Annotated in this window: 183 protein-coding genes, 1 tRNA gene, 1 rRNA gene and 2 pseudogenes (1 of these 187 only partly in view); 78 read left to right on the top strand and 109 right to left on the bottom strand. The window is 40.8% G+C overall.

Annotated features, from left to right (window positions below; genetic code table 11):
- Window positions 1–897, bottom strand: the 5' portion of a protein-coding gene (locus NYF15_RS05575) for an exo 1,3/1,4-beta-D-glucan glucohydrolase (RefSeq protein ID WP_371353045.1). The gene continues 1620 nt to the left of window position 1, outside the view; the window shows 897 of its 2517 coding nt (coding positions 1–897); it begins with the start codon at window positions 895–897; the stop codon falls past the left edge of the window.
- An 8-nt stretch (window positions 898–905) separates the two neighbouring features.
- On the bottom strand, window positions 906–2165 hold the full coding sequence (locus NYF15_RS05580) for a sugar MFS transporter (RefSeq protein WP_341803891.1): 1260 nt from the start codon (window positions 2163–2165) through the stop codon (window positions 906–908).
- Window positions 2166–2399: 234 nt separating this feature from the next.
- On the opposite strand from NYF15_RS05580, the gene NYF15_RS05585 reads away from it, so the two are divergent.
- The 3 genes from NYF15_RS05585 to NYF15_RS05595 are packed head-to-tail and all read left to right on the top strand — an operon-like array spanning window position 2400 to window position 6111.
- On the top strand, window positions 2400–3728 hold the full coding sequence (locus NYF15_RS05585; RefSeq protein ID WP_371353046.1) for a GH1 family beta-glucosidase: 1329 nt from the start codon (window positions 2400–2402) through the stop codon (window positions 3726–3728).
- A 24-nt stretch (window positions 3729–3752) separates the two neighbouring features.
- On the top strand, window positions 3753–5084 hold the full coding sequence (locus NYF15_RS05590) for a glycoside-pentoside-hexuronide (GPH):cation symporter (RefSeq protein ID WP_371353047.1): 1332 nt from the start codon (window positions 3753–3755) through the stop codon (window positions 5082–5084).
- A 22-nt stretch (window positions 5085–5106) separates the two neighbouring features.
- Entirely contained in the window at window positions 5107–6111 is a 1005-nt protein-coding gene (locus NYF15_RS05595; RefSeq protein WP_371353048.1) for a LacI family DNA-binding transcriptional regulator, read from the top strand.
- Here NYF15_RS05595 and NYF15_RS05600 read toward each other — a convergent pair.
- Genes NYF15_RS05600 through NYF15_RS05620 form a run of 5 tightly spaced genes read right to left on the bottom strand, consistent with a single transcriptional unit; the run spans window position 6092 to window position 11607 of the window.
- Window positions 6092–8065, bottom strand: a complete 1974-nt coding sequence (locus NYF15_RS05600) for a response regulator (RefSeq protein WP_371353049.1) — start codon at window positions 8063–8065, stop codon at window positions 6092–6094. The two genes, NYF15_RS05595 and NYF15_RS05600, sit on opposite strands and share 20 nt — an antisense overlap.
- A 12-nt stretch (window positions 8066–8077) precedes the next feature.
- Window positions 8078–8539 (bottom strand): response regulator, encoded by a 462-nt coding sequence (locus NYF15_RS05605; RefSeq protein ID WP_130150803.1) that lies wholly within the window; start codon window positions 8537–8539, stop codon window positions 8078–8080.
- A complete protein-coding gene (locus NYF15_RS05610) occupies window positions 8540–10018 on the bottom strand; it encodes an ATP-binding protein (RefSeq protein ID WP_371353050.1) in 1479 nt (492 codons plus the stop codon).
- A gap of 23 nt (window positions 10019–10041) precedes the next feature.
- The gene (locus NYF15_RS05615; RefSeq protein ID WP_130150801.1) at window positions 10042–10251 is read right to left on the bottom strand and encodes a histidine kinase; all 210 of its coding nucleotides are present in this window, start codon (window positions 10249–10251) and stop codon (window positions 10042–10044) included.
- 12 nt (window positions 10252–10263) lie between these two features.
- Window positions 10264–11607, bottom strand: coding sequence for a sigma-54 dependent transcriptional regulator (locus tag NYF15_RS05620; protein ID WP_130150800.1), 1344 nt, complete (start codon window positions 11605–11607; stop codon window positions 10264–10266).
- A gap of 184 nt (window positions 11608–11791) precedes the next feature.
- Between NYF15_RS05620 and NYF15_RS05625 the strand changes: the two genes are divergently transcribed.
- Window positions 11792–12304 carry an NUDIX hydrolase gene (locus NYF15_RS05625; RefSeq protein WP_371353051.1) on the top strand — a complete coding sequence of 171 codons (513 nt, stop codon included), beginning with the start codon at window positions 11792–11794 and terminating at the stop codon, window positions 12302–12304.
- A gap of 16 nt (window positions 12305–12320) precedes the next feature.
- Here the strand turns inward: NYF15_RS05625 and NYF15_RS05630 are convergent, their stop codons facing one another.
- Genes NYF15_RS05630 through NYF15_RS05640 form a run of 3 tightly spaced genes read right to left on the bottom strand, consistent with a single transcriptional unit; the run spans window position 12321 to window position 14471 of the window.
- Window positions 12321–12821 (bottom strand): YgjV family protein, encoded by a 501-nt coding sequence (locus tag NYF15_RS05630; protein WP_371353052.1) that lies wholly within the window; start codon window positions 12819–12821, stop codon window positions 12321–12323.
- A gap of 49 nt (window positions 12822–12870) precedes the next feature.
- Entirely contained in the window at window positions 12871–13446 is a 576-nt protein-coding gene (locus NYF15_RS05635; RefSeq protein ID WP_371353053.1) for a Crp/Fnr family transcriptional regulator, read from the bottom strand.
- On the bottom strand, window positions 13434–14471 hold the full coding sequence (locus NYF15_RS05640) for an NAD(P)H-dependent flavin oxidoreductase (RefSeq protein WP_371353054.1): 1038 nt from the start codon (window positions 14469–14471) through the stop codon (window positions 13434–13436). Before NYF15_RS05640 ends, NYF15_RS05635 begins: the two co-directional genes overlap by 13 nt.
- 165 nt (window positions 14472–14636) lie before the next feature.
- Here NYF15_RS05640 and NYF15_RS05645 point away from each other — a divergent pair, with 165 nt between their 5' ends.
- Entirely contained in the window at window positions 14637–16013 is a 1377-nt protein-coding gene (locus NYF15_RS05645; protein ID WP_237120122.1) for an NAD-dependent succinate-semialdehyde dehydrogenase, read from the top strand.
- A 50-nt stretch (window positions 16014–16063) separates the two neighbouring features.
- Here the strand turns inward: NYF15_RS05645 and NYF15_RS05650 are convergent, their stop codons facing one another.
- The 3 genes from NYF15_RS05650 to NYF15_RS05660 all read right to left on the bottom strand — a co-directional run bounded on the left by NYF15_RS05650 (window position 16064) and on the right by NYF15_RS05660 (window position 18016).
- Window positions 16064–17137, bottom strand: a complete 1074-nt coding sequence (locus NYF15_RS05650) for an endonuclease/exonuclease/phosphatase family protein (RefSeq protein ID WP_130150794.1) — start codon at window positions 17135–17137, stop codon at window positions 16064–16066.
- A gap of 17 nt (window positions 17138–17154) precedes the next feature.
- Entirely contained in the window at window positions 17155–17475 is a 321-nt protein-coding gene (locus tag NYF15_RS05655; RefSeq protein WP_130150793.1) for a hypothetical protein, read from the bottom strand.
- A 103-nt stretch (window positions 17476–17578) separates the two neighbouring features.
- Entirely contained in the window at window positions 17579–18016 is a 438-nt protein-coding gene (locus NYF15_RS05660; protein ID WP_130150792.1) for a hypothetical protein, read from the bottom strand.
- Between the two features lie 303 nt (window positions 18017–18319).
- Between NYF15_RS05660 and NYF15_RS05665 the strand changes: the two genes are divergently transcribed.
- Both NYF15_RS05665 and NYF15_RS05670 read left to right on the top strand, forming a co-directional pair.
- Window positions 18320–20380, top strand: a complete 2061-nt coding sequence (locus NYF15_RS05665; RefSeq protein WP_371353055.1) for a TonB-dependent receptor — start codon at window positions 18320–18322, stop codon at window positions 20378–20380.
- 132 nt (window positions 20381–20512) lie between these two features.
- A complete protein-coding gene (locus NYF15_RS05670; RefSeq protein ID WP_371353109.1) occupies window positions 20513–21661 on the top strand; it encodes an MFS transporter in 1149 nt (382 codons plus the stop codon).
- Between the two features lie 14 nt (window positions 21662–21675).
- Here NYF15_RS05670 and NYF15_RS05675 read toward each other — a convergent pair whose 3' ends face one another.
- The 5 genes from NYF15_RS05675 to NYF15_RS05695 form a co-directional block, all read right to left on the bottom strand.
- Window positions 21676–22086 carry a GFA family protein gene (locus NYF15_RS05675; RefSeq protein WP_237114845.1) on the bottom strand — a complete coding sequence of 137 codons (411 nt, stop codon included), beginning with the start codon at window positions 22084–22086 and terminating at the stop codon, window positions 21676–21678.
- Between the two features lies 1 nt (window position 22087).
- Window positions 22088–23089, bottom strand: a complete 1002-nt coding sequence (locus tag NYF15_RS05680; protein ID WP_371353056.1) for a fatty acid desaturase — start codon at window positions 23087–23089, stop codon at window positions 22088–22090.
- A 46-nt stretch (window positions 23090–23135) separates the two neighbouring features.
- Entirely contained in the window at window positions 23136–25307 is a 2172-nt protein-coding gene (locus NYF15_RS05685) for a putative bifunctional diguanylate cyclase/phosphodiesterase (RefSeq protein ID WP_371353057.1), read from the bottom strand.
- A gap of 673 nt (window positions 25308–25980) precedes the next feature.
- Window positions 25981–26065: transfer RNA gene (locus tag NYF15_RS05690), tRNA-Leu, on the bottom strand.
- A 169-nt stretch (window positions 26066–26234) separates the two neighbouring features.
- On the bottom strand, window positions 26235–27893 hold the full coding sequence (locus NYF15_RS05695) for an acyl-CoA dehydrogenase family protein (RefSeq protein WP_371353058.1): 1659 nt from the start codon (window positions 27891–27893) through the stop codon (window positions 26235–26237).
- A 138-nt stretch (window positions 27894–28031) separates the two neighbouring features.
- On the opposite strand from NYF15_RS05695, the gene NYF15_RS05700 reads away from it, so the two are divergent.
- Window positions 28032–28532, top strand: a complete 501-nt coding sequence (locus NYF15_RS05700; RefSeq protein ID WP_371353059.1) for an RDD family protein — start codon at window positions 28032–28034, stop codon at window positions 28530–28532.
- Window positions 28533–28590: 58 nt separating this feature from the next.
- On the opposite strand, the gene lptG is transcribed toward NYF15_RS05700, so the two are convergent.
- Both lptG and lptF read right to left on the bottom strand, forming a co-directional pair.
- On the bottom strand, window positions 28591–29658 hold the full coding sequence (gene lptG / locus NYF15_RS05705) for an LPS export ABC transporter permease LptG (protein ID WP_062570145.1): 1068 nt from the start codon (window positions 29656–29658) through the stop codon (window positions 28591–28593).
- Window positions 29655–30767, bottom strand: a complete 1113-nt coding sequence (gene lptF, locus NYF15_RS05710) for an LPS export ABC transporter permease LptF (protein WP_130150780.1) — start codon at window positions 30765–30767, stop codon at window positions 29655–29657. Before lptF ends, lptG begins: the two co-directional genes overlap by 4 nt.
- Window positions 30768–31089: 322 nt before the next feature.
- Between lptF and pepA the strand changes: the two genes are divergently transcribed.
- The 3 genes from pepA (at window position 31090) to NYF15_RS05725 (ending at window position 36056) form a co-directional block, all read left to right on the top strand.
- Window positions 31090–32604 (top strand): leucyl aminopeptidase, encoded by a 1515-nt coding sequence (pepA, locus tag NYF15_RS05715; RefSeq protein WP_130150779.1) that lies wholly within the window; start codon window positions 31090–31092, stop codon window positions 32602–32604.
- Between the two features lie 126 nt (window positions 32605–32730).
- Window positions 32731–33177: a DNA polymerase III subunit chi gene (locus NYF15_RS05720; protein WP_062570142.1), complete on the top strand. Its 447-nt coding sequence runs from the start codon at window positions 32731–32733 to the stop codon at window positions 33175–33177.
- 23 nt (window positions 33178–33200) lie between these two features.
- On the top strand, window positions 33201–36056 hold the full coding sequence (locus tag NYF15_RS05725; RefSeq protein ID WP_371353060.1) for a valine--tRNA ligase: 2856 nt from the start codon (window positions 33201–33203) through the stop codon (window positions 36054–36056).
- Between the two features lie 110 nt (window positions 36057–36166).
- Here the strand turns inward: NYF15_RS05725 and NYF15_RS05730 are convergent, their stop codons facing one another.
- Window positions 36167–37444 carry an outer membrane protein transport protein gene (locus NYF15_RS05730; RefSeq protein ID WP_371353061.1) on the bottom strand — a complete coding sequence of 426 codons (1278 nt, stop codon included), beginning with the start codon at window positions 37442–37444 and terminating at the stop codon, window positions 36167–36169.
- A gap of 337 nt (window positions 37445–37781) precedes the next feature.
- On the opposite strand from NYF15_RS05730, the gene NYF15_RS05735 reads away from it, so the two are divergent.
- A complete protein-coding gene (locus NYF15_RS05735) occupies window positions 37782–38105 on the top strand; it encodes a hypothetical protein (RefSeq protein ID WP_371353110.1) in 324 nt (107 codons plus the stop codon).
- Here NYF15_RS05735 and NYF15_RS05740 read toward each other — a convergent pair.
- The 10 genes from NYF15_RS05740 to NYF15_RS05785 all read right to left on the bottom strand — a co-directional run bounded on the left by NYF15_RS05740 (window position 38065) and on the right by NYF15_RS05785 (window position 48445).
- Entirely contained in the window at window positions 38065–39273 is a 1209-nt protein-coding gene (locus tag NYF15_RS05740) for an HD-GYP domain-containing protein (RefSeq protein ID WP_130150776.1), read from the bottom strand. The genes NYF15_RS05735 and NYF15_RS05740 overlap by 41 nt on opposite strands.
- 163 nt (window positions 39274–39436) lie before the next feature.
- Window positions 39437–39772: a ribonuclease E inhibitor RraB gene (rraB, locus tag NYF15_RS05745; RefSeq protein ID WP_062570138.1), complete on the bottom strand. Its 336-nt coding sequence runs from the start codon at window positions 39770–39772 to the stop codon at window positions 39437–39439.
- Complete coding sequence (locus NYF15_RS05750; protein ID WP_193988357.1) at window positions 39772–40485, bottom strand: 1-acylglycerol-3-phosphate O-acyltransferase; 714 nt, start codon at window positions 40483–40485, stop codon at window positions 39772–39774. Before NYF15_RS05750 ends, rraB begins: the two co-directional genes overlap by 1 nt.
- A 139-nt stretch (window positions 40486–40624) precedes the next feature.
- On the bottom strand, window positions 40625–42925 hold the full coding sequence (gene parC, locus NYF15_RS05755) for a DNA topoisomerase IV subunit A (protein WP_237120134.1): 2301 nt from the start codon (window positions 42923–42925) through the stop codon (window positions 40625–40627).
- A 10-nt stretch (window positions 42926–42935) separates the two neighbouring features.
- A complete protein-coding gene (locus NYF15_RS05760) occupies window positions 42936–44036 on the bottom strand; it encodes a PQQ-dependent sugar dehydrogenase (RefSeq protein WP_237120135.1) in 1101 nt (366 codons plus the stop codon).
- 53 nt (window positions 44037–44089) lie between these two features.
- Window positions 44090–45979, bottom strand: a complete 1890-nt coding sequence (gene parE / locus NYF15_RS05765; protein ID WP_062570134.1) for a DNA topoisomerase IV subunit B — start codon at window positions 45977–45979, stop codon at window positions 44090–44092.
- Between the two features lie 33 nt (window positions 45980–46012).
- Window positions 46013–46573 carry a YqiA/YcfP family alpha/beta fold hydrolase gene (locus tag NYF15_RS05770; protein WP_371353062.1) on the bottom strand — a complete coding sequence of 187 codons (561 nt, stop codon included), beginning with the start codon at window positions 46571–46573 and terminating at the stop codon, window positions 46013–46015.
- The gene (locus tag NYF15_RS05775; protein WP_371353063.1) at window positions 46558–47340 is read right to left on the bottom strand and encodes a metallophosphoesterase; all 783 of its coding nucleotides are present in this window, start codon (window positions 47338–47340) and stop codon (window positions 46558–46560) included. The genes NYF15_RS05770 and NYF15_RS05775 overlap by 16 nt, the downstream gene beginning before the upstream one ends.
- Entirely contained in the window at window positions 47327–47785 is a 459-nt protein-coding gene (locus NYF15_RS05780) for a DUF1249 domain-containing protein (protein WP_130150771.1), read from the bottom strand. The genes NYF15_RS05775 and NYF15_RS05780 overlap by 14 nt, the downstream gene beginning before the upstream one ends.
- Before the next feature lie 27 nt (window positions 47786–47812).
- Entirely contained in the window at window positions 47813–48445 is a 633-nt protein-coding gene (locus tag NYF15_RS05785) for an NUDIX domain-containing protein (protein ID WP_130150770.1), read from the bottom strand.
- Window positions 48446–48597: 152 nt separating this feature from the next.
- Here NYF15_RS05785 and tolC point away from each other — a divergent pair, with 152 nt between their 5' ends.
- From tolC to NYF15_RS05800, 3 genes are all read left to right on the top strand, one after another.
- Window positions 48598–49938, top strand: coding sequence for an outer membrane channel protein TolC (gene tolC / locus NYF15_RS05790; RefSeq protein WP_130150769.1), 1341 nt, complete (start codon window positions 48598–48600; stop codon window positions 49936–49938).
- A 106-nt stretch (window positions 49939–50044) separates the two neighbouring features.
- Window positions 50045–50971, top strand: coding sequence for an LpxL/LpxP family Kdo(2)-lipid IV(A) lauroyl/palmitoleoyl acyltransferase (gene lpxL, locus NYF15_RS05795; RefSeq protein ID WP_371353064.1), 927 nt, complete (start codon window positions 50045–50047; stop codon window positions 50969–50971).
- Window positions 50972–51029: 58 nt separating this feature from the next.
- On the top strand, window positions 51030–51605 hold the full coding sequence (locus NYF15_RS05800) for a TcpQ domain-containing protein (protein WP_130150767.1): 576 nt from the start codon (window positions 51030–51032) through the stop codon (window positions 51603–51605).
- Here the strand turns inward: NYF15_RS05800 and glnE are convergent.
- Window positions 51594–54386 carry a bifunctional [glutamate--ammonia ligase]-adenylyl-L-tyrosine phosphorylase/[glutamate--ammonia-ligase] adenylyltransferase gene (glnE, locus tag NYF15_RS05805; RefSeq protein ID WP_371353065.1) on the bottom strand — a complete coding sequence of 931 codons (2793 nt, stop codon included), beginning with the start codon at window positions 54384–54386 and terminating at the stop codon, window positions 51594–51596. The two genes, NYF15_RS05800 and glnE, sit on opposite strands and share 12 nt — an antisense overlap.
- A gap of 72 nt (window positions 54387–54458) precedes the next feature.
- On the opposite strand from glnE, the gene NYF15_RS05810 reads away from it, so the two are divergent.
- The 6 genes from NYF15_RS05810 (at window position 54459) to ruvX (ending at window position 58723) form a co-directional block, all read left to right on the top strand.
- Entirely contained in the window at window positions 54459–55352 is an 894-nt protein-coding gene (locus NYF15_RS05810) for a hypothetical protein (RefSeq protein ID WP_130150765.1), read from the top strand.
- Window positions 55353–55380: 28 nt separating this feature from the next.
- Window positions 55381–55845 (top strand): hypothetical protein, encoded by a 465-nt coding sequence (locus tag NYF15_RS05815; protein ID WP_130150764.1) that lies wholly within the window; start codon window positions 55381–55383, stop codon window positions 55843–55845.
- A gap of 59 nt (window positions 55846–55904) precedes the next feature.
- Window positions 55905–56639 (top strand): 16S rRNA (uracil(1498)-N(3))-methyltransferase, encoded by a 735-nt coding sequence (gene rsmE, locus NYF15_RS05820; RefSeq protein WP_062570123.1) that lies wholly within the window; start codon window positions 55905–55907, stop codon window positions 56637–56639.
- Window positions 56640–56707: 68 nt separating this feature from the next.
- Window positions 56708–57661 carry a glutathione synthase gene (gene gshB, locus NYF15_RS05825; protein WP_371353066.1) on the top strand — a complete coding sequence of 318 codons (954 nt, stop codon included), beginning with the start codon at window positions 56708–56710 and terminating at the stop codon, window positions 57659–57661.
- 24 nt (window positions 57662–57685) lie between these two features.
- Window positions 57686–58243, top strand: coding sequence for a YqgE/AlgH family protein (locus NYF15_RS05830; protein ID WP_062570121.1), 558 nt, complete (start codon window positions 57686–57688; stop codon window positions 58241–58243).
- Window positions 58244–58273: 30 nt separating this feature from the next.
- Entirely contained in the window at window positions 58274–58723 is a 450-nt protein-coding gene (ruvX, locus tag NYF15_RS05835; protein WP_237120139.1) for a Holliday junction resolvase RuvX, read from the top strand.
- On the opposite strand, the gene NYF15_RS05840 is transcribed toward ruvX, so the two are convergent.
- From NYF15_RS05840 to NYF15_RS05850, 3 genes are read right to left on the bottom strand one after another with little or no spacing between them, the layout of a single operon-like run.
- Window positions 58720–59589 carry a hypothetical protein gene (locus NYF15_RS05840; protein WP_371353067.1) on the bottom strand — a complete coding sequence of 290 codons (870 nt, stop codon included), beginning with the start codon at window positions 59587–59589 and terminating at the stop codon, window positions 58720–58722. The genes ruvX and NYF15_RS05840 overlap by 4 nt on opposite strands.
- Entirely contained in the window at window positions 59589–60722 is a 1134-nt protein-coding gene (locus NYF15_RS05845; protein WP_062570118.1) for a PilT/PilU family type 4a pilus ATPase, read from the bottom strand. Before NYF15_RS05845 ends, NYF15_RS05840 begins: the two co-directional genes overlap by 1 nt.
- A 14-nt stretch (window positions 60723–60736) precedes the next feature.
- The gene (locus NYF15_RS05850; RefSeq protein WP_062570117.1) at window positions 60737–61777 is read right to left on the bottom strand and encodes a type IV pilus twitching motility protein PilT; all 1041 of its coding nucleotides are present in this window, start codon (window positions 61775–61777) and stop codon (window positions 60737–60739) included.
- Between the two features lie 2 nt (window positions 61778–61779).
- Between NYF15_RS05850 and NYF15_RS05855 the strand changes: the two genes are divergently transcribed.
- From NYF15_RS05855 to NYF15_RS05890, 8 genes are all read left to right on the top strand, one after another.
- Window positions 61780–62493: a YggS family pyridoxal phosphate-dependent enzyme gene (locus tag NYF15_RS05855; RefSeq protein WP_371353068.1), complete on the top strand. Its 714-nt coding sequence runs from the start codon at window positions 61780–61782 to the stop codon at window positions 62491–62493.
- A 17-nt stretch (window positions 62494–62510) separates the two neighbouring features.
- Entirely contained in the window at window positions 62511–63332 is an 822-nt protein-coding gene (proC, locus tag NYF15_RS05860; protein ID WP_371353069.1) for a pyrroline-5-carboxylate reductase, read from the top strand.
- A gap of 24 nt (window positions 63333–63356) precedes the next feature.
- Window positions 63357–63890, top strand: a complete 534-nt coding sequence (locus tag NYF15_RS05865) for a YggT family protein (protein ID WP_062570114.1) — start codon at window positions 63357–63359, stop codon at window positions 63888–63890.
- A 54-nt stretch (window positions 63891–63944) separates the two neighbouring features.
- Window positions 63945–64385, top strand: coding sequence for a DUF4426 domain-containing protein (locus NYF15_RS05870; protein WP_371353070.1), 441 nt, complete (start codon window positions 63945–63947; stop codon window positions 64383–64385).
- Window positions 64386–64392: 7 nt separating this feature from the next.
- Window positions 64393–64992 (top strand): XTP/dITP diphosphatase, encoded by a 600-nt coding sequence (locus NYF15_RS05875; protein ID WP_130150758.1) that lies wholly within the window; start codon window positions 64393–64395, stop codon window positions 64990–64992.
- Complete coding sequence (gene hemW, locus NYF15_RS05880) at window positions 64989–66125, top strand: radical SAM family heme chaperone HemW (protein WP_371353071.1); 1137 nt, start codon at window positions 64989–64991, stop codon at window positions 66123–66125. Before NYF15_RS05875 ends, hemW begins: the two co-directional genes overlap by 4 nt.
- A 40-nt stretch (window positions 66126–66165) precedes the next feature.
- Complete coding sequence (locus tag NYF15_RS05885) at window positions 66166–68001, top strand: DUF885 domain-containing protein (protein WP_341803873.1); 1836 nt, start codon at window positions 66166–66168, stop codon at window positions 67999–68001.
- 102 nt (window positions 68002–68103) lie between these two features.
- Window positions 68104–68784 carry a hypothetical protein gene (locus tag NYF15_RS05890; protein WP_371353072.1) on the top strand — a complete coding sequence of 227 codons (681 nt, stop codon included), beginning with the start codon at window positions 68104–68106 and terminating at the stop codon, window positions 68782–68784.
- 5 nt (window positions 68785–68789) lie between these two features.
- Here the strand turns inward: NYF15_RS05890 and NYF15_RS05895 are convergent, their stop codons facing one another.
- The gene (locus tag NYF15_RS05895; RefSeq protein WP_237120147.1) at window positions 68790–69506 is read right to left on the bottom strand and encodes an SIMPL domain-containing protein; all 717 of its coding nucleotides are present in this window, start codon (window positions 69504–69506) and stop codon (window positions 68790–68792) included.
- 142 nt (window positions 69507–69648) lie between these two features.
- On the opposite strand from NYF15_RS05895, the gene NYF15_RS05900 reads away from it, so the two are divergent.
- Together NYF15_RS05900 and NYF15_RS05905 are read left to right on the top strand one after the other, a co-directional pair.
- Window positions 69649–72318 carry a GNAT family N-acetyltransferase gene (locus tag NYF15_RS05900; RefSeq protein WP_371353073.1) on the top strand — a complete coding sequence of 890 codons (2670 nt, stop codon included), beginning with the start codon at window positions 69649–69651 and terminating at the stop codon, window positions 72316–72318.
- Window positions 72319–72334: 16 nt separating this feature from the next.
- The gene (locus tag NYF15_RS05905; protein WP_371353074.1) at window positions 72335–73282 is read left to right on the top strand and encodes an ion transporter; all 948 of its coding nucleotides are present in this window, start codon (window positions 72335–72337) and stop codon (window positions 73280–73282) included.
- A gap of 24 nt (window positions 73283–73306) precedes the next feature.
- On the opposite strand, the gene NYF15_RS05910 is transcribed toward NYF15_RS05905, so the two are convergent.
- The 3 genes from NYF15_RS05910 to NYF15_RS05920 are packed head-to-tail and all read right to left on the bottom strand — an operon-like array spanning window position 73307 to window position 78456.
- Window positions 73307–77812: an EAL domain-containing protein gene (locus tag NYF15_RS05910; protein ID WP_371353075.1), complete on the bottom strand. Its 4506-nt coding sequence runs from the start codon at window positions 77810–77812 to the stop codon at window positions 73307–73309.
- Between the two features lie 12 nt (window positions 77813–77824).
- The gene (locus NYF15_RS05915) at window positions 77825–78253 is read right to left on the bottom strand and encodes a GNAT family N-acetyltransferase (protein ID WP_371353076.1); all 429 of its coding nucleotides are present in this window, start codon (window positions 78251–78253) and stop codon (window positions 77825–77827) included.
- 2 nt (window positions 78254–78255) lie between these two features.
- The gene (locus tag NYF15_RS05920; RefSeq protein WP_130150748.1) at window positions 78256–78456 is read right to left on the bottom strand and encodes a DUF3283 family protein; all 201 of its coding nucleotides are present in this window, start codon (window positions 78454–78456) and stop codon (window positions 78256–78258) included.
- A gap of 140 nt (window positions 78457–78596) precedes the next feature.
- Here NYF15_RS05920 and NYF15_RS05925 point away from each other — a divergent pair, with 140 nt between their 5' ends.
- A complete protein-coding gene (locus NYF15_RS05925; RefSeq protein WP_130150747.1) occupies window positions 78597–79292 on the top strand; it encodes a transporter substrate-binding domain-containing protein in 696 nt (231 codons plus the stop codon).
- Here NYF15_RS05925 and NYF15_RS05930 read toward each other — a convergent pair.
- The 4 genes from NYF15_RS05930 to zntR all read right to left on the bottom strand — a co-directional run bounded on the left by NYF15_RS05930 (window position 79289) and on the right by zntR (window position 82469).
- Window positions 79289–79537, bottom strand: a complete 249-nt coding sequence (locus tag NYF15_RS05930; RefSeq protein WP_130150844.1) for a DUF1289 domain-containing protein — start codon at window positions 79535–79537, stop codon at window positions 79289–79291. The two genes, NYF15_RS05925 and NYF15_RS05930, sit on opposite strands and share 4 nt — an antisense overlap.
- A 99-nt stretch (window positions 79538–79636) precedes the next feature.
- Window positions 79637–80764 carry a 1-acyl-sn-glycerol-3-phosphate acyltransferase gene (locus tag NYF15_RS05935; RefSeq protein ID WP_130150746.1) on the bottom strand — a complete coding sequence of 376 codons (1128 nt, stop codon included), beginning with the start codon at window positions 80762–80764 and terminating at the stop codon, window positions 79637–79639.
- Window positions 80765–80917: 153 nt separating this feature from the next.
- A complete protein-coding gene (locus NYF15_RS05940) occupies window positions 80918–82072 on the bottom strand; it encodes an SO_0444 family Cu/Zn efflux transporter (protein WP_371353077.1) in 1155 nt (384 codons plus the stop codon).
- Entirely contained in the window at window positions 82056–82469 is a 414-nt protein-coding gene (gene zntR / locus NYF15_RS05945) for a Zn(2+)-responsive transcriptional regulator (protein WP_193988341.1), read from the bottom strand. Before zntR ends, NYF15_RS05940 begins: the two co-directional genes overlap by 17 nt.
- A gap of 85 nt (window positions 82470–82554) precedes the next feature.
- On the opposite strand from zntR, the gene NYF15_RS05950 reads away from it, so the two are divergent.
- Window positions 82555–83499: a D-2-hydroxyacid dehydrogenase gene (locus NYF15_RS05950; protein WP_371353078.1), complete on the top strand. Its 945-nt coding sequence runs from the start codon at window positions 82555–82557 to the stop codon at window positions 83497–83499.
- Between the two features lie 157 nt (window positions 83500–83656).
- Window positions 83657–84040: a DUF3192 domain-containing protein gene (locus NYF15_RS05955; protein WP_371353079.1), complete on the top strand. Its 384-nt coding sequence runs from the start codon at window positions 83657–83659 to the stop codon at window positions 84038–84040.
- 28 nt (window positions 84041–84068) lie between these two features.
- On the opposite strand, the gene NYF15_RS05960 is transcribed toward NYF15_RS05955, so the two are convergent.
- The 3 genes and pseudogenes from NYF15_RS05960 to NYF15_RS05970 form a co-directional block, all read right to left on the bottom strand.
- The gene (locus tag NYF15_RS05960) at window positions 84069–84992 is read right to left on the bottom strand and encodes a diguanylate cyclase (RefSeq protein ID WP_371353080.1); all 924 of its coding nucleotides are present in this window, start codon (window positions 84990–84992) and stop codon (window positions 84069–84071) included.
- Window positions 84961–88413 carry a response regulator gene (locus NYF15_RS05965; protein WP_371353081.1) on the bottom strand — a complete coding sequence of 1151 codons (3453 nt, stop codon included), beginning with the start codon at window positions 88411–88413 and terminating at the stop codon, window positions 84961–84963. The genes NYF15_RS05960 and NYF15_RS05965 overlap by 32 nt, the downstream gene beginning before the upstream one ends.
- A gap of 62 nt (window positions 88414–88475) precedes the next feature.
- Window positions 88476–88733 (bottom strand): annotated as a pseudogene (locus NYF15_RS05970) (PhoH family protein); the annotation flags it as partial.
- Window positions 88734–88818: 85 nt separating this feature from the next.
- Here NYF15_RS05970 and NYF15_RS05975 point away from each other — a divergent pair.
- The 7 genes from NYF15_RS05975 to NYF15_RS06005 all read left to right on the top strand — a co-directional run bounded on the left by NYF15_RS05975 (window position 88819) and on the right by NYF15_RS06005 (window position 96862).
- Window positions 88819–90309: a site-specific integrase gene (locus NYF15_RS05975; protein WP_045979589.1), complete on the top strand. Its 1491-nt coding sequence runs from the start codon at window positions 88819–88821 to the stop codon at window positions 90307–90309.
- On the top strand, window positions 90293–93064 hold the full coding sequence (locus tag NYF15_RS05980; protein ID WP_062566146.1) for a hypothetical protein: 2772 nt from the start codon (window positions 90293–90295) through the stop codon (window positions 93062–93064). Before NYF15_RS05975 ends, NYF15_RS05980 begins: the two co-directional genes overlap by 17 nt.
- Window positions 93061–95145 carry a hypothetical protein gene (locus NYF15_RS05985; RefSeq protein ID WP_045979590.1) on the top strand — a complete coding sequence of 695 codons (2085 nt, stop codon included), beginning with the start codon at window positions 93061–93063 and terminating at the stop codon, window positions 95143–95145. Before NYF15_RS05980 ends, NYF15_RS05985 begins: the two co-directional genes overlap by 4 nt.
- Complete coding sequence (locus tag NYF15_RS05990; RefSeq protein WP_016708220.1) at window positions 95142–95606, top strand: hypothetical protein; 465 nt, start codon at window positions 95142–95144, stop codon at window positions 95604–95606. The genes NYF15_RS05985 and NYF15_RS05990 overlap by 4 nt, the downstream gene beginning before the upstream one ends.
- Window positions 95607–95828: 222 nt before the next feature.
- Entirely contained in the window at window positions 95829–96206 is a 378-nt protein-coding gene (locus tag NYF15_RS05995) for a MerR family transcriptional regulator (RefSeq protein WP_016708221.1), read from the top strand.
- 60 nt (window positions 96207–96266) lie between these two features.
- Window positions 96267–96656 carry an organomercurial transporter MerC gene (merC, locus tag NYF15_RS06000; RefSeq protein WP_016708222.1) on the top strand — a complete coding sequence of 130 codons (390 nt, stop codon included), beginning with the start codon at window positions 96267–96269 and terminating at the stop codon, window positions 96654–96656.
- Complete coding sequence (locus tag NYF15_RS06005; RefSeq protein ID WP_062566147.1) at window positions 96644–96862, top strand: GDCCVxC domain-containing (seleno)protein; 219 nt, start codon at window positions 96644–96646, stop codon at window positions 96860–96862. The genes merC and NYF15_RS06005 overlap by 13 nt, the downstream gene beginning before the upstream one ends.
- A gap of 1 nt (window position 96863) precedes the next feature.
- Here NYF15_RS06005 and NYF15_RS06010 read toward each other — a convergent pair.
- From NYF15_RS06010 to cadR, 7 genes and pseudogenes are all read right to left on the bottom strand, one after another.
- Window positions 96864–97425, bottom strand: a pseudogene (locus NYF15_RS06010) (manganese efflux pump MntP family protein).
- A 51-nt stretch (window positions 97426–97476) separates the two neighbouring features.
- Entirely contained in the window at window positions 97477–98208 is a 732-nt protein-coding gene (qatD, locus tag NYF15_RS06015; protein ID WP_016708224.1) for a Qat anti-phage system TatD family nuclease QatD, read from the bottom strand.
- Window positions 98205–99539: a Qat anti-phage system QueC-like protein QatC gene (qatC, locus tag NYF15_RS06020; protein ID WP_130244327.1), complete on the bottom strand. Its 1335-nt coding sequence runs from the start codon at window positions 99537–99539 to the stop codon at window positions 98205–98207. Before qatC ends, qatD begins: the two co-directional genes overlap by 4 nt.
- Window positions 99532–100419: a hypothetical protein gene (locus tag NYF15_RS06025; RefSeq protein ID WP_130244328.1), complete on the bottom strand. Its 888-nt coding sequence runs from the start codon at window positions 100417–100419 to the stop codon at window positions 99532–99534. Before NYF15_RS06025 ends, qatC begins: the two co-directional genes overlap by 8 nt.
- 1 nt (window position 100420) lies before the next feature.
- Window positions 100421–102181: a P-loop NTPase fold protein gene (locus tag NYF15_RS06030; RefSeq protein ID WP_371353082.1), complete on the bottom strand. Its 1761-nt coding sequence runs from the start codon at window positions 102179–102181 to the stop codon at window positions 100421–100423.
- A gap of 11 nt (window positions 102182–102192) precedes the next feature.
- A complete protein-coding gene (locus tag NYF15_RS06035) occupies window positions 102193–102768 on the bottom strand; it encodes a recombinase family protein (RefSeq protein ID WP_062566150.1) in 576 nt (191 codons plus the stop codon).
- A gap of 131 nt (window positions 102769–102899) precedes the next feature.
- Window positions 102900–103289 carry a Cd(II)/Pb(II)-responsive transcriptional regulator gene (gene cadR / locus NYF15_RS06040; protein ID WP_016708229.1) on the bottom strand — a complete coding sequence of 130 codons (390 nt, stop codon included), beginning with the start codon at window positions 103287–103289 and terminating at the stop codon, window positions 102900–102902.
- Window positions 103290–103371: 82 nt separating this feature from the next.
- On the opposite strand from cadR, the gene NYF15_RS06045 reads away from it, so the two are divergent.
- The 7 genes from NYF15_RS06045 (at window position 103372) to NYF15_RS06075 (ending at window position 111546) form a co-directional block, all read left to right on the top strand.
- Window positions 103372–104025, top strand: coding sequence for a cation transporter (locus NYF15_RS06045; protein ID WP_016708230.1), 654 nt, complete (start codon window positions 103372–103374; stop codon window positions 104023–104025).
- A gap of 12 nt (window positions 104026–104037) precedes the next feature.
- Window positions 104038–104766: a transglutaminase family protein gene (locus NYF15_RS06050; protein WP_371353083.1), complete on the top strand. Its 729-nt coding sequence runs from the start codon at window positions 104038–104040 to the stop codon at window positions 104764–104766.
- Window positions 104759–105658 (top strand): cation diffusion facilitator family transporter, encoded by a 900-nt coding sequence (locus tag NYF15_RS06055; protein ID WP_016708232.1) that lies wholly within the window; start codon window positions 104759–104761, stop codon window positions 105656–105658. The genes NYF15_RS06050 and NYF15_RS06055 overlap by 8 nt, the downstream gene beginning before the upstream one ends.
- 45 nt (window positions 105659–105703) lie before the next feature.
- Complete coding sequence (locus tag NYF15_RS06060) at window positions 105704–106066, top strand: hypothetical protein (protein WP_016708233.1); 363 nt, start codon at window positions 105704–105706, stop codon at window positions 106064–106066.
- 69 nt (window positions 106067–106135) lie between these two features.
- Window positions 106136–107464, top strand: coding sequence for a TolC family protein (locus NYF15_RS06065; RefSeq protein ID WP_029216105.1), 1329 nt, complete (start codon window positions 106136–106138; stop codon window positions 107462–107464).
- Window positions 107465–107466: 2 nt separating this feature from the next.
- Window positions 107467–108381: an efflux RND transporter periplasmic adaptor subunit gene (locus tag NYF15_RS06070; protein WP_016708235.1), complete on the top strand. Its 915-nt coding sequence runs from the start codon at window positions 107467–107469 to the stop codon at window positions 108379–108381.
- Between the two features lie 54 nt (window positions 108382–108435).
- Window positions 108436–111546, top strand: coding sequence for an efflux RND transporter permease subunit (locus NYF15_RS06075; RefSeq protein ID WP_016708236.1), 3111 nt, complete (start codon window positions 108436–108438; stop codon window positions 111544–111546).
- Window positions 111547–111637: 91 nt separating this feature from the next.
- On the opposite strand, the gene NYF15_RS06080 is transcribed toward NYF15_RS06075, so the two are convergent.
- Both NYF15_RS06080 and NYF15_RS06085 read right to left on the bottom strand, forming a co-directional pair.
- On the bottom strand, window positions 111638–111829 hold the full coding sequence (locus tag NYF15_RS06080) for a cupredoxin domain-containing protein (protein WP_227006812.1): 192 nt from the start codon (window positions 111827–111829) through the stop codon (window positions 111638–111640).
- 5 nt (window positions 111830–111834) lie between these two features.
- Window positions 111835–111996, bottom strand: a complete 162-nt coding sequence (locus NYF15_RS06085) for a hypothetical protein (RefSeq protein WP_353956868.1) — start codon at window positions 111994–111996, stop codon at window positions 111835–111837.
- A 656-nt stretch (window positions 111997–112652) separates the two neighbouring features.
- Here NYF15_RS06085 and NYF15_RS06090 point away from each other — a divergent pair.
- Together NYF15_RS06090 and NYF15_RS06095 are read left to right on the top strand one after the other, a co-directional pair.
- Window positions 112653–113174, top strand: coding sequence for a DUF305 domain-containing protein (locus NYF15_RS06090; RefSeq protein WP_008109672.1), 522 nt, complete (start codon window positions 112653–112655; stop codon window positions 113172–113174).
- Window position 113175: 1 nt separating this feature from the next.
- Window positions 113176–113907 carry a MauE/DoxX family redox-associated membrane protein gene (locus NYF15_RS06095; protein WP_016708238.1) on the top strand — a complete coding sequence of 244 codons (732 nt, stop codon included), beginning with the start codon at window positions 113176–113178 and terminating at the stop codon, window positions 113905–113907.
- A gap of 216 nt (window positions 113908–114123) precedes the next feature.
- Here the strand turns inward: NYF15_RS06095 and NYF15_RS06100 are convergent, their stop codons facing one another.
- The 27 genes from NYF15_RS06100 to NYF15_RS06230 all read right to left on the bottom strand — a co-directional run bounded on the left by NYF15_RS06100 (window position 114124) and on the right by NYF15_RS06230 (window position 140497).
- Entirely contained in the window at window positions 114124–114474 is a 351-nt protein-coding gene (locus NYF15_RS06100; protein WP_062566151.1) for a hypothetical protein, read from the bottom strand.
- 50 nt (window positions 114475–114524) lie between these two features.
- Window positions 114525–114896: a cation transporter gene (locus tag NYF15_RS06105; protein WP_371353084.1), complete on the bottom strand. Its 372-nt coding sequence runs from the start codon at window positions 114894–114896 to the stop codon at window positions 114525–114527.
- A 10-nt stretch (window positions 114897–114906) separates the two neighbouring features.
- A complete protein-coding gene (locus tag NYF15_RS06110) occupies window positions 114907–115329 on the bottom strand; it encodes a hypothetical protein (protein ID WP_062566152.1) in 423 nt (140 codons plus the stop codon).
- Window positions 115313–115978 (bottom strand): isoprenylcysteine carboxylmethyltransferase family protein, encoded by a 666-nt coding sequence (locus NYF15_RS06115; protein ID WP_016708241.1) that lies wholly within the window; start codon window positions 115976–115978, stop codon window positions 115313–115315. The genes NYF15_RS06110 and NYF15_RS06115 overlap by 17 nt, the downstream gene beginning before the upstream one ends.
- Complete coding sequence (locus NYF15_RS06120) at window positions 115971–116306, bottom strand: DUF2933 domain-containing protein (RefSeq protein ID WP_016708242.1); 336 nt, start codon at window positions 116304–116306, stop codon at window positions 115971–115973. Before NYF15_RS06120 ends, NYF15_RS06115 begins: the two co-directional genes overlap by 8 nt.
- Window positions 116307–116315: 9 nt before the next feature.
- Window positions 116316–116669: a cupredoxin domain-containing protein gene (locus NYF15_RS06125; RefSeq protein ID WP_045979597.1), complete on the bottom strand. Its 354-nt coding sequence runs from the start codon at window positions 116667–116669 to the stop codon at window positions 116316–116318.
- Between the two features lie 11 nt (window positions 116670–116680).
- On the bottom strand, window positions 116681–118924 hold the full coding sequence (locus tag NYF15_RS06130; RefSeq protein WP_045979598.1) for a heavy metal translocating P-type ATPase: 2244 nt from the start codon (window positions 118922–118924) through the stop codon (window positions 116681–116683).
- A 101-nt stretch (window positions 118925–119025) separates the two neighbouring features.
- On the bottom strand, window positions 119026–119439 hold the full coding sequence (locus NYF15_RS06135; protein ID WP_045979599.1) for a MerR family transcriptional regulator: 414 nt from the start codon (window positions 119437–119439) through the stop codon (window positions 119026–119028).
- Between the two features lie 297 nt (window positions 119440–119736).
- Window positions 119737–120159, bottom strand: a complete 423-nt coding sequence (locus NYF15_RS06140) for a hypothetical protein (protein WP_045979600.1) — start codon at window positions 120157–120159, stop codon at window positions 119737–119739.
- 609 nt (window positions 120160–120768) lie between these two features.
- Window positions 120769–121629, bottom strand: a complete 861-nt coding sequence (locus NYF15_RS06145) for a copper resistance protein B (protein ID WP_045979601.1) — start codon at window positions 121627–121629, stop codon at window positions 120769–120771.
- Entirely contained in the window at window positions 121626–123449 is a 1824-nt protein-coding gene (locus NYF15_RS06150; RefSeq protein WP_045979602.1) for a copper resistance system multicopper oxidase, read from the bottom strand. Before NYF15_RS06150 ends, NYF15_RS06145 begins: the two co-directional genes overlap by 4 nt.
- A gap of 27 nt (window positions 123450–123476) precedes the next feature.
- A complete protein-coding gene (locus tag NYF15_RS06155) occupies window positions 123477–123947 on the bottom strand; it encodes a DUF4440 domain-containing protein (protein WP_008467847.1) in 471 nt (156 codons plus the stop codon).
- Window positions 123948–123962: 15 nt separating this feature from the next.
- On the bottom strand, window positions 123963–124850 hold the full coding sequence (locus NYF15_RS06160; protein WP_045979603.1) for a copper resistance D family protein: 888 nt from the start codon (window positions 124848–124850) through the stop codon (window positions 123963–123965).
- 18 nt (window positions 124851–124868) lie between these two features.
- Window positions 124869–125216 carry a copper resistance CopC family protein gene (locus NYF15_RS06165; protein ID WP_016708251.1) on the bottom strand — a complete coding sequence of 116 codons (348 nt, stop codon included), beginning with the start codon at window positions 125214–125216 and terminating at the stop codon, window positions 124869–124871.
- A gap of 24 nt (window positions 125217–125240) precedes the next feature.
- Window positions 125241–127073, bottom strand: a complete 1833-nt coding sequence (locus NYF15_RS06170) for a 2Fe-2S iron-sulfur cluster-binding protein (RefSeq protein ID WP_045979604.1) — start codon at window positions 127071–127073, stop codon at window positions 125241–125243.
- On the bottom strand, window positions 127073–127780 hold the full coding sequence (locus tag NYF15_RS06175; RefSeq protein WP_045979605.1) for a hypothetical protein: 708 nt from the start codon (window positions 127778–127780) through the stop codon (window positions 127073–127075). Before NYF15_RS06175 ends, NYF15_RS06170 begins: the two co-directional genes overlap by 1 nt.
- A complete protein-coding gene (locus NYF15_RS06180) occupies window positions 127773–130937 on the bottom strand; it encodes an efflux RND transporter permease subunit (RefSeq protein WP_055022009.1) in 3165 nt (1054 codons plus the stop codon). Before NYF15_RS06180 ends, NYF15_RS06175 begins: the two co-directional genes overlap by 8 nt.
- A 14-nt stretch (window positions 130938–130951) precedes the next feature.
- A complete protein-coding gene (locus tag NYF15_RS06185) occupies window positions 130952–132709 on the bottom strand; it encodes an efflux RND transporter periplasmic adaptor subunit (protein ID WP_055022008.1) in 1758 nt (585 codons plus the stop codon).
- A complete protein-coding gene (locus NYF15_RS06190) occupies window positions 132709–134136 on the bottom strand; it encodes a TolC family protein (protein WP_235366510.1) in 1428 nt (475 codons plus the stop codon). Before NYF15_RS06190 ends, NYF15_RS06185 begins: the two co-directional genes overlap by 1 nt.
- Window positions 134136–134633 carry a DUF411 domain-containing protein gene (locus NYF15_RS06195; protein WP_004589252.1) on the bottom strand — a complete coding sequence of 166 codons (498 nt, stop codon included), beginning with the start codon at window positions 134631–134633 and terminating at the stop codon, window positions 134136–134138. Before NYF15_RS06195 ends, NYF15_RS06190 begins: the two co-directional genes overlap by 1 nt.
- Window positions 134634–134740: 107 nt before the next feature.
- Window positions 134741–135094 (bottom strand): hypothetical protein, encoded by a 354-nt coding sequence (locus NYF15_RS06200; protein WP_235366509.1) that lies wholly within the window; start codon window positions 135092–135094, stop codon window positions 134741–134743.
- Window positions 135095–135272: 178 nt separating this feature from the next.
- The gene (locus NYF15_RS06205; protein ID WP_235366508.1) at window positions 135273–135620 is read right to left on the bottom strand and encodes a hypothetical protein; all 348 of its coding nucleotides are present in this window, start codon (window positions 135618–135620) and stop codon (window positions 135273–135275) included.
- A 13-nt stretch (window positions 135621–135633) separates the two neighbouring features.
- Complete coding sequence (locus NYF15_RS06210; RefSeq protein ID WP_045979610.1) at window positions 135634–135951, bottom strand: hypothetical protein; 318 nt, start codon at window positions 135949–135951, stop codon at window positions 135634–135636.
- The gene (locus tag NYF15_RS06215; protein ID WP_045979611.1) at window positions 135948–136985 is read right to left on the bottom strand and encodes a hypothetical protein; all 1038 of its coding nucleotides are present in this window, start codon (window positions 136983–136985) and stop codon (window positions 135948–135950) included. Before NYF15_RS06215 ends, NYF15_RS06210 begins: the two co-directional genes overlap by 4 nt.
- 208 nt (window positions 136986–137193) lie before the next feature.
- Window positions 137194–137556 (bottom strand): hypothetical protein, encoded by a 363-nt coding sequence (locus tag NYF15_RS06220; protein ID WP_062566156.1) that lies wholly within the window; start codon window positions 137554–137556, stop codon window positions 137194–137196.
- Between the two features lie 194 nt (window positions 137557–137750).
- Entirely contained in the window at window positions 137751–139133 is a 1383-nt protein-coding gene (locus NYF15_RS06225; RefSeq protein ID WP_062566157.1) for a PhoH family protein, read from the bottom strand.
- Entirely contained in the window at window positions 139133–140497 is a 1365-nt protein-coding gene (locus tag NYF15_RS06230) for a PIN domain-containing protein (protein WP_341803862.1), read from the bottom strand. Before NYF15_RS06230 ends, NYF15_RS06225 begins: the two co-directional genes overlap by 1 nt.
- 299 nt (window positions 140498–140796) lie before the next feature.
- Here NYF15_RS06230 and rapA point away from each other — a divergent pair, with 299 nt between their 5' ends.
- The 3 genes from rapA to NYF15_RS06245 all read left to right on the top strand — a co-directional run bounded on the left by rapA (window position 140797) and on the right by NYF15_RS06245 (window position 145456).
- Complete coding sequence (gene rapA / locus NYF15_RS06235) at window positions 140797–143691, top strand: RNA polymerase-associated protein RapA (RefSeq protein WP_237120153.1); 2895 nt, start codon at window positions 140797–140799, stop codon at window positions 143689–143691.
- A gap of 149 nt (window positions 143692–143840) precedes the next feature.
- A complete protein-coding gene (gene rluA / locus NYF15_RS06240; RefSeq protein ID WP_371353085.1) occupies window positions 143841–144494 on the top strand; it encodes a bifunctional tRNA pseudouridine(32) synthase/23S rRNA pseudouridine(746) synthase RluA in 654 nt (217 codons plus the stop codon).
- 68 nt (window positions 144495–144562) lie between these two features.
- Window positions 144563–145456 carry a DUF3530 family protein gene (locus tag NYF15_RS06245; protein ID WP_371353086.1) on the top strand — a complete coding sequence of 298 codons (894 nt, stop codon included), beginning with the start codon at window positions 144563–144565 and terminating at the stop codon, window positions 145454–145456.
- On the opposite strand, the gene djlA is transcribed toward NYF15_RS06245, so the two are convergent.
- Genes djlA through NYF15_RS06260 form a run of 3 tightly spaced genes read right to left on the bottom strand, consistent with a single transcriptional unit; the run spans window position 145439 to window position 147979 of the window.
- On the bottom strand, window positions 145439–146299 hold the full coding sequence (djlA, locus tag NYF15_RS06250; RefSeq protein WP_371353111.1) for a co-chaperone DjlA: 861 nt from the start codon (window positions 146297–146299) through the stop codon (window positions 145439–145441). The genes NYF15_RS06245 and djlA overlap by 18 nt on opposite strands.
- Before the next feature lie 16 nt (window positions 146300–146315).
- Window positions 146316–146981 (bottom strand): N-acetylmuramate alpha-1-phosphate uridylyltransferase MurU, encoded by a 666-nt coding sequence (gene murU / locus NYF15_RS06255; RefSeq protein ID WP_371353087.1) that lies wholly within the window; start codon window positions 146979–146981, stop codon window positions 146316–146318.
- Window positions 146978–147979: an aminoglycoside phosphotransferase family protein gene (locus NYF15_RS06260; protein WP_371353088.1), complete on the bottom strand. Its 1002-nt coding sequence runs from the start codon at window positions 147977–147979 to the stop codon at window positions 146978–146980. Before NYF15_RS06260 ends, murU begins: the two co-directional genes overlap by 4 nt.
- 103 nt (window positions 147980–148082) lie before the next feature.
- Here NYF15_RS06260 and lptD point away from each other — a divergent pair, with 103 nt between their 5' ends.
- The 7 genes from lptD to NYF15_RS06295 all read left to right on the top strand — a co-directional run bounded on the left by lptD (window position 148083) and on the right by NYF15_RS06295 (window position 156812).
- Window positions 148083–150329, top strand: coding sequence for an LPS assembly protein LptD (gene lptD, locus NYF15_RS06265; protein ID WP_237120158.1), 2247 nt, complete (start codon window positions 148083–148085; stop codon window positions 150327–150329).
- Window positions 150330–150365: 36 nt separating this feature from the next.
- Window positions 150366–151658: a peptidylprolyl isomerase SurA gene (surA, locus tag NYF15_RS06270; protein ID WP_062570089.1), complete on the top strand. Its 1293-nt coding sequence runs from the start codon at window positions 150366–150368 to the stop codon at window positions 151656–151658.
- Between the two features lie 5 nt (window positions 151659–151663).
- The gene (gene pdxA / locus NYF15_RS06275) at window positions 151664–152656 is read left to right on the top strand and encodes a 4-hydroxythreonine-4-phosphate dehydrogenase PdxA (protein ID WP_130150732.1); all 993 of its coding nucleotides are present in this window, start codon (window positions 151664–151666) and stop codon (window positions 152654–152656) included.
- The gene (gene rsmA, locus NYF15_RS06280; RefSeq protein ID WP_130150731.1) at window positions 152653–153459 is read left to right on the top strand and encodes a 16S rRNA (adenine(1518)-N(6)/adenine(1519)-N(6))-dimethyltransferase RsmA; all 807 of its coding nucleotides are present in this window, start codon (window positions 152653–152655) and stop codon (window positions 153457–153459) included. Before pdxA ends, rsmA begins: the two co-directional genes overlap by 4 nt.
- A complete protein-coding gene (gene apaG / locus NYF15_RS06285) occupies window positions 153443–153832 on the top strand; it encodes a Co2+/Mg2+ efflux protein ApaG (protein WP_036965974.1) in 390 nt (129 codons plus the stop codon). The genes rsmA and apaG overlap by 17 nt, the downstream gene beginning before the upstream one ends.
- A gap of 6 nt (window positions 153833–153838) precedes the next feature.
- On the top strand, window positions 153839–154654 hold the full coding sequence (locus NYF15_RS06290; RefSeq protein WP_371353089.1) for a symmetrical bis(5'-nucleosyl)-tetraphosphatase: 816 nt from the start codon (window positions 153839–153841) through the stop codon (window positions 154652–154654).
- 142 nt (window positions 154655–154796) lie between these two features.
- A complete protein-coding gene (locus tag NYF15_RS06295) occupies window positions 154797–156812 on the top strand; it encodes a methyl-accepting chemotaxis protein (protein ID WP_130150729.1) in 2016 nt (671 codons plus the stop codon).
- Window positions 156813–157183: 371 nt separating this feature from the next.
- Here the strand turns inward: NYF15_RS06295 and NYF15_RS06300 are convergent, their stop codons facing one another.
- The 5 genes from NYF15_RS06300 to rplU all read right to left on the bottom strand — a co-directional run bounded on the left by NYF15_RS06300 (window position 157184) and on the right by rplU (window position 160091).
- The gene (locus NYF15_RS06300) at window positions 157184–157558 is read right to left on the bottom strand and encodes a DUF3718 domain-containing protein (RefSeq protein WP_341803855.1); all 375 of its coding nucleotides are present in this window, start codon (window positions 157556–157558) and stop codon (window positions 157184–157186) included.
- 79 nt (window positions 157559–157637) lie between these two features.
- Entirely contained in the window at window positions 157638–158117 is a 480-nt protein-coding gene (gene folA / locus NYF15_RS06305; RefSeq protein WP_371353112.1) for a type 3 dihydrofolate reductase, read from the bottom strand.
- A gap of 78 nt (window positions 158118–158195) precedes the next feature.
- The gene (gene cgtA, locus NYF15_RS06310) at window positions 158196–159347 is read right to left on the bottom strand and encodes an Obg family GTPase CgtA (protein ID WP_371353090.1); all 1152 of its coding nucleotides are present in this window, start codon (window positions 159345–159347) and stop codon (window positions 158196–158198) included.
- A 157-nt stretch (window positions 159348–159504) separates the two neighbouring features.
- Entirely contained in the window at window positions 159505–159762 is a 258-nt protein-coding gene (gene rpmA, locus NYF15_RS06315) for a 50S ribosomal protein L27 (RefSeq protein WP_054551015.1), read from the bottom strand.
- A 17-nt stretch (window positions 159763–159779) separates the two neighbouring features.
- Entirely contained in the window at window positions 159780–160091 is a 312-nt protein-coding gene (rplU, locus tag NYF15_RS06320; protein ID WP_036965957.1) for a 50S ribosomal protein L21, read from the bottom strand.
- Between the two features lie 410 nt (window positions 160092–160501).
- Between rplU and ispB the strand changes: the two genes are divergently transcribed.
- Window positions 160502–161473: an octaprenyl diphosphate synthase gene (gene ispB / locus NYF15_RS06325; RefSeq protein ID WP_371353091.1), complete on the top strand. Its 972-nt coding sequence runs from the start codon at window positions 160502–160504 to the stop codon at window positions 161471–161473.
- A 95-nt stretch (window positions 161474–161568) separates the two neighbouring features.
- Here the strand turns inward: ispB and mdh are convergent, their stop codons facing one another.
- On the bottom strand, window positions 161569–162504 hold the full coding sequence (mdh, locus tag NYF15_RS06330) for a malate dehydrogenase (RefSeq protein WP_130150726.1): 936 nt from the start codon (window positions 162502–162504) through the stop codon (window positions 161569–161571).
- Window positions 162505–162729: 225 nt separating this feature from the next.
- Between mdh and argR the strand changes: the two genes are divergently transcribed.
- Complete coding sequence (gene argR, locus NYF15_RS06335) at window positions 162730–163197, top strand: transcriptional regulator ArgR (RefSeq protein WP_062570079.1); 468 nt, start codon at window positions 162730–162732, stop codon at window positions 163195–163197.
- On the opposite strand, the gene NYF15_RS06340 is transcribed toward argR, so the two are convergent.
- From NYF15_RS06340 to ampD, 11 genes are all read right to left on the bottom strand, one after another.
- Window positions 163194–164093, bottom strand: coding sequence for a Dyp-type peroxidase (locus NYF15_RS06340; RefSeq protein ID WP_371353092.1), 900 nt, complete (start codon window positions 164091–164093; stop codon window positions 163194–163196). The two genes, argR and NYF15_RS06340, sit on opposite strands and share 4 nt — an antisense overlap.
- 62 nt (window positions 164094–164155) lie before the next feature.
- Window positions 164156–165199 (bottom strand): ABC transporter ATP-binding protein, encoded by a 1044-nt coding sequence (locus NYF15_RS06345; RefSeq protein ID WP_130150724.1) that lies wholly within the window; start codon window positions 165197–165199, stop codon window positions 164156–164158.
- Window positions 165196–166830 carry an ABC transporter permease gene (locus NYF15_RS06350; protein ID WP_371353093.1) on the bottom strand — a complete coding sequence of 545 codons (1635 nt, stop codon included), beginning with the start codon at window positions 166828–166830 and terminating at the stop codon, window positions 165196–165198. Before NYF15_RS06350 ends, NYF15_RS06345 begins: the two co-directional genes overlap by 4 nt.
- 69 nt (window positions 166831–166899) lie before the next feature.
- Window positions 166900–167904 carry a Fe(3+) ABC transporter substrate-binding protein gene (locus NYF15_RS06355; RefSeq protein ID WP_130150722.1) on the bottom strand — a complete coding sequence of 335 codons (1005 nt, stop codon included), beginning with the start codon at window positions 167902–167904 and terminating at the stop codon, window positions 166900–166902.
- Between the two features lie 787 nt (window positions 167905–168691).
- Window positions 168692–169333, bottom strand: a complete 642-nt coding sequence (locus tag NYF15_RS06360; protein WP_371353113.1) for a tRNA-uridine aminocarboxypropyltransferase — start codon at window positions 169331–169333, stop codon at window positions 168692–168694.
- A 169-nt stretch (window positions 169334–169502) separates the two neighbouring features.
- Window positions 169503–170927 (bottom strand): dihydrolipoyl dehydrogenase, encoded by a 1425-nt coding sequence (gene lpdA / locus NYF15_RS06365; RefSeq protein WP_062570074.1) that lies wholly within the window; start codon window positions 170925–170927, stop codon window positions 169503–169505.
- A 187-nt stretch (window positions 170928–171114) separates the two neighbouring features.
- The gene (gene aceF / locus NYF15_RS06370; RefSeq protein ID WP_371353094.1) at window positions 171115–173001 is read right to left on the bottom strand and encodes a pyruvate dehydrogenase complex dihydrolipoyllysine-residue acetyltransferase; all 1887 of its coding nucleotides are present in this window, start codon (window positions 172999–173001) and stop codon (window positions 171115–171117) included.
- A 9-nt stretch (window positions 173002–173010) separates the two neighbouring features.
- The gene (aceE, locus tag NYF15_RS06375) at window positions 173011–175677 is read right to left on the bottom strand and encodes a pyruvate dehydrogenase (acetyl-transferring), homodimeric type (protein WP_130150720.1); all 2667 of its coding nucleotides are present in this window, start codon (window positions 175675–175677) and stop codon (window positions 173011–173013) included.
- Window positions 175678–175761: 84 nt separating this feature from the next.
- Complete coding sequence (gene pdhR, locus NYF15_RS06380; protein WP_062570071.1) at window positions 175762–176511, bottom strand: pyruvate dehydrogenase complex transcriptional repressor PdhR; 750 nt, start codon at window positions 176509–176511, stop codon at window positions 175762–175764.
- A 351-nt stretch (window positions 176512–176862) separates the two neighbouring features.
- Window positions 176863–177714, bottom strand: a complete 852-nt coding sequence (ampE, locus tag NYF15_RS06385; protein ID WP_371353095.1) for a beta-lactamase regulator AmpE — start codon at window positions 177712–177714, stop codon at window positions 176863–176865.
- A gap of 17 nt (window positions 177715–177731) precedes the next feature.
- A complete protein-coding gene (gene ampD / locus NYF15_RS06390) occupies window positions 177732–178274 on the bottom strand; it encodes a 1,6-anhydro-N-acetylmuramyl-L-alanine amidase AmpD (RefSeq protein WP_371353096.1) in 543 nt (180 codons plus the stop codon).
- A 151-nt stretch (window positions 178275–178425) separates the two neighbouring features.
- On the opposite strand from ampD, the gene nadC reads away from it, so the two are divergent.
- The 7 genes from nadC to yacG all read left to right on the top strand — a co-directional run bounded on the left by nadC (window position 178426) and on the right by yacG (window position 185492).
- Window positions 178426–179274 carry a carboxylating nicotinate-nucleotide diphosphorylase gene (nadC, locus tag NYF15_RS06395; RefSeq protein WP_237114811.1) on the top strand — a complete coding sequence of 283 codons (849 nt, stop codon included), beginning with the start codon at window positions 178426–178428 and terminating at the stop codon, window positions 179272–179274.
- Window positions 179275–179767: 493 nt separating this feature from the next.
- Window positions 179768–180226 (top strand): pilin, encoded by a 459-nt coding sequence (locus tag NYF15_RS06400; RefSeq protein ID WP_371353097.1) that lies wholly within the window; start codon window positions 179768–179770, stop codon window positions 180224–180226.
- A gap of 81 nt (window positions 180227–180307) precedes the next feature.
- Window positions 180308–181537, top strand: a complete 1230-nt coding sequence (locus NYF15_RS06405) for a type II secretion system F family protein (RefSeq protein ID WP_371353098.1) — start codon at window positions 180308–180310, stop codon at window positions 181535–181537.
- Between the two features lie 292 nt (window positions 181538–181829).
- Entirely contained in the window at window positions 181830–182726 is an 897-nt protein-coding gene (locus NYF15_RS06410; RefSeq protein ID WP_276574300.1) for an A24 family peptidase, read from the top strand.
- Between the two features lie 2 nt (window positions 182727–182728).
- The gene (coaE, locus tag NYF15_RS06415) at window positions 182729–183334 is read left to right on the top strand and encodes a dephospho-CoA kinase (RefSeq protein ID WP_371353099.1); all 606 of its coding nucleotides are present in this window, start codon (window positions 182729–182731) and stop codon (window positions 183332–183334) included.
- A 174-nt stretch (window positions 183335–183508) separates the two neighbouring features.
- Window positions 183509–185185 (top strand): type IV-A pilus assembly ATPase PilB, encoded by a 1677-nt coding sequence (gene pilB / locus NYF15_RS06420; RefSeq protein WP_062570063.1) that lies wholly within the window; start codon window positions 183509–183511, stop codon window positions 185183–185185.
- Window positions 185186–185258: 73 nt separating this feature from the next.
- On the top strand, window positions 185259–185492 hold the full coding sequence (gene yacG / locus NYF15_RS06425; protein WP_130150711.1) for a DNA gyrase inhibitor YacG: 234 nt from the start codon (window positions 185259–185261) through the stop codon (window positions 185490–185492).
- 50 nt (window positions 185493–185542) lie between these two features.
- Here the strand turns inward: yacG and NYF15_RS06430 are convergent, their stop codons facing one another.
- Window positions 185543–186073, bottom strand: coding sequence for a Spy/CpxP family protein refolding chaperone (locus NYF15_RS06430; RefSeq protein WP_237120530.1), 531 nt, complete (start codon window positions 186071–186073; stop codon window positions 185543–185545).
- A gap of 171 nt (window positions 186074–186244) precedes the next feature.
- On the opposite strand from NYF15_RS06430, the gene NYF15_RS06435 reads away from it, so the two are divergent.
- From NYF15_RS06435 to NYF15_RS06445, 3 genes are read left to right on the top strand one after another with little or no spacing between them, the layout of a single operon-like run.
- Window positions 186245–186934: a response regulator gene (locus tag NYF15_RS06435; RefSeq protein WP_371353100.1), complete on the top strand. Its 690-nt coding sequence runs from the start codon at window positions 186245–186247 to the stop codon at window positions 186932–186934.
- A gap of 1 nt (window position 186935) precedes the next feature.
- The gene (locus NYF15_RS06440) at window positions 186936–188318 is read left to right on the top strand and encodes an ATP-binding protein (RefSeq protein ID WP_371353101.1); all 1383 of its coding nucleotides are present in this window, start codon (window positions 186936–186938) and stop codon (window positions 188316–188318) included.
- Between the two features lie 2 nt (window positions 188319–188320).
- Window positions 188321–189262: an alpha/beta fold hydrolase gene (locus NYF15_RS06445; protein WP_371353102.1), complete on the top strand. Its 942-nt coding sequence runs from the start codon at window positions 188321–188323 to the stop codon at window positions 189260–189262.
- On the opposite strand, the gene NYF15_RS06450 is transcribed toward NYF15_RS06445, so the two are convergent.
- Window positions 189241–190149 (bottom strand): cation diffusion facilitator family transporter, encoded by a 909-nt coding sequence (locus NYF15_RS06450; RefSeq protein WP_130150707.1) that lies wholly within the window; start codon window positions 190147–190149, stop codon window positions 189241–189243. The genes NYF15_RS06445 and NYF15_RS06450 overlap by 22 nt on opposite strands.
- 102 nt (window positions 190150–190251) lie before the next feature.
- Between NYF15_RS06450 and trmL the strand changes: the two genes are divergently transcribed.
- Both trmL and NYF15_RS06460 read left to right on the top strand, forming a co-directional pair.
- Window positions 190252–190716: a tRNA (uridine(34)/cytosine(34)/5-carboxymethylaminomethyluridine(34)-2'-O)-methyltransferase TrmL gene (gene trmL / locus NYF15_RS06455; protein WP_130150706.1), complete on the top strand. Its 465-nt coding sequence runs from the start codon at window positions 190252–190254 to the stop codon at window positions 190714–190716.
- A gap of 278 nt (window positions 190717–190994) precedes the next feature.
- Window positions 190995–192689 (top strand): putative bifunctional diguanylate cyclase/phosphodiesterase, encoded by a 1695-nt coding sequence (locus NYF15_RS06460; protein ID WP_371353103.1) that lies wholly within the window; start codon window positions 190995–190997, stop codon window positions 192687–192689.
- 57 nt (window positions 192690–192746) lie between these two features.
- On the opposite strand, the gene gpsA is transcribed toward NYF15_RS06460, so the two are convergent.
- From gpsA to NYF15_RS06480, 4 genes are read right to left on the bottom strand one after another with little or no spacing between them, the layout of a single operon-like run.
- Window positions 192747–193754 (bottom strand): NAD(P)H-dependent glycerol-3-phosphate dehydrogenase, encoded by a 1008-nt coding sequence (gene gpsA, locus NYF15_RS06465; protein WP_371353104.1) that lies wholly within the window; start codon window positions 193752–193754, stop codon window positions 192747–192749.
- 3 nt (window positions 193755–193757) lie between these two features.
- Window positions 193758–194246 carry a protein-export chaperone SecB gene (gene secB, locus NYF15_RS06470; protein WP_062570056.1) on the bottom strand — a complete coding sequence of 163 codons (489 nt, stop codon included), beginning with the start codon at window positions 194244–194246 and terminating at the stop codon, window positions 193758–193760.
- A gap of 37 nt (window positions 194247–194283) precedes the next feature.
- Window positions 194284–194541 (bottom strand): glutaredoxin 3, encoded by a 258-nt coding sequence (gene grxC / locus NYF15_RS06475; RefSeq protein WP_062570055.1) that lies wholly within the window; start codon window positions 194539–194541, stop codon window positions 194284–194286.
- Between the two features lie 34 nt (window positions 194542–194575).
- Window positions 194576–195007, bottom strand: coding sequence for a rhodanese-like domain-containing protein (locus NYF15_RS06480; protein ID WP_371353105.1), 432 nt, complete (start codon window positions 195005–195007; stop codon window positions 194576–194578).
- A 191-nt stretch (window positions 195008–195198) separates the two neighbouring features.
- Here NYF15_RS06480 and gpmM point away from each other — a divergent pair, with 191 nt between their 5' ends.
- The 4 genes from gpmM (at window position 195199) to NYF15_RS06500 (ending at window position 199980) form a co-directional block, all read left to right on the top strand.
- Window positions 195199–196743, top strand: coding sequence for a 2,3-bisphosphoglycerate-independent phosphoglycerate mutase (gene gpmM / locus NYF15_RS06485; protein ID WP_371353106.1), 1545 nt, complete (start codon window positions 195199–195201; stop codon window positions 196741–196743).
- Window positions 196744–196746: 3 nt separating this feature from the next.
- Entirely contained in the window at window positions 196747–197886 is a 1140-nt protein-coding gene (locus NYF15_RS06490; protein ID WP_371353107.1) for a murein hydrolase activator EnvC, read from the top strand.
- Window positions 197887–197921: 35 nt separating this feature from the next.
- Complete coding sequence (locus tag NYF15_RS06495; protein WP_371353108.1) at window positions 197922–199190, top strand: S41 family peptidase; 1269 nt, start codon at window positions 197922–197924, stop codon at window positions 199188–199190.
- 76 nt (window positions 199191–199266) lie between these two features.
- Window positions 199267–199980, top strand: a complete 714-nt coding sequence (locus NYF15_RS06500) for a divergent polysaccharide deacetylase family protein (RefSeq protein WP_371353114.1) — start codon at window positions 199267–199269, stop codon at window positions 199978–199980.
- A gap of 211 nt (window positions 199981–200191) precedes the next feature.
- Here NYF15_RS06500 and rrf read toward each other — a convergent pair.
- Window positions 200192–200306 (bottom strand): 5S ribosomal RNA (rrf, locus tag NYF15_RS06505).
- Between the last annotated feature and the right edge of the window lie 111 nt (window positions 200307–200417).

Here is a 200417-nt window from a genome sequence, read left to right on the forward strand (position 1 = left end):
AATTTTTTCACCGTTCCAGCTGTTGAATGACGCCATTACGGTCTGAGCACCCGCACCTAACCCACCAACATAACCTTGCGCATGAATATCAAATAATTCTTGCTCAGATGCCGTGTTATTACCTTGGTCATCACCGCCTTCAGTACCGCCATCACCTAAAAAGTGTTTCACGGTACTTATCACGCGCTTATCAGATAAGAAGTCTTCATCAACTGCACCTTGCAACCCTTTAACAATGGCTGCCGAGTATGCTTTCACTATTTCAGGGTCTTCAGAATAGCCTTCATAAGTACGACCCCAACGGTCGTCACGAACAACGGCGACTGTTGGTGCGAACACCCAGTCGATGCCGGTTACCATCACTTCTTGCGCGGTAGCAGCTGCAATTTTTTCGATTAACTCTGGGTTGTTTGTTGCACCTAAACCAATGTTATGTGGAAATAATGTCGCACCAATGACGTTATTGTGACCATGCACGGCATCGGTACCCCACATAGTCGGGATTGAGCTACCATCAAGCGAGTCATCGATTGAGGCTTGATACATTTTTTCAGCAAGATCAATCCAGTCTGCGGCACTGGCATGTTTATCATTATTTGGGAATGCACCACCGCCATTGAGGTAAGAGCCAAAGCCGTATTTACGCATGTCTTCAACGGTAATATCGCGAATTTCTGGCTGAATCATTTGCGCAATTTTTTGCTCAAGGGTCATATTTGCCAGCATGTTTGCTATTTTTGCTTCCATTTCTGGGTTTGCTGCAATACCAGTTTCGATGTTTGGCCAAATTTCTTGCTCAGCGTTCACGTTTGTCACCTTATCTTGCCCAGTACAACCTAGCATGCTGACGCTTGCCATCATTAACGAACAAAGAGTGACTGTTTTTTTCAATTTCATTTTTCCACCTATGAAGTCTGAGTCGATACTTTTGAGCCAACCAGCGCAAAGTAAGTAATATATAAGTAACAGGCGATAGGTAAGAACAACGCCATTTGCACACCAACAGAATCGGCTAATACGCCTTGCAGTAGTGGAATAATTGCGCCTCCTACAATTGCTAAGCATAAAATACCTGAGCCTTTTGAGGTGTATTTGCCAAGGCCATGTAGTGCAAGGCTGAAAATCGTCGGGAACATAATCGAGTTACATAAGCCAACCAATAAAATAGCCCACATAGCAAGACTCCCTTCACCTGTCATAGCAATTGCAACAAGTACTACTGCAAGCAAGCCATGACATGCCAACACCTTACCTGCATTAAACTTCTGCATCACAGCAGCACCAATAAAGCGACCCACCATGGCACCTGCGAAATAATAACTAATGTAATGAGCGGCTTCTTTTTCTGCGAGGCCAGCAATATTATCTAACGTCAAAAAGCCCACCAAAAAGCTACCAATCGCCACTTCTGCGCCCACATAAACAAAGATACCGATGGCACCTAAAATGAGGTGGCGATAACGCCAAACACTACCTAAATCAACAAAGTCTTCTAAATCTTGATGTGCCGCTTCACTGTCACTTTCTTTACCTAGTTTTGGCAGTTTTAAAAACGCAAAGATAACCGCAAGCACGAGTAAACTTAACGACAACATTAAATAAGGGAGTTTCACTTCTTCAGCCGTGGCTTGGCTTACTTCAGATAAAATCAACCACCCACCAAAAATCGGTGCGACGGTCGTACCTAGTGAGTTGAATGCTTGTGTCATAGTCAAACGCGAAGACGCTGTTTTTTGCGGGCCAAGTACACTTACATAAGGATTTGCAGATACTTGTAAAATAGTAATGCCCGAAGCAAGTACAAACAAAGCCAGTAAAAATAATTCGTATACATGGGCAACCGCAGCAGGGTAAAACAGCGCACAGCCGATAGCTGCAACCACTAAGCCGACCACAATACCAAATTGATAGCCAATGCGACTGACCAACTTGCCAGCAGGGATCGACATCACAAAGTACGCACCAAAAAAGCAAAACTGTATAAGCATGGCTTGCGTATAATTCAGCGAAAACATCCCTTTTAAGTAAGGGATCAAAATATCATTTAAACAAGTAATGAACCCCCACATAAAAAATAATGTGGTCAAGGACGCCAATGCAAAATGTTGCTTTGGCATTGCCGCTTGACTCGCGTTACCCGAAACAGGCGTTGAAACATGGGCCATAATTTTATTCTCTAGTTATTTATATTTTTCAGTTTGTTACATCAGCTCTAGTGCTAAATCATGATGAATAAAAAAGCAAAAAACTATTGCAACATAAAATGTAAGCGCTTACATTTATAACATATAAATCATATATAGCAATTTATTTGCAATAAAATTGTAAGCGCTTACACCATTTACAACTCTGTACTTTGGTTTGTCTTACAAACACTATGCGAAGGACGACTAATAACTGTGTATAAATCAATTTCTCTTTTGCCAGACTCATTTTTACTCAAACCTGAATTTACTTTTGGTGTTGCAACTGCGTCGTTTCAAATTGAAGGCGCACGCAGCCAGCGTCTAGATTGTATCTGGGATACGTTTTGTGAAAAGCCGGATGCAATTGCCGATCAAAGTCATGGCGATGTAGCATGTGACCATGTTGCACGTTGGCAGCAAGATGTCGATATGATTGCTGACTTAGCCGTAGATGCTTACCGTTTATCAATTTCTTGGCCACGGGTCATGAATCAAGATGGCACGATAAACAAACAAGGTATGGCATTTTATGTTCAGTTATTAACGGCGTTAAAAGCACGTAATATTAAAACTTACGTCACTCTATACCACTGGGATTTACCTCAATACCTAGAAGATAATGGTGGCTGGTTAAATCGTGATACAGCCTATAAATTTCAAGAATATGCCGAACTTGTTACTCAACACCTTGGCCACTTAGTCGATTCTTTTGCGACCTTGAATGAGCCCTTCTGTAGTGCCTACTTAGGTTATGAAGTGGGTGTACATGCACCAGGTATAAAATCACAACAAGCAGGCCGACAAGCAGCGCATCACTTACTGCTCGCCCATGGCCTTGCCATGCAAGTGTTACGTAAAAACTGCCCAGACACAGAAGCGGGTATCGTATTAAACTTCAGCCCAACTTACCCTTTGACTGCGGATGATAAAAAAGCCGCAGAACTTGCCGATCAATATCATAATCAATGGTATATCAAAGCTGTTTTAGAGGGTGCTTACCCTTCTTTGCTGAATGATTTAGCAGATGAAGTTAAACCAACTATTATTGCTGGCGATATGGCGATTATTAGTCAAGCCGTCGACTTTATTGGCGTTAACTATTATACCCGCATACACTACAAAAATACTGCTGATGGCTGGTTTGAAGAAGCAAGCCTTACGAATGTTCGTGTTACCGATATGGGCTGGGAAGTTTACCCACAAGGTTTAACTGAGCTTTTGGTATCACTGCATCAGCAATATGATTTACCAAAAATGTATATCACTGAAAATGGCGCAGCCATGGCCGACACCTTAGAAAACGGTGAAGTGAACGACATTGAACGCGTTGATTATTATCACACTCACTTAAATGCAGTGTGTGATGCAATTCGTCAAGGTGTTGATATTCAAGGCTACTTTGCGTGGAGTTTAATGGATAACTTTGAATGGGCGTATGGCTACGAAAAGCGCTTTGGATTAGTTTATATTGATTACCAAAGCCAGCAACGCATTTTAAAAGAAAGCGCAAAACAATACCGTGCGCTGCTCAAACAGCGATAAAAATAACAACAAACGAGAACACACATGCTGACAACAAAAGAGAAAATAGCCTACGGATTAGGTGATACAGCAAGTAACATTATCTTTCAAACAGTAATGTTATTTTTAACTTTTTTCTACACGGATATCTTTGGTATTTCACCTGCTATTGTTGGCACCTTGTTTTTGGTGGTGAGAATTGTTGATGCGATTACCGACCCACTAATGGGCGCATTAACCGATGCCACGCGAACTAAATGGGGAAGTTATCGCCCTTATTTACTTTGGCTCGCTTTACCGTTTGGGGTGATCAGTATGATCACCTTCACTACGCCAGACTTACCAGAGTCAGGCAAAGTCATTTACGCCTTTGTCACTTATACTTTGCTAATGCTGGTTTACACAGCCATTAATATTCCTTATTCAGCGTTAGGCGGAGTATTAAGTGGCGACCCTAAAGAGCGTGTGTCGATTCAATCTTACCGATTTGTGTTTGGCATGCTAGGCGGCCTAATAGTTAGCGCCTGCACCCTGCCGTTGGTAAATTGGCTAGGAAAAGGTGATAACGCCACGGGCTACCAACTGACTATGGCCTTGATGAGCGGCTTAGGTGTCATCTTATTCTTGATTTGTTTTCGCTTTACCAAAGAGCGTGTTGTAGCTCATAACAGCTCATCGTTGAGTTGGAAGAACCGCATGAGTACACTTTGGCAAAACGGTCCATTTAAAGTGTTGTGCTTTGCTGCACTTATGCTGTTAACCAGTATGGTATTACGTACAACTCTGGCAATCTATTACGTAAAATATGTGCTTGGTGAAGCCGAACTGGTCACTTATTTTGTCACTATCGGTATGATAGGTAATATCCTAGGTTGTGCGTGTGCAAACCCGCTAAGTAAACGTGTTGATAAGAAAACAGCCTATATTCGTTTGCAATATATCTCTGCAGCAATCAGCTGTGTGGCGTTTTGGTTACCAAGCGAACAACTGATACTTGCTTTTGCAGTATACTTTTTATGGTGTTTTTTCACGCAAATGGCAACACCACTACTGTGGGCAAAAATGGCCGACACCATTGATTACGGCCAGTGGAAAACCGGCGAGAGACTAACAGGGCTTGTCTACGCGAGCGTGGTCTTTTTTATTAAACTCGGCCTTGCCCTCGGCGGTGCCATAGCCGGTTGGTTACTAGCGTTTTATGGCTATGAGGCCAATACAGAGCTCAGTGAACATACGCTGTCAGGCATTTTAATTTCATTTACGCTTTATCCAGCAATTGGCAGCGTGCTTGTCGCTTTAATTATGAAAAGGTATATTCTTGATAATCAAACCGTTGAGCAAATCAGTGCCGACTTATCATTAAAACGTCATCCATAACTGGGTTTTAAAAAGGAATAATATGGCCACCATTTACGAGGTGTCGAAACTAGCTGGAGTGTCTTTGGCAACTGTTTCGCGAGTAATGAATAACAATGCGAATGTCAGTGATGCTACTCGTAAAAAAGTCACTGCAGCAATGAGTGAGCTTGGCTATAGACCAAACTCTATTGCGCAATCGTTAGCGTCGAATTGTTCAAACAGTGTTGGTCTACTTGTTTCTGAATTACAAGGTCCCTTTTACGGTCCTATGATGAGTGGTATTGAAAATATTTTTAGAAACCAAGGTAAACATGTAATCATTGCTGCAGGTCACAGTGATGAAGAGCGAGAAAAGCAAGGCATTGAGTTCCTAATAAGCCGTAACTGTGATGGCCTTATTTTGCATGTTGAAGCTGTAAGCGACGATTACTTAATCAAGCTGAGTAAGGGCCGTGTACCATTTGTGCTCATTAACCGTTTTATTCCAGAATTAAGCGACCGTTGTATTATTTTAAATAACATCAAAGGTGGCTACCTTGCAGCCAAACATGTTTTAGAACAGGGTCACAAAAATATAGCCTATATCAGTGGCCCACTTTGGAAAAAAGATGCTCAAGATCGTCTAGCTGGTCACAAACAAGCGCTTGCTGAATTTAATTTATCATTTGATGAACAACTGCTTTATCAAGGTGATTTTATGGAAACCAGTGGCTTTGAGGGATTAAAAACAATCTATCAACAGGGGGTGTCATTTAGTGCCGTTATTTGTGCCAATGATGAAATGGCGACGGGTGCCATCGCCAGCGCCAGAGAGCTTGGCTTAGCGCTTCCAGAGCAGCTATCAGTGATGGGCTATGATAATGTATTTTTCACGCGCCACATTTATCCGCCTCTAAGTACAATTAACTATCCAATCAATGAAATGGGGCAAATGGCTGCAAACTGGATTCTAAACCACGTATATCAAAAGCAAACAGAGCCTCTGCAAACTATGTTTGAACCAAGCCTTGTTGCTCGACAATCAATTAAGCACTGCCCTCAATAAGCTCTGTCAGTAAACCTAGGTTAATTGGCTTTAACAGAACTTGTTCAATGTCCAACTTCTCTATTTTCTCTGGCTCAGGCTCTGCCCCACTGACAATAACTAAGGTTAAGTTGGGGTAGCGTTGCTTGAGCTGTTTTGCTAAATCTAAACCACCACCATCAGGCAAGTGCATATCAAGCAGTACTTTATCAAACTCAGCGTCTTCATTTAGGGTATTTAAACACGCTTCACAGCTAGCGGCGATTACCGTTTCCACCCCAAGGCTTTCTAATAAAAGCTGGGTGATTTGCGCTGCATCGGTGTCATCTTCAACTAATAAATAACGGGTACTTTTTTGAGTCATCGCCGGACTGTCATCATGCTCAATGACAGGCTCTGTTTTACCTTGGCAAATATAATGATTCAACACCTGATAAAGCAGTCCCGAATCAACGGGCTTGGCGATCATGTCATTAAAACCAAGCGCTGATAGCTCACTTTTAACCCCTTTCATAGTCGCAGCTGTCAGTGCGATAATCGGCTCTTTATAACCCATTTTACGAAGCTCAATTGTCGCCTCTTTGCCGCCCATAACAGGCATGTGTAGGTCGATAAATACAATATCGAAAGCTTTGCCTGCTTGTTCTGCTGCAGCAACCTTTTCAATCGCATGTTTGCCATTTTCAGCGTATTCAACATCAGCCCCAGTACTTGCGATCATGTGCCCTACCAAAATACGCAAATCTTTAAGGTCATCTACGACAAGTACACGCCCACTCGTTGACAGTGTTGTTAACTTTTGATGGCAGTCGGGGTTAGAGTCAAACGTCAGCAATTGGCGCTCAACATCACGAATGTTGCCAGGGTAAATAGATAGAGTAAATTCAGAGCCGACCCCTTGAGTGGACTCAAGCTCTATTGAACCTTGCATACGTGTAAGTAATTCAGAACAAATAGCAAGGCCTAGTCCTGCACCACCAACATCACGCGATTCAACATCGGCAATTTGTTCGAATGGCTTAAAAATCAATGCCTGCTTTTCGGGTGCAATGCCAAGCCCTGTATCTTTAATACTGAAGAACAGCATTTCGCGCTCATTCACCCATGCAGTCCATGCACGCACAACAATCTCACCTTGGTTAGTGAATTTAATCGCATTATTAATGATATTGATGAGGATTTGGCGAAGACGAGTGGCATCAGTATTAATAATTAAAGGCAGTGCCTGTTGTGACTCAAACCTAAGCGATAAGCCCTTATCTACAGCTGACACTCGCATTAAAGTGTATACGTCAGCCATTAAGCTATCGAGATTAACATCACAGCAGTTAAGCTCTAACTTATCTGCTGCAATTTTCGATAAATCGAGTACATCATTAAGTAAGCTCAATAGATGCTTACCATTTCGGTAAATGACCCCAAGTTCATTATGCGCGTGTTGGTTTTTTTCGCTTTGCATCAACAGTTCGGTATAACCTAATATTGACGATAAAGGGGTGCGTAACTCATGACTTAAATGCGCTAAGAAGCGATCTTTCGAGCGATTTTCAGCTTCAGCTTTCAAACGTTCAACACGCTCATCTTCTACATCCCGTCTGGCTAATGCATAACGAATTGCACGGGCAAAGCGGCTTGAACTCATTTCGTTCTTAACTAAGTAGTCAACAGCGCCTGCATCAAGTGCAGCAGAGTCTAAGGTGTCATCCGATTGGCCTGTAAGCATAATGATAGGGCCACGAAACCCATTAGCAACCGCGCTTTTTAGTACTTCAAGTCCATCAGAAGCACCGAGTCTATAATCCAATAAACAAATATCATGTTTATTTTCACTCAACACATTAACAGCTTCTTCAGGGCAGCTAAGCCATTCAACATCAAATGTATGGGAACCCAATTGCTCTAAGTAATCACAAGTAAGAATATAATCATCTTCATCATCTTCAACTAAGAGTAGTCGGGTTACCTTATCTAACATTTGTTGTCCTTTTTAGTCGTTTTGAGGGGTTGGTAATTCAACAAATTCAACCCAGTACTTACCGAGTGTTTTCATCAAATCAACCAAACCATCGAAGGTCACAGGCTTTGTGATGTAAGAAGCAGCGCCTAAGTCGTAGCCTTTAACCATATCTTCTTCTTGCTTTGATGTAGTTAAAATAACAACCGGAATACCTTTTAAATTTGGGTTTGATTTAATCGCTTCTAATGCCTCTCGACCATCCATACGCGGCATATTTAAATCAAGCAGAATAAGCCCTGGTCGAGGAGAATTCTGCTTATCGCTAAACTTCCCCTTACGCTCTAAATATTCAAGTAACTCAACGCCATCTTCGACAAAAAATAACTCATTAAGAACGCGGCTTTCTGCAAGCGCATCTTGAGTTAATAAACGATCGTCCTCATCGTCATCAGCCATTAAAATGGTAATAGGTTTAACTTTGTTAAGTGGCATCTAAGCCTCTCCTTGTAATGTGAAAAGCGATGTTTCCACGGGTAGTTTAAGAATGAAGGTTGCCCCTTCACCAACGCGACTGCTCGCCGTAATTTCTCCACCATGACGCTCAACGATGCGGCGACACACAGATAAGCCGATACCTGTGCCTTTGTATTGTGAGCGACCATGTAACCGCTGAAATGGAACAAATATTTTTTCGAGATACTCTTCCGAAAAGCCAATGCCGTTATCTGATATAGTGATAACTTCCCATTCAACATTACTATTATGGTTCGCACTAAACTCTTCAATACGCTCATAATCAATGCTAATGAGCGGTGCGACATCTTCACGTCTAAATTTCACTGCATTTGACAGAATATTTAAGAAAAGCTGTAGCATTTGACTTGGGTCAGCCTGAATATGCGGCAACGTCATAACACTGACCTCTGCACCAGCTTCTTTAATAGCGATTTCTAAATCATCCAGTACTTCATCGACGATGCTATTTAAATCTGTGTCTATAAAGTCTTTACCCCGCGTAGTTACACGTGAAAACTCAAGTAAATCATTTATAAGATTAGACATGCGCTGAGCGGCATTTTTCATTCGGCTGATATAATCAATGCCTTTTTCACCGAGCTCATTCTTAAACATACTCTCAAGGCGATCACTAAATGCTTGAATTTTTCGTAGTGGTTCCTGCAAATCATGGCTGGCTACAAATGCAAACTCTTCAAGCTCTCTATTAGAGCGGCTAAGCTCATCAGCATAAATAGTCAGTTCTTGAGTACGTTCATCAACTTTGGCGGCTAAGCTTTCATTTTGTCTTTCTAATTCTAAGCGATATTTAGCGGCATTTTGCAGGTTAGTTCGCGCTAAAATAAACATACCGATTAACAGTAAAGAACTGGTCACAGCCGTGATAGCAAAGGTGATTTTAGCTTCATTTTTAATTTCAGAGAGGGCGGCAAACGTTTCAATTTTAAAGTTAAGCTCACGCATTTGAATTTCATTAACCGCAGTACGAATATCTTTATACAATTCACGCCCTTTATCTGTTAGCAATAACCGACGCGCTTTCACGTCTTTATTCTCTAAGGCAAGATCGGTTGTTTTAGCCATAACAGCCACTTTGTCGTTTACTAAGTGGATAAAACGCGCAATACGATCGGCTTGTCCAGGTATTTCTGAGTGCAAGCTTTTCACAAGCATGATTTGTGCTTGCATCGTAGCCATTGCATCCGTGTATGGTATTAAATAGTCCTCACGGTCTGTCAGCAAATAACCTCGCTGCCCAGACTCAGCCTGTACAACAGACAGGTGTAACTGCTCAATAGCTGTGTTTAATGAATTTGTGTTATCAAGACTGCTTTGTGTGTCGCTCAAAGAGCGTATGCTATTAATTGCTAAAAATGCATTCGCCACAACGATACACAAAACAACACTAATAAACCCTGCCCAGCTAACTGTTATTTTACCCTTTTGCTTATGCATTTTTTTCCCAGTTTCTATGCTGCTTACTCATCGGAGTGAGTGTCACTTATTTTTTGTAGTTGCTCGCTACATTGCTGGCAATTAATAATTATTTTATCAAGGGCCGCGAGTGCTTTATCTTTCGGCATATCATTTTCTAATACGAGCTTAACTAACTCTGCATTCATCGAAATACGGTTTAAGGGTGCACGTGCATCGTGCACCAACTGACGTAAAGACTCGTTATTATTCATAGTATTCCTTTGTTATTTATATTCGCCGATGCCTCCATAAGCATTCAAACGGTTATATAATGTTTTTGTGCTGATCCCCAACATCTGGGCAGCAATTGTCTTGTTACCTTGTACTTTATCTAAAGTTGCATGGATCAACTCTTTTTCAACTTCTTCAATCGTTTGCCCTGCCAGCACTTGATTGTTCGATTGAGTCTCTTTGTTTACCCGCGAAAATGGTGACTCTAGCGAATCAGGCAAGGTAATAGTGCTTCCTTTTGGATCACTCATAATAAATGCACGGTGGATAGCATGGCGCAATTCTCGTACATTACCAGGCCAGTCATGCCCTTCAAGTACCTTTATCTGACTTGCTTGCCATTTAAAGCTGGTTCCATTTTCGTCATTTAGTTGATCTAAAAATGCCTCTGCGAGCAATGGAATATCTTCTTTTCGCTCGCGCAGAGGGGGAATATCAATTGGAAAAACCGCCAAACGAAAATAAATATCTTCGCGGATCACGTTATTTTGTGCAAGGTCAGTTAACGTCCTATTAGTTGCTGAAATAACACGACAGTTTACCGCTTGCTCTTTCGTGCCACCAACACGCGTAACCCTTTTACTTTCAAGTACACGTAATAAGTTTGGCTGCATATCAATAGGCATTTCTGTTACTTCATCTAAAAATAACGTGCCCCCTGCGGCTTGCTCAAACACCCCTTCTTTACGAGCGACAGCTCCCGTAAACGCACCTTTTTCGTGACCGAATAATTCACTACCAATCAGTTCTTTCGAGAATGCACCACAGTTAGTCGCAACCAAAGGACCATCGCACTGCGTGGCGTTGTGAATTGCTTGTGCAACCACTTCCTTACCAGCACCACTTTCACCCATTAGCATAACGTTAGCCGATGTTGCCGCAACCCGCTCAATCATAGTGTAAAGCTTTTGCATAACCTCTGACTCGCCAATTAGTGTGCCAAAATGACGCTTAATACTCGGTGTTGCTTTTTTCTTAGTATTGGCTTTTTTAGGATTTAAAACCCGTTCAATATCTTCGCGTTGGAGTGGTTTTACAAGGTGTCCCACATTAGGCTCACACATTTCTGCGAGCTTACCTTTCACTGACGGATGGCCCGAAATTAAAGTAACGCGAGGAGATTGACCAATTAGTTTAAGATGCTCAAGTAAATGTAAGCCGCTGCCATCTGGTAGCATAAAGTCTAAAAAGACATGATCAAATGTATTGTTCTTAAACCACTGTTCTGCTTCTGCAAGATTTGCGGCTGTGTTTATATTATGACCTAGGAACTCGACTATATGACATACAACTTCACTAAACTCACTATCATCATCAACTAAAAGTACGTTTAACATATTAATTCCCTAAGCTTTTTCAACCATTCTACGCATTTATTTGGAAATGAAAACTATCTGCGCCGAACTACAAACCAATACTTTTAAACTATATTACCCTACAAGTACCACTTTAGGGTAAGTTTAATTAAACTTTCATAACCCTGTATGATGCAGATCTATAGATTAAGCCAAGCTGTATACTATGAAACTATTAAGAAAAGTTACCCACCCTAGCATTAATGACGAAAACAAAAGTCAGTTTACCCGTGAAACCGCCCGTGCGATTATTTTAAAAGGTGAAAAAATCCTCCTACTTTATACTGCTCGTTATGATGACTATAGCTTGCCTGGCGGCGGAATTGACACAGGTGAAAGTGTTAAAGAAGGATTAATACGCGAGCTGCAAGAAGAAACGGGGGCACAAAATATTAAAATTAAAAAACCACTTGGTTTGTATGAAGAATTAAGGCCTTGGTATAAAGATGACTTTGAGTGTATACACATTAAATCCTACTGCTACTATTGCGACATCGATGAGCAATTGGCTCTGCCAAAAATGGAGCACTACGAAATACAAAATGGCATGCAACCCAAATGGGTAAATATCCATAGTGCAATTGCTCACAACGAAACCACAATGGCAATGAGCGAGAAGCAAGGTTTGTCGATTCAGCGAGAAACTTTTCTACTCAAACTCATCGCTAAAACTATCTAAAAATGAATACATTATATTATGGCGTTACTGTTCTTGGATGAACATAAAAACGCCATAAGCCCAGAAGATTACTCAATAGGAAAACGGTTTCCATGACCACCGCAACAGGCGAAAAAATAAGTAAGTTGTGCGTTATCCAACAAACAGTACCCACAACCATCAAGCAACGAAGTAGTAGATCTTTGCTCTGAAATGAGGCATATGTTTGAACCAAGGTCGCAGTCAGTGCAATAAAACTGAACCAACTTTGCCATGTAATAAGCACTGCAAAAACACTTAAACCCATAAAGCCATACATTACCCACTGCTTTCGAGCAAAAATGCAGTAGCCGTAGCGTAGAGCAGCTATCAGCATCAGTGCTGCTGCGCTTAAATTATCAAGCAACAAAAAATGTATCGACGTTAGCAAAACCGAGCTAAACAAACACATTAAAATAATCTGACGAGATTTAAACTGGAACGAGGCTAAATCGAGTAAAGTAGCAACAGCAACCAAACATTGCGACAAAATAAACATGACAACTCCTGAAAAAACAGCAGTGTAATGCGCCGCGCTCTATCACGCCTTAACTTAAGTTAAGACGCTTACGAATTCGTGATAATGAAATAGCGGAAATACCAATATACATTGCAACTTCTGTTAAGCTCAACTGAGCCAACCAATGGGGCTTTTTAGCAAGTAAATATTCATAACGTTGCTGTGGGGAGTTAAGTAATAAGAAGGCTTCCTTTGCTTCTTTGAATAGCAACTGCTGGGTAACAAGTTGCTGCTTCATCATTTGATTCAAAGGCTGCTCAAGTAATGCTAGCGGCACTTTTATTACTTGAGCATCACGAATGACCTTAAGCTGATAAAGAGCAGGCGTGTGTGTTAACCAATTACCATAAAGCAATGCAAATTCATCTTGAAAGTAAAACTCTTTGCACTTTTGCCCACCATTTTCACTCGCATGGAGTGCACCGAGTACACCCGATAAAATAAGATAACCATGAGTTTGCAGCGCTCCTTGCCTTAAAAGCACATCATCACGCACATAACGTTTGATTGGATAGCTCCCCGCTAACTGGTGCTTTAATTGCTCTGCAAGTTGCTGGTAGCTATCTCCCAGTTCAAGTAACTGCGTATCCGTCAATCTTGCCATCCTTGCATTAGCAACTGAGTGATCTTTGCTGCGCTCACCCCATCACGGTTAATAAATTTTTCTCCGCACCAAAGGGGCGAAAAACCACTATCATTGTTTGCTTCTGCATGAGCTCGTAATGCCGTAATTGCGATCGATGCATAAGGAAAAGGAGGCACATGTTGAGGGATTGCGCCTAACTCTTTCATCCCTCTATTCGTTATGCCACGTGCTGCACGGCCTGAGAATAAGGTCGTCAGTTCAGTGCTGCCTACTTGCTGAGACATTAATGCTTGGCGGTGTAACGAGCTTGTTGTTGCCTCTTCTGTCAGTAAATAAGCACTCCCCACTTGAACTGCAATCACACCTAACTTTTGATAGAAACTCACATCCTCTGGCGTTGCAATGCCCCCCGCTGCAATTGTTGGGATATCAAGTTCGACACAAGCACGAACCAACTCTTTGGTGGTCAGTTGCAATGATAAATCCATCGATAAAAAATGACCTCGATGACCACCAGCCTCAAGCCCTTGTGCTATTACAGCATCTGCCCCACTCTCAACTAACCATTTAGCTTCTGCTAGCGTAGTTGCAGATGAAATCACCTTGCCACCCCACTTTTTAATTTGCGAAATAATGGCTGCTTCAGGTAAGCCAAAATGAAAGCTGATCACTGGCGGCTTAAAAGGTGCTATCACATCAATAATGTCTTGATTAATTGGCTGGCGTGAGGCAACGGTTGAAAGTGCCGATGTATCAACATCAAACTCCTCTAGGTAAGGAGAAAGTAAGGTATGCCAAGCAGCTTGCTGCTGTTTTGTATAAGTTGGAGTATGGTGACAAAAGAAGTTTAAATTGTAAGGCTTGTCAGTGGCATTACTTAAATACTCAAGCTCACTTACCAATTGCTCTTTAGATAGCATTGCACAAGGTAAAGACCCCAGCCCACCCGCTTGGCAAACAGCCTCTGCTAACTTTGCATTTTGTACTCCAGCCATGGGGGCTTGAATAATCGCCAATTCTGTATCGAAGTATGATTTTTTCATTACCTATCCTTGTAAGTTTTGCATCTGTTTGCAGTTTTTACATAACCTGCTTATGAGCACTTGAATAAATATAAAAATAAACCATAAAAAACAAACAGATAAATAAATATAAAAGTGGTGTTCGCCTTGCAGGTTACCCTTTACATTTTTTGTAAGGAGATAATGATGACTGACACTGTAACCACAATCAATCCGACTACAGAGCAACCTCTCGAAACATATACTCTCTTGTCTTTAGAAAAGGCGCAAGCAGAAGTAGATAAATGCCATGAAGCCTTTGAAGCATGGCGTGAAACATCATTAACTAAACGCGCAGAGCATCTCAATAAGCTAGCCAGTATTATTGAGTCGAATAAGCAAGATATTGCACAGCTTATGACAGATGAAATGGGCAAGCTTTATCAGCAAGGTTTACAAGAAGTTGAGCTATGTGCTGCTATCTGTCGCTATACCGCTGAACAGGGCCCAAAAGTACTAGCGGATGAAAAGCGTGATATGCAAGGCGGCCATGCAATCGTTACCTATCAGCCAATAGGCGTTATTTTGGGTATTCAACCTTGGAACTTCCCGCTTTATCAAGTTATTCGTTATGCCTGTGCAAATATTATGGCGGGTAATACGACGGTATTAAAGCATGCAGGTAATGTATTTGGCATGGCTGAAAAAATTGAACAACTATTTGCACAAGCAGGCTTCCCTGACTATTGCTTTAAAAATCTTTTAATCGATGGCAAAACGGCCAGTGAATTAATAGAACACAAAGCGATTCGTGGCGTTACGTTCACAGGCAGTGATGGCACTGGTAAAAAGGTTGCTGAACGTGCAGGAAAATATGTGAAGAAAACCGTCCTCGAACTTGGCAGTAACGATGCGTACGTTGTACTAGATGATGCTGATCTTGAAACCGCTATCAGCGCATGTACACAAGGTCGTCTAATAAATAATGGGCAAACCTGTGTGTCTGCAAAACGCTTTGTGGTTGTCGATGCGCTTTATAGTGATTTTAAAGCAATGATCAAAAAGCAATTTGAAAATACAAAAATGGGCGACCCTAATGAAAAAGATAGCGATTTAGGTCCGATGGCTCGTGAAGACTTGCGCGACAAGCTACATCAGCAAGTCAAAGAGTCTATTGAAGCGGGTGCTGAGGCGGTAGTGGGAGGTGAAATCCCCGAACGTGAAGGTTTTTATTATCCTGCAACCTTACTTGAAAATATCAAGCCTGGCATGCCAGCGTATGATGACGAACTGTTTGGCCCTGTTGCATCTCTTATCAAAGCCAAAGATAACGACGATGCTATGCGCATTGCAAACGACTCCCGCTATGGTCTAGGCGGTGGTATTTTCTCGAAAAATGAAAAGCAGGCTATTGAACTTGCCAAACACCACTTTGATACAGGCATGGTCAATATCAATGGCTATGGCTTGGCGCAACCAAATCTGCCTTTCGGAGGCGTAAAAGATAGCGGTTATGGCCGTGAGCATGGCGGTTTTGGGTTACGCGAATTTGTGAATATAAAAACCGTTATGGTCAATGAATAACAACAAGGGCTCAATTGAGCCCTTTTCTTTTACTTACTGTTAGTATTACTTTAATCATCGAACATGGGAACTTGGTGCTTCGATGCACTGGGCATTTTTAATTCCTCAACTGCCACATCTTCATCTATTCGTTCGGTTTGTTTTTGATTACACGCATTGGGTTTATAAACCAGCTCAGTAAGTAAAGCAAAGTGATCTGAACCATACTTAGCCAATCGCTCAATGCGTTTTACCGTAAAGTCATTACTGTGAAATAAATGGTCGAGCGGCCAGCGCATAAAGAAATATTCAGCATGAAAAGTATTAAAGAAACCACGCCCTTTACGTGGGTCTAAAAAGCCAGAAATCTTCATAAATAATCGCGTTGTACGAGACCATGCCACATCATTTAAATCACCGGCGACAATGCAAGGACGGCGTAGCTTTTTGAGTGCTTTGGCAAGAATAATAAGTTCAGTATCGCGAGTGCGAGAGCTGTCTTCTTCGGTTGGACTAGGTGGTGCAGGGTGAATAAAGTGCCCTTGCATTTCAACGCCATCAGCGTCTTCAAATAAAATATGAATTGAGGGAATATCATCTTCAATCAACTCACAAATTTGATAGCGTTTTATTTTATATTTACTGTATAAATGCATTCCGTAGCGATTATCTTTAGGGCAATATATTCGGTGCGGGTAATCGCTCTCAAGTCCTTTTAATTGCTGCTGCCAAATGATGTCTGATTCGAGCGTAATAAGTAGGTCGGGTTGGTGCTTATTAACTAATGAAATGAGCGCTTCATAGCGCTCATTAGACATCAGTACATTAGCCGACATAATACGAATGCTGTGTTCAGCATCCTTGGAACTGGCTAATACCTCCTGCTTAGCAAATGGTGTATAAGGGTAAATCCACTTCCCTTGTAGTAGCAAAATAATAATGCTTAAGAATACACAGCTAAGTGATAAAAACGACGATTGAGATATAACTAAGTAGCTTGAAGCTGCGCAGCAAAATGCCGCCAAGTAAAACACTTGTAACCTAACAAAGTCACAGCTTCGCACCAAATAATGCTGGCAATATGACATAGGTAATAAGGTGATGATAAGTAATAGCGTCAATACACCGATTAAAACATAAATCATACTGCTCCCACGTTTAGTTATCTGCTCAAAATAGAAATGATTTCTCGCGTATCTTCAACTAAGCGTACCACTGTCCCATCCACTTGGATAGAAATAAGACCATCTCTGTCGCGAGACTTAATGACCTTCCCATGGCGATAAATATCACGATCTAGGATATCTCCTTTACGGTATTTTTTCTGCCAACCTGGTGGGAGCTCTCCACCGCTAGCAACTTTCTTTTCCAAGCCAGGTGGTAAGCTCTTTCCCTTATTTTTCTCTTTATCTTTGTCTTTAGCCTGCACACCAGTGGCGATAACAGCTAAACCCACAGCAAAAACCATTAATAGCGTTCTCATATGAATGCTCCTTTTAGTTAACCTTCTTAAGCCTAGCAATGAATGCTGAACACGCAGTGAAATTTCATAAAAAAGCCGCATAAGTGAGCGGCTTTAAACATGATTAACGGTGGCGCGAGACTATGGATAGAATTTCACGCGTATCGTGAACAAGATGAATAAGGCGATCGTCAATTTCTATCGCAATAATGCCATTTCTATCACGGCGTTTGATTACTCGGCCATGACGATAAATATCACGGTCTAAAATATCACCATGATGGTAGCGTTTATACCAACCCGGCGGTAAACGACCACCATGCCCTACTTTCTTATAAAGACCGGGCGGTAAGTCACGATAACTATAGCGATCATATCTATCGTAATGTTCATGATGCTTATGATGTTTTTTATACTTATAGTGCTTTTTATGTTTATGATGCTTTTTACGTTCGTGTTTGTGCTCATATCTATCATGATCACGATCATGCCTAGCACTTGCTTCTGCAGGTATTAAACTCAAACCTAACACAGCCAAAGAGATAGTAATTATTTTGTTCATAATAGAGACCCTCTACGTTTGCTCTTGTTACAAAAGCCTAACGTTTGCGACTGAATCATAGATGAAGGATTACAATTAAAAAACCTTATTACTTACACATCAACAAGTTAAAAAACCAACATTTACACTTCTTTAAACTTAAACTGCGCTCTGATACTTATTGTTGCTCTTTTTAAATCAAATATCCCTTTCATGGTAATCGCAGGAACATTACTTAAGTAAAGCCATTAACCTCGAATACTTTTACCTACTTCAAAAAGCAGTTACCCTCTATTTTTTGTTGTAATTAACCTAAAGGCGTTCATGAAATTATTATTCCTCCCAGCACTCACTGGCTTACAACTTTTAAGTTTACAGTCATATGCAGCGACAACTGAACTTGAGCATATTACGACAACTGCCTCTCGCACAGAGGTGCTTGCCGATCCTCTGCCCGTTGTTGTGAGTAATATTTCAAAGCAACAATTAGCACTCATTGCGCCAACCCATATTGAACAAGCCCTTAAGCAAGTTGCTGGTGCAAATCTTCAACACGGCAATGGCCAAGAGTATTTACCCGCTTTACGTTCGCCTGTTTTTTCTGGTGCTGGTGCATGCGGCGGCTTACTTACGGCTGAAGATGGCATACCGCTGCGTGCTGCAGGTTTTTGTAACATTAACGAGTTATTCGAAGCACACACAGAAATGGCCGAGCGTATTGAAGTACTAAAGGGCCCAGGTTCTGCGCTTTATGGCTCAAATGCAGTGCATGGGGTGATCAACGTGATCACCCCTGATTCGACCTACGATCATAACCGATTTGGTTTTGATTACGGCTCGTTTGGCTACACTCGTTACAAACTAGGTTCTGGCCATGATTTTGGTCAACAAGGTTTTGGCATCAATGCCAGTATTACTCGCGATACTGGCTATCGAGATGACGAAGGGGTTGACCAAGAAAAAGTATCATTACGCCACCGTTTCGATGGTGCAAACTTAACAGTTAATAGTGGCTTGACGTACACCCACTTAGATCAACAAACAGCAGGTTATATTGAGGGCTTTGAAAGCTATAAGGATGAGGATATTGCGCAATCAAACCCAAACCCTGATGCCTTTCGTAAAGCACGTTCTTTACGTATATGGTCAAAAATAAATTGGTCTAGGGATGAGATTAATACCTTTACGTTTACACCTTATATTCGCGACCAAAGCATGACCTTTTTTAAACACTTTTTACCAGGTACACCGCTTGAAGAAAATGCCCAGCAAGGTGTTGGCTTGCAATCAAGTTGGCAACATAAGTTAAGTGATTCAAGTCATTTAACTATGGGTTTTGATGGTGAGCTTACTGATGCTGATTTTTTACAATATCAAGATAGCCCAACTGAAGGCTCAGCATTCTTAGTTGCTACAGTCCCTCAAGGAAAACATTACGATTATCAAGTAACAAGTACCTTATTGGCGCCCTTCATTAACCTTGACTGGCAATTGAATGACTTACTCATTAGCCTTGGCGGTAGATACGAACGTATGCGCTATGATTATCAAAATCAAATGCTCGCTGGACGTACTAAAGAAGACGGAACACAGTGCACAATGGGCGGGTGTCGCTACTCTCGCCCTGCAAGTGATGTTAATCGCTTTACTAACTTTTCACCGAAGCTTGGCTTGAGCTATCAATATGCTGATAACCAGTTTTTCTACGCCAATGCTTCTGAAGGTTACCGAGCCCCGCAAGCGGCTGAGCTTTATCAGTTGCAACGCGAACAAAATGTGGCAGATCTTAAGTCTGAAATAGCTAAAAACTTAGAGCTTGGTTTAAAAGGCCAACAAGCAAAGCTGCATTATGTATTGAGCATTTACGCCATGAACAAAAAGAACACAATTTTCCGCGACAGTGATTTTTATTATGTCAATGATGGTCAAACTCAACATCGTGGAATTGAGCTTGAACTTGCCTATGCCATCACATCAAGCCTATCGATGCAGTTTGCCGCGAGCCATGCCAAGCACACTTACAGTTACAATCAAGTGCTCGGTGGGGTTAATATCAATGGCAATCTTATTGATACCGCACCACGTAACATCGCAAACTTGCAGCTACTTTGGCAAGCAAACGACATGACACGTATTGGGCTTGAGCTGCATACCACTAGCAGCTACTTTACAGACCCCGAAAATCAGCACAGCTATGAAGGCCACTCTCTTGTTAATTTAAGAGCCGCATGGCAGCTCACTCCTAAGCTTACGGTGACTGCGCGAATTAATAACCTTACTGATGAACATTATGCAGAGCGCGCCGACTACACAACCTTTAGCGGTGACCGTTACTTCCCAGGTAAACCCCGCAATGCAATGTTATCAGCAAGTTACCAGTTTTAAGTAACCGCATTATTTTGTTAGCTGTCTCATAGTTAGCACACTCTGTTTAGTAATTAGGTATGATACTAATAACTTTTACCTAATCGACTAAACAGCGTGTCATCCTCTCAAAACCTAATTAACAAAGCGCTATTGGTGCTAGGCATTTTTCTGATTGCGGCTTGCCTACGCGCGCCGATTACTGGCATTGCTCCCGTACTCGAACAAATAATTGAGCAGTTTCACTTAACTGCTTCTCAAGCGGGTATGCTGACTACATTACCACTCATCGCCTTTGCGGTTGCTTCTCCGATGGCTGCTGGGCTTGCAAAAAAATGTGGCCTTGAGCTGTCGCTGTTTATTGCCCTGCTCTTGATAGGCGCAGGCGTGATGTCACGCATCATAGATTCTGCCAATATTTTGTTTATAGGCACCGCAGTGATTGGGGTCGGTATTGCAATTGGTAATGTTTTGTTGCCAAGCCTGATTAAACGTGACTTTCCGCATAAAGTTGCAGTGATGACATCAAGCTACGTGTTGGCAATGGGCATATTTGGTGGCAGCTACTCAACACTTATCATTCCACTTGCTGAGTATAAAGAACTAGGCTGGCAGATAGCACTGGCAAGTTACGCGCTGTTAGTTTTACTTGCTGTACTAGTTTGGTTACCACAACTTAGACAGCACACCATGCCCAAAGAAACATCAATATCGAATGCGACACAAAATAGAGTCTGGCATTCGTCATTGGCATGGCAAATAACACTTTTACTCGGCTTTAATTCGTTTTTCACTTATATCATGCTTGGCTGGTTACCGAGCATTCTGGTTGAAGGTGGCCATAGTGCGCAACATGCTGGCGCACTACAAGGCGCTTTCCAAGCTGCTTCTGCGCTGCCAGGTATTGTACTTATTCCATTACTTGCAAAGTTAAAAGATCAACGCATTCTTACGCTAAGCCTTGCCCTATTAGGCGCACTTTGCTCATTCGGGTTGCTCACTGCACCTAGCTTTGCCTTACTTTGGTCTATTACTTTAGGCTTTTGTTCAGGTGCCTGTTTTATTTTGGGTTTATCGTTTGTCAGCCTACGCACGCACAATGCACTACAAGCGGCGGCACTCTCTGGGATGGCACAATGTATCGGTTATTTATTAGCCGCAACAGGGCCTATTGTTGCAGGCGCGCTACATAGCTACTTTAATAGTTGGGCCGGAGCACTTTGGCTATGTATTGCATCAAGTCTGTTGTGTGCTTTGTTTGGTTACTTAAGTGGCCGAAATATCACTATCGGCCAACAGTAAAAATAAAATCGCAGCTATTTAGGTGTGGTTTCAAAGGCGCTCATATTACTTAGGTTATCTAGCCAAGGCTTGTGTGAGCGATACCAAATATGGGCTTTTGGAATAAGCTCATCGGCTTGCTCTACTGCACCGAGCCGTAAGCCATAAACACGTTCGCCTTCGCCCACTGAAGTAGCGTACAAGGCCGTACCACAGTTAGCACAAAACCCTTGTGCTCGCTGATTGCCACTTTCGGCAATTTTTATATATTCTTTTGGTGCAGCTGCTGTGAAAGTAACCGCATCAGGTTTAGATACAACCACAGTACGAAAAGGCGCACCCGAGATAATTTGACAGTCAGTGCAGTGGCAATTAATCACTTTATTTTCATCAACTTCAGCACGGTATGTAACTTCACCGCAATGACAACGACCGGTTATGTGCATATTAAACTCCCTCTTTATTTACAGGATATCGATTAGCCAGCTTGATACTGTTTAAATCATTAAAGCGTACTCCGTACTGTTTCATAACAGGACGTATTTTTTTACTAATTAACTGGCGAATATAAAAGGGTTGATTAGGCACAAAATGATGAATAGTGTGAGTGCGCCCAAAGTCAAAGCAAAACAATTGAAATGGTAAAAACCAACGGCTACTTATAACATGTGTTTGCTCAAGTACATTGTTAACTCCACCATAGTAATGCATAGAAGAGGTAACAAGGTTAAGCGATATCGAGCGAATGATATTTGGCAAGATAAGAACAACCATGAGAAATTCAGCACCAGCAAGCAAGTGAACGCCCCATATTGGTAAGGCGAAAGGGCTAACAAACTGCACACCATAATAACCAATCAAGCCATATAAAATAGCAAAGTATGCTGTCGCGATTGGAAACCCAGCATTAAATACTCGCAAAAACTTAAAGCCTCTAATTTCTTTACTAAAGCGTTGACTATTAATAAGCAAACCAAGTAGCCCGTCACTGATCACAACCGCTCTTAAAAAGGGGTTTTTGATACCATTGCCAACAAGACGCTCTTCTAAATCTTGCTCGGTTCCTGAAACTTTGTGATGGTGTAAGTGAATTTTACGCCGATACCAAGGGTTTACCGTATTAGGGCGCATTAGCCACACTGTTAACATCATAAAATTATGTATAAGCGGCTGTTTGCTAAAGTATTGCTTATGAATGAGATCGTGCTCAAGTTCATGGGATATTGAGGTTATAAAAGCAGCTAAAATAATGCATAACCAAGCGGGAATGAATGCGTAATAATAAAGTAGCGCAACACCAACTAGAGCAAATAATGATAAAAATAAAATACCTAGCGCAATGCCATTTTGCTTTTGCAATACTGGATACCGTGCTCTAAGTTGCTGCTCTTCAACTTTTATAGCCGCGACAATCGCTTGAATGTTTTGCTTTGCGGTTAATTTTGACATACATCAATGTGCTCTTTTCGTAATGGCAAAATCATACCGCGAATCATCAATGCTCTCTAGCTAATTGTGTTAAAAATGCTTGTATTTCATCGCCTGGAAGAGGCTTTGAAAAATAATAACCTTGAATAAAGTCACACCCTGCCTCTTTCAAAACTGCCAACTGTTGTTGCAATTCAACACCTTCAGCAACCACTTTAATACCAAGTACTTGGCTCATTTGTATAATCGACTTAACCAATGCTTCATCACCTGAGTTAGTATGTATTTCGTCAATGAATGATTTATCAAGCTTTAACACATCAACAGGAAAACGACGTAAATAACTCAACGACGAGTAACCAGTCCCAAAGTCATCCAAAGAGATTAAACAGCCAGCAGATTTAAGCTGAGTTAATACTTCAAGGTGGTTTGTGTTTTCTGGAGCAAGCACGCTTTCAGTTAATTCAAAAGAAATTTGTGACGGATTGACGTTCTGTTCAGTAATGATCTCAAGCCATGCGTTGCGGTGCGGATTAAACTCAGTAAACTCAAATAACGAGCGATTTACATTGAATACAAATTGATTATAGCCTTCTGCTTCTAGATATTTTATTTGTTGGCACGTTTTTCGAAGAACAAGCTCACCCAACTCAATGATCACACGAGACTCTTCAGCTAATGGGATAAACACGGCGGGTGATACCCACTGCCCTTGATTGCGCCAGCGAACTAGACTTTCAAACTTTGCAACCGTGTTACTTTGAACATCGATAATAGGTTGAAAGTGGACTTCTAACTCATCATTCTTAACAGCTTGAGTTAATTGCTCAACCAGTAAGTTGTGCTTTTTTACTTTATCATCCATTTCCTTGCAAAAGTGCAAGAACGGCGCACCAACTTGCTTGGCGTTTAACGTGGCCAACTCTGCCTGCCTCACTAACCGGCGAGCGATTTTTTCAACTCTGTCTTGTGATGATATTGATTTTGCTTGCTGATACGTACTCACTCCCAACGTCACCGACACTTGTTGGCTAATCCCACCGATTAAAAAAGGCTCCACTAACAAGGCTGAAACCTGCTTGCATACAAGCTCTAACTCACTTACTTGCTGATAAGTTTGTAGTACGGCAAAACTATCACCATCAATACGTGAAAAAGCACATTCTTTAAAGCTGCTTTCCAATCGCTCGGCTAGCTGGCACAACACCTTATCACCAAAGCTCAAGCCATAAACCGTATTAATATCTTGAAACTTATCTACATCAAAATAAATAACCGCTAAATTAGTACTCTCTTCATCTTGATAAGACAACGAAGAAACTAACTCGGATATGCGCTCTTTGAAATAGAAGCGATTTGTTAGGCCGGTTAATTGATCATGGTTAGCATGAAAATAGATTTTTTGTTCTGCTTCTTTCTTCTCGGTAATATCGAGAATAAACGCGACATAACAGATTTCACCATTCGTTTGCATTTGAGTGATTGATAAAAACTGAGTGTAAAGAGTACCCTGTTTCGTTTTGTTTGTTATCTCCCCTGACCATTTACCTTTTTTATCTATTTGATGCCACATAGCGCGATAAAAATGTTGATCATGTTGGTTGGAGCTTAATATTTTCGGGTTTTGCCCTAGCACTTCATCAAGGGTATACCCTGTCATTTTTGTAAAGGCAGTATTTACGTAAGTGATTTCGACATTTTTATTACAAATAAAAATTGCTTCATGGCTTTGTTCTATAAGTTGATTTGCAAAATCTAGCTTAGCAATAAAGCGATCTTTATCTATTTCACGTTGAATTAAGCCTGTGAATAAAGAAAAAAAGGATTCAACCTGAAGCGCATCACCTATCTCATGCTGAAAAAGAGCCACTAAAATCGTGTCGGTTTTACCTGATAAACTTTGTAATGGCACACCGACGTAAGCTTCAATTCCCATATCTACGAGTAGGCGATCATCTGGAAACAATGCTTGCACACCCGAGCTGTAGCTTGAAATGCCGCCACACCTAACATCATTACATGGAGTACAGCGAATATCATAGCTAATGTTATCCACTATTTCGTCATACGCAGCCAGTGCAATTGTTGATGCATGCATTGTCGATTCATCAACTTGGGCTAAAAAAACATGAGATGCACCAAGTACTTCCGACAGTGAAAGGCATATTGCATTATAAAAGTTTTCACTTTTAAGATTAGATATACTTTCAACGATACGCTTTAAGTCGTATGTCCCCACGCTTTGCCACCCTACCGATTTTGTGCACTAAGTGATTGACTTCACTTAAACTTCAGGCTGCAAATTGTAATATAAGATGAGTATAAACACCATGCTACCCTAGTCTAAAACGATTACTTTGCATACAAATAAGCACACTTATTTTAAGGTTATTAAAATACTAAGCACCGTTTACATTTATTCGTTTATAAATAGAACAAAACGAGCGTGAGAAAAAATTAGCTGGTAAGCTCTGAAGCTATCTGAAAGTCACAAATAGGCTTGCACTGTAGTTTCTTACTAGCATAAAAAAACCCTAACCAATTGGCTAGGCTTCAAAAGTGCTACCAGTAGACGGACTTTTACTTGCTTTAGTGCCTCGCCCCGCGTGGCGCTTAAGTCCGCACACCACTTTTTCAGGCATAAAAAAACCCAGCAAAACTGCTGAGGTCATAAAAGTGGTACCAGTAGGCGGACTTTTACTTGCTTTAGTGCCTCGCCTCGCGTGGCACTCAAGTCCGCAAACTACTTTTTCAGGCATAAAAAAACCCTAACCAATTGGCTAGGGTTCAAAAGTGGTACCAGTAGGCGGACTTTTACTTGCTTTAGTGCCTCGCCCCGCGTGGCGCTTAAGTCCGCACACTACTTTTTCAGGCATAAAAAAACCCCAGCAAAACTGCTGAGGTCATAAAAGTGGTACCAGTAGGCGGACTTGAACCGCCACGCCCGAAGGCAACGGATTTTGAATCCGTCATGTCTACCAATTCCATCATACTGGCTTCATTTTTCTTTCACCTTCTAAACACGAGAAGATAAAGAAAAACCACTTTAGAGCAAAAACTTATTTACTGCCTTTGTCTCTATGCCAAGCATTATACAAAGAATGGGTATGGCAGCAAGCGTTTTATTCATCTCGCCCTTTCAACCGAACAATTAATATACAAATTATTAACTTTGATGTTTTGGCATCATTCGCAGGACGATAGCCTCACAATCAATCTCATGGCTCAAACAACCATACTGCGAAAATCTTGTTCCTTTTAAGCGGCTTTTAACAAACGCATCAGCGATAATTGGCTCGCCAAACTGTAGCAAGGTTGCGGCTTGCCAAAGCTGTGCTAGGTGCTCCATTATACGCCGAGCATGCATTTCCATGTGTTTAGCTTCATTGAGTATAAGCTTTAATTCATCAAGTTTAATCGCAAACTCTTGGTTAAGTGTTCGCGCTTTCTCAAGTTCATTTATAAGTGCTTTTAACGACTCAGGCTCACGCTTAAAAACACGTAATAAGTCTAAGCACTGTACATTACCTGAACCTTCCCAAATAGAGTTAACCGGTGCTTCTTTATAAAGACGACTAGTGACATTGTCCTGCACATAACCCACGCCACCAATACACTCCATCGCCTCATAGGTATGTTGAATAGCACGCTTGCAAATCCAGTATTTGCCAATTGCGGTGGCACTTCGAACCAATAACACTTCGCTGTTATCATTTTGATTATCAAGGGCATGAGCTATACGCATAGAGATTGCCAAAGCGGCTTCAGCCTCGATCGCTAAATCAGCCAGTACATTTAACATGAGAGGTTGTTGGTGTAAATTTTTACCAAATACACTTCGCCCTGCGGTATGCCATATCGCTTCTTTTACAGCTTGAAGCATTAACGAGCTCGAGCCTAACATACAATCGTAACGAGTGAGTGCCACCATTTGAATAATAGTAGCAATACCTCGTCCTGGTTCACCTAAAAGCCAACCATGTGCACCCCTGAACTCTATTTCTGAACTGGCGTTCGATTGATTACCTAACTTATTTTTTAAGCGCTGAATATACATGGCATTTTTTTCGCCATTTTCGAGCCACCTAGGTACTAAAAAGCATGAGAGTTGTTTTTCATCCGTATTTGCAAGCACTAAGAATGCGTCACTCATAGGCGCTGAGCAAAACCACTTATGCCCCTCTAAGCTATAAAGCTCACCTGCTCCTGCAGTCGTTAATGGCGCAGCTTTTGTAGTATTTGCACGCACATCAGAACCACCTTGTTTTTCGGTCATTGCCATACCAATAGTAACACCTTGTTTTTCAAACCAAGGTTTATTGCCGCCATCGTAGTGCTTTGAAAGTATTTTTGGCAGCCACTTTTGTGCCACATTGGCTTGGCTGGCAATCGCTGGCACACTGGCAAATGTCATGGTGAGGGGGCAACCTGAACCTGGATCTGCATGATTGTGCAGCACCGCCATTACAGCTCTTACTACATGACTGCCAGGCTTTTTTTGCTGCCAAGGTAAAGCGCAATGCCCTTGCTCAATAGCGTGCTGCATTAATTGGTGGTAACTCGGGTGATAATCAACTTGATCTATGCGTTCGCCAAACCGACTGTGAGTCGTTAGTTCAGGTAAGTGCTTATTTGCTAAGAATCCAGCTTTTAGTAATGCACCACCCACTTGCTCCCCAAATGCAGTTAGATGCGCAGTGCCCCACTGACCTGAAAATTGCTTTTGCCAATATTTCAAAACATCATCGGCTTGATAAACATTATAGTTTTCTAATGGTTGAGGCTGATTAAAAACATGATGAGTTTCACTTTTTGAAATAGACATTGTGTGTGCTCTTTTTATTATTTTTTCAACTATAGCAGGTCAGACCTGTTTGTCGAATTACTAAACAATCGCTAAGTATTTCTTGTTTTGTGAGTACTTTGCTAAACTACTGCGCAATTTAATTGGATGAGATTGTCTATGTCAGCTGAGTTTCCACGTGCCGGTTTTTGGCGCCGTTTTGCTTCTTTAATCTACGATACATTAGTTGTCATTGCGTTTGCGATGCTGACAACTGTGCTTTATCTACTTGCTATTCAAGCTTTAATTTCGCTAGACATATTAACTATTGGAGATGCAGAAGATGTCTCAGCTTATATTCAAAACTCACCACTTTTTTATGGGATTCGCAGCGCTTTATTGGTATTAGTGAGCGTCGCTTTCTTTAGCTATTTTTGGGCTAAAAGTGGCCAAACGATTGGTATGCGCGCATGGCGTTTAAAAGTACAAACACTCGATGGTAATCTAATAAGCTGGCCTCAGGGCGCTCTTAGAGCAATTAGCGCACTACTGGGGTTGGGTAATTTAGTGGTATTAATTGATTTTAAAAATAAGCGGGCACTGCAAGATTATGTAGCTAAAACAGAAGTGATCACGCTTACAAAAGAAGAAAACAAGCGCATTTATCGCTCATTAGATTAAGCTGCATACAAGCACAAAAAAGCGTGGCTTCAAAACCACGCTTTTTTTGTGCTGAGTGTTACACTCGTTTGTTCAATAAATAGGTTGCAAAACCAATAAACAAGATACTTGGCAACACGGCTCCTATTACGGCAGGTATTTGATAAACCATAACAACAGGGCCAAAAATTTCGTTTGTTAGGTGGAAAGTAATCCCCGTTATAACACCCATGATGATGCGTGCGCCCATAGTTACTGTGCGTAGCGGGCCAAAAATAAACGATAAAGCCACTAATAACATTACTGCGATAGATATCGGCTGCATAAATTTACGCCACAACGCAAGCTCATATGTACTTGTGTCTTGCTCATTTTGTTGTAAATAACTTAAATAAGACCAAAGCCCTGTAAATGAAAGTGACTCTGGTTTTACAGATACTACCCCCAACTTTTCGGCCGTCAGCTGTGAGTCGTAAAACTCTTCATCTTGCTGTTCTGTGGTGATTTTTTCTGGCGTGATCTTCACTTTATTTACATCGCGAAGTAGCCAACCATCTTGACGGTTAACTGCTTCTTCAGCTTTAGTGATTTGCGTTAATTGCAAAGATTTATCGAAGTGATACATATGAACACCACGTAAAATACCTTGCTGATCAACGTCTTCTATATTAATAAAATTGCTACCATCTTTTGCCCATACACCTTGCTGGGCACTAAACACATCACCACCGTAAATAGCATGGTTACGTATCTCTTTGGCTTTTAACTGCGCTTCTGGCGCCCCCCACTCACCTAGGGCCATCATACAAATAGCCATGAACATAGCGGTTTTCATTACAGAGGCAATAATTTGCAAGCGCGACATTCCCGCAGCCTGCATAACAACTAACTCACTATTTGATGCCAGTGCCCCCAGTCCTGTTAAACCACCAATGAGCGCAGCCATTGGAAAAAATATAACTAAATCACCCGGCATGCTATACAAGGTGTAGATAAGTGCAGTCGCAATATCGTAACTACCACGACCAACCGATTTAAGCTGCTCAATAAACTTTATTAACGTACTGATACCAACCAGCACCATTAATGCAAAACCTGTTGTTTGAATAATGCTGCGGCCCAAGTACCAATCGAGTGTTTTCATCATGCGCTTAACTCCCGCTTAGTCACAACAGCCTTTAACCAAGCGCCTAGTGGGCGACCCTTAATAATCAATAATCCACCTATGAATAATGCTGATAAATGAATCCACCAAAGACCTATTGAAGGAGGGATTTTGCCATCTTCAACTGCAAACTTAGCCGCATTTAATAAAATAAAGTAACCCAAATATAAGCTGATCGCAGGCACTAGTTTAGCAAATTTACCTTGGCGTGGATTAACAACACTTAAAGGCACTGCTAGCAAAGTAAGTAAAGGTATTGAAAGCGGTATAGCAATACGCCATTGCCATTGCGCGATTGCCTCAGAAGTTTTCATTTTAAATAAATCAAAAGTAGGAACCGCTTCTAGCTTACGGCGTTGGTGCTCAATTTCTTGATCTTGTATTTGCACACTGTAACCATCAAACTCTGTTAGGTTTAAAGCAGCTGACTCGCCATCTGTTTCGTAACGCTTACCATCGTTGAGAACGAGTTGTTGCTCGCCATTTTCTTGCTCAATAACAACACCACGCTCTGCATAAACTAAACGTGCTAAATCACCTTTTTCACGTTCAGGTAGCTGGGCAACAAACACTTTATGTAACTCTTTTCCACTGTTTTCAATATTATGAATAAACACGACTGCTTTTTCGTTACCCGTTTGTTGAAAACGTCCCGCCCTTAGTGCTGATAAACCGGCATCCGCTTTTGCCTGCTCTTTTAACTGGTATTCTTGTTCGCTTGCCCACGGAGCGACATATAAGGTTAATACACCCGCTAGTATGGCAAGAACCACGCTTGAAATAAGTGTTACACGTACCACATACCACTCACTCACTCCACATGCCTTAAGCACGGTCATTTCACTGTCAGCATAAATGCGGCTATAGGCTAATATAATCCCCAAGAAAATACTAAGAGGTAGAATAAGCGAGGCAAGCTGAGGGAGCTTTAGCGCGATCATGGATAGTACAAGTTTTGCAGGAAGTCCCCCTTCGGAGGCATCCCCTAAAATAACAACAAACTTTTGTGACACAAAAATGGTCATCAAAGTTAGAAATACGGCGACCTGCGACTTTAAGACTTCAGTGGTCAAATAACGAAAAATTAGCAATGCTCGCCCCTGTTAAACATCGTGTTTCACTGGAATAGTAAGAAATTTTGAGTAAACTAGTTATTTTACTCACTTTATTATATGCCATCATAGTGAAATATCATACCTAGCAAGAACATATAATCTTGCATAAATGGTACAGATGGCCTCAATTATGTGATATTGATATTCACAATAAGATAAAGTTCAAAAACACGTAAATAGAGTCATAGTTTATGAGCTAATATTAGTATTAATAAACTAAAAAATGTAAGAAAGGACTAAAAAATGAATTTCTTGCCCTTATTTTTAAAGGTTAAATGACTCAACACTAGGAGTGACAATGGAATTTAGCGTAAAAAGTGGTAGTCCAGAAAAGCAACGTAGCGCATGTATTGTAGTTGGCGTTTATGAGCCACGTCGTTTATCCCCCATTGGTGAGCAGCTAGATAAAATTAGCGATGGTTATATCTCTAACTTACTTCGCCGCGGTGATCTTGAAGGAAAGCCAGGACAAGTATTATTACTACATCATGTACCTAATGTACTGAGCGAGCGCGTATTGCTTGTTGGTTGTGGTAAAGAACGTGAGTTAGATGACAAGCAATATAAGCAGATCATCTCTAAAACAATTAATACACTAAACGAAACCGGTTCGATGGAAGCGGTATGCTTTTTAACAGAGCAACATGTTAAAAGTCGTGACACCTATTGGAAAGTGCGTCAAGCAGTTGAAACAACACAAGATTGCCTATACACCTTCAATCAACTGAAAAGTAAAAAAAGCGACCCTCGCCGTCCACTACGTAAAATCGTTTTTAACGTACCAACACGTCGCGAGTTAACGATTGGCGAAAGTGCAATTGAGCATGGCCTAGCCATCGCAGCGGGTAGCAAATTATGTAAAGACGTTGCCAATATGCCACCAAATATCTGTAATCCAGCGTATTTAGGTGAACAAGCACAAGAAATTGCTGATAACTTCGATAATGTAACGGTTGATATTATCGGCGAAGAAAAAATGGCAGAGCTGGGCATGAATTCATACCTAGCAGTTGGCCGTGGCAGCGCAAATGAATCGGTTATGTCGGTAATTAACTATCAAGGTGGCGACAAAGATCAAGCGCCAATCGTGTTAGTGGGTAAAGGCTTAACCTTTGACTCAGGTGGTATTTCAATCAAGCCAGGCGAAGCCATGGATGAAATGAAATACGACATGGGTGGTGCAGCGGGTGTTATTGGTACGATGCGCGCATTAGTGCAAATGCAGTTACCTATTAACGTTGTCGGTGTTTTAGCGGGGTGTGAAAACATGCCTGGCTCAAATGCTTATCGCCCTGGTGACATTTTAACAACTATGTCGGGTCAAACAGTTGAAGTGTTAAACACCGATGCCGAAGGCCGTTTAGTACTGTGTGATGCACTCACTTATGTTGAGCGTTTTGACCCTGATACCGTAGTTGACGTAGCAACACTGACAGGTGCGTGTATTATTGCATTGGGTTCACATGCCACAGGTTTACTATCAAACCATAACCCTCTTGCCCATGACCTACTAAAAGCGTCTGAGCAAAGTGGCGACCGCGCATGGCAGCTACCGCTTTGGGATGACTATCAAGAGCAACTTGAAAGCCCATTCGCTGATTTCACCAACTTAGGTGGTCGTGCTGCAGGTACGATTACAGCTGCATGCTTCTTATCTAAATTCACCAAAAAATACAATTGGGCGCATTTAGATATCGCAGGTACAGCATGGCGCAGCGGTGGTAAAAACAAAGGTGCAACCGGTCGTCCTGTACCTATGCTGACTCAGTATTTACTAAACCGCGCAGGCGTGAGTGAAGCAAGTCACGACTAAGCCTTATCGCAAGCTTACAACTAACCCTAAATAAGGCGCCAAATGGCGCCTTATTAATTGAAGCAACACGCGTTCTATGTCAAAATCTCTGCTTTGATCTGTGTATCTGTGGGGACGAAAGTCACAATGAGCATGAACGCACAATTTTACGTTCTAAAACAAGATGGTAACAGCCAGCAAGCTGATAAAGCATGTTTTGATCTTGCCGCAAAAATAGCAGCAGATCAGTATCGTCTTGGTCATCGCGTATTTATTTACGCCGATAACACTGACACGGCCCACACAATCGACGACATCATCTGGTCATTTGAGCCAGATAGCTTCATACCACACAACCTACAAGGTGAAGGCCCCAAAGGTGGCGCTCCGGTTGAAATTGGTATGACTCCACCTGTCGGCAACAGAAAAATATTAATCAACTTAGCTGAACACCTACCGGATTTTATTCGCCGTTTTCAGCAGGTTTTTGATTTTGTCCCCGTTGAGCCTAACGCTAAACAAGCCGCCCGTGAGCGGTTTAAAAAGCTTCGCCAACTGGGCGCCCATATTGCAACGCAAGAAATTGACATTTAAGCATTTATTTAAGGTTCTGTGTAATGGATAAAACCTACAATCCGCAAGATATTGAACAGTCTTTATATCAAGACTGGGAAGAAAAAGGCTACTTTAAACCGTCTGGCCAAGGTGACGCTTACTCAATCATGATTCCGCCACCAAACGTCACAGGTAGCTTACACATGGGCCATGCGTTCCAAGATACCATTATGGATACGCTAACACGCTTAAAGCGTATGCAAGGCAATAACACTTTATGGCAAGTAGGTACTGATCACGCTGGTATCGCAACACAAATGCTTGTTGAGCGTAAGCTTGCAGCTGAAGAAGGTAAAACACGTCATGACCTAGGCCGTGATGCATTTATCGATAAAATCTGGGAGTGGAAAAACCACTCAGGTGGCACTATCACCAAACAATTACGTCGCTTAGGTGCGTCAGTAGATTGGGACCGTGAGCGTTTCACTATGGACGAAGGCCTTTCTGAAGCGGTTAAAGAAGTATTCGTACGTCTTCACAAAGAAGACTTAATCTACCGTGGTAAGCGTCTAGTTAACTGGGACCCTAAACTTCACACTGCTATTTCTGATCTTGAAGTTGAAAACAAAGACAAACAAGGTCACATGTGGAACTTACGTTACCCACTTGCTGATGGCGTAAAAACCAAAGATGGTAAAGACTACATCATTGTTGCCACAACACGTCCTGAAACAATGCTAGGTGATACAGGTGTTGCAGTTAACCCTGATGATGAACGTTACCAAGACCTGATCGGTAAAGATATTTTACTCCCTATCGTTAACCGTCGCATTCCAATTGTTGCCGATGAGCATGCAGACATGGAAAAAGGCACAGGTTGTGTGAAAATCACCCCTGCCCACGACTTTAACGATAACGAAGTAGGTAAACGTCACCAACTACCAATGATCAACATCTTCAACAAAGATGCTGCGGTATTAAGCGAAGGCGAAAGCTATACATTCGACGGTAAAGAGCTTGAATTAGATGCGCCAATTCCTGAGCGTCTACACGGCCTTGACCGCTTTGATGCACGTAAAGCGATTGTGAGCGAGTTTGAAGAACTTGGCCTATTAGAAAAAATCGAAGATCACAGCCTAACTGTACCTTACGGTGACCGTTCTGGTGTAGTGATTGAGCCTCTTCTTACTGATCAGTGGTACGTGCGCGTAGCACCACTTGCTGAGCCTGCAAAAGAAGCAGTTAAAAATGGCGACATTAAATTTGTACCTCAACAATACGAGAATATGTACTTCTCGTGGATGAACGACGTACAAGACTGGTGTATTTCACGTCAGCTTTGGTGGGGTCACCGCATCCCTGCTTGGTACGACAACGAAGGTAACGTATACGTTGGTCGTGACGAAGCTGAAGTACGCCGAGATAACAACCTTGCTGATGATGTTGCACTTAAGCAAGATGAAGACGTTTTAGATACGTGGTTCTCGTCTGCGCTTTGGACTTTCTCAACGCAAGGTTGGCCTGCAAACACTGATGATTTAAAAACTTTCCACCCGTCTGACGTATTGGTAACAGGTTTCGACATCATCTTCTTCTGGGTTGCTCGTATGATCATGATGACCATGCACTTCATCAAAGATGATAACGGCAAGCCACAAGTACCATTCAAAACCGTTTACGTAACTGGCCTTATCCGCGATGAAAACGGCGATAAGATGTCTAAATCGAAAGGTAACGTACTTGATCCTATCGACATGATTGACGGTATCGATCTTGAAAGCCTAGTTGAAAAGCGCACTGGTAATATGATGCAGCCACAACTAGCGAAGAAGATTGAAAAGAACACTCGTAAAACATTCGAAAACGGCATCGAAGCACACGGTACAGACGCGCTACGTTTCACCCTTGCAGCAATGGCATCAACGGGTCGTGATATCAACTGGGATATGAACCGCCTTGAAGGTTACCGTAACTTCTGTAACAAACTATGGAACGCGAGCCGTTACGTATTAATGAACACAGAAGAGCAAGACTGTGGTTTCGCTACAGATGCTGAAAAACAGTACTCACTCGCTGATCGTTGGATTTTAGGCCAATTTGAAGCAACTGTTAAAACCTACACAGAGCACTTAGAAAACTACCGCTTTGACCTAGCAGCAAATACGATTTATGAGTTCACTTGGAACCAATTCTGTGACTGGTACCTAGAACTTACTAAACCAGTATTGTTTAAAGGTAACGAAGCACAGCAACGTGGTACACGTCATACCCTAATCACAGTACTAGAAAGCTTACTGCGATTAATGCACCCAATGATGCCTTATATCACAGAAACGATTTGGCAACGTGTTGCACCGCTTGCGGGCATCGAAACAGCCAACACCAGCATCATGGTACAAGGCTTCCCTGTGTACAATGAAGCAAATGTTGATAGTCAAGCGATGGACGACCTTGAATGGGTTAAACAATTCATTCTTGCGATCCGTAACATCCGTGGTGAAATGGATATCAGCCCAAGTAAGCCACTATCTGTGTTACTTGCTAATGCGTCTGATGAAGACAAGCGACGCTTAACTGAAAACGAAGCATTCTTAGCGTCTCTCGCTAAGCTTGAAGAGTTCACGCTTCTTGATAACAAAGACGATGCACCTGCGTGCGCAACATCGTATGTTGGTAACCTTGAGATCATGATCCCAATGGCTGGCCTAATCGATGTTGAAGCTGAATTAGCTCGTATCGCGAAGCAGCTTGAAAAAGCAGAAAAAGGCTTAGCACAGGTTCAAAACAAGTTGGCTAACGAAAAGTTCGTAAATAACGCCCCAGAAGCCGTGCTTGCTAAAGAGCATGCTAAACTGGCTGAGTTTACCGATGCGAAAGACAAACTATTAGCGCAAAAAGCGAAAATCGAAAGTCTATAACAGCATATATAAAGCGCGATTTATTCGCGCTTACAAAAAAGCCGCGCTATAACAATGTTATAGCGCGGCTTTTTAATGCTCTATAGCAGCGACTTTACGTCGCGTCACTATTAAAACGTGTAGTTGTACTGAGCACCAATTAGCACTGCGTGACCTTTCGATTCAAAGTCCCATGATGCTTCTTGGCCTAATGCTTTTGCAAAGCTATCTTCTTCTGTAAAGTTCTGTGTTTTACCGCGAAGAATACTCACACCTAAGTCAACGTTTGAGTTTTCACTAAATGCGTAGTTACCACCAAATGAGAACCAGAAACGATCTGTATCAGGAATAGAGATTGATAAGTGAGATTGATCAACTGGTGACTCATCGTAAGCAATACCGGCACGAAGAAGTAATGCATCGCTGTACTGATAGTCTGTACCGATAGAGTAACGCATTGCATCAGAGAAGTTTTCTTCTTTTCTAAATACTGGTGCTTCGTTACCTGGTACATAAGCTTCTAATTTTTGGAAGCTATCCCAACCAGTCCATTGAATGCTGTAGTGTACGCCTAGCTTTTTATCTAACTGGTGTGAACCAGAAAACTCAGCAATAGCTGGAAGCGTTAACTCAAGTGCGCCTGGTACTTTAACGCCCGCAGTGCCACCAAATGCAGCAGGTAAGCCATTTGCGTACTCACCATCAAAGTCGATGTCTGTTTCGCTACGGTAGTTAAAACCAAAACGGTTGTTTTCGTCTAATTGATACATAGCACCAATGTTCCAACCAAAGCCGTAATCATCACCTTCAAGATGAACAATTTCAGTCTCTGCTGGTACACCGAGTGGATTAACACCCGCATTACGAACTACTTTCGCATCGGCATATACATAGTTTAAGCCAAGGCCTAAGCTGAACTGTTCGTTGAACTTATATGATGCACTTGCATTCATGTTAACTGTAACGATTTCAGTTTCACCAGCAATTGAGCCTGCCGCGTAATTATTATTAAACTCTGTTGAAAGACCGAAGTTAGAAAACGCACCAAAACCTAACGATACTTTGTCGTTTAATGGCATTGTGAAATAACCCGCAGGGATAAATGCTGAAGGAGCAATGCTACTATCATCAAGCACATTCTCATCTAAACCGTATGCAGCTGATTCACCTTCTAAGCTTACATCTGGAATAACAGCAATACCCACAACTGAGATTTGCTTAGTTTTAAATAAAGACATAAGTGCAGGGTTACGCGCTACTACTGACGCATCATCAGCAACCGCTGCTTCACCAGCATAGGCACGGCCTAAGCCTGATACGTTTTGCTCTGCTAATTGGAAGGCTGCAGCAAAGCTGTCAGCAGAAACAACAGCAAGTGATGCTGCAATCAATGTTCTAGTGAATTTCATAATCTGTGTCCTCTTGCAAACTTGTATGTTAGCTAAACCAACAAACACAGAGGCAACCTATTATTTAAGCATAAAGGTCAATGCTGTGCGTTGGTATTAGATGTATTATTCTAATAATTACAAACTTTCGAACATTACCTTAATTAAGATCAAAAAACTGTAACTTTTCGTTAGAAAGAGGTAAAAAAACCACATTTTAACAACAAGGTAACAACTTTTTAAAACTCGTCCGATGTCTAGTTACAAAAACACCAAACGATAGTAATTATCATTTAGATTGACATGTTATTTTATGCCCCTTAAACTAAACGCAATTGAAATTATTTGGGCAAAAGTTATGGTTATTGCATTGATAATCGCAGCGTTAATTCTATGTGGTTTAAGCGTGCACTATTTCTGTAAGGCAAATTATTGCGCATGCACTAAGGCTGGTGACTGTGATAACCCTGTTAACCACTACTGGTTAAGTGCCATGCTCAGCTCTGTATTATCGCTGGTGTTATGCTGTGTGGCACTGCACGTAGAGAAAGGCACATTGCTGTGGCTAGTATTAATGACGAGTTGTTTTAGTGGTGCATTTATTTCTGCAAAACGAAACGCTAAAAAGCGCTGTGTGAAGTCTAAACAAGAAGATGCTCTTTTAACAAACGAGCCAAATTAAGTTGATAGTCAAGGGGCTTAATACTCGATATTATTTTTAGATCATGCTCTTCACTTAAGTGAACATCTTTCGCTGTAATATGATGTTTGTGCTTCGCATTATAAAAGATTTTCACTTTTGGCTTTATCGGATTGTCCTGATTGCCTTCCATAACTAACGCTAAACGTTCATTGTTTAACTTCACAATCGATCCGACAGGATGCACACCCAAACACTTTATAAATCGTTGTACGAGTTCTGAGTCAAATAACTGTTTATTCGCTAATAAATAACGCAGTGCCGAAATAGGCTCCTCTCCCATTTGGTGAGGTCTATCAGCAGTAATTGCATCATAAACATCAACAATTGCCATTATTCTGGCAGGACGACTTAGCTTTTCGGCTGTAATGCCTCTTGGGTAACCACTTCCGTCTAATCGTTCATGATGATTAACAATCATATCAAGCATTAACGGCGTAATGCCCTTTTCACCTTTGACTAAGCCTAGGCTCTGCGCAACGTGTTTTTTCACAACCTGCATTTCATTGTCATTAAGCTGACTTGGCTTAGACAGCACACCCTGTGGCATTTTAGCTTGCCCAATATCGTGCAGTAGTGCTCCCATTGCCAATTCTTTAACAGTTTGCTCTTTATATCCAAGATATTTAGCGAATACACTCACCAGAATGGCCGTATTGATCATATGTCGCCAGTTGTAAATATGCTTGTCTCTCAAGCGAGTAAGAATCGTCATGGCGTTGTGATTACGAAATACAGAACTAACGATATCAACCACGACTTCATCAAGCAGTGTCATATTCATTTTCAAACCTGATGTGATATCTGAATATAAAACTTGCAACTTACGACTATGCTGTTCGTAGTTAACACTCGCTTTCACGAACTCTTGTTCGACCGATATGCCTTTTTCAGCAACTTTTTTTTCTTTTTTTGGCTTGGGTTTTTCTACAGGTTTGGGCTGGTATTTAGCCGGAAGCGCAACATCACTTTGAGTGAAGTCAATGAGGAGTTCTTCAACACCTTCAGACACCAGACGTTGAATAATACTTTTATCTCTAACTAACCCACGGGTTTTAATTTTAACGCTATTAATGTGCTCGTGCTGCTTACTGACACTGTCAACAAACATCCCTGGTACTAGTTCGGCAATGGGTAAGGTTACAAGCATATGTGAGCTTAGTTTATAAAAACATCGAGTTTTTTATTATCGCCAATTGATTAAAAATGTCTATAGCAAGGAGAGTAAATACGAAATTAGTACGAGACAAAAAGACTTCAGATCATAGGCGCGACTTTAAATCGCGCACAAAATAAATTTCACGCTTACAAAATTACTCTTGAAAGTAAGTTCCCCAACCATCGTATTCAACGTTTGATTGTTGAGCGAGCGCTTCAAGCTTATCGACATCTTCCATAATGGCTTCGACATCAAGCTCACACTCAACAACCACATCAAAGCTCCATACTTTTTCGCCATCTTCTAGCTCAAGTTCAGCAGGCTCTTCAACATCGTAACCGAGTTTAAAAGCAGCTAAAGCGGCTTGCTCTAACTGTTCAAAATTTTCGCTAACAAAGTGGTGTTCTACTTCGTACAGTACTTCAGGATCTGAGCCATCTTCAAGTAATGAAGTAACGATGTCTTCAGTAATCTCGCGCCAATTTTCCATTATTTATTTCTCACTTGAGCATCTAATTCAGTTATTTTAGCAGCCATAATCTGATGAACATGCGATGCATGATCACGAGCAGATACGTCTTTATCAAGATAAATTGGCGCTAACATTTCGAGGTAAATTGTACCATTATCCCAGCGATTTAGCTTAATAGTTTTATGCGTTGTGCTCATGCAAACTGGCACAACAGGTACATCAGCACTCATTGCTGTATGAAAAGCCCCCGTTTTAAAAGGTAACAAGCCACGGCCATAGCTTCGCGTGCCCTCAGGGAACATCCAAACCGATAGACCTTTTTGCTTAATTTTCTCAGCTGATTTTGAAATCGTACCTGCGGCTTTTGAACGATTAGCACGATCAATTAAAATATTACCTGATAACCAATATAGCTGCCCAAAGAATGGGATCCATTTCAGGCTTTTCTTTCCAAGACTCACACAATTTTCAGGCACCATTGCAGGCAAGGTAAATAGATCGTAGTTATTCTGATGATTAGCCACATACACTGCAGGGCCAACTGTTTTTGCATCCGCATGGTAACGTAATTCAAGTTTTACTCCCAGCAAGTTAGCCATTTTGCTAAACCAGCCAGAAATAATATGTACGTTATTGGTATGAAATGGCTTAATGATGCATAAGACTAAGCCAAAAAGGCAGCTAAACACGATAAATAACGCCATGATAATAATACGAAAAACAGCTAACAAACGGATTCTCCTCGGGTAAATCAGCGCGCATTATAACGTGAAAAGTGCCTCTGCAATAGCTTTTAGCTTACATGTGTGCGCTAAAAATATATCTTTTTATTCTACCCCAATAAAAAAGGCCTGCTAAGCAGGCCTTGTATTATTCTGTTATATCATCAACCGATGGCTCCGTTATGTCATCGGTCTGTGTTGCTTCTATTACAGCTTCATCTACTCGCTGTAAGCCACGTGGTAACTTATTCCCTCTTCGCCCACGCTCGCCATGATAATGCTCAAGGTCACTTGGCTTTAAGGTCAATTTACGCTTACCAGCATGAAGCGTTACACTGCTCCCCTCGGGCACTACAGCCAGCACTTTTACAAACTCTTCCCTCGCCTGTACTTTCGCACCTGGAATAGAAATAATTTTATTGCCTTTACCTTTACCTAGTTTAGGCAAATCACGTAGTGGGAACAACAACATACGGCCTTCGTTTGAAATAGCCATACAATAGTCAGTGGCAATATCAGTAATGCGAATTGGCGCAAGTAGTTCACCCCCTTTCGGAACACTGACCAATGCTTTACCATTTTTATTTTTACTCACGAGATCTTTAAAGTCACTGATGAAACCATAACCCGCATCTGATGCCATCAAGAGTTCTTGATTATCTTCGGCCATCACAACATGCTCAAAGTTAGCACCCGCACTTAAATTAAAGCGACCCGTCATAGGCTCACCTTGGCTACGTGCAGAAGGTAAGCTATGCGCATCAGTCGCAAAAGCACGCCCATTTGAATCAAGAAATACCGCAGGCTGATTACTCTTACCACGCGCAGAGGCTTTGTAACTGTCACCTGACTTATAACTTAAACCTTCTACATCTAAGTCATGCCCTTTACCAACACGCGCCCAGCCTTTTTCTGATAATACAACCGTCACTGATTCAGAAGGGATTAAATCTTTTTCGCTCAGCGCTTTTGCTTCCAAACGTTCAACAACTGGTGAGCGTCTATCATCACCATACATGTCAGCAGCTTCTTGGATTTCTTTTTTCATCAACGTCGACATACGACGTTCAGAGCCCAGAATTTGCTCTAATTTGTCACGCTCAAGGGCAAGTTCATCTTGCTCGCCTTTGATCTTGAATTCTTCAAGTTTAGCTAAGTGACGTAGTTTTAACTCTAAAATCGCTTCGGCTTGAATATCCGTAATACCAAAGCGTTCCATTAATACAGGTTTTGGCTTATCTTCAGTACGAATAATTTCTATGACTTCGTCGATATTTAAAAAGGCCGTTAATAAACCTTCTAAAATATGCAAACGTGCAAGCACTTTATCTAAGCGATACTGTAAGCGGCGTCTGACTGTTTCACGGCGAAACGTTAACCACTCAGTTAAAATACTACGTAAATCTTTCACTTGCGGACGACCATCTAGGCCAAGCATGTTTAAGTTTACGCGGTAGTTCTTTTCTAAATCTGTGGTTGCAAATAAGTGCGCCATTAACGGCTCAGCTTTAATGCGGTTCGAGCGTGGCACTATCACAATACGGGTTGGGTTTTCGTGATCAGATTCATCACGTAAATCAGCCACCATCGGCAGCTTTTTAGCATTCATTTGTGCTGCAATTTGCTCTAAAACCTTTGCTCCTGAACACTGGTGCGGTAATGCTGTGATAACAATATCGCCCTGCTCTTCAGTGTAAATTGCACGCATTTTAATAGATCCACGTCCCGTTTGATAAATCTTACGGATATCGTCTTTGGGCGTGATTATCTCAGCTTCTGTAGGGTAGTCAGGCGCATGCACTAACTCAAGCAGCTCTTCGATTTCAGTTTTTGGCTTATCAAGTAATAAGCAACAGGCACTGGCCACCTCACGCACATTATGTGGTGGAATATCGGTTGCCATACCCACTGCAATACCGGTCACACCATTGAGTAAAATGTGCGGTAAACGCGCAGGCAGTACCATCGGCTCATCAAGTGTACCATCGAAGTTGGCGGTCCAATCAACAGTGCCTTGACCAAGCTCTTTTAGTAGAACTTCCGAGAACTTTGATAAACGAGCTTCAGTGTAACGCATCGCTGCAAATGACTTAGGATCATCCGCAGCACCCCAGTTACCTTGACCGTCCACCAGCGGGTAGCGATAAGAAAATGGTTGCGCCATCAACACCATGGCTTCATAACAAGCGCTATCACCATGTGGGTGGTATTTACCCAGTACATCACCTACGGTACGCGCTGATTTTTTATATTTTGCCTGCGCCGATAATCCCAATTCGCTCATTGCATAAATGATACGACGCTGTACAGGTTTTAGACCGTCACCTACATGCGGTAAAGCGCGATCCATGATGACGTACATTGAGTAGTTTAAGTAGGCGTCTTCGGTAAAACGCCCCATCGTTTGTTGTTCTATGCCTTGCATCAGCAAGGTATCTGTATCACTCATTAACGCTTACCTATTTTTTCTTAGCACTAACACGATAGATCACGTTAGCAAAGTCGTCTGAGATCAATAAGCTGCCATCTGCAAGCTCTGCAAATGCAACTGGGCGACCAAATGTTTCTTCGTTTTGCATAAAGCCTGTGATGAATGGGGTGTATTTAGTAATACGACCTTGTTCAACATTAGCTAGCATAACTCTGTAACCCGATTTTTTACTGCGATTCCAAGAACCATGTTCAGCAACAAATAACTGTTCTTTGTATTTAGCTGGGAACTGCTTGCCGTTGTAAAAATGAATGCCTAATGGTGCAACATGCGCACCCAGTGCAAGCGCAGGCGATTTATAATCAGCGATATTTTTACCTTTACCAAACTCAGGATCTAAAATCGCCCCTGCGTGAACATAAGGGAAACCATAATGCGCCCCCTCTTCACCTTCACCAACTCGGTTAATTTCGCAAGGCGGGATATCATCGCCCATCATGTCACGGCCGTTATCACTGAACCAAAACGCATTTGTTGTTGGGTGATAGTCAAAACCCACTGAGTTACGAACGCCCTGAGCAATGGTTTTGATTTCTTTGGTATCAACATTAAGTGAAAAAATGCGACCGTACTTGTCATCTTCAGCACAAATATTACATGGCACGCCAACAGGCACAATTAACTCACCTGTTGGGGCAAAGCTAATAAATTTCCAACCATGATGGCGGTCAGTTGGGAATTTATCATACACCACCTCAAACTTAGGGGCTTTGAGGTGTTTATCAATGTCTTTAAAGCGAATAATACGCGACACTTCAGCAACATATAAATCATCTCCTTTTATTGCCAAGCCCGATGGCATTTCTAATCCTTTAGCAATAACAATTTTCTTATCGGCTACACCATCGCTGTTATGATCAATCAGTGCATATACATTACCTGCTTTACGCGAACCTGCGTACACTATGCCTTTTTTTGATACGGCAATTTGTCGTGCATTTTCAACATCATCGGCGAATAAGCTTACTTTGAAGCCTTCAGCAACCGTTAGTTTATCAAGAATATCTTCAGCCATTGCTGGCGCTGATAGTAAGCTCAGCGATAAAAATGAGGTCAGTAGTTTTTTCATTTTTCTTGCCCTTTAATTCGTTTAGCAACCGTTAGGCTGCAAATGTACCTGTATTAAACTTGCGCGCGGTTACCGTGATCTTCTAACCACTGACGGCGATCTGATGAACGTTTCTTCGCAAGTAACATATCCATCATTTCCATGGTTTGCTCTTCTTCATCGAGTGTTAATTGCACCAAACGACGGGTATTTGGATCCATCGTTGTTTCTCTTAACTGCAACGGGTTCATTTCACCTAACCCTTTGAAGCGTTGAACATTCACTTTACCACGCTTTTTCTCAGCTTCGATGCGAGCCAAAATACCATTCTTCTCATCTTCATCGAGGGCGTAATACACCTCTTTACCGATATCAATACGAAACAGCGGTGGCATGGCTACAAATACATGACCTTCTTTAATGAGCGCAGGGAAATGACGAACAAACAGTGCGCATAATAATGTGGCAATGTGTAATCCATCTGAGTCAGCATCAGCCAAAATACAAATCTTGTTATAACGCAGACCCGATAAATCACTTGAATCAGGGTCGATACCTAGAGCCACTGAAATATCATGCACCTCTTGCGATGCTAAAATCTGTCCGGATTCGACTTCCCACGTATTAAGAATTTTACCGCGCAGTGGCATTATTGCTTGAAATTCACGGTCGCGAGCTTGTTTAGCCGAGCCGCCCGCAGAGTCACCCTCTACTAAGAATAATTCAGTACGGTCATTATCTTGGGCACTACAATCGGTCAATTTACCCGGTAACGCGGGGCCTGAGGTAATGCGCTTACGCACAACTTTTTTAGCAGCACGTAATCGGCGCTGTGCATTTGAGATACATAGCTCAGCTAATAATTCAGCAGTCTCGGTGTGTTCGTTTAACCATAAGCTAAATGAGTCTTTCACCACACCCGATACAAATGCAGCACACGAACGAGATGATAATTTTTCTTTGGTTTGGCCAGCAAATTGTGGGTCTTGCATTTTAACCGACAACACATAGCTACAGCGCTCCCAAATATCATCTGGCGTTAGCTTCACACCACGGGGTAATAAATTTCTGAATTCACAGAATTCACGCATTGCTTCAAGTAAGCCTTGGCGTAAACCATTAACATGCGTACCACCTTGCGCAGTCGGAATTAAGTTTACATAACTTTCAGCAATGGATTCACCGCCCTCAGGTAACCATACAACAGCCCAGTCAGCGCCTTCTGTTGAACTTGAAAAATCACCAATAAACGGCTCTTTTGGTAATACTTCAAAACCTTTTACCGCTTCAACTAAGTAATCTTTTAAGCCCGTTTCGTAGTACCACTCTTGGCTTTCTTTGGTTTGTTTGTTGGTAAACTTAATGCGCAGGCCTGGGCAGAGTACGGCTTTGGCTTTTAATAAATGATTAAGCTTAGTAATCGAGAAATTAGCAGAATCAAAATAACTGGCATCTGGCCAAAAACGCACGGTAGTCCCTGTGTTACGCTTACCCACAGTGCCAATCACGTTTAAGTCTTCGACTTTATCGCCATTCTCAAAGGCCATACGAAACTGCTGTGCATCACGGCGTACGGTCACTTCAACACGCGTTGACAGGGCATTTACAACTGAAATACCAACACCGTGTAAACCACCTGAAAATTGATAGTTTTTATTTGAGAACTTACCACCGGCATGCAGCTTGGTAAAAATAAGCTCCACACCAGGAATACCTTCTTCAGGGTGAATATCAATCGGCATACCACGGCCATCATCAATAACTTCAAGCGAGTTATCTTCATGAAGAATGACATCTATTTTTGTTGCATGACCTGCCATTGCTTCATCGACACTATTATCGATAACCTCTTGGCCTAAGTGGTTAGGACGAACCGTGTCGGTGTACATACCTGGGCGGCGTTTTACGGGTTCTAACCCGTTTAAGACTTCAATTGCTTCGGCGTTATAATTTTGCTGACTCATAGTTTTTATATCTTTTATGCGCTTAGCTATGTTTTACGTGATTTTAAGAAAATCTACAATACTTGCAAAGGTTTGTTCGAAGCCGATAAAACTATGATCGCCTCCAAATTCAACGTGTTGCTTACACTGAGAATAATAGTTAACCGCCTGCTGAAAAGGCAGTACTTCATCGCCTGTTTGCTGTAGCAAATAAAGCAATGAAGGGGTGTCTAATTGCGACAAATATAAACTGCGCAATGCATCCATGTGACGAGTATCAAGTTCGTAATGGGTGTCTTGATACGGGTTATAGTTTGGCCCTAAATAGTTATCAAGTAACTCAAATGGGCGCACCGCGGGGTTAATGACCACCGCAGGTATCGAATAACGTTGCGACAAATAGGTCGCATAAAAACCGCCTAATGAACTACCGAGTAATACAGTATCATCATTTAACAGTTGTTCTAATTGTAAAATTGCATGTAACGGCTCATGGGTTAATCGCGGCACTTTATAATCAACATCAAACTGAGCCATATGTTCGCCAAAACGAACGGCTTTGTACGATTGCTCAGAGCTATTGAAACCATGAATATAAATTACCCGTTTAGCCATACTACATCCGTTGTTAACTGCACGCTTTGTTGCTTATCAACATTTAAGTTAATCACACGAAACGCAGGCCCTAAATCTTCTTGCTGCCACGCCATAGTATGCTTAGTAAATTGTATTGAGCTAGCAGGTGTCGCAAACACGCTAAGGTCTCGGTAATTGTGCGTATACTCATGATGTACGTGACCATGAAACACGCCAATGCATTGCTCACTATTGACGCACATATTTAAAAACTGCGGGCCATTTTCTAGCATATGCTTATCTAAGTAGGCTTGAATAGGTAGCGGGTTATGATGACAAAACACTACACTCGGTATTTGCCCTATTGCTTCGCTTAACTCGCTTAAGTGGGTTTGTGTTATCCAACCTGCTGGGGTCGCGCCTTTTGAGTTTGTTAAAAGCAATTGTCCAGCTAAAAAGGTAATACGTTTACTGTTTAAAATTTGCGAGTTTGAAAGCGCTTCATATTCAGCAATCTCATCATGATTCCCTGGTAGCCAAAACACAGGACAAGACAATGCCGAATCATCAATAAGTTCAGCAAATAGTTGATACGATTTACTGCTGTGATCTTGTGTTAAATCCCCCCCAAAGATCACGCAATCAAGTTGTAAGTTTGCCATGGCAGCTAAGCAACGCGAAAAATACTCAGCTGTATTTACATTAAAATACTCACCTTGTCTGTCTTTTGATAAATGACAATCTGTAATATGTGCAATTTTTAATGTTGTTTTGTCAAAATGATAAGCATCACTAAACCAAGCCATTGTTTACATCCCAGTGTAGCGCTGCACGGCCGTTTTCTACACACGCAACAAGCCAGTCATACAAAAAAGCATTTAGTTGATACTTTTCATCTTTTTGATGCATATTCGGATTCGGGTATGCGTAAGATGGCTTTATTCGTTGATGAAAGTCGTGATGAACAATTTCAGCCACTTTTGCATCATGATACATACGCACAGTTAGATAAAGCGGGGTAACAACATGCAGGTTTCCTGTCTCTTGCGAGATAGAAATATCCATGGTGTACTTTGCTGTATCATCTATTTTAACCACAAACGTGCTATTACCGAGTTGCACTTTTCGTACATGACCTATTTGACGTTCTTTAGGGAGTAATTTGAGCGCACGCACATAATTATGCTCACACAAAGTTAAATACTTAGGTAAGCTTTGAATGTAACGTTGTTCAGCTGTTACGTACGTCAAAATAATTCCCCATTATTAAAATGTAAGTTAAGCAGTTTGCCAATCAGACAGTATACGTTGCTTATTCAGTGCTAACCACTGTAACGAGATAACTGTCGCTGCATTGTCGATTTCTCCTTGCTCTAAGCGGAGCATGGCTTCTGTGTATGACATTACATGTGTTTTAATATCTTCATCTTCATTATCAAGGCCAAAAATCCCCTCTTGATAGTGAGATAAGTCTGTGCGCGCTAAATACAAGTATAAACGTTCTGTTGTGCCACCCGGACTTGAAAGATAAGACATCATAAATTCAAGCTCATCAAGCTCGATGCCCGCTTCTTCCAATGCTTCACGCTTAGCAACTTGCTCATAGTCCGTACTCCCATCGGCCATGCCGGCGATACACTCAAGTAACCAAGGTGACTGCTTAGATGCAAGTGCACCAATACGCACTTGTTCAACAAGCAAAACCTGATCGGTTACAGGATCATATGGAAGCACAGCAACAGCATGACCACGCTCTAAGATTTCACGTTTGATCTCTACTGACTCACCACCTGAAAATAATGCGTGGCGAAAGCGGTATAAATTAACTTTAAAAAAGCCATCATATGCGCGTTCAACAGGTTTAAGCTCAATATCATCATGGCTAAACTGTGAGATTGCTGTTACTTTCATTACACTAATTCCTTTAGGTTTTGTGCTAAAAATTCACTCAATTATATTCTGTTACACTTGGACATGTAGATTTACGCATTTTTTTTTTGGTTATTCACTAAAAAAGAGTACCATGGTGACAGTACGAAAATTGTCTAAGGACTGAACGAATAATGAAAAAAACACTACTCGCTGCGCTGATCGGTTTTTCGAGCGCTTTGACTGCTACTGCCACTTACGCTGAAGATTTACTCCAAGTATACGAGATTGCTACAGCAAATGATCCTACCGTACTTAAAGCAAAAGCCCAAGCAGATGCGCAAGCTTATGAGAGCGATCGCGCGTTAAGTGCGCTATTGCCACAATTAGGTTTAAGTTTAGGGTACGAAAAAACCGACGCAACATTATACGAAGGCAACGATACAACCGGTTACATTGAATTTGACCGCGATACAGATGTATTTAGCCGCGGTATTAGTCTGAGCCAAACATTGTTTGACTTGGGTGCGTGGAATTCATTAGGCATTGCTGATAAACAAGCTTTGCAAGCAAACGCACAGTACGACTTTGCTAGACAAGACCTCATTGTTCGTGTTGCTGATGGTTATTTTAATGTACTTAGCGCAATTGACAACTTAGAGTTTGTACAGGCTGAAAAACGTGCAATTGAACGTCAATTACAACAAACAAAAGAACGTTACGCAGTTGGTTTGACAGCAATTACCGACGTACATGAAGCACAAGCACAGTACGACAACTCTGTAGCAAAAGAAATTGTTGCGAAAAACAGCGTTGAAACGGCCCGCGAACAACTTCGTGAAATCACAGGCAAATACCATGCAAAGTTAGACATGTTAAATACTGACACGTTTTCAACTGTTGCGCCTAACAAACAGTCAACCGACTACATAAAAATCGCTGAAGAGAACAACTTAAACTTGCAAGTATCAAAAGTAACCGTTGATATTGCAAAAGATCAAATCGACTTAGCAAAAGCTGGCCACTACCCTAAGCTGACTTTAAATGCCTCGTACGGCGACAGCCTAACTGACTTAAACAGGAATTCACACGAGCCTCGTGCGGACAGTGCCTCAGTGGGTGTTAACTTTAGCCTACCTATTTATTCAGGTGGCGCAACTGTCGCAGCAACTGAACAAGCTCGTGCATTCTATGTAGCAGCCAGTGAAGATTTAGAAGCAAGCCTGCGTGCAGTTACACGCTCTGTGATTACTTCTTACAACCAAGTTGTATCGGATATCGCAACTTACAAAGCGTTGCAACAAGCGGTTGTTTCAGCAGAAAGTGCGCTTAAAGCAACAGAGGCTGGCTTTGAGGTAGGTACACGTACAATCGTTGACGTACTTATCAGCACACAAAACCTTTACAACGCCAAAAGCAACCTTGCCAACGTGCGTTACCGCTATGTTGTTTCAACACTGCGTTTAAAGCAAGCCGCTGGTACATTAACAGCTGAGGATCTTGCTGCAATTAACCAAGGTTTAAAGGAAATCTAAATATTTCTTTTATAGAGTCCTTACTTTAAAGCCAGCCTCTCGCTGGCTTTTGTATTTTTAAAGACTTGCGGTTAAACTTACTTTTTATTTTTTTAGAGACTTTTCAGTGGTTAGTTCATCTCCTTTCAAAGTATCCTTTTTGGGTCCTCGTTATTGGCTCACATGGGTTGGCGTTTTCTTCTTATTTTTGATCTCTTGGTTACCACATAAGTTTCAATTATTCCTTGGAAAATGTTTAGGTAGATTAGTTCATCGCTTTATGAAACGTCGTCGTCACATAGCCGAGGTCAATATCCGCCTATGTTTCCCAGACATGCCAGAGCAAGAACAAAAAGAGCTAGTGCTTAAGAATATGGAAAACACCGGTATCGCTATGATGGAAACAGGCATGGCATGGTGGTGGCCCGAGTGGCGTGTAAGAAAGTGCTATGGCTCAATCAAGGGCCTTGAATACTTTGAACAAATTCAACAATCAGGCAAAGGCGTTTTAATGCTCGTGCCACACATTCTTCATTTAGAAATGGCGAGCCGAGTGATGGGGTTGAAGTATCAAGGTATTGGTTTTTATCGCCCACACAATAATCCATTGATGGAATATTTTACAACCAATGGCCGTTTACGTTCTAATGAGTTCTTAGTTGGAAAGCGTGATGTTAAAGGGTTGCTAAAAGCACTAAAAAATAAAAAGATTTGCTATTACTTACCCGATCAAGATTACGGCCGTAACCGCTGTGAATTCGCGCCATTTTATGCAGTAAAAGATGCTGCAACAACAACTGGCACACTACTTTTTGCGAACAGTAAACACTGTGAAACAGTGAGTCTTGCTAGCTGCCGTGATGAGCAAGGTCGCTACCACTTAGAAGTACTCCCGATTATGGAAAACTTTCCAAGTGGTGATAACCTTAATGACGTAACACGTGTCAATCAACGCATGGAGCAAGCGGTTAATAGAGCACCTGAACAATATATGTGGTTACATCGACGTTTTAAAACGCGCCCTGATAAGAATGCCCCTTCTTATTATAAGTGAGTGACATTTGTTAAATTGTGTGGTTTTATAAATCTAATCAACAACAAGAGTATTAGAAATGTGGTTTTGGGTTAAGCATTTATCATTAGCTATTATTTTGATTGCAGCAGCTCTTTATTTTTTATTCGGTAAAGGGCCTGTTATCGATATTAAAAATACTCAAAATGCCGCCGCACAAGGGCTTTCTCGTTTTTATTCGTCACTAAGAAATCAAGTTAACAGTAAAAATAACGAGCGTGATAAATACGTACTTAAATTAAAAGAGCCTGAAACAAGCCTAGACATGGCTCTGTTTGAGCGTGGCAAGATAGTTCAGCCCTCATCTCCAAACTGGACTGGTGATGTATTACCACGTCGCTTTGAAAGCGGAACAACATTAAAAGACGTGTTATCAGACTACGCTCGAAATGAAGAAATTGAGCTTTATTGGTACCTCAGTAAAGATTATGTCGTTAAAGATCACTTTCGTGTTGATAGCAACTTTGTGTCCGCTTTATATCAAGTGGGACGTGCTATCAACGACGACTTTGAAAATGAGGTTTATACCTTCTTTTGTTTCAAGCAAAGAGCGGCTGTTATTACAGAGCTGCCCTCTCCTTACATACGCGAAAACTGCCGCCGCTTAAGAAGCTAACACTTGCTGCCAAGCACTTTGTACCAAACTTATATGCTCTTTGAGCTCAGTGCGCGGCGCACATCGACCTTGCTGGTTTAAGCTCATGACATGATAACGAGAACGGTATTCAATGTAAGCAGCCACTAGCTGATGTTGCATTTCAGAATCAATACAGCCAAGCTTAGCTGCATCCTCTAAAATACGAACATTATCAGGCCAAGTCGTTAACTCTTGATACTGCGGGGCATATTTTAAGACTAAATATTGTGTAATAAACTCAATATCAGTCATTCCACCATGGTCTTGTTTTAAGTCAAATAATTCACTATTACCTTTCGCTAAGTGATTGCGCATTTTTTCACGCATTTCTATGACATCTTTTTTCAATTTTCCATCATCACGTGCTTGGCACAAAATAATTGCTCTGATCTCATCAAATCGAGAATGAAGCGACGCCTGCCCATAAATCATTCTCGAGCGAACTAAGGCTTGATGCTCCCAAGTCCATGCTTGGGTTTGTTGATAGTGATAAAAGCTTTCTAGGTTTATTGCCAACAGCCCTGACGCTCCTTCAGGCCTCAAGCGTGTATCAAGCTCGTACAAAATGCCAGATGCAGTGCGTGTGTTAAATAGATGCATTAGACGCTGTGCTAATTTTAAATAGAACTGTCTTGAATCAATCGCCTTATCACCATCGGTATAACTACTACCATCGTGATTATGCACAAACACTAAGTCTAAATCAGAGTCATAACCTACTTCAAAGCCACCTGTTTTACCGTAAGCAATAACCGCGAAGCCTTTTTCTTGTTCTGTGGTATTGGCTGGTTGGCCAAAACGTGCAACACATGCATGCCACGCGATGTTCACAGCCTGCTCTACAATCGCTTCTGCCAACGCCGTTAAGTGGTCACTCACTTTCATTACATCAAGAACACCTGTCGCATCCGCTGCAGCAATTCGCAGTTGGTGTGTTTGTTTAAATTGGCGTAAGGCTTCCATTTGCAGCTCTAAATCATCGTATTCTATACGAAGGAAGTACTGTCTTATTTCGTCTTTATAAGCCGATAACGGAGTAGGCTTATAAAGTACTTGGGGATCAATCAACTCATCAAGCAAAATTGGGTAACGAGAGATATGTTCACCTATCCATTTGCTGTGACAGCACAAAGCAACCAGTTGATTTAACGCGCCAGGGTTTTCATATAAGAGCTCTAAATAAGCTGTACGAGAAATGATTTTATTGAGCACTTGGCAAATCATAGTGAAGGCATCACTACTGGCTTTACTCACTGTCAATTGCTTAAGCAGTAAAGGCATCAACTTGTCGAGAATATCTCGCCCACGGCTACCAACTTTTGCTTTTGTTAAACGTGTTTTAAAATCATCAAGTGCCTGTTGCCACGCTAAATTAGCATCATCCATCAAGGACACATCGGCCATTTCCCACGCACTAATAAATGCACTTTCACATGGATCAACGTTGTCACTTTCAAAGCCAATTACCTGCTCAAACTCACTGTGTATTGAGGCCATTGTTTCATTAATCGCTTTTAGGCACTCATCAAAGTTGGCTTTGTTAAGCAACACACATAAGCGTTGCTGGTCTTGCTCATCATCGGGCAATGTTTGAGTTTGCTTATCATCAAATATTTGTAAGTATTGCTCAATACGACGCAATGTGAGGTAATTATGCCTAAGCAGCGACGCTTCTTTAGCGTCAATAACCTGATTGTTAGTAAGCTCTTGTAAGGCTGATAAAAGTGATTGTGTTTGTAAGTTTGCCTCACGGCCACCACGCACCATTTGCAATGCTTGCACCACAAATTCAACTTCGCGGATACCACCAGCGCCCAGTTTTATATTGTTAGTTAAACGCTTCCGGCGCACTTCTTGAGCAATCATCTGTTTCATTTTTCGTAAAGATTCGATCACCGAAAAGTCAATATATCGACGATAAACAAATGGTCTTAATAACTCATAGAACTCAGCCCAATAGCTATTTTCAGCGCCTATCAAACGCCCTTTTAGCATGGCATAACGTTCCCACTCTCGGCCTTGCTCTTGGTAATAATCTTCCATTGCATTAAAGCTCATTACCAAAGGGCCACTTTCACCAAAAGGTCTCAAGCGCATATCAACACGGAAAACTTGGCCGTTAACAGTGGTTTGGTTGAGCGCCATAATTAATTTTTGCGCAACCTTAGTGTAAAAAACTTGCGCTTCAATAGAACGGCGTCCACCTTGAGTTGGCACATCTGTTGGGTAAGAAAAAATGAGATCGATATCTGAGGAGTAATTTAACTCCCCTCCCCCAAGTTTTCCCATGCCTAGTACAAGCATTGGAATAGCATTTCCAAACGCATCTGTTGGCATGCCACTGACTTTTGCAACTTGTGCGAATGCCCATTGATTCGCACAATCAATTAACTGCTCAGCAAGTGCAGAAATATAAGCGATACTGTCTTCAATTGGGTTATGGCAACAGACATCTAAGAACGCAACCTTAAGCCAATATTTCTCTCGGTATAATCGCAACTTGGCCATCGCTGCGGCATCATCTAACTCAGTAAAGTCATCATCAGTAAGTGGCGGCTGCGGGTTACGGCAAGCCAATGTGCTTTCATCTAGCAACCAATCTTTCAAGTCGGGTTGAGATTGTAAGCAACTCCAAGCGAAGTCACTCAAAGACAGTAATTTAGCAATCAACGGGTCTACAGGCTGCTCAGGGTACAAACCGTTAAAACGAGTTTGTCCTAATTGATAAAGCGCGTCAGGAAGCGGTTGTGAATTACTCATTAAATACTCTCTTTTAACTTATCAATAACCGTACTAGAATGATTATCAAAGAATTATTTAGCAGGGATCTGCATGCATTATTTATCATTATCTAACACTAGTTTAGTCGCGATTGCTATTAGTTTTGCTGTAATTTGCATAACCATAGTACTTCTTCGTATCTTAACGCAAATTAAAGCAAAACAAGCGCTTAAAGAAGAGCTCGCACAACATGATAATTTTGCAATGGGGATTAGCTTTGCCAGTGAAATTCTCGTCGTGATTGCGACCATTGCTTATATTTTTGATGAAATCAGTTTAAGTGCGGCTCAATCAAATCCACTGAAGGTGGTCATTTTAATCGCTTTGTTATTTACCTTCATTAAAGTGGGCCATCTCATTCATCGCAAGTGGATTTTATATCGCTTTAACGAAGAAGCCGCTATTTTAAAGCAAAATGTCTGTGCTGCTTTGGTTGACTCAGGCATGTTAATCGCAAACTGTATTATTAGTTTAGGCCTTTATAATTGGTGCCATACTCAAGGTTACAGCAGCTTACTAATAGCCACTGTTAGCTTTTTTGTATTACAAGGCATGTTTGCCCTGGATAGTAAAATTCGCGAGTACCGCTTTGCTAAGGCTAACCAAGGGGCTTCTTTACAGAGCAATTTTAACCTTGAAAATACCTCTATTGGTATTCGTTATGCGGGCAAATCCATCGGCCTTGCCTTAGCGGGGTATGCTGGTCTTGCCAGTGCATCATTTATTAGTGGTAAGATGGTAGAAAACCTATTTACGCTAGTCTCTCATTGCGGTGCTATGTGGGTACTGTTATATGTTTTGAGCTATATCATTAAATATATTTCATTACCGAATATTAATACATCGTTAGAGGTGGATCATCAAGATAACATAGGTATTGCCTGTATCGAGTTTGCCGTTTACGGCGCGATAGGCTATCTACTAATTAGTATGTTTTCGATTTAATATGGAAATACATAATAAGTGAGGCAGTATGCCCTTTAAAGTTAATAATTATTTGTTAGTTGATGTCGACAATGAGTTTAGTCATGCTTTTACGCATCATTATTTTGCAGGTAAAGGCGGCTCTACGTTAGTCGTTGCGGGAGCGAATAGCCGGCACATGGTTAAACTGATGTTTGACGAGCTAATAAAAGATTATTGTTACTGCGACTTTAGTAATGAAATAAGTGTTTCCGAATTGGCAAGTTACCTGCATGAGCACCATGATATAAAAGGCGTTTTAATTAACCATACTGACTACCAACTTGCCGATGACGCTCAAAAATTTATTTACAACTCGCTGCATAAAGTACGCTTTTTAATACACCAAAATGAGCAAGGATTTAATTTTATACCTTGCCCAGACGCCGCTCATATAAACCACTTATCTTGCCAAACAGACATCGCTCAAACGACAGCCGACATTCTTACATTAAGTGAAGATTTAAATAATTAATTGCACCCATCGCGCTGTATACTTACCATATTGCTAAATTATTTGATAAGCGACATCCAATGCGAATTCCTCATATTTACCAACCATCAGCAATTTCTTTAAACACCCAAGTAGCACTTGATGATGATGCTGCCGGTCATATCGGTCGAGTACTTCGCATGAAAGCTGGAGAAAAAGTCTCTATCTTCAATGGCGAAGGCGGAGAGTACTTAAGTGAAATTATTGAGGTAAGTAAAAAGAGCGTGATTGTAGAGCCGCAAGAGTTTATCAATCATGATGTAGAGTCACCGCTTAAAATTCACTTAGGCCAAGGAATTTCACGTGGCGATAAAATGGACTTTACTATTCAGAAATCTGTAGAGCTGGGAATTACTGAGATCACACCTATTTTTAGCCAACGCTGTGGTGTCAAACTAAGCGGTGATCGTCTTGCTAAAAAACATCAACAATGGCAAAAAATAGCGATTGCTGCCGCAGAGCAATCTGGTCGCAACTTTGTGCCTGTCGTACACCCGCCTATCGATATAAAAGAGTGGTTAGAGCAAACAAGCGATGCTCTGAAACTTACTCTACACCCACGTGCTGAACACAGTATAAAAACCATTCAAGTCCCAAGCGAGGGGGTGCGCTTTTTAGTTGGCCCAGAGGGTGGGTTTACGGATGAGGAAATTAATATTGCTAAGCAACAAGCTTTTGTCGATATCCGCTTAGGCCCGCGTGTACTGCGTACTGAAACCGCTGCGCTAACAGTACTCAGCGCACTGCAATTGCAGTTTGGTGATTTAGCGAATTGAAAACCATAAAAACACCCATATATTAAAGTAACCGACACAGTGTAGTCATTCTATTCTAAGGCAAAAACATGGCAATTAAGTTAGGCATAATCTCTGATCCAATTAGTGGCTTTAATATTAAAAAAGACACAGGCTTCGCAATGATGATGGAAGCGCAAAAACGTGGTTACGAACTTTACTACATGGAAATGGACGACCTATCGCTACGTCAAGGCCAAGGTTATGCAACTGCATCAAAAGCACGTGTTTTCGATGATGTTAATCATTGGTATGAGCTTGAAGAAAAATCAACAATTGCCCTTGCCGATTTAGACGTTATTTTAATGCGTAAAGATCCGCCTTTTGATACTGAATATATTTACGCGACCTATATTTTAGAGCGCGCAGAGCAAGCTGGAACGCTCATTGTTAATAAGCCGCAAAGCCTTCGCGATGCAAACGAAAAGCTATTTACAGCATGGTTTAGCGAACACACGCCAGATACATTGGTAACCCGCAGCCAAACAGACATTCGTGCATTTTTAGCTGAACATAAAGATATCATTTTAAAACCGCTAGATGGCATGGGTGGTGCGTCAATCTTTCGTGTCAAAGAAGACGATGCCAATATCGGTGTAATTTGCGAAACATTAACCGAGCATGGTAACCGTTTTGCCATGGCACAAAATTATATCCCAGAGATTAAACAAGGCGATAAACGCGTCTTGGTTGTCGATGGTGAAGTCATGCCATACTGTCTTGCTCGTATACCACAAAACGGTGAAACACGTGGTAATTTAGCCGCAGGTGGCCGTGGTGAAGCTCGCCCAATAAGCGACTCAGATCGTAAAATCGCAGAAGCCGTCGCACCAACACTTAAAGCAAAAGGTCTCATTTTTGTGGGACTGGATATCATTGGTGACCGCTTAACCGAAATTAATGTAACAGCACCAACCTGTGTAAAAGAGATTGAAGCAGCTTATGACATTTCAATCACTGGCCACTTATTTAATGCCATTGAAAGAAAACTGAGCCATACTTAATTTAAACAACAAAAGGGGCGACCTATGCAGTCATTAGAGAATCACTTCTTAATTGCAATGCCTAGCATGCAAGACCCTTTCTTTAAGCATGCTGTAACGTATATTTGTGAGCATAATCAAGATGGTGCAATGGGTTTGGTGATTAACCAACCCATCAATATCACAGTGGGTGAGTTACTCGATAAAATTGAGATCGATAACGATAAAAGCCAAGATGCGGCAAGCCTTGCTGTCTATGCCGGTGGCCCAGTAAAAACAGACAGAGGTTTTGTACTGCACTCCCCAAAGCCAGGCTATGCTGCAAGCCAAAAGCTTAGTAGTGATATTATGATCACCACATCAAAAGATGTACTGGCAAGCTTAACGACAGCAGAAGCACCCGAGCAATTTATTATTACACTGGGTTATGCCGGTTGGGATCAAGGTCAGCTTGAACAAGAACTACTTGAAAATTCGTGGCTGATCATCAAAGCAGATCCTGAGATCATCTTTAACACCCCAGTAGAAAAGCGCTGGGAAAAAGCAGTCTCAATGCTGGGCTTTGACGTCAGTCAGTTAAGTTCCGAAGCTGGTCATGCCTAATTTTTACCGTCTTATTTTAATTGATTCATTATGACAAAAAGAACGTTTAAGCCTGTAGGCGAGCGAACCGTTATGGGCTTTGACTTTGGTACCAAAAGTATCGGTATTGCCATCGGCCAAGAGTTAACAGGTACGGCATCAAGCCTACAAGCAGTCAAAGCCAAAGATGGTATTCCTGATTGGCAGCAAATTAAAAAACAAGTGGATGAATGGCAACCTGACCTTATGGTTGTTGGCTTGCCGCTCAATATGGATGGCACCACACAAGAAGTGACGTTCAAAGCGAAGAAATTTGCGAACCGCCTACATAATCATTTTGCTATTCCTGTTGAAACTCAGGATGAACGCTTAACCACCGCAGACGCTAAAGCACGCTTATTTGAACAAGGTGGCTATCGCAACTTAGGCAAAGGGAATGTGGATAATATGTCTGCTGTGATTATTCTTGAGAGCTTTTTTGAACAATTTTACGGTGATTAATCTGTACTGTTAATCACGGTGTAATCGTTTAAGTTAGGAATGAAGCCTGCCTCTTTGTAGGCTTTTTCTATTGCCCCCTGTTTACGCAATTGCTTGAGCCCTGCTTGCAGCGCAGCATACGCTTGGGTTGCATCAGGGTGATGCTTAGAAATAATAAAATGACGGCTATCATTGAGCTGTAAGACTATATTTGGCACCGCGACTAAACGAATGTCTTCCAAATGATATTGATTTTTGAGGCTTGGCATCAGTGGCATCATCACAAAATCAACCCACTTCATAGACACCATACGAACTTGACTCAACCACTCGTCTTCTCTCAGCAGCTCTTTTAATGGCAGCGCAGACAAGGTTTGCCAGTCTGTTAGCCATTTAGGTGTAGATACAGCAGTCAACGATTTGAAGTCTTCACGTTTTTGTAGTTTTAATACACGATGATTAGACGGTGAAGTAAATACACCAGCATAGTACTCCCCCTTACGAATAACCGCATCAGAAATATAAACATCTTTAGCGAGCTGCTCAGCATCAAGGGACCACACACTATCAAAACTAATCAGTAACTTACCGTCTTCAAGTAACTTAGTCTTACGAAAGTTCACATTCCCTGTATGGTAGCTAAACGACTTAGTAAAGCCACCCAGCATCAAAGCTTGCTGCGCGATAATCATATCCACCACATCACGGCGGATATATGCCCCAGTAAAGTCTTTCACTTCACTGGGCTGACGATCATTTAAGAAGCGATTATAATCGTCATACACATCGTCACGGATAAAAATAACGATATCATTTAAGTTGCTTGCTTTTGTAGGAAAAGCACTCAAAATAAAAAGAACGCATGCTATTTTTATCCGCATCAACATCAGCTATTACCCTTTTCATCAAGGCCGTCAATAGTCACACCTTGTAAAAAGCCTGCCCCTTTTTGCTCGTTATTTTGTAACTTGATCATCAAGCGTAAATCGTTTGGCGAGTCAGCATGATGCAAGGCATCGGCATAATTAATACGCTGGTGTTTATAAAGCTCAAACAAGGCTTGGTCAAAAGTCTGCATACCCATTTCTTTTGATTTCGCCATAGTTTCTTTAATTGAACCAATATCACCGCGTTTTATAAGTTCAGCGACCATAGGAGAATTAAGCAAGATCTCGATAGCAGCCACACGGCCTTCCCCATCCGCTGTTGGCACTAGTTGCTGTGCAACAATTGCGCGTAGGTTCAGTGCTAAGTCGTATTTTAACTTATCGTGTTTTTCTTTTGGCACTAAGTGCATGATACGGTCAATGGCTTGGTTGGCATTATTAGCGTGTAGCGTTGCGACACATAAATGCCCTGTTTCAGCAAAGCTTAAGGCATATTCCATGGTTTCTTGTGAACGAATTTCACCAATTAAAATAACATCAGGCGCTTGGCGTAATGAGCTTTTCAACGCTGACTCAAAGCTTTCAGTATCAAGACCTACTTCGCGTTGAGTAATAATACTTTTTTGGTGCTCATGCACAAACTCGATAGGATCTTCAATAGTAAGAATATGTCCACGTTGATTACGATTTCGATAACCTAAAAGCGCAGCAAGCGAGGTTGACTTACCGGTACCGGTCCCCCCTACAAACAGCACTAAGCCTCGTTTTGCCATTATCACATCGGTAAGAATAGACGGTAATCCTAAATCGTTTACATCAGGAATTTGCGTCACAATTCGGCGAATAACCATACCCGCTTGGTCTCGCTGCCAAAATGCAGAAACACGAAACCGGCCTTCTTCTGTTGCAATAGCAAAGTTACACTCTTTTGTTGCGTGAAACTCATTACGTTGCTTTTCGTTCATCGCAGACTCAACCATAGCCAGTGCCTGCTCATCAGATAACTTATCGTCGGTCAGCGGCTGCAATTCACCGTTAATTTTGGCACTAACAGGTAAGCCACTGGACACAAATAAATCGGAACCATTCTTGTCGATCATCACCTGTAAAAAGCGATTTAAAGGTATTGTCATAATTAAGTGCTCCGTTAGCCACCAAACTGAGTTTTATCTTGCGCTTTAGCTCTAGCATCTGCTGTAGTAACAATGCCGTAGTTCACTAAATTACCTAAACATTGATCCATCGTTTGCATACCATGTGATGCGCCAGTTTGAATCGATGAGTACATCTGTGCAATTTTATCCTCACGAATAAGATTTCGAATAGCAGGGATCCCTATCATAATCTCGTGCGCTGCCACTCGCCCACCCCCTACTTTTTTAAGTAATGTTTGCGAAATAACGGCACGCAACGATTCTGAAAGCATTGAGCGCACCATGTCTTTTTCTTCACCTGGGAATACATCGATAATACGGTCAATAGTCTTTGGTGCAGATGTGGTATGCAAAGTGCCGAACACTAAATGACCTGTTTCTGCGGCCGTCATGGCTAAGCGAATCGTTTCTAAATCTCGTAGCTCACCCACCAGAATTACATCAGGATCTTCACGTAAGGCACTACGTAAAGCATTAGAGAAGCTGTGAGTATCACGATGAACTTCGCGTTGGTTAATAAGGCTCAGCTTATTGTCGTGAACAAATTCGATTGGATCTTCAATCGTTAAAATATGATGGTGCTTGGTCTGATTAATGTAATCAACCATCGCTGCTAAGGTGGTTGATTTACCTGAACCTGTTGGCCCAGTGACTAAAACCAAACCGCGTGGGTTATCAGCAATGGTCTTAAATATTTCCGGTGCACCTAAATCATCAAGTGTTAACACATCACTGGGGATTGTACGAAATACAGCTGCGGGTCCTCGGTTTGAATTAAACGCGTTAACACGAAAACGAGCAAGATTAGGTACTTCAAAAGAAAAATCCACTTCGAGATTTTGCTCATAGTCCTTACGCTGATTATCGTTCATAATATCGTAAACCAGACTGTTTACATCTTTTTGTTCTAATGCTGGAATATTAATACGACGAACATCGCCATCGACGCGTATCATAGGTGATACACCCGATGATAAGTGTAAATCCGAGGCCTTATGTTGCACACTAAAGGCCAATAATTCGGTAATATCCATTTATGACTCCACAACCAACTGATAATTATATGGTTACAATAGCAGAACGACTTACATCCGCCTACGCAAGAATAACTCAAGCGGCAAAAAATAATCACCGTGATGAGCAAACTATTAGCTTACTCGCTGTTTCAAAAACCAAGCCTGTCGCTGATATCATCTCAGCCTATCAACATGGACAACGCCTATTTGGTGAGTCCTATGTGCAAGAGGCCGTTGAAAAGGTAGCTGCACTGCAAGACTACAACGAGATAGTCTGGCATTTTATCGGCCCTATTCAATCAAATAAAAGCGCACTTGTCGCCGCTAACTTTGATTGGGTACAAAGTGTTGACCGAACAAAAATAGCGAAACGCCTGAATGAACAACGACCAACCGATAAAGCGCCACTCAACGTATTAATTCAAGTTAATATTAGTTTAGAAGAGGCAAAGTCAGGCTGCCACCCAGACGAGCTAATGACGCTGGCTGAATTTATTAGTCAGTGCGACAATTTATGTCTACGTGGTGTCATGGCTATCCCTGCAAAAACCGACGATAGCCAGCTACAATTACAATATTTTGAGCAATTAAGCGCTTGCTTTGATAAACTAAAGGCCCAATATCCCCAAGTAGACACCTTGTCGATGGGTATGAGTAATGATGTTGAAGCAGCGATTGCCGCAGGTTCAACTATGGTACGCATTGGCACGGATATATTTGGCCAACGAAATTAAAAGGTGATAACAGACATATGTCAGATAAAAAAATCGCATTTATAGGCACGGGTAACATGAGCTACGCCATTATTGGCGGCATGGTAAAGAACGGTTTTGCAGCTAAAAACATCATTGCAACCAATCGCAACCAAGAAAAATTAGCGAAGGTTGCTGCTGATTTCGGGGTGCAAACAACCGCGGACAACAACGCGGCACTTCGCGATGCAGATGTGATTGTATTGTCTGTTAAACCACAAATGATGGGTGATTTATGCCAATCATTCCAAGATTCAGGCATAGACTTCAGCGATAAACTATTTATTTCTGTGGCCGCTGGTTTAACCGTACAACGTCTTCGTGAAATGCTAGGTCAAGACGTTAAAATGGTCCGTTGTATGCCTAACACACCATCATTACTTGGTCGTGGTGTGTCTGGTCTATATGGCGCTGGCGAAACCGTGCAAGAGCATGAATTTGTACAACAAGTTTTTGAATGTACAGGTATTGTTGTGTGGGTAGAAAACGAATCGCAAATCAACGATATCATTGCGGTAACAGGTTCATCTCCAGCTTACTTCTTCTTATTTATGGAAGCGATTGAAGAAAAAGCCAAAGCACTTGGTTTTAGCGATGACGATGCACGCCGTTTAGTACAACAAACCGCGCTAGGCGCAGCCGAAATGGCGCTTTCGCAACCAGACATTAGTATTTCTCAGCTACGTGCCAATGTTACATCAAAAGGCGGTACAACCCATGCAGCTGTTGAGCACCTAAAAGACCAAGGTCTTGTAGGTACTGTTGCAGATGCAATGGATGCCTGTATTGCTCGTGCAGAAGAAATGGAAAAAGAACTTTAAGCTTACTTTTTTGAAGGTAAAACTATGCAAGCCATGCAATTTTTAGTTGAGATTATTTTTGATCTCTTTTTAATGGTGGTCCTTTTACGCTTTTGGTTACAAGCGGCAAAAGCTGACTTTTATAATCCTATGAGCCAGTTTGTGGTAAAAGCCACTTCATTTGCTGTTAACCCATTACGTAAAATCATCCCTGGGTTTGGTGGCTTTGACATGGCTTCTTTACTACTTGCTTATTTAGTGGCAGTAGCAAAAATAAGTGTCATTATGTTGATGTTTTATGGCGGATGGTCAGCAGCACCTGTCTTTGTTTCGGCATTTATGACGGTGATAAAAGAAGGCTTAAACCTGTTATTTTGGGTTTTAATTATCCGTGCATTACTAAGCTGGGTAAGTCAGGGCTATAACCCTATTGAAGCTGTTTTCCATCAACTAACCGAACCTATGCTGCGTCCGATTCGTAAAGTTATTCCACCATTAGGGGGCTTAGACTTATCGATTCTGGTACTCATCATTGGTTTGCAGTTTTTACAAATCCTGTTAATGGATTTTATAGGCTAACGCCATTTGTGAATTAAGAGGCCGCTAGGCCTCTTTTGTTAAGTGAGATATTCCATGAAGCAAATTATTCTTTTTACCTTCCTCTGCCTAAGTTTATTTTTAAACTTTGCTAAGGCGAATGAACAAACAGGTGCTCAATTTAAACAGCTTGGCCCTTGGGAGGTTCACTATATTGCCTTTCCATCTACCTTTATTCAGCCTAATATCGCCAAAAATTACGATTTAGACCGTAGCCCAAGCAAAGGGGTTATCAATATTTCGGTATTAAAAAACAGCGACAAAACAGCACAAACAGCGACCTTAACAGGCACCGCACGCAATTTACTTGGTAATAGTAAACAGCTTGAGTTTAAAGAAGTTATTGAAGGCGATGCGATTTATTACTTAGCGCAAATCGACTACAGCAACGAAGAGATTTACCGTTTTAACATTGAAATCAATAAAAACGGCCAAATACAAACACTGAAGTTTCAGCAAAAATTTTACATAGACTAACTCTCATATGAACAACACCTTGGTTTTAGCCACGGGTAACCCTGGCAAAGTAAAAGAGCTGGCAAGCATGCTCAGCCCGCTTAATATTAACGTGGTTCCACAAAGCGATTTTCAAGTACCAGACGTGCCAGAAACAGGCACCACATTTGTTGAAAACGCCATCATTAAAGCGCGTCATGCGGCGAAAATCACGGGTATGCCAGCCATTGCCGATGACTCGGGGCTTGAAGTAGATGGCCTAAATGGTGCACCTGGCGTTTACTCAGCACGTTTTGCCAAAGAAGGTGCTAGCGATCAAGATAATATCGACAAACTATTAAAAGAACTTGCTGATAACCCTATACGTAGCGCACGCTTTTGGTGTGTATTGGTACTAATGCGCCATGCAGATGACCCAACGCCACTTATTTGTAGTGCAAGCTGGGAAGGCGAAATCACCCAAAGCCAAGACGGTCAAGGTGGTTTTGGTTATGATCCGGTGTTTTATGTGCCTTCTGAGCAGTGCACCAGCGCACAACTAACTAAAGAGCAAAAGAATGCACTGAGTCACCGTGGTCAAGCTCTTAAACAACTCCTTGCGCAATTGCAGCAAAAAGGCGGCCTGTGAATTTACCGCCTTTAAGTTTATATGTGCACGTTCCTTGGTGCGTGCAAAAGTGTCCTTACTGTGATTTTAATAGTCATGGCCAAAAAGGCACGATCCCCGAAAAGGAGTATGTTCAGCACCTAATTGATGATCTCAAAGCCGATCTACATTTAGTGCAAGGGCGTAAAATCCACAGCATTTTTATTGGCGGCGGCACCCCGAGCTTATTAACGGGTGATGCTTATACTCGCCTACTTAGCGAAGCCGACAGATTAATAGGCCTAAGCGATAACTGTGAAATCACGCTTGAAGCAAACCCTGGTACAGTCGAAACAGGCCGTTTTAAAGAGTATGTTGGTGCTGGCATCAATCGTATTTCGATTGGCGTGCAAAGCATGCAAAACGATAAGCTAAAAGCGCTAGGCCGTATTCATGGTGCCGATGAAGCAAACTATGCGGCTGAACAGGCTCACCAAGCAGGATTAAACAGTTTCAACCTAGATTTAATGCATGGGCTTCCAGGGCAATCTCTTGAGGATGCACTGAACGACCTTAAAAAAATTATTGCATTAAATCCGCCACATATTTCTTGGTACCAATTAACCATAGAACCCAATACACAATTTGCCTCGAAACCACCGACGTTACCCCAAGACGATATATTGTGGGATATCCAAGAGCAAGGGCAAGCATTGCTAGCCGAAGCAGGTTATGAGCAATACGAAATTTCAGGCTATGCAAAACCTGGCTACCAATGTCAGCATAACTTAAATTATTGGCGATTTGGCGATTATCTCGGTATTGGCTGTGGCGCCCATGGTAAAGTCACCGACATAAAAACTGGGGTTATCACTCGCACTGAAAAAGTCAAGCATCCTCGCGGATACATGGACTTAGCAAAGCCTTATTTATATAAGCAATGGCGCGTAGAGGAAGATGATTTAGCGTTTGAGTTTTTTATGAACCGCTTTCGCCTTGTCGAGTCATGCCCTAAAGAAGACTTATCGTCACTGACAGGTTTATCGCAGCAAAGTCTGCAGCGAGCCTTAAATACAGCCATCGCAAAAGGGCTACTAATAGATAACACAGAAACTTGGCAGGTGAGCCAAAAAGGCCATCGTTATTTAAATGACCTGCTAGAATTATTCGTTTAACAACAAAAATTAAATTTCTAACAACGACAAAGGAACTAAAATGCGTAAACTAACCTTCATCGCAGCTGCGGTCAGTGTTGCATTACTTGGCGGTTGCCAACAAATGCAAGAGCAACCGACATCAGCGCCAAGTGTACAAAGCCAGCCTGTACAAAGTGAAATAGATAAAGCCAATGCGTTTTTCGAAGACACTTTTAATCGCGATATAATGAACAGCCCTGTATCTCAAACCTATATGGGTATTAAAAAAGATTACGGCAAATGGGATGATGGTAGCGAAGAGCGTGCTTTAGCTGACTTTGAACAAAAAAAAGCAGACCTAGTCGCACTGAATGCAATTAACCGCGACTTACTTGATGACGCCACAAAAGTTAGTTACGACTTAAAAAAACAAGATCTTGAAAATGACATAGCTGATTTCAAATGGCGTTATTACAACTACCCTGTAAACCAAATGTTTGGCGTTCACTCAATGATCCCTGCTTTTCTAATCAACCAACATCAAATTACTGATGTCTCTGATGCGAAAGCATATATCTCGCGTTTAAACGGTGTCACAACGGTTATCGATCAACTAATCAAAGACCTTGAAGTACGTGCAGACAAGGGCATTATTGCACCTAAGTTTGTGTTCCCACATGTTGTTGATTCAAGTAAAAACATTTTACATGGCGCACCATTTGATTCTGGTGATGACTCAACACTTCTTGCTGACTTTAAACGTAAAGTTGCAACACTGGATATTGCCGACAGTGAGAAATCAGCGCTAATCAGCGATGCTGAAAAAGCCCTAAAAGCAGCTGTGAAGCCTTCTTACACTAAGTTAATCAACTTCTTAGCTCAGCTAGAAAAACGTGCCGATGAGCGTGATGGTGCATGGAAGTTTCCTGATGGTGAAACCTTCTATAACAACGCATTAGCACGTACAACAACCACTGAGCTAACAGCAAAAGAAATTCACTCTATTGGCTTAGCTGAGGTTGCACGTATTCATGATGAAATGCGCGCTATCAAAGATAAAGTAGGCTTTGAAGGCGACCTTCAAGCATTCATGCAATTCATGAAAACAGATAAGCAGTTCTACTACCCAAATACAGCAGAAGGTAAACAACGTTACCTTGACGAAGCAACAGCACTTATCGATAACATGAAGACACGCTTAGATGAGTTATTCATTGTTAAACCTAAAGCAGGTCTGAAAGTGAAAGCTGTTGAAGCATTCCGTGAAAAAGCAGCGGGTAAAGCCTTCTACCAACAACCTGCACCAGACGGCTCACGCCCAGGTATTTACTACGCAAACCTGTACGATATGGAAGCGATGCCAACATACCAAATGGAAGCACTTGCTTATCATGAAGGTATTCCAGGTCACCACATGCAGATTGCCATTGCACAAGAGCTTGACGGTGTACCTAAGTTCCGCAAGTTTGGTGGCTACACGGCCTACATTGAAGGCTGGGGTTTGTACTCTGAGCTAGTACCAAAAGAAATGGGCTTATACGAAGACCCATACTCTGATTTTGGACGCCTTTCTATGGAGCTATGGCGAGCTTGTCGCTTAGTTGTAGATACGGGTATCCATGCAATGAAGTGGACACGTCAAGAAGGCATCGATTATTACGTTAATAATACGCCAAATGCGACCTCTGATGCCGTTAAAATGGTTGAGCGTCACATCGTAATGCCTTCTCAAGCAACCGCTTACAAAGTGGGTATGCTAAAGATTTTAGAGTTGCGTGAAGCAGCAAAAGAAAAACTTGGTGAAAAGTTCGATATTCGTGAGTTCCATGATGTTGTACTTAAAAATGGTGCTGTACCACTTAACGTTCTAGAGCAATTTGTTGATCAGTGGGTTGCTAAAAAACAAGCCGCTTAATAGCATAATTGATTAAAAGGCCGCTTTGCGGCCTTTTTTATTACTGATAAACACGCTATAAATAGCTATACCTACCCCAAAGAATAATAATTGAGAGACTTCATGCTAAGCGCTATTGAACAACTTAACAGCCGACTCCAACATCATCAGTTAAAAGAATTACTCACTGATTACCAAGGTTTGTCGAGCGTATTGCAAGCAGCGCAGTTACAACACCTATATCAATTAGCAAATAGCAGCGAAGTAAAATACCTATTTTTACAAAATGTCGCTGCACATTTGCTCGAAGCAAGCCCACTTCCTAACGAAGCTGTCGGCTTTATTGATGATATCGACAAACTCAGTTTTTTCACGCCAGGGCTCAAATTTCAAAACGCTTTTAATATTACAGATCAACAGGGTAACAACCTATTACATCACCTGTTTAGCCATTGCCAAGCAAATAAACTCCCCTTTAATTACTTACGTTCTCTGATGTTATTTGAAAGCAATGAAAGCTTAGCTGTCGCACTAAAAGCGCAAAACCAACAAGGGTTAACCCCGATAGGATGTTACATTGCTTGTAATAACAACACACAGATGCCAGCAAAACATGAGTTTTCTGCTTTACTGGCAATGATGGAAGTAGATCAAACACATCATAAAAGTGCAAGTCATGCTTTACTCACCGCTTTAAAGCGCTTTTATGGTGTTAATAAACCAAGCTTAACAGAGTCTAAGATACTCCTGTGTGCAGCCTACTTACAAACTCCAACTAATATGATTATCGCTACACTACGCTAGGTTAATTAGTCAGATAAGTAATATTCAACGCTGGTAACGACTCGCACCTTTTTAAGCTGTGGTGTATTAGAATCCCTATCTGAAATCGAAAACTGACCTTGACGAGCTGTTTTGATTTTACCAAGTTTAGACTGTGAGTCTTTGGCAAATTTCATCGCCACTTCGCGGGCTTTTTCTGTCGCTTGCTGAACCATGGCAGGCTTTATCTCATTAAGCCCATTAAATAAGTATTGAATGCGTGTTTCGTAATTGTCTTGCACTATAGCAATTCCTTGCTTTGCCAACTGATTAACTTGACCAAGTGCGTGCTGAACTTTTTCAATATCATTAGAATAGACGATAACATTGGAACGAGCGATATAACGAAATTGCTGATTTTCTCCACCATATTCGCGTGCTTGCTTGTCAATTATTGACTGGCTACCCGTGCTAATTTCTTCATCGCTAAAGCCATTTAACTTCAAAAACGCAACGACCGCATCGTTTTTATTTTCAACACGCCCGACTAACTTTTCAAGGTTATTATCGGCATCAGAAAACTGTAACGGCCAAATAACGGTGTCTGCGGCAACTTCCATTTCAGCCAAGCCTTTAACTTGTACAGTACGCTCCATGGCTTTTACATCAAGCGCAGCACTTTTTAAAATAAAGCCCAGCCCCAATAAACCAATCGTTAATGCAATCGCGGCAATTATGACATTAAACGGCTGCGCTTTATTCATGCTTATCTCCTTGATGTAGTTCACTGTTTTTGACTCGAAAAGTCGCAGTAAACAGGTTATCTTATATAAAAGGGTTATCTTATGTATATAAACTTAACAGACCCTGAAATGTTTACAACTAAGCGCAAGCGAAGGAAATAGCATGAGCGTTAAACGTATTAGCCAATTTTTTAATCCATCTTCAGTCGCTGTCATTGGCGCGTCAAACTCACCTAATCGTGCTGGTTTTGTGGTTATGCGTAATTTGCTACAGGGCGGATTCAAAGGCCCAATTATGCCGGTAAGTTTAAATCACAGCGCAGTGCATGGTGTGCTCGCTTACCCGAGTATCGCCAGCTTACCCAAAGTGCCAGACCTTGCCGTTATTTGTACTAATAAAAACACGTTAATAGACATAATCAAAGAATTAGGTGAGCTTGGCTGTAAACATGCTGTCATCATCGCAGCAGGCCTCACCCCTGACCAAAAGCAGCATTTAAAAGACGCTGCACAGGCAGCAAATGTGTCGTTACTTGGGCCTAACTGTTTGGGGTTGTTAATTCCTCACATTGGCTTAAATGCGAGCTTTTCGCACACGGTTGCAAGTCCTGGAAAACTTGCCTTTGTTTCTCAATCAGCCGCAGTTTGCTCCACAATTCTTGATTGGGCTAAAAATAAAGAAATTGGCTTCTCGTATTTTGTCTCTGTAGGTGACTGCATTGATATCAATTTTGATGAGCTACTCGACTTTTTAGGTCGAGATGCCAAAACCAAAGCTATTCTTTTATACATTGATAACATTGAAGATATCCGCAGCTTTATTTCCGCAGCACGGGCAGCCGCATTCAGCAAACCTGTCATTGCGATTAAAACCGGAAAAACCAGTGCAGGGGCACTTGCTGCCGAGATTCACACTGGGGGTAAACAAAGCTCAGATGCAGTGTACGACGCACTTTTTCAACGCGCAGGTATGCTAAGGGTAAATGACCTTAGAGAGCTATTTGCTGCAACACAAACTCTAGCAATGCACCCTAAACTTCTAAAAGTTGAACAGCTCACTATTTTAACAAACGGGGGGGGCCCTGGGGTCATGGCTGTGGACACGTTATTGCAAAGCTCTGGTAAACTCGCGGAGCTAAGTGATGAAACACGCTCAGCACTAAATAGAGTGATCCCACAATCAGAGATGACCTCAAACCCAGTGGATATTTTTGGTGACTCTGCTCCGAGGCGTTATCAACAAGCACTCGAAATCTTACTGCAAGCAAAAGAGGTTAAAAACTTACTCATTATTCACACTCCGTCCGCGCTTGCACCGAGTGAGGATTACGCAGAGATCATTGTCGAAACCTTACAAAAAATCCCAAAAATGGCACGCCCTTATGTCATGACTAACTTTATGGGTGAAGACGCCGCGTATGCAGCACGCAAAGTCTGTGCTAACAATGCGATTCCAACATACCGCACCCCTGAAGGGGCGGTTGGTGCGTTTATGCACTTGGTCAGTTATCGCCGAAATCAAAAGCACTTAACACAAACGCCTGAATCAAATACCGATGATGCAAAAATAAATAAAGAAGCTGCGCGCGCTGTAGTCAATGAGTTTTTAGCGGAAGAACAAAGCTATTTATCAACCCACGAAGCAAGTCAAATTCTCACTCACTATGGCATTGACTGTATTCAAACTGAGGTTGCTTACACGCCAACGGAAGCAAAAGAGCAAGCTATCGAACTTGGCTTTCCTGTGGCATTAAAGTTAATTAGCCCGAGCATTCCATCAAAATCAGAAGTAGGCGGTGTGGTACTTAACCTAAATGATGCGCAAGAAGTCGAACAAACTGCCTTTGCGATGCTACTTCGTATCAAAAACACCTACCCTGATGCTCATATTGAAGGGTTTTCGCTACAAAAAATGGCACCGCGGGCTGGCGCCAATGAACTGCGCATTGCAATTAAAACAGAACCCAACTTTGGCCCCGTTATTTTGCTGGGTGAAGCAGGCACTGGGCTTGAGTTTGGGCAAGCTGCTGTAGCGCTCCCTCCTTTGAATATGAATCTGGCAAAATACTTAATTGCTGCGGCCCACGATAAAGGCGTACTAAAAGATAGAGTACTCCCTGAAAAAGTCGATAAATACCGTTTATGCGCTCTACTAACACGAATTTCTCAGTTAGTAATCGACCAGCCTGATATAACCAGTGTTGAGCTTAACCCTATTTTAGCTAGTAATGGTCAGTTTTTAGTGCTTGATGCCACCATAGGACTCAGTCGTTATAAAGCCAAGGCAAACCGTAAACGTCTATGTATTCGCCCTTACCCTATTGAATTGGTAAAAGATGTAACGCTTAAAAACAATACCCAAGCGCAATTGCGGCCAATAAAGCCAGAAGATGAACAAGCACATTTAGAGTTTGATCAATCTTTAACTAAAGAGGATAGATACAAACGCTTTTTTGGTGAGCTGCCTCAATTTAATCACGATCAACTCGCAAAAATGACGCAAATTGATTATGACCGAGAAATGGCGTTTATTGTGAGCCAAGAACAAAATGGTTCAGCGTGCACCCTTGGCGTTTCTCGGGTATTAATGGACCCTGACAAACAAGAGGCAGAATTCGCGATTGTGGTACGCTCAGACTGCCAAGGTTTGGGGCTTGGCAGCATATTAATGAATGCTGCCATTGAGCACTGCAAAAACCAAGGAGTTAAACAAATTGCTGGTATAACATTACCGGAAAATATAGGCATGATAGAGCTTGCCCGTAAACTTGGTTTTAAAATCACTCGCGACTTTGAAGAAGGCAGCATTAATATGGTGCTACAGTTAAACTAAAAAACGGATCATTATTGTGCATCGTTTAAGAAATTATACTGCCCGTGTTTTTGAAGGGAATGGTAAATACCGCAGAGTAGGTCGAGCACTCGATGTGTTCTTGATGTCACTTATCATGATCAATGTTATTGCTATTGTATTAGAGTCGGTTGGTCCTTTGGCAAAGCAATATCATCAGGAGTTTTTAACGTTAGAGTTGGTATCGGTCGCCATTTTCACCTTAGAATACATATTAAGGCTTTGGTCTTGCGTGGATAAGAGCGTGCATAAAGAAAGCCCCTTAACGAACTCTAAAATTCGCATAAAGTACTTTTTTACCCCATTAGCCTTAATTGATCTGATTGCTATTTTGCCCACTCTGTTAATGGTATTTGTGAGTGTTGATTTACGCTTCTTACGTGTTCTGAGGCTAATGCGTATTTTTAAACTCACGCGTTACTCACGTGCCATGCAACTGCTTCTTAATTCATTTCGTGAAGAAAGCAGCTCCTTACTCGCCGCATTTTTTATCATGGCAGTGGTATTAATCATTGCCTCATGCGGTATTTACTTAATAGAGCATGATGTACAACCTGAAAAATTTGGCTCCATACCTGCAGCAATGTGGTGGGCAATGGTTACACTGACAACGGTTGGTTATGGCGACGTTGTGCCAATAACTCCACTCGGGCGGCTCTTTGGTGGTGCAATCACCTTAGTGAGTATGGGCATGGTCGCAATTCCGACAGGTTTACTCGCGTCAAGCTTCTCTGAGCAATTACGTAAACGTAGGCAACTATTTACTGATGCCGTCCACGAAGCGATTGAGGACGGCCACCTGACCCCCGTTGAGCAAGAGCACTTAGAGAACTTGCGCTATAAACTCGGGCTAAGTCAGCAAGAAGCGAATAAAGCGATTCATAATGAATTAAAAAACCGTAACCGTAGCCTTTATTGCCGCCACTGCGGAAAACGCCAAGACTAGCATTTTAATCGCGCATTAGGGTTTTTATTCAGTAAATTCATCTTGCCAATGGGCGTTCAATAATGGGCTAACCGAGTCGCCAGGTACAGGCTTACTAAATAAATAACCTTGAAAATATTCGCACCCTAATTGGCGTAAAAAGTGAAGTTGAGTCTTATTTTCGACCCCCTCAGCGACACATTCCTTCCCTAAGCTGCGAGCAAGGGTTAGTGTCGAATTAATAATCGCTTCATCATCTTTATCAATACCAATATCATGTACAAAGCTCTTATCTATTTTCAACACATCGACAGGAAAGCGTTTTAAATAGGTGAGTGACGCGTAGCCAGTTCCAAAATCATCGATATAAATTCGACAGCCTAACGCTTTAAGTTTTTCCATACTCTGCTGCGCTTTATTTGAATCATGCATCATCACGGACTCTGTGATCTCAAAAACCACAGCACTCGGCGGAATTTCTGATGTATCCAGTGCCTGATGAATATTCTCAACGAGATGAGCACTTTCAAAATCAAGCGCCGATAGGTTAATTGAAACATATAACTCAGGGTGTGTTATGCGCCACTGACGAAGCTCGATCAATGCTCGAGATAAAGTTTGCAGCATAATTTTTGTGATTAAGCCCGAGCTTTCAGCGGCGTTTGCAAAATCTTCTGGTTGGTAATTATCATTACTAGGCCAACGTAGTAATACTTCAAGACCTGCAACTTGCTGCGTTTTTGCACTAATAATTGGCTGATAATAATTACAAAACTCATGCTCTTGATATGCTTTGCTTAATTGAGATTCTAAATGCAAGGTGCGTTGAACTTGCAAGTTCATCTCCTGCTTATAAAACTGATAGCTCCCTTCAACATGTCCTTTCGCATGGTATAGCGCTACATTTGCAGCTTTGAGCAATGCTTTGGTGTTGTTAGCATCATCAGGGTAAATTGCAACGCCAACACTCAAATTAACTTTAACGGCTTGCAAGCTAAGCTCAATGTGGCTTTCAACACTCTCCATCACACTTGCGCACAATGCAAGTATCTCATCTATACGCTTAAAGTCCTCTGCAAGAATCATAAACTCATTGCCGTCAAACCGAGCAAGACTATCTTGTGGACGTAGTACCTGCTTTAAACGTTTTGCAACCCGCTTTATAAGCTCGTCAGATTCTTCATGTCCTAGCGAATCATTAAAATTTTTAAAACGCTTTATATCTACATTCAATAAAGCCACTTTTGTACGATGATAATCTGCTTGCTCAATGGCGTGATTAACACGATCACTAAATAAGGTTTTGTTAGGCAAGCCAGTTAAGGTGTCATAATTGGCCAGAAGATGAAGCTCATTCTCAGCCAGCTTTTGTGCACTAATATCGGTAACAATAATCACATAGCAATCTAATTGACGATTACTGCCAGCGACTGCACTTATCTTAATGAGCACTTGACGCTTTTCGCCACTGGCAACCGCAACAACATCCTCTGCAGAGAAATGTTCACCTGATTGCAGTTTTTGCATGATCCTTAAGTAATGAATACGTGCAGATATAGATAAGCCTAATGTTAGAGAGCGGCTTGAACGAGGATCCGCAGGGAAAGCAAAGGCATCTTGAAATGATTTATTAGTAGCTCGAATACGTAAATTTTTATCTAAAATAAAGACCCAATCACGCGTTTGTTCAAAGGCTGCACCAAACAAGCGCGCGTTTTCCTCAAAGACAAGCTCACGGGTCATATTCGTATAAGTTCCAGCTACTTTCTCAGGAACATTCCCATGCCATTCAACGACCTTACCGAAATCTTTATACCAACGCCATTGACCATCCGCATGACGTAGCCGATAAGTACAATTAAAGTAACCTTTTTCAGTTGATAAAAACTCTAACCATTCAAGGCGAAATGTTTGTTTATCGTGAGGATGTATCTTGGCTAGGTAATCATCCAAGTTGACCCCATCAACCTCATAGCCAAGCTCATTCTTAAGCCTTGGTTGATAGATAATGAGGCTTTTTGATGACCAATCCCACATCCCTGAGTGGCTTCCTTCTAATGCGAGCTTAAGACGGGCTTCACTTTCTTTACTCTCTTTGTGGGCAGCAAGGAGTATTTGTTGCGTACGATTTCGTCTGTAAGCCCACGTTGCGACCAGTAGAGCAATCAGCAATATATATAAGAAAATAAAATGAGGGGCTCGCCAAAGGGGGTATTTAACTTCTATATTTAAAATCGCAGGTGGCGTTAGCTCACCTGTCAAAGGGTCTTTTGCCCAAACTTTTAAATGATATTTGCCAGCACTTAATTTAGGAAAAAGAACGCGATTATTGTTGCGAGTATAAGTTTTTTGGCCATCCCCTAATTGATACTCGTAAATAATTCGCTCTTGGTAGTTAAATGCCATCGCTGAAAAGGCCACTTCAAGGCCGATATCGTCGTGTTCAAGCACAACGCTATCAATGGGTTGCTTGAGCTCTGCTGGTAAATCACGAGACATGAGATCAAGGTTCGTAATATTGACATGATCAATTAAAGCTTGTTGATAGTGGTTATCCATTGGGTAAAAATAAGTAAACCCTTTCAGCGTACCATAGACTATTTGCCCTGATTCTAGTTGTGTGAATGCCCCACTATTAAACTCTGTTGAAAGTAACCCTTCAGCCCCTGTAAATTGTTGGAAATGTAAGTTTTCGGGGTTCAAACGCCACAAGCCTTTGTGGGAGCTCATCCAAATCATACCGGCTTCATCTAACACCATGTCATAAAGCAAAGTGCCGAGTTTATTTTTTTCTAAATCAATTGTGTAGATATGCTCATAGGTCGTTGCATCAAGACCTATTAAGCCGAAATTAGATAAAGATAACCACAATACATTGTTGTTATCGATAATGTAGGACATAACATTAACAGCGACGTTTTCATGTTGCTCAGGAACAGTATAAATTGTTGTTAAGTCAAAGGTCTGCGGGTCTACTTGATACAAAATTCCCGCATTATAAAAAAGAGGTGCATCCGGTTTACTTGATAAAGCAGGCAGAAAACCATAGGCCAAAAAAGGTTCAAACTCATTAAATTTGCCACCTAAACGGGTCACTTTTTGGCTATCAATATTATATGCAAACATGCCATAATCTGGATGGACATAAAGTAAATCCCCAGTTGGCATCAATAATACACCATGCACCCAATCATTAATTAGAACTTGCTGTTCAGGATCTGCTGTTTTGACTGGATTAGCTTGTCCTGTTGTCGGATCAAAGCTAAAAATACCACGATTAGTGTGCAACCACAGTTTACCTTTGTAAGGCATGATTTGATAAACGCTAAATTCTGTTGTGATCAGATCAACTTGATAGTTTTTTAGATATACTTCACTTTCATAGGTATCTAAATCGACGGCAGTTAACCCATTATGAGTGGCAAGCCAAAGGCGGCCTTGATACTCAGTCAGCCCCCAAATAGAGTGGTGTGATAATCCATCACCTTTAATTGAGCTAGCAACAACATTAATGAAGTTATAGTTATCGTAAGACAAGTAAAATGCCCCATCATTTTTAGTTGCCAGCCACATACCGCCAGATCTATCTTTCACTACATCAATAATACTGGTGTCAGCAAGCGTGTAACCGCTCTTTTTCAGGCGGGTATTTTTTATCAACTCTCTCGTTGCTAGGGTATAATCAAACAGCCCCTTATCTGTTCCTAAGGTCACTTTTGATTCTTGTTGAATGATTTTCCAGATATTTAAATCACGTACTAACAGCTCATTATTAAAGGCAATATCAGGTGTTGTAAACATCTTATCAAGCTGGCTAATATCGACCTTATACAAGCCTTTAACAGCACCAACTAATAAGCTTTGTTCGTTGACTACAGCGAAAGACTTCACATAATTTTGATATATGTGGGCTGGTTTATCTTGCAAATGTTCAAGCTTTCTCACTTTTCCCGAAGCAATTTGGTATACATATGCTCCGTTACTTGTGCCCATAAAAATATACCCTTTATAAGGGTATAGCTCGCGAATGACACTGCTTTTTATTCGCTCTGGAATCTCAAATAATGAGGTTACTTGCTTGGTTTCTAAGTCAAGCTTTGCAAAATCCTGACCTCGCCCTAACCAAAGCGTTTTATCATCTACCGCAACCATGCTGAATACCGATTCAATGAATATTTGCTCTTCGGTAGTCGGTTTCGGGATAAATTGCTCATATGAATCTTCGCTAGGGTCATAACGAAATAACCCTGCTTGTATTGACGCTATCCAGATATACCCTTGTGGGTCTTGATAAATACGATCAATAATTGCGTCTTCAAGCTCACCGTTGGGGCCTTTAATGTTAACAACTTCATAACCATCATAACGGTTAAGTCCGCCCTCAGTTGAAAGCCATAAGTAACCGCTGTTATCGATGAGCATGGTGTTGACATAACTTTGCGATAAGCCTTCACTTGTTGATAAACGTTTGACCTGTGCAAAGCTGATTTGACTAGATAAACAGGCTATTAGAATGGTACAGAAGATAATTCTGGATAAAAACTTAGTCATTAACGTTCCAAATTACTTACTTGGCACGGCGTCACATGTAAACTGCATTGGGACAATATCTCGATGCGCATACACCTCAAACAACGATTGCAAAGAACAGGGTAATGTTAATGTATAGTTAAACCCATTTTGTAGATAGAAATCAATTAGATTTTGATAAGCAAAAGTAAAAACGTTCCCTTTTTGTTCGGCGAGTAGAGCCTTAAGTAACTGAGACGCTACATTTTTACCACGCCACTGGGCATCAACATATAACGTTGATAAAAATAAATAGCCATGTTGATTTTGTACACGACAGGCGCCAACAATGTTTATCTCATGGTAAGCAACCCACACTTGGTCAGCTTTCGTCGCTCTACCACGCGCACCGTGTTTATTATAAAACTTATTTACTAGCGGTGTTTTTATAGGATCGAGCAAGCAAAACGTTAGCTTGGGCATTACTAACTCATTAATGACAGGTAATGCTCAAATTGCTGCTTTAAAAATGCTTGTTCAGACATGGGTCTACTATTTATGCTTGTGTACACGCCTTCTCGCGTGTTTTTACCACGCTTAATCTGGTAAGCCCAAAAAGACGCTTCATAATCTAGTTGAATTTGGTACTTTTGCTCTCTTGGCAAATTACATAAATTAAAACTCATGCTATCTCAGGAATAAAGTGACAATTTTCGCAGTATAACAAAATAAAGAAAAAATTAGCATATTAACGACGTGCCAACCTTGATTTTAAACACGCATGAAAGTAAATTAACGGCGAATTTATGCTCGCAAGGAAAGCACAATGCCAAAGTTTATCATTTATTTTTTTGCATTTGTTTTACTTTGCGTTTCTTACTCTACTCACGCTAGTTTGTTAATATTCAACCGCCCTGCTGATACACCGCAAGCACGGTATGTCATAGATTTACTTCGTACGGCTTATAAAGAGATTGGTTACGAGTTGCACATTATTGATTTTAATCACCAAAGTTCCTTGGCTGCTGCAAACGAGGGGATTCTTGATGGGCAATTAGGCCGCATTGCAGACGTAACACAAGACTACCCTAACCTCTTAAAAGTTGATTTCCCATTGTTCAACTTTAATTTACTGCTACTAAAAAACTGTCAAACATGTCGTTATAGCGACCTAAAATCATTAGCAATCCAGTCCAGCTATCCTGCTGCACAAAGTTTTTTAGATAAACACCCATTTCATGGCGATGTTATCACTGTTAGAAATATCACTGCTCAGCTAAATTTACTGACGCAAAAACGCGTTGAAGGAACCCTCTTACTCGACTTTTTACTGTCAACGAAACACCCTAACTTTGATCAGAGTCCATTTCATAAAGAGATATTAATGCCCATGCAAAGCTTTCACTTTGTACATAAGCGCCACGCGGCATTAATCCCAAAGCTGACAGCAGCATTAAAGAAGTTAGATGAGCAAGGCACAGTGCGATTTTTAAAAAACAAATATAACCTTACCGACTTCTAAAAATCGAACCCCCCCTGCTCAGGGCTAGATTGTGTGTGTGCAGCGGCATTGAGTTTTTTCTGAAGGAAGCGTTTATAACGTTGCTGACATAAAATAATGACTTTTCTTTTTTCCGCATTACTGAAGTTATTCCAATGAAATCGCTCATCACGGCTGCGATAACACCCTTTACAGTAACCACGGTTATTAACCTGACAAATTCCTTTGCAAGGGCTTGGGATTTCAAATATTTCAATTTGTTGCATCACAATTTGCCAGTAAATTAAAGGTACTGAAAGTATAGCCTGAAATTTAGTCATAAAAAAAGCCACTTAAAAAGTAGCTTTTAAAATACCTTACTCTGATTAAGATTCGCTCGTTGCAAGCTCCGCTTTACGATGAAATGGCTTTGCATACATAGCCAAGACCAAAGGCTTTAATTCTTCAGGAACTTGGCTTAAACGCGTATCAAATGCTTCAGCGTCTTGTTTATCTATTACTGCTTGTTTACAGCCACCAGCAATATAATTACCTGGATGTAGGAAAAACGAATCAACAATTTGCTGATCAATGGTTTTTGCTAATTCCTCTGGTGATTCACAACCTGATTCGATTGGTTGGCCAAACGCTAAGTGAACATGCCCTTTAGCGGTACTGAAACCTTCAACAATGCTGGCTATATCTTCACCTTGCTGCTTCACATACTGGCCATGTTGTTGCTTATGATATAGCTCTTTTGCTTTTGCAATTGCACATGGTTCATACTGATAAGAAATAGAAACAGGTACTATTTTTAGCTCACGCACATAATCAGCAAATTCTTTTTTCTGTTTACGACCTTGTAATTGCAACATTTTAAGTAGTGCAGGATCCGTTTGGTCAAAACCATCCTTCGCACGACCTTCTTTTTGCGCTATCCAAATAGAGTGGCCTTCAGCCAGTGAATCATAAATATAAGCAGAAAGTTGCGATAGCGCTTTTAACATTTCTTTTGGTGCTTTTGCCGAGCGTTTAACGATAAAACTCTTATTTAAGCGCATTAACTCAGTAATATATGGAATTTGCAGCAGGTTATCACCAATTGCGATGCGAACAGTCGGCATGTTGTGCTTAAACAAGCCCCAGTTAACCAGAGCAGGGTCAAGAACAATGTCACGGTGATTAGAGATAAATAAATAAGCTTGCTTCGGATCAAGTTTATCGATACCTGAAAATGTGACTTCCGATGTAGTACGAGTAATTAGCTTATTCAGATAATCAGCAACTTCATGCTGAACTTGTTCAACTGAGTTGGTTTTACCCCACTTTTTTCTTAACTGCTGACGTACTAATGGGCGTGTTATAAACGGAAAATAAGATAAAAAGCGTGGTAGATTATACTTAGCGATAACATCCACAAAGGCATTATCAGCAATTAAACGTGCCACTGAATCTGCAACTTCATCATCATTGTAAGGTCTTATATCTGCGTATTTATCCACACATTCACTCATAAAAACTACTTAAGTTAAAAAACGGCACGCTTAGCGTACCGTTTAAAGAATTGGCGGATTATAACTCAGGCAATTTTAAATGCGAACCGAGACGCGATAGTTAACCAATATCTTCTCTCAATTGTTATTAAAATATATTTTTATAACAATAAATTAGCTAATGCTCTTACCAGTCTGTGTTGACTTCTTTAAGCACATTTTTAACGCTAACCTCAACATTAAAGCGACCAATAATACGCCACACACTAAGCTCAACCAGTGCGGTAATACTTGATGTTCATCCCCCATCATGGGTGCCACCACAAAACCAAACTCAGACACGAGGTAATCCGTTAAAAAACCGAATAGTAATGCAACGCCTATTACACCAATTAGATAAGCAGCTACAGCGCGTTTTCCCAACTCTTTACCCACCACCCCCAGTGTTGCAATATTTGTGGCAGGGCCTGCCAACATAAACACCAACACGGCGCCTGGTGATACACCACTGAGCAACAAACCTGCTGCAATAGGGGTTGAGGCCGTCGCGCAAATATACATAGGAATGCTAATTAGGATCACCACCAGCATTGCAAAAATGCCACTCCCCCACTGACTCAAGTACGACTCAGGCACATAGGTTTGGACCAGTGCGGCAAAAAATAGACCGATAACCAACCATATCATGGTATCTTCAAGCAACTTATTACAGCTAAAACTTATTGCGCGTTTAAGTTTTGCAACCCCCCCTTCAATTTTAACGGCTTCCTTTTTGCTTGCGCAGCAGCTTGTTTTCTCAACAGCAGGAGCTTGCTCTGTACTACAACAACTTGATGCAGGCTCTTTCGCGATTGCTTGCTTGGTGCTACAACAACTACTTGTTACTTTTTCATGGTTATTATTCGAGGCTTTAGTATGCTCATCATTAATTTCACTCTCTTTACCAACTAACATACCAGCAGCAATTGCACTGCATACAGCTGCAATCGGCCTGAGCACTGCCATAAACGGGCCTAATAAAACATAAGAAACAGAAACAGAATCAACACCTGTTTCAGGGGTCGATACTAAAAAAGCCGTCGTAGCACTTTTCGAAGCGCCAGCCCGTCTAAGTCCTATAGCGGCAGGGATCACACCACATGAACACAATGGCATTGGAGCGCCAATAAGAGCAGCTTTAATTGTGGTCCAAAGTCCTTCTTTACCAAGATGACGATTCAAAAAGTCAGTAGGCAAGTAAACATTTAATAGCCCTGCTATTAATAACCCCAACATCAACCAAGGGGCAGACAGTAAAAATAACTGCCAAAAATTAGTGAGTAAGTCCATCTATATCCTCCAATGTCGTTAATATAGAACAATTTTCAGCTGGCTCTTCACCGCCGCAACATTTTTGAGCTAATAGCGATAATGAATCATAAAACCGTGTTAACTCTTCAATACGTTGAGCGACTAAATCACGTTTTTGTAGCGTCATTTCTTTAACTTCATGGCACGAATGCTGATCTTTATGAATTTTTATTTGCAACAACTCATTTATTTCAGACAAGCTAAATCCCACGTTTTTAGCGCGTAAGATAAACGACATCTGTTTAATGTCTGTATCTGTATAAACACGGTACCCTGACTCCGATCGCGAACTAGGCGTTAACAAACCATGTTTTTCGTAGTACCTTAATGTATCTGTTGAAACACCCAACTTGCGGGCAAATTCACCTATTTTCATCACCGTCTCCATTTAAAAGCTTATACGTACTATAAACCTTGGAGTACACCCTAAGGTCAAGCATTAAATTAAAAAAGGAAAGCACATGAATATTACCATCCTTGATACCGCCACATTAGCAGATACCTCATTAGATTCGTTGGCAAACTTAGGAACGCTATCTTGCTATGATTTAACAGACCCACAAGATGTTGTTTCTCGTTGTCAGGATGCCGATATTATCATTACTAATAAGGTTGTTATTGATCAAAAAGCGATGTCGCAGCTTAGCAACCTAAAACTAATTTGTGTTGCAGCAACCGGCACCAATAACATTGATTTAGATGCAGCCAAAACACACAACATTGCTGTCACCAATGTGGCAGGCTACTCCACCCCTTCTGTGGTACAGCATACATTTGCACTTATCACTAACTTATTAGGTAATACGCACCGTTATATTCAAGATTGCCAATCTGGAAAATGGCAGCAAAGCCCTATGTTCTGTCGTTTAGATTACAGTTTTAATGACATGTCAGGCAAAACACTTGCGATTATTGGTTATGGTTCACTTGGTAAAGCGGTTGCTGATGTAGGCCGTGCTTTTGGTGTTAATGTAATAATAAGTGAGCGCAAAGGGCATGCTCCTCGCGAAGGGCGTGTTAGCTTTGAAGAGGCCATCAAAACAGCAGATATAATCAGTGTTCATTGCCCGCTGACCGATGAAACTCGCGACCAAATCGCAGCTAAAGAACTCAATATGATGAAATCAACAGCTATTCTAATAAATACAGCACGAGGGGGAATTATCAACGAAGCTGATTTAGTCAACGCCCTTGCTAATAATGTGATTGCGGGTGCCGGTGTGGATGTGTTGAGTAAAGAGCCAGCAGAAGAAAATAACCCACTTGCTATTTATCAAGGTGACAACTTACTCCTAACACCTCATATTGCTTGGGCTAGTCAAGAATCAATTGCTCGACTTGTGGCTGAAATAGCACTTAACATCAACGCCTTCAGTCAAGGTGAGGCACGTAATAGACTGGTCTAAAAAGCAATTTTTTAGTCAAATAAGCTAAGTAATGAGTTCCACATTACTTAGCTAGCTCGCAAATATAAATTAAACAATTGATTATAAAGAAAATAAAATATTGGCAAATGGATTGCTATATATGAAAAAACGAAACGATAAAACAAGGGATATAACAATGAAAAAAGCACTTCTTATTGCCGCACTAACAGCACCTTTTTTAACGGGTTGTGTCATTGCCGTGTCAGATGGTGAAGCCGAAACTCACTGGGCAGGCGACTCGTCAACAAGCTGGCAAAAACACCACAAAAATAATCGTGAAGTCATTGCAAACTTAGCACTTGATACGCCTTACCAAACGGTACTCAACAAACTAAGCACACCTAACTTTACAGAGTTACTTAAACAGGACGACGGTGTATACCAAGTACTTTTTTATGCCACTCATAGCATCTACTCAGACAGCAAAACGACCAAAGATGAGTGCACTCCTTTGGTCTTTAAAAACGATAAATTAATTGGTGTGGGCGACACCATTTATAAATCACTCAGCAATAGCTAATTACTTTATGCAGGGGTAGACAAATAACCTACTCCTGCATTGTCGTCGATACTAATCGCGATACCACTTGATCACGCCCAGCCCCTTTGGCTTGATATAAACCTAAATCGGCTTCTTCAAGAAGTGTTTGCTCAGCATAAACTTGCCCTGATTCAGTGGTAGCAATACCAATACTTATTGTTACATACTCTGAATTTAAAGAGGCCTTGTGCGGAATATTCAACTTATTAACTACGTTACGTAATTTATTAGCAAATGCAATGGCCTCTTTTGCAGATGTATTCGGTAACACAGCTGCAAATTCTTCGCCACCGTAACGGGCAACAAAATCACTCCCTCGCTCGCATGAGCCAACAAGTGCATGCGCTATTTTTTTAAGGCAATCATCACCGGCACGGTGACCATAACAGTCGTTGTAACGCTTGAAGTGATCAACATCCATCAATAAAACCGATAAAGGGGTATGATCTCGTCTTGAACGTCGCCACTCCCTTGATAAGTTTTCATCAAGGTAACGTCGATTAGGAATTTCAGTTAAACCATCAATCGATGCCAACATTTCGAGTAGATCATTCTTTTGTTTGATCATTAACTGATTGCGAACACGGGCACGAACAATCGCAGCGCTAAAAGGCTTAGTTATGTAATCCATCGCACCTAACTCAAGGCCCTTGGCCTCATCATCATGGCTGGTATTTGCGGATATAAAAATAACAGGCAACATGTTTGTTGTGGTATTTTCTTTTATTTTCGCTAGCACTTCATAGCCATCAATACCAGGCATAACAATGTCTAATATTAATAAATCAACGGGTTGTGTTTTTAAAAATGTAAGTGCTTTTTCGCCACTTTCAACACAAAAAACATCGTAATCTTGTCGCAATGTTTTTTCTAAGACCAAGCGATTTAACGGATCGTCATCAACAATCAGTACCTTGGCTTTTTTCAACATTTGTAGATCCTTGTTCGATGATAAATGCAATAACTTGTTTTATTTGTCGTTGCAGCTCATCGTTTAATAACTCAGGAAGCTTGCCTTGCGTTTTAAGTTTAGCCTCACACTGTTTAGCACATGCTGACAATCGCTTAAAACCTAAATTACCAGCAGACCCTTTTACATTATGCACAACTCTAACCAGTTCTTCTGTAGTACTTAAGGTAGAAATTTCTAATAATTGCTGTGCGGCCATAGTGGCAAACTTTGACAACATAGTTAATACCAAATCACTATTATTTGCAAACTGAGTTAAAACAAAAGAATGATCAAAAAACGGTTCAATGGGTTTATCAAGTTCACTCATTGCTAAAAACAGCTTATTTGCAACAATTGGCTTTGTTAAGTGCTTATTCATACCTGCAGCGACAGATTGTTCAATATCAGCGGCTTCACTATGAGCGGTTAATGCGTATATAGGCATCTGCTCTTTTGTGAATGATTGCCTTATAATTCGTGTCGCCTGACAACCATCCATCTCTGGCATTTGAATATCCATAAAAATCAGATCTGGGGTTAAACTCGCAGATAACTCTATTGCTTTTGCACCGCTATCAGCACAAACAACAGTAATATTAGCCTGCTTTAAAATACTTTTAATAATATTTAAATTAAGTGGATTATCATCTACCGCGAGCACTAATAGACCTGATAAATCTGTAGTTGATGGTAGTAACGGGCTGCTTTTTTTGACGGTCTGTGTGGTTTTATCAAGCTGTAAGCAAAAGCTAAATTCACTGCCCTTACCCTTTTCACTTGTGAGTTTAATTTCCCCGCCCATCAATGCAACTTCATATTTAACAATTGCTAAACCAAGTCCTACACCTTGATGAGAACGAGTAAGCGACTCGTCTCCTTGCGTAAATGCATCAAATAATCGGCTTTGATCAGTATCGCTAATACCAATCCCCGTATCCTTAACCACAAAGCAAATAAGTTGCTGCTCATCAGACTGTTCAACTAAAGTAAGACTCAGTTTTACACTGCCATGTTCTGTAAATTTAGCCGCATTGGTTAATAAGTTTGCGAGCACTTGCTGTAGACAAATTTGATCACCCAATAAATTTGCATTAATACTGTCATCACATTCGACGATAAACTCTAAATCTTTTTTACTACAAAGAGGCGTTGCAATCCCTTCACAGTAATCAATTAAGTCAGCCACACTAAATGGTGCCTTATTTAATTGCACTTGTGCACTTTCAACACGGGCAAAATCAAGCATACGATTAAGTAGTGACAACAAACTATTTGCTGCCGACTTAGCTTGCGATGCGTAGCCTCGCTGCTCTTGCGATAAACCTTGTAAAGCGATTACATCTATTAAACCTAACACCGCATTAAGGGGCGTACGTATTTCATGACTTAAATTCGCAATAAAACGACTTTTAGCTAATGTCGCTCTCTCCGCATCATTCTTTGCCTGAATTAAATCTGTGACATCTTGCACGTGCAAAACATAATAATCAGGGGTTTGTTCATTATCCCATACCAAGGAGACACTTATTTGCAACCAACGCTTTTGCTCTTGTTGAGGTAAGCTAAAGTGATAAACATTTTTCTTCTCACTATGAAGCTGCTCAAGTGTTTGCGTTAATTTTTCTAGTGATTGCTCAACGAATAAATCAGCCAACATGTACTGACTGGGTATATTGTAGCTTTTCTGCATTGAAAATATCTGGCGGGCGGCTTTGTTAGCCTGCAACACTTGATAATCTAGAGATAATAAAATAACCCCATTCGCAGCATACTCCATGGCACTTTTGAGCTTTGCCTCTGAGCTTTGCAACGCATTAAGTGCTTCATGCTGCTCTGTTATGTCTCTACCAATGGTCATCGTACCTAACAGTTGCTGATGCTCATTATAAAATGGCGCAATACTGAGGTTGTATGTTTTATTATCTGTGACTAAGCGCTTTTGATAGACTTGGCGCTCAGTTAACACTTTTTCTTCTAATAAATTGAGCTCAGTATTATCTTGATTTGTGTTAGTAAACTTTTCACCAACGAGTTCTTCTTGTGGCATGCCTACGTAACTTTCGTAAGCTTTATTACAACCTAAAAAAACACCATAAGTATTTTTAAAATAAATGAGATCTGGCACATTGTTAAGCATAGTGTTTAACAAGGCTAAATGACGTTCTTTGGCATCAATACTACGTCGTAATTGCTCTGATTTTACTTGAACTTGTGAATCAAGTGCCTTATTGGCTTCTTGTAAAGATGTAACCAGCTCTTCATTACGTTTAAAGACCTGCTTAACTCTGCTGAACCATGGCTGCCAATCTGTCGGTATACGATAATGTAAAAGCAGGTTACTGTTCTCATTATGTTGATCTAAATAGCAGATTAAGTGTGTCATGGGCTTAACAAATATACGTTGGCTCAACCAAAAAACACCACTAAACATCATTATTAAAAAGACGCACAAAAATATAAACTCTAAAAGAATATCGTAACGAATTGGCTCACTAAGCGCCTGTTTAGATTCATAAAAGCGGGTGTAGATGGGCAAGTTGTCTGAGGGCTGAACTAAGTAGCTATGAGATTTTTTTGTGGGCCGCTTAGTGCCAATAATCATTGGTTCAGGCCAATAATCACCGGCACTGACGACACTATTTAAACGCACGTCAGAGCTGGCTATAACTTGGTTATGTTGATTTATAAAAATATACTCACCCTGCGGTGGCGCTATTTTCTGCAACCAATTTGAAATTGCTTCTAAATCATAAATTAAAATGATGTAGTCATGGCTTGTGGCGGTTCGCTTTTTACCAATTGCAAAATAAGCACGCTCATTCACAGTAATGACTTGGCTTGACGAAAGCGTGTTGTCGTTCAATTGCTGTGGTTTAAGTTTATTGTCGAGTATTGTCGTTAATAAGGTGCTGTCTGCGGTTGAGCGCCGCTTGGTATAAGCAAAACCTTGCTCATTAACATAAGCAACCGCTTGTAAAGATTGGATAAGTGAGAGCGTGGTATTGAAAGAAGGTCCTAATGCAATAACTTGGCGCCACTGTTCAAGTGCATTAGATGTTGAAGCAAACTTACCTTGTCCAACTATTTCACCTACTTCGTCACCAACTGGCTGATAATAATAATGCTCAAATTGGTTTACATCTTTGGTCCAGCTTGGGTCGAAATCATACGATAATGGCTGCTCGTATAATACAAACATGGTATCAATCAGTCCATCGGCTGCACTCATTGCATGGCTCAGTTGAGCTGAAATATTGCTAAAGCTGCTGTGACGATTCTCAATTGCACGTTCAAGTTTTAAGTCATACAAATGCAAGCATAAGAAAAATGCCACTAGCAATGGCACAATCAATGCGACAGTGATAGAGCGGTAATAACGTTTAAGTGGTAAAAAGTTCACTAGCTTTAAAGTACCTTGCCTCGGAACTTTCTAGATTAACGAGGCAAGGATCTGCTGGCAAGTTATAAATTTTCTTCAGCAAAGCTTGCCAAGCGACTACGAACAACACCATTTAAGTTTACGGTGGCACTTCCTTCAAAATCTTTAAAGCGTTCAACAATGTAAGTTAAGCCTGAGGTAACTGGAGTTAGGTAGTTACTATCAATTTGCGCCAAATTACCTGAACATATTAGCTTGGTTCCTTCACCACAACGCGTAATAATGGTCTTCAATTGTGAAGCCGTTAAATTTTGGCTTTCATCTAAAATCACCCCCGAATTGATATAATACTATCATACCCTTAATAAACTTGAACAAAAAAGTTTTTACACACATACTCTAGCTAAGAATCAAAGGTGAACGAAAATGATACTTCGAAATACAACAAAAACTAAAATAATTAAAGCATCAGTCAACTTTGGAAAAGGAATGTCTTTTCACCTCGATAAATCAGGGCAACCTATTAAGACTGAAAAAGGCATCAGAACTCACTCATATAGGCACGATAAAATAGAACCTAATTTTCCAGTGCTATATCACCCGACTCGCTTCACCGAATGCCAAGAAATGAACTTATTTTTAATGCACCGCTTTGAAGGTCATTTCAGTCTCAAAAAGAATCAAATAGACAATGAGGCTTTTAGTGACGCTTATCATGCCAGCCAACCGGGAAAGCCATTAGATGTTAAGTCTGTTTGCAGTATAGCTAAGCACTTAAAAGCTTTCTTAGATTGGTTGGATAAAGATGATGCATCCTATTTTGAAGTAATAACTGCACCACTTTCAAAACAATCTGTAGATGATGATATTTCTAGGTTACCTGTGTGGAGATATCACAAACATTTATGTGAAAGAGTCGAAACCAAAGATAAGTCTAAACGCATAAGCTTTAACAGCGCTCAAGAACGAATTAGAGCTGTTAAAGCATTCTATATATGGAGCCATAAGCGCGGGGCTATAGATAGCCTCCCCTTCTCACTTGAATACAAACAGGTACGTATTAAATCGAAAGCTAAATCAAGTGTAAGTTCATTGTTTCAATTACCTACTAGCAACACACGTTCTGGAGGCTTATGGAAGTGGGTTAGTAATTTGAGCATTCCAAATACATTGAAACAAAAGGAAGACTCACCCGAAAAAGATCTACAACCATATTCTCCAAAAGAACTTAAACAGTTGCTGGAGACGGATACGGCTCAAAAAGAGACTTATAAGCTTTATTTGCAATGTGCTTTGCTAGGTGGACTTCGTTCTTTTGAGATTTCAGCCATCGACCAGAAAGACCTTTTTGATCCTGATGAAAAAGAAAACGAGAAACGTATTCCAAAATTGAACATTGTACGAAAAGGACATAAGCCAGTGAGATTAACAATAGCGCGAGTTCTAATGAAGCTTTTGTACAATCACACTTTGACAATTCAAAATATGAAGCGACGTACCAAACATGAGACTAATCATGGTATGGACAATAGTGAACATCCGCTTCCTTTGTTTATGAATAGTTCAGGATCGCGGATAAGCGAAGATACACCGGGGAATACTATTTCCATAGTTAGAAAAGAACAAAGGAAGCAGGGATTAGAAATACTATTACGCACATTCCATGACTTACGCGCTACCTTTGCTACTTATGTCGCTAAATACCTAATTGACAAAGGTGAATCGGAGAGTTCCATCAGACAGACACTAATGACCTTGATGAGTCACGAAAGTTTTAAAACAACCAAACGTTACATCGACTTTGCCAAAAGTGTAGCAGTGGATGCATACGGAGCAATGTCAGAGTGGGTGAAAGATATCTACGGTGATGTTGACGAATTACTGATGCGTGAGGCTGAAGATGCAGCAGCAAGTTAAAACGCGGAAGTCCAATCGTATTCCTGCTAGATTTAAACCTCATTCAATTGTTCTAGCCAAACAGTTAGACGTTTTATTTAACAGGGCATATGACAAAGAAAACAATATTAGCGCAGATGACGACACTGCTATTTCAATGAGTCGCTTGCGGAATGCTTGTGTCAGTTTACAACACACTCTTCCTCTAGCCCTTAATAAGGTTAGTACAGATACTGCGACATCAATTCAAACTTCGGGATTAAATGCTCTATCAGACTTTGAAATTTGGCAAGAACTGGAATACTTTTGCATTAATGAAATAAATGATGTCAAGCTACCTAGTTATGCTACTCGTATAGAAGAAGCCTTAGAAAACTTAGCTAAGTTTCATTTTTATGATAACGCTATCAACGCTCCTTTTAGGCTAGTAAATGGGGCTACTTCAATCGACATAACTAAATTATTCGAACTTGAATTCCATCAAGTAAAAGAGATTCGTAAATTACTAAATAAATATCTGGACTATCTCGTCCTTCCAGAATTAAGCCTCAAAGATTCTTCTATTGGGGACAATATCCTCAAAACTGCGACAGCTATTATAAATCTTTGTCTACATGATACTTTTAAGAATACTGAACGCGTCAAACTGCCATTATTGGCAACATTACAGGATAGGGAATTCGTTTCATCATTTATATGCAATCACAACTTCCGTACTTTTTTAAAATTTATACTACCCGATGTGTGGGGTAAAGCTAGAGTCAATCAATTTAAAACTGAAGCCGAAGTAATAGGGTATGCACAAAGCATATCATCCAAATTTGGCAATGAAGTTGATGCTTTTTTGAAAAATCAGATAGCAAGCGCTTCGGAAGCTAATACAACAAGAGTTAGATCCTCAACTTTATCATTTCCAAGGTGGTTGAATAGTGCTGGTAGCGTAGCATCACCAATAATTAAGCTGCTTAGTGAGCGTGGAATTCAAGGGTTTGCAGAAAATGGCCTTCAGGGATTTAAATACCTTTATAAGCATTACCAAGAAGAAACTCAAAATAACCAGCAGTTTTTACTGCTACTAAACGCTGCATTGGACCTTTACCACTTTGTTACGGGTGAAAAAATCGCAAAGGAAAGTTTATTACCCTACTCATTGGGCTATTACCTTAAAGAAAGTGACACTACCGAATGGCAGAAGCATGAGTGGGTATATGACAATGCCTATAAATTTTATCAAAACCTAGTCGAATACCATAAAGTTTTTACAAAGCGAATTGATGGCGAGAGCATAGGTATCGTCACTCTCAAAGGTTACATAGGTAGTATGGCTAGAGCATTGAAAGAAAATGCATCATCATTAACAGATGAACAAATGAAGCTTATTGCCAGTCATGGGGTTCATGCTTTTGTTGAAAATAACTGTGAGATACTAAAGGCTATAAGAGAGGCAATTCAACTAAAATCAAAACAAGGCGATTTGTCGGTTTTTGTTGGTAATCAATATCAGAGCGCTATCGACAAATTACTATCGTTTTATGGTCTAGATACTATTAAAAGCTTTCCGGTCAACACCGAATTAACTGCACAACATCAAGAGCAACTATCTCAGAATCAAGATAAACTCTACTCATATAGAGAAGTAGTAGAATTAGCATATTACATAGAAAAAGGGCTTTCTGAGACCTTACTCACAATTAAAGACAAAGTTACACTTTATGCAGCAAAAGTCATATTGAAAACTGGTTGGAATTCAACTCCTACGCTAGAGCTTGATACTGACGACTTATTTTTCTTTAACACGCCATTACATTCAAGTAAAACTCCTGCTCTTCGTTTATTTAAACGCCGAGCTAATTATCAAACTCAATGGCATAAATTTGAAATTAAAGCCGAAGATCTAGAAAAAGAAGGCGTCTTATACGGCGACGTTGTCGAACCAGTAATATTTGATATTAAGGCTGCGACTAGACTTACGTCTATTTACCGCCCTTCTATTGAGAACCTATCAAAAAGAATTTTTGTTTTTCCCAAAGTAAATAGTATTGGAGAAGTAAAGATTCAATTATTAACAGCATCACGTTTCAAGACCACTATAGATAGGATATTGACTGAGCTTGGGTGTGATATCGTATTTAATTCGCAAAAGATCAGAAAATCAGGGCTTAACTACATTTACCGAAAAGTTGCCAAAGAATTTAAGTGGTATCAAAAAGCTGGCAAGCACTCTTATGAAACGTTCTTGCGTCATTATTTAATGCAAGATAACAAAGATGTTGCAATGACAATCAACAGAGCGACAAAAACAATGGCAGACTATTTTGTTCGCGATGTTACCGACAAAGTAATCATTTTGCAGACTCCACCAGAAGACGGTAAAAAAGTCCCGAATGGCACATGCATTAACTCAAAAGATAAATCCGCAGTAGTGGCATTCGAATCTCAAAACAGGAAATTATTAGACCAGCGAGATACAAACGAGCATGCATGTGCCGACTTTAACGCATGCTTGTGGTGTCCGTTCTATCGCTGTGTTGCTGACGCATTGCATGTTTGGAAACTTTTGTCATACCGGGATTTTGTTGTTGCTGATATGGAAAACTCAGCCGCAACATTTGACTCTGTAACAGAGCAACTGGAAAACATAGAGCAGTTGAAAAATAGAGTTAACGAAATATTAACTGATATTGCCAAGCTTAATGCTCAAGCTGTGATTGATGGAAAAGAATTATTGAGAACAGAGGGTATTCATCCTCATTGGAAAAACACAGGTTTGCTATGACCAAAGAGATAACTAAAACAAAACTACTTGATATCGCTGTTGTAAAAACACATACAGGTCAAATCACTATAAAACCTTTGGTTCAGGTGTTAGAAGATTTTAAAGTTGATGATACTAGCGCTTTTAATTCGATTGCTTTGTGGGAAAACAGAGCATTGAATATTGCTAAACATGGCACTATTCACTTTGGCGATGACACTTGGATAAGCTATGAAGAAACGCAAAGAAATGTGAATTTTAAAGGTGTTGATGAATTAGCATATCAAATTCGAATTTATTCACTAATTAAACTCACACATGGTGATGTTGTAGGCGGTAAACCTCTAAAAATCTCTACACTTCAAAATGATGTAACGTATCTAAATTTAATTGCAGCCTTCTTAAGACAAAGAGGTTATCACTCATTTCATGAGTTGGAGTTCAAATCTGACTTAGTTATTAGGAATCTCATAAAAGACTATTTATATGAAGTCGGGAAAATAGCTATTTACAGACAATCACACTCATTTACTAAACTATTTGACGTGCAACGAAGCTTTCGTCTTTTTGGCCCTAAGGTGTGTAGTGTTTTTATTAATGTGCTTAACCAACTAAACGAGTTACACCATCCGAGACCAGTCACTTATTCGCACCCTGTCATTCCTACTAAAGTAATGAAAAAAATTCTGAAGTTTGCAGAAAAAATAGTTGAAAACTCTAAGGATAAGATAGAACGATGGCTAGAATTAAATGCACGCTTAATAGATAGTTTACATGAAGGCTCCATTGAACCACCGCCCAAAATGAATACAGGTGAGCTAATAGCAAAACATGTAAGAAACTTACCCAATGAAGAGGAATTCATTCAATTATCCGAAGAATTAGAAGATTTAAAATTAGCCACATACATTAATATCTTGGCCTATACAGGTATGAGATATAACGAAGTACTTACATGCAAGGTTGGCTGTGCCAATTACAAAGATGATATTTATTACATTACGGCAATTATGACCAAAACCGACAACAGTAAGGTTGAGATGGAATGGTTTTCAAACGCTGAAGTACATGAGTGTGTTGGTATTTACGAAAAATATGTGATCGGTATGCAAGAAAGGGCAAAAGCTGTACTTTCTTCATGCAGAGCCAATATAACAAGTAGTCAAGCACACAATTTGAAAGAAGGGTTAGAAAGAAACCGTCTTTTCGGGGTTTCACATAGTAGCTGTAGTGTTAGTTTTAGCGATGCTGGGCGATTCACAAAATTTGAGGTTAAAAACAGTGAAAACATTGAGCTTTTTGACTTAACTCTAGACGATGATGATATAGCAGAGCTTGAACGCCTTGAATCTAACTACAAAGAAGTTAGAGGAGAGAATAGAGGTGTCCCATACGAAGAAGGCGATACGTTTAGATTAACCGCTCACATGTTTCGACATACGTTGGCCTACTTTGTCATTGCCAATAAATTAGGTGAGCTTGATGATATTAGATATCAATTTAAACATTTAACTAGCCTAATGACGTTTGTTTATACTCGAAGAGCATTTTTGGCCTCAACAACTTTAATTAAAACTACTGAAGAGTTTAATGAGATTTTAATTGACCGTGTTGCAGAAGAGTTAATAGATGAAGCCGAGTCACAATCACTTAAAGGTGGTGCTGGTGAGCAAATTAATAAAACATCTAAAGATCTGATAATAGGTATTACTGATAGTCAAAGTAAAGATTCGACTGTGATTAAGCAGATCCATTTCAGTTCAATTGAAGAACTGAAAAAATTTCTCGTCAAAAATATTAAAAACATACGTGGCTTACCTACGGGGTACTGCACTGCGGGAGAAGCTTGCAAGATAAAAGGAGCAGGAATCCCTAGTGGCTGTGTGTATTGTGGTAGTAAAATCATTACCAAACGCCACAAGGTCAATTGGCAAATAATAAAAAAAGAAGCAACGCAGAAACTAGAGGCATATGCGGCATTAACCAAAGAAGAGCAAGAAGATTACGAGCTATTTGCTATTCACTGGAAAAATAATATAGCAGCAGCTGACTATGTATTAGATGAAGGCAAAGCGCATACAAACCAAGGAGAACAAGCATGAGTAGCGCATACGATGATATAAAACGTGCTTTTGAAGAGATGAAATCTGATGGCAGCAAGATAACCAAAAATGCAGTAGCAACGAGAGCTAAAAGAAATATTGCAAATCTATCTAAAGAAGAAGAAAAATGGGTAAAGTTACGAGAAAATATTGAAAAAGCTCAATTAACTTGGGAAGAAAAAAATAAAGATAATTTAATAAAACAACTCAGAACAAAGGTAGCCGAACTAAAAAGCAAGCTTGCTAAAGAAAAGCAAAAAAACGAGATTGACCCTAAGGAAATCGATAAGGATTTTGAAAAGCTACTGGTGCGATTACAAGAAATGTACGCTGAAATAGATAAGCTCAAACTGATTAATGCTGATTTAAAAAATCAACTTCAGCACTCAGGGCAACATACAGAAATAAGAGTGGATACGTCTACTGGTGAAATTATTGAATTAGTTTCAACGAAACAATAGATTAGATGTAGTAGCTCATATCTCATCTTACAGTTTTGTTGATTAGGTTTAGACTTCACCTGACAGGCAGCAAGAGCGAACAAGAGACGGTCAGAGTGATCTGGATATGTGAACTTAATTCTACAAAGCGGACGCTTAGCGACCCCGTTCATGCAATAAAATTGAGTTTAGGCAATCCGCATTAATTGTATAATGATGTCTCTGCTTCTAAAGAGTATGTTTATGAGAACCATTGGAAAACTGGCAAAAGATTTAGATATCAATGTTGAAACGATCCGCTTTTATGAGCGCCAAGGTTTAATAGAGCAGCCTCCAAAACCCGAATCAGGTTATCGAAAGTATGACGAGACACACGCTAATCAACTCAAATTTATTCTGAAAGCTAAAGCATTAGGGTTTACGCTGAAAGAAATTGAATCACTGATGTCACTAAGTAGCAGTTGCGCTGATATAGAATCGATGGGATTGCAAAAACTTAATCTCATCCGTAATAAAATTGCTGATTTACAGCGGTTAGAGAAAGTAATTCAAGATATGACAGATTCTTGCAAGGCCAATCAAGACCCTCAATCCTGCCCGGTAATAAATTCACTTAAATAGCTATTGACCCCGTACTTATGTACGGAGTTTATACTACCTTAAAAATTGAGGTAGATAGTTATGATCAATAAAATTCTAGATAAAGTAGGTTCTGGTGGCGTTTGGCTAGCCGCCCTTAGTTGCACAGCATGTTTTCCTGCGCTCGGCTCATTGGCATCTGCGCTTGGGTTAGGTTTTCTTTCACATTTTGAAGGGATAGCGGTGAACACCTTATTGCCATTATTTGCTTCACTAGCGTTGTTAGTTAATTTCTATAATTGGTATCAACATCGAGAGTCATTAAGAGGCATTTTAAGTGTCATTGGCCCAATTGCAGTATTGCTGACCCTTTATCCTTTATGGCAATACGACTGGAGCACTTACTTATTTTACTTTGGGATCATTTGGATGGTCGTAATGTCTATTTTAGATATTGTTAAGCCCATTAAGGAACCAGTATGCAAGGTATAGAATTAAAATCTAAGATAACTTGCCCTGAATGTGGATTTAGCAAAGTTGAAACCATGCCTACAAACGCTTGCCAATGGTATTACGAATGCGAAAGCTGTAAAGCACTACTTAAACCGTTCAAAGGTGATTGTTGCGTTTACTGCTCTTATGGAACAGTTAAGTGTCCTCCTATTCAAGAAGGCAATGCATGTTGCTCAGGTAAGTAGCCTAGTATTCGGTGGTTCTGTGCCAACCAAGTAATATCTTAAATGCGATTGCGATTAACACTAAACCACCAAATAGTTCAGCTTTAGACTCCAGCCATACGCCACTTCTTTCGCCGATATTCACACCAATCTAGCTAAAGGCAAACGTCGTGACGCCTATTATCAAGCAAGCTACGGCTATGTCTACCTCAAGCAATGTGATTGCATAACCTGCCGCCATTGCATCAATACTGGCGGCAATAGCAAGAACAAATAGCACACGATGAGTAACATTAGCAATATCTTCTTCAATTCCTTCAGATTGGGACTCATAAATCATTTTTGCCACCGATAAATAATAGCAAAATAAAAGCTATCCAAGGTGCATAATCTTCAATCCAAGATGATCATCCTTTACCGCTGTAATAGCCTAAAAGAGGTATAAAGCCTTGGAAAAATCCAAAATAAGCAACGGCTTTAATAAAGAGTTTTTCAGCATTTGCTACTTTTTTAGAACCTAAGCCTATGGATACTGCAAACACGTCCATACTGAGTGCTATAGCTAATACAAATACTTCAAACAAATCGATTAAACCTGAATAAAATTGTTATAAGATTACGTGACGTATAATTAGTTACTTGACTGATGTTAAACACCTAAGGTTTGCTGACAGTTGCTCAATTATCGAAGCCTTATTTTTACACCAAATTTCAGCCAGATATTCAGTAACAGTGCCAACACTTGAAGGAAACAGAATATTCCCCGCCACTTTGGCGAAAGGGCCATCAGTTTCGAGTAAAATCCTATCTTGAGGTATCCACGATATTACTTTTTTAGCTCTGGCTGAAGTAAGCATGGCTGGCCCAATAGAAAAGAAACAGCCTAGCTCGACGGCTTCTAGAACTTGCTTCTTAGTACCTAAAAACCAATGAAGAATAGAAGTACCAGCATTGGGGTATAACTTAAGTTGTTCAAGTACTTCACCTGTCGCATTAAGACTATGGATAGTTAGTATTTTGTTATCAAAGTCTTCACATTTTTTCAAAATATGCGTGAAAACCTCTAATTGATCATCAAAGTAATCAGCATAACCTTTTGAGCCATCCAGCCCAATTTCTCCAATATATCTAGTTCTATCAACTAGCTTATCGAATAGAGGTAGTTCATTTTTCCTTAAATGAGCAAGTTGAGGGTGAAGCCCCAAAGCCGTTTTACAGTGTTTTATGCCACTTGTTAACTGAACAGTACCTTCAAAAGCTGAAGGCACCGTAGTTACTGATAGCACGTAATAATTACTGCTTTTTATGTCGTTCAATACCTCTTTATGATCTGGATATAAATCAACATGGCAATGAAGATCCATCATGATGATTTATCCGCTTGGAGAAATAATTCAACCTCTGCTAATCCTCGCTTAATAGTTGATTCTAGTTTTTCTCGTATATCTTTATCTTGTGGTATTGGTCCTGACTTTCGAAGCCAAGAACGATAATTGTCAGTCTGTTTCAACCGGATAATGGCAGTTTGAACCGCTTGGAGATCATCGCGAGTATCTTTTTCTTTAATAAGACCTCTCAACCGCTTTGTCTTGTATGGCGCATCTTGTGTAAAACCAGCATGAAAAACTGACGCTCTTCGAATAAGGCAAGGTACACAATGCCCACACTGTTTATGCTCTCTGTGCCAATGACTACAAGAAACACTCAGAGGAACTGCTTTTCTAATTGCGTCTTGATCAACACATTCCGCTAACATTTCACCTTTAGTTTTGAATTGATAGGGGTTTACAAATTTGACATGAAACCCAGTGTCTCTAAGCAAAGATTCAAGCCGGCTTAGAAAATTAGGATGAGTAGTTCTAGTACTATGGCTACCAATCCGTCTTCTGGTAAGCGGTGGATTTATAGAAATATAGCCATTCTCAGGGACGACAATAGTTTCAATACTGCTATCGCAATTAGCATTTCTTAAGGCTGATATACCAAGTACCGCCATAGCTAGGAAGTTGAAGCTTCTTCCCCTCATGCTAATGTCAGTTTTACCTTCTAAATGCTTGATAATATGAGGAGACATTGAATAGGACAATTCGCCGAATGGCGGGGATAATAAATGCTTAATATCTTCCTGTTTTGCGCCATCACCACGATAAGCGTGACTAACCAAAAGCGGTTTTAAGGCTGACTCTCCGTTTAAAATGTCAATTGCACCAACTGCGCTGTCAAGACCTCCTGAAAAAAGGCAGACTGAGTTGAGTCCAATTAATGATTTTGCTTTTGCTTTCGCTTGCTCACTTGTTTTAGGAGTCGGCATCGGCATAGTTGTTTTTTCAAAAGTAAACTGCCATTGATCGCCCGTTAGAAAGTTGAGCAAAGAACTTAGTTCAGGCTCAACAGTATTCCACATATCCTCATCGGTAACAGGAACATGTAAATGCATTTTTCTAGCCCATGCATTTTCTGCATTATCCCTCAATTCAAATGTATCAGCGGCGGTAACAGCGGTTGCAATTGTTATCAGATCTATTGCATCAGCATCTACATTCAATCCCAAATCACGAACTGTTTGTAGTAGTTGTTTTGACACTAAGCTGTGCTTAGTGATGTCATTTTGATGCGTATGGAACATCTGGACAGGATGACAATCATCAGAAAAATCAGGCAAGTTAGCTGGGTCATGATTAAAATAAAAATTAGTCATCAAAGCTCTCCCACTCATCAACTGTCATGGCAATAGCATCGGCTTGAATTTTAGTAATATTTTCCTTACTGATAGTACTGGGGTTGCCATTAGTTACTTTGTCTAACTGTTCTTGTGTGATCACTTTTATTAATTCCCTTAATTCAACTTCCATTTGATGATGCTTGCTTGCAGGCTCAACGTGAAACCAAGCTCTGCCCATTCCTTCTACAACATCTTGAAATATAAGATCTGTTAAATAACAGCCTATGGCTTCTTGGATAACTTCGTCGGTAAAACTGTTAGGATCAAACTCTTCAGTATCGGGTAATGCTTCTTCTAGTGCGTAATCCAACGCAACTCTTACAGCATCCGAATCGGCATTATGAGGCGCTAAATGGCTAGCAATTTTGTCAATTGCTTGGTCAGTCGATAGCCCAGTTAGATCACCTAATGATAAGCTTTGATTATTAACCGTTACTGTGTCGCCACGCATGACACCAAGCAATCCAGAACCAGCAGTTATGCCGCTTGCTAGTCTCCGGCTAGTACTCTTACCTCCACCAGAGCCTTTTCTAGAGTAACTTTTTAATGAACGCCTTAGATCCGAAGTTGATCCACCTGTTTGAGCGTACTTACCAAATGCTCTTCTTGCACTAGCAAACCTATTTGGAGGCGGTGTTGCTGTTGGTGAACCGCCGATTTCTTGTTGAACCTTGTCATTGTCAATATCGTTACTATTGTCATTCTGATCATCTGCTTGACCACTGTCAAAGCCTGTTTGATCATCCCCATCAGTACCTGATGCAGGTTCTATCGTGACGGGGTCTCCTTGCTCTGCCCACGATGGAATTAGCGGACTCTTGTTATTCGGTCCTGTTGACGATGCGGACGTACCCATATTACTTAGTTCCCTCTAGTTCTTTTAAAATTGGATTAAGCCACCTTTGTCGGGGCAAGCTTTTTAAGAATGTAAGAAGACTTAAACAACATTTATCATCCTGCTTGGCAAGTAGCACCGCTCCATAAATGCCTGTAGGTCTTTCAGTCCAATCACCAATCAACTTAAAGTTTTCAATCAAACCATCCATGACTGACATGTATTCTTCCTTAGGAGTTGTGGTAATCGCAGTAGAGTTAACGCCACTGACCCTTACCTTTTGCTTCATTAAGTCTTCTACAAGTTTTTGAGCGGCTCCTGACATTACCGCATTAACAGCGCCCATTGGAATGCTTTCTCGACTCAGATACGCCGCTGGAGTCAAATCCACCTCAGTAAACATTGGAGGTAATTTTGACCATTTGTCAATAAAAGCTAGGTCTAGCTTCCACTCTTCAGGTAACTTAATTTCGTCAAATTCAACTTCTGAATTTTCGAGTTCCGCCAATACTTTTGGGAACCCCTTTTCCTTGTCAATTAATTCATAAAGCTTATTGGTAGCCTGAGTGCCTAAGCACCTCTCAAAAATTACCAGCTTAGTGATGGTTTTTTCATCAAGCTGCATACCTCGACGGTGAGCCGTTTTCTTTCTCATCTTCACTTGGTTCAGTAATCGCTTAACTATGCGAGGGTTGCCGTTAATGTTTGTAGATTCAGCTAATAGTGGAGCTAACTGCTCAGCAACTACAAATTTGCTTCTGAGTCCTGAATGCTTTTCGATATCGTGATCCTGAAGAAGCTCATCAACGGTAATTTGTGGTTGTTTCCAAGAAAGCCTTAATGATTCTTCAAGGGCACATCTTATCGCTTCTAACTGAGCATCTGTCACTCCGTGGTCTTGAGCGGTGAGCATCATTAAATATGCCCTTATCTCAAGAACACCGGGCCTTGGTACATGCACAGGAATTTGAATAAGCTTGTCTAAATAATCAGTTTGATGTCGTTGAGATGCACCTTTGTGATATTCAGGTACTGCCAAACGGATCATGTCTTCATCGGCGGCAATGACAAATGCGGTATTTGGTAAAAATAGAAATAATCTGATCGCCTCAAGTGTTGAAATGGCATTAAATGGAGAGCAGCGATCTAAATTATCGACATAGACAATAAGTGGCTTATCAAACTCCTTTAACAGATCAGAATATGCTTTTCGGAATTCTTTAATTTCTTTAGGAGGTGAGAATGATTTCTTATCTTTGATCAAACCTTTGTTTTTCTTCGCAACATCCTTAGCGCCATCGACAGCACCTTTTACATCATCAACATCAAGTTCACCATCGTCACCACCACTGAATAGTCCCATGATCTTCTGTATACCACCCATAGTCGGTATACCAGCTAATGCTGCACCACCATCCATTAGCAGTCCCATCAGTCTGATCTTATCTATTCGTCCAGCAAACTCTATTGCTTTTGCACTTAGATTTTTATCGTCTGCTGCTTTTTTTACTAAAGTAGATGCAATTGTTTCTAATAGCGCTGCTTTAGCGTCATCGTATCCTTGGAAAGTCCATGCATCGAAATGCACTTGTATATATTCTTGTTCATCAGTTTCCAAAGATGCTTTGGTAAGTTCAAGAATCGTGGATTTTCCAGCGCCCCAATCACCAAAGACACCTATACTAATAGGCATTAATTCCTTTTCAGTGATAAGATCTTTAATCGACTCAGCCGTTTCATTAAAGTTTAAGAAGTCAATTTTTGACTCTTTATCAGACCACATAACATCTCCTTTTATTTATTATTTTTTTGTTCCATTCTTTCAATAGTTCGATGAACCGTCGGGCGGCTAACAGAATATTTCTTCGCTAATGCAGAGATCGATTCACCATTTAATTTATCTTTATATAATTCTTTCGCTTGTTTGTCTGATAAAGCAGGCAACCTACCCATATGTTTGCCTTTAGCCTTCGCTTCTTCGCGACCTTCTGCGGTTCTGGCTTTTATAAGATCCCGCTCAAGTTGAGCGAATACTCCACATAGGTTGATCATGGCGGTGGCAAACGGATTATCATTTTTAGTATTGAGAGAGCCGTCGATAATATTTAAACAAGCCCCCTTTTTGTGGATACTTTCAATAGCCTCAAGAATAGACTTTAATGATCGGCCTAGCCGATCAAGGCGAGTAACAATTACCTCATCACCCTCCCTGATAAAATCGATGAGTTCCTTTAGCTTTTCTTCATTTCTAATGGAAGCACCTGACTGTTTTCCTTGAAATATTTTTTCACAGCCATGAGCGTCCAACTTGGACAGTTGAATATTTAAATCTTGCTCTTTAGTTGAGACTCTTGCAAAACCAACTTTCATATGTACGAAACCTGTAACTTTCGTACATCTTAACAATCAAGTGAACGAAAGTACATTAAATAAATTTCGTACATGAACGTAATAAAATATAGTTATTCGTACACAACACGGATAGAAAATGAATGACAATTCTAACTATCAAGTGACTTAATTATTCCACACGCTTCAATGGTGTTTTCAGTTGTACACAAACTTGCCATTTGTTGAAGCTCAGCTTTTAGTGCTTTGAGTTCTCTCATTCGATTGTTAACTAAGGCCAATTGTTGAGCAATGAGCTTATTAACACTTGCACAGCTTTCTTCTGGCTTATTTTTCAGTTCCATAAGGCGTTTAACATCTGTTAGAGGGATATCCAAACTTCGGCAATGCTTTATAAACTCTAATTCTTTTAAAGCCCGTTCACCGTATAACCTGTAATTCCCTTCAGTACGTTCAGGAGTTGAAAGCAACCCTTCTTTCTCGTAATACCGAATTGTTTGTATCGAACACCCTGTCGTTTTTGAAAGTTCACCTATCTTCATAAAACTTTAGTCCTAAATCTTGACTCTATAGTCACTATAGACTTTATAGTTAAGTTATCAAGCAAATAACTAAGGCCGTGCAATGAGTGGTTGTGGTTGCGAAGTCGAACTAAAAGATGCGAAACAAAAACATGTGCTGTATTGGTTGCTAGGTATTAATGCGGTTATGTTCTGCGTTGAGATTACTGTGGGCCTATATGCAAACTCAACGGCTTTGATAGCAGATTCAATGGATATGCTGGCTGACGCAATTGTCTATGGTATTGCTCTATATGCCGTGAGCCGATCTTTAAAGCATAAAGCCAATGCAGCCCTTATCAGCGGTTACTTTCAGCTGACACTCGGAATACTGGTAATCTTTGACATAGTAAGAAGACTCGGAGAAGGTGAGCCTCACTCTTGGTTCATGATCGGCTTTGGTTTTGTAGCATTAATAGCAAACGTCATTTGTTTAGTTTTAATCAGAATGCAAAGCAATGGTGAAGTCCATATGCGTGCAAGCTGGATATTTTCAGCCAACGATGTGATCGCAAACTTGGGGGTCATTGCTGCTGGTGTTTTAGTGATGCTACTTGATTCTCGCTGGCCTGACATTGTGATTGGTAGTGTGATTGCAACCCTAATTTTAAGAGGGGCTTACCTGATTATTACTGATGCGAAGAAAGAGCTGAGCAACGCAGAGTTAACAAGCGAAAACAATAGCTGTAGTGGAAGTAAATCAAAATCATGTTCTTAAAGGAGATGGATAATGAGTGCTAATTATTTAGAGAAAACACAAATATTAGACTTAGATGATCACAGCATCCAATCTCTAATAGCAGATCGGAATTGGAATACAATGGATGAATACAACACAATAGGAGCTGCTTACACCTTTGTTAAAGATGAGATTCAGTTTGGTTACAACCGCAGCGATGATATATCTGCGAGTGAAGTTTTAGCGGATGGCTATGGACAGTGCAATACCAAGGGAAACTTGTTAATGGCTCTATTCCGAGCGCTTGGTATTCAGTGCCGATTTCATGGTTTCACGATTGACCAACAGCTTCAGAAAGGCGCTATTCCTTCTTATGTATTTTGGCTTGCCCCAAAATCCATTATCCATAGCTGGGTAGAAGTGCTCTATGAAGGTAAGTGGATCAATTTAGAAGGCTTCATTCTCGACGAAGCTTACCTAAGTTCAATTCAATCCAAATTCAGTCAAGCTAAAGATAATTTTTGTGGTTATGGAATAGCTACTACCGGCATAAGTAACCCAGAGACGAACTGGGTTGGTAAAGATACTTATATTCAAAAAGAAGGCATACACGACGACTTTGGCTTTTATGACTCACCCGATGAATTCTATGCTGAGCAGGGAACCAATCTAACGGGTATTAAACGTTGGGCGTACCAAAACTTTATCCGTCATATCATTAATTGGAATGTACAAAGGCTTAGAAGAAAAAATGTAACCGCCGAGGCTCAACATGCATAACCACTCTCACGGTCATGATCACCCTCACAATGATGAGGACGCTTCGAGACGCATTGGCTGGGCTTTTTTTCTAAACCTCACGTTTACCATCATCGAATTTATCGGAGGTTGGTTAACCAATAGTACGGCAATCATGGCAGATGCTATCCATGATTTAGGAGATAGCATCTCCATAGGCACCGCATGGGGATTAAATAAGCTCAGTAACAAGCCTGCCTCTAGCCAGTTTTCATATGGTTACAAGCGCTTTTCATTGCTTGGCGCATTGATTAACGGTTTGGTATTAACTGTTGGTTCTGTTTTTATACTAATTGAGGCCATACCAAGATTAGCTAACCCCGAAATGCCTCAAGTCGAAGGAATGCTTTTATTAGCTATTTTTGGCATGGTGGTAAACGGTTACGCTGCCTATAAGCTAAGTCATGGAAAGACCTTAAATGAACGAGTTTTAAACTGGCACTTGCTTGAAGACGTTTTAGGTTGGATAGCTATATTTATTGTATCAATCGTATTGATGTTTGTTGAATGGCCCATACTCGATCCTATTTTATCAATTGGGTTTACCCTTTTTATTTTATTTAATGTTGTAAGAACACTGAAAACGACACTTATGCTCTTCTTGCAAGCGACACCAGATATTGATCTTATTGAAAATATTAAATCGAAAATAGTTTCTAAAGCCATTGTGGGTGAAGTACATCACTTACACATCTGGTCACTTGATGGTGAACACAACGTTTTAACCGCCCATATTGTTTTAAACACTGAAATATCTAACGAAGAGCTGAAATCGTACAAGCTAGAGTTGCGACAGGAGCTTAAAGAGTTTGATTTTGCTCATACAACAATTGAAATAGAGTTCATAGACGAGCAATGTCGTGACGCAAGCTAAACGATAGTGTTAACATTGGCATAACTAAGAGATAGTTGAAACGAAATGAATATTAAACAATTCCCTGCATACATCATGATAGTGCTGATATTACTTCAGTCATTTTCTGCTGTGGCAAAAGTTGCTGATGTTCATATTGTTGATTCCGAGCATATAAAAACCGAGCATGTTCATGCTTTAGATGACCACATTTCTTCTGAAAAATTAATACAATCATCAGCAGATAATGACCAACACAACCCCGCTGATTGTCATCATTGCGGACACTGCAATGGCTCGCATGTACAGTTTGCTACGCATGTTTACATCAGTAGAGACATTGATTTCAAATCAAGTCAGGTATTTGATTATTTAAAAGTAGTCATTGAAGCTCCCCCTTCCAGATTACTTCGACCTCCCAAAAGTTAGTCCTTTTATTTAATTGGCGCGTTAGGCGGTGAAGCCAACGCTCGTTTCATAAAATAAACAGGACAAAATATGAATATGTCTTATTTTAAGGCCCCCGTACTTGCTTGGAAGAAAGTAAAACGGTTGCTTCTGTTGTCGTTTTTAGTGACAACTAATAATGTATTTGCAAATGACTTAACTGTTGATTCAGTTTCATTGTCAGAGGCAATACAACGAACACTTGCAAACAACCCACAGCTAACAGCTTTTAAATACAAACAAAAGCGTTTAGACGGCGAGTTAGCTACCGCAGGGTTAAAACCTGAATATAACGTCAGCGCTGAATTGGAAAACTTTGCAGGTACAGGTGATGTATCTGGATTCAGCGACGCTGAACTTACCTTATCAATATCTTCCGTGGTGGAATTGGGAGATAAGGTAAATAGCAGAAAGCTTTATGTTAATGCCCAACAGCAAGCAATAGCTGTTGAAAAAAGAATACAAACACTCGATATTTTGGGTGAAGTAGCAGCTCGCTATATCGATGTTTTGACGTTACAGCAAATCATGCTCGTCAATGAAAATGCAGAAAAGCTAGCACGAGAAACCTATCAAACTGTCTCCAAAAAAGTTCGTGTTGGTTCGGCACCGTCATCAGAGCAAAAACGAGCTGATGCAGCTTTAGCAACAGCTCGACTAAAGACGCTAACCATTTCCAAGCAGTTAGAGGCCAGTGTTCGTAAGTTAGCTATTATGTGGGGAGAACAATCACCGCAATTCTCTCGTGTATCAGGCGATTTATTTGCACTTCCCAAAACAATATCACTCGAATACATCATGGCTCAACTTTCTCAAAGTCCTCATATATTAGCTTATGCAGAGCAATCGAGAATTCAGCAAGCTCAATTACAATCAATCAACGCACAAAGCCACGCTAATATAACGTGGAGCGCAGGTGTGAAAAGACTTGAAGGTAGCAATGAGACTGCGTTGGTTGCAGGAATTAGCGTCCCTCTGTTTACGAGTGATAGAAATAGAGGCAGCTATCAATCTCAAAAAGCAAAACTCGATGAAGTTGAGCAGCAACGGAAAGCCAGTGAGCGAGCAATTTACAGCCAATTAGCGACATTTTATGCGGCTCAGGAAGAGGCTCGCCTTACGGTTGAAACCTTACAAACCAGTATTATTCCGCCTCAAGAAAGTGCTTTGTCATTAGTGCAAAAAGCCTATTCGGACGGGCGCTTTAGTTATTTAGAGCTAGTTTCAGTTCAAAAAGAGCTTATTGAGATGCAATATGCGCTTATTTTTGCCGCAAGTGAGGTTCACAAACAAAGCGCCTCCATTGAGTCCTTATCAGGCATTCCATTAATTTCTTCCGGCAATACAGAAAGCCAACTTTCAAGCTTTATTGAGAATTAATCATGAAAAAGAAAAATATATTAAATTCACCAATCAGCCTTTTCAAATTAATGCTTGTTGCTGTAATTGGTTTCACCTCCATCACGACCTCAGCCAGTGAAGAACACAAAGATGAAATAGTCTCTATGTCTGTTGAGATGGCTAAACAAAACAGCATTGAAACAGTAGCAGCAACTAGCGGTGTTATTCATAACGAAGAAGTTGTATATGGAAAAATCGTTGCCGATCCTGCCTCACTTGCGCACGTTAACGCTAGATTCGATGGTGTTATTAAGGAAGTAAAAGTCAATCTCGGCGAAGAGGTCAAAAAAGGTGAAACGTTGGTAGTGATTGAATCCAATGAGAGCTTAAATCAATATTCGATAAAAGCACCAATGTCTGGGCGTATAGTCGCTAGGCAAGCCAATATTGGCGAGCTTACAAATGGTGAAAACTTGCTGACAATAGCCAATTTTGACGTGGTTTGGGCACAACTATCAGTGTTTCCTACTCAGCTAAGTAAGGTTAACGCTAACCAGCAGGTGCTAATTCATAGCACTGAATTTAATCAAAGTGCGCAAATTAGCTATTTAACACCATCACTAAACGACAAGCCATACTCATTGGCATTTGTAAAATTGGATAACAAAACCAACAAGTGGCCGCTTGGCACTGTAATTAAAGGTGCGGTTACGACCAGTCAACACTCTGCTCCAGTTGTTGTGCCAAAAGGAGCCATTCAAGAGTTTGAAGGCAAAGATGTTGTTTTTATTAAAGAAGGCAATGAATACCACCCTAGCGCCGTAAAAACTGGCGCTTCAGACGCTATCAATATTGCTATCATCGACGGTTTGAACGTCGGCGAAAGTGTGGTTGTAAAGAACAGTTATCTGCTAGTTGCTGATCTAAAAAAATCGGAGGCTGGACATGAACACTAATCTCCGACCTTTTTGTCCTCTACATATTGGCTTCAGTATTATCGAGGTGAAAATATGATCGCTTGGATACTAGAATTATCTATCCGTAGACGTGGTACTATGTTGCTTATGGCCTTGTTTATCATCGCTTTAGGAATATGGAACTATCAGAAGCTACCTATTGACGCTGTGCCAGATATAACCAATGTACAGGTACAAATAAACACGCAGGCTCAAGGTTATTCACCTTTGGAAACAGAGCAACGGATTACGTTTATCGTCGAAACGGGCTTGGCAGGTTTACCTAAGCTGGATTATACCCGTTCACTTTCTCGATATGGCCTGTCGCAAGTGACTGTTGTGTTTGAAGAAGGCACAGATTTGTATTTTGCCAGAAACCTAATCAATGAGCGACTTAGCGCAATTAAGGAGCAACTACCGTTTGGCATTGAACCAGAAATGGGACCAATTGCTACGGGCCTCGGTGAAATATACATGTACAGTATAACTGCCGACGAAAGTGCAAAGCAGAATAATGGCTTACCCTATGATGCGATGGCGTTAAGGGAGATCCATGACTGGGTAGTGAAACCACAACTTGCATTGGTTAAAGGGATTACGGAAATCAATGCAATTGGTGGCTATAAAAAGCAATACCATATCAATCCCGATCCGTTAAGGATGTTGCACTTCGGTATTACCAGTGAAGCACTATCAAATGCAATAATGCGAAATAATGCAAATCAAGGGGCTGGATTCATCGAAAGAAGCGGACAGCAAATTCTTGTTCGTTCACAAGCTCAGTTGCAATCTATTCAAGACATCCAAAACGTCATTATAAAAAGCGACGACGGCACACTTGTAAAAGTTAAAGATGTCGCCGAAGTTGCGATAGGAAAAGAGCTAAGGACAGGAGCTGCATCACTGGAAGGCAAGGAAAGTGTGATTGGCACCGCAATGATGCTGGTAGGAGAAAATTCACGCTCGGTGGCATTGGCTGTTGGTGACAAGCTTAGTGAAATCCAAAACAGTTTACCTCAAGGCGTGTCCATAGTTCCCTTATATGACAGGACAACTCTGGTTGATAAAGCAATTAGCACCGTACAGAAAAATCTTATTGAAGGTGCATTACTGGTTATCTTCGTATTGTTCCTATTACTGGGTAACATACGCGCCGCTTTGATTACCGCCGCAGTAATTCCTTTGGCAATGTTGGCAACAATCACGGGCATGGTTCAAAGCAAAGTCTCTGCGAATTTAATGAGTCTGGGAGCCTTAGATTTTGGATTGATTGTCGATGGCGCGGTAATAATCGTTGAGAACTGCATTAGGCGGTTAGCAGAAAGCCAAAAACGAAATAGTTCTGTCATTTCCCTGAAAGAACGCCTAGACATTGTTTATTCTGCTACCAATGAGGTTATACGACCTAGTGTTTTTGGCGTATTGATCATAACGATTGTCTATTTACCTTTGTTTACCTTATCGGGTGTCGAGGGCAAAATGTTTCATCCGATGGCCGCAACGGTGATAATCGCTCTATTGTCTGCAATGGTATTTACCTTCACGCTAGTCCCCGCTGCGGTTGCTTTATTCTTGAAAGGCAAAATCAGCGAAAAAGAAAGTCCAGTAATTGTCGGCGCTAAGTCAGTTTATAGTCCTGTTTTGAAGTGGGCTTTAAAACTACGTTGGCTAGTTGTTTGCGGCGCTGCTTTACTTGTGACATTTAGCATATTACTTGGTAGTAAATTAGGATCTGAATTTGTTCCTCAACTTAATGAAGGTGACATTGCACTGCACGCGATGCGTATTCCGGGCACGGGTATTGACCAAGCTGTAGAAATGCAGAAGGTACTTGAACAACAAATTATGAAATATGATGAAGTTGTTACGGTGTTTTCAAAAACGGGCACAGCAGAAGTTGCGACAGACGCGATGCCGCCAAATGTGACTGATACTTTTCTGATATTAAAGCCGAGAGAGCAATGGCCCGACCCTAATTTAACGAAAGAGGATTTTGTTGAAAGGCTGGAAAAAGATCTCAGCTCTATTCCCGGCAATAATTATGAGTTTACTCAACCAATTCAGATGCGATTTAACGAATTAATTAGCGGAGTAAGAGCTGATTTAGGGATTAAGCTCTACGGTGATGATCTATCCCAACTTGTCATTTCTGCACAAGAAGTTTTGGCTACACTCAATACAATTTCAGGTGTTGCTGATGCGCGGCTCGAACAAGTTGATGACGTGCCTATCTTTACCGTTAACCCCAAGCCTGAAGCATTAGCGCTATACGGGTTGGATGCAAGCGACTTACAGTCTTGGTTAAAAACAGTCGTGTCAGGTGAAGGCGCAGGGTTAATATTCGAAGGTGATCGTCGATTTGAAATTGTAGTTAGATATCCTGAGCTGTTGAGAGCCAACCTTGATCAGCTAGGTAATTTGCCAATCGCGACAGAAAGTGGTGAGTTTGTACCTGTAAGCGAAGTTGCAGAGTTAAATTATACGACAGTTCCAAGTCAAATAAGCCGAGAAAATGGTAAGCGACGAATTGTAATTACAGCAAATGTTAGAAACCGAGATCTAGGCTCATTCGTACAAGAGGCACAGCAAAAAATTCAACAAAATGTTGAATTGCCTGCTGGTTATTGGCTTGAGTACGGCGGAACATTTGAGCAACTTGAGAGTGCAACGCAAAGATTATCCATCGTAGTACCTGCCACATTGTTTGTAATTTTGACACTGCTTGTCATAGCATTTAGTTCAATAAAAGATGCCCTGATCATATTTAGTGGTGTGCCTTTAGCACTTACAGGCGGCGTATTGGCTTTGTGGTTAAGAGACATGCCTCTTTCAATTTCTGCTGCTGTTGGATTTATCGCTCTTTCAGGGATAGCTGTATTAAATGGACTGGTGATGCTGTCATTCATTAAACAGCGATTACTTGAAACAGGAGAGCTAATAAACTCAATTATCGAAGGTGCAACTATCAGGCTTCGCCCTGTATTAATGACCGCTTTGGTTGCTAGCTTAGGTTTCATTCCTATGGCATTAAACGTCGGAACTGGGGCTGAAGTTCAGAGGCCATTAGCAACGGTGGTAATTGGAGGGATTATTTCCTCTACTTTACTTACTTTAGTTGTTTTGCCTGTTCTATATAGAATTGTTTACAGTAAATACAAATCTTAACTTTAATTTAGAGGCTTCTCGTAATGTTTTCGAGAAGCCTTTTGTTAAGTTACTTTTGCTCGTTCAGGTGTGTAAAAAGACCTATTTAAAACTAAATTACTTTTAAGACGCCGCGATACATTTGTATCTGACAATGAAACTCATGCTCTCCCTGTGACAAGTTTAATAAGGTAATTTGAGTAATTTCATTTAACTTAAGCTGTTCGCTTATATCCAATGAAGGAATAAGCATTATTTCAGCGCAGGGGGATTGCTCTTTATGACCGTTATGAACGCACGTCATTATTGCTAATTGCGCAGATTATGAATGAAACTGGTAAACGGATTATCATTTTTTGTACTGACAGAACCATTAATAATCTTTGAACAATCGCCCCGTTTGTGAGTACTTTCAATGTCCTCAAGAATAGACTTTAATGATCGGCCTAGCCGATCAAGGCGAGTAACTATTACCTCATCACCCTACCTGATGAAATCGATTAGCTTCTTTAACTTTTTTCATTTCTAACCGAAGTACCAGACACATTGCCTTATAATATTTTTTTACAACCATAATAGCCCAACTGAACAGTTGAGCATTCAAATCTTGTTCTCTAGTAGATACTCTTGCAAAACCACTTTCATGTGTAGGAAACTTTTAGCTTTCGGACATGAACGAGATAAAAGATCAATATTCGTTCATTTAAAAAGTGAAATAAATGACAACTCTAACTATCAAGATTAATTCTTCCACATGCTTTAACTGTGTCTTCACTTGTACACGAGCTTACATTTGTTGAAGCTCAGCTTGTAGTACTTTGAGTTCCCACATTAGATTGTTAACTAAAGCCAATTCCGCCTGTGTCTATCACAAGTTCAAAACTCAAACTCTAAATATAAGCTGATTTGATCTCCTTCAAAGAAGATTTTTTGCCCATAAACTCTTACACCGAAATGTGTAGATTAGTACTGATTCACAATAATTGCGCTGAAATTGAGTCAATCGTATTACAAATACTCTTATTGATACTGGCTCATTACTTGCAATTTTTCGAGAACATGACCACATGTAGAGAATAATAGGCTAACAGTGGGAAATATTTACACTATCAATGTAAGGATTACTTATGAAATACTCAAGATTTGCTGCAATGATCATCACCTCAACCATTGCTATGTTTGTCATGATGTATCTCAACACTTACGCAGTATCACATATATGGTTTAGTGAAACGCGTATCTATATGGCGTTGTATATGGGAGCAGGTATGGCAATGATCATGCTGGCCTTTATGCTTGGCATGTACAGTAACAAGAAGCTCAACATGGCTATTTTTCTATTGGCGACAATACTGTTCGCCATATGTCTTTATCTTGTTCGCTCTCAAAGCACAATTTCTGACACTGCCTACATGAAAGCGATGATTCCTCATCACTCCATTGCTATTCTTACTAGTGAGCATTCAACTTTGGAGGATGTACGCGTGCGTGAATTGGCAAATGGTATTATTAAAGCCCAACGAAAAGAAATAAAAGAAATGGAATGGCTGATTAAGGATATTTCTGAAAATGGAAAGGTCAGCTCACAAGCTCAGGCTGAGCAACGACCGCTCCCAAAGTTTGAAGGCACACTGAACAAAGGAGACTAAGATGACTAAGACAGCTACCCTGTACAGAATGGTCACTGACGAACATATCTGCCCCTATGGTTTAAGGTCGAAAGATTTGCTGGAGAGGCAAGGGTATGATGTAGAAGATCATAAGCTCACGTCAAGACAACAAGCTGATGACTTCAAAGATAAGCATGATGTCAAAACTACGCCACAAACCTTTATTGAAGGAAAGCGTGTCGGAGGATACGATGACTTAAGAGAGTATTTTGGTAAAGATGAAGCAGGTCAAACTGGCACAACCTACACGCCAGTTGTAGCCATTTTCTCGATAGCTGCACTTCTTGCTGTCGCATCTCAACATTTTGCTTCCGGCTCATTTATCTCCATCAGAACACTGATGCTATTTATAGCTTTTTCAATGACGCTCTTAGCGGTGCAAAAACTGAAAGACCTATACAGTTTCACAAATTCGTTTATTACTTATGATTTACTAGCGATGAGATGGATAAGATATGGTTATATTTATCCCTTCATTGAAGCATATGCAGGTATTGGTATGGTTGCCCAACTACAGCCTCTCGCAGTGGCACCATTTTCATTGTTTATCGGCACAGTTGGAGCAATTTCAGTTTTCAAAGCCGTTTACATTGACAAACGCCAGTTAAAGTGTGCCTGTGTAGGCGGCGATAGTAGTGTGCCACTTGGATTTGTATCGCTATCTGAAAACTTATTTATGATCGCGGGAGCATTGATTATGCTGCTGATGTAAAGGTATAGCTCTATTCGGCGGCTCCTTAACTGTTAAGATTAGACCTAGGATGCCAGCCCACACCTTTCTAATCCATATGTAACATTTTTTCTGTCGTACTGGCATCAAGATAACCAGAACTGAGCAAACAATCTCAAAGGTTGTACAAAATAACACTAAAGCTTTTTCATTAAGTTTTATTGTTATGCTCTTGTGGTGGCTTTCGCCACCACTTTATTAGTTTTCAAGTTCCACCATATCTTTCGCTGCAATGTCACCAGACACTAGCTTTACAGTTGCGAAATGATCATTCACAATTTTAGTAATTTGTACCGTTCCTACCTTTTCGATAGTGTAGGGATCGTCACCTTCACTCAATACTATTCTTTCATGGAATCTAATAACACTGTATTTTTGCCCAACCTCTGCGCCATGCTTAGCACCAATACAGATTAGAGTTCGATTATCAGAACTTTCTACTACCTGACCTCTCATCATGTATTTATGATAAAAAGTGGTATTAGAACAACCCACTAAATATAAACCGAATGTAAGCAATAAAAGAGCTTTTATATAGGGTGTTTTCATCACTGTTACCTCATTTGACTAACTAATTATCTATACACTTTTTTATGAATTCATTTGTTTTTCCGGCCAGCCCCCGAAGGTGCTTGATGACAACTCCAAGGCTTATGAACAGAGTTATCTTTGATGTTCTGATCAACAAATTTATAGTAACTTTCTTTAGTATGTGTCCACCAATCATCATGAACATCTGCGCCATACTTACGGATTACCTCCTCAATCCCATCAAGGCTTACGTTTGCGGCATCATAGGCAAGGTGTATTTCACCTTCTTTGATGTTGTAACTAACTTCATCTATACCAAAAAGCTGATCTATTTCTTTTACTAACTCGTCACAGCTTTCTTCTGTGACATTGCTAAGCTTTAGATTTCGAACAACTAAATTTTGCTCACTAACGCCAACTCTATGATCTAAATCGCTCATAATTTTTCTCCTAATGTTTGTGTGAATGCTGTTGATTGCTATCTTTCATTTCTTCCATTTTCCGGTTCATCTGCGGCATCATGTTCTCCATCATTTCTAAATGATGTTCAGTCATCTTGATTTGTTGATGCATTGGCATTTCTTCCATATTTTTGTGCATGGATTGCATCATCTTCATCATTGAACGGTGATGTTCAACCATCATCTGCTGTTGCTTGTCAGGATCTTTTTCAGTTTTAATGGCATGGACTTCCTTTTTCATTTCCATCATTTTTTTATGCATTTCTCCCATGTTCTCATGTGGTATTGTCATGCCTTGATGCATATCAGCTTTGTTCGCACCTTCATGTTTATGCTCATTGTTTTGGGCAAATGAGCTAGTGGTTATCAGTAGTGAACTAATAAATAAAATTGATTTAGTTAACGTTTTCATGATTTTTACCTTCTACACTTTTATTAAAACTTGGGATCCAACTTGGTGTCGATTCCATATACCTGTGGTACTCCGAACCAAATTCAGCAATCGCCTGTGCTTCTTCGCGTTTCGCTAGCTTGACGTAAACAACGACTAAGATCGGAAACATCGCAAGTGTTGGGATTGTCGGCCACTGCAATAAAAAGCCGAACATGATTAGAATGAAAGCTACATACTGTGGGTGGCGACATCTTGCATACCATCCAGTTGTAGCCAATTGATGATGTTTTTGCGCGTGATGCAATACATTCCATGCTGAAGACAACATAAAGAAACCTGCAACAATAAACACCATACTCACTATATGAAATGGGTCCCAATGGGCATCACCTTGAAATCCAAAGAAAGTATGTAATAAATGCCCATTTTCATGCGCAAAGAAATTTACTTCTGGATAGGTCTCCGTCAGCCACCCCGACAGAAAATAGATAGTTAAAGGAAAGCCATACATTTCAGTAAATAGGGCAACAATAAAGGCAGAGAACGCGCTTAGACTTCTCCAATCAGTTGATGTTTTTGGTTTGACAAAACTAAAGGCAAAAAAGATAAAAATTGCTGAGTTCAGTATCACCATTGACCATAAGCCATAATCATATGTTTCATTCATCACTGCTCTCCTTTTTATGTGATTCCTTACGTGCCTTTTCTAAGCCTTGTATGTAGCCATCGCGATAGGCTGCATTTTTATCCGTGAGTTCTTGAAAGCTCTCTTCCTTTTTTTCATCAGGCGCATGTGAATGATCGTGACCATGTTTACCATGACTGCCATGCATAAATACGTGCATCAAGGGGCATAGCAATAAAATCAAGTAGGGAAGAAATTGCAGCGTATGTTGACCATGCTCAAGCACTAAGAAGTAGGTCACTGCGGCAATAAGTGCCAGTGCAGCCCAGCCTGTAGGTGTTGACCAAAAATTAGGGTGTTGATTTTTCATATTGCCCTCCTAAACGACTTTTAAGACACCGCGATACATTTGCATCTGACAGTGAAACTCATGCTCTCCCGGTGACAAGTTTAATAAGGTAATTTGAGTAATTTCATTTAACTTAAGCTGTTCGCTTATATCCAATGAAGGAATAAGCATTGTTTCAGCGCAGGGGGATTGATCTTTGCGTATAAACTTCAAGGTAACAGGTTGGCTAGCAGACACCTGAATTGAGGATGGGGAATACACGCCATCCCTCACTTCAATGAGTACTTCATTACCTTGAACGATTGTTTTATTGGGTTTATATAGCCAAAACCACCAAACAATCAGCGCGATTAACATTAAGCCTAATAAGTTAATTAACATCATCGCTCTTCTCCTTAATGCTCTTTTGCTTTAAAAAAGCGAAGTCGATTTGCATTTGACACCACAGTCAATGACGAAAACGCCATTGCAGCACCTGCAATTACAGGGCTAAGCAGAATGCCAAAGAAGGGATATAGAACCCCCGCAGCAAAAGGAATCCCAGCTACGTTATAGACAAACGCGCCAAACAAGTTTTGTTTGATATTTCGTAAAGTAGCTTTGCTTACCGCTATGGCATCGGCAAGGCCATGAAGTGAACCACGCATTAGGGTAATGTCAGCACTTTCGATAGCTACATCAGTCCCTGTGCCTATGGCGAAGCCAACATCGGCTAACGCTAGCGCAGGAGCATCGTTGATGCCATCTCCTGTCATACCAACAATTTCGCCACTGCCTTGTAGCTCTTTCACCTTGTTGGCTTTATCTTCTGGCAGCACCTCAGCAAGAAATTCGCTAATACCTGCTTTTTTGGCAACAGCGGCAGCGGTTTCCTTGTTATCACCTGTTAACATGATGACGCGTATACCATTAGCCTGAAGCCGTTTGATAGCAGAGATTGAGTCTGACTTAATGGGATCTGCGACAGCAATGATTGCGGCAAGTTCACCATCTACAGCAAAGTACATAGGTGTTTTGGCTTCTTTGGCTAAAGACTGGGCTTTTCCAACAAAGCCTGTGAGGTCTATGCCTTTTAACTTCATTAGTTTATCGTTACCAAAAAGCAGGACTTTATTGTTACAGTTTGCTTCTACACCAAAACCCGTAATAGCATTAAACGATTCAATTTTTAGTAACTCAATATCCTTATCTAAAGCACTTTCAACAATCGCTTGCGCTAAAGGGTGCTCTGAGCCGCTTTCTAAACTTGCTGCAAGCTGTAGTACGTCTTTTTCGTCAGTAGCTTTTGCTAAAACAATATCGGTTACCTTAGGTGCCCCTTCAGTAATAGTGCCCGTTTTATCTAAAATCATGGCAGTGATTTTAGAGGCGGTTTGCAGTGCCTCACCGTTGCGAATAAGTACTCCGGCTTCTGCTGCTTTTCCTACTCCCACCATGACAGACATAGGCGTTGCCAAGCCTAAAGCACACGGGCAGGCAATAATAAGCACAGTAGTTGCTGATACGATAGCAAAAGCAATTGCTGGCTCAGGGCCAAAGTTAAGCCATGCTAACGCACTTAACACCGAGATGATCATGACTACAGGAACGAAATAGGCGGAAATAACATCGGCCAAGCGGCCAATCGGCGGTTTTGAATTTTGCGCTCGTTTCACCATATTGATGATCTGTGCAAGCGCCGTGTCTTTACCAACGCGTGTCGCTCTAAATAAAATCATGCCTGATTTGTTCAAAGTACCAGCGACAACCTCATCTTCTTCGGCTTTTTCAACAGGCATAGGTTCGCCTGTCAGCATGGACTCATCAATAGAGGTGTGTCCTTCCAATACAACGCCATCTACGGGAATTTTTTCACCCGGCTTTACTTTCACAACATCATGAAGCAAAACCTGTTCGATACCTATCTGAACCTCTTTATTATCACGAACTACAGTTGCCGTTTTGGCCTGCAAGCCGATAAGACGTTTAATGGCCTCAGAGGTTTTACCTCTGGCTTTTATTTCTAATGCTAGACCTAAATCAATTAAGCCAATGATCATGGCGGTAGCTTCAAAATAGACATGTCGTGCCATCAATGGAACGGCGTCAGGTGCAAACACAACAACCATTGAGTACACCCAAGCTGTACCTGTTCCCAAAGCTATTAGTGTGTCCATATTAGCGGAGTGGTTTTTAAAGCTTTTCCAAGCGCCAACATAAAAATGCTTACCTGAAAAATACATAACACCAAAAGTTAAAATACCGACAACCAGCCAAGACATGCGTTCAAGGTTTGTTTCAACTGTCATTTCTCCAACTACAATGCTGTAGATCATCAAAGGAACGCCGAGTGAAAGGGCAATAAACGTATCGCGCATTAGCTTTTTGTAATATGCCCAATCCGCCGCCTCTTTCTCGTCAAGCGCATCTGTTGCTGAGCTATCATCAATTGGCTTCGCGTTATACCCCACTGACTCAACAGCTTTGATCAATTCTTCTGTCTTAGCTGTCCCAGAAACTGTTACAGTCCTATCAGCAAAATTCATTTCTGCACTGACGACTCCATGAGTTGCCTTTAACGCCCCTTCAATTTTGCCTACACAGCTAGCACACCCAGCGCCTTCAATGATGAGCTGTTGGCTTTGTGATGTTTTTTCCAACGTATTCTCCTTACTTTTACACGAAGAGGATTGAGTTTTTGCCTGACAGCAACAGCCTGATTCGGTTTCTATATTTGTATTAGTAGTTACCATTTTTCCTCCTATGCCTTTTTAATTTGTTCAAAGTTTTCGATGAGATGACAAACCATGTTTGCAGTCGGCGCTTTGTCTTCCATTTCTTCCCATTGAGAAAGCGCTGAAGACATTTTCCCTCGAAGTGCCAACATTGCTTGAAACTGTTTTTCTGTTTCTTCAAGCCGCTCTTTGATGAGGCTTCTGACTAATGGGCACGCACTTGTACCATCTTCAGATTCATTAAGAATTTGCTTGATATCAGCAACGGAAAAACCAAGATTTCTGGCACTTAAAATGAACTTAAGTCTCGATACTTCTTTATTCGAGTATGACTTGTAGCCGTTCACTGACTTAGCAGGTTTTAACAGTCCCAATCGCGTGTAATAGCGCACCGTATCAGCAGTCGTTCCAAGGCTTTTTGACAGTTCTGCTACTTTCATATTTACTCCTTAGTTTTTCACCTAAGTTTGTACTCTCACCTACAGCTTAGACCTGTGTCTAAGACACAGGTCAAGTACTAATTCTAGTGAATAAGCTAAAAAATAATTTTTTGGTAAAAGAGAAATCTCGGCCAAAATCGACAGCATTAAGTACTGTAAATGGCAATAGTTTGAGAATTTTCATAGTGCCTTCAAAATATCGTACTAATCGTTCAAAACAATTGATTATTTAAATCAATGAATAAGTCATTCTATTTTTGATGGGAGTGGCGAAAAAAAGACGCACTGATCCCGTGATTAGCCAATAATTGGTGGACGATAAAGTAAGAGATGGATACCAGATTTTGGTAGAGGTGTACGCTGTAGAAATAGCTCAGAGTAAATATTGCAAATACCTTCCTCTTGCGCTTGCACAAGATAGGGATTTAAATGAAAGCTTGAACAAAATCCCCCCTCACAACAAACACAATCACTAGCTTTACATTTTTCACAGACTTCATCACCATGACGGTGTTTAGAGTCTTGCGAGTTTACAGTGTGATAGTGACTATTGTCATTCATTGATTGATGGTGAATATTTTTGCTTCGTTGCATAATATGCGTGTCGGAAGATCCATTTTGATGTTCTTCACAATTCATTGGCTTAGCTGTAGCAAAACTATGCTGCGTAAGCAACACAGTTATTATCACTATTTTAAACCACCTGAAAAGTCCAAACATTATCATTCCTTCTTTAGCTCCTACAATATTAGCCACTTTATAAAAATAATTTTATGATCTTGATCAACCTTTGAACTAAAACCTAAACTTTTTACTTTTTTAAACAGCTTAAACTTAACAAGTATAAAAGGGGTGTCTGATTTATACTCATGAGATTGAAGCCAAGCATGAGCACCATAAAAAAAATAAAAACCCTACGCTCATAACTAGGTATTGAGTAAGGGATCATTTTTCCAATTGTTCAGCTTTAAGCGCAGTACTTTGCAACAATCGGTTCTATCCCGAGCACACCCAATTCCCGTTCATCAAAAGTGATAAAATAGTCTATTGTACGTCTTTCAATGGCGATGTTTTTTGGCTTGACTCTTTAACCTTTACCATTCGCCAACTTTACTTCTTAGCTGATATTCCACCTTGATAGGTATACACCAGACTGGCACAGACTGAAAACAAGAAGTAGCTTACTATTACTGCTCTTAGTTCTTTCCAAAAAAACTATTAGCTAGGCCTTTCCTAACATAACTAAAATGGTTTAAATCCCAAAAAACAAAAGCTACCATCAATATAGTTGCGGTAGCTCTCATCAAGTCAATATAGTATTTCTTCACATCAGAGCCAGAACTTGATACCTGCAACAAAAGCAGTATCACGAGTACTTTGCCCATTTAACTTCGCAAATTCGGCTGTATTACCAAATTTATTTGTCCACTCAACGCCAACATAGGGAGCAAACTGGCGGGTAAACTCATAACGAACCCGAAAACCAATAGCACTGCTAGATAAGCCACTACCAAGGTTATTTTGGACGTCATCCTTACCGTAAAGCGTCAACTCTGCTCGTGGTTGAACAATTAACTTTTGAGTAAGTAATAGCTCATACTCAGCTTCGATCGAAAATGCACTATTACCTTGCTCTCCTAAATACGCAGTCATATCAATTTCAAACCAGTAAGGGGCTAGACCTTGTAAACCAAAAGCTAGCCATTTGCGGTTTTCACCTTCGTTATTGTAATCAAGTCGAATACCAACTTGTGTATCCCAATAAGCAGATATTGCGTGGCCCCATAGAAAATCTGTTTGGTTCTCCTCTAAATTACCTTCGCTAAAATCTCCCTCAGTTTTGATGACTAATCTATCAAAAGTAGTGCCATACCATGCCTGAAAGTCAAAAACACCTGCGTTTGTTTGCTCATTATATTCAAGACGATCCCCTAGTAGCGCGTAAAATGAATGCTCATCTGCCAAAGTCAGTCGTTTGTCGCTATTGAGTGCATAAGGACCTTCAGTCAATGTTGTACCTGCGGCATAAGCATGAGGGTCTCTAGCATCTTTAGGTGCATCTCCACCTTGTGCTTGCATTTTAGAATCACCCATCTCAGTCATCTCATCTTTTGCAGATACAGATACACTTATAAGGGGCAAACCTATTAATAATAGTTTTAACGTATTGGTTAGTATTAATTTTCTCATGATACAACTACCTCTCTAAACATACCTGCATCCATGTGGAATAATAAATGGCAATGCCATGCCCAGCGACCTACGTCATGAGGTGTTGTTAAAAAACTAATTCTTTGCGCTGGTTGTACAGGGATAGTATGGCGACGAACCTGTACATCACCTTTTTCATTCTCCAAATCGCTCCACATACCATGCAGGTGCATTGGATGTGTCATCATTGTATCGTTTTGTAAAATAACTCTTAAACGTTGATTATGCTTCATGTGAACTGGCGTGCTTTTTCCAAATTCCAAGCCATCAAATGACCAGCTATAACGCTCCATGTTTCCAGTTAAATGTAATTCAATTTCAGCCTCAGGCTCTTGCTGGCTTGTAATTCCCTCAAGAGAATGTAAATCTGCAAGTGTTAAAACACGGCGTCCATTTTTACGTAAACCTATACCGGGATCATCAAGGTTTGTTCTAGGCATATCAACACGCATATCAACAGAAGCTCCATACTCTGTTTTTGCATGACGCACTTTAGTGCTAGCAACAGCTAATGGGTTTTTAGTCATTCCATGTTTACTATGATCCATTGCCATCGCTCCATGACCCATTGCACTATGATCCATTTTATTAGAATTCATGCCCGACATACCTGCCGTATCAGCCATTGTAGAATGCACACTATCATGGGTCATATTGCCCATCATATCTGTCATCGTTAACCACTCAACGGGGTCTAAAGAAGGTACTGGTGCATCAACGTTAGGTGCCATTGATAAAGTACCTTTAGCATAACCTGAGCGATCCATGCTTTGTGCAAAAATCGTATATGCGTCATTTTTTGGCTCGACAAGTACATCATAAGTTTCACCGGGACCAAATCTAAATTCATCTACTGTCACAGGTTCAACATTTTGTCCATCAGCTTGTACAACTGTTAACTTCAGCTCAGGTATTCTTACATCAAAAAACGTATTGCTAGAACCGTTAATAAATCTAAGCCTAACCTTTTCGCCAGCTTTAAACATTCCACGCCAATTTGTCAAAGGCGCACAACCATTCATTAAAAAAGTCATTGCAGATGCTGATAAGTCTGCAAGATCTGTAGGGTTCATTCTCATTTTATTCCACATTTCCCGGCGTTGTAGCGCATTTGAAACGCTGCTATTTGAAATGTCATCAAAAAACTCTGGAACAGTAGGTTGATTAAAGTTAAATACATCGCTCTGTACTTTTAACTTGCGAAACAAATCCATTGGGTCATCATCAGTCCAATCAGACAATTGGATGACATGCTCATTGTCAGCACTAATAATATCCTTTTCTCTTGGCTCAATAATTAATGCGCCGTACATACCTGTCATTTCTTGAAAACCACTGTGTGAGTGATACCAATATGTGCCGCTTTGTTGCAGCTTAAATTTATAAACAAAGGTTTCACCCGGCATTATACCTTTAAAGCTAATACCCGGTACGCCATCCATTTGATACGGAAGAATGATCCCATGCCAATGAATTGAACTCGGCACTGATAATTTATTCGTTACCCTGATAGTAACGTCATCACCTTCTCTGAGGCGCAAGGTAGGAGCTGGTATTGAGCCATTGATTGTTGTAGCCATTCTTACAACACCTGTGAAGTTTACTGGTGACTCATCTATCACCAGATCTATGACTTCCCCACTTAGTTCGGGCGCAGTACCTGTTGAAGTTCCAGCAAGCAAAGATGAAGCTGCATGAAGAACACTTGGAAAAGCAGCTAATACACCGCCAGCAGCTAATCCTTGTACAAAGCGTCTACGTGGCGTAGAAACTTGATGTAATGGATTGTTATTTCTCATTTTACTCTCCGTTGTTTGAACAATAAATTAATGTGACCAATGAATGTGCTTAATCTTCCATTCACCATTTTGTTTTTCCAGCACCATCGTTTCCATGCCTTGATAATCGCGTTCAACACCTTTATGAGTACCTGTAGTTTGACTGCGCGACGCAGAGATAGCGGTATTTCCAAGTATCGTCACTTGATGTTCAAGTGTGTCGCTCTTCATCGCTGCTAAATACTTCATATCCGACAACATATGATGATGAGCATATTCATCAGCGCTCCTTTCAACGCGGCCTCCCTCGAAAATGGTGACATCATCCGCTAACTGCGCTCTAGCCTGTTTTTGATTGCCAGTTTCAAGTGCTTGATGAAATGCCAAAACAACTTTTGCGGCTGGGGTATCTATACCTTTAAACAAACCTTTGTCTTTGTTCTTATCACCATGAGCGTTTGCTGCGAAACTAAACGTCATTAATAAAACGAGTAATATATTTATTGTTTTCATTTTCATTCTCTCTTTTAGGTTTTAATTTGCAGGGCCAACAACACTAGTAAGCCCAGCCGTTACAGATAAAATGGCAAAAGCTACTACCATTTCTATCGAGATAGATTTAGATAAAGCCTCTCTGCCTTGACTATTTTTAAGTTGTGGAACGAGTATTAGTTTATGTTTAGCAGCAAGTGCCAAAATAGACACTACAAGGGCCAATTTAAACAACAGTGTTTGTCCGTAACTTGAGCTTATTAGTGCATCAAGACTTCCGACCAATTGAATCACGAGCCAGAGGCCTGCTACCAACAATAGGCTCAATGTAAAACTTGCTTGTTTGCCAAAGCTTTCCATCAGCAAATGAAGTTCTGCATAACTTAGCTGATGGCAAGCCTGTTTTAGTGGCAATAACGCCCCAAACCACCATGCCATAACGAGCACATGCAAAATAAGCAAGCCTTTTTCAATTGTGCCTAACTCAGAAATATGACCCAGTAACGTGAATGAGTATGCAAGGATTAATAAACTCAACATTAAAGCGCTTTGTTTTAAGTACGAGTTCACAGCGAGTTTGAACCTTAAAGCTAAAGCGATTATTGCGGTAACTAGCCCAAGCGCTCGAAGCAAAGCTCCAGTGCCGACAGAGGAGTCCCACATAATAGCCAATATATCAGCGTCTATCGCCCCCTGAATTCCCTCTTCTGCCATTGCACCAGTACTGGCAAAGAACCAAGTAATATTAGCGATCAAAGCCATAACTATATAAGTTCTTGTCCACGTTAAATTCGCTATTACAGCATTACTATGAGATTCATTATGCTCAAAAATTTGTCTGAAAAATGTATAGCCGGCAATACAGGCAAAGCCGACGTAAAATACAATTTTTGACAGTACAATGACTGTATTCCAGATATACATTTCCATATCAATCACACAGCCTTACTAATGAACCATAAAGCCGAAGCTATCTTTCATTTTATGTCCATCTTTACCTAAATAGGTCACATCAACGATATAGTTTGTTGGAGCTAATTTAGGTAGTTCCCATGAAAACTCTCTGGAAGCTTCTTTTGATGGTTTAAAGTCAAATTTAATATTTTCACCTTTTTTATTTTTCAACGTAACTTTAACTACACGTACCTCTTTGCTAAATCCCAATGTCAATTTTTCTGGAGTATTCATTAGCATTGCATTATCAGCAGGCACGCTTTTTTCAAGATGCACATGTGCAAATACTGCACTACTAAAAACAACACTGATTATGGTTAAAAGTTTAATTAATGTTTTCATATATACCTCTATTTATTTAATGGATTAACGACTAAATTTATCTTTGAAAATTTGATTACTTGGAATCCCAGCATCTGTAATTATTTTTTCCACTTCACTCATCATTGCTTCTGGACCGCACAAGTAAAACTCAGCCAAATGCAGTTCTGCTTTTTGGTTCATATACGGCAGAAGTACTTTTTGAACATAGCCTGAGTGCCCTTGCCATTCTTCTGAAGGATTAGAAAGAGTAGGAATATAAGAGAAGTTTTTATGCTTCTCACTCAGTGACTTCAATTCATTATGGTATAGCAAGTCATCTTCAGTTCGCGCACCATAGATAAGAGTCAAACCACTTTTATCTTTATGCTTTTTCAACTGTTCAAAAATAATAGACCTCAGTGGTGCAAGTCCTGAACCCGCACCTATAAACACGCGACTAACTTTTTTATTTGAAGTGGCATAAAAATCAGAAAAAGGGCCTCTTGCAGTTATCGTTTCACCTACTTGGAGTGAACCTAAATAACTTGAACCTATTCCTGCTTTAAAACCATTCTTTGCGGTCTGCCAACGGATATTAAACATTAACTCATCAGACTCCTCGTCAAAGTTAACTAATGAGTAGTGGCGAGTTACACCGTTATGAGAAAATTTTCCATGATAGTAGCTATCCCAGTATTTTTCATAGCACTCTGGCATATCATCTGGACGTAAGCTATTCATCCCTGCTGGCACATCAAATTGCATATATGCACCAGCTTTAAATGCCAACTGTTTGCCTGATTTCAGCTTAAATTTCACTTCCTTGATAAAAGGAGTAATGAAATTAGTCGCAACCACAACTAGCTCATGATTTTCAATATTGCGATCAGTATTAACTTCAATCGAACTAATTTCAGAGAACCTATGCTGACATCCAAGCCGATAACCTTCCTTAAGTTGCTCCTGAGATAAATGTTCCTGTTCAGATAGTGTGATAGGTAATTTAGTTGAACTTAAGAACACGCATTTGCCACAAGTACCGCCACCACCGCAACCTGAAGGAAGGTATACATGTGAACTAGCTAGCCCTTCTAATACAGTTGAGCGACCAACTGCTGAGATGTCAGTAATAGTATTTTCATTGGAAAACGTCACTGCCACTTTTTGCCTGTTAGTGCCCCAACCTAGCTTCAGTAAACCACTTCTATACTGTTGTATCAGCCAAGTAACACCAGTAATTGAAAGGAATAGCGTTGCAAAAGCAAATGCAATGATCAACCAATGGTTAAATCCTCCAGAATTGCCATAGTCCATAAAGTGAAGCTTCATCATCAGATCTTTCAATCTGAAATCATCATTGGCATGGCGAAGTACTTGACCTGTAATACTATCTAAATAAATAGTTGTATTGTTCTCATCCTCAACGGCAACTTGCCACATAGGATTTTGCTGCCTTACGTGATCAGAAAACGGAGGTTGAGATAACACTGGAGTAGTTAACTTACCCTGTCCTGAGTAGGAGTTTTTTGCCAAAGTTAGTACTTGTTCTTCAGACAAATTAAATGGCTTTCCTGTTACAGCATCAAATAGCTTTGAGTGGCGCTCTTGATAGCTATGCTGCCCCTTATCGAACACAAAATGATAGTAAGGCTGATGTAAAACCCATATAAGGTTTACTTCCTGCGGAGCATTACTAGTAATGTCTTTAATAGGGAATAGGTCAAAGCCTGTAATGCTACCTTCATGATGAGAATGAACTCTAAGTTCATTACCACTGGCTTTACTGTGATCCATCAAATTGAAGTAAAGGCCCGTTCCCAACCAAATAAGCAGTTGTAAACCAACAAATAAAGAAAGCCACTTGTGTATCGTTGTATTTAACTTAAATAGTCGCATCAAATGACTCTCTTTTTATTTGGGGAAAGCACTCGGTAATAAGTCAATACTGCGCCAGTAATTGCTCCCATTAGACCTAGAGTTGCGACCAAGAACAAAAACCAGTTTGATACGTTTTCTCCATCATAGTAATCCATAATGTGGAACCGCCACATCCAATCAAACAATCGCCAGTAATCATGACGCTTGGCAACAAGTGATCCTGTTTGTTGACTTATATAAAATGTCGGTGTGGAGAATTGCTCAAACGTCACTCTCCAAACAGGTAAATGCCTTGGGGACAACTCAGCAGGCAAGTTTGTCGCTGACTTAATCAACCTTATGCTGTCGATTTGATGATTCAGCGCATAATGGTATTGTGCGATTTCTTTAGCCTTGGTTTCATCTACAAGGGCCTGAACAGCTCCAGTTTTAGCATCTATTGCTACTTTTCCATTTTCTCCATTAATAAAAGAATACAAAGGACGGCCCATACTTTGAGTAAGTGTAACTTGGCTAGCTTTAGGATAATCCGCAGCTAGCTTTACAATGGAGTAATCCATACTTGCTAAATCTATTTTGGCTTCCTCACTCTTAGCCAAGGTTTCGCCGTGTATATAGTGAATATCCATAGTCACCATATACACGCCTGTAATAGACCAGAAGAGGAATTGTATTCCGACAAATGCCATTAGCCATTTGTGATATTTTCTAGCCGTGCTAAGCATTATTCTCAGGCTCCACGTTAGAAAGCTCTTTGTTAAAGGCATTTACTTCAGGCTTTTTAATGATTGAGTAAATTGCAGGGAGTACAATAAGCGTGAGCAGCACAGCACTTGTCATTCCGCCTACCATAGGAGCAGCAATGCGGCTCATGACCTCAGAACCTGTACCAGTACCATATAAAATAGGCATTAAACCTATAATGATTGTAGCTACCGTCATCATTACTGGACGAACTCGTAAGCCAGCACCGTGCAATAATGCATCTTGATATGCATCATCTGAGATGAGTTCTGCTCGCTCCACCGCTTTTTCCTTAAGCTCAGCAAGTGCTTGATTAAGATAAACCAGCATTATCACGCCAATCTCAACCGCAACACCAGCTAGAGCGATAAAGCCCACACCAACAGCTACTGAGAAATTAAACCCTTCTAGATACATCAACCATAACCCACCGATCATTGCCATCGGCAAGGTAACGATAATGATAGCCACTTCACTAAACGCTCTGAAATTCAGGTAAAGCAGAATAACAATAATGGCGAGTGTTAAAGGCAATACATAGGTGAGCTTTTCTTTCGCTCTTTCCATATATTCGTATTGTCCAGCCCAAGTAATTGAATAGCCTGCTGGTAATGTCAGGTTATTTGCTAAGTGTTCTTTAGCATTTTCAACATAAGTACCTACATCAACGCTATCAATATCAATGAAAGTCCAACCATTGATTCTGGCATTCTCACTTTTAATACCCGGTGGGCCATTCTCTACTCGAATATCAGCAACATCACCTAGTGCAATGCGTTGACCACTTGGTGTTACAACAGGTAATCGTGCTAGCTGCTCAGGAGAATCTCGATAATCTTGCGGATAGCGCAGATTAACAGGGTAACGCTCTTGACCTTCTATCGTTTGTGTCACATTCATACCGCCAATCGCAGTAGAAACTACTTGTTGGACATCTTCGATATTTAACCCAAAGCGACTTGATTTATCTCGTGAAATATCAACCTTGATATATCGTCCACCTGCAACTCGTTCAGAGTAAACTGACGCTGTGCCTGTCACTTCTGGCAAGAGTTGTTCTATTTGTTGGCCGATATCCTGAATTACATCAAGTTCTGGTCCGGCGACTTTAATACCGACAGGCGTTTTTATACCTGTAGCTAACATGTCAATGCGGGTCTTGATTGGCATGACCCAAGCATTGGTTAAGCCCGGAAATTTAACCAACTTATCAAACTCAGCTTTTAACGACTCAGTTGTCACGCCTTCTCGCCACTCCTCCCGTGGCTTCAATTGAATAAAGGTTTCAATCATGGTTAGAGGCGCAGGGTCAGTTGCGGTTTCAGCTCGTCCTACTTTACCGAATACATTTTCAACTTCTGGCACAGTGCGAATAAGCTTGTCCGTTTGCTGCAATAACTCTCTTGCTTTACCGATTGAAATGCCGGGATATGTAGTAGGCATATACATAAGGTCGCCTTCATCCAATGGCGGAATGAATTCACTACCAATTTTATCGACAGGCCAAAAACCAACGATAGTCACTAATACTGCTGCGACTATTGTCAATTTTGGAAACTTCATGACTTGCTTTAAAACAGGCATGTAGATAGCAATCAATAATCGATTTAATGGGTTTTTCTTTTCAGAGACGACTTTGCCTCGAATAAAGTAGCCCATCAAAACAGGCACCAATGTTATTGCCAAGCCTGCTGATGCAGCCATTGCATAGGTTTTTGTATAGGCGAGCGGTGAAAACATTCTTCCTTCTTGCGCTTCTAAGATAAACACAGGTAAGAATGAGACAGTTATGATCAGCAAGCTAAAAAATAATGCAGGGCCTACCTCACTCGCAGCCTTAGCTACAATTTGCCAACGGTTTTCATCTGTTAGTGGTGTTTTCTCCATATGTTTATGCATATTTTCAATCATCACTATTGCACCATCAGTCATCGCACCAATAGCAATAGCGATACCGCCTAAAGACATAATATTGGCATTGATGCCTTGCATATACATGATGATGAATGACACCAATATACCTAATGGTAGAGTAACAACTGCCACAATTGATGAGCGAAGATGAAATAGGAAAGCAACACAGACAATAGCCACGACCGCAAGCTCCTCTAGCAACTTGCTCCAAAGGTTATCAACAGCACGATCTATTAACTTCGATCTGTCATAGACAGGGACAACCTCCACCCCCTCTGGTAAAGAAGATTTGAGCGACTCAAGCTTTTCTTTTACCCCATTTATGGTTTGTTGAGCGTTTTCACCAAAGCGCATAACGACAACACCACCAACAACTTCGCCTTCGCCATTAAGTTCTGCGATACCACGGCGCATTTGAGGACCAAGGTTAACGTTGGCAACATCACCAATACGCAACGGCGTGCCTTGTTCGTTAATACCAAGTGGAATTTTCTCTATATCACTAACTGATTGAATATACCCCGTTGCGGTAACCATATATTCAGCTTCAGCCATTTCCACAACGGATGCGCCAGTTTCTTTGTTCCCTTTTTGTAAGGCTATTTGTATTAAACTTAGAGGAATATCGTAAGCTCTCAATTTGTCAGGATCTACTTGCACTTGATACTGCTTAACCATACCACCAACGGCGGCAACTTCGGACACGCCCGGAACAGTTTGTAGTTCATACTTTAAGAACCAGTCTTGAATGCTTCTTAATTGGCTTAGATCATGGTTTCCAGACTTATCTGTTAAAGCGTAAATGTATACCCAACCCACACCTGTTGCATCAGGTCCTAATTGAGGTTTTGCCGAATCAGGCAGGCTTGATGCTACTTGGCTTAAGTATTCAAGTACTCGGCTTCTAGCCCAATACAAATCAGTATCATCATCAAAAATAATGTAGACGTAGGAATCACCAAAGAATGAGTAACCACGAACAGTTTGCGCCCCCGGCACTGATAGCATCGCTGTAGTAAGTGGAAATGTCACTTGATCCTGCACAACTTGTGGTGCCTGTCCCGGATAACTCGTCTTAATTATCACCTGCACATCAGAAAGATCTGGGAGTGCATCTACTGGCGTTTTTTGTAATGAATACAAACCACCAAACGCGATAATTAAGGTAATCAACAAAACAAAGAAACGATTGCCGATAGACCATCTAATAATTGATTCAATCATTATTTTTCTCCCACTTAATGATTAGAATGATCAACAGCAGCTTTATTTTCCTTGCCGTGTTGTTCATCTGATTCAAGAGAGATTTCAGTGATAACTAAGTCATCCCTAACCTCAAAAGTGAAAGTGACATTATCACCAACATTGAAATCAACTATTTCTATATTGTCCGCGACGATAAAATCCATCGTCGCAGCAGGTCTATCCCACTTCTCTATTGGGCCTCGGCTAATATTTAGAATCCGTGTATCAATATCAATCGCATTAATTAAACCTGATACTGTTGCTGATGATACTTCTTCACTCATATCAGCAGGCTCACTCATGATATGAATTCCAGTAACTTCATATCCACCCTCTTCGGTTTTGCTCACTTCAAAGTGCAAAGATTGACCAGACTTCAGTGAATCAATATCTACCTTTTCACCTACATCGAAGTCCATTGTCATTTCAGGCCAATCCCAAGCCTCAGCAGGACCATGAGTAATATTAACCATACGATGTCCCGCCATGACGCTGTTGATTTCGCCTTCCATCCAAACAGAGCTAGGCACTTCGTCATGAGTCATTCGTTTAAAATCAGAGTTTTTACTTGATTCAGAATCAATCAAGAATTGAGCAGATGTCACCACAACATCATCTTCATTAAGACCCTCTAAGATTTCGATACTATCGATATCAACCCGGCCAATTGTCACTTCGATAGACTTAAATTGCCCATCCCCCAAGGCAAGTACAACTCTGTCTTGTTTACCTGTGCGAATGACGGCTTCTTTAGGTACGAGTATCGTGCTATCAGCTTGATTAGCGTGAATAGAGACTTGTGCAAACATGTTTGGTTTTAATTGATAGTCTGGGTTGTCAAACTTCAGTCTCACTCTGAGTGTGCGTGTTTTACTATTCAATGTTGGATAAACATAATCAACGACACCAGCCCAGTCCTCTCCGGGTAAATAATCCAGTGTCATTGATACAGGCAGTCCTTCTTTAATTAAGGCTGCGTCACGTTCAAACACTTCTGCTTCAACCCAAACTTGATCTAGTTGACCAATGCTTAATAAGGTGTTTCCCGGCTTGACATAAAAGCCTTCTCTAATCTTCAAACCGTCAACAACACCTGCTTGTGGTGAATAAAAGGTGATGGTTTGCTGAACTTTTCTAGTCTTTTCTAGCTTTTGAATGAAATCTGCTGAAAGCTGTAACGCTTTAAGGCGATCTTTCGCCGCCGAAATTAAGGAACTATTGTCGCGCTTTAAAGCTATTAAAAGTTCTTCTTGCGCGTTAACTAACTGAGGAGAATACAGTGTATAAAGAGGCTGCCCTTTCTCTACAGGGTTACCTGCCGCTTTGACATAGAGTTTTTCAATCCAACCATCAACACGTGGGTGGATATGAATTAGCTTATCTTCATCATATTGAACGTAACCAACCGTTGATATTTCAGTATGCATATTTTTCAGCTCAACAGGTGCAGTGCGAACCCCTAGGTTATTCACTACATGAGGCGCAATTTTTACTGCTCCGGGACCAAAATCATCACCAGATGATTCTTCCTCATACACAGGAATTAAATCCATCCCCATAGGCGACTTACCGGGCTTGTCCCGGCGGTAATTAGAATCCATCGGTGCAACCCAATACAGAGGCTTTTTCTCTGCTGATGTTGTTTCATCTGTATTACTGTTTGACCCTGCACCTTGATATAAGCTCAATACTCCTGCGCCTAGCGCAGCACCAATGATGATGGCAATAATTGTTTTAGTATTCGTTGACATTATTTTTCTCCAAATTGCTGATTGGATAAGTGCTGATTAGTTTTGTGTGAAGTTTGCATCGACTTATGTTCAGCATTTGAGTTAGATTGAGAACGTGCAAAGAAATAGTTGATACGAGCAACTGTTTTAAGTGCGTCAACATCAATTCTTAAGGCTGATATTCTGGCATTTAATTCTGCGATTCTTGCTCGAACAACTTCGGCAAAATCGCCATCATCATTTGTGTAAGCTGTCAATGACGCTTCTGCTTGGTCATGAGTTTGTTTAAGGAGTTGTTCTTGATAGATAGATTGCCTATCAGATAAACGCTTAAGCTGTCTAAGCTCCTTTTCCACCATACTGATCATTTGCTTTGTCAGTAATAGTTTCTCGGTTTTAATAGTCTCTGAATCTGCAATAGAAGCTGCAACTTGCTTATCTTGTCTGTTCTCGGTGAACAAGGGTAAATCAAACGTTACTCCAACAGAAAATAAATCAGCTCGGCTATCACCAGAGGGCATATTGTCCCGATAGGCATAACTAGCATTAACACCCCATTGCGGTTCATATTGCTGTTTAGCTAACTCAACTGCTTTTTCTGAAGCTTTGCGTTTTATATCAATTGCAAGTATGGCTGGGTGATTCGAAAGCTCCTGAGCCAATAGATTTCTTGAGTAATTAGATGCTTTTAGGACTGTTGAATTGTTCAAATGAATTGCAGGCAACTTTTTAGAAACCCTAAACTCTAATGGTTGCGTATCAAAGTTAAATGATTCATTCAAGCCAGCAGCATCGTAGATATGAAGCCACTCATTAAGGCGAGCGATTGTTGTTTCTAGTTTCTGCTTTTGCGAAGTTAATCGGTCATCTAACTGCACGATTTCCAATTGAGCACGAATAACATCTTGTTGTCTGGTTTTACCAACAACATTTGAGTAGCTAGCTTTAGTAACTTCCGCCATCTGCTCAAAGAGCGCCCAATCATCTTCAATCAATTTAATAGTTTGTTGGGCTAAGTAAGCATCTAACCAAAGTTGTGACACTTGGCTTTTCAACTTAGCTTTACGATCCTCTCGTAACAGTGGAAATTTCGTGGACTCAATTTGTAACTGGTCTTTCTTGATCTCTAGACTGTCGCCTCTCGGAAACATTTGAGAGACGCCAACCTTTAGCTGAGTCATTCCTTCCTGATCTAAATCCCAAGTATCTGTTGGTAAATTCATTATCCCTAGCGATACTTTCGGATCAGGCAAAGTACCTGAAGCAATACTTCTATTTTCAACTGCACTTTGTTTCAATCGGCTACCATGAAGCCAAGGATCATTTTGCTGAGCTAAGGTGATAGCTTGTTCAAGCGACACTACTTTCTCAGCTTGAGCTGAGAATACAGATAAGCCGAGTATTAATGCAGTTGAAAGTGAAGTAAGGTTTGAAGAGTTCAATTTCATTAGAATTGCTCCTCGTATGTCTTAACTTTTGCATAGACTTTGCTCGTTCCATCTTTAAATAGAATTAACACGTTGTATGGCATAAAGCGGTCATCGACTTCCATACCGGGAGAGCCAACTGGCATTGCTGGAACTGAAAGCCCAATCGCATTGGGATGTTCTTCTGATAAGAACTGCTGAATAAATTTAGCTGGTATATGACCTTCAAAGGCAAATCCATTTCTACTCACTGCCGTGTGGCATGAACGGTAATTAGGTTTGATACCATACTTAGTTTTGATGTTGCCGATGTTTCGGAAATCTTTGGAATGCGCAACGATCCCTTTGTCTTCAATATGAGTTATCCATTTTTTACAACACCCACAAGTAGGGGTTTTATAAACGATTAACTCCAAAGGTGTTACGTCGTTATTGTGTGCATGGTTATGTTCGTTGGCGTTTGCAAACGCAGGTGAAAGCAGCATTACTACTGCTATTTTTAAATACTTATTGATCATTTTTGCCCCCAGACATCGCTGGAAAATATCTATAGCGCTACGACGCTATATTGACTAACAGAAAAATTAATTACATGTGCGCGAAATTTAGACGCACTAATCCTGTATTAGGCAAAAATTGGTGGACGATAAAGGGAAGTGGAAATTGAATGAGGTTGTTTAGATTGCAGAGCAGCTACAGATTCACGCAATATTTGAATATCTGTCGAGTCAACACTGGAATTTAGGACTGTCGTAGATGAGCAAGCATTTGCAGGACAAATACATTCAACGTCACAACAATCTTCTGATTGACCATTACTGCTTTTATTCATATCACCATGATCCATGTTCATGTTCATGTGTGATTCGTGAGAACCTGATGACATTTCGCAAGGCATAGCAGAATACGCAAATGCTTGCCCTACAAAGGCAACCAGCATAAGCGTTATTACTAAGACTTTTGAAAATGCTTTAGACATAAAATTCTCATAAAAATATACATGGTCTATGCTAATACAAATTTTCGAATAAGTAAATTGATGTCATGTAAACATTTATGAATATTTGACTAACGTCAATTTTTTCAAAGAGGTAAGTGACAAATAATATGAATTAGTGTACAAATAATAATCTCATCAGACTTCTTATCTTCGCTATTCAATGGCTTTTATTTTGAGACTTAAGTTGCTCTCTCATTTCTAAAACTCGATCTGCCGAATAAGCTCCTGCTCTCATAACAACCAGCTCAACAAACGAAATATCAATTAACTTATGGTCAGCATCAATCACATAACAACTCCCACTATGTGTGTATATTTCTAACTTATCCTCATCAGCAGATTTGCTAACAATCTTTGAAGTCACGATTTGCTGAAATGGCCGAAATCTGAATGTTTCATCGTCAATAACAACCCCTGACAAAAACTCCCCAAGAAATGATTTTTCAAAGTCTTTATAGTCATAGACCGAGAGTATGTAAGCATCCTTTAAATATGTTTTGTCCATTTGTTACTCCCTACTAATAGCCAGCAGGGAGCATTTCTCGCAACTCTAATAGCTCATTTGGAGAGTACATACACTCATGCATTAAATTGAACTCAAATACATCTACATCAAACTTTTGGGGTTCTGCATCTAAGATATAAAAGTCAGCACCAAAAGTTCTATATTCAAGACCGTTTACTTCCATGACTTTCGTGGAAAACAAAGCCTCACCTTTTTTACCGTTCTTACTATCCTCAGCAAAAGTAGCGTAAAGCACCTGTTCAACCTTATCTTCTAAGTCAGATTTAATTGAGATAAGTGTTGCGTTAGTTAGTTTTACTCTTGGTCTCATGCTTGTGCTTCCTTCTTATCTTCTAGGCAAAACGGGCGGAAAAAACTAAGGTACTTAACTCCATTAACTTTTAGTAAATTGTTGTCAGCATCAAAATGTGACAGAACGCTAGACTGATACAACGAAATATATTTTTCATAATCGATGGTGTTAAAAAAATTGGTATCGACACGTCGTGCATGGAAAACAAGAGCTTGCTGATCGATACGAACAATGAACTTTTGATCACCATCTAGATTTTTAACCTGTAGACATAAATCAGGTTTGTGCCAATCAGATACAAAGGAAGGAATCAGTGGGAAGCCATATACCAAATAGCGCATACCTTCGATTTTGAAGGTTGTTGGATTGAACTGAGCCTTATTTACTTTGCCGCTACGGAATAATTCAAGTGTCAACACCAGCCAGTGCTCATGCTTAGAAAATGTATTTCCTTCAGAAATACAGCCTTCGAACTCACTATCATGGTTTACATGATTGATGTACATGTATTTTTTAATGTCATTCAAGGAAAGCTTTTCAACCGGAAACTTTGAAGCTATGAGCCTGAAATAACAACCATGAACTTTTAAATCTGCATATTGAACTATCAACGGATCATCAAAAGCATCGAAATATGGTCGCCACTCCAGCCTAAAGTCAGCACCAGTGTTTACAATAAACTTGGCATCTTCTGGCAACCCTAATACTTGGTATATCACTGAAACTAACTCTAATGTTTCGATATCTACCAGCATCAGGCTTTCAATACGGTTTGCCATTGACTCAATTTCTTTATGAAGCGATTCAATAATTTCTTGATCATCGTATTCATTGATCATTAAGTATTTCAGGGAATCGTGCTTTAGAATTGAATCCAGTTTTTTCTGTTCAAATGCTTCAGTGAGGCTATTATGGGTATCAGAAAAATGAGGGCAGTTATAAACACCTCTAGCCCACAGGCCTTGGGCGTAAAGATCAGGAAACTCTAATAACTCAGCAAACTCTTTTGCTTGTTTATTGAGTTTATTCTTTAATTGATAAAGTGAGATCATTTAGTTCTCCAAACAACTTTCTAATAAACAATGGCCTACCAACACATTGCTTTATTTATTGTTCAAATAACCAAATTTTTACGGATGCTCCGCTTCACTGTTCACGTTTTTCAAGGCGAAAAACATGTGTAGGCGTAGGCTGTCCGTTCAGCCTTCTTATTATAATATCGCCAAAAAACAAAATGACAACTTACGTATTTGTACAACTTTAGGTAGATATTTTGAGTTTGAACTCTGAAAAGCTAAGCCCAAACAAGGATACGACCATCTCTTCATTTATATTGGAGCCGGGAAATTTTTTTTCAAAATTTCCAATAATGCTATCTAGGTGGCTAGCTAATATTTTTACTAAAAATATTTCCGAGTTTGGTGAGAGTGCAGACAGTGCTATCATTGGGTTGTCAAAGGATTCAGCTTTTATTTTTACTAGTAAATCGCTGTAACTGTCACAGCCATATAGACAAATAGCTGCCCCTTCTTGGGCTTGTCCAAGGGGAATAGTTAATAATTTAGATAATCGTTTTGCCTGCCTTTTTATATTTACTAGCAGGTCTTCTTTTTTAAAAGACATCAATACACCAAAAAACGGCAACGCTAGGCCACGCACCTATGTCACTCAGTTTTTATGTGAATATTTAATCTTTTAGTTCAGAGTAAATCCATTTCGTCCTGTTTTCGTGGGAACGGGCTTCTCTGAAAAGCCACTGCAAAAAGCAGTGGCCATTGTCGCAATATTATAAGGAAATGTGAATGGTAGTTTGATGCCTACATATTCTTTTCAGTGAATTCAGCCAAGCTACTACGCTCTACTTCATCAAAAATCAGCACTGATCCTTTTTCATAATGACGAAACACATTAACAGCCGCACTTGCACCAGAAGAAGCAGGTGTTACAAACTTATCGTCAATCTGGGCTAGGTTGCCCAATACGATTGTCCGACAATTTTTCCCACCACGGCTTAACATGCCCTTGATTTGCGCTCTAGTCATGTTTTGAGCTTCATCAATGATTAAAACAGCATCGTCTATTGAACGGCCACGAAAATAAGCCATGCTAGTAAATTCTATATTGGCTTTTTCAATCACATGCTCGACTGTAGCGTAGACATTTCCTTCATGATTATCATCCGAGTGCATCGAAATTAATGCGTCAGTAATACCTGCCAGAAGAGGCATTGATTTTTCAGTTAAATCCCCCGGTAAGAATCCCGGATCGTCGTCCATAAAGTCTCTGGAGCGCACCACAACGATTTTTTTGTACTTTTTCAACTCCAATACTTGATGCAGCGCCGAAGCAACTGCCAAAAAAGTTTTTCCGGAGCCAGCAGGACCAAGGATGATATTTAAATCATAGTAAGGGTCTGTTAATTGGCTTAAAGCTACCGACTGACGCTGATTTTTAGGCAAAATGCCCCATACTTTTTCTTGTTTACGAGGCAATAGCTTTGTGAATACCTCAGTATCTGTTACTTCTGAAATTCGCCCAATGTGTCCAGCTTCATCGTACCAATACATGTTTGGCTGAACTTCATCATTAAATAGACTTATTGGGAAAGTATAAACTTCTCCTGAAACCTTGAAGTCTTTGTCTGATTTAATTCGATCAAAAAGATCTCCTTTAAAGGCTTGTACCCCTGTGTATAAAAGATCAATATCTGATATTTGATTATCTACGGCAACGTCTTCTGCCATGACCCCTACGGTTCGAGCTTTCAAGCGCATATTAATGTCACGGCTAACAATTATTACGTCTTTATTGAGTTCTTTTTGAAGATATAAAGCATAATTAATTATTCTGTTATCAGCATCACTTCCTATCCCGTGCTTTAACTCCTTAGCCAGATCCAATTGAGTGTCAATTCCAATGAAAAGCTTTCCTCTCTGGGCTGTTTCGGTAGATGGTAAAGGAATACCTATTTCCATTTCCTCGGCTGTATGTCCATTTATAATGTCTTCAAGCATTCTAATGCACATACGGGCATCGGCACTTACCGATTTATTAGTTCTTTCTTTCAGGTTATCAAGCTCTTCAAGGACAGTTAGACAGATGTAAATATCATCTTTGTAGCTAAAAATAGATTTTGGATCATGTACTAATGCAGATGTGTCTAGTACACGAGGATTTCGATTATCAATAGAGCTTTTCATTACGCAGCCTCCCAAAAGATTGAATCGTTGCTAGGCTTTGTGTTGTACTTTTCTTGTAAATTACAAATTTTGAGTAAAGGTTTATTGTTGAGAGACTGCTCAGAGTAGCTAAGGTAATCAATTTTTTTGGAAATTCTTTTTACTTTTTCTACAGGCCAATAAAAACAAGGGGGTAAAAACTTTAAAATATCCCCAATTCGGGGTTGTAAAATCACCACGGCATTTTGAATACTACGACCACGCATAAAGTTCACCGATTTAAATTGCACATTGGCCTTTTCCATAATGTAATTACGACTCGAAATCGGATTTTCATCACCTTTATGTAACACTTCTAGCGTGTCTGTGATAGCAGCCAGCCAAGGTGCCATCTTCTCTTCTTCAGTTCCAGGTAAGAAGCCGATAGATTCCGCAATTTCAGGTGTGTTACGGGTGACTATAACTTTATCATAAATGCCTTTTTCAATAATCATTTCAAGGGCGCTGGCAAGCGCAAGTAGTGTTTTACCACAGCCTGCAGGGCCAGTTAAAATAACCAACTCAATACTTGGGTCAAGTAAGGCATCGAGCGCCATACCTTGATAAACATTTTTTGGTTTTACTCCCCATGCCGTGTGGCTCATCAAGCGCTCAACACTGATATCTTTTAACGTGATTTGTTTATCATCATAACTTTTTACTCGCGCAGCAAAGTGATCGCTACTATCAAGAATGTATTCATTACAAAATACGTCACTGATGGTATTTTTTGCTACATGGTGATAAGTGTCCCGCCCTTGTTGCTCAGTTTCGCACTCTCCTACCTGTTGCCAAAAATCGCCTTCTATCTTTTTATAGCCACTGGTCAGTAAGGCAATGTCATCAATTAGCTGATCTGTTCTGTAATCTTCAACAAATTTAAGCCCTGCCCCTTTGGCTTTGAGTCGCATATTGATGTCTTTCGTAACAAGCACCACCTTGCTGTCACTGTGCTGTTTTTGTAGATGCACCGCACAATTGATAATACGGTGATCATTTTCGTTACCTGGTAAACCAGAAATACTGTCCGCAAATAAGTGGTCGTTAACAATAATAAGTCGACCTCGGGACTGAACTTTCGCTTTTTTATTACTGGGTAACGCCACCCCCTGTAACATTTGCTCTGGGGACGCATCTTTTAACACTTCATCTAAACCACGAATAGCAACACGAGCATCACGGCTGACATCATGTTTTCTATCTTTAATGTGGTCGAGCTCTTCTAATACTGTCATGGGGATAACAACATCATGTTCTTGGAAAGATAAATAAGCGAGGGGTTCGTGGAGTAATACATTGGTATCGAGCACATACATTTTACTATCAAGGTTCGAAGCTTTTTCCATAGCACTTTCCTTACGTTTTATGATTTTTATGCTATACCCAAGTAACTAAACAAACGGGAATTGAACCTGTTATTTATTTGTTAGGTATATACTCAGTTTAGTCTATTTGTAGCAAAAGTCCTTTTTATGACAGCTAAAATTACAATTATTTAAGTGATTAAAATACATACAAATTCTATCCCAAAAAATGACTTTAAATGATTGACTAAATTTAATTGTATAAGGCGAGTTTACTGCCTTGAAGTACCAAGACGATACAGGTAACATAGCCGCCTTTTTTCTTCATAGATGAGACATATATGAATTTTTCCTTAGGTCAACGTTGGATCAGTGATACAGAGTCAGATTTAGGATTAGGCACCGTTGTTGCCCTTGAAGGCCGTCAGGTCAGCATTTTATTTCCTGCCAGTGGAGAAAACCGTGTTTACTCTTTAACTGAAGCGCCTGTTACTCGTGTCGCATTCAATCCAGGTGATACTATTCGCAGCGTTGAAGAATGGGAACTTGAAGTTGAGTCTGTTGAAGAACAAGGTGATTTATTGTGCTACCACGGTATTCGCACTGATAACGGTGAGAAAGCACAATTAAAAGAAACCTTTTTAGATCACTTTATCAAATTTAATAAACCACAAGACCGTTTATTTGCCGGTCAAGTAGACCGCTTTGATCGTTACACCCTTCGCTACCAAACTTGGCAACACCAGTTTGAGCGCCAACAATCGCCACTTAAGGGCTTAATTGGTCAACGTGCCAATCTTATTCCTCACCAGCTGTATATTGCTCAAGAGGTGGGTAAGCGCTTCGCACCCCGTGTATTACTTTCAGATGAAGTTGGCCTTGGTAAAACCATTGAAGCGGGCATGATTTTACATCAGCAAATCATTACAGGTCGCGCAAGCAGAGTGTTAATTGTCGTGCCTGAAAACTTACAGCATCAATGGCTTGTTGAAATGCTACGTCGTTTTAACCTACGCTTTTCTATTTTTGATGAAGAACGCTGTGACGAAGCATTTGCAGACTCGCCAAACGTATTTGAAACCGAACAGTTAGTACTTACTAGCCTTGAGTTTTTAAGCAAGAAAAAGCGCTGGTTTGAGCAAGCTACACTGGCTGACTGGGACTTACTGGTCGTTGATGAAGCTCATCACCTAAGTATTAATAATGGTAAACCAAGCACTGAATACCAACGTATGGCAGAGTTGAGCCAAGACATTCCGGGGCTTATTTTACTAACAGCGACACCCGATCAACTTGGTCACCGCAGTCACTTTGCACGTTTGCAATTACTCGATCCTGATCGTTTCTACGACTACGATGCGTTTGTTGAAGAAGAAAGTAACTACAAAGATGTTGCCGAAGCAGCCAACCAACTCCTTGCTGAAAAGGGCTTGGTTGATGCATCACGTAACGCGTTAAAAGCACTCTTAAAAGAAACAGACATCAGCGAATTACTTGCAAGTGCAGAGCAAGGTGATGAAGCTGCCCGTAACGAAATTTTATCAATGCTATTAGACCGTCACGGCACGGGACGTATTTTATTTAGAAATAGCCGTAGTGGCATCGATGGCTACCCTAGCCGTAAACTTCATGCTTACCCTATGGCAATGCCAAAGCAATATAAAACAGCCATCTCAGTTTTGGGCAATATGGGAGGTATTCAAAACGCAGAACTAACCGCTTTGCGTGCACTGTTTCCTGAAAAGATTTTCCAAGAGTTTGAAGGCGAAAATGCCAGCTGGGGGGCATTTGACCCTCGTGTTGATTGGCTAATCGAGACATTAAAAACACTTAAGCACGAAAAAGTCTTACTTATCTGTGCTAAAGCTGAAACTGCTATTAGCCTTGAACAAATTTTGCGTGAGCGTGAAGCAATCAAAGCGTCTGTTTTCCATGAAGGAATGTCAATCGTTGAGCGTGACCGTGCGGCAGCATTTTTTGCCGATGAGTACGACAGCGCGCAAATTCTGCTGTGTTCTGAAATTGGTTCAGAGGGACGTAACTTCCAGTTTTCGCACCACTTAGTATTATTTGATTTACCTCTTAACCCTGATTTGTTAGAGCAACGTATCGGTCGTCTTGACCGTATTGGTCAAACCCAAGACGTAAACATTCATGTGCCGTATTTCGAGAATACCGCACAAGAAGTCTTATTACGTTGGTACAACGAAGGCCTTGATGCGTTTGAAACAACCTCAACAACAGGCCAAATGCTGTATAAAGAGTTTGGTGAAGAATTACTTGAGTTTGTTGGCTCTCATAATTGTGACGAAGAAGAGCTTGAGCCACTTCTAGAGCAAGTTGCTAAGCAAAATGCTCAGTTGCGAAAACAAATGGAAAGTGGTCGTGACCGCTTATTAGAGCTGCATTCAAGTGGTCAAGGGCGTGCTGAGAGCCTAGTTGCTGACATTGAAGAACTGGACGATCAATTCACGTTGCCAAGCTACATGATTAATGTGTTCGACACCTTCGGCGTCAGCCAAGAAGACAAAGGTGAAAACACCATTATCTTAAAACCAACAGAGCACATGCTAAACCCATCTTTCCCATGTTTGAAAGATGATGGCATTACAGTGACGTTTGATCGCAGCACGTCGCTTTCGCAAGAAGACGCGCATTTCATCAGTTGGGATCACCCTATGGTGCAAGGCAGCTTAGATATGATTTGTGATGATGACTTTGGTACTGCGTCTGTGGCGTTACTGAAAAACAAAAAGCTACCAGCCGGTACCTTCTTTGTTGAGCTTATTTTCATTGCTGAAGCTATGGCACCTAAAGCACTACAAGTGGGGCGTTTTTTACCACCTACACCTATTCGTATTTTGCTAGACAAAGGCAGTAATAACCTAGCTGACAATGTTGCCTTTGACGCGTTTAACCAGCAACTATCAGCCGTGGGCCGTCAAACAGCAAGTAAGTTAGCCAGTGCTTTACAAAGTGCTATTCACCCAATGATCACCAGCGCACAAGGCATGGCACAAACAAAACTTGAGGCACTACGTGCTGAGTCGTTAGAGAAAATGCAAACAGCACTTGCTGAGGAACAATCGCGCTTAGCCGCTCTTAAGCAAATCAATCCGAATATTCGTGATGAAGAGCTTAACTTTTTTGATAAACAGCGCAGTGAACTGACGACTTATATCGAAAAAGCCCAAGTTAAATTGGATGCAATTCGTTTGATTGTGGTTTCGCACTAAGCTTTAGGCTGACAATCATAGACGCGGTGTGCTTTCACATCGCGTTTTTTTATGAACGTGGAGTTACCTTCCGAAGCGCTACCATCAACATTTGTGTAACTCTCTCAGCTCCTTTAAAATAGCGCTCTAGAAAATCATCGAGGCTGGCTGTGTTACTCAATTATAATCCCCCAATGACACCTTATTTAAGTATTGTTTATCAAGACGATGACTTGCTTATTGTGAATAAACCAAGCGGCTTACTCACTGTACCAGGGAAAGATCCAAAACACGCCGACTGCCTAATTGCTCGGGTTAATCGCGTATTTCCAACAGCAAAAATTGTACACCGCTTAGATATGGCAACCTCGGGAATTATTTGCTTAGCAATGCACAAAGAAGCGCATCGTAATTTAAGCATGCAATTTCAAGATAGAAAAACCGCTAAACGCTATATTGCACGCGTGTTTGGTAAACTCGAACAACAAACTGGCTCAGTGGATTTACCACTTATTTGTGACTGGCCTAACCGTCCAAAGCAAATGGTTGACCATGACAATGGCAAACCTTCACTAACCCACTTTAAAGTGCTTGAGCATGAAGACAATGCAACTCGCGTAGAGCTCACCCCTATTACTGGTCGCTCACATCAATTACGTGTTCACATGCTGTCTTTAGGTCATCCAATTTTAGGGGATAGACTGTACGCCCACCCAGCAGCATTAGCGATGGCGCCAAGACTGCAACTGCATGCAGAAATGCTCAGTTTGGCTCACCCAGTCAATGGTAAAGAAATGGTTTTTGAAGCCACGCCTGAGTTTTAACAATAATATTGCTAAATATTTAGCATGAGGTGCCGATAGTCTAATTAGACTTCAGTTAGGGTATCGGCATGACTTTAAGAGTATTAAATACATTACTTTACGCCACCAGTTTTGCGTTTATAAGCAATGTAAGTGCACTCGACTTCATTAAACCAACACCTTGGTCAAGTATCGTTAGTAACGATATTCAACGCTTTATTCCTGATGGTGAGGTACGTACCTTGCTTGCTGGTGATGATGAGTTTATCAGTCTTTATCGTCAATCGATGGCTGCCACTCAACGAGGTGTGGTTTTAGTTATTCCAGATTGGCAGCATCCGCCTACCAGTAATACAGGCCTAAACTTTCTACGTAAACAGCTTAATGACTTAGGTTATGCAACTCTTGCCATGGCGATGCCTGATATAGATTGGCATCCTGCTGACACTGATACACAATCAAGCGATACGCAAAGTGACACTACGACAGAATCAACAGAGCCAAAAGAGCAACCCCCTCACTTTGTCTCTGCAACTCCGACAATTAGTGATGCTGTACTCAATGACTATAAGCTCAAACTAATTACTCGCTTTAATGCGCTCTATAATAATGCCTTAGATGAACAGGGGGCTATTATCGTCCTTGCACAGGGTGCCAGCGCGGGGCTATTAATTGAACATTACGCCAGTTTCCCAAATACCAGTGTGAACGCATTCATCAGCCTAAGTGGTTATTTACCTAATAGTGAGCGCAATCAAAACCTTAACGCAACACTATCGACAATCAGTCCACCGCTACTGGATATATTTTACAGTGAAGGGAATCAAGACATAATACACAGTGCTCATGAGCGAAAGCGCTGGGTAAAACGCCATGCAAAGTACGATTATCGTCAAAGAGAATTGTTTGGCTTACCCACTGAGCCTGAGCAACACGAGCGGCTGCTCAAAGAGGTAGACGGCTTTCTACGCCGCCTTTTTTAAATATTCGTACGCAGCTTGAATATCCTGACTTTTCTTTACTGCAACTTCCATCATATGTTTTGGTAGACCCTGTGACACAAGTTTATCTGGGTGATGCTGCGCCATGAGCTTTCGGTACGCAACTTTGATATCACGCGAAGTTGCATCATTGCTTAATCCAAGCAATGCTAAGGCTTGGGCACGGTTCATGCCATTATTCGGTGGCACTCGATGGCCTTGTTGCTCATTGTGCGTGCTGCGTTGTTGATTTTGCTGCTCATAAAAGCGTTGTTGTTGCTGACGAAATGCAAACTCGGCTTGATAACGTTTAAGTAAAAATGAAAACTGAGTACGAGATATTCCTAATTGTTTGCTGACTTCTTGCAATAAATGCTTTTCTTGCTCTGCAAGGTGACCATCGGAAAACGCCATTTGAATTTGTATTTCTAAAAATAGTTGTAATAAGTCATGGCGGCGGGCGAAACGCTCTTTAAAATCATGAACCGTTTCTTTTAGTGAAAAGTCACTTTCTTTACCACTTCGAAACGCATCTTGTGCTTCGCGACGCTCATCACCTGACAAGTTCATCTCATCCATAAACAAACTAGCGGCACGAATGTGAGTTTCACTTACTCGACCGTTTGATTTAGCAATGTGCCCCATCACAGCAAAACAACTCGAGAAGAACAATGCTTGGCGTTCGTTAATATCATCGCCTTTAAACAAACCTGAAAAGCCCCCCGCTTTATCAAAGTCTTGTTTTAAGCTGCGATCAAACATATGACCAAGGTATAAACCGAGTAAAGCACCTATGAATTTTCCAAACATAAAGCCAAAACAAAAACCCAGTACTTTTCCCCACATCGTCAATGCATCCTCTTTAAAAATCTTGAACAGCTAAGCGCTGATTTAACTCATCGAGCCTAGCTGGCGTGCCAATATCATTCCATTGACCAATATACAGCTCAGTTGACACGCGATGTTCAGCTAATCTTTCACGTAAAATAGGACCTAACGCAAGCACCCCAGCAGCAAGGTCTTTAAAAAAGTCACTATGATATCGGCTAATTCCAGAAAATGTATACTTCTGACTCTCAGGGCTCATGTGGCTCAACGCAAAGTCTCCTGCAGGGTTATGGCTTGGGTTTTCAACCAGTACGATATGCGCCTCACCAGAGTGCAAATGTAGCTGAGTTAATGAGCTAACATCATAATCAGAAAATACATCACCATTTATCACCACAAACTGCTCCCCAAGCAAAGGAAGCGCGTGGATAATTCCCCCAGCGGTTTCAAGCCCGCCTTCGGGCTCTTGGCTGTACTGAATATTCACACCAAAAGCAGTTCCATCACCAAAGTGACTTTTTATTTTATCGCCTTGCCACGCAAGATTAATGACAATATCTACAATACCTGCTTGGCGTAAATTATTAATATGGTGCTCAAGTAATGGCCTATTAGCAACCTTGAGCATTGGCTTTGGTAGGTGCTCGGTCAGTGGCATCATCCGCTTGCCACGCCCTGCAGCTAAAATCATTGCTTTCATTTTATCTCTACCGCTAATCGCTTTTCAGTTAAAGGAATAATGATTGTTTCCATCCATTCACTTAATGTTTCAAGCTCAGGGTATTCTTTACTTACGCTGCTAATGTATTTAAGGGTGGGCAGTACATTATTCAAATAACCTGACTTACCATCGCGTAATTTTAAGCGGCAAAATATACCTGCGGCTTTTAAGTGACGTTGCACACCGGTTAAATCAAACCAGCGTTTAAATGCTGAAAATGGTACGTCATTGATAAGTTGCTGCGCGATAAACTCGTCATAAGCATAGTGTAATAAATAGTCGAGTTCTTTTTCTGGTAATTGAAAATAGCAATCTCTTAATAAAGATACGAGATCATAGCAAACAGGTCCTTGCACTGCGTCTTGATAATCAATAATCGCCCACTGCTGGCCGGTACGCATAATATTACGGCTGTGAAAATCACGGTGCACTGTTACTTTAGGTTGTTCAAGGGCATTATTTATTAGTAACTCACATACTCGCTGCCACATGCTTTGCTGCTCATCCTGCATCGTGTAACCAATAAATGCATCGACTAACCATTCTTTAAATATGCTTAGTTCAAACTGTAAAAATTCACTATCAAATACTTTCATATGCTGGGCTGGCGGGATTTGAGCCCATTGCGCACTTAATTTTATTAAGTGTTTATAGTGTGAGGTGCGATCATTATCGCCCAGTAAATCAGCTAAGTGTGTATTACCTAAGTCACTTAATAAGAAAAACCCTTGCTTCTCGTCTGCTTGAAGAATTTTTGGTAATTTAAAGCCATGCTTAGAAAACACTTTATTAAGTTCAATATAAGGTGTGTTATCTAATTTATTTGGGTCTGAATCCATGACGATATAGCTATGATCGCCCGTATTTACACGAAAATAGCGGCGAAAACTTGCATCACCAGTAATGGCGGCTAACTGATATTCATCCTCTTTAAAGTGAGGATTTAAAAACTGCTGTAAACTTTTATAACGATTCATTTAGTAAGATATCTATTTTTCACTAAGTCAATTACTGTATTTGCCATTGTTTTCCTTTATTATGTCTAGCTTATATCCAACCAAAGAGCATTAAGGTCATTAAATGAGCAAAACCTGGGGCATAATGATGCTAAGCGTACTTAGCGCACCATCGTTCGCCGAAACTGAACTGACACACAATTTTTGTGGCACTTCAATGCAAACCAGAGCTTGGCAACCGCTCCCAGGCCTTGAACTTAATATGATCGATATCAAATCTGATGATATTGAACTATTGGGCACCCAAAGCGCAGAATTTACCGGCAACGTAGATATTAACACCCTAACGATGAATTTGTCCGCACAAAGTGCACTGATTGACAAACAACGTGGTCTACTTAATGCAACTGGGCCTATCGTCTATCGCGATAAGGTAAGCCAAATTAACAGCTCGGGGCTCAATGCTGATTTAAATAATTCAGAGTTAAGCTTACTGGGTGCAGACTATAAGCTCACCGACCAACTTGGTCATGGTGGTGCAGAAAAACTAACGGTTAACCAGTCTGGCCTAAACCTGATGAACGCAAGCTTTACTACCTGCCCTGGTGAAACACCCGTGTGGACAATCGAAGCTGATAAAATTGATCTATCAAGTGATGATGGCTGGGGCGAAACCCATAATACAGTTCTGCGTGTGTTTGATACGCCCGTTTTATACTTACCGTATTTTACGTTCCCGTTAGATGATCGCCGTAAGTCAGGTTTACTCACACCAAACTTCTCAAGCTCAGGCCGTTACGGTATTGAAACCATCACCCCTTATTACTGGAATATAGCGCCAAATTACGATGCGACGATTACCCCACGTTATATGTCTAAACGTGGTTTACAGATGATTGGTGAGTTCCGCTATCTGACTGAACATAACAATGGCTTAGTTGCCGTCGAATACTTAGATAAAGATGACGAAGAGCCGAATGTTGACTCACGTTATTTATTCCACTGGCAACAACAAAGCTACTTTGGCGAAAATTGGCGTGGTGCAATCGATGTAACTAACGTCAGTGATGATAATTACCTAACAGATTTAAATTCAAGCTATGCAACGCGCACAGATACTCAGCTTTACCGCACAGGTTCTTTGACGCATTTAGGAGAAACATGGCGCACCAATATCAAATTACAAAGCTTTGAGGTATTGGGAGATCATAAAGATTCATACGCCGCCTTACCACAAATCAGTTTCTCGCAAACTGATGCCTACGATTTTTATGGTGTCGATTTGACCCTTGATGGCGAATTAAGCTATTTCACCAATGATAATGCTGTGATTGATGAAGCAAGCCGTCTTCACATTGAGCCCAAAGCAAGCTTAGGTTATCAAGAATATGCATGGTCGTTTTTATCTGAGGTCAGTTTACTGCATACAGAATATAATCAGCATGGTGATTTGAGCGGTACTAATTTTGATGAAAAAGTCACGCGTACCCTGCCAAAAGTCCGCTTATACAGCCAACTAAACTTTGAACGTGAAACCGCTTTTTTCTTTAAAGACGGTATACAAACTTTAGAGCCACAGATTCAATATTTGTATACACCCAATAAAGACCAATCAAATATTGGCCTGTACGATACCACTAAATTACAAGACGACTTTTTTGGTTTGTTTCGAGATCGCCGCTTTTCAGGTATCGATCGCATTGCAACAGCGAACCAATTTACACTCGGTGCAACAACTCGTTTATTTAGTAGCGATAATGAAGAAGTCTTTAATTTTAGTGCGGGTCAAATATTCTATTTAAGCGACGAAGCAAAACCAACATCTCAAGGATTAGGCACAGATACCAATTACAATGCCTTGTTTGCAGCGCAAACCATGTTACATTGGCACCGTCGCTGGTATTTGTCTGGTGGTATTCAATATGACACCGACGGTAAAGAAATCATCCAATCTAATGTCACATTAGATTATAAAGGTGATGATAAACAGCTTGTACAATTGAACCATCGCTATGCAAATGATGTCTCAGGCAATACAATCGAACAAGTTGGTTTATTTACGAGTATTCCACTAACAAAAGATTGGCAATTTGTTGGTAGCTACCACCGCGATTTAGAAAGTGGTCGTAGTATTGAAGTTTTCACCGGTCTTCAGTATGAATCGTGCTGTTGGGCGTTTCAAATTACAGGCCGTCGCCAAATCGAAACTGATTTGAATCAAGCGATAGGCCAAGAACAAGCTACTTTTGATACCAGTATTGGTTTTAATATTGTATTAAAAGGGCTTGGAAGTAAAAGCCGTTATGATGCGCAAAAATTATTACAACAAGGTATTTTTGGCTATCGTAGACCGTATTTTCTTAATAACTAGTACCGCAGTACTATTAGCAAGAGTATTAGAAAAAATATGAATTTTAAAAAATTATTTGCATCTGCATTATTAACAGTTGGCCTATGCCAAAGTGTCTTCGCCAAGCCTGTCGAAATTGACAAAGTAGTTGGCGTGGTTAACCAAGGCGTAATTTTACAAAGTGAAGTCGACACAATTATTAACCGTGTTAAAGCGCAAGCAGCAGAACAAGGCCAAGAGCTTCCTTCTGATGACACCCTGCGTATTCAAGCAATTGAGCGTTTAGTAAACCAAGCGCTTATGATGCAACTTGCCGAGCGTATGGGTCTTGAGATTTCTGATTCTCAACTTGATCAAACCCTCGAAAACATGGCGCGTGAGCAAGGCGGTAGCATCGCTGATTTACGTCGCACGATAGAAGCGTCAGGTGAAAGTTTCCCTGCTTATCGCGAAGAAATCCGTAAAGAAATAACAACCCAGCAAGTGATGCGTGCCAATGTAGATCGCCGAATTTATATTAGCCCACAAGAAATCGATAACCTTTTAAAAATCATGGAAACTCAGGGTAAAAATGCCGAAGAGTATGACATCGGTCATATCTTGATTGATATCCCAAGTGATGCAACACCTGATGAAATTGCGAGCGCAAAAACTCGTGCTGATAAAGTCATCGAGTTCTTAGAAGATGGTAAAGAATTCAAGCGTATTGCAATTTCATCATCAAGTGGCTCAAAAGCACTTGAAGGTGGTCAACTAGGCTGGATGAGCATCAATGAAATGCCCTCTCTTTTTGCTGAGGCAGTAAAAGGCCATAAAAAAGACGATATTGTTGGCCCACTTCGCTCAGGCGCAGGCTTTCATATAATTAAAGTTCAAGACGTACGTGGACGCCAAGTTGTTGAAACAACAGAAGTACGCTCTCGCCATATTCTTATCAAGCCCTCAATCATCTTAAGTGAAGAGAAAGCCCGTGATATGCTAAAAGGCTTTGCAAAAGAGCTACGTGAAGGCAAAGCTGACTTTGCAGAGCTAGCAAAAGAATACTCTGAAGACCCTGGTTCAGCATTAAAAGGTGGCGAGTACGACTGGACTGATCCAAGTACCTATGTACCTGAGTTTAAAAATACACTTCTTTCATTAGAAAAAGATGAAATCAGTGAACCATTTAGAACACAGTTCGGTTGGCACATTGTACAACTTTTGGGCAAACGCGTAGCAGACAAAACAGAGCTGGCAAAACGTAACCGTGCTCACCAATTACTGTTTAACCGTAAATTTAAAGAAGAAAGCTTCAACTGGCAGCAAGAAATGCGTGAACAAGCCCATGTTGATATCTTTCCGGCAGAATAAACGTCATGACAATTAGAGTAGCAATAACCCCTGGTGAGCCTGCTGGCATAGGCCCAGATTTACTTATAAAACTAGCTCAACATCAATGGGATGCTCAACTGGTTGTGATCGCTGACGGCGCGCTTTTAAAAGAGCGCGCTAAGCAACTAGGATTATCAATCGACCTAATTAAGTTTGATGAAAATCAAGCGCCAACAACGGCTCCTGCAGGGAGTGTTTATTTACATCAAGTTGATCTTGGTGCAGAGGTTGAAGTTGGCGTGTTAAATGATGCCAACGGACAGTATGTCTTAGACACGTTACGTATAGCCAGCGAAAAAAACATGGATGGCACCTTTGCTGCTGTAGTCACTGGCCCCGTGCATAAAGGTATTATCAATAAAGCGGGTATCTCATTTAGTGGTCACACTGAGTACTTTGCTCAGCAATCAAATACCGCTGATGTTGTTATGCTATTAGCCACTGAGGGCTTACGTGTTGCGCTTGTTACCACGCATATACCACTGGCTTATGTATCGCGAGCAATTACAGTTGAACGTCTGAGCAAGGTTGCCACAATTTTAAACCATGATTTACAAACCAAATTTGGAATCGAAAAGCCACGTATCTTAGTGTGCGGTTTAAACCCGCATGCAGGTGAAGATGGCCACCTAGGCCGTGAAGAAATCGAAACGATAACACCAACACTTGAGCTTTTAAATAATCAAGGTATGAACTTAATAGGGCCATTACCCGCCGATACCCTTTTCCAAGATAAATATTTATCTCAGGCAGACGCGGTACTCGCAATGTATCACGATCAGGGATTACCTGTGCTAAAATACAAAGGTTTCGGCAATTCAGTTAACATCACCCTTGGATTGCCATTTATTCGCACATCAGTCGATCATGGTACAGCTCTCGATCTCGCTGGAACTGGTACAGCTGATGTGGGTAGTTTTGAATTAGCAATCCGCGAAGCGATTAAGCTCGCCCATGAAAAAGCACAAAATCAATGACAGATAAAGTACATTTAGGACATCGCGCCCGTAAGCGTTTTGGTCAAAACTTTTTAAATGATGACATGATCATCGACAAAATAGTCACGGCTATTGATCCTAAACCTGAAGACAATTTAGTAGAAATCGGCCCAGGCCTTGGGGCTATTACTGAGCCTGTGGCTGAGCTAAGCGGCCATTTAACTGTTGTTGAACTAGATAAAGATCTAGCCGAGCGTTTAACCAGTCACCCTTTTTTAGGACCTAAGTTAACTGTGCATCAAGGTGATGCCATGAAGTTCGACTTTAGTTCTTTGATAAAAGCAGATGAAAAGCTGAAAATTTTTGGTAACTTACCTTATAACGTCTCAACGCCGCTACTCTTTCATCTATTTGAATTTGCAGACAATGTTGAACATATGCACTTCATGCTACAAAAAGAAGTGGTGAAGCGTATGGTAGCAGGCCCTGGTAGCAAAGCATTTGGTCGTTTAAGTGTGATGACGCAGTACTATTGCCACGCAATGCCAGTGATTGATGTTCCACCAGAGTGCTTTAAGCCTGCACCTAAAGTTGACTCAGCGGTCATCCGTTTAATCCCTAAAAAGCCTGAGCAACGTAGTGCAAAAAGTACCAAACTATTAAACACAGTCTGTTTAGAAGCATTTAATCAACGCCGTAAAACATTACGTAACAGTTTATCAAACCTACTTACAGCTGAAGAGCTCACAAGTATTGGCATTGATATCACGCTTCGTGCAGAAAGCCTGTCTTTACAACAATTTATTGATATAGCTAATTGGATTTATGACAACAAGCAGTAATCTGGGTTCACCTATAAAAGTTTCTGTGGAGACCTTTTATGTTGAAGGGCAATCAGAACCTGAACAGGATAAATACGTTTTTGCCTACTCTATCACTATTAAAAACCACAGTTTGTGCAGTGCTAAGCTATTGAGTCGTTATTGGTTAATAACGGATGCTAATGGCAAAGAAGTTGAAGTACAGGGCGAAGGTGTTGTTGGTGAAACTCCAACCATTGCCCCTGGCGAAAGTTACAAATACACCAGTGGCGCTGTGCTCGATACACCTGTTGGCACGATGCAAGGTTATTATACAATGCGCAATGAATTCGGCACTGAATTTGAAGCCCCCATTGACGTATTTCGTCTAGCTCGCCCTAATATACTGCATTAAGTAACAATGGCCGACTACGCAATTGGTGATCTACAAGGCTGCTATTTTGAATTTAACAGGCTTCTCGAGCGTGTTAACTTTAATCCAAGTCAAGATCACCTTTACTTAGTCGGTGATATTGTCGCCAGAGGCCCTGACTCTCTTGCTTGCCTTGAACGGCTTTACAATATGCAAGGCAGTGTCAGTATTAGTTTAGGTAATCATGACCTACATCTTATTGCCTGCCATTATTTAAACAAGCCGGCAAACCCAAAAGATAAACTCGGCCCTGTTTTTGATAGCCCTAAACGTGCTGACTATATCAAGTTTCTTCAGCATCAACCTCTTGCAATTTGGCTTGCACATCACGATACCTTTATCAGCCATGCTGGCTTAAATCCAAACTGGTCCATTAAAAAAGCGCTAAAGCGGGCACAATTTGCACAGACTTGCTATCAAGGACCTGATGCAATCCATTACTTTACTCACATGTACGAACCACACCCCACTGAGTGGCAATCAACTTTGAGTAAAGAAGCCAAGTTTCGCTATATTGTTAACTACTTTACACGTATGCGCTTTGTCGACAGTGATGGCAAGCTTGAGTTACATAACAAAACCAGTGTTAGTGACAATAGCTCAATAATACCTTGGTTTGAACACCCTAATATTTCACAATTAAAACAACACCTTGTTTTTGGTCACTGGGCTGCCCTTGAAGGGAAAACCAATAAAAAAAATGTGCATGGACTTGACACCGGTTGTGTTTGGGGTGGGAGCATGACACTCATGGAACTCGCACAAAAGAAGCATTTTATCGAAAGTTCCCACTCTTTCATCTAAAATAAACTGAAAATTAACTGAACATCTGTTAGATTTATAACAATTAAAGTAAATTTAAATTAAAGCTAATTAAATTTAAATACTTAACTTATTGGTAACCCTGCCGATAAGTTTGGATTAGTACTCTTTTGTGGAATTATTTATGAACTTGACCGTTAGACAGCGTATTTGGGGTGGCTTCATTGTCATTACGTTACTCCTGCTATTTATTGGTGGTAACTCATTGATCAGAATTACCAGTATTGATCAATCAACACAGCGAGTGAACCAGCTATCGTTGCCTGCACTAGACAAAAGTTATGAATTACAGGTCGAGTTCATTTTAATGAGTAAATCAGCTCAAGCGAGCTTTTATTCAACCTCTCAAGATGAGCTTGCAGGCTTACGCAAAAGCTTTAATGAGCAGAAAAAGCGCTACGATAGCTCATACCAAGAACTACAAGATGTTGTTAGCAACGATCCTGAACTTAAGCAAAGCAGCCAGCAAGTTGAGCAAACCTACAAACGCTTTGTTAAATCTGTAGATAACTTATTTGCCGATAAGAAAACCCAATTAGAACTTAATAAGACACTTCGCACTCAATTAGAAGAGATTGAGCTCAGTGCTGAAGACGCCAACTCAGTCGTGCTTGATATTATTGACATCGATGGACTTGAAGAAAATAACTCACGCGCTTATCAAGCAGCCAATAGCATGGAGAATAATTTTCAGTCTGTGGTAACAAATAGTACCGATATGCTAACGGTTAAAACCCACAACACCCTCGATATCATAAAAAATGAGCAAACATACTACCTTGAAGAAGTTGAGCGTAGTTTAGGTTTAATCCGCCCTGCTATTATTGATAGCAATGCGGGTTTATTTAATGATCTGAACGGCTACTACGAAGCACTGGCTAAAAATGTAAAAGGAAATAACAGCTTATCTGCAAATAAAAAGCGTTTGATTGATGCTATTGCACAAACTCAAGCTGAGCTGGCAAATGCAGAAAAGTCGACGGCAGAAGCGCTAAAGCAACTTAAAGAACTCGTAGATCAATCGACCGTGCTTGCTTTCGACTTACAACAAGATGTAAGTGGCAATGTATCTACAGCAACTATTTGGACTTGGATTGCCATGGTTATCGCAACTCTACTTGCCATTGCTGTTGCAGCGATTACCGTTAGTCGTATCACTAAACCACTTGCTGAAGTAAACCGAGTACTCGATATTGTTGCAAGTGGCGATATGACACAACGTTTAGATGATACTGCCAAAGATGAGTTTGGTGAGTTATCGCGAAGCTGTAATACACTAATCGAAAGCTTGCGTACACTTATTCAAGGCATTATCTCTCGTTCAACTCAGCTTGCGGCGGCATCTGAAGAGACTTCAGCCATCACTGAAGAATCTAGCCAAGCTATCCGTAACCAACAAGCTCAGGTTGAACAAGCTGCCACCGCAACCACTGAAATGAGCAGCACCTCACAGGCTGTAAGCAGCAGTGCACAGCAGGCATTGAGTGAAATTAAAAACGCAGATAAAGAAGCAGAGCGTGTTAAAGGTATCTCATCACAAAACAAGGCAACTATTGAACAGCTTGCTCGTGAGGTAGATGATGCATCGCAAGTTATCAATAAGCTTCATAAAGACAGCGCGTCGATTGGCGGTATCTTAGATGTAATTCGTGGTATTGCAGAACAAACTAACCTGCTTGCACTAAATGCCGCTATTGAAGCAGCACGTGCTGGTGAGCAAGGCCGAGGCTTTGCGGTTGTGGCAGACGAAGTACGCTCTCTAGCAAGTAAAACACAAGAGTCTACGCAAGAGATTCAAGCTATGATTGAATCGCTTCAGGTTGGTGCTGAAGCTGCTGTATCAGCTATGTCGAAAGGTAAGCAACAAGCTGAATCATGTGTTGAGCAATCAGATCAGGCCAATACAGCTCTTGATTCAATCACTGCTGCCGTTGCACAAGCACATAATGTTAGTGAGGAAATATCGACAGCGGCACACGAGCAACAGCAAGTATCACAAGAAATTAGCGAACGATTGGAGTCAATCGTTGCAATCGCAGAGCAAACGGCAGAAGGGGCTAACCAGACCAACATCTCAAGCTCTGAAGTCGCTAAGCTTGCTGAGGAGCTGCGCTTATCAGTTGATGCGTTTAAAGTGTAGACGGCTACTGACAATTTAGACTACTAAAAACCGTGTTTGCGATAGCAAACACGGTTTTTTTATAAATAAAATCAGGAGTATTTGATAAATGTCTCGCGAACAGCAACCATACCAATTCGCTTAATTAGCAGGCCTATTTTGAGGCAATAAAACCTCATTGATAACAAGGTAAGAATTTCGTTGTTCTCGGCAATTGCTCCTGCATTGCTCTTCCTCCTGCATCCATACAGTCGTAAATCAGAAATTTTTAACACAGATAGCAACAGGTTTAATCCCTCAAAATGATTAAGTAGTATTGTGGATTGGTATCACTCAGGCACAAAAAAACCGCAACATGTGCGGCTTTTCAAACGCTTTTATGACTTTTGGAATTAAAGTCCTGCGCGCTCTTTAATAACTGCGATAAGAGGCGAGCCACTATGATTAGATTCAGCCCAAGCAAGGTCTGCACCGTCTTCTAAAGAGCTTTTAGAAAGGTTTTTAACAATGTATTCGCCGGTATCATTTGCACCGCTTTCAATCGCGTGGCGAAGCATATTGTTACCATTACACTTTACAGAATCAATGATGTTACGAATTTTAATACGTGAACTTTTTAATTTACCACGTAAACGGCTTTTGTCGTCCGCAGCAATATACTCACAAATAGAAATAGCTAGTTGATCATTAGCTTTAACGGGTGCGGTGTACGCAACTGAAGCCGAAACAACTGCCGCAGCTAGTAACATATTTGGTAGCTTTATCATATTTTGCCCTTATGTAATACTTTTTACTTACCAAGATTGACTATTATTGTACCAATCAATCTGATTCATCGCAATAATGTTACGAATTTTTATACAAAGTAACAAAGGTATATGAGTAAGGGTTTTTGTTATCTGGTTGCTTCTGCTCTTGCTCTACAATTGTCCAATCAGCAACATTTTCGTAATCTGGGAACTGAGTATCCCCTTCTACATCCAAATTGATAAAAGTCAAATATAGACGTTCAGCTTGAGCAAGAAATTGCTGATAGATGTTTCCACCACCGATGATCATCACTTCATCTTCTTCTTTTACAAGGGCTAGCGCCGCTTCAGGCGAAGTCACAACCTCAATGCCTTCAGCTTTATATTCTGCATTACGACTAATAATAATATTTTGACGCCCAGGTAAAGGTCGGCCAATAGATTCAAATGTTTTACGGCCCATAATGACAGGTTTAGCCATTGTTACTTGCTTAAAGTGTTGTAAGTCAGCAGGTAAATGCCATGGCATTTGATTATCTTGGCCAATAATACGGTTATTTGCCATTGCAGCAATCATTGAAATTTTCACATTAAATCCTAATACTTTTTTCCTAATAACAAAAAAGGAGCAAAAGCTCCTTTTTTATTTAAAATTTTAACGTTCGTAAATGACTTCAACGTCGTAGTCATCTTCGTCCCAATCATCCCAATCGTCATCATCTTTCGATGTTGCTTTTTGATGATAAGTATCCCACTTAAATTCAACTTCTTCTTTTTCTTCTTCAGCAAACTTTTCTTTTGGCATGCTATCCAATAGCGCCATAATGTCATGACACAAGGCTTGCGTATTTTGCTTATTTGCTGCTGAAATTTGATACACGTTTGTCTCTTCGCCTATCTCCTCAGCAATTTGCTTACATAAAGCCTCAGCTTCATCTGCTGGTAGTAGATCAATCTTATTAAATACTAACCAGCGAGGTTTCTCAGCAAGCTTAGGGCTGTATTGGTGTAGCTCATTAATGATAGCAAAGGCATTATCGACAGGGTTTGAACCATCAACAGGCATCACATCAATAATATGTAAAAGTACGCGACAACGCTCTAGATGCTTTAAGAAACGAATTCCTAAACCTGCACCGTCTGATGCGCCTTCAATTAAGCCTGGGATATCAGCAATCACGAATGACTTATTAGCATCAGGACGAACCACACCTAGGTTTGGTACCAATGTAGTAAACGGATAATCTGCTACTTTCGGCTTTGCTGCTGATACGCTGCGAATGAACGTTGACTTGCCTGCATTTGGCAAACCCAGTAAACCAACATCTGCAAGTAGCATTAGCTCTAAACGTAAACTACGAACCTCACCTGGTGTCCCCAGTGTTTTTTGACGAGGAGCACGGTTTGTGCTCGATTTAAAGCGTGCATTCCCTAAGCCATGGAAACCACCTTTAGCAACAACCGTTTTTTGACCGTGTTGAGTAAGATCACCTAATGACTCTTCAGTATCAACATCCGTAATACGAGTGCCAACAGGTACCTTTAACACAAGGTCTGCACCTTTTTTACCCGTCATATTACGGCTTTGACCATTTGTGCCACGCTCTGCTTTATGAAAACGCTCAAATTGATAGTCAATAAGTGTGTTTAAGTTTTCATCAGCTTGTAGATAGACACTGCCACCATCGCCGCCATCACCGCCGTCAGGACCGCCATCCGGCACATATTTTTCACGTCGGAAAGATACGACACCGCTGCCGCCATCACCCGCGTCACAACGAATTTCTACTTCATCTACAAACTTCATGATTACTCACTTTAAGATTGGCTTATTAATAACTCTATTATACACCTAATTATATAGCTAAGCATCTTCGTACAGTGCCGAAGATGCTTAGCTATATAATCGAGTACCTTAAAACAAAAAACCCCGCAAAGGCGGGGTTTTTCAAATATCGAGATGATTACTCAGCTACGATATTTACGTATTTACGGTTTAAAGGACCTTTCTGTTCGAATTGAACTTTACCATCTGCTTTTGCGAAGATAGTGTGGTCTTTACCGATACCTACGTTAGCGCCAGCGTGGAAACGAGTACCACGTTGACGAACAATGATGCTGCCCGCTAGAACTGATTCGCCACCAAAACGCTTAACACCTAGGCGTTTGCTTTCTGAATCGCGACCGTTACGAGTACTACCAGCTGCTTTTTTATGTGCCATTTCTCAGTACCTCTAAATTAAGCGCTAATGCCAGTGATTTTAACTTCAGTGAACCATTGACGATGGCCCATTTGCTTACGAGAATGCTTACGACGTCTAAATTTAACAATCTTCACTTTCTCACCGCGACCGTGTGAAACAACCTCAGCTGTCACTTTACCACCGTTTACGAACGGTACACCGATCTCGATTTTCTCACCATCAGCAACTAAAAGTACTGAATCAAATTCAACTGCTGCACCAGTTTCAACGTCTAATTTCTCAAGACGAATTGTTTGACCTTCAGTCACACGGTGCTGTTTACCACCACTTTGGAAAACCGCGTACATAATTAACTCCGTCTGTGCGCCCTCAAATCGACGCAACTAAAATATTCTTCAATAGGGCGCGAAGTTTACGCTAATGCGCAAAAACTAGCAAGCCTCTTTTTCGATAAAATGAATAAAAAATAGCTGCATTGAGAGCAATTCAATATTTTCCCTTATTTTATCCTAAAAACGCCTCTTGCCAAGCGCTTTTTACGATCTTGTGACAATTAAATTTCAGTCACAAAACCGAGTCACCGAGGTAGTAATACCGATTACTTATTAAACAAGGTGATAAACTTAACTCCACAAATTTTGCCCTAAATAAAAAACTTTAAGGTGTTTTTTTGGTGAATCGTCACAAAATATCGAGCAAGCGCAATTTTTGATGTACAATCAGCCCCGTATACCCATAAAAATCGGCTCGGAGATCAATGGATATAAAAGCTATCCAGACGTTAATTGAAAGTGAAATGAATGACGTCAATCAACTAATACACGCCCAAATGCGCTCAGACGTCGCATTGGTAAACCAGCTTGGCTTATATATAGTAAACAGCGGCGGCAAACGTGTACGCCCTATGTTAGCTATTTTAGCGGCAAAAGCACTTGGTTATGAGGGTAAAGACCACATTACGCTTGCCACCATCATAGAGTTTATTCATACCGCAACCTTACTACATGATGATGTTGTAGATGAATCTAACCTGCGCAGAGGAACACCCACTGCTAATGCAGAGTTTGGTAATGCAGCCAGCGTATTAGTAGGTGATTTTATCTATACTCGTTCATTCCAGTTAATGGTTGGGCTGGGTAAAATGCCTATTATGCAAACACTTGCAGATGCAACGAATGTCATCGCAGAAGGCGAAGTACTACAATTGATGAACTGTAATGACCCTGACACCACAGAACAAAGCTATATGCAGGTTATTTACAGCAAAACCGCTAAATTATTTGAGGCTGCTACCGGTTTAGCCGCCATTATCACTGAGCAAAATCAACACACCCTTGATGCCTTAAACTTATACGGCATGCATTTAGGCACCGCCTTCCAGCTTGTTGATGATGTGCTTGATTACAATGCAGATGCCACGCAACTTGGTAAGAATATTGGTGATGATTTAGCTGAAGGTAAACCTACCCTACCGCTAATCTACGCAATGCAAAAAGGCACACCAGAGCAAGTTAAGCTAGTACGCGAAGCCATTGAGCTTGGTAATGGTATGGACCACTTAGAGAGCATTCTAACGGCATTAGCTGATACTAAAGCCCTTGAGTTTGCGATGCAAAAAGCAGAACAAGAAGCCGACAAAGCGATTGCTTGTATTGCCTTTTTACCAGATACACCGTACAAGCAAGCACTTGAGAGTTTAGCCCGTATCGCCGTTGCACGGGATCATTAAACTCAATTTATTCGAGCCACAAAAAAGCCTGCAATTGCAGGCTTTTTTACTATTGAGGACATCGACTAGAGAATATCCCCATTTTCATCTGGGTATTAACCGTTGATGAAATCAACACCTTCTTGGATGTCTTTGTTAAGTGTCGCTAACATATCATTCTTAGCTTGCTCTTCAAAAGCACTTAACTCACCGTAAGAAAGGATTTCTTCAACACCGTTTTTACCTAAACGTACTGGGTGTGCGAAGTATGCTGCGTCGCCGTTCTCAACTGCAACGTATGCGTAATCAACAACTTCTTCACCTTGTAAGCCTTTAACTAAAGACATACAAAAACGAGCTGCAGCTGCACCCATTGAAAGCGTCGCTGAACCGCCACCCGCTTTAGCGTTAACAACTTCAGTACCCGCATTTTGGATACGTGGTGTTAATGCTGCAACTTCTTCGTCGGTGAAAGTAACACCTTCCACTTGAGAAAGAAGAGGAAGAATAGTCGTACCTGAGTGACCACCGATCACTGGAACTTTAACGTCTGTAGCGCTTAAACCTTTAAGCTCAGCAACAAATGCTTCTGAACGGATCACGTCAAGTGTTGTGATACCGAATACACGATTCGCATCGTAAGTACCCGCTTTTTTGAATACTTCAGCAACGATTGGCACAGTACCGTTAACTGGGTTAGTGATGATACCTACTAACGCTTTAGGGCAGTTTTTAACGATGCCTTCAGCTAATGTTTTGATGATACCTGCGTTTACGTTGAAAAGGTCCGCACGGTCCATACCCGGCTTACGCGGCATACCCGCTGGGATAAGAACGATATCACAACCAACTAAAGCATCGTCTAGGTTGTCAGCACCAAAGCCTTCAACTTTAACGTCTGTTGGGATGTGAGAAAGATCAACCGCTACACCAGGAACAACAGGGGCAACATCGTATAACGATAATTCAGAACCTGCAGGTAAACTTGTTTTTAATAATAAAGACAATGCTTGGCCGATACCGCCAGCTGCGCCTAAAACAGCAACTTTCATTGGAATTCTCCGTAATTTGAGGTAGGAAATACTTGTGGCCCTAAAGATAATGAAATTAGCGACTAAAAACAAATTTATCCTGCTTATTTCGCATATAATTTCGACCATAGTTGTAAACTATGCTGTAAAGTGTCTTCATTTGGCCGACAAATTCAAACAAATACTGCATAAGTATGCATAATTGTGTAGAATTACCTCACATTTTATGAATAAAGATACGACAGCATGCAACCTCAAGATAAACAAGAAGCACTAATCAAAGCGTTTAAATCGTTATTAAAAGAAGAAAACTTCGGCTCACAAGGCGAAATTGTAGATGCATTAAAAGAGCAAGGCTTCGATAATATCAGCCAGAGTAAAGTCTCGCGCATGTTGAGTAAATTTGGTGCGGTACGTACTCGTAACGCGAAACAAGAAATGGTGTATTGCTTACCGGCTGAAATGGGCGTACCAACAGCGAAAAGCCCACTACGTCAGCTTGTTATTGACATTATGCATAACGAAATGATGATCATCATTCGCACCAGTCCAGGTGCTGCACAGCTTATTGCACGTTTACTTGATTCATTAGGTAAAGCAGACGGTGTGCTGGGAACCATTGCAGGTGACGATACTATTTTTATTGCCCCTGCAAAGGTCTCTGAAATTGACGTTACGCTTGAGCGTGTTCGAACCTTATTCGATACAGTTTAAAGTTGCTTTAGAAAATTCACTGACGGGGCGAAAAATGCCGATCCCATATCAGCTTGTGTGAAATCAAGCCAATGATCATAATGCTCGCCCTGCCCTAAACGACTTTTCAGTACATGTTCAAACGAGTCACCTTGCGCGGCACACGACACCATAAGTATGCCCTGTTTGTGAACGTCGCCAAATGGCATACTCTGATTGAGTAATAGCGGCTGACCATGCTCGTCTTTAAGCTCTGATCTCACTGCATGGCTCGTCTCAATTGCCGGCACAACCAAGGTATTATCAAGGCGAGTACGCCCCATTATTTGCTCTTGTTCTGATAAAGACAAGTACTGCCACACCGTTAGGTCGTGGACAAACCGCTGCACATGAATATAACTACCTTGATCTTCAAAATGTCCTGGTTTATTGACTAGTGCCGTACTGCGTTTTTGTCTTCCGTGGGGCGTGTCGCCGGCGTAGATAAAACCATTAAAATCTCGCCCATCTAAAAAACGAAAATTACGAACTTGCTCCACCAGTTCAACATCCGGTGTAAACAATTTTAAAATTTGCAGAGCAAATAAATGATTGACGTCTTCACGGTCAGAGCGGATTTGCACAAATAAATCGAACGGTTGTACGCTTACAACATGTTCACTGTGTGTGACATTAGGAAAGCTCTGTAATTGACTTGGAATAAACTCAGGCAATATATGCGGCCAATATTGCGCCCCAACAGCAACAACACAAGACAGCATAGCCTCAGAAAACTGATCAGAAAATTCGTCTTGTATTACATTTACACGCTTTAGTTTTTTTCGTAATGACTCATCTTGGCCATCATAGACGTTAAAAAACAGGTGCAAACCATGTAAGTTTGCTTCAGCACAAATCCCAGATTGCGCTTGCGCCATAGTGAATCCTTAGCTATTCATTATCAGGCACACAATCAACAATTTAGGATTTCACATCATGTTTAATCTCGAAAAAAATTGACCGTGTGCGGCATTATTTTTATTTTTACTGGCTGTTCGACCGAGAAAACGTGGTCTTGCTCTGCGGCCACTTCGAGCTCCTGCCCTGCAATATTAATACGGTACACATAACGCGTGCCGATAAAACGTCTTTGCAAAATAGTTAAGCCTTGAGCATCGCCATTTTCTGCTTTACACAATTGAATATGATGAGGGCGCACATAAATTTGACCTTGTACGCAATCATGGTTACCTGCATTGATTGACGATACAACCCCGAACACCGTCTCATATTCAGTTGCGGTTAATGCTTTTGCCGTTAAGTATATGCCCGTACCAAGAAACTCTGCAACCACCTTTGAGTTAGGTTGGCTAAATAACTGCTCAGCAGAGCCTTGTTGGGCTATTTTTCCACCATGCATAACAGCAAGTGTGTCAGCAAAGGCAAACGCCTCTTCTTTTGAATGGGTAACAAATACCGCAGAAACTTTTTGCGCTTTGATAATTCGACGTATGTCGGCAATCAGCTCAAACCTTACTTGGGTATCAATATTTGAAAATGGCTCATCAAGAAGTAACAAGCTTGGTTTATAGGCAAGTGCACGGGCAATCGCGACACGTTGCTGTTGACCACCTGAGAGCTGGTGAGGATATCGCTTGGCACAACCATCAAGCTTAACTAAAGTGAGCATCTCGTTCACTCGCTCACGTTTTTGCTCTTTACTCATATTGTTGAGACCAAACGCAATATTGTCACTCACTGTAAGATGAGGAAATAGCGCATAATCTTGAAACATCATGCCGATATTGCGCTTTTGGGGTGCAACAAAAAAACCATTATCGTTCACAACATTAGAATCGATACTCATGTAACCTTGCTCAGGCTGCAAAATTCCCGCGATTGCTTTTAGGGTTGTGGTTTTGCCACAGCCACTGGCCCCTAATAAACACACTATTTCGTCTTGCTTTACATTGAGGTTTAACCCACTCAAGACTTTAGTGCCATTATACTGATAAGCTAAGTCTTTAATTACTAAATGGCTCATGAGTGATTTTGCTCCATCGAACGATTAACGAAATACAAAGGAATAAGCCCCACTAAAACAATCAATAACGCTGAAATTGAGGCAAGCTCCAACTGCTCATCACTAACATACTGAAACACATGGGTTGCCAGTGTTTCAAAGTTAAATGGCCTTAATAATAATGCGGCGGGCAGCTCTTTCATGCATTCAATAAAGACTAACAAGCCAGCGGTAAGAATGCCGCGTTTTAACAAGGGTAAATGAACTTTACGCAAAGTTTGCAATGGCCCCTTCCCCATTGATTGGCTTGCCATATCTAACGACGGGCTGATACGTAAGAAGCTGCTTTCAAGTGCCCCATGCGCAATCGCATAAAACCGCACAACATAAGCAAATATCATCGCAAATAAAGTGCCACTCAAAAGTAACCCAGGCGATAAGCCAAAAGGCTCAAGCCAGTTATTTAATGCATCATCTAATTGAGTTAGAGGCAACAATACCGAGATGGCGAGCACGGTTCCTGGCAGAGCATAGCCAGTACTTGCTAAACGCCCTGGGATCAAAGGGTAAGCGTGTTTAGCAATCCGCTGATAAAACAAGACCAGTAAGCTCAGTAAAATGGTTACAAGGCTCACCACAATCGCTACTTTAAAACTTTGCCAAGCGTAATTAAAAAATGCCCCATTCCATGCTTCATCCGCATACACAACGGCGTATTTAACTAACACCCCAACCGGCAAGATAAAAGCCAGTACCAGTACGACTGAGCAAGCTAAGCTTGCAGCCCATGCAGCACCGCCTTTTAAGCGATAAAGTGTTGCGCTATTAACGCTAGATTGACGCTCATACACAGCTTGATTGCGACGGCTAAAGCGCTCAACCATGATAGTTAAAAATAAAATGAGCAGCATAATACCCGAGATTTTCGCTGCAGCTGTTAACGAGTAATAACCAAGCCACGTATCGTAAACAGCAGTCGTGAGTGTGCTCACGGCAAAGTAGTTAACTGTAGCAAAGTCGGCCATTGCTTCCATACTGATCAAGGTAATACCCGCGACAATCGCACCGCGTCCAAGCGGTAAGCTAACTCTTAAAAAGCTTTGTATTGGCGAAAGTCCCATAAGCTGACTTGCTTGTACTAATTTAAATGACTGTTCTCTAAGTGCCGTTTTGAAAATCAGAAATAAATAAGGATAAAGCACCAAGGCAATCATCACGATCGCCCCAATTAAAGTGCGAATATCAAAAAACCAGTAATCATCCGGTGATTGCCAACCAAACCACTCTCTTAAGGCTATTTGCACAGGCCCTGCGTAATCAAGTAGGTCAGTGTAAACATAAGCAATTAAATAGGTAGGCATTGCTAAGGGCAGCATTAACGCCCACTCAAACTGCTTTCGCCCAGGAAAGTCACAATAAGCCGTTAACCACGCTAGCGGCAACGCAATAACACAACTTAAAAGCCCCACTCCTAGGATGAGCAATAACGTATTACGGGTATAATCCCACAGCACCGTATCGAAAAGATGCTGAAATACATCCGAATCCCCCTGTAGAGATTCAAATAACAAAAAACCTAAAGGTGTAACAAGCAGCAGGCCAATTAGCCAAGCTAAAAGCTGCCAACGCGACAGCGAAAACTTCACATGCATAAGTGGATTAATACCAGATAAAATAAAAGCTGTTAAAAAACAGCTTTTATAAAACGAGGTGTGTTCTCGTTATAAATCAAACTTCACTTCATCAATCAGCTTCAGTGCCGCTGGACGATATTTACTAATTTCATCGAGTGGAAGACTATCTTCTTTAAACTCACCCCATGATGCAACCATCTCAGATAATTCAACCCCATTTTTTACTGGGTATTCCATATTGACTGAGGCATACATATTTTGTGCCTTATTGTCGGTCATATACTCAATCAGTTTCAAGGCATTTTCAGGGTTTTTGGCGTATTTCGTCATTACCACGCCCGAGACATTAATATGTGAGCCACGATTAGTTTGGTTAGGAAAGTTAATATGAACGGCTTCTGCCCATGATTTTTGCTGTTCATCTTGCATCATTTTGCCAAAGTAGTAACTGTTACCTAAAGCGATGTCACACAAACCTTCTTTTACGGCTTTTACTTGAGCACGGTCATTACCCTGAGGCTTACGAGCAAGATTCGCCTTTACACCTTCCAGCCACTGCTTTGCTTCTGCCTCTCCATGATGAGCAATCATAGAAGCTACTAAGCCTAAATTATAGGGATGTTTACCCGAACGTGTGCATAGCTTACCTTTGTATTTAGGATCAGCAAGGTCTTCATAAGTTAGCTCAGGTAATGCCCCAACACGTTCTTTAGATGAATAAACATTACGAACACGCTTTGTAAGCGCAACCCATTGTCCATCACTATCACGAAATGTACTTGGCACATTAGCACTGACAACATCGCTTTGAATCTTTTGGGTTAAGTTAAGATCTTCTAACTGAATAAGCGCACTAAAATTTGAAGTGAGCACAAGATCAGCCTTGCTGTGTTTGCCCTCGCGCTTCACACGCTCGATGAGTCCTTTTTTCGCAAACACGACATTCGTTTTGATACCTGTTTGCTTGGTAAAATCATCTAAAATAGGTTTAATCAAAAAAGGCTGACGAAACGAATATATATTTACAACATCAGCTGCAAACACAGGTGTGCTTATCAAAGCTGTTAATAATACTAAGGCTTTCTTTCTCATTTTATAACACCTAAATAATAACGATTCTCAAGTATTTTACCTAGACTGAAGCGAAATTACATCTGTTTTACTCACAATCAAGTTATGCCTATCGCTATTTAGGAATTTACCTGTAAGACATATCTCACCTGCATGACAGTTATTGAGTAAAAAGCGCAGGTTAACACTGCAAATAAAAAAGCAAATAATTGAAAATAAAGGAATTTATATTTATTGCAATAAAATAACGCTCTATTTATGCATGATTTTAACCTACCAAGGCTTGGCTAACTCTCTATAATTACTTACATCAACTAAGCAAGACGCTTAATGAGTAAACGGAAAAAATACATTACTCATAACCGAGGATTTAGGTTCATAAGGAAATAAAGGAAACAAGGACAGGCTCAGGAAGAGTAACGCAATGGAATGACAACCTACGGACAGCATCAGGATGATGTGGAAAGGCATAACAACAGGATGTTGTTATACAGGACGTTAAAAAGTGGAACAAGGGACAGGCTGTAAGGGCATCGCAACGGAGTTGCTAATAAAAGGATAGCGTTAGGATGACGCGTAAAGGACAGGTAAAGAATTTACCAGCAAGGATGTAAAGGACTAAAAAGGAAGTAAGGCAGAATTGCCTTAAATTGCACAGAACCAACAAGTAAAGTGCAATAGCATGGATTGGCAAAGTTTATGGAGTTGATTAGGTTCAATTGCAGGATGCAAAAAATTAAGAAGATTCCGCAAGCGCGACTAGCGATAGTACGCGCTTTTCTTTTGCCTAAAATTAAGTAAAGAGTTATTACTCCGGTCGCCCCTTATTTCGCTTACCAAGCAGGTAGGCATCTCTAAACTTAATAAAATGTTGCTCAAGCTTTTGTGTAGCGTCTTTCTCACCAGCAAGGGCAAGCACCATAATAGCCACCTCAGCGGTGCCTAGTTGATGTTCATGTGGGGCAACACGCAATCGGTAATCCGAGAGCTTCTCTGGGGTAATTGAAAGAACAGGCAAATTATCTAAATAAGGACTTTTACGGATCATCTTCTTTGCTTCGCGCCAAGTACCATCTAAGAAGATAAACAATGGACGCCTACCTTCAACAGGAATTACTTCGGTGATCACGCGCTCTTCATCGTCTACATCGCTGGCAGGAAAAATAACCATAGGCTGATACTGAGGATCTGCCAATAAACTTAATAAGGCTTCATCGGGGGTGGTTCTATCCCATTTAAAGGCATGATTATCTGGCACGATTTCAGCAATTAAACGGCCAGTATTTGACGGCTTAAAACTCTCATTATGGTACATAAGTAAGCAGACTGCCGCATTACACTCGGCCTGTTCAACCCCTTCACAAATACAATAATGCTCTGCAAGCAGACAGCGCTCACACCGTGTTAGCTTTGCGCCACGAGCTTTAAATTCACGACGCGACTCAGCCATTTGTTTTGCGCGAAGTTCTAAAACGGAGTTATTGGAGATTGTAGCCACTGCATTTACCAGAAAGTTGAACGGCGCGTATTGTAGCTAAAAATAAGGGGAATAGAAATCTGTGATTAAAAAACAAAAACCCAGCCAAAGCTGGGTTTTTAAAACGATTAGTCAAAAGAACTTACTTCTTTTTAACTGCTTTTTTGTTTGGAAGGTCAGTGATTGAACCTTCGAAGATTTCAGCAGCTAGACCGATTGATTCGTTTAACGTTGGGTGAGCGTGAATAGTTAACGCTAGGTCTTCACCGTCTGCGCCCATTTCAACTGCTAAGCCGATTTCACCTAGCATTTCACCTGCGTTGATACCAACCATCGCACCACCGATAACACGACCTGAATCTTTATCGAAGATTAGCTTAGTTTGACCTTCAGTGCGTGCTGAAGCGATTGCACGACCAGAAGCAGCCCAAGGGAATACAGCAGTTTCGATGCTTAAGCCTTGCTCTTTCGCTTCTTTCTCAGTTACACCAACCCATGCGATTTCTGGATCTGTGTATGCGATTGAAGGAATGCACTTAGGATCGAAGAAGTGTTTCTGACCAGAAATAACTTCTGCAGCAACGTGAGCTTCGTGAACCGCTTTGTGCGCAAGCATAGGTTGACCAACGATGTCACCGATAGCAAAGATGTGATCAACGTTTGTTTTAAGCTGCTTATCAACATTGATGAAGCCACGCTCATCAACATTAACACCTGCTTTGTCAGCATCAAGTAATTTACCGTTTGGTGTACGGCCAACAGCAACAAGTACTTTGTCGTAACGTACAGGTTCAGCCGGAGCATTTTTACCTTCAAATGTTACATATAAACCGTCGTCTTTTGCTTCAACGCCAGTTACTTTAGTAGATAGCATTACGTTAAACTTGTTCTTAACGTATTTTTGGTAAATCTTGATAACGTCTTTATCAGCAGCTGGAACTAATTGATCAGCAAACTCAACGACATCGATTTCAGAACCTAGTGCACGGTATACAGTACCCATTTCAAGACCGATGATACCACCACCTAAAACAAGTAGTTTCTCAGGTACGTCTTTAAGTTCAAGCGCGCCAGTTGAATCGATTACACGGTCATCTTCAGGGATGAAAGGTAAGTTAACAGGCTGAGAACCCGCTGCAATAATAGCATTATCGAATGTGATAGTTGTTGTACCGTCTTCACCTTCAACAGCAAGTGTGTTGCTACCAGTGAACTTACCGTAGCCACTTACTACTTTCACTTTACGCATTTTAGCCATGCCGTCTAGGCCGCCAGTTAACTGACCAATTACAGACTCTTTCCAATCACGGATTTTATCTAGGTCGATTTCAGGCTTACCAAAAGTAACGCCGTGAGATGACATTTCTGCCGCGTCATCAATCACTTTAGCTACGTGTAAAAGTGCTTTTGAAGGAATACAACCCACATTAAGACAAACACCACCTAATGTGTTGCGAGATTCTACCAATGTAACTTCTAAGCCCAAGTCAGCAGCGCGGAAAGCCGCAGAATAACCACCAGGACCACCGCCTAGTACAACAACTTGAGTTTTTAATTCGTTGCTCATGCTATTACCTTAAATGTTTGAACGGGACACTGCCCTAAGTTTAACTGCCATGTTTCTGCAAGGCAGAAAGGGAGAGCAGATATCTATACCAAGATTGTTCTATAGCAAAGATTGTATCATTGCCAATGGTAAAAATCCCAGCAAAAAACAACTTGCTGGGATTTGATTCTTATAAATTATGAAGCGATTACATCACAAGCTGGCGAATATCGCTCATGTAGCTTGCTAGCGTCACAGTAAAGCGTGCTGCTAAGGCACCGTCAATTACCCTATGGTCGTATGACATTGATAATGGAACCATTAACTTAGGCTCAAATTCTTTGCCATTCCACTTAGGCTTCATCTCTGATTTAGAGACACCTAAAATTGCGACCTCAGGTGCATTCACGATAGGTGTAAATGCTGTACCACCGATACCACCAAGGCTTGAAATTGTGAAACAACCGCCTTGCATATCAGATGACGTTAGCTTGCCATCACGTGCTTTAGCCGACACTTCCATTAACTCACGAGAAAGTTCAATGATGCCTTTCTTATCAACATCTTTGAATACCGGAACAACTAAACCGTTTGGCGTATCAACGGCAACACCGATGTTGATGTATTTCTTCAAGATTAAGCTTTCACCATCTTCAGACAGTGAAGAGTTAAACGTTGGGAATTCAGCAAGGGCTTTAGCCGCCGCTTTCATCACAAATACCAGTGGCGTGATTTTAACACCGAGTTTTTTCTTCTCAGCAAGGGCGTTTTGCTCTTTACGAAATGCCTCTAAGCTTGTGATATCCGCTTCATCAAACTGTGTAACGTGCGGGATTTGCACCCAGTTACGGTGTAAGTTAGCACCTGAAAGTTTTTGAATACGAGAAAGTTTCTTCTCTTCGATTTCACCAAATTTAGCAAAATCAACTTTCGGCCACGGGATAAGACCTAACTCACCGCCACCAGCATTGCCTTTGCCAGCATTACCTGATTCAACTTGCTTAACTAGCTCTTTAACATAGTTTTGCACGTCTTCTTTGACAACACGATTTTTACGACCTGTGCCTTTTACGTTTGCTAGGTTAATACCAAATTCACGCGCTAAACGACGTACAACAGGCGATGCATGAGCATACGCTTTGTTATCAGCAAACTCTTCTTTGCTTGCTTTAGCCGCAGCTGGTTTTGCAGCAGGTGCAGATTCAGCCTTTGGTGCTGGTGCTGACTCTTTTTTAGCTTCTGGCGCTGCTTTAGCACTGCCAGCAACTTCAAATACAAAGATAAGAGAGCCAGTTGATACTTTATCGCCCGCTGCTACTTTAATTTCTTTAACCGTACCAGCAAATGGCGCAGGTACTTCCATTGATGCTTTATCGCCTTCAACGTTTAAGATTGATTGATCTTCTTCAACCTTATCACCTACAGATACCATCACTTCGGTAACTTCAACTTCATCACCGCCGATGTCAGGCACATTCACTTCTTTAGTGCTTGATGCGGTTTCAGCTGGCGCTTCTTCTGCTGGTGCAGACTCAGCAGCAGGCGCCTCAGAGCCACTTGATGCAGTTTCAAAAACGAAGATTAAAGAGCCTGTTTTCACTTTATCGCCTGTCGCGATTTTGATCTCTTTAACAGTACCTGCAAATGGTGCTGGTACTTCCATTGATGCTTTATCGCCTTCAACGCTTAGTAAAGATTGCTCTTCTTCAACTGTGTCACCTACCGCAACCATGATTTCCGTTACTTCAACTTCATCATCGCCGATATCTGGTACAGTTACTTCTTGTGACGCTGAACCTGAAGATTGCTTAGCAGGCTCGGCTTTAGCTTCTTCTTTTGTTTCAGAAGATGCAGAAGCTTGTTCTTCACCTTCGAAGATCATAATAAGTGAACCGGTTGTCACCGTGTCACCTTCAGCAACTTTAATCTCTTTAACCGTACCTGCTTGTGCAGCAGGTACTTCCATTGATGCTTTGTCGCCTTCAACCGTTAATAACGATTGATCAACCTCAACCTTATCACCAACGCTAACAAGGATTTCGGTTACTTCAACTTCATCGCCACCGATATCTGGTACATTAATTTCAATACTCATTGGAACCTCTTATGCGTATAGCGGGTTTACTTTGTTTGTGTCGATGTCGAATTTCTTGATTGCTTCAACAACCACAGACTTTTCAACTTCACCACGTTTAGCAAGCTCAGATAATGTTGCAACCACAACATAGCCCGCATTAACTTCAAAGTGACGACGTAGGTTTTCACGGCTATCCGAACGACCGTAGCCATCTGTACCCAATACTTTATAGTTGCTGCTTGGTACAAATGAACGAACTTGCTCAGCATAGTTCTTCATGTAGTCTGTTGCTGCAACAGTCACAGAGTCACCTAATACATTGGTGATGTAAGCAGTTTTTTGCTCTGCTTCTGGGTTAAGCATGTTGAAACGCTCAGCGTCTTGACCATCACGTGTTAACTCATTGAATGAGGTTACAGAGAATACATCTGAACCAATGCCATACTCTTCGCTCAGGATCTGTGCTGCTTTACGTACTTCAATCATGATAGTACCTGAACCTAGTAACTGCACTTTTGCTTTATCGCCAGCGACAGTTTCAAGTTTGTAAATACCTTTACGAATACCTTCTTCTGCGCCTTCTGGCATTGCTGGTTGATGGTAGTTTTCGTTCATCAGCGTTAGGTAGTAGAACACATTTTCTTGATCTTCACCGTACATGCGACGGATACCGTCTTGCATGATGACCGCTACTTCGTATGCGAACGTTGGGTCATAAGAAATACAGTTAGGGACTGTGTTAGCAAGAATGTGGCTGTGACCATCTTCATGCTGTAAACCTTCACCGTTTAATGTAGTACGACCTGCCGTAGCACCGAGTAAGAAACCACGTGCCTGTTGGTCACCAGCCATCCACGCCATATCACCTACACGTTGGAAACCAAACATTGAGTAGTAGATGTAGAATGGGATCATTGGTAAATCGTTAGTGCTGTATGATGTTGCAGCAGCAACCCATGATGACATTGCACCTAACTCGTTGATACCTTCTTGTAGTACCTGACCTGATGTTGCTTCTTTATAGTAAGAAACGATGTCACGGTCTTGCGGCGTATAGTTTTGGCCATGCGGGTTATAAATACCGATTTGACGGAATAAACCTTCCATACCAAATGTACGCGCTTCATCAGCAATGATAGGAACGATGTTTTTACCAATGCCTTTGTCTTTTAGTAACACGTTAAGTGCACGTACAAAGCCCATTGTTGTTGAGATGTCACGCTTTTGCTCTTCAAGTAGTGGCTTGAACGCATCAACTTCTGGCAATGTTAAGCTTTCAGAAAACTTAGGAATACGCTTAGGTGTGTAACCTTGTAGCGCATCACGACGAGCGTGAAGATACTTGTACTCTTCAGAGCCTTCTTCAAGTGTTAGATATGGTAAGTCTTTAATTTCTTCATCAGAAACTAAGTCTTGTAGACCTAAACGTGAACGTAGATGCTCAACATGGGTCATATCCATTTTCTTAACTTGGTGCGCGATGTTTTTACCTTCAGCCGCTTCACCCATGCCGTAACCTTTTACAGTTTTAGCAAGGATAACCGTTGGACGGTCTTTGGTTTCTTCCGCTTTTTTGAATGCAGCGTAAAGTTTTGATGGCTCATGACCACCACGCTTAAGTGCGAAGATTTCTTCATCAGTCATATCAGCAACAAGTGCTGCTGTTTCTGGGTAACGACCGAAGAAGTGCTCACGAACGTATGCACCGTCTTTCGCTTTATATGTTTGGTAATCACCGTCAATGGTTTCGTTCATTAACTGTAGTAATTTACCTGTTGTATCTTTAGCAAGTAGGATATCCCAACCACTACCCCATACAACTTTAATTACATTCCAGCCTGCACCTTTGAATAGGCCTTCAAGCTCTTGAATGATCTTACCATTACCCATTACTGGGCCATCTAAACGCTGTAAGTTACAGTTGATTAGGTAACATAGGTTATCTAGCTTCTCACGCGCAGCGAATGAGATTGCACCACGTGATTCTGGCTCATCCATCTCACCGTCGCCTAAGAAAGCGTACACACGTTGGTTTTTAGTGTCTTTTAAGCCACGACCATCGAGGTATTTTAAGAAACGCGCTTGGTAGATAGATGCAATTGGACCAAGACCCATTGATACCGTAGGGAACTGCCAGAATTCAGGCATTAATTTAGGATGTGGGTATGAAGGAAGACCTTTACCATCAACTTCTTGACGGAAGTTATCAAGCTGCTCAGCCGTTAAACGACCTTCAACAAATGCACGGGCATAAATACCAGGAGAAATGTGACCTTGATAATAAACTAAGTCACCGCCATCTACATCGTTTGGTGCTTTGAAGAAGTGGTTAAAACATACTTCATAGAATGCAGCAGAAGACTGGTAAGAAGCCATATGGCCGCCTAAGTCTAGATCTTTTTTCGACGCACGTAATACGATCATGATCGCATTCCAACGGATGATTGAACGAATACGGCGTTCAACATTTACATCGCCCGGATACGCCGGTTCTTGATCTACTGGAATGGTATTAACGTAGTTAGTAGTTGTGCCAGTAGGCATATCAACACCGTCTAAACGGGCTTGCTCTAACACTTGCTCAAGTAAAAATTGAGCACGTTCTACACCTTCTTCACGCACAACAGATTCAAGGGCTTGTAACCACTCTTGTGTTTCTAGCGCGTCTACGTCAATTTTATTGACTTCAGACATATGGAGGTTTCCTTATGTTTAAAATACTAATTATTTTAATAAATCTTAAATTAAGTAGTTAACTAAACTTAGCTAATCACTTGCTTAATGTTGTTTGGTGCGTCTTAAACTACGTTCAATCCGCGAATGCTCTTTGCCAGCCTCAAGTAAGGCTTCTTCGATAAAGGCTAAGTGAGCATTACTAGCAAGACGTGCCTGCTCTGGGTTTCCTTCTATAACCGCATCCATCAAAAACTGTCTGTGCTCAGCAAGCTTTTGACTAATATGTGGTTTTTTTAACAATACAGTTAAATTCTGTAATACATTTTGTTCAAGCAATGCCTGCATACCACGTACTAAATGCAGTAATACAACATTGTGTGATGCTTCAGCGACACTAAAATGAAAAGCATTAATTGCTTTCGCTTTTTGTACAATGTCATCATTCACAAGCGCAATATTGTCAAAACTCTGTTTTACTTTTTTGAAATCATTCGTCGTGCCGCGCATCGCAGCATAATAAGCAGCAATCCCCTCTAGTGCATGACGAAATTCAAGTAAATCAAATTGTGACTCGGGATGTTTACTAATCAAATCAAAGAGTGGATCAGTAAGCCCTTCTTCAAGCTGATTTTTTACAAATGTTCCGCCACCCTGACGGCGCGTTACCAAACCTTTCGCTTCTAGCTTTTGAATCGCTTCGCGCAAAGAGGGACGCGACACTTCAAACTGTTTCGCTAACTCACGCTCAGGAGGCAACTTTTCGCCTGGTGCTAACGACCCCTCAAGAATCATATTCTCAAGTTGTTGTAAAATTACATCAGATAATTTTGCAGCTTTAATTTTTAAAGACATTTATCAACGTCCGCATTGTTTAATGCTAAGCCCACTAAATACAGGGTGTTTAGCCTTGCGCCTTGACCAAAAGGTAAATTGGTCATACCAAATTTGGTGCATACGGTATCAAAAAGCCGTATTTCTGTCAATTTCACACCCTTAGCGACTAGTTACACCCTAACTTAATTAGCCTAAAGATTAAACAGTATGGAATAAAGTGACTATTTCGGAAGGAAAAATAAATAAAAAAGAAATGGTCAGACCAGATGGTGAATTGCAAAAATACGAAATAAACCTGCTTGTAGCAACGGGTTTACCCCGCGACACCTCGAAACAAATGACAAAACCATGCGCGATATAAAATCGCGACTACGCTAAACCACCAAACAAGGTCAATGCGGCGATGATCACTAAAAAGAACAAGACGTTTCGTTTTACTAATTTCATCATACAGGTTGCTTCATAAGTACAGCCAAAATGTTGTTGCTCAATTTGTTCGGCTGCAAGGGCTGTTTGCGTCACTACTTTGCGGTTGCTTACTGAAAAATCTAAAACATACTTAAGCCAACAACTGGTTCCCTTATTAAAGTTACCAATTACTAAGTAACCAAAGCTCGCAACACGTGCAGGTAACCAATCAAGCCAAAATAGTAATGTGTGAATAAGTTTGAAACGCTTTGCATAAATTACACGATGGTCATCCCGTACTTTATCAGCATAAGTACGTACTAAAGCATACAAAACAGCACCTGGCACACCTAAAATGACAAACCAAAATATCACTGCGCAATAAAACCGAAAATTAAGCCATGCTAATGTTTGGCCGAAGGTTTCGCCTTGCGGCTCATCTTCAAGCTTCTTTTGCCCGATTTGTAGTGCATATAAACTTGCCGCTTCAAGGTCATTGCGCGTTAATGCATTTAAGTACGACTTATAAAGTGCTCGTTGTTTTGAACAGCCAAAACACACCAACAACACCACAACATTAATCGCTAATTGCCAAATAATTGAATCAGATAACTGAAAAACAATGGCAATTGCAAGTACCGGCAACATCAGCCAAATTAAAAAGCCAATTGGAGAGTAAAATAACCCCTTCTTCGACAGCTGCTTATTTGAAAGCGTTAGGTAACTATTTGCATAATGACTAATTTGCCAATAATCAGCACGCGCGCCCAAACGCTCTATGACTAGCGCAATAATGATTGAAATTAAGATCATCTTGTTACCTATTTCCTTTAAAACACTAAATCAAAATAATATTGCCAGTCGAAGCTCTCGCCTGGATCCGTCTTGCGACCTGGAGCAATATCGCAATGCCCAACAATGCGTGAGCGTGTAATAGCTGGATACTTATAAATTAACGCCTTTGTTAGTGATTGTAATGCATTATATTGTGCTTGGGTATAGGGGGTTTTATCTGTTCCTTCAAGCTCAATCCCCACGCTAAAATCGTTACACTGCTCTCGTCCTTCAAACATTGACACACCAGCATGCCAAGCTCGCTTTTCAAAAGGCACATATTGAATAACCTCACCTGTACGGCGAATAAAACAATGAGCCGAGACCCTAAGCCCCTGTAAATCACTAAACGTTTCATGGGCATTGCAATCAATACAGCCCATAAATAAATCATCAACATAAGGGGTTAAAAACTGCCCTGCTGGCAATGAAATATTATGTATAACAAGCAATGAGACTTCACCATCTGGGCGTTCATCGCAATGGCTAGATGAGCGCTGTAATACCGTGTTTAATCGACCTAGATCATCTATATACATACTAAAAACTAACCATGACAAGAAAGTTAAACAGTGTAATGGCTTAACAACCTTGGGTCTAGTTGCCAAAAACAAGCGAGCCTATATCTTCTAATCAAGAGTTAAACATAGTAAAATTTTGCTAACTTCTTACTACACAATGAGCTTTGACATGTCTGTTCCCCACTCTTTAATTAGCCAGTTAGTTAAACTTGCGCTAGATGAAGACCTTAATTACCAATCAGCAAATGACGGTGATATCACCGCACAGCTTATTCCAGAAAATGAACAAGCCAATGCCAAAGTTATTACTCGCGAAGACTGCGTGTTTTGTGGTAAAGACATCATTTTAGAAGTGTTTAAACAGGTCGATGAATCTGTAAAGGTGGATGTGTTAGTCAACGATGGCGACACCGTTGCAGCCAACAGCACCTTATTTACAGCCAGTGGTTCTGCCCGCGCGATTTTAACAGCCGAGCGTACAGCACTTAACTTTGTGCAAACACTCTCAGGCACAGCCACAACCACAGCACATTATGTAAAAGAACTTGTTGGCACCACAACTCAATTATTGGATACCCGAAAAACCATTCCAGGCTTACGTGCACTACAAAAATATGCAGTAAAATGCGGTGGCGGCGCCAATCATCGAATTGGATTGTTCGACGCATTCCTTATTAAAGAAAACCACATTGCGGCTTGCGGTGGCATTGATAAAGCGGTTGCTCAAGCTAAATTGAATCACCCAAGCAAACCTGTTGAGGTTGAAGTTGAATCTTTAAATGAGCTTGAGCAAGCCATTGATGCTGGCGCTGATATCATCATGCTTGATAACTTTAGCGTTGAGCAAATTCAACAAGCAGTGGTAATAACTGACAAACGTGCCAAGTTAGAAGTGTCTGGCAATATGACCCTTGAAACACTGAAAACCTACTCACAAGCAGGGGTTGATTTTATATCAAGCGGCGCACTTACAAAAAATTTACAATCAATCGACTTATCAATGCGTTTTAACGCCTAATCCTTCTTTATTTGCGTATTTAATCTTTACCTAATTCGTTGACACCGTAATAAAAAAAGCATTAAATACGCAAAAAGCCTGAGCTGGTAACAAAAAATATATATTTAATTAGAACTTTGAGACTGTATAAGCCAACTCACTCTGCAGTAAAGTAAAGATTTCAATTAACTCAACAAGTTATAACAAAACAATTTTATTTACACGTTATTACAGAGATCCACTTAAAACGTGATCCGTCTCAAACTAAAGTAGGAAAGTTCTGAAAAACCAGCTAGCTAGCGGGAAAACAGCTTCCAAAAACATTTATAAATGCTAAAGTAAATTTACATACGCTGAATAAGCAAAAATTTAGGATAGTCTGTTCAAAAACAGGCTGTTTGATTGAAATTTTAAGTAAAACTGTAAGATTTTTTCTGTAGATTAAGCATTAATTTTACAATGCTGAACCAACAGCTAAACTTACAACACATCATATCCTTTAGGAGAGGAACAAATGACACAACAAAAGCAACAGGGTTTCACCCTAATTGAATTAATGATTGTCGTAGCAATCATCGGTATTTTGGCTGCAGTAGCATTGCCTGCTTATCAGGATTATACAACAAGAGCAAAAATGAGTGAGGTAATTACTTTTGCAGGTTCAGCTAAAACCGCTGTCAGCGAGTGCGCGATTACTACTGGTGCCTTAACATCATGCAACACAAATGCTGCGGTAGGCTTAGAATCTACAGCTACGGACATCACATCTACTTATGTAGAGTCTGTTACAGTTGGTGCTAATGGACTAGTTACAGCAGCAATTCAAGGAACTGGTGTTACTGATTTAGATGCTGGCTCAATAACCTTCACACCGACTCAAACTGATGGCAGTGTTTCATGGGTTTGCGCAGTGAGCAGCGCAGCTCTTAACAAATACGTACCACAAAACTGTAGAGCTGCGGCAGCTCCTTAATCTCTTATAACGATATTTTATGTTTAATTTTAAAAAGGTAGCTTCTTTGCTACCTTTTTGATTTACTAATGGCTTAAAATAATGGCAAAAAAAAACCAAGACGCAAGCTTAGACATTTTTCAATGGATAGGGGTCAGTGCTCGTGGTAAAAAACTCGAAGGTGAGCTATCAGGGCAGAGTATTGCCTTAGTCAAAGCACAGTTGCGTAAACAAGGCATCACTCCATCAAAAGTAAAGCGTAAGCCAAAACCTTTATTTGGTATAAAAAGCGTCCAAAAAATTACCGCCAAAGACATTGCTCTTATTACCAGACAAATCGCCACTATGTTGATGGCTGGCGTCCCCTTAATACAATCTATCGAAATGATTGGCTCAGGCGCTAAAAACAAAAGTGTTGCCAAGCTTATGGAAGGTATAGGTGACGAAGTTAAAGCTGGCATCCCCCTGTCTAAAGCCCTTCGCAAACACCCCCGCTATTTTGATGATTTATATTGCGACTTAGTTGCCTCAGGTGAGCAATCGGGTGCCCTTGATAAAATATTTGACCGTGTTGCGCTTTATAAAGAAAAAGCCGAAGCGCTAAAATCCAAAATTAAAAAAGCCATGTTTTACCCTATTGCGGTGTTAGTGGTGGCTTTAATTGTGACCTCAATTCTACTTATTTTTGTAGTGCCGCAATTCCAAGACATTTTTAACGGTTTTGGCGCAGAGCTTCCTGCTTTTACCTTGATGGTGATCGGTATTTCGGAGTTTATGCAAGAATACTGGTGGATGATACTTATCGCGCTAGTTGCTTTTGGATATGCCTATAAAGAAGCCCTTTTAAAAAGTAAAAAACTCAGAGATGCCAACGACAGAGCGATATTAAAGCTCCCTGTTGTAGGTATGATTTTAAATAAGGCAGCGGTTGCGCGCTACGCACGGACACTCTCAACCACCTTTGCAGCTGGTGTGCCATTGGTTGATGCCTTAGACTCAGCGGCAGGTGCCTCGGGCAATGCTGTATATCGCTACGCTATTTTAGAAATTAAAGCCGAAGTGAGCTCAGGTAATCAAATGAACTGGGCCATGCGTAACTCTAAAATATTCCCCGACATGGTTGTACAAATGGTCGCTATTGGCGAAGAGTCAGGCTCATTAGATGGGATGCTTGCCAAAGTCGCAACGATTTACGAACAAGAAGTTGACGATGCGGTCGATGGCCTTTCGAGTTTACTTGAGCCTTTAATAATGGCTGTATTAGGTGTACTTGTTGGCGGTTTAATTGTGGCTATGTACTTACCAATTTTCCAATTAGGTTCTGTTATCTAGTTACCATTTGGGTGTAGTTAATTGAACGCGATATAAAATCGCGACTACGCCCTTGTAGCAACGGGTTTACCCCGCGACAATTTATAAAGCGTATTGGTACTGATAACACAAGCGCGATATAAAATCGCGACTACGCCCATGTAGCAGCGGGTTTATCCCGCGACAATTTATAAAGCGCATTGGGCATAGCAACTTAAACGCGATATAAAATCGCGACTACACCCTTGTAGCAGCGGATTTACCCGCGATAATTTATTGCGCTTGTAATGCACAAAAAGTTTTAGGTAGTTTAATGCAAAATTTCTTTCTTGATATTGCCACTGTTATGCAAAGCCAACCGTGGTTTTATTTTTTAACTGTTGGGCTGGTTAGCCTGTGTATTGGCAGTTTTTTAAATGTGGTAATTTATAGGTTACCACTGATGATGAAACGAGAATGGCAATCGGAATGCCGTGTTTTATTAGCTGATGAATTACCATCTCAAAATACCACAGAGCAAGCACCATTTAATTTAGTTAAACCAAATTCGACCTGCCCAAAATGCAAAGCACCTATAAAGGTATGGCAAAATATTCCTGTTATTAGTTGGTTGTTACTTAAAGGTCGCTGTGGCAGTTGTAAAACAGCGATTTCTGTTCGCTACCCAATCATAGAAATGCTCACTGCAGGATTAAGCCTAGTGGTGGCATCGCTTTTTGGTGCGACAGAACTTGCTCTACTTTATATTTTTATTACTTGGGTGCTTATTGCTTTAACATTTATCGATATCGATCATATGTTACTCCCCGACCAGCTCACTCTTCCACTGGTGTGGCTTACTCTCATTGCAGCAGTCATGGATATCACCATTGCCCCTTCTGACGCCATAATTGGCGCAGCCGTTGGTTACTTAAGTTTATGGAGTGTTTATTGGTTATTTAAATTAGCAACCGGTAAAGAAGGTATGGGATATGGTGACTTTAAGCTTTTAGCCGTATTTGGTGGTTTACTAGGTTGGCAATCAATCTTAACCATTGTGCTGCTTTCAAGTGTGGTGGGCGCAATCATTGGTATTGCTCAAATTATTTTGCAAGGTAAAGATAAAACGACCCCGATTCCATTTGGTCCTTACCTTGCGATTGCTGGCTGGGTTACTTTACTGTGGGGTGAACAAATACAAGCTTACTACTTTAGCTATTTGGGTCACTAACTATGGCAAATTGGGTATTAGGGTTAACTGGCGGTATCGGCTCAGGTAAAAGTGCAATTAGTGCGATGTTCGAAGATCTATCAATCACGGTGATTGATGCAGATATTGTTGCCAGAGAAGTCGTGCTACCAGGTTCACAAGGGTTAAAGCAGATAACAGCCCATTTTAGTGAAGACATTTTAACCTCAGAAGGTACACTAGATAGAGCAAAACTTCGTGCGATTATTTTCGAAAATGAAGCCGAGAAACAGTGGTTAAATGCTCTAATGCACCCACTAATAAGGGAGTCGATGCTTACGCAATTAGCGCAGGCCACCAGCGATTATGTGATACTTGTTGCTCCTTTGTTATTTGAAAATGGTCTTGAACAGTATTGCTCACATACTTTATTAATCGATGTGCCAGTTGATGTGCAAATAGCCAGAACAACGGCCCGCGATAAAGTATCAATCGAACAAGCTAAGCAAATTATCGCATCGCAAATGTCGCGCGAAAATAAGCAACAAAAAGCAAACGACATTTTAGATAATAATCGCCCATTAACTGAGGTTGCCAATGATGTTAAAGCACTGCACCAAGGCTATTTGCAGTTAAGTGCCATGAGTTAACATGGCGTGGTTTTAACCTCAATAAAAGTTAAGAATAAATAACTAGCACAACTTATAAATAACTGACTTTATAGTGAATTTATTTGGCTATTTTGCCGAAATAGACAAGACTCATGTTACACCCTTCTTTTTTCTGATAAATTGTGACAAAGAAAGGATCAACCAAGGTGCGCAATGAATATTAACTCACCGTTACTTAGAAAATTTATTACTCTTGGCCGTATTGACGCAGAAACAGTAAAACTCAAGCAGCGTGAATACAACTCTACGGCTGAGCTTATTTCTAAAAGCTGCCAGATTGATGGCCATGAGCTTGCGGAGCAGTGCACCGATCTTTTTCGCGTTCCTTATTTCGATATTAAAGATTTTGATGTCTCGCTTATCAGTGAAGAGCTGATAAAAGAAAAGCTAATTCGCGAGCATCACATTCTACCGCTCATTAAAAAGGGCCGTAAACTTTATATTGCAGCCTCTGACCCTACTGACTACGGTGCATTTGAAAACTTTGAATTTAGTACAGGGTTATCATGTGAGGTGGTGGTGGTTGATTACAACCAGTTAGAAAATAAAATAGAACAACTGCTGGATGCAACGGGTGGTTTGCACTTAAGCGAAGACGAATTTAAAGAACTGGGCGATCTTGAAACTGAAAAGCCTAAAGATATTTCAGGCAGCGATGAAGACAAAGACGATGCCCCTATCATCGTCTACATCAATAAAATATTAATGGACGCCATTAAAAAAGGTGCATCCGATTTACACTTTGAACCTTATGAACACCGCTATCGAGTGCGCTTTCGTATTGATGGTATCTTACATGAAATGGCCAGTCCGCCGAATAGCTTAGCAAGTCGTTTATCAGCACGTATCAAAGTAATGTCTCGCTTAGATATTGCAGAAAAACGTAAACCTCAAGATGGTCGCATTAAACTAAAAATAACAGAGCGAAAGAGTATCGATTTTCGTGTCAGTACCTTACCAACTCTTTGGGGCGAGAAAATCGTTATGCGTATTCTCGACTCATCAAGTGCCATGCTCGGTATTGATGTACTCGGTTATGAACCAGAGCAGAAAAAACTCTACATGGATGCCCTTGAGCAACCACAAGGTATGATATTGGTAACCGGCCCAACGGGTTCTGGTAAAACCGTATCGCTTTATACTGGTTTAAATATTCTGAACCAGCCTGAGCGCAATATCAGTACCGCCGAAGATCCTGTTGAGATCAATCTTGAAGGCATTAACCAAGTGCAAATCAATCCAAAAGCAGATATGACCTTTGCCAATGCCTTGAAAGCCTTCTTACGACAAGATCCCGATGTGGTTATGGTCGGTGAGATCCGTGACCTTGAAACTGCTGAAATCTCAATCAAAGCAGCGCAAACAGGCCACTTGGTTTTATCTACTCTGCATACTAACTCGGCACCAGAAACCTTAACCCGTTTATTAAATATGGGTGTACCTGCGTATAACGTAGCAAGCTCAATTAGTCTTATCATTGCGCAGCGTCTAGCGCGTCGCTTATGCCCTAAATGTAAAACCCCAGAAAAGCTCCCCGATGAAGAGCTTATTCGCCAAGGCTTTGATAAAGACACATTAAGTGAAATTCAATTATTTGCACCTAAAGGGTGCGACAGTTGTACCGAAGGCTATAAAGGCCGTGTTGGTATCTATGAAGTCATGCAGATCACACCTGAAATAGCACAAATTATTATGCGTGGTGGTAATTCGCTTGAAATTGCAGAGGTGGCGCTTAAATCTGGCTTTAATAACTTAAGACTGTCGGGGCTAAAAAAAGCAGCAGATGGTGTTACCTCACTGGCTGAAGTAAATCGTGTGACGAGTTTTTAACTCGTGACTCGATTCTCACGCTGAGCTTTAGTAAGATCACCTAAAATGCATAAGCTTAATTGAGAAGAAAACCATGCCAACAGTTGTAAACTGCCCAACATGTAAAGCAAAAGTCGAGTGGTCAGAACAAAGCCCGCACCGCCCTTTTTGTTCAAAACGCTGCCAACTTATCGACCTAGGTGAATGGTCGTTTGAGAATAATAAAATCTCGAGCCCTATTAGCAATGCCAACGAGCTAAACCAAGATATGATTGAAGATATCGAAGCCATGCTTGCTAAAAATGACGACTCGTTTTTTAAAGAATAGTTTTCAAGCTCAAAATGTAAAAAATGCGGCATTTAAGCCGCATTTTTTAATTATTTACTGTCTGAACGTTTATCTTTGCGCTCACCACGTGGACGATGTTGACCTTTCTTGTGGCCTTTTTTACGCATATGCTTTTTAATTTCTTTATAGCTTTCACGCTGCTCAGCATTAAGAACTTGCCAAATAGCATGCTCTGATTTTAGTTTAATCAAAGCAGCTTGTTGTGTTTTTTCTTCACGCGCTTTAATCAATTCCATTGCTGCATTTTCATCAAACGCTTGGGTTGCAAGAAGCACATCCATCTTTTCTTTGTAAGCTGCGCGATTAGCTTTCATGGTTTCTTTATCACCATGCAGTGCTTTAAATTGCGTTTTTTGCTCAGCAAAAATAGCTTTTAGCTGCGTTTGTTGATCTTCAGTCAATTGTAATTTATCGATACCACGCTCAGATAATAAAAAACGCGCGTGTGGGTTCATGCCACGATGCATATCCCCTTTTGCCATAACAGGAGTTGCAGCAACACTGGCTGCTGCTAAACCACAAACAAATACGAATTTAGAAAGCTTATTTGAAATAGTCATAATCATTACCTTTTGTTGGGTTGTGCTCAATGCTTGTTTTGAGCTGATGAGTTAACTATACAAAGTTCAATGCAAAGGAACGCAAACCAGTGTAAAGGTTATGTAAAGATTCACTTTTACACAATTTACTAAGTAGAATAACCTTATAGAAACGAATAAACAGGTGTCAGAATGAAACTATTAATGATCGACGACGATACAGGGTTGTGCGAACTACTCAGCGAGTACTTAACCGCACAAGGGTTTGCAGTAGATTGTTTTCATGATGGTGCTGAAGGCTTAGCGCACGCTCTTAGTCACAATTACGAACTTATTTTACTTGATGTCATGCTCCCATCTATGGACGGCTTTGAAGTGTTAAAACAACTTCGTCAGAAAAAGCTCACGCCTGTTATAATGCTGACCGCTAAAGGCGAAGACTTCGACCGTATTTTTGGCTTAGAGCTCGGTGCTGATGACTACATCCCTAAACCCTTTAATCACAGAGAGTTACTAGCTCGCGTAAAAGCGATAACTCGTCGTATTGAACACATTAATAGCTTATCGCAGCAGCAAACAAGCTCCCTAAGTGTAAATAGCATTCATATTAACCTTGCGACTCGCGAAGCCTCTGTGAATGAAAACACATTGAGCCTGACAGGCACTGAGTACGAAATTTTGGCCATGCTAGTTCAGCATGCAGGAGAAGTCATAAGTAAAGAGCAAATAAGCGAACAAGTGCTCGGCAGACGCCTTGCTCCCTTTGATCGCTCAATCGACATGCACGTCAGCAATATTCGCAAAAAAATTGCTGAGCATGTAAATAATGAGCGTATTAAAACAATGCGTGGTAGCGGCTATGTGTTGATTCAAGGCGAGTAATATGAAGACACCTGATTGGTTTAAAAAACCACGTCATTATTTATTTTTAAAGATTTTTGCTTGGTTTTGGGTAACGGTTATCGCCACAATTACCACCTTGGTATTTTTAAGCAAATTAACCAGCAACGTGGGTAATGATGAGCTTCGCGGCCCCATGCTTAAAAACTTGCAATATACGGCAAAAAGTATTGAGCGTATTGTGGCTAAACATGGCAAATCAACACAAGATGTCATTTCACATCCCCGCCTATCGAAACACAAGTTATTGTATTTAAATGGTGAAGTGCATGGTGTAGAGATGCTCAGTGAGCCTATTTCTAAGGACATAGACTTAAGTTTATTAAACTTTACCAAGCGTATGTCACCGCAAATTATCTTTACCGATGAATACCAAGCTTATGGGCCTGTAAAAATCGATGTGCCAGAGGGAACATTTTTCCTTTATGAAATAGATGAAAAGCGTAAAAAGCCCTTATTTGTAGGTCTTTGGCTTATGCCAACGTGGTTAAAAATCATTATTGCGGTAATCGCCTCACTTATGTTGAGCTTTTTCTTTAGTCGCAATCTGATAGCCCCTATCAACAGCCTCAAAGAAACAGCCAATAAGCTTGCGCATGGCGACTTAACGGCACGTGCTGATATCTCAAATTCACGACAAGATGAGTTGGGCGTATTAGGGCGCGACTTTAATACAATGGCAACACAGCTTGAGCAATTAATTAGTGCGCAAAAACGTTTACTTGCAGATATTTCTCATGAGTTACGTTCTCCGTTAACGCGTCTTAAAATGGCAACAGGCCTTGCACAGATGCAAGCAGAAGATGCACAACAAGCCTATTTAGAGCGTATTGAAAAAGAGGCGAATCAGCTTGATAAAATGATTGCAGATGTTTTACAGGTATCTCGCCTTGAAGCAAAAAGTCAGACTTTATCGCTAAGTACACAGTCGATACAGGTTATTATTGATCATGTTTTAAATGATGTTCGCTTTGAGGCAAACCAGTGCAATAAGCACCTCAGCGTTGAAGGAAAAATTGAAAAAGAAGTGCCTTGTGATGAAACACTCATCGCCAGTGCGCTTGAGAATGTGCTCCGTAATGCAATTAAATATGCCACTCAACACATTCATCTAATACTGTCTGAGTCTGATGCGATTTACATTACCATTTGTGACGACGGTAAAGGGGTTGATGAAGCCAACCTTGAAAGATTATGCGAACCTTTTTTTCGTCAAGAGCATGCCAGGGATAGAAATACAGGAGGTACAGGTTTAGGGCTTGCGATTGCCAAAAATGCAATTTCAGCCCATGATGGTACGCTAATACTCGAAAACCAAGAACAAGGCGGGCTTTGCGTTAAAATTCGCCTGCCAATAAAGAGCTAAGTATGTTTTATAGTGATGAAGCCAACCTTGCTAATAACACAACCAAAATAAACACGTTTTTTTCAGAGCAGTTACAACAAGACTTTTTAACGACCCGTCATGGCACTTTATACTATGGATTTGCAATTCCACAGCAAGCAACGACAGCAATTATAATTAGCAGTGGTCGTATCGAGTCATTATTTAAATATAAAGAGCTTTTGTGGGAGTTATACAAAAATGGTTATGCCGTCTTTATCGTTGACCATCAAGGCCAAGGACGTTCTTACCGCCTTTTAAAAAACACACATAAAGGCTATGTAAACCGTTTTAGTGATTACGCTGACGACTTTGCTACATTTAACGAAAAAGTGGTACAAACACACTGGCAAGGCAAACAGGTTTTACTTGGCCATTCTATGGGCTGTGCAATTGCTTATGACTTTTTGTCCCGTTATCAACATACATTTTCAGGGGCATTTTTATCAGCGCCTATGTTTGATATTTATACCAAAGGCACCCCAAAACCCCTTGCTAAACTTGCCGCGAAAATAGCCTCTTTAATTGGCCTTGGCCGCAGTTATGCGTTTGGACAAAACAATTATTTACCTGTCGACTTTGCCGTAAATGAGCTCACAAGCAGTGAAGTGAGGTATAAGCAGTTCAGAGAGCTTTATTTAGCAGAGCCTGATTTACAATTAGGTGGCGTGACCTATGGCTGGCTAAACGCCTCTTTTGATTTCATTGCCACATTAGTAGACAGAAAAGTGTCGATCCCTCTTTTCATTGCCAGTGCAGAGCAAGATACCGTTGTTGATAACGCCGCACAATTTGCGCTCACACATAGGCAAAAAAAAGCACGCTTAAAAAGCTACCCACATGCACGTCATGAGTTGTTATTCGAGCGAGATGAGATAAGACACGCTGTGCTCACTGACTTTTATCAGTTTTGTGATTCACTGTAAGGTGGCTTTTTAACAACAGAAAGCGGATCTAAGTGCATTAATATGTCCATTTCACAGTCGAAATAAGCCTTTATCATCGCCTCCACTTCATCTGCGACTTGGTGTGCGCGAATAAGGGGTAAGTTGTCTTCAAGCTCTAAGTGCATCTGAATAAATTTAATTTTACCCCCTTGGCGTGTACGAATATCATGCGCGCCAAACACCTCTTTATGGCTGTTTACAATACTCAGAATTTCCGCTTTTTCTTCATCAGGTAGTTCTTTATCCATTAAGTGGTCGGCACTGTCACGGGCAATATCCCAGCTGTTATAAAGTAAGTAAACAGCCACACCAATGGCAAAAAGGGGATCGGCATAAGTCATGCCATACTTAGCTAACACTATCGCGATTAATACCGCGAGATTAAGTATTAAATCGCCCTTGTAGTGAATTGAATCTGCCTTAATAGCGATTGACTCAGTGTGATTAATCACCTTGGTTTGCACAAATACCACAACCAAGGTACACACTATCGCAAATAGGCTCACCCAAATACCTAAACTTGAGTGCTTTAGCGTAACAGGGTTGATCAGCCTTTCTATACCATGAAATGCTAAGAAGCAGCCAGAGCCAGCAATAAAAGCAGCTTGTGCCAGCCCCGCAAGAGCCTCTGCCTTGCCATGACCAAAACGATGATCATCATCAGCAGGGCGCAGCGCATAACCAAGTACCAAAAAGCTCATTAGGGATGCTGTGATATCCATCAATGAATCAGTTAACGAGCCCAACATAGACGCAGAGCCAGAGGCTAGCCACGCCCAGCTCTTTGCAGCAATCATCAAACTCACCATCATAATCGTAACAAGACTGGCGGTTCTTACCCAAAACTCATAACTACGATGTTTCACAACAACTTACCTTTAGATATTATCAATCTTGAGTATATCATCTTTTTATTCTAGTTCGTGTATACTCAGCTGCAGATCATATTGTTTAAAAATGAGATTCAAATGCTTGATATTGTGTTGTACCAACCTGAGATCCCACCTAATACAGGTAATATCATTCGCTTATGTGCAAATACAGGCTACGCTTTACACCTTATTGAACCACTTGGGTTTGAATGGGATGATAAACGTGTAAAACGCGCAGGACTTGATTATCATGAATTTAGTCATGTGCAACGTCATGCCTCTTTCGAAGCTTATCTTGAGAAGTGCCAGCCTAACAAAGTTTATGCTTGCACAACAAAAGGCAGTCAGTTTCATCACCAAGCTCAATACCAACCTGGTGATTGTTTAGTATTCGGCCCTGAAACTCGGGGCTTACCTGATGAACTAATTCAATCTTTGCCTAAAGAGCAACGAGTACGTATTCCAATGCAAAAAGACAGTCGAAGCATGAATTTATCTAATTCAGTGGCTGTATTTGTCTATGAGTCTTGGCGTCAGCTGGGTTTTGTGAATGGTCAATAAGTTATTGAAAAGCGTATCTAATAGAATTTCATTAATTTTTTAGCACGACCCTTTTTTATGAACTAATCTAAATAAGTTAAGCCTGTTCCTAAAGACGAGTCTAGATGCGCTTTTTTACTGTTTTATTCAGCATAACTTTAATGATGCAACATTCTGTTAGCGTTGCATCATCAATCGCATCAAACGTACCTAACAGTATCCCCATTTTACTCTTCCTTATCCTACTGGCCATCATTGGGCTTTTTATAGCCGTTATTTATAATCAAAAAAGCCAAAAAATGATGTTAATTGATGCGCTTTTATCACAGTCGAAAGATGCGATTTGGGTTAGTGATGAGCACTTCAAAATAATTGAGGTCAATAATACATTTTGTGAAATTTCGGGTTATCGTAAAGAAGATGTCATGGGCAAGGAGTTTAAAGCCCTCACTAAAGATGGCCGCGATCGGCAACTCGAACAAATGATCCAACAAGAGTTAGTGCAGGATGGTTATTGGTCAGGTGAAATTTGGAACTTACGCAAAGATGGTCAACCATATGCACTTGATTTGTGTATTACCAAAGTAGCAACACCTAAATTTCCAAGGCAGTTTGTTCGCTATGTAGGTTTGTTTGCTGATGTCACTGCACGTAAAAACCATGAGCGAACAATGCTTAGGCTCACCACAAAAGACACGGTTACAGGGTTATCAAACCGCACTATTTTTATAGAATCGTTAGATAAAGCAATCAACGCCTGCAATGACAAATACCCAAGCCTCCTCATTTTATTTATAGATCTGGACAACTTTAAAAAAATTAACGATTCTCTTGGTCATACAGTAGGTGACATGCTTTTAAAAGAATTCGCTTGTAGACTAACGAATGCACTTAACTCAGGTTTTACTATTGCTAGATTAGGCGCTGATGAGTTTGCCATTTTAGTCCCTCCCTACCTTTACTCCGATAAAACCATTTTCTTTGCCAAAAAAACCGCTGATTTAGTACTTCGACAATTTAAAACTCCTTTTATGCTTGATGGTTTCGAAACATCTCTCTCCGCTTGCTGTGGAATCGCAATCTACCCTGAGAATGCGTATAACTGCGAAAACCTAATGCGCAGCGCCAACAGCGCCTTAAATCATGCAAAAAAAATAGGCCGAAATACATATCAGTTTTTTGATAAAGAACGCCATACCCTCGACCCAACAGAGCTCACAAAAGAAAGTGCGTTATTCAAGGCTATTACTAACAATGAGTTCGAACTTTATTTTCAGCCTAAGTATGACGCTCAACACAACCGTTTGTATGGTTTTGAAGCCTTAGTTCGTTGGCCCCAAGAAGATGGAAGTTTAATTAACCCTGATGAATTTATTCCTTTAGCGGAACAAAATGGCGCGATTATCCCCCTTACCCAACTACTACTCGCGCAGTTACTAAAACAACTCGCAGCTTGGCGGCATCAAAATCTTGCCTTTGGAAAGGTCGCGATTAATATTTCTGCCTTACACTTTCAGCAAAGTAATCTAATCGATACATTAGTTGATAACTTAGCGAAGTTTGATGTACCAGCATCATGCTTAGAGCTAGAAATAACCGAAAGTGCCATGATGGAAAACCCACAATTTGCAGAGCAGCAAATGAGGCGTATTAAATCGCTAGGTGTACAAATAGCACTAGATGATTTTGGCACGGGACATTCATCGTTAAGCTATTTAAAGCGTTTTCCTATCGATACGTTGAAAATTGATAAGTCATTTGTCAGAGATATTGCTAATAATGAACAAGATAGAAATATCACAGCAACAATTGTCCGCCTTGCAAAGTATTTGAACATTAACGTTGTTGCTGAAGGAATTGAAACACAAGAGCAGGCGTATATGCTGCACATAATGGGGTGTCACTGTCAGCAAGGTTACTACTACAGTAAGCCACTCAAGGTCGAGCAGGTCAATGAGTTCATCAAAAATAAATTGGCTAAGCAATTAACTTAAAAACAAAAGCGCGATATAAAATCGCGCTTTTTAATGTCTATAGTTGCTATATATGGTCTACTCAGATTTTTGTTCACGTCCGAGTAGCGCCATTGCTGCTTCTTTTACATTTTTGTTTTCGTACAACACTTTGTAAATTTGCTCAGTGATTGGCATTTCAATACCAGTACGCTCAGCTAACAAATACACTTCTTTAGTATTTCGATAACCTTCAACCACTTGACCAATTGATTTTATAGCAGCTTCTACCCCTTCGCCTTTGCCAAGTGCTAAGCCAAAGCGTCGATTTCGAGACTGATTATCTGTACAGGTTAGAATCAAGTCACCTAGCCCTGCCATCCCCATAAAGGTATCTGAGCGAGCCCCCAAAGCACAGCCTAATCGACATAACTCCGCAAGGCCACGAGTGATCAGGGCTGTTCTAGCATTGGCACCAAAACCAAAGCCATCCGACATACCGGCACCAATCGCAATGACATTTTTAACCGCACCACCGAGCTGAATACCAATAAAATCGTCATTGTTATACACCCTAAAAGAGCGCCCACAATGCAATAATTCGGCAAGTTGCTTTGCAAAGTCACTGGATGTTGATGACACAGAAATTGCAGTAGGTAACCCCATCGCCATCTCTTTAGCAAAAGTAGGCCCAGACAACACAGCAAGCGGCATATCATCGCCTAATTCCTGCATCGCAACTTCTTGCAATAAGCGTCCTGTATTTGGCTCCAGTCCTTTAGTAGCCCAAGCTACTTGGGCACCTTCTTGCAACCATGGCTTTATCTGCTGTAGTGTTGTAGCAAACGCATGGCTTGGCACAACCACAAGAATAATCTTGCTGGCCTTAACCGCCGTTTCGAGATCAGGTTCAAGTGAAAGGGTTTGTGGAAAATCCACATCAGGAAGATAACGTTGATTCTTTCGCTCAGCTGCAAGCGTGGCAACGTCATCGCTATTTCGCCCCCACAAAGTCACTGGGTGACCATTTCTGGCAAAGCAAATAGCAAGGGCGGTGCCATACGACCCCGCCCCTAAAACTGTAACAGCTGATTGTGCTGTAGTCATTGCTTATGCGTCTGCTTGAGCCTGTTGCTCTTGAGCTGCACGTTGTTGCATGTACTGAGCAAACAATGCATCAAAATTAACAGGCGCTAAGTTAAGTTGTGGGAAAGTACCACGGTTAACTAAGTTTGAAACTGCTTCACGTGCATACGGGAACAATACGTTAGGGCAAAATGCGCCTAGCATATGTGCTAATTGAACTTCTTCAACTTCACCAATAGTGAAAATACCCGCTTGTTGGATCTCACATAAGAAAGCTGTTTCTTCACCGATTGATGCAGTAACAGTCAGAGCAAGAACAACCTCAAAAACACCTTCTTCTAACTTATTTGAACGAGTATCAAGATCTAACTTAACTTCAGGCGTCCATTCTTTTTGAAAGATAGCTGGTGAGTTTGGTGTCTCAAAAGAAACATCTTTTGTATAGATACGTTGAATTGTGAATTGAGCACCTGCTTGTTGTTCTGCTGCTGCGTTCTGGTTTTCTTCGTTCATTGTAATTCCTAACTTGTATTCGTTTTTATAATAAATTTTAAGCGTTCAGCTTAGCGTCTAATAGACCTTGTGCTTCTATCGCCATCATGTCGTCGCAACCGCCAATATGTTCATCATTAATAAAAATTTGCGGCACTGTATAGCCACCATTGGCTTTGTCGATCATTTCGTCACGACGTTCAGGATGCTCACCAATATCAATGTTCGTATAACTTACACCTTTACTGTCTAGTAAAGCTAATGCGCGTTGGCAAAAAGGGCAGTACGCCTTGGTGTAAAGAACAACGTTACTCATAATAAATCCTCTATTGGGCTGCTACGTGATGCTATTAGCGACCGGTTGTCGTTGGTAAACTGGCCGATTGCCAAGCACCCATACCACCCGATAATACATATACACGTTCAAATCCTGCTTTATGCATTGCAGTTGCGATACCTGAGGCGGTCATGCCCGTGCTACATACTAGTATAATGGGTTTACTCTTGAACTTTTCAAGGCTTGAAAAATCAGATTGTTTTGCCTTTTCTGAGCTAAGGTGTGTTGCACCGGCGATATGACCCGAGTTAAATTCTTTTTGAGCTCTAATATCAACAACTTGGCCATCTTCACGGTTAATCAACAAAGTCACTTGTTGTGGATTAATTTGACGAATTGCTGAAAATTTACTTTTAAACCAGCTACTGATAAGCATTGCCACCAATGCAAGCCAGATAATGCTCAATATCGGATGATTACCGACAAATTCAATGTATTGATCCATGCGTTTTCCACTAAGATATCTACGACCACGGCGACTTACCATGGGGTTATTAAAATATGCCACGCAAGTATACGTGCTTGAATCGAAAATACTAGAGCGTGAAATATTTTAATATGACATATTGATAGCTGATCAAAACCATAAAACACGGTATGCTAATGGTATATAAGTGCCAATCTTCAGGAGCGATAATGACAGAGCATAAAAAACCATTGGTATTAATGATCTTAGACGGTTGGGGATACCGTGAAGACACTGAAAGTAATGCAATACTTGCTGCTAATACCCCTGTACTCGATGAACTTTGGGCAACGCGCCCTCATACACTCATTTCAGGGTCTGGCCTTGATGTTGGTTTACCACAAGGACAAATGGGTAACTCAGAAGTAGGTCATGTTAACTTGGGTGCTGGCCGCATTGTCTACCAAGATTTTACGCGTATCACTAAAGCGATTGAAGATGGTGAGTTCGCTCACAACCCTGCTCTTGTTGAAAACATCGATAAAGCAGTCAATGCAGGTAAAGCTGTTCATATCATGGGACTTTTAAGCCCAGGTGGCGTTCATAGCCATGAAGATCATATCGTTGCTACTATCGAGCTTGCAGCTGAGCGCGGTGCCAAAGAAGTATACTTCCATGCTTTCTTGGATGGTCGTGATACGCCACCACGCAGTGCTAAAGCCTCTATTGAGCGAATTGAAACACTATTTGCAAAGCTTAACTGTGGTCGCTTAGCAACCTTAGTGGGTCGTTACTATGCAATGGATAGAGACAACCGCTGGAATCGTGTCGAAGCAGCTTATGATGTTATGGTGAGTGGTATTGCTGGTCACAGTTTTAGCGACGGTGTTAGCGCACTCGAAGCTGCCTACGAGCGTGATGAAAATGATGAATTTGTCGCGGCTACAACAATTGTGCCTGATGGCCAATCAGCAGTAGAAATTAACGATGGTGACACAATTATTTTTGCCAACTTCAGAGCTGATCGCGCTCGTGAAATGACCCGCGCGTTTGTTGACGCTGACTTCAATGGTTTTGAAAAAAAGAAAGCCCCTGCTCTTAGTGGTTTTGTAATGATGACAGAGTACGCTGCCGATATTAAAGCCCCTGTTGCATTTGCACCTGAGCCTTTAACAAACGTTTTAGGTGAATGGCTCGAGAAACAAGGCAAAACGCAACTGCGCATCTCTGAAACAGAAAAATATGCACACGTCACCTTTTTCTTTAGTGGCGGCCGTGAAGATGAATTTGTTGGCGAGACTCGTGAATTAATTCCATCACCACAAGTGGCTACTTACGATCTGCAACCTGAAATGAACTCAGAAATGCTAACCGACAAACTTGTTGAAGCAATTGCCAGCGGTAAATACGATGCCATTATCTGCAACTACCCTAACGGCGATATGGTTGGACACTCAGGCGTATTCGAAGCGGCTGTCAAAGCATGTGAAGCTGTTGATCACTGTATAGGCCGTGTAATTTCTGCACTTGAAGAGCACGGTGGTGAAGCGTTAATCACAGCTGACCACGGTAATGCTGAGCAAATGGCCAACCCTGCAACGGGTCAAGCACATACAGCCCATACCAGTGAACCAGTTCCCTTTATTTACGTGGGCCGTGACGCGACACCTCACGATGGTAAAACACTGAGTGACGTTGCTCCAACAATGCTTCACTTAATGGGTCTTGAGCAGCCAAGCGAAATGACTGGCAAACCAATTATGACGCTGAAATAAACAATGAGAAAACGTATTAACCACTTCCTAAAAACTGGTTTAATACTGGCTTCATTAGCAGCAACAGGAATTGCTGCTAATGAAGATCAAACCAAAAAAGACCTATCCGAAATTCAATCAGCTTTGCAAAAATCGCAAGCTGACCTTAAAGGACAAAGGAAGTCTATTTCTGACATGCGTAGTGCACTTCGTAGCCACGAGTTAGAAATAGCTAAAAATGCAAAAGCGCTGAATCTCGCTGCACAGTCAGTTAAAGAGAACGAGCAACAACAAGCTAAACTTCAAGATAAAGCCAAACAATTAAAGCAAGAGCAAGCTGAACGTCAAGCTGTGCTAGCAGCCCAACTAAAAAGTGCTTATATGTCTGGTGGCCATGATTATTCAAAAATGCTCTTAAGCCAGCAAGACACCGCAAAAATTGAGCGCACACTCAGTTACTATAACTACTTAAATAAAGCACGAATAGCGCAGCTTGAAGAGCTTAAGGCGCTACAAATCAAAATTGCGGATAACCAAGCAGAACTTGAGCAAACCAAGTTACGTCTTGTTGAATTGCATAACGAGCAAAAGGCGCGACAACAAGCACTTGTCAGCGCGCAACAAGACCGTAAGAGCAACCTCAACAAATTACAATCAGCCCTAAAAGAAACAAAAAGCTCAATTGATTACCTAAAAGAAAATGAACAAACGCTTATCACCGCCATAGAAGAGTTAGAAAGAGAACGCTCAAAAAAGGTTGAGCTACTTGGCTTGCAAAGCAGTAAAGGTAAACTTGACTGGCCAACAAAGGGAAAAATTCGTTACAGCTTTGGACAGCGTAAGCACGGTAATATTGACTGGAAAGGCGTTCTCATTGGCGCTAGAGAAGGTAGTGATGTCAAAAGCGTGCAAAATGGTCAAGTTGTGTATGCAGACTGGTTAAATGGCTTTGGCTGGGTGATTGCTATTGATCATGGCGATGGTTTTATGAGCTTATACGGCCACGCCCAAACTTTACTTCGTGATGTGGGCGATCTTGTCAGAGAAGGCGAAACTATAGCCTTAGTTGGCCAAAGCGGCGGACAATCAGATCCTGGTCTATACTTTGAAATACGCCATAAAGGACGCGCAGTAAATCCTGTAAAATGGTGCAGACGTATTTAATTGATTAAATAGCTGCACCCTATGAGGAGCAGCTGATGCTAAACACTATTTACCCATTTAAATTATACTCTCCTTCAGCCAAGCTATACACTTGGCTGCCGTTTCTATTGCTTATAGCCTTCGTATATTTATTACTGCAACCGTCTTTGGTTAATGCTAAACCATCACTTAAAGCGCTTCATACACAACAGTTAAATGAAATTCTATTTAATATACATACCTATTATGTGGATGACCTCAAGTTACAGAATACCTTTATTACTCAACCCGATAACCAACAAATAGAAGCCTTATTTGAGCGCTTAGACCCCTACTCAAAATACTTAGATGAAACAGAACTAGACGCCATTTTCAGCAGTACGAGCGGCCGCTACACAGGTATTGGCATAGAAGTAAAAATAGAACAAGGGCATGTCGTTGTTGTTAATACTATTAGCAACTCCCCCGCTGCACTAGCAGGATTAAAAGAAAACGATAGAGTGATTGCTATAAATCAACAGCCTATCGCTAATAAAAGTATGAGTGAAATAGCAAAGCTTATTCAACAAAGCGGTCAATCAGCGGTAGATGTTTCAGTTTTACGTGAACAAGATACCCCGCTCAGTTTTTCTATCAAACGCCAACAAATCAACTTAGAAAGCGTGCATGGCTACCTTGCAGACACAGGTGTAGCCCTGTTAAGTATCAATACATTCAACAACCATACCTTGCACGATGTTGCGCGTGAGATAGCAAAAATGCAGATGAATAACGGATTTCCACTATCAGGGCTAATTATCGACTTGCGTGATAATCCTGGTGGCACATTGCAAGGTGCAATTGAAGTATCCGATTTATTCTTGGATACCGGAGTTATCGTCTCAACCAAAGGTCGATTTAATGAAGCAAATCAACATTATCAAGCTCATGATGGCGATATCCTAAATGGCGCCCCCATTGCGGTATTGATAAACGAAAACTCAGCGTCTGCAGCGGAAATATTAGCAGCGGCCCTTAGAGATAATGAACGAGCAACACTAATCGGCGAGACAACTTACGGTAAAGGCTCTGTACAATCACTCATCCCTCTAGGTAATGGCAACACAGCACTAAAATTGACGACTGCTCGCTATTACACCCCGACAGGTCAATCAATAGAAGGAAAGGGAGTCACACCTGATGTGAGTATAAATCAAACAATACTTTCAGAAATTAACCAAGACGCTATAATAAAAAACATCCAAGAGTTAGCTTTATTCAGCTCACTACTTGATAGACAAGATAAAAAACAACTCACTGCCCAGCAACTCTTAATCGTGCAGTAAGTGAGTGCCTACATGGAAAAAATAATTACAACAAGTGAAGTTATTAAAAGGGTTACTACTCGCAGTATGTTTGCCAATGTTTTGCTCTGCAAAACAAATTGCTATCGTCATTGATGATATAGGCTACCACCAACGCGATCTTGATATTTTAAACTTACCGGGGCAAGTCACTTTCTCAGTCTTGCCCCATACCCCCTATGCTCAAACGTTTGCTGAACGCGCCAGTAAAATAAATAAAGAACTTTTACTACACATTCCTATGCAGGCTCTCGATAACAGCAAAGCACTTGGACCAGGCGCTCTTACAGAATCGATGAGCAAGCCAGAATTACAAGCCACACTTGGGCACGCGCTTGCATCGCTTCCACAGGTGAAAGGTGTAAATAATCACATGGGATCAGAGCTAACACAGTTAACAGAGCCCATGAAATGGACCATGGAAGTTTTAAAAAAACGTGGCTTGTACTTTTTAGATAGCCGAACAACAAGTCAAAGCGAAGCACAAAATGCAGCTAACTTTTACGGTGTAGCGAATGTCTCAAGGCATGTATTTCTTGATAACGTAGTGACTACACAGCAATTGACACAGCAGCTTGAAGAACTAAAAGTTAAAGCCGAACACTTTAACTATGCAATAGCGATAGCCCACCCTTACCCAGAAACCGTTGCTTTCTTACAAAAAGCCTTACCTGAGCTAGAAAAACAAGGTTATCAACTTGTTCCCTTATCTCAACTAGTTGAAACCAAATATATTCAGCTTGCCAAAGCAGAGCAGAAGCAAGGTGAATAGTGACCAGCTCCTGCTGTAGTGAGCGAATTTAATACTGCTACGTTAGCCGCGATGTAAAATCGCAACTACAAACGTATTGGGGCGGCCTTGTCACGTAGCAGTTATCCCGCGTCATGGGTTGTACGTCCACGAGTCTATCACGCGATGTAAAAGCGCGACGACACACGCAAAAAACCCGTTGCATTGCTGCAACGGGTTTCTTTAATTGGGAGCCTGGCGATGTCCTACTTTCACATGGCAAATGCCACACTATCATCGGCGCTGTTTCGTTTCACTACTGAGTTCGGCATGGGGTCAGGTGGGTCCAAAACGCTATTGTCACCAAGAAAATTCTGTTTGATTTTCTTATTATTTTTAATTTAAAGTCTTGCGACTGAATTTAGAGCCTGGCGATGTCCTACTTTCACATGGCAAATGCCACACTATCATCGGCGCTG

The organism is Pseudoalteromonas sp. 68 DY56-GL68 (genome assembly GCF_041414825.1).
Lineage (GTDB): Bacteria > Pseudomonadota > Gammaproteobacteria > Enterobacterales > Alteromonadaceae > Pseudoalteromonas.

Bases quoted from the DNA above. Each gene is read 5' to 3' on its own strand.
- NYF15_RS05580 (WP_341803891.1), bottom strand. From the start codon at position 2,165: ATGGCCCATGTTTCAACGCCTGTTTCGGGTAACGCGAGTCAAGCGGCA.
- NYF15_RS05590 (WP_371353047.1), top strand. From the start codon at position 3,753: ATGCTGACAACAAAAGAGAAAATAGCCTACGGATTAGGTGATACAGCA.
- NYF15_RS05595 (WP_371353048.1), top strand. From the start codon at position 5,107: ATGGCCACCATTTACGAGGTGTCGAAACTAGCTGGAGTGTCTTTGGCA.
- NYF15_RS05600 (WP_371353049.1), bottom strand. From the start codon at position 8,065: ATGTTAGATAAGGTAACCCGACTACTCTTAGTTGAAGATGATGAAGAT.
- NYF15_RS05605 (WP_130150803.1), bottom strand. From the start codon at position 8,539: ATGCCACTTAACAAAGTTAAACCTATTACCATTTTAATGGCTGATGAC.
- NYF15_RS05610 (WP_371353050.1), bottom strand. From the start codon at position 10,018: ATGCATAAGCAAAAGGGTAAAATAACAGTTAGCTGGGCAGGGTTTATT.
- NYF15_RS05615 (WP_130150801.1), bottom strand. From the start codon at position 10,251: ATGAATAATAACGAGTCTTTACGTCAGTTGGTGCACGATGCACGTGCA.
- NYF15_RS05620 (WP_130150800.1), bottom strand. From the start codon at position 11,607: ATGTTAAACGTACTTTTAGTTGATGATGATAGTGAGTTTAGTGAAGTT.
- NYF15_RS05625 (WP_371353051.1), top strand. From the start codon at position 11,792: ATGAAACTATTAAGAAAAGTTACCCACCCTAGCATTAATGACGAAAAC.
- NYF15_RS05630 (WP_371353052.1), bottom strand. From the start codon at position 12,821: ATGTTTATTTTGTCGCAATGTTTGGTTGCTGTTGCTACTTTACTCGAT.
- NYF15_RS05635 (WP_371353053.1), bottom strand. From the start codon at position 13,446: ATGGCAAGATTGACGGATACGCAGTTACTTGAACTGGGAGATAGCTAC.
- NYF15_RS05640 (WP_371353054.1), bottom strand. From the start codon at position 14,471: ATGAAAAAATCATACTTCGATACAGAATTGGCGATTATTCAAGCCCCC.
- NYF15_RS05645 (WP_237120122.1), top strand. From the start codon at position 14,637: ATGACTGACACTGTAACCACAATCAATCCGACTACAGAGCAACCTCTC.
- NYF15_RS05650 (WP_130150794.1), bottom strand. From the start codon at position 17,137: ATGATTTATGTTTTAATCGGTGTATTGACGCTATTACTTATCATCACC.
- NYF15_RS05655 (WP_130150793.1), bottom strand. From the start codon at position 17,475: ATGAGAACGCTATTAATGGTTTTTGCTGTGGGTTTAGCTGTTATCGCC.
- NYF15_RS05660 (WP_130150792.1), bottom strand. From the start codon at position 18,016: ATGAACAAAATAATTACTATCTCTTTGGCTGTGTTAGGTTTGAGTTTA.
- NYF15_RS05665 (WP_371353055.1), top strand. From the start codon at position 18,320: ATGAAATTATTATTCCTCCCAGCACTCACTGGCTTACAACTTTTAAGT.
- NYF15_RS05675 (WP_237114845.1), bottom strand. From the start codon at position 22,086: ATGCACATAACCGGTCGTTGTCATTGCGGTGAAGTTACATACCGTGCT.
- NYF15_RS05680 (WP_371353056.1), bottom strand. From the start codon at position 23,089: ATGTCAAAATTAACCGCAAAGCAAAACATTCAAGCGATTGTCGCGGCT.
- NYF15_RS05695 (WP_371353058.1), bottom strand. From the start codon at position 27,893: ATGTCTATTTCAAAAAGTGAAACTCATCATGTTTTTAATCAGCCTCAA.
- NYF15_RS05700 (WP_371353059.1), top strand. From the start codon at position 28,032: ATGTCAGCTGAGTTTCCACGTGCCGGTTTTTGGCGCCGTTTTGCTTCT.
- lptG (WP_062570145.1), bottom strand. From the start codon at position 29,658: ATGATGAAAACACTCGATTGGTACTTGGGCCGCAGCATTATTCAAACA.
- pepA (WP_130150779.1), top strand. From the start codon at position 31,090: ATGGAATTTAGCGTAAAAAGTGGTAGTCCAGAAAAGCAACGTAGCGCA.
- NYF15_RS05720 (WP_062570142.1), top strand. From the start codon at position 32,731: ATGAGCATGAACGCACAATTTTACGTTCTAAAACAAGATGGTAACAGC.
- NYF15_RS05725 (WP_371353060.1), top strand. From the start codon at position 33,201: ATGGATAAAACCTACAATCCGCAAGATATTGAACAGTCTTTATATCAA.
- NYF15_RS05730 (WP_371353061.1), bottom strand. From the start codon at position 37,444: ATGAAATTCACTAGAACATTGATTGCAGCATCACTTGCTGTTGTTTCT.
- NYF15_RS05735 (WP_371353110.1), top strand. From the start codon at position 37,782: ATGGTTATTGCATTGATAATCGCAGCGTTAATTCTATGTGGTTTAAGC.
- NYF15_RS05740 (WP_130150776.1), bottom strand. From the start codon at position 39,273: ATGCTTGTAACCTTACCCATTGCCGAACTAGTACCAGGGATGTTTGTT.
- rraB (WP_062570138.1), bottom strand. From the start codon at position 39,772: ATGGAAAATTGGCGCGAGATTACTGAAGACATCGTTACTTCATTACTT.
- parC (WP_237120134.1), bottom strand. From the start codon at position 42,925: ATGAGTGATACAGATACCTTGCTGATGCAAGGCATAGAACAACAAACG.
- NYF15_RS05760 (WP_237120135.1), bottom strand. From the start codon at position 44,036: ATGAAAAAACTACTGACCTCATTTTTATCGCTGAGCTTACTATCAGCG.
- parE (WP_062570134.1), bottom strand. From the start codon at position 45,979: ATGAGTCAGCAAAATTATAACGCCGAAGCAATTGAAGTCTTAAACGGG.
- NYF15_RS05770 (WP_371353062.1), bottom strand. From the start codon at position 46,573: ATGGCTAAACGGGTAATTTATATTCATGGTTTCAATAGCTCTGAGCAA.
- NYF15_RS05775 (WP_371353063.1), bottom strand. From the start codon at position 47,340: ATGGCTTGGTTTAGTGATGCTTATCATTTTGACAAAACAACATTAAAA.
- NYF15_RS05785 (WP_130150770.1), bottom strand. From the start codon at position 48,445: ATGAAAGTAACAGCAATCTCACAGTTTAGCCATGATGATATTGAGCTT.
- tolC (WP_130150769.1), top strand. From the start codon at position 48,598: ATGAAAAAAACACTACTCGCTGCGCTGATCGGTTTTTCGAGCGCTTTG.
- NYF15_RS05800 (WP_130150767.1), top strand. From the start codon at position 51,030: ATGTGGTTTTGGGTTAAGCATTTATCATTAGCTATTATTTTGATTGCA.
- glnE (WP_371353065.1), bottom strand. From the start codon at position 54,386: ATGAGTAATTCACAACCGCTTCCTGACGCGCTTTATCAATTAGGACAA.
- NYF15_RS05810 (WP_130150765.1), top strand. From the start codon at position 54,459: ATGCATTATTTATCATTATCTAACACTAGTTTAGTCGCGATTGCTATT.
- NYF15_RS05815 (WP_130150764.1), top strand. From the start codon at position 55,381: ATGCCCTTTAAAGTTAATAATTATTTGTTAGTTGATGTCGACAATGAG.
- rsmE (WP_062570123.1), top strand. From the start codon at position 55,905: ATGCGAATTCCTCATATTTACCAACCATCAGCAATTTCTTTAAACACC.
- gshB (WP_371353066.1), top strand. From the start codon at position 56,708: ATGGCAATTAAGTTAGGCATAATCTCTGATCCAATTAGTGGCTTTAAT.
- NYF15_RS05830 (WP_062570121.1), top strand. From the start codon at position 57,686: ATGCAGTCATTAGAGAATCACTTCTTAATTGCAATGCCTAGCATGCAA.
- ruvX (WP_237120139.1), top strand. From the start codon at position 58,274: ATGACAAAAAGAACGTTTAAGCCTGTAGGCGAGCGAACCGTTATGGGC.
- NYF15_RS05840 (WP_371353067.1), bottom strand. From the start codon at position 59,589: ATGTTGATGCGGATAAAAATAGCATGCGTTCTTTTTATTTTGAGTGCT.
- NYF15_RS05845 (WP_062570118.1), bottom strand. From the start codon at position 60,722: ATGACAATACCTTTAAATCGCTTTTTACAGGTGATGATCGACAAGAAT.
- NYF15_RS05850 (WP_062570117.1), bottom strand. From the start codon at position 61,777: ATGGATATTACCGAATTATTGGCCTTTAGTGTGCAACATAAGGCCTCG.
- NYF15_RS05855 (WP_371353068.1), top strand. From the start codon at position 61,780: ATGACTCCACAACCAACTGATAATTATATGGTTACAATAGCAGAACGA.
- proC (WP_371353069.1), top strand. From the start codon at position 62,511: ATGTCAGATAAAAAAATCGCATTTATAGGCACGGGTAACATGAGCTAC.
- NYF15_RS05865 (WP_062570114.1), top strand. From the start codon at position 63,357: ATGCAAGCCATGCAATTTTTAGTTGAGATTATTTTTGATCTCTTTTTA.
- NYF15_RS05870 (WP_371353070.1), top strand. From the start codon at position 63,945: ATGAAGCAAATTATTCTTTTTACCTTCCTCTGCCTAAGTTTATTTTTA.
- NYF15_RS05875 (WP_130150758.1), top strand. From the start codon at position 64,393: ATGAACAACACCTTGGTTTTAGCCACGGGTAACCCTGGCAAAGTAAAA.
- NYF15_RS05885 (WP_341803873.1), top strand. From the start codon at position 66,166: ATGCGTAAACTAACCTTCATCGCAGCTGCGGTCAGTGTTGCATTACTT.
- NYF15_RS05890 (WP_371353072.1), top strand. From the start codon at position 68,104: ATGCTAAGCGCTATTGAACAACTTAACAGCCGACTCCAACATCATCAG.
- NYF15_RS05895 (WP_237120147.1), bottom strand. From the start codon at position 69,506: ATGAATAAAGCGCAGCCGTTTAATGTCATAATTGCCGCGATTGCATTA.
- NYF15_RS05900 (WP_371353073.1), top strand. From the start codon at position 69,649: ATGAGCGTTAAACGTATTAGCCAATTTTTTAATCCATCTTCAGTCGCT.
- NYF15_RS05910 (WP_371353075.1), bottom strand. From the start codon at position 77,812: ATGACTAAGTTTTTATCCAGAATTATCTTCTGTACCATTCTAATAGCC.
- NYF15_RS05915 (WP_371353076.1), bottom strand. From the start codon at position 78,253: ATGCCCAAGCTAACGTTTTGCTTGCTCGATCCTATAAAAACACCGCTA.
- NYF15_RS05920 (WP_130150748.1), bottom strand. From the start codon at position 78,456: ATGAGTTTTAATTTATGTAATTTGCCAAGAGAGCAAAAGTACCAAATT.
- NYF15_RS05925 (WP_130150747.1), top strand. From the start codon at position 78,597: ATGCCAAAGTTTATCATTTATTTTTTTGCATTTGTTTTACTTTGCGTT.
- NYF15_RS05930 (WP_130150844.1), bottom strand. From the start codon at position 79,537: ATGCAACAAATTGAAATATTTGAAATCCCAAGCCCTTGCAAAGGAATT.
- NYF15_RS05935 (WP_130150746.1), bottom strand. From the start codon at position 80,764: ATGAGTGAATGTGTGGATAAATACGCAGATATAAGACCTTACAATGAT.
- NYF15_RS05940 (WP_371353077.1), bottom strand. From the start codon at position 82,072: ATGGACTTACTCACTAATTTTTGGCAGTTATTTTTACTGTCTGCCCCT.
- zntR (WP_193988341.1), bottom strand. From the start codon at position 82,469: ATGAAAATAGGTGAATTTGCCCGCAAGTTGGGTGTTTCAACAGATACA.
- NYF15_RS05950 (WP_371353078.1), top strand. From the start codon at position 82,555: ATGAATATTACCATCCTTGATACCGCCACATTAGCAGATACCTCATTA.
- NYF15_RS05955 (WP_371353079.1), top strand. From the start codon at position 83,657: ATGAAAAAAGCACTTCTTATTGCCGCACTAACAGCACCTTTTTTAACG.
- NYF15_RS05960 (WP_371353080.1), bottom strand. From the start codon at position 84,992: ATGTTGAAAAAAGCCAAGGTACTGATTGTTGATGACGATCCGTTAAAT.
- NYF15_RS05975 (WP_045979589.1), top strand. From the start codon at position 88,819: ATGATACTTCGAAATACAACAAAAACTAAAATAATTAAAGCATCAGTC.
- NYF15_RS05980 (WP_062566146.1), top strand. From the start codon at position 90,293: ATGCAGCAGCAAGTTAAAACGCGGAAGTCCAATCGTATTCCTGCTAGA.
- NYF15_RS05985 (WP_045979590.1), top strand. From the start codon at position 93,061: ATGACCAAAGAGATAACTAAAACAAAACTACTTGATATCGCTGTTGTA.
- NYF15_RS05990 (WP_016708220.1), top strand. From the start codon at position 95,142: ATGAGTAGCGCATACGATGATATAAAACGTGCTTTTGAAGAGATGAAA.
- NYF15_RS05995 (WP_016708221.1), top strand. From the start codon at position 95,829: ATGAGAACCATTGGAAAACTGGCAAAAGATTTAGATATCAATGTTGAA.
- merC (WP_016708222.1), top strand. From the start codon at position 96,267: ATGATCAATAAAATTCTAGATAAAGTAGGTTCTGGTGGCGTTTGGCTA.
- NYF15_RS06005 (WP_062566147.1), top strand. From the start codon at position 96,644: ATGCAAGGTATAGAATTAAAATCTAAGATAACTTGCCCTGAATGTGGA.
- qatD (WP_016708224.1), bottom strand. From the start codon at position 98,208: ATGATGGATCTTCATTGCCATGTTGATTTATATCCAGATCATAAAGAG.
- qatC (WP_130244327.1), bottom strand. From the start codon at position 99,539: ATGACTAATTTTTATTTTAATCATGACCCAGCTAACTTGCCTGATTTT.
- NYF15_RS06025 (WP_130244328.1), bottom strand. From the start codon at position 100,419: ATGGGTACGTCCGCATCGTCAACAGGACCGAATAACAAGAGTCCGCTA.
- NYF15_RS06030 (WP_371353082.1), bottom strand. From the start codon at position 102,181: ATGTGGTCTGATAAAGAGTCAAAAATTGACTTCTTAAACTTTAATGAA.
- NYF15_RS06035 (WP_062566150.1), bottom strand. From the start codon at position 102,768: ATGAAAGTTGGTTTTGCAAGAGTCTCAACTAAAGAGCAAGATTTAAAT.
- cadR (WP_016708229.1), bottom strand. From the start codon at position 103,289: ATGAAGATAGGTGAACTTTCAAAAACGACAGGGTGTTCGATACAAACA.
- NYF15_RS06045 (WP_016708230.1), top strand. From the start codon at position 103,372: ATGAGTGGTTGTGGTTGCGAAGTCGAACTAAAAGATGCGAAACAAAAA.
- NYF15_RS06050 (WP_371353083.1), top strand. From the start codon at position 104,038: ATGAGTGCTAATTATTTAGAGAAAACACAAATATTAGACTTAGATGAT.
- NYF15_RS06055 (WP_016708232.1), top strand. From the start codon at position 104,759: ATGCATAACCACTCTCACGGTCATGATCACCCTCACAATGATGAGGAC.
- NYF15_RS06060 (WP_016708233.1), top strand. From the start codon at position 105,704: ATGAATATTAAACAATTCCCTGCATACATCATGATAGTGCTGATATTA.
- NYF15_RS06065 (WP_029216105.1), top strand. From the start codon at position 106,136: ATGAATATGTCTTATTTTAAGGCCCCCGTACTTGCTTGGAAGAAAGTA.
- NYF15_RS06070 (WP_016708235.1), top strand. From the start codon at position 107,467: ATGAAAAAGAAAAATATATTAAATTCACCAATCAGCCTTTTCAAATTA.
- NYF15_RS06075 (WP_016708236.1), top strand. From the start codon at position 108,436: ATGATCGCTTGGATACTAGAATTATCTATCCGTAGACGTGGTACTATG.
- NYF15_RS06080 (WP_227006812.1), bottom strand. From the start codon at position 111,829: ATGACGTGCGTTCATAACGGTCATAAAGAGCAATCCCCCTGCGCTGAA.
- NYF15_RS06090 (WP_008109672.1), top strand. From the start codon at position 112,653: ATGAAATACTCAAGATTTGCTGCAATGATCATCACCTCAACCATTGCT.
- NYF15_RS06095 (WP_016708238.1), top strand. From the start codon at position 113,176: ATGACTAAGACAGCTACCCTGTACAGAATGGTCACTGACGAACATATC.
- NYF15_RS06100 (WP_062566151.1), bottom strand. From the start codon at position 114,474: ATGAAAACACCCTATATAAAAGCTCTTTTATTGCTTACATTCGGTTTA.
- NYF15_RS06105 (WP_371353084.1), bottom strand. From the start codon at position 114,896: ATGAGCGATTTAGATCATAGAGTTGGCGTTAGTGAGCAAAATTTAGTT.
- NYF15_RS06110 (WP_062566152.1), bottom strand. From the start codon at position 115,329: ATGAAAACGTTAACTAAATCAATTTTATTTATTAGTTCACTACTGATA.
- NYF15_RS06115 (WP_016708241.1), bottom strand. From the start codon at position 115,978: ATGAATGAAACATATGATTATGGCTTATGGTCAATGGTGATACTGAAC.
- NYF15_RS06120 (WP_016708242.1), bottom strand. From the start codon at position 116,306: ATGAAAAATCAACACCCTAATTTTTGGTCAACACCTACAGGCTGGGCT.
- NYF15_RS06125 (WP_045979597.1), bottom strand. From the start codon at position 116,669: ATGATGTTAATTAACTTATTAGGCTTAATGTTAATCGCGCTGATTGTT.
- NYF15_RS06135 (WP_045979599.1), bottom strand. From the start codon at position 119,439: ATGAAAGTAGCAGAACTGTCAAAAAGCCTTGGAACGACTGCTGATACG.
- NYF15_RS06140 (WP_045979600.1), bottom strand. From the start codon at position 120,159: ATGTTTGGACTTTTCAGGTGGTTTAAAATAGTGATAATAACTGTGTTG.
- NYF15_RS06145 (WP_045979601.1), bottom strand. From the start codon at position 121,629: ATGAGAAAATTAATACTAACCAATACGTTAAAACTATTATTAATAGGT.
- NYF15_RS06150 (WP_045979602.1), bottom strand. From the start codon at position 123,449: ATGAGAAATAACAATCCATTACATCAAGTTTCTACGCCACGTAGACGC.
- NYF15_RS06155 (WP_008467847.1), bottom strand. From the start codon at position 123,947: ATGAAAATGAAAACAATAAATATATTACTCGTTTTATTAATGACGTTT.
- NYF15_RS06160 (WP_045979603.1), bottom strand. From the start codon at position 124,850: ATGGAAATGTATATCTGGAATACAGTCATTGTACTGTCAAAAATTGTA.
- NYF15_RS06165 (WP_016708251.1), bottom strand. From the start codon at position 125,216: ATGAAAACATTAATTAAACTTTTAACCATAATCAGTGTTGTTTTTAGT.
- NYF15_RS06170 (WP_045979604.1), bottom strand. From the start codon at position 127,073: ATGCGACTATTTAAGTTAAATACAACGATACACAAGTGGCTTTCTTTA.
- NYF15_RS06175 (WP_045979605.1), bottom strand. From the start codon at position 127,780: ATGCTTAGCACGGCTAGAAAATATCACAAATGGCTAATGGCATTTGTC.
- NYF15_RS06180 (WP_055022009.1), bottom strand. From the start codon at position 130,937: ATGATTGAATCAATTATTAGATGGTCTATCGGCAATCGTTTCTTTGTT.
- NYF15_RS06185 (WP_055022008.1), bottom strand. From the start codon at position 132,709: ATGTCAACGAATACTAAAACAATTATTGCCATCATCATTGGTGCTGCG.
- NYF15_RS06190 (WP_235366510.1), bottom strand. From the start codon at position 134,136: ATGAAATTGAACTCTTCAAACCTTACTTCACTTTCAACTGCATTAATA.
- NYF15_RS06195 (WP_004589252.1), bottom strand. From the start codon at position 134,633: ATGATCAATAAGTATTTAAAAATAGCAGTAGTAATGCTGCTTTCACCT.
- NYF15_RS06200 (WP_235366509.1), bottom strand. From the start codon at position 135,094: ATGTCTAAAGCATTTTCAAAAGTCTTAGTAATAACGCTTATGCTGGTT.
- NYF15_RS06205 (WP_235366508.1), bottom strand. From the start codon at position 135,620: ATGGACAAAACATATTTAAAGGATGCTTACATACTCTCGGTCTATGAC.
- NYF15_RS06210 (WP_045979610.1), bottom strand. From the start codon at position 135,951: ATGAGACCAAGAGTAAAACTAACTAACGCAACACTTATCTCAATTAAA.
- NYF15_RS06215 (WP_045979611.1), bottom strand. From the start codon at position 136,985: ATGATCTCACTTTATCAATTAAAGAATAAACTCAATAAACAAGCAAAA.
- NYF15_RS06220 (WP_062566156.1), bottom strand. From the start codon at position 137,556: ATGTCTTTTAAAAAAGAAGACCTGCTAGTAAATATAAAAAGGCAGGCA.
- NYF15_RS06225 (WP_062566157.1), bottom strand. From the start codon at position 139,133: ATGAAAAGCTCTATTGATAATCGAAATCCTCGTGTACTAGACACATCT.
- NYF15_RS06230 (WP_341803862.1), bottom strand. From the start codon at position 140,497: ATGGAAAAAGCTTCGAACCTTGATAGTAAAATGTATGTGCTCGATACC.
- rapA (WP_237120153.1), top strand. From the start codon at position 140,797: ATGAATTTTTCCTTAGGTCAACGTTGGATCAGTGATACAGAGTCAGAT.
- NYF15_RS06245 (WP_371353086.1), top strand. From the start codon at position 144,563: ATGACTTTAAGAGTATTAAATACATTACTTTACGCCACCAGTTTTGCG.
- djlA (WP_371353111.1), bottom strand. From the start codon at position 146,299: ATGTGGGGAAAAGTACTGGGTTTTTGTTTTGGCTTTATGTTTGGAAAA.
- murU (WP_371353087.1), bottom strand. From the start codon at position 146,981: ATGAAAGCAATGATTTTAGCTGCAGGGCGTGGCAAGCGGATGATGCCA.
- NYF15_RS06260 (WP_371353088.1), bottom strand. From the start codon at position 147,979: ATGAATCGTTATAAAAGTTTACAGCAGTTTTTAAATCCTCACTTTAAA.
- lptD (WP_237120158.1), top strand. From the start codon at position 148,083: ATGAGCAAAACCTGGGGCATAATGATGCTAAGCGTACTTAGCGCACCA.
- surA (WP_062570089.1), top strand. From the start codon at position 150,366: ATGAATTTTAAAAAATTATTTGCATCTGCATTATTAACAGTTGGCCTA.
- pdxA (WP_130150732.1), top strand. From the start codon at position 151,664: ATGACAATTAGAGTAGCAATAACCCCTGGTGAGCCTGCTGGCATAGGC.
- rsmA (WP_130150731.1), top strand. From the start codon at position 152,653: ATGACAGATAAAGTACATTTAGGACATCGCGCCCGTAAGCGTTTTGGT.
- apaG (WP_036965974.1), top strand. From the start codon at position 153,443: ATGACAACAAGCAGTAATCTGGGTTCACCTATAAAAGTTTCTGTGGAG.
- NYF15_RS06290 (WP_371353089.1), top strand. From the start codon at position 153,839: ATGGCCGACTACGCAATTGGTGATCTACAAGGCTGCTATTTTGAATTT.
- NYF15_RS06295 (WP_130150729.1), top strand. From the start codon at position 154,797: ATGAACTTGACCGTTAGACAGCGTATTTGGGGTGGCTTCATTGTCATT.
- NYF15_RS06300 (WP_341803855.1), bottom strand. From the start codon at position 157,558: ATGATAAAGCTACCAAATATGTTACTAGCTGCGGCAGTTGTTTCGGCT.
- folA (WP_371353112.1), bottom strand. From the start codon at position 158,117: ATGATTGCTGCAATGGCAAATAACCGTATTATTGGCCAAGATAATCAA.
- cgtA (WP_371353090.1), bottom strand. From the start codon at position 159,347: ATGAAGTTTGTAGATGAAGTAGAAATTCGTTGTGACGCGGGTGATGGC.
- rpmA (WP_054551015.1), bottom strand. From the start codon at position 159,762: ATGGCACATAAAAAAGCAGCTGGTAGTACTCGTAACGGTCGCGATTCA.
- rplU (WP_036965957.1), bottom strand. From the start codon at position 160,091: ATGTACGCGGTTTTCCAAAGTGGTGGTAAACAGCACCGTGTGACTGAA.
- ispB (WP_371353091.1), top strand. From the start codon at position 160,502: ATGGATATAAAAGCTATCCAGACGTTAATTGAAAGTGAAATGAATGAC.
- mdh (WP_130150726.1), bottom strand. From the start codon at position 162,504: ATGAAAGTTGCTGTTTTAGGCGCAGCTGGCGGTATCGGCCAAGCATTG.
- argR (WP_062570079.1), top strand. From the start codon at position 162,730: ATGCAACCTCAAGATAAACAAGAAGCACTAATCAAAGCGTTTAAATCG.
- NYF15_RS06340 (WP_371353092.1), bottom strand. From the start codon at position 164,093: ATGGCGCAAGCGCAATCTGGGATTTGTGCTGAAGCAAACTTACATGGT.
- NYF15_RS06345 (WP_130150724.1), bottom strand. From the start codon at position 165,199: ATGAGCCATTTAGTAATTAAAGACTTAGCTTATCAGTATAATGGCACT.
- NYF15_RS06350 (WP_371353093.1), bottom strand. From the start codon at position 166,830: ATGCATGTGAAGTTTTCGCTGTCGCGTTGGCAGCTTTTAGCTTGGCTA.
- NYF15_RS06355 (WP_130150722.1), bottom strand. From the start codon at position 167,904: ATGAGAAAGAAAGCCTTAGTATTATTAACAGCTTTGATAAGCACACCT.
- NYF15_RS06360 (WP_371353113.1), bottom strand. From the start codon at position 169,333: ATGGCTGAGTCGCGTCGTGAATTTAAAGCTCGTGGCGCAAAGCTAACA.
- lpdA (WP_062570074.1), bottom strand. From the start codon at position 170,927: ATGAGCAACGAATTAAAAACTCAAGTTGTTGTACTAGGCGGTGGTCCT.
- aceF (WP_371353094.1), bottom strand. From the start codon at position 173,001: ATGAGTATTGAAATTAATGTACCAGATATCGGTGGCGATGAAGTTGAA.
- aceE (WP_130150720.1), bottom strand. From the start codon at position 175,677: ATGTCTGAAGTCAATAAAATTGACGTAGACGCGCTAGAAACACAAGAG.
- pdhR (WP_062570071.1), bottom strand. From the start codon at position 176,511: ATGTCTTTAAAAATTAAAGCTGCAAAATTATCTGATGTAATTTTACAA.
- ampE (WP_371353095.1), bottom strand. From the start codon at position 177,714: ATGATCTTAATTTCAATCATTATTGCGCTAGTCATAGAGCGTTTGGGC.
- ampD (WP_371353096.1), bottom strand. From the start codon at position 178,274: ATGTATATAGATGATCTAGGTCGATTAAACACGGTATTACAGCGCTCA.
- nadC (WP_237114811.1), top strand. From the start codon at position 178,426: ATGTCTGTTCCCCACTCTTTAATTAGCCAGTTAGTTAAACTTGCGCTA.
- NYF15_RS06400 (WP_371353097.1), top strand. From the start codon at position 179,768: ATGACACAACAAAAGCAACAGGGTTTCACCCTAATTGAATTAATGATT.
- NYF15_RS06405 (WP_371353098.1), top strand. From the start codon at position 180,308: ATGGCAAAAAAAAACCAAGACGCAAGCTTAGACATTTTTCAATGGATA.
- NYF15_RS06410 (WP_276574300.1), top strand. From the start codon at position 181,830: ATGCAAAATTTCTTTCTTGATATTGCCACTGTTATGCAAAGCCAACCG.
- coaE (WP_371353099.1), top strand. From the start codon at position 182,729: ATGGCAAATTGGGTATTAGGGTTAACTGGCGGTATCGGCTCAGGTAAA.
- pilB (WP_062570063.1), top strand. From the start codon at position 183,509: ATGAATATTAACTCACCGTTACTTAGAAAATTTATTACTCTTGGCCGT.
- yacG (WP_130150711.1), top strand. From the start codon at position 185,259: ATGCCAACAGTTGTAAACTGCCCAACATGTAAAGCAAAAGTCGAGTGG.
- NYF15_RS06430 (WP_237120530.1), bottom strand. From the start codon at position 186,073: ATGACTATTTCAAATAAGCTTTCTAAATTCGTATTTGTTTGTGGTTTA.
- NYF15_RS06435 (WP_371353100.1), top strand. From the start codon at position 186,245: ATGAAACTATTAATGATCGACGACGATACAGGGTTGTGCGAACTACTC.
- NYF15_RS06440 (WP_371353101.1), top strand. From the start codon at position 186,936: ATGAAGACACCTGATTGGTTTAAAAAACCACGTCATTATTTATTTTTA.
- NYF15_RS06445 (WP_371353102.1), top strand. From the start codon at position 188,321: ATGTTTTATAGTGATGAAGCCAACCTTGCTAATAACACAACCAAAATA.
- trmL (WP_130150706.1), top strand. From the start codon at position 190,252: ATGCTTGATATTGTGTTGTACCAACCTGAGATCCCACCTAATACAGGT.
- NYF15_RS06460 (WP_371353103.1), top strand. From the start codon at position 190,995: ATGATGTTAATTGATGCGCTTTTATCACAGTCGAAAGATGCGATTTGG.
- gpsA (WP_371353104.1), bottom strand. From the start codon at position 193,754: ATGACTACAGCACAATCAGCTGTTACAGTTTTAGGGGCGGGGTCGTAT.
- secB (WP_062570056.1), bottom strand. From the start codon at position 194,246: ATGAACGAAGAAAACCAGAACGCAGCAGCAGAACAACAAGCAGGTGCT.
- grxC (WP_062570055.1), bottom strand. From the start codon at position 194,541: ATGAGTAACGTTGTTCTTTACACCAAGGCGTACTGCCCTTTTTGCCAA.
- NYF15_RS06480 (WP_371353105.1), bottom strand. From the start codon at position 195,007: ATGGATCAATACATTGAATTTGTCGGTAATCATCCGATATTGAGCATT.
- gpmM (WP_371353106.1), top strand. From the start codon at position 195,199: ATGACAGAGCATAAAAAACCATTGGTATTAATGATCTTAGACGGTTGG.
- NYF15_RS06490 (WP_371353107.1), top strand. From the start codon at position 196,747: ATGAGAAAACGTATTAACCACTTCCTAAAAACTGGTTTAATACTGGCT.
- NYF15_RS06495 (WP_371353108.1), top strand. From the start codon at position 197,922: ATGCTAAACACTATTTACCCATTTAAATTATACTCTCCTTCAGCCAAG.
- NYF15_RS06500 (WP_371353114.1), top strand. From the start codon at position 199,267: ATGTTTTGCTCTGCAAAACAAATTGCTATCGTCATTGATGATATAGGC.